General features: G+C 66.1%; 191 protein-coding genes, 3 tRNA genes, 4 pseudogenes and 1 riboswitch (2 of these 199 only partly in view). Of the genes and pseudogenes, 73 read left to right on the forward strand and 125 right to left on the reverse strand.

Going from position 1 to position 230,686, the window contains the following annotated elements; translation table 11 throughout:
• The 3 genes from EWM63_RS03315 to EWM63_RS03325 all read right to left on the reverse strand — a co-directional run.
• On the reverse strand, positions 1–361 hold the 5' portion of the coding sequence (locus tag EWM63_RS03315) for a polysaccharide lyase family 8 super-sandwich domain-containing protein (protein ID WP_165390743.1). The gene continues 2,579 nt to the left of window position 1, outside the view; 361 of the gene's 2,940 nt are visible here — the first part of the coding sequence; its start codon is at positions 359–361; its stop codon lies beyond the left edge, outside the window.
• Positions 362–495: 134 nt separating this feature from the next.
• Positions 496–921 (reverse strand): hydroxyisourate hydrolase, encoded by a 426-nt coding sequence (gene uraH / locus EWM63_RS03320; protein ID WP_130185270.1) that lies wholly within the window; start codon positions 919–921, stop codon positions 496–498.
• Between the two features lie 34 nt (positions 922–955).
• Positions 956–1,459: a GlcG/HbpS family heme-binding protein gene (locus EWM63_RS03325; protein ID WP_130185271.1), complete on the reverse strand. Its 504-nt coding sequence runs from the start codon at positions 1,457–1,459 to the stop codon at positions 956–958.
• Positions 1,460–1,595: 136 nt separating this feature from the next.
• On the opposite strand from EWM63_RS03325, the gene EWM63_RS03330 reads away from it, so the two are divergent.
• From EWM63_RS03330 to EWM63_RS03340, 3 genes are all read left to right on the forward strand, one after another.
• Positions 1,596–2,303, forward strand: coding sequence for a heavy metal response regulator transcription factor (locus tag EWM63_RS03330; RefSeq protein WP_130185272.1), 708 nt, complete (start codon positions 1,596–1,598; stop codon positions 2,301–2,303).
• Positions 2,273–3,706, forward strand: a complete 1,434-nt coding sequence (locus EWM63_RS03335; RefSeq protein ID WP_229487705.1) for a heavy metal sensor histidine kinase — start codon at positions 2,273–2,275, stop codon at positions 3,704–3,706. The genes EWM63_RS03330 and EWM63_RS03335 overlap by 31 nt, the downstream gene beginning before the upstream one ends.
• A 133-nt stretch (positions 3,707–3,839) precedes the next feature.
• Positions 3,840–5,045, forward strand: a complete 1,206-nt coding sequence (locus tag EWM63_RS03340; protein ID WP_130185273.1) for a sensor histidine kinase — start codon at positions 3,840–3,842, stop codon at positions 5,043–5,045.
• Here the strand turns inward: EWM63_RS03340 and EWM63_RS03345 are convergent.
• Both EWM63_RS03345 and EWM63_RS03350 read right to left on the reverse strand, forming a co-directional pair.
• Positions 5,042–6,067, reverse strand: coding sequence for an extracellular catalytic domain type 1 short-chain-length polyhydroxyalkanoate depolymerase (locus EWM63_RS03345; protein ID WP_130185274.1), 1,026 nt, complete (start codon positions 6,065–6,067; stop codon positions 5,042–5,044). The two genes, EWM63_RS03340 and EWM63_RS03345, sit on opposite strands and share 4 nt — an antisense overlap.
• Before the next feature lie 135 nt (positions 6,068–6,202).
• The gene (locus EWM63_RS03350) at positions 6,203–8,911 is read right to left on the reverse strand and encodes a TonB-dependent receptor (RefSeq protein WP_130185275.1); all 2,709 of its coding nucleotides are present in this window, start codon (positions 8,909–8,911) and stop codon (positions 6,203–6,205) included.
• 509 nt (positions 8,912–9,420) lie between these two features.
• On the opposite strand from EWM63_RS03350, the gene EWM63_RS03355 reads away from it, so the two are divergent.
• Positions 9,421–10,422, forward strand: a complete 1,002-nt coding sequence (locus EWM63_RS03355; protein ID WP_165390744.1) for an EthD domain-containing protein — start codon at positions 9,421–9,423, stop codon at positions 10,420–10,422.
• A gap of 307 nt (positions 10,423–10,729) precedes the next feature.
• Here the strand turns inward: EWM63_RS03355 and mnhG are convergent, their stop codons facing one another.
• Genes mnhG through EWM63_RS03390 form a run of 7 tightly spaced genes read right to left on the reverse strand, consistent with a single transcriptional unit; the run spans position 10,730 to position 17,719 of the window.
• Positions 10,730–11,128, reverse strand: a complete 399-nt coding sequence (gene mnhG / locus EWM63_RS03360) for a monovalent cation/H(+) antiporter subunit G (RefSeq protein WP_130185277.1) — start codon at positions 11,126–11,128, stop codon at positions 10,730–10,732.
• Complete coding sequence (locus tag EWM63_RS03365; protein WP_130185278.1) at positions 11,125–11,403, reverse strand: K+/H+ antiporter subunit F; 279 nt, start codon at positions 11,401–11,403, stop codon at positions 11,125–11,127. The genes mnhG and EWM63_RS03365 overlap by 4 nt, the downstream gene beginning before the upstream one ends.
• Positions 11,387–11,905 carry a Na+/H+ antiporter subunit E gene (locus tag EWM63_RS03370; RefSeq protein WP_130185279.1) on the reverse strand — a complete coding sequence of 173 codons (519 nt, stop codon included), beginning with the start codon at positions 11,903–11,905 and terminating at the stop codon, positions 11,387–11,389. Before EWM63_RS03370 ends, EWM63_RS03365 begins: the two co-directional genes overlap by 17 nt.
• Positions 11,902–13,521 carry a monovalent cation/H+ antiporter subunit D gene (locus tag EWM63_RS03375; protein WP_130185280.1) on the reverse strand — a complete coding sequence of 540 codons (1,620 nt, stop codon included), beginning with the start codon at positions 13,519–13,521 and terminating at the stop codon, positions 11,902–11,904. The genes EWM63_RS03370 and EWM63_RS03375 overlap by 4 nt, the downstream gene beginning before the upstream one ends.
• Entirely contained in the window at positions 13,518–13,862 is a 345-nt protein-coding gene (locus EWM63_RS03380) for a Na+/H+ antiporter subunit C (RefSeq protein WP_130185281.1), read from the reverse strand. Before EWM63_RS03380 ends, EWM63_RS03375 begins: the two co-directional genes overlap by 4 nt.
• Positions 13,862–16,786, reverse strand: a complete 2,925-nt coding sequence (locus tag EWM63_RS03385; RefSeq protein WP_130185282.1) for a monovalent cation/H+ antiporter subunit A — start codon at positions 16,784–16,786, stop codon at positions 13,862–13,864. Before EWM63_RS03385 ends, EWM63_RS03380 begins: the two co-directional genes overlap by 1 nt.
• A 45-nt stretch (positions 16,787–16,831) precedes the next feature.
• Positions 16,832–17,719, reverse strand: a complete 888-nt coding sequence (locus EWM63_RS03390) for a universal stress protein (protein WP_130185283.1) — start codon at positions 17,717–17,719, stop codon at positions 16,832–16,834.
• Positions 17,720–18,018: 299 nt separating this feature from the next.
• Between EWM63_RS03390 and EWM63_RS03395 the strand changes: the two genes are divergently transcribed.
• The 5 genes from EWM63_RS03395 to EWM63_RS03415 all read left to right on the forward strand — a co-directional run bounded on the left by EWM63_RS03395 (position 18,019) and on the right by EWM63_RS03415 (position 20,486).
• Positions 18,019–18,411 carry a hypothetical protein gene (locus EWM63_RS03395; protein ID WP_130185284.1) on the forward strand — a complete coding sequence of 131 codons (393 nt, stop codon included), beginning with the start codon at positions 18,019–18,021 and terminating at the stop codon, positions 18,409–18,411.
• A 129-nt stretch (positions 18,412–18,540) separates the two neighbouring features.
• Positions 18,541–19,017 carry a YfbM family protein gene (locus tag EWM63_RS03400; protein WP_130185285.1) on the forward strand — a complete coding sequence of 159 codons (477 nt, stop codon included), beginning with the start codon at positions 18,541–18,543 and terminating at the stop codon, positions 19,015–19,017.
• 117 nt (positions 19,018–19,134) lie between these two features.
• Positions 19,135–19,533 (forward strand): GFA family protein, encoded by a 399-nt coding sequence (locus EWM63_RS03405; RefSeq protein WP_229487706.1) that lies wholly within the window; start codon positions 19,135–19,137, stop codon positions 19,531–19,533.
• 16 nt (positions 19,534–19,549) lie between these two features.
• A complete protein-coding gene (locus EWM63_RS03410; protein ID WP_207221235.1) occupies positions 19,550–19,945 on the forward strand; it encodes a hypothetical protein in 396 nt (131 codons plus the stop codon).
• A 61-nt stretch (positions 19,946–20,006) separates the two neighbouring features.
• Positions 20,007–20,486: a VOC family protein gene (locus tag EWM63_RS03415; RefSeq protein WP_130185287.1), complete on the forward strand. Its 480-nt coding sequence runs from the start codon at positions 20,007–20,009 to the stop codon at positions 20,484–20,486.
• Between the two features lie 22 nt (positions 20,487–20,508).
• Here EWM63_RS03415 and EWM63_RS03420 read toward each other — a convergent pair whose 3' ends face one another.
• Positions 20,509–20,922 carry a hypothetical protein gene (locus EWM63_RS03420; RefSeq protein ID WP_130185288.1) on the reverse strand — a complete coding sequence of 138 codons (414 nt, stop codon included), beginning with the start codon at positions 20,920–20,922 and terminating at the stop codon, positions 20,509–20,511.
• 195 nt (positions 20,923–21,117) lie between these two features.
• Positions 21,118–22,197 carry a PKD domain-containing protein gene (locus EWM63_RS03425; protein ID WP_130185289.1) on the reverse strand — a complete coding sequence of 360 codons (1,080 nt, stop codon included), beginning with the start codon at positions 22,195–22,197 and terminating at the stop codon, positions 21,118–21,120.
• Between the two features lie 156 nt (positions 22,198–22,353).
• On the opposite strand from EWM63_RS03425, the gene fos reads away from it, so the two are divergent.
• Both fos and EWM63_RS03435 read left to right on the forward strand, forming a co-directional pair.
• Positions 22,354–22,764, forward strand: coding sequence for a fosfomycin resistance glutathione transferase (gene fos, locus EWM63_RS03430; RefSeq protein ID WP_130185290.1), 411 nt, complete (start codon positions 22,354–22,356; stop codon positions 22,762–22,764).
• A gap of 262 nt (positions 22,765–23,026) precedes the next feature.
• Positions 23,027–23,269 (forward strand): hypothetical protein, encoded by a 243-nt coding sequence (locus tag EWM63_RS03435; protein ID WP_130185291.1) that lies wholly within the window; start codon positions 23,027–23,029, stop codon positions 23,267–23,269.
• 68 nt (positions 23,270–23,337) lie between these two features.
• On the opposite strand, the gene EWM63_RS03440 is transcribed toward EWM63_RS03435, so the two are convergent.
• Both EWM63_RS03440 and EWM63_RS03445 read right to left on the reverse strand, forming a co-directional pair.
• Positions 23,338–25,560: an alpha-galactosidase gene (locus tag EWM63_RS03440; protein ID WP_130185292.1), complete on the reverse strand. Its 2,223-nt coding sequence runs from the start codon at positions 25,558–25,560 to the stop codon at positions 23,338–23,340.
• A gap of 294 nt (positions 25,561–25,854) precedes the next feature.
• The gene (locus EWM63_RS03445; RefSeq protein ID WP_130185293.1) at positions 25,855–26,784 is read right to left on the reverse strand and encodes a GntR family transcriptional regulator; all 930 of its coding nucleotides are present in this window, start codon (positions 26,782–26,784) and stop codon (positions 25,855–25,857) included.
• 300 nt (positions 26,785–27,084) lie between these two features.
• Between EWM63_RS03445 and EWM63_RS03450 the strand changes: the two genes are divergently transcribed.
• The 4 genes from EWM63_RS03450 to EWM63_RS03465 are packed head-to-tail and all read left to right on the forward strand — an operon-like array spanning position 27,085 to position 33,211.
• Positions 27,085–28,485, forward strand: a complete 1,401-nt coding sequence (locus EWM63_RS03450) for a glycoside hydrolase family 28 protein (protein ID WP_130185294.1) — start codon at positions 27,085–27,087, stop codon at positions 28,483–28,485.
• On the forward strand, positions 28,482–30,602 hold the full coding sequence (locus EWM63_RS03455; RefSeq protein ID WP_130185295.1) for a glycoside hydrolase family 65 protein: 2,121 nt from the start codon (positions 28,482–28,484) through the stop codon (positions 30,600–30,602). The genes EWM63_RS03450 and EWM63_RS03455 overlap by 4 nt, the downstream gene beginning before the upstream one ends.
• Positions 30,603–30,620: 18 nt before the next feature.
• On the forward strand, positions 30,621–32,465 hold the full coding sequence (locus tag EWM63_RS03460; protein WP_130185296.1) for a glycoside hydrolase family 28 protein: 1,845 nt from the start codon (positions 30,621–30,623) through the stop codon (positions 32,463–32,465).
• On the forward strand, positions 32,462–33,211 hold the full coding sequence (locus EWM63_RS03465) for a rhamnogalacturonan acetylesterase (protein WP_207221236.1): 750 nt from the start codon (positions 32,462–32,464) through the stop codon (positions 33,209–33,211). Before EWM63_RS03460 ends, EWM63_RS03465 begins: the two co-directional genes overlap by 4 nt.
• A gap of 57 nt (positions 33,212–33,268) precedes the next feature.
• On the opposite strand, the gene dctA is transcribed toward EWM63_RS03465, so the two are convergent.
• Complete coding sequence (dctA, locus tag EWM63_RS03470; RefSeq protein WP_130185297.1) at positions 33,269–34,606, reverse strand: C4-dicarboxylate transporter DctA; 1,338 nt, start codon at positions 34,604–34,606, stop codon at positions 33,269–33,271.
• A gap of 181 nt (positions 34,607–34,787) precedes the next feature.
• Positions 34,788–35,954, reverse strand: coding sequence for a mandelate racemase/muconate lactonizing enzyme family protein (locus EWM63_RS03475; RefSeq protein ID WP_130185298.1), 1,167 nt, complete (start codon positions 35,952–35,954; stop codon positions 34,788–34,790).
• A gap of 135 nt (positions 35,955–36,089) precedes the next feature.
• On the opposite strand from EWM63_RS03475, the gene EWM63_RS03480 reads away from it, so the two are divergent.
• Positions 36,090–37,028 carry a LysR family transcriptional regulator gene (locus EWM63_RS03480; RefSeq protein ID WP_371861233.1) on the forward strand — a complete coding sequence of 313 codons (939 nt, stop codon included), beginning with the start codon at positions 36,090–36,092 and terminating at the stop codon, positions 37,026–37,028.
• Positions 37,029–37,070: 42 nt separating this feature from the next.
• On the opposite strand, the gene EWM63_RS03485 is transcribed toward EWM63_RS03480, so the two are convergent.
• A complete protein-coding gene (locus tag EWM63_RS03485; RefSeq protein WP_229487707.1) occupies positions 37,071–39,536 on the reverse strand; it encodes a hybrid sensor histidine kinase/response regulator in 2,466 nt (821 codons plus the stop codon).
• Positions 39,537–39,791: 255 nt separating this feature from the next.
• Here EWM63_RS03485 and EWM63_RS03490 point away from each other — a divergent pair, with 255 nt between their 5' ends.
• A complete protein-coding gene (locus EWM63_RS03490; protein WP_130185300.1) occupies positions 39,792–41,900 on the forward strand; it encodes a putative bifunctional diguanylate cyclase/phosphodiesterase in 2,109 nt (702 codons plus the stop codon).
• 513 nt (positions 41,901–42,413) lie between these two features.
• On the opposite strand, the gene EWM63_RS03495 is transcribed toward EWM63_RS03490, so the two are convergent.
• The 5 genes from EWM63_RS03495 to EWM63_RS03520 form a co-directional block, all read right to left on the reverse strand.
• A complete protein-coding gene (locus EWM63_RS03495; protein WP_130185301.1) occupies positions 42,414–43,484 on the reverse strand; it encodes a zinc-binding metallopeptidase family protein in 1,071 nt (356 codons plus the stop codon).
• A 134-nt stretch (positions 43,485–43,618) separates the two neighbouring features.
• The gene (locus EWM63_RS03500; RefSeq protein ID WP_130185302.1) at positions 43,619–44,242 is read right to left on the reverse strand and encodes a hypothetical protein; all 624 of its coding nucleotides are present in this window, start codon (positions 44,240–44,242) and stop codon (positions 43,619–43,621) included.
• A gap of 655 nt (positions 44,243–44,897) precedes the next feature.
• Positions 44,898–44,972 (reverse strand) — tRNA-Val (locus EWM63_RS03510).
• A gap of 38 nt (positions 44,973–45,010) precedes the next feature.
• Positions 45,011–46,828, reverse strand: a complete 1,818-nt coding sequence (locus EWM63_RS03515; RefSeq protein WP_130185304.1) for a response regulator — start codon at positions 46,826–46,828, stop codon at positions 45,011–45,013.
• Positions 46,716–48,155, reverse strand: a complete 1,440-nt coding sequence (locus tag EWM63_RS03520) for an ATPase domain-containing protein (RefSeq protein ID WP_130185305.1) — start codon at positions 48,153–48,155, stop codon at positions 46,716–46,718. Before EWM63_RS03520 ends, EWM63_RS03515 begins: the two co-directional genes overlap by 113 nt.
• A 221-nt stretch (positions 48,156–48,376) precedes the next feature.
• Between EWM63_RS03520 and EWM63_RS03525 the strand changes: the two genes are divergently transcribed.
• The 3 genes from EWM63_RS03525 (at position 48,377) to EWM63_RS03535 (ending at position 50,615) form a co-directional block, all read left to right on the forward strand.
• On the forward strand, positions 48,377–49,285 hold the full coding sequence (locus EWM63_RS03525; protein WP_130185306.1) for a helix-turn-helix transcriptional regulator: 909 nt from the start codon (positions 48,377–48,379) through the stop codon (positions 49,283–49,285).
• A gap of 122 nt (positions 49,286–49,407) precedes the next feature.
• Positions 49,408–50,145 (forward strand): SDR family oxidoreductase, encoded by a 738-nt coding sequence (locus EWM63_RS03530; RefSeq protein ID WP_130190163.1) that lies wholly within the window; start codon positions 49,408–49,410, stop codon positions 50,143–50,145.
• Positions 50,146–50,171: 26 nt separating this feature from the next.
• Positions 50,172–50,615, forward strand: a complete 444-nt coding sequence (locus EWM63_RS03535; RefSeq protein ID WP_130185307.1) for a cupin domain-containing protein — start codon at positions 50,172–50,174, stop codon at positions 50,613–50,615.
• 17 nt (positions 50,616–50,632) lie between these two features.
• On the opposite strand, the gene EWM63_RS03540 is transcribed toward EWM63_RS03535, so the two are convergent.
• The 7 genes from EWM63_RS03540 to EWM63_RS03570 form a co-directional block, all read right to left on the reverse strand.
• Positions 50,633–51,472 carry an alpha/beta hydrolase gene (locus tag EWM63_RS03540; RefSeq protein WP_130185308.1) on the reverse strand — a complete coding sequence of 280 codons (840 nt, stop codon included), beginning with the start codon at positions 51,470–51,472 and terminating at the stop codon, positions 50,633–50,635.
• A gap of 216 nt (positions 51,473–51,688) precedes the next feature.
• Positions 51,689–53,098: an efflux transporter outer membrane subunit gene (locus EWM63_RS03545; protein ID WP_130185309.1), complete on the reverse strand. Its 1,410-nt coding sequence runs from the start codon at positions 53,096–53,098 to the stop codon at positions 51,689–51,691.
• A 1-nt stretch (position 53,099) separates the two neighbouring features.
• Positions 53,100–56,240, reverse strand: a complete 3,141-nt coding sequence (locus EWM63_RS03550) for an efflux RND transporter permease subunit (protein ID WP_130185310.1) — start codon at positions 56,238–56,240, stop codon at positions 53,100–53,102.
• Between the two features lie 19 nt (positions 56,241–56,259).
• Positions 56,260–57,459, reverse strand: coding sequence for an efflux RND transporter periplasmic adaptor subunit (locus EWM63_RS03555; RefSeq protein WP_130185311.1), 1,200 nt, complete (start codon positions 57,457–57,459; stop codon positions 56,260–56,262).
• Between the two features lie 80 nt (positions 57,460–57,539).
• Positions 57,540–58,115, reverse strand: a complete 576-nt coding sequence (locus tag EWM63_RS03560) for a TetR/AcrR family transcriptional regulator (RefSeq protein WP_130185312.1) — start codon at positions 58,113–58,115, stop codon at positions 57,540–57,542.
• 85 nt (positions 58,116–58,200) lie between these two features.
• Positions 58,201–58,662 (reverse strand): MerR family transcriptional regulator, encoded by a 462-nt coding sequence (locus EWM63_RS03565; RefSeq protein WP_130185313.1) that lies wholly within the window; start codon positions 58,660–58,662, stop codon positions 58,201–58,203.
• A gap of 70 nt (positions 58,663–58,732) precedes the next feature.
• On the reverse strand, positions 58,733–59,233 hold the full coding sequence (locus tag EWM63_RS03570) for a carboxymuconolactone decarboxylase family protein (protein WP_130185314.1): 501 nt from the start codon (positions 59,231–59,233) through the stop codon (positions 58,733–58,735).
• Positions 59,234–59,683: 450 nt separating this feature from the next.
• On the opposite strand from EWM63_RS03570, the pseudogene EWM63_RS03575 reads away from it, so the two are divergent.
• A pseudogene (locus tag EWM63_RS03575) lies at positions 59,684–59,976 on the forward strand (aldehyde dehydrogenase family protein); the annotation flags it as partial.
• 577 nt (positions 59,977–60,553) lie between these two features.
• On the opposite strand, the gene EWM63_RS03580 reads toward EWM63_RS03575, so the two are convergent.
• The 4 genes from EWM63_RS03580 to EWM63_RS03595 all read right to left on the reverse strand — a co-directional run bounded on the left by EWM63_RS03580 (position 60,554) and on the right by EWM63_RS03595 (position 67,811).
• Entirely contained in the window at positions 60,554–61,687 is a 1,134-nt protein-coding gene (locus tag EWM63_RS03580) for a sensor histidine kinase (protein ID WP_207221237.1), read from the reverse strand.
• Positions 61,688–62,059: 372 nt separating this feature from the next.
• Positions 62,060–62,461: a VOC family protein gene (locus EWM63_RS03585; protein WP_130185315.1), complete on the reverse strand. Its 402-nt coding sequence runs from the start codon at positions 62,459–62,461 to the stop codon at positions 62,060–62,062.
• Between the two features lie 196 nt (positions 62,462–62,657).
• Complete coding sequence (locus EWM63_RS03590; protein WP_130185316.1) at positions 62,658–63,107, reverse strand: hypothetical protein; 450 nt, start codon at positions 63,105–63,107, stop codon at positions 62,658–62,660.
• A gap of 432 nt (positions 63,108–63,539) precedes the next feature.
• Positions 63,540–67,811: a beta strand repeat-containing protein gene (locus EWM63_RS03595; protein WP_130185317.1), complete on the reverse strand. Its 4,272-nt coding sequence runs from the start codon at positions 67,809–67,811 to the stop codon at positions 63,540–63,542.
• 818 nt (positions 67,812–68,629) lie between these two features.
• Between EWM63_RS03595 and EWM63_RS03600 the strand changes: the two genes are divergently transcribed.
• Positions 68,630–69,382: a carbonic anhydrase gene (locus EWM63_RS03600; RefSeq protein WP_130185318.1), complete on the forward strand. Its 753-nt coding sequence runs from the start codon at positions 68,630–68,632 to the stop codon at positions 69,380–69,382.
• Between the two features lie 101 nt (positions 69,383–69,483).
• Here the strand turns inward: EWM63_RS03600 and EWM63_RS03605 are convergent, their stop codons facing one another.
• Complete coding sequence (locus EWM63_RS03605) at positions 69,484–69,924, reverse strand: hypothetical protein (protein ID WP_130185319.1); 441 nt, start codon at positions 69,922–69,924, stop codon at positions 69,484–69,486.
• Between the two features lie 199 nt (positions 69,925–70,123).
• On the opposite strand from EWM63_RS03605, the gene EWM63_RS03610 reads away from it, so the two are divergent.
• Together EWM63_RS03610 and EWM63_RS03615 are read left to right on the forward strand one after the other, a co-directional pair.
• Positions 70,124–70,897 (forward strand): nuclear transport factor 2 family protein, encoded by a 774-nt coding sequence (locus EWM63_RS03610; protein WP_130185320.1) that lies wholly within the window; start codon positions 70,124–70,126, stop codon positions 70,895–70,897.
• A 339-nt stretch (positions 70,898–71,236) separates the two neighbouring features.
• Entirely contained in the window at positions 71,237–74,011 is a 2,775-nt protein-coding gene (locus EWM63_RS03615) for a sensor domain-containing protein (RefSeq protein WP_165390745.1), read from the forward strand.
• A 45-nt stretch (positions 74,012–74,056) separates the two neighbouring features.
• On the opposite strand, the gene EWM63_RS03620 is transcribed toward EWM63_RS03615, so the two are convergent.
• Positions 74,057–76,768 carry a bifunctional diguanylate cyclase/phosphodiesterase gene (locus EWM63_RS03620; RefSeq protein ID WP_130185322.1) on the reverse strand — a complete coding sequence of 904 codons (2,712 nt, stop codon included), beginning with the start codon at positions 76,766–76,768 and terminating at the stop codon, positions 74,057–74,059.
• Positions 76,769–77,206: 438 nt separating this feature from the next.
• On the opposite strand from EWM63_RS03620, the gene EWM63_RS03625 reads away from it, so the two are divergent.
• A complete protein-coding gene (locus EWM63_RS03625; protein WP_130185323.1) occupies positions 77,207–77,809 on the forward strand; it encodes a phasin family protein in 603 nt (200 codons plus the stop codon).
• A gap of 199 nt (positions 77,810–78,008) precedes the next feature.
• Entirely contained in the window at positions 78,009–81,368 is a 3,360-nt protein-coding gene (locus tag EWM63_RS03630; protein ID WP_130185324.1) for a glycosyl hydrolase, read from the forward strand.
• 79 nt (positions 81,369–81,447) lie between these two features.
• Here EWM63_RS03630 and EWM63_RS03635 read toward each other — a convergent pair whose 3' ends face one another.
• Together EWM63_RS03635 and EWM63_RS03640 are read right to left on the reverse strand one after the other, a co-directional pair.
• Positions 81,448–82,251: a TlpA disulfide reductase family protein gene (locus tag EWM63_RS03635; RefSeq protein WP_130185325.1), complete on the reverse strand. Its 804-nt coding sequence runs from the start codon at positions 82,249–82,251 to the stop codon at positions 81,448–81,450.
• Positions 82,251–82,865 carry a CGNR zinc finger domain-containing protein gene (locus tag EWM63_RS03640; protein WP_130185326.1) on the reverse strand — a complete coding sequence of 205 codons (615 nt, stop codon included), beginning with the start codon at positions 82,863–82,865 and terminating at the stop codon, positions 82,251–82,253. The genes EWM63_RS03635 and EWM63_RS03640 overlap by 1 nt, the downstream gene beginning before the upstream one ends.
• Before the next feature lie 127 nt (positions 82,866–82,992).
• On the opposite strand from EWM63_RS03640, the gene EWM63_RS03645 reads away from it, so the two are divergent.
• A complete protein-coding gene (locus tag EWM63_RS03645; RefSeq protein ID WP_130185327.1) occupies positions 82,993–83,898 on the forward strand; it encodes an alpha/beta fold hydrolase in 906 nt (301 codons plus the stop codon).
• A gap of 56 nt (positions 83,899–83,954) precedes the next feature.
• Positions 83,955–84,341, forward strand: a complete 387-nt coding sequence (locus EWM63_RS03650; RefSeq protein WP_130185328.1) for a cupin domain-containing protein — start codon at positions 83,955–83,957, stop codon at positions 84,339–84,341.
• 100 nt (positions 84,342–84,441) lie between these two features.
• Here EWM63_RS03650 and EWM63_RS32905 read toward each other — a convergent pair whose 3' ends face one another.
• Entirely contained in the window at positions 84,442–86,160 is a 1,719-nt protein-coding gene (locus EWM63_RS32905) for a methyl-accepting chemotaxis protein (protein WP_130185329.1), read from the reverse strand.
• 333 nt (positions 86,161–86,493) lie between these two features.
• Here EWM63_RS32905 and EWM63_RS03660 point away from each other — a divergent pair, with 333 nt between their 5' ends.
• Together EWM63_RS03660 and bluB are read left to right on the forward strand one after the other, a co-directional pair.
• Positions 86,494–88,458: an AsmA family protein gene (locus EWM63_RS03660; RefSeq protein WP_229487708.1), complete on the forward strand. Its 1,965-nt coding sequence runs from the start codon at positions 86,494–86,496 to the stop codon at positions 88,456–88,458.
• 98 nt (positions 88,459–88,556) lie between these two features.
• Positions 88,557–89,222 carry a 5,6-dimethylbenzimidazole synthase gene (bluB, locus tag EWM63_RS03665; RefSeq protein WP_130185331.1) on the forward strand — a complete coding sequence of 222 codons (666 nt, stop codon included), beginning with the start codon at positions 88,557–88,559 and terminating at the stop codon, positions 89,220–89,222.
• 670 nt (positions 89,223–89,892) lie between these two features.
• On the opposite strand, the gene EWM63_RS03670 is transcribed toward bluB, so the two are convergent.
• From EWM63_RS03670 to EWM63_RS03755, 18 genes are all read right to left on the reverse strand, one after another.
• Positions 89,893–94,170 (reverse strand): P-loop NTPase fold protein, encoded by a 4,278-nt coding sequence (locus EWM63_RS03670; protein ID WP_130185332.1) that lies wholly within the window; start codon positions 94,168–94,170, stop codon positions 89,893–89,895.
• Positions 94,171–94,402: 232 nt separating this feature from the next.
• Positions 94,403–94,759, reverse strand: a complete 357-nt coding sequence (locus EWM63_RS03675) for a (2Fe-2S) ferredoxin domain-containing protein (protein ID WP_130185333.1) — start codon at positions 94,757–94,759, stop codon at positions 94,403–94,405.
• Positions 94,756–95,766 (reverse strand): precorrin-3B C(17)-methyltransferase, encoded by a 1,011-nt coding sequence (gene cobJ, locus EWM63_RS03680; protein ID WP_229487709.1) that lies wholly within the window; start codon positions 95,764–95,766, stop codon positions 94,756–94,758. Before cobJ ends, EWM63_RS03675 begins: the two co-directional genes overlap by 4 nt.
• Positions 95,741–96,190, reverse strand: coding sequence for a cobalamin biosynthesis protein (locus tag EWM63_RS03685; RefSeq protein ID WP_229487710.1), 450 nt, complete (start codon positions 96,188–96,190; stop codon positions 95,741–95,743). The genes cobJ and EWM63_RS03685 overlap by 26 nt, the downstream gene beginning before the upstream one ends.
• A complete protein-coding gene (locus EWM63_RS03690; protein ID WP_207221238.1) occupies positions 96,187–96,972 on the reverse strand; it encodes a cobalamin biosynthesis central domain-containing protein in 786 nt (261 codons plus the stop codon). Before EWM63_RS03690 ends, EWM63_RS03685 begins: the two co-directional genes overlap by 4 nt.
• On the reverse strand, positions 96,969–97,760 hold the full coding sequence (cobI, locus tag EWM63_RS03695; protein ID WP_130185334.1) for a precorrin-2 C(20)-methyltransferase: 792 nt from the start codon (positions 97,758–97,760) through the stop codon (positions 96,969–96,971). The genes EWM63_RS03690 and cobI overlap by 4 nt, the downstream gene beginning before the upstream one ends.
• Positions 97,757–99,085 (reverse strand): precorrin-6y C5,15-methyltransferase (decarboxylating) subunit CbiE, encoded by a 1,329-nt coding sequence (cbiE, locus tag EWM63_RS03700; RefSeq protein WP_207221239.1) that lies wholly within the window; start codon positions 99,083–99,085, stop codon positions 97,757–97,759. The genes cobI and cbiE overlap by 4 nt, the downstream gene beginning before the upstream one ends.
• A gap of 16 nt (positions 99,086–99,101) precedes the next feature.
• On the reverse strand, positions 99,102–100,298 hold the full coding sequence (locus EWM63_RS03705; RefSeq protein ID WP_130185335.1) for a cobalt-precorrin-5B (C(1))-methyltransferase: 1,197 nt from the start codon (positions 100,296–100,298) through the stop codon (positions 99,102–99,104).
• The gene (locus EWM63_RS03710) at positions 100,295–100,993 is read right to left on the reverse strand and encodes a precorrin-8X methylmutase (RefSeq protein ID WP_130185336.1); all 699 of its coding nucleotides are present in this window, start codon (positions 100,991–100,993) and stop codon (positions 100,295–100,297) included. Before EWM63_RS03710 ends, EWM63_RS03705 begins: the two co-directional genes overlap by 4 nt.
• Positions 100,990–102,039 carry a sirohydrochlorin chelatase gene (locus tag EWM63_RS03715; RefSeq protein ID WP_229487711.1) on the reverse strand — a complete coding sequence of 350 codons (1,050 nt, stop codon included), beginning with the start codon at positions 102,037–102,039 and terminating at the stop codon, positions 100,990–100,992. The genes EWM63_RS03710 and EWM63_RS03715 overlap by 4 nt, the downstream gene beginning before the upstream one ends.
• Positions 102,036–102,827 (reverse strand): precorrin-4 C(11)-methyltransferase, encoded by a 792-nt coding sequence (cobM, locus tag EWM63_RS03720; protein WP_130185337.1) that lies wholly within the window; start codon positions 102,825–102,827, stop codon positions 102,036–102,038. The genes EWM63_RS03715 and cobM overlap by 4 nt, the downstream gene beginning before the upstream one ends.
• Complete coding sequence (locus EWM63_RS03725) at positions 102,824–103,702, reverse strand: energy-coupling factor ABC transporter ATP-binding protein (RefSeq protein ID WP_130190170.1); 879 nt, start codon at positions 103,700–103,702, stop codon at positions 102,824–102,826. The genes cobM and EWM63_RS03725 overlap by 4 nt, the downstream gene beginning before the upstream one ends.
• Entirely contained in the window at positions 103,702–104,436 is a 735-nt protein-coding gene (locus EWM63_RS03730) for a CbiQ family ECF transporter T component (RefSeq protein ID WP_130185338.1), read from the reverse strand. The genes EWM63_RS03725 and EWM63_RS03730 overlap by 1 nt, the downstream gene beginning before the upstream one ends.
• A complete protein-coding gene (locus EWM63_RS03735; protein ID WP_229487712.1) occupies positions 104,430–104,753 on the reverse strand; it encodes an energy-coupling factor ABC transporter substrate-binding protein in 324 nt (107 codons plus the stop codon). Before EWM63_RS03735 ends, EWM63_RS03730 begins: the two co-directional genes overlap by 7 nt.
• The gene (locus tag EWM63_RS03740) at positions 104,750–105,430 is read right to left on the reverse strand and encodes an energy-coupling factor ABC transporter permease (protein WP_130185339.1); all 681 of its coding nucleotides are present in this window, start codon (positions 105,428–105,430) and stop codon (positions 104,750–104,752) included. Before EWM63_RS03740 ends, EWM63_RS03735 begins: the two co-directional genes overlap by 4 nt.
• A gap of 113 nt (positions 105,431–105,543) precedes the next feature.
• Positions 105,544–105,753, reverse strand: a riboswitch (cobalamin riboswitch).
• Positions 105,754–105,837: 84 nt separating this feature from the next.
• Positions 105,838–107,151, reverse strand: a complete 1,314-nt coding sequence (locus EWM63_RS03745; protein WP_130185340.1) for a VWA domain-containing protein — start codon at positions 107,149–107,151, stop codon at positions 105,838–105,840.
• Positions 107,151–107,768 carry a TadE/TadG family type IV pilus assembly protein gene (locus EWM63_RS03750; RefSeq protein ID WP_130185341.1) on the reverse strand — a complete coding sequence of 206 codons (618 nt, stop codon included), beginning with the start codon at positions 107,766–107,768 and terminating at the stop codon, positions 107,151–107,153. The genes EWM63_RS03745 and EWM63_RS03750 overlap by 1 nt, the downstream gene beginning before the upstream one ends.
• Entirely contained in the window at positions 107,765–108,229 is a 465-nt protein-coding gene (locus tag EWM63_RS03755) for a TadE/TadG family type IV pilus assembly protein (RefSeq protein ID WP_130185342.1), read from the reverse strand. Before EWM63_RS03755 ends, EWM63_RS03750 begins: the two co-directional genes overlap by 4 nt.
• Before the next feature lie 137 nt (positions 108,230–108,366).
• Here EWM63_RS03755 and EWM63_RS03760 point away from each other — a divergent pair, with 137 nt between their 5' ends.
• The 13 genes from EWM63_RS03760 to EWM63_RS03820 all read left to right on the forward strand — a co-directional run bounded on the left by EWM63_RS03760 (position 108,367) and on the right by EWM63_RS03820 (position 120,343).
• The gene (locus tag EWM63_RS03760) at positions 108,367–110,025 is read left to right on the forward strand and encodes a sensor histidine kinase (protein WP_130185343.1); all 1,659 of its coding nucleotides are present in this window, start codon (positions 108,367–108,369) and stop codon (positions 110,023–110,025) included.
• 31 nt (positions 110,026–110,056) lie between these two features.
• Complete coding sequence (locus EWM63_RS03765; protein WP_130185344.1) at positions 110,057–110,722, forward strand: response regulator; 666 nt, start codon at positions 110,057–110,059, stop codon at positions 110,720–110,722.
• 73 nt (positions 110,723–110,795) lie between these two features.
• Complete coding sequence (locus EWM63_RS03770) at positions 110,796–111,002, forward strand: hypothetical protein (RefSeq protein ID WP_130185345.1); 207 nt, start codon at positions 110,796–110,798, stop codon at positions 111,000–111,002.
• Positions 111,003–111,034: 32 nt separating this feature from the next.
• Positions 111,035–111,202: a Flp family type IVb pilin gene (locus EWM63_RS03775; RefSeq protein ID WP_130185346.1), complete on the forward strand. Its 168-nt coding sequence runs from the start codon at positions 111,035–111,037 to the stop codon at positions 111,200–111,202.
• A 102-nt stretch (positions 111,203–111,304) separates the two neighbouring features.
• Positions 111,305–111,871: an A24 family peptidase gene (locus tag EWM63_RS03780; protein ID WP_130185347.1), complete on the forward strand. Its 567-nt coding sequence runs from the start codon at positions 111,305–111,307 to the stop codon at positions 111,869–111,871.
• Entirely contained in the window at positions 111,868–113,268 is a 1,401-nt protein-coding gene (locus EWM63_RS03785) for a DUF8689 domain-containing protein (protein ID WP_229487714.1), read from the forward strand. The genes EWM63_RS03780 and EWM63_RS03785 overlap by 4 nt, the downstream gene beginning before the upstream one ends.
• Positions 113,258–114,109 carry a Flp pilus assembly protein CpaB gene (cpaB, locus tag EWM63_RS03790; protein ID WP_130185349.1) on the forward strand — a complete coding sequence of 284 codons (852 nt, stop codon included), beginning with the start codon at positions 113,258–113,260 and terminating at the stop codon, positions 114,107–114,109. Before EWM63_RS03785 ends, cpaB begins: the two co-directional genes overlap by 11 nt.
• A gap of 9 nt (positions 114,110–114,118) precedes the next feature.
• The gene (locus EWM63_RS03795; protein WP_130185350.1) at positions 114,119–115,579 is read left to right on the forward strand and encodes a type II and III secretion system protein family protein; all 1,461 of its coding nucleotides are present in this window, start codon (positions 114,119–114,121) and stop codon (positions 115,577–115,579) included.
• Positions 115,576–115,848, forward strand: coding sequence for a hypothetical protein (locus tag EWM63_RS03800; protein WP_130185351.1), 273 nt, complete (start codon positions 115,576–115,578; stop codon positions 115,846–115,848). Before EWM63_RS03795 ends, EWM63_RS03800 begins: the two co-directional genes overlap by 4 nt.
• Positions 115,849–115,857: 9 nt before the next feature.
• Positions 115,858–117,030: a CpaE/TadZ family protein gene (locus EWM63_RS03805; RefSeq protein WP_130185352.1), complete on the forward strand. Its 1,173-nt coding sequence runs from the start codon at positions 115,858–115,860 to the stop codon at positions 117,028–117,030.
• Between the two features lie 23 nt (positions 117,031–117,053).
• Entirely contained in the window at positions 117,054–118,412 is a 1,359-nt protein-coding gene (locus EWM63_RS03810; RefSeq protein ID WP_130185353.1) for a TadA family conjugal transfer-associated ATPase, read from the forward strand.
• Positions 118,409–119,383, forward strand: coding sequence for a type II secretion system F family protein (locus EWM63_RS03815; protein WP_130185354.1), 975 nt, complete (start codon positions 118,409–118,411; stop codon positions 119,381–119,383). Before EWM63_RS03810 ends, EWM63_RS03815 begins: the two co-directional genes overlap by 4 nt.
• Before the next feature lie 9 nt (positions 119,384–119,392).
• Positions 119,393–120,343 (forward strand): type II secretion system F family protein, encoded by a 951-nt coding sequence (locus EWM63_RS03820; RefSeq protein WP_130185355.1) that lies wholly within the window; start codon positions 119,393–119,395, stop codon positions 120,341–120,343.
• Positions 120,344–120,526: 183 nt separating this feature from the next.
• On the opposite strand, the gene EWM63_RS03825 is transcribed toward EWM63_RS03820, so the two are convergent.
• The 10 genes from EWM63_RS03825 to EWM63_RS03870 all read right to left on the reverse strand — a co-directional run bounded on the left by EWM63_RS03825 (position 120,527) and on the right by EWM63_RS03870 (position 136,564).
• On the reverse strand, positions 120,527–121,237 hold the full coding sequence (locus tag EWM63_RS03825) for a hypothetical protein (protein WP_130185356.1): 711 nt from the start codon (positions 121,235–121,237) through the stop codon (positions 120,527–120,529).
• Between the two features lie 103 nt (positions 121,238–121,340).
• The gene (locus tag EWM63_RS03830; protein WP_130185357.1) at positions 121,341–124,247 is read right to left on the reverse strand and encodes an insulinase family protein; all 2,907 of its coding nucleotides are present in this window, start codon (positions 124,245–124,247) and stop codon (positions 121,341–121,343) included.
• Positions 124,248–124,366: 119 nt separating this feature from the next.
• A complete protein-coding gene (locus EWM63_RS03835) occupies positions 124,367–127,300 on the reverse strand; it encodes a sensor histidine kinase (RefSeq protein ID WP_130185358.1) in 2,934 nt (977 codons plus the stop codon).
• 74 nt (positions 127,301–127,374) lie between these two features.
• Entirely contained in the window at positions 127,375–128,127 is a 753-nt protein-coding gene (locus EWM63_RS03840; protein ID WP_130185359.1) for an ABC transporter ATP-binding protein, read from the reverse strand.
• Entirely contained in the window at positions 128,124–128,978 is an 855-nt protein-coding gene (locus tag EWM63_RS03845; protein ID WP_130185360.1) for an ABC transporter ATP-binding protein, read from the reverse strand. Before EWM63_RS03845 ends, EWM63_RS03840 begins: the two co-directional genes overlap by 4 nt.
• A gap of 12 nt (positions 128,979–128,990) precedes the next feature.
• Positions 128,991–129,902, reverse strand: coding sequence for an ABC transporter permease (locus EWM63_RS03850; protein WP_130185361.1), 912 nt, complete (start codon positions 129,900–129,902; stop codon positions 128,991–128,993).
• Positions 129,902–130,936 carry an ABC transporter permease gene (locus EWM63_RS03855; RefSeq protein WP_130185362.1) on the reverse strand — a complete coding sequence of 345 codons (1,035 nt, stop codon included), beginning with the start codon at positions 130,934–130,936 and terminating at the stop codon, positions 129,902–129,904. Before EWM63_RS03855 ends, EWM63_RS03850 begins: the two co-directional genes overlap by 1 nt.
• Positions 130,937–131,042: 106 nt before the next feature.
• Entirely contained in the window at positions 131,043–132,668 is a 1,626-nt protein-coding gene (locus EWM63_RS03860; RefSeq protein WP_130185363.1) for an ABC transporter substrate-binding protein, read from the reverse strand.
• 9 nt (positions 132,669–132,677) lie between these two features.
• Positions 132,678–133,832 (reverse strand): mandelate racemase family protein, encoded by a 1,155-nt coding sequence (locus tag EWM63_RS03865; protein ID WP_130185364.1) that lies wholly within the window; start codon positions 133,830–133,832, stop codon positions 132,678–132,680.
• A 20-nt stretch (positions 133,833–133,852) separates the two neighbouring features.
• On the reverse strand, positions 133,853–136,564 hold the full coding sequence (locus tag EWM63_RS03870; protein WP_130185365.1) for a TonB-dependent receptor plug domain-containing protein: 2,712 nt from the start codon (positions 136,562–136,564) through the stop codon (positions 133,853–133,855).
• Positions 136,565–136,737: 173 nt separating this feature from the next.
• Here EWM63_RS03870 and EWM63_RS03875 point away from each other — a divergent pair, with 173 nt between their 5' ends.
• Complete coding sequence (locus tag EWM63_RS03875; RefSeq protein ID WP_130185366.1) at positions 136,738–137,475, forward strand: FadR/GntR family transcriptional regulator; 738 nt, start codon at positions 136,738–136,740, stop codon at positions 137,473–137,475.
• Between the two features lie 445 nt (positions 137,476–137,920).
• Here EWM63_RS03875 and EWM63_RS03880 read toward each other — a convergent pair.
• The 5 genes from EWM63_RS03880 to EWM63_RS03900 form a co-directional block, all read right to left on the reverse strand.
• Positions 137,921–138,010 (reverse strand) — tRNA-Ser (locus tag EWM63_RS03880).
• Positions 138,011–138,120: 110 nt separating this feature from the next.
• Positions 138,121–139,365, reverse strand: coding sequence for a glycoside hydrolase family 53 protein (locus EWM63_RS03885; RefSeq protein WP_130185367.1), 1,245 nt, complete (start codon positions 139,363–139,365; stop codon positions 138,121–138,123).
• Between the two features lie 375 nt (positions 139,366–139,740).
• Positions 139,741–139,830: transfer RNA gene (locus tag EWM63_RS03890), tRNA-Ser, on the reverse strand.
• Positions 139,831–139,914: 84 nt separating this feature from the next.
• The gene (gene serS, locus EWM63_RS03895; RefSeq protein WP_130185368.1) at positions 139,915–141,210 is read right to left on the reverse strand and encodes a serine--tRNA ligase; all 1,296 of its coding nucleotides are present in this window, start codon (positions 141,208–141,210) and stop codon (positions 139,915–139,917) included.
• A 103-nt stretch (positions 141,211–141,313) separates the two neighbouring features.
• Complete coding sequence (locus tag EWM63_RS03900; RefSeq protein ID WP_130185369.1) at positions 141,314–141,514, reverse strand: hypothetical protein; 201 nt, start codon at positions 141,512–141,514, stop codon at positions 141,314–141,316.
• Between the two features lie 361 nt (positions 141,515–141,875).
• Between EWM63_RS03900 and EWM63_RS03905 the strand changes: the two genes are divergently transcribed.
• Positions 141,876–145,541 (forward strand): ATP-binding protein, encoded by a 3,666-nt coding sequence (locus EWM63_RS03905; RefSeq protein WP_130185370.1) that lies wholly within the window; start codon positions 141,876–141,878, stop codon positions 145,539–145,541.
• Entirely contained in the window at positions 145,484–145,705 is a 222-nt protein-coding gene (locus EWM63_RS03910; RefSeq protein WP_130185371.1) for a response regulator, read from the forward strand. The genes EWM63_RS03905 and EWM63_RS03910 overlap by 58 nt, the downstream gene beginning before the upstream one ends.
• Before the next feature lie 30 nt (positions 145,706–145,735).
• On the opposite strand, the gene EWM63_RS03915 is transcribed toward EWM63_RS03910, so the two are convergent.
• Together EWM63_RS03915 and EWM63_RS03920 are read right to left on the reverse strand one after the other, a co-directional pair.
• A complete protein-coding gene (locus EWM63_RS03915) occupies positions 145,736–146,032 on the reverse strand; it encodes a YciI-like protein (RefSeq protein ID WP_130185372.1) in 297 nt (98 codons plus the stop codon).
• Positions 146,010–146,831 (reverse strand): alpha/beta fold hydrolase, encoded by an 822-nt coding sequence (locus EWM63_RS03920; RefSeq protein WP_229487715.1) that lies wholly within the window; start codon positions 146,829–146,831, stop codon positions 146,010–146,012. Before EWM63_RS03920 ends, EWM63_RS03915 begins: the two co-directional genes overlap by 23 nt.
• A gap of 120 nt (positions 146,832–146,951) precedes the next feature.
• Between EWM63_RS03920 and EWM63_RS03925 the strand changes: the two genes are divergently transcribed.
• Entirely contained in the window at positions 146,952–147,815 is an 864-nt protein-coding gene (locus tag EWM63_RS03925; RefSeq protein ID WP_130185373.1) for a DUF6216 family protein, read from the forward strand.
• A gap of 7 nt (positions 147,816–147,822) precedes the next feature.
• Here EWM63_RS03925 and EWM63_RS03930 read toward each other — a convergent pair whose 3' ends face one another.
• From EWM63_RS03930 to EWM63_RS03940, 3 genes are read right to left on the reverse strand one after another with little or no spacing between them, the layout of a single operon-like run.
• Entirely contained in the window at positions 147,823–149,130 is a 1,308-nt protein-coding gene (locus EWM63_RS03930; protein ID WP_130185374.1) for a replication-associated recombination protein A, read from the reverse strand.
• Positions 149,131–149,161: 31 nt separating this feature from the next.
• Entirely contained in the window at positions 149,162–149,797 is a 636-nt protein-coding gene (lolA, locus tag EWM63_RS03935) for an outer membrane lipoprotein chaperone LolA (protein ID WP_130185375.1), read from the reverse strand.
• A gap of 29 nt (positions 149,798–149,826) precedes the next feature.
• On the reverse strand, positions 149,827–152,244 hold the full coding sequence (locus EWM63_RS03940; RefSeq protein ID WP_130185376.1) for a DNA translocase FtsK: 2,418 nt from the start codon (positions 152,242–152,244) through the stop codon (positions 149,827–149,829).
• Positions 152,245–152,495: 251 nt separating this feature from the next.
• On the opposite strand from EWM63_RS03940, the gene trxB reads away from it, so the two are divergent.
• The 3 genes from trxB (at position 152,496) to EWM63_RS03955 (ending at position 154,970) form a co-directional block, all read left to right on the forward strand.
• Positions 152,496–153,446: a thioredoxin-disulfide reductase gene (gene trxB / locus EWM63_RS03945; RefSeq protein ID WP_130185377.1), complete on the forward strand. Its 951-nt coding sequence runs from the start codon at positions 152,496–152,498 to the stop codon at positions 153,444–153,446.
• A gap of 22 nt (positions 153,447–153,468) precedes the next feature.
• The gene (locus tag EWM63_RS03950; protein WP_130185378.1) at positions 153,469–154,164 is read left to right on the forward strand and encodes a Smr/MutS family protein; all 696 of its coding nucleotides are present in this window, start codon (positions 153,469–153,471) and stop codon (positions 154,162–154,164) included.
• A gap of 179 nt (positions 154,165–154,343) precedes the next feature.
• Positions 154,344–154,970 carry a trimeric intracellular cation channel family protein gene (locus tag EWM63_RS03955; RefSeq protein WP_130185379.1) on the forward strand — a complete coding sequence of 209 codons (627 nt, stop codon included), beginning with the start codon at positions 154,344–154,346 and terminating at the stop codon, positions 154,968–154,970.
• Positions 154,971–155,048: 78 nt separating this feature from the next.
• Here the strand turns inward: EWM63_RS03955 and EWM63_RS03960 are convergent, their stop codons facing one another.
• The 3 genes from EWM63_RS03960 to EWM63_RS03970 form a co-directional block, all read right to left on the reverse strand.
• Positions 155,049–155,387, reverse strand: coding sequence for a P-II family nitrogen regulator (locus tag EWM63_RS03960; protein WP_107141586.1), 339 nt, complete (start codon positions 155,385–155,387; stop codon positions 155,049–155,051).
• A gap of 48 nt (positions 155,388–155,435) precedes the next feature.
• Entirely contained in the window at positions 155,436–157,487 is a 2,052-nt protein-coding gene (locus EWM63_RS03965; protein WP_130185380.1) for an NAD(+) synthase, read from the reverse strand.
• Between the two features lie 98 nt (positions 157,488–157,585).
• The gene (locus tag EWM63_RS03970) at positions 157,586–159,631 is read right to left on the reverse strand and encodes a TonB-dependent receptor plug domain-containing protein (protein ID WP_165390746.1); all 2,046 of its coding nucleotides are present in this window, start codon (positions 159,629–159,631) and stop codon (positions 157,586–157,588) included.
• Positions 159,632–159,966: 335 nt separating this feature from the next.
• Here EWM63_RS03970 and EWM63_RS03975 point away from each other — a divergent pair, with 335 nt between their 5' ends.
• Positions 159,967–161,109, forward strand: coding sequence for a GNAT family N-acetyltransferase (locus EWM63_RS03975; protein ID WP_130185382.1), 1,143 nt, complete (start codon positions 159,967–159,969; stop codon positions 161,107–161,109).
• Positions 161,110–161,213: 104 nt separating this feature from the next.
• On the opposite strand, the gene EWM63_RS03980 is transcribed toward EWM63_RS03975, so the two are convergent.
• From EWM63_RS03980 to EWM63_RS03990, 3 genes are all read right to left on the reverse strand, one after another.
• Positions 161,214–161,519, reverse strand: a complete 306-nt coding sequence (locus EWM63_RS03980) for a hypothetical protein (protein ID WP_130185383.1) — start codon at positions 161,517–161,519, stop codon at positions 161,214–161,216.
• A gap of 117 nt (positions 161,520–161,636) precedes the next feature.
• Entirely contained in the window at positions 161,637–164,768 is a 3,132-nt protein-coding gene (locus EWM63_RS03985; RefSeq protein WP_130185384.1) for a TonB-dependent receptor, read from the reverse strand.
• Positions 164,769–164,980: 212 nt separating this feature from the next.
• Positions 164,981–166,141: a serine hydrolase domain-containing protein gene (locus EWM63_RS03990; RefSeq protein ID WP_130185385.1), complete on the reverse strand. Its 1,161-nt coding sequence runs from the start codon at positions 166,139–166,141 to the stop codon at positions 164,981–164,983.
• Positions 166,142–166,322: 181 nt separating this feature from the next.
• On the opposite strand from EWM63_RS03990, the gene EWM63_RS03995 reads away from it, so the two are divergent.
• Positions 166,323–166,964 carry a transposase gene (locus tag EWM63_RS03995; protein ID WP_165390747.1) on the forward strand — a complete coding sequence of 214 codons (642 nt, stop codon included), beginning with the start codon at positions 166,323–166,325 and terminating at the stop codon, positions 166,962–166,964.
• 192 nt (positions 166,965–167,156) lie between these two features.
• Here EWM63_RS03995 and EWM63_RS04000 read toward each other — a convergent pair whose 3' ends face one another.
• From EWM63_RS04000 to EWM63_RS04015, 4 genes are all read right to left on the reverse strand, one after another.
• Entirely contained in the window at positions 167,157–168,584 is a 1,428-nt protein-coding gene (locus EWM63_RS04000; RefSeq protein ID WP_130185387.1) for a sulfatase family protein, read from the reverse strand.
• A 12-nt stretch (positions 168,585–168,596) separates the two neighbouring features.
• A complete protein-coding gene (locus EWM63_RS04005) occupies positions 168,597–170,996 on the reverse strand; it encodes a TonB-dependent receptor (protein WP_229487717.1) in 2,400 nt (799 codons plus the stop codon).
• Between the two features lie 90 nt (positions 170,997–171,086).
• Entirely contained in the window at positions 171,087–172,502 is a 1,416-nt protein-coding gene (locus tag EWM63_RS04010) for an aryl-sulfate sulfotransferase (protein ID WP_130185388.1), read from the reverse strand.
• A gap of 118 nt (positions 172,503–172,620) precedes the next feature.
• Positions 172,621–173,856: an NADH:flavin oxidoreductase/NADH oxidase family protein gene (locus EWM63_RS04015; RefSeq protein WP_207221240.1), complete on the reverse strand. Its 1,236-nt coding sequence runs from the start codon at positions 173,854–173,856 to the stop codon at positions 172,621–172,623.
• Between the two features lie 69 nt (positions 173,857–173,925).
• On the opposite strand from EWM63_RS04015, the gene EWM63_RS04020 reads away from it, so the two are divergent.
• Positions 173,926–174,402 carry a MerR family transcriptional regulator gene (locus tag EWM63_RS04020; RefSeq protein WP_229487718.1) on the forward strand — a complete coding sequence of 159 codons (477 nt, stop codon included), beginning with the start codon at positions 173,926–173,928 and terminating at the stop codon, positions 174,400–174,402.
• Positions 174,403–174,462: 60 nt separating this feature from the next.
• On the opposite strand, the gene ppa is transcribed toward EWM63_RS04020, so the two are convergent.
• The 5 genes from ppa to hemC all read right to left on the reverse strand — a co-directional run bounded on the left by ppa (position 174,463) and on the right by hemC (position 179,275).
• Positions 174,463–175,002: an inorganic diphosphatase gene (gene ppa / locus EWM63_RS04025; protein ID WP_130185389.1), complete on the reverse strand. Its 540-nt coding sequence runs from the start codon at positions 175,000–175,002 to the stop codon at positions 174,463–174,465.
• 154 nt (positions 175,003–175,156) lie between these two features.
• Positions 175,157–176,353, reverse strand: a complete 1,197-nt coding sequence (locus EWM63_RS04030) for a heme biosynthesis protein HemY (protein WP_130185390.1) — start codon at positions 176,351–176,353, stop codon at positions 175,157–175,159.
• Position 176,354: 1 nt separating this feature from the next.
• Positions 176,355–177,521: a uroporphyrinogen-III C-methyltransferase gene (locus EWM63_RS04035; protein WP_130185391.1), complete on the reverse strand. Its 1,167-nt coding sequence runs from the start codon at positions 177,519–177,521 to the stop codon at positions 176,355–176,357.
• The gene (locus EWM63_RS04040; RefSeq protein WP_130185392.1) at positions 177,518–178,312 is read right to left on the reverse strand and encodes a uroporphyrinogen-III synthase; all 795 of its coding nucleotides are present in this window, start codon (positions 178,310–178,312) and stop codon (positions 177,518–177,520) included. Before EWM63_RS04040 ends, EWM63_RS04035 begins: the two co-directional genes overlap by 4 nt.
• Positions 178,313–178,315: 3 nt before the next feature.
• Positions 178,316–179,275, reverse strand: coding sequence for a hydroxymethylbilane synthase (gene hemC / locus EWM63_RS04045; protein WP_130185393.1), 960 nt, complete (start codon positions 179,273–179,275; stop codon positions 178,316–178,318).
• Between the two features lie 244 nt (positions 179,276–179,519).
• On the opposite strand from hemC, the gene ppc reads away from it, so the two are divergent.
• Positions 179,520–182,378 carry a phosphoenolpyruvate carboxylase gene (ppc, locus tag EWM63_RS04050; protein WP_130185394.1) on the forward strand — a complete coding sequence of 953 codons (2,859 nt, stop codon included), beginning with the start codon at positions 179,520–179,522 and terminating at the stop codon, positions 182,376–182,378.
• Positions 182,379–182,467: 89 nt separating this feature from the next.
• Here the strand turns inward: ppc and EWM63_RS04055 are convergent, their stop codons facing one another.
• The gene (locus EWM63_RS04055) at positions 182,468–182,932 is read right to left on the reverse strand and encodes a hypothetical protein (RefSeq protein ID WP_130185395.1); all 465 of its coding nucleotides are present in this window, start codon (positions 182,930–182,932) and stop codon (positions 182,468–182,470) included.
• A gap of 254 nt (positions 182,933–183,186) precedes the next feature.
• Here EWM63_RS04055 and EWM63_RS04060 point away from each other — a divergent pair, with 254 nt between their 5' ends.
• Positions 183,187–183,903 (forward strand): hypothetical protein, encoded by a 717-nt coding sequence (locus EWM63_RS04060; RefSeq protein WP_130185396.1) that lies wholly within the window; start codon positions 183,187–183,189, stop codon positions 183,901–183,903.
• Between the two features lie 20 nt (positions 183,904–183,923).
• On the opposite strand, the gene fabF is transcribed toward EWM63_RS04060, so the two are convergent.
• A complete protein-coding gene (fabF, locus tag EWM63_RS04065) occupies positions 183,924–185,192 on the reverse strand; it encodes a beta-ketoacyl-ACP synthase II (protein ID WP_130185397.1) in 1,269 nt (422 codons plus the stop codon).
• 177 nt (positions 185,193–185,369) lie between these two features.
• Between fabF and EWM63_RS04070 the strand changes: the two genes are divergently transcribed.
• Positions 185,370–186,401 carry an AraC family transcriptional regulator gene (locus EWM63_RS04070; protein ID WP_229487719.1) on the forward strand — a complete coding sequence of 344 codons (1,032 nt, stop codon included), beginning with the start codon at positions 185,370–185,372 and terminating at the stop codon, positions 186,399–186,401.
• A gap of 11 nt (positions 186,402–186,412) precedes the next feature.
• On the opposite strand, the gene EWM63_RS04075 is transcribed toward EWM63_RS04070, so the two are convergent.
• The 3 genes from EWM63_RS04075 to EWM63_RS04085 all read right to left on the reverse strand — a co-directional run bounded on the left by EWM63_RS04075 (position 186,413) and on the right by EWM63_RS04085 (position 188,319).
• Positions 186,413–187,435, reverse strand: coding sequence for an alpha/beta hydrolase (locus EWM63_RS04075; RefSeq protein WP_130185398.1), 1,023 nt, complete (start codon positions 187,433–187,435; stop codon positions 186,413–186,415).
• 167 nt (positions 187,436–187,602) lie between these two features.
• Positions 187,603–187,908, reverse strand: coding sequence for a hypothetical protein (locus EWM63_RS04080; protein ID WP_130185399.1), 306 nt, complete (start codon positions 187,906–187,908; stop codon positions 187,603–187,605).
• A gap of 54 nt (positions 187,909–187,962) precedes the next feature.
• Entirely contained in the window at positions 187,963–188,319 is a 357-nt protein-coding gene (locus tag EWM63_RS04085) for a translation initiation factor Sui1 (protein ID WP_130185400.1), read from the reverse strand.
• 209 nt (positions 188,320–188,528) lie between these two features.
• Here EWM63_RS04085 and EWM63_RS04090 point away from each other — a divergent pair, with 209 nt between their 5' ends.
• On the forward strand, positions 188,529–189,164 hold the full coding sequence (locus EWM63_RS04090; RefSeq protein WP_130185401.1) for a GIN domain-containing protein: 636 nt from the start codon (positions 188,529–188,531) through the stop codon (positions 189,162–189,164).
• On the opposite strand, the gene EWM63_RS04095 is transcribed toward EWM63_RS04090, so the two are convergent.
• On the reverse strand, positions 189,148–189,834 hold the full coding sequence (locus tag EWM63_RS04095; RefSeq protein ID WP_130185402.1) for a GNAT family N-acetyltransferase: 687 nt from the start codon (positions 189,832–189,834) through the stop codon (positions 189,148–189,150). The genes EWM63_RS04090 and EWM63_RS04095 overlap by 17 nt on opposite strands.
• Before the next feature lie 56 nt (positions 189,835–189,890).
• On the opposite strand from EWM63_RS04095, the gene EWM63_RS04100 reads away from it, so the two are divergent.
• The 3 genes from EWM63_RS04100 to EWM63_RS04110 all read left to right on the forward strand — a co-directional run bounded on the left by EWM63_RS04100 (position 189,891) and on the right by EWM63_RS04110 (position 192,425).
• Positions 189,891–190,238 (forward strand): zinc ribbon domain-containing protein YjdM, encoded by a 348-nt coding sequence (locus EWM63_RS04100; protein ID WP_130185403.1) that lies wholly within the window; start codon positions 189,891–189,893, stop codon positions 190,236–190,238.
• 81 nt (positions 190,239–190,319) lie between these two features.
• Positions 190,320–191,267, forward strand: coding sequence for an SMP-30/gluconolactonase/LRE family protein (locus EWM63_RS04105; protein WP_130185404.1), 948 nt, complete (start codon positions 190,320–190,322; stop codon positions 191,265–191,267).
• Between the two features lie 63 nt (positions 191,268–191,330).
• Positions 191,331–192,425, forward strand: coding sequence for an HAF repeat-containing protein (locus tag EWM63_RS04110; RefSeq protein ID WP_130185405.1), 1,095 nt, complete (start codon positions 191,331–191,333; stop codon positions 192,423–192,425).
• Here the strand turns inward: EWM63_RS04110 and ybiA are convergent.
• A complete protein-coding gene (ybiA, locus tag EWM63_RS04115) occupies positions 192,419–193,021 on the reverse strand; it encodes a riboflavin biosynthesis intermediates N-glycosidase (RefSeq protein WP_130185406.1) in 603 nt (200 codons plus the stop codon). The genes EWM63_RS04110 and ybiA overlap by 7 nt on opposite strands.
• A gap of 26 nt (positions 193,022–193,047) precedes the next feature.
• The gene (locus EWM63_RS04120) at positions 193,048–193,749 is read right to left on the reverse strand and encodes a YjjG family noncanonical pyrimidine nucleotidase (protein ID WP_130185407.1); all 702 of its coding nucleotides are present in this window, start codon (positions 193,747–193,749) and stop codon (positions 193,048–193,050) included.
• Positions 193,750–194,003: 254 nt separating this feature from the next.
• Here EWM63_RS04120 and EWM63_RS04125 point away from each other — a divergent pair, with 254 nt between their 5' ends.
• Entirely contained in the window at positions 194,004–195,191 is a 1,188-nt protein-coding gene (locus EWM63_RS04125; RefSeq protein WP_165390748.1) for a phospholipase effector Tle1 domain-containing protein, read from the forward strand.
• A 121-nt stretch (positions 195,192–195,312) separates the two neighbouring features.
• Here the strand turns inward: EWM63_RS04125 and EWM63_RS04130 are convergent, their stop codons facing one another.
• Complete coding sequence (locus EWM63_RS04130) at positions 195,313–195,627, reverse strand: hypothetical protein (protein WP_130185409.1); 315 nt, start codon at positions 195,625–195,627, stop codon at positions 195,313–195,315.
• A 262-nt stretch (positions 195,628–195,889) separates the two neighbouring features.
• Positions 195,890–198,358 carry an RNA polymerase sigma factor RpoD gene (rpoD, locus tag EWM63_RS04135; RefSeq protein WP_130185410.1) on the reverse strand — a complete coding sequence of 823 codons (2,469 nt, stop codon included), beginning with the start codon at positions 198,356–198,358 and terminating at the stop codon, positions 195,890–195,892.
• Between the two features lie 505 nt (positions 198,359–198,863).
• On the opposite strand from rpoD, the gene EWM63_RS04140 reads away from it, so the two are divergent.
• Together EWM63_RS04140 and EWM63_RS04145 are read left to right on the forward strand one after the other, a co-directional pair.
• The gene (locus EWM63_RS04140) at positions 198,864–199,454 is read left to right on the forward strand and encodes a ProQ/FINO family protein (protein WP_371861189.1); all 591 of its coding nucleotides are present in this window, start codon (positions 198,864–198,866) and stop codon (positions 199,452–199,454) included.
• Complete coding sequence (locus EWM63_RS04145) at positions 199,454–200,113, forward strand: 3'-5' exonuclease (protein WP_130185411.1); 660 nt, start codon at positions 199,454–199,456, stop codon at positions 200,111–200,113. The genes EWM63_RS04140 and EWM63_RS04145 overlap by 1 nt, the downstream gene beginning before the upstream one ends.
• Positions 200,114–200,132: 19 nt before the next feature.
• On the opposite strand, the gene EWM63_RS04150 is transcribed toward EWM63_RS04145, so the two are convergent.
• Positions 200,133–201,473 (reverse strand): DUF4214 domain-containing protein, encoded by a 1,341-nt coding sequence (locus EWM63_RS04150; RefSeq protein WP_130185412.1) that lies wholly within the window; start codon positions 201,471–201,473, stop codon positions 200,133–200,135.
• A gap of 170 nt (positions 201,474–201,643) precedes the next feature.
• Between EWM63_RS04150 and EWM63_RS04155 the strand changes: the two genes are divergently transcribed.
• From EWM63_RS04155 to EWM63_RS04165, 3 genes are all read left to right on the forward strand, one after another.
• Positions 201,644–202,351: a c-type cytochrome gene (locus EWM63_RS04155; RefSeq protein ID WP_130185413.1), complete on the forward strand. Its 708-nt coding sequence runs from the start codon at positions 201,644–201,646 to the stop codon at positions 202,349–202,351.
• The gene (locus EWM63_RS04160; RefSeq protein ID WP_130185414.1) at positions 202,348–203,631 is read left to right on the forward strand and encodes a cytochrome c; all 1,284 of its coding nucleotides are present in this window, start codon (positions 202,348–202,350) and stop codon (positions 203,629–203,631) included. Before EWM63_RS04155 ends, EWM63_RS04160 begins: the two co-directional genes overlap by 4 nt.
• Positions 203,632–203,815: 184 nt before the next feature.
• On the forward strand, positions 203,816–204,601 hold the full coding sequence (locus EWM63_RS04165; RefSeq protein WP_130185415.1) for a head GIN domain-containing protein: 786 nt from the start codon (positions 203,816–203,818) through the stop codon (positions 204,599–204,601).
• 133 nt (positions 204,602–204,734) lie between these two features.
• On the opposite strand, the gene EWM63_RS04170 is transcribed toward EWM63_RS04165, so the two are convergent.
• Positions 204,735–205,175, reverse strand: a complete 441-nt coding sequence (locus EWM63_RS04170) for a copper chaperone PCu(A)C (RefSeq protein ID WP_130185416.1) — start codon at positions 205,173–205,175, stop codon at positions 204,735–204,737.
• A 130-nt stretch (positions 205,176–205,305) separates the two neighbouring features.
• On the opposite strand from EWM63_RS04170, the gene EWM63_RS04175 reads away from it, so the two are divergent.
• Positions 205,306–206,424, forward strand: a complete 1,119-nt coding sequence (locus EWM63_RS04175; RefSeq protein WP_229487720.1) for a serine hydrolase domain-containing protein — start codon at positions 205,306–205,308, stop codon at positions 206,422–206,424.
• Positions 206,425–206,454: 30 nt separating this feature from the next.
• Here EWM63_RS04175 and EWM63_RS04180 read toward each other — a convergent pair whose 3' ends face one another.
• Both EWM63_RS04180 and purU read right to left on the reverse strand, forming a co-directional pair.
• Positions 206,455–206,997, reverse strand: a complete 543-nt coding sequence (locus tag EWM63_RS04180) for a YaeQ family protein (RefSeq protein ID WP_130185418.1) — start codon at positions 206,995–206,997, stop codon at positions 206,455–206,457.
• Between the two features lie 10 nt (positions 206,998–207,007).
• On the reverse strand, positions 207,008–207,877 hold the full coding sequence (gene purU / locus EWM63_RS04185) for a formyltetrahydrofolate deformylase (RefSeq protein WP_130185419.1): 870 nt from the start codon (positions 207,875–207,877) through the stop codon (positions 207,008–207,010).
• A gap of 236 nt (positions 207,878–208,113) precedes the next feature.
• Between purU and EWM63_RS04190 the strand changes: the two genes are divergently transcribed.
• The 3 genes and pseudogenes from EWM63_RS04190 to EWM63_RS04200 all read left to right on the forward strand — a co-directional run bounded on the left by EWM63_RS04190 (position 208,114) and on the right by EWM63_RS04200 (position 210,175).
• Complete coding sequence (locus EWM63_RS04190) at positions 208,114–208,749, forward strand: hemerythrin domain-containing protein (protein WP_229487721.1); 636 nt, start codon at positions 208,114–208,116, stop codon at positions 208,747–208,749.
• Positions 208,750–209,026: 277 nt separating this feature from the next.
• Positions 209,027–209,322: pseudogene (locus EWM63_RS04195) on the forward strand (KGG domain-containing protein); the annotation flags it as partial.
• 349 nt (positions 209,323–209,671) lie between these two features.
• Entirely contained in the window at positions 209,672–210,175 is a 504-nt protein-coding gene (locus tag EWM63_RS04200; RefSeq protein ID WP_130185420.1) for a Dps family protein, read from the forward strand.
• Between the two features lie 7 nt (positions 210,176–210,182).
• Here the strand turns inward: EWM63_RS04200 and EWM63_RS04205 are convergent, their stop codons facing one another.
• From EWM63_RS04205 to EWM63_RS04230, 6 genes and pseudogenes are all read right to left on the reverse strand, one after another.
• Positions 210,183–211,037: a TOBE domain-containing protein gene (locus EWM63_RS04205; protein ID WP_130185421.1), complete on the reverse strand. Its 855-nt coding sequence runs from the start codon at positions 211,035–211,037 to the stop codon at positions 210,183–210,185.
• Between the two features lie 10 nt (positions 211,038–211,047).
• Positions 211,048–211,718 (reverse strand): annotated as a pseudogene (locus tag EWM63_RS04210) (ATP-binding cassette domain-containing protein).
• The gene (gene modB, locus EWM63_RS04215) at positions 211,715–212,386 is read right to left on the reverse strand and encodes a molybdate ABC transporter permease subunit (protein ID WP_130185422.1); all 672 of its coding nucleotides are present in this window, start codon (positions 212,384–212,386) and stop codon (positions 211,715–211,717) included. Before modB ends, EWM63_RS04210 begins: the two are co-directional and overlap by 4 nt.
• A complete protein-coding gene (gene modA, locus EWM63_RS04220) occupies positions 212,386–213,117 on the reverse strand; it encodes a molybdate ABC transporter substrate-binding protein (protein WP_130185423.1) in 732 nt (243 codons plus the stop codon). Before modA ends, modB begins: the two co-directional genes overlap by 1 nt.
• Positions 213,118–213,221: 104 nt before the next feature.
• Positions 213,222–214,073 (reverse strand): endonuclease, encoded by an 852-nt coding sequence (locus tag EWM63_RS04225; protein WP_130185424.1) that lies wholly within the window; start codon positions 214,071–214,073, stop codon positions 213,222–213,224.
• 81 nt (positions 214,074–214,154) lie between these two features.
• Positions 214,155–215,342 carry an acyltransferase family protein gene (locus EWM63_RS04230; protein ID WP_130185425.1) on the reverse strand — a complete coding sequence of 396 codons (1,188 nt, stop codon included), beginning with the start codon at positions 215,340–215,342 and terminating at the stop codon, positions 214,155–214,157.
• A 157-nt stretch (positions 215,343–215,499) separates the two neighbouring features.
• Between EWM63_RS04230 and EWM63_RS04235 the strand changes: the two genes are divergently transcribed.
• Positions 215,500–216,009 carry a YgjP-like metallopeptidase domain-containing protein gene (locus tag EWM63_RS04235; RefSeq protein WP_130185426.1) on the forward strand — a complete coding sequence of 170 codons (510 nt, stop codon included), beginning with the start codon at positions 215,500–215,502 and terminating at the stop codon, positions 216,007–216,009.
• Between the two features lie 52 nt (positions 216,010–216,061).
• Here the strand turns inward: EWM63_RS04235 and EWM63_RS04240 are convergent, their stop codons facing one another.
• The 6 genes and pseudogenes from EWM63_RS04240 to EWM63_RS04265 all read right to left on the reverse strand — a co-directional run bounded on the left by EWM63_RS04240 (position 216,062) and on the right by EWM63_RS04265 (position 224,507).
• Positions 216,062–218,515: a glycoside hydrolase family 95 protein gene (locus tag EWM63_RS04240; protein ID WP_130185427.1), complete on the reverse strand. Its 2,454-nt coding sequence runs from the start codon at positions 218,513–218,515 to the stop codon at positions 216,062–216,064.
• Between the two features lie 94 nt (positions 218,516–218,609).
• A complete protein-coding gene (locus EWM63_RS04245; protein ID WP_130185428.1) occupies positions 218,610–219,524 on the reverse strand; it encodes a GntR family transcriptional regulator in 915 nt (304 codons plus the stop codon).
• A gap of 75 nt (positions 219,525–219,599) precedes the next feature.
• Positions 219,600–220,610 carry a zinc-binding alcohol dehydrogenase family protein gene (locus tag EWM63_RS04250; RefSeq protein WP_130185429.1) on the reverse strand — a complete coding sequence of 337 codons (1,011 nt, stop codon included), beginning with the start codon at positions 220,608–220,610 and terminating at the stop codon, positions 219,600–219,602.
• A gap of 93 nt (positions 220,611–220,703) precedes the next feature.
• Positions 220,704–222,157 (reverse strand): annotated as a pseudogene (locus EWM63_RS04255) (CitMHS family transporter).
• Positions 222,158–222,316: 159 nt separating this feature from the next.
• A complete protein-coding gene (locus EWM63_RS04260; protein ID WP_130185430.1) occupies positions 222,317–223,804 on the reverse strand; it encodes a sensor histidine kinase in 1,488 nt (495 codons plus the stop codon).
• Between the two features lie 13 nt (positions 223,805–223,817).
• On the reverse strand, positions 223,818–224,507 hold the full coding sequence (locus tag EWM63_RS04265) for a response regulator (protein ID WP_130185431.1): 690 nt from the start codon (positions 224,505–224,507) through the stop codon (positions 223,818–223,820).
• Positions 224,508–224,654: 147 nt separating this feature from the next.
• Between EWM63_RS04265 and EWM63_RS04270 the strand changes: the two genes are divergently transcribed.
• Positions 224,655–225,746 (forward strand): porin, encoded by a 1,092-nt coding sequence (locus EWM63_RS04270; RefSeq protein WP_130185432.1) that lies wholly within the window; start codon positions 224,655–224,657, stop codon positions 225,744–225,746.
• Positions 225,747–225,779: 33 nt separating this feature from the next.
• Positions 225,780–226,754, forward strand: coding sequence for a tripartite tricarboxylate transporter substrate binding protein (locus EWM63_RS04275; protein WP_130185433.1), 975 nt, complete (start codon positions 225,780–225,782; stop codon positions 226,752–226,754).
• A gap of 16 nt (positions 226,755–226,770) precedes the next feature.
• Here the strand turns inward: EWM63_RS04275 and EWM63_RS04280 are convergent, their stop codons facing one another.
• The 6 genes from EWM63_RS04280 to EWM63_RS04305 all read right to left on the reverse strand — a co-directional run.
• Positions 226,771–228,144, reverse strand: coding sequence for a glycoside hydrolase family 27 protein (locus tag EWM63_RS04280; protein ID WP_130185434.1), 1,374 nt, complete (start codon positions 228,142–228,144; stop codon positions 226,771–226,773).
• Positions 228,145–228,334: 190 nt separating this feature from the next.
• A complete protein-coding gene (locus tag EWM63_RS04285) occupies positions 228,335–228,901 on the reverse strand; it encodes a hypothetical protein (RefSeq protein ID WP_130185435.1) in 567 nt (188 codons plus the stop codon).
• 111 nt (positions 228,902–229,012) lie between these two features.
• A complete protein-coding gene (locus tag EWM63_RS04290; protein WP_130185436.1) occupies positions 229,013–229,198 on the reverse strand; it encodes a hypothetical protein in 186 nt (61 codons plus the stop codon).
• Positions 229,199–229,219: 21 nt separating this feature from the next.
• On the reverse strand, positions 229,220–229,990 hold the full coding sequence (locus EWM63_RS04295) for a hypothetical protein (protein ID WP_130185437.1): 771 nt from the start codon (positions 229,988–229,990) through the stop codon (positions 229,220–229,222).
• A 13-nt stretch (positions 229,991–230,003) separates the two neighbouring features.
• A complete protein-coding gene (locus tag EWM63_RS04300) occupies positions 230,004–230,552 on the reverse strand; it encodes an LOG family protein (protein WP_130185438.1) in 549 nt (182 codons plus the stop codon).
• Positions 230,549–230,686: the 3' end of a TetR/AcrR family transcriptional regulator gene (locus tag EWM63_RS04305; protein ID WP_130185439.1), read on the reverse strand. Its footprint extends 531 nt past the window's final position; 138 of the gene's 669 nt are visible here — the last part of the coding sequence; its start codon lies beyond the right edge, outside the window; its stop codon occupies positions 230,549–230,551. Before EWM63_RS04305 ends, EWM63_RS04300 begins: the two co-directional genes overlap by 4 nt.

Here is a 230,686-nt window from a genome sequence, read left to right on the forward strand (position 1 = left end):
CGAGGACGGCTGGATCGCCCTGCAGCGGCGAACCGGTGGTGCCGTACGCCGCCGCCAGCGCATTGAGGCGCGTGAAACTGGCGGTGACGTTCGCCGACACCGTGCCCAGCGGCAGGTCGGGCCACAGCGCCGTGCGCCCCGTCCCCCGGTCCATCGCCGACCAGTACTGCTGCGCGGCGGCGTTGCCCGCACTGCCCTGCGCCAGCAGGTCGGGATCGTTGGCCGGCAGCGCCGGGGCGCTGGCCGCGCGATTCCGCCACTTCAGCCGCAAATCGTCGAATTCGTCGGCCCGCGCGTGCGGGGCCAGCAGGACTGCGGCCAGCAGCAACGCCGCCCGCAAGGCATGGTGTGCCTCGTTCATTGACATTCTCCCGGTGGTGTAACGTGATCGGATCGGATGCCGGCATCGGTGCCGGCCAACCCCGATGTGAGATAACGTTATCACCTGCAATGACGGCTCGATAGGCCAGCATTGCAACAACCGGGCCGCGCCTTTCAGTTGCCTCGGTAGGTCGAATAACCGAAAGGACTGAGCAGCAGCGGCACGTGGTAGTGCTGGGCGCTGCCGCCGACCTTGAATTCCACCGGAATGCGCGGGAAGAACGTGTCCTGCTTCAGCCGGGCGTAATGTTCGCCCGTCTCGAACACGATGCGGTAGTCGCCGGCGGCCATCGCCTTGTCTTCCGGGTACAGCGCGGCGATGCGGCCCTGTGCATTGGTGACGCCGGCAGCGAGCGCGCGCCACCCTTCCCCGGCGCGCTGCTCCAGCGTCACGCGCACGCCGGCCGTGGGCTGGCCGCTCTGCAGGTCGAGCACGTGGACGCTGAGCGGGTTCGGCGCGGCCGCGGCAAACGTCGTGGCGCCGGCCAGAGCGCAGGCAAGAAGGATCTGTTTAAGCTGGTGGATTCTGGTTTGAGACATGGATGTTCTCCGTGAAGTGGAAGGTGATGGATGGTCAGGGTGCCGCGGGCCGATCGAGGCCATCGACGGCGCGGATGGCGGCGAGCGCGCAGGCATGGTCATTGGTGGCACCGCCCCCGCCGGCGACGCCGATCGCCCCCACGACCTGCCCCGCGGCCATTACCGGGACGCCGCCGCCGAGCAGCAGCAGTTCGGGCAGCGTGGCGAGGTTGCGCGCATCGGGGTTGGCCGCGGCGGCGCGGGCGAGGTCCAGCGTGGCGGTGCGCGTCGACAGGGCCGTGTAGGCCTTGCGCCGGCTCGCTTCGGTATTGTGCGGGCCGACCGTTTCGGCGCGCTGCAGCGCCAGCAGGTTGCCGCCGCGATCGAGCACCGTGGCGACGATCGCCCGGTCCTGGCGCCGGCAGGCATCGAGGGCGCCGGCCACCAGGCGGTTGGCGCTTTCCAGCGTGAGGTCGCCTTGCTGGCGCACCTGGGCGCCGGCTGGCAGCGCTGCCAGCATGGCAAGCAGCGCAAGGAGATGAGCGGTTGGTTTCGGCATCGGGTTTCGCGGTTGGTGATTCGAGACCGCCATTGTGGCGGGCGCGCCACCACGCCAGCATGATCGCCGGATGACAATCCTGTCATGTTCGCGCACCGCCAACCGGCATAGAATGGGTGCTTTGGGCGCCACAGCCATGACCATCCTCGTGATCGAAGACGAGCCGAAGACCGGCGACTACCTGCAGCGCGGCCTGGCCGAATCGGGCTTTGCCGTGCGCCTCGCGCGCAACGGGCGCGACGGGCTGGCCATCGCGCGCGAAGGGGACATCGAACTGGTGGTACTCGACGTGATGCTGCCGCGCATGGATGGCTGGCAGGTGCTCGAAGCGCTGCGCGCCGATCCGGAAACCGAGCACGTGCCCGTGTTGTTCCTGACGGCGCGCGACGAGGTGCACGACCGCGTGCGCGGCCTGGAACTGGGGGCCGACGATTACCTCGTCAAGCCCTTCGCGTTCGTGGAGCTGGTGGCGCGCATCCGCACGCTGCTGCGGCGCGGCCCGGTGCGCGAGGAAGAACTGATCCGCATCGCCGACCTGGAGATCGACGTGATCCGGCGCCGCGTGCGCCGCGCCGGCACGGCGATCGTGCTGACGGCCCAGGAATTTGCCCTGCTGCACCTGCTGGCGCGACGCCAGGGCCAGGTGCTGTCGCGCGCCCTGATCGCCTCGCAGGTGTGGGACATGAACTTCGACAGCGATACCAACGTGATCGACGCGGCCGTGCGCCGGCTGCGCCGCAAGATCGACGATCCGTTCCCGAACAAGCTGATCCACACGCGGCGCGGCATGGGGTATGTCTGTGAGACCGACCCATGCGAACCCGAACCGGCGCCCGGCCCATGATGGCGGGACTGCGCCATTCGCTGGCGGCGCGCGTCACCGCGCTGTTCATGCTGATCGTCGCGCTGGCCGCGGCGGGGCTCGGCACTTACCTGTACGTGTCCTTCGTGGCCGAGATCGAACGGCGCGACGATGTCGCGCTGCTGGGCAAGCTGCGGCAGATCCAGCTGCTGCTCGGCCGCCCCGGCGCGGCCGGCCTGCTGGACACGCAGCCCGGCCTGTTCCGCGACACGATGAGCGGTCAGGAAAATTCGCTGGTGCGCTTCCTCGCGCCCGATGGCACCGTGCTGGCCGACATCAACGCCGGCAGTGAGCGCTATCCGGTGCCGGCCGCCGCCGGCACGTCTCCGGATCGCGCGGCGATCGCCGACTGGACCGGCAGCCGCGGCGATCCCGGCCGGGTCGTGGCCGGCACCGCCCGCGTGGGCGACCGCACCGTGACGGTCGTCGTCGCCCGCCTGTATGCGGAACGCAGCGCCATGTTCGCGCGATACCGTGGCCGGATCGCCGGCGCGGCCGCCCTGAGCGCCCTCGCCGTTGCGCTGTGCGCCGCGCTGATCCTGCGGCGCGGGCTGCGGCCGTTGCGGGTCGTGGCCGCGCATGCGGCGCTGGTGCGGCCCGGCACGCTGGCGCGGCGGCTCGACGCGGCAGGCGCGCCCTCCGAACTGCTGCCGCTCGTCGATGCGCTGAACGCCATGCTGGCGCGGCTGCAGGAAGGGTATGCGCGCCTTTCCGGCTTTTCGACCGACCTGGCGCACGAATTCCGCACTCCCATCGCCAACCTGCTCGGGCAAAGCCAGGTGATGCTGGCGCAGCCTCGCACCGTCGCCGAATACGAAAACCTCGTCGCATCGAATATCGAAGAGCTGGAACGGCTGGCGCGGATGATCGAGAGCATGCTGTTCCTGGCCCGTGCGCAGCAGGACGAAGTGCTGCCGGAACGCCGGCCGCTGCAGGCGGCCGATGAACTGGCGAAAGTGGCCGGCTTCTTCGAAGGCATGGCCGAGGAGCGCGGGCTGCGCCTGGCCTGCACCGGCGCGGGCGTGGTGCACGCCGATCCGGCCCTGCTGCGGCGCGCGCTGGCCAACCTCGTCTCGAACGCGGTGCGCCATGCCGACGAAGGCTCCACCATCGTGCTGAGCGCGCACGCCGCCGATGATGCCGTGGAGCTGGGCGTCGAAAACACCGGGGCACCGATCGCACCCGAATACCTGCCGCACCTGTTCGAGCGCTTCTACCGGGCCGACTCGGCACGCGGCGATGCCGGCGGATCGGCGGGGCTCGGCCTGTCGATCACCGGCGCCATCATGGCGCTGCACGGCGGGTCGGCCGGCGTCGTGGCGGAGGGCACGAAGGTACGTTTTACGCTGTCCTTCCCGGCCGCCAGCCATCCTGCTCATCCGTAGTATCCCGGCAGCCGTTCCGTACACTTCCGCGCTGCGGGTGATTTCAGGTTAATATCCAACAATAACCTGCCGGCAGGGCACGCCGGTTCTCACGCCTGACCCGGCGCGCTGCCGGGCCGCTTATGGATGTGCGATGACGCTGGCTACCGATCACGATTTCGACGGCGATGGGCTGTCGGGCGAAGCAAGGGAACTCCTGTCGATACGGGAAGCCGTTCTCGACCACTGGGAAAGCCTGGTCCGGGCGCAGATCAAGGGCGCCGCCGAGCTGCTCGGCCCGGCACTGACCGATAATCTTCCCAATCTCTACGACAACCTGGCCGAAGCCATCAGCCCCGGCCGGTCACGGGAAACGGCGACCCAGAACACCACGGCAGCGATGTCCCATGGCAGCGAGCGCGCACGGCTGACGTGCTTTGGCCCCGACGAAGTCCTGCGCGAGTACCAGTTGTTCCGCGACGCCATCCGCGACGTGGCCCAGGTGCGCGGCATGACCTGGTCGCCCGATGTATGGGCCACGATCGCGCGCTCCATCGAGATCGCGGCCTGCGAGTCGCTGCGCGAATTCGCCGCCACGCACGAGGCGCTGCGCCGGCGCGTGGCCGCCGCGCTGTCGCACGATATGCGGGCCCCGCTGGCGGTCATCGCCACCGGCGCCCAGCTCGTTGCCCTGACCAGCGACATCGAACTGGCGCGGCGCTCCGCCGACAAGATCCGACGCCACGCCATGCGCCTCGAATCGATGATGGGCGAACTGCTCGATGCGCTGACCGTGCAGCGCGCGCAACTGCCGCCGCTGGCCCTGTCGTCGTTCGACATGCATGAACTGGCCAGCGAGGTTGCCCGCCAGTTCGGCGAACAGGGTGGCGGTCCCTTCACCATTGCCGGCGAAAGCGTGACGGGCCACTGGTGCGCACCGGCCATGCGTCGCGCGCTGGAAAACCTGCTCACGAACGCCGTGAAATATGGTACCGGCGGCGAGGTGCGGATCACGGTGGCCACGGAGCGGGGCCGGCTGTCGCTGGCGGTCCACAACATGGGGCCGGCGATTCCGGAGGAGCGGCGCGAGCGGATTTTCGGCTACCTGTTCCGCTATGGAGGGCCAAGCACCGTGGGCTGGGGCATCGGCCTGCCGTTCGTGCGCGACGTGGCCGAAGGCCATGGCGGCAGCGTATCGGTCGACAGTTCGGAAGAAGCCGGCACCACCTTCACGATCGACGTGCCCGTCGATTGCCGGCCATTCCTGCGGCATGCCGTCAATTGCGCCGCTCCCGCGCGGGAAACGCAGGAGCCGGCGGCGATCAGCCCTGTGAGCGCAGGCGGCCAGGTGACCCGCTAAGCCGCGGCGGCATAGCCGACCTGGCTCACTTCCCGGAAGAAGCGCAGCATTTCCGCGCTGGCCGACGGGCCCTTTTCATCGGTATAGCTGCCCCGCGCGCTGCCGCCGGACCAGGTGTGGCCGGCGCCATGGATCACCCATTGCTCGGCGAGTGCCCGGCCGTCGACGCTGCGATGGACCACGCGGGTAAAATCGCGCCCGCGCGTGGTGCCCGATTCCTTCAGCACCGTGATGCCCCGGGCGCCGTTCGGCCTCGTGGCCGGGCACAGTGCGCCCAGCGAATGTTCGATGACCGTGTGCCCATTGGCGACGTGCACGGTCTGGTCGTCATCGCCATGGAAGACGATGACCGGCACGGCGCCCTGCATGGGCGAGGCGGCCCGGTTGAAGATGCCATCGCGCATCGCCTGCAGCGCCGTCGAGGTATCGTCCGCACAGCCATGCGGCAGCCCGGAATGGCAGCCCACGGCGGAAAACACGTCCGGATAGGCGCAGCCCAGCACCACGGCCATTGCGCCACCCGCCGACATACCTGCAACGAAGACCTTGTTCGCCGGCACGCCATATTCGCCGGCGGCCTGACGCGCCGCCTCCGCGATCAGTGCCGCCTCGCCCTGGCCGCGCTGCCGGTGCGCCGCATCGAACCAGTTCCAGCAACCGCCGGGCATGCCGAAGTGGGTCTGCTCCGGATACATGACCAGGCAGCCCGCCTCCTCGGCATGCGCGTTCATGTCGGTCCCGGTGGCGAAATCGTCCGCGCTCTGGCTGTAGCCGTGCAGCATGACCACCAGTGCCGATTCCTTTTCGTTGAAGGATGCCGGAATGAAGAGCTTGTAGCCCAGCGAACCATGCGGCGTATCGAACGTGCGGTTGATGAACCGGGATACCGTGGCGTTGCGCCGGGATGCGGCATCGTCGCCGCCGTCACCGGCCGGGTTGGCGGCCTCGTAAAGACCGTTCAGGGGAAGGAATGCCGGCATGAAGGCCAGCCGAGTCCATTGCTCGCAGAAAGTTTGTATCATTGAAGACTCCGTTCATTGGTAGGGTCTCCTGCATGTTTTTTGGCTACTCTACCGCTTGCGAGGGGGCGCGGGATGGAAAATTGCCCGCAACCGCGTAGGACATTCACCCGTGCCCCCCTTCCCCGGAGGCCCGGATTACATGCGCCACCTCAGCGACAGGCCCACGACCCGGTCGTATCGCCGCACGTCGCGCGGGTTGCTCGCGATGCCGTGGTAGTCGTTGTACGTGCGGTCGGTGATGTTTTCCACGTCCAGCGTGATGCCCATGTTCTCGTTGAAGCGATAGGACAGCGAGGCATCGGCCGTCTTGATCGGCTCGACCACGAGGTTGAAGCCCAGCCCGCGGTAGTTGTAGGCATCGACGAACTGGCTGCGGTAGTTGTAGGCCAGGCGCGCCGACCACGGGCCGCGCTCGTACAGGCCGACGATGTTGTAGGCGTTCTTGGACATGCCCACGAACGGATTGCGCTTGCCGTCTTCGAGCAGGTAGCCTTCCATGTACGTGTAGTTGGCCTCCAGGCCGAAGCCGCCCAGCCAGCCCGGCAGGAAATCGTAGAACTGCCGGTAGCCGATCTCGACACCCTTCAGCTGGCCTTCGTTCACGTTGCGCGGGCGGTCCATGCGGTATTCACGGCCACCGATGGTTTCCATGCCGAGGCGGCGCACGATGTAGTTCTCGAAGTCGTGCCTGAATACCGTGGTGGTCAGGCTGCCCGTCGGCGCGAAGTACCACTCCAGCGCGAGGTCGTAGTTTTTGCCGATCACCGGCTTCAGGTCCGGGTTGCCGCCGTTGCCCTCGTAGATGCCCTGGCTGTTCGGCGCCGTGCCCAGCGATTCGCCGGGATTGAAGTCGCCGAAGTTGGGGCGCTGGATCGCCTTGCCGGCGTTGAAGCGGCCGATCAGGTCTTTCGTCAGCAGCGCCTTCATCGTCAGGTTCGGCAGGATGTCGTTATCGGACGTGTTGCGGTGCGCCGGCACCGGGTTGTTCTGCACGTTGGAGAAACCGTTCACGTCCAGCTCCGTCTTCACGTAGCGCACGCCCGCCGTGCCTTCCACCGGGATGCCGCCGACCGCGAAGCCGAACTTGGTCTTGGCATAGAACGCCGTGGTGTCTTCGGTGTTGCGGTACAGCGAATAGGGCCACGGTTCCGTCCTGCCGTCGCGCAGGTACATCTTGCGGATCTGGTCGATGTTCGCATGCATGTAGTCGTCGCACACGGTCAGCCACTGGTTCATGCCGTAGTTCTCCGACAGCGGCATCGACGGGCAGATCGCCCCGCCGGGCAGCGCGGCGACGGCCGGGAGGTTTGCATGCGCGCCCACGAAGTTGGCGCTCTCGTGCTGGTACGACGCCTTGCGCGATGCGACGCGCACGCCGCTGGAAAACTCGCGGAAGAAGCTGTCCTCGCCGTTGTCATACGTGGCATCGGCACGCCAGTCGGTGGACTGGCCGCGCGAGCCGGACCAGTTGTCGGTGAAGGCGCCGAGGCGGTAGCTGTCCGGGCTCATCATGTCGGTGCCCGGGTAGTCGAACCACGCGCCGCCGTTCACGTAGGTGCGCGCCGTGATGGTCTGCGGGTCCGCCAGCAGTTCCATGATCGGCATTTCCTGCTTCCAGCGGCTGATGGTGCGCGCCAGTTCGCCCGTCAGGCGCAGCTTCGGCGTGATGTCCCAGCGGGCGCCGATCGCGCCCTGGTGACCTTCCGAATCGTCGCGCGGCGCCTGGCTGCCGCTTGCGGCGAAGAAGTGGTAATTGCCATCGGGCTTCGTGGCCGTCACGCTGTCGATCTGGTTCGTCCCCGGGAACAGCGTGTAGGTGGGATTGGTGTACCGCCCCTGGCCCCACTCGACGTCGCCGCTGGGCGTCCACGGCTGGGCGTTCCAGCCCACGTGGCCCGTGAAGAACTGGCGCTGCGCATCGTGGTCGATGCGCGTCGACCAGCCTTCGGCGAACAGTTCCACCTCGCGCACCGGGCGCCATTGCACGGCCCAGTTGGCGGCATAGCGCATGCGCTCGCCCTGGTAGTTCACGTGGCCCAGGTCGAACGGGCCGGTCACGGTGCGGTTGCCGGCCACCGGGTGTTCGGGTGGCGAGTTCCACGTCACCTCGTCGTGGTAATTGCCCTTCTGGTACGACAGGCCGGCCAGCACGCCCACTTCGCCGAAGGCGCCCTTCCAGCGGTTCGACAGCATGCCGGAGACTTGTGGATCGTTGGTGTTGGACTTGTCGCGGTGCTCGATGCGGCCATTCAGATTGGCCGTGAAACCCTTGAAGTCGAACGGGCGCGACGTGCGCACGTCGATCACGCCGGCCGTGCCGCCTTCCACCATCTCGGCGCCCTGGGTCTTGTAGACGTCGATCCGCTGCAGCATCGTGGTGGGGATGTCGGCCAGGTACAGGTTGCGGCCGCTGGAGGTGAACACTTCGCGGCCATTGAGCAGCGTGGCCAGGCCCGGCAGGCCGCGCACGATCACGGAATTGGCTTCGCCGAACTCGCGGCGGATCTGCACGCCCGTCACGCGGCCGAGGATCTCGGCCACGTTCTTGTCGGGGAACTTGCCCGCCTCTTCCGCCACGATGGAATCGACCACTTCATCGGAATTACGCTTGATGGTTTGCGCACTCTGCGCCGCGCGGCGCACGCCGGTGACGATGACGGCGTTGACGGGCTGCGCTTTCAGCCCCTCCTCCTGCTCCTTTTCCGCGGCCACCTGCGCATCCTGCGCGCGTGCCACCGGCGCACCGGCCAGCAGCCCCGCACCGGCCAGCGCCGCCACGACGATCTTCAAGGCAAAGGGATTCCTGCGGACGTCGCTCGCGCGGCCCGGATACGGGTGGTTCATGGTGTCGTCTCCTGACGGTTTTATTTATCGTTATCGCCACGGCTGCGCGCGGCCTGCAAGGATGTTAGAACGTCACGACGATGCAAATCCAATCGCTTCTAATTGCAGAGCGATATCGGTATCGATATCTCATCATTGCTAGCAGGCGTTGTTTTACAACCAGCTCAACAACAGCGTGAATGATCCAAGCCGTTGATTTTGAAGATGTTGCCAAAATTCGGGGACAGGAAGGAGTGGTGGCCTGCAGGCCACCACCGCTACGCCGGCAAGGAGCGGTGCTCCTTGAAGCTGCGGCCCTGCATGGCCGCATCGTTCCGCAGGCCTGGAGCAGGCTCCAGGAAACCCCTGCGTCACCCCCGGCTACGCCCCCGGTTTTAGGAAACATATTGGTGGCGATGTTTTATGCATCGAGCGTGAGCAGGCGCACTTTTCGGCGCCGTGCGCGAATCGTGCGGCCGAGGCGACGGAGGACAATCCGCGGGTCACCGTATCCACCGAGGAGAATCCAGATGAGCACCGAGTTCGATCGCGCCGACAACCTCCACCGCCCGCCGCTGGGCGCGGCCGTCACGTCGACCACCAGGCCACTGATCGTGACGCCGACCTTCGTCAGCCGCGTCGACGACACGCCGCGCGGCGAGCGGCCGCAGGATCCGGGCGCGTCGAAGAGCCGGCATGGCCATGAGGTCCACTTCCCGAACTGGCGGCCGCACGCGCTGGCGCTGGAGTCCGATCCGAACCTGGCGTTCGAGCATTGGGACGAGTACTGGCGCAAGGTGCACGGTCCGAAGTTCGCCTGGGACGAGCCGGGCAGCTCGTCGGCGCGGGTGTTGCGCTACGACCAGGTGCACCGCATCGCATCCGGGCCTTCGTCGGCATTCCCGCCACCCTATCGCGCAATGGTCGACGACAACGGCCGGCTGCCAACGGACCCCGAGCGCCGCGTTCCGCCACTGCGCCGGCCACGGTGGGACGGCTTTGCGTACATTGCGTATGCCGACGAAGCCGATATCGAGAACACGCTGAAACAGGAAAAGTTCGCCGAGCGCGTCGTCGCCGACGAACAGGTGGCGTTTCGCATGGTCACCCGCGAGATCACGCGCGAATACATCCTGATCGCCAGCGCGCGGCACCGCGATCCGGTCAGCCTGGTCAAGATCCACATGCGTGCGCCCGGCCTGTCGCGGGAGGAATTCCAGCGGCGCATGCTGGACGAACACGCACCGCTCGTAATGGCGCAACCGGCAACGCGCGAATTCGTGCGCCGCTACGCGCAGCTCCACAATATCGGCTCGACCCAGGCAGATCCTGAAGGCAGCAGGATCGACGCGGTGTCCGTACTGTCGTTCGCCTCGCTCAACGACGTGGAGGATTACCTCGTCAGCGCGGACCACGCGGCGATCGAGGCATCCGAAAGCCCGTTGCTGGGCGAAGGGTCCGAATGGTGGACCGGCATCAATTACAGCGTGATCAACCGCCTGGTGCCGGAACTCGCGACCGCGTGGCGATAGTGATCAGCGAAGCTATCTCGACCATACAATAACCGTTGTTTTACAACCAGCTCAACAATAGCGCGAGTCACGCAAGCCGTTGATTTTGCAGGTGTTGCCAAAATTCGGGGGCGGAGTCGGGGTGACGCAGGGGTTTCCTGGAGCCTGCTCCAGGCCTGCGGAACGATGCGGCCATGCAGGGCCGCAGCTTCAAGGAGCACCGCTCCTTGCCGACGTAGCGGTGGTGGCCTGCAAGCCACCACTCCTTCCAGTCCCCAATTTTTAGAAAACAGTTTGCCGGTTGGCATGTGTAGCGACGCCGGCAACGCTAATGCGGCTCGCTGCGGCCCTCGTCCGGGCCCTCGGTGAGGGTGTAGACCTCGCCCGCCGTCACGCCCGACTCGCCCCGGCGGGCCCGCAGGTCGCGGTAGACGGCGGCGCGCATGATCGTCATCGCCACCACGGGTGCCGTCAGCAGGATGAACACCGTGATGATGATCTCGTGGATCACGAGCCGCGATTGCGCCACCGTGAAGTACAGCATCGACGCGAGCAGCAGGCAGCCGGCGCCCAGCGTGACGGTGATGGCGGGGCCGTGGATGCGCTGGTAGAACGTGCGCAGGCGCAGCAGGCCGAGCGAACCGATGAGGATGATGGTGGCGCCCAGCACCAGCAGCAGCGCCACCGGCAGCGCGGCCCAGCCGGGCAGGTGTTCGATGCCGCTCATTCGATGATCTCCCCGCGCATCAGGAACTTCGCCATCGCCACCGTCGACACGAAGCCCACCAGCGCGACGAGGATCGCCACCTCGAAATACACCTGGGTGCCGAAGCGGATGCCCAGCACGATCGCCAGCAGCATGCCGCACATCCACAGCGTGTCGAGCGCCAGCACACGGTCGTGCGCCGTGGGGCCGATCAGCAGGCGGGCGGCGCACAGGGCCATCGCCACCAGCACGCAGATGAGCGCATAGGCGATCGCCAGTTCAAGCAGGGTTTCCATCGTTGGGCTCCGTTTCAAAGATGTCCATCAGCGGCTGCTCGTAGCGGGTCTTGATCGTTTTCACCCACCACGCCTCGTCGTTCAGGTCGAACACGTGCAGCGCCAGTTCGTGCCGCGCCGGCAGGAGTTCCACCCACACGGTACCCGGCGTCATGTTGATCAGGCAGGACAGCATCGCCAGCCCGTAGGGGTCGCGCATCGTCAGCGGCACGCGGATGAACCGCGAATTCACGCTGGCGTAATCCTTGAACAGGATGACGCGGCACACGCCGAAGCACGAGCGGACGATCTCCACCGCCGCCATGCCCATCAGCCGCGCGAACACCAGCGGCTTCCTCAACCGCGGGTAGCCCAGCGGCTGCAGCCGGCGCGTCAGCAGCGGCACGGCGATGCCGAGGGCCGCACCGAACAGCACGTTGGCCGGGTCGATGGCCTGGTTGAGCAGCAGCCACAGGGCGCACAGCGCCAGCGACACGACCGGGAACGGCAGCCAGCGCGTCATGGCGCCTCCGCGGCCGGGCCGGCGACGGGCGGGGTGCCGCGCACATGTTCGATGTACAGCGCCGGCCGGTGGATGTCTGCGCTGGCGCGCGCCAGGTAGTCGAACACGGGCTGCGCCTGCACCGTCAGCAACACCGACGCCAGCAGCAGCGCCGCCACCGGCACCACTTCGGCCGCGTGCAGCGTCGGCGGCCCCACCGTTTCCGTGGCCCAGAACGTGCGCACGCCGAAGCGCAGCAGCGAAATGATCGCGGCCAGGCCGGAAAGGAAGATCAGCGCCATCAGCACCCAGCCGGTGACGCCGATCCCCGCCGCGCCGGGCCCCGGGTTGACCAGCGCATGGAACATGCCGAACTTGGCGACGAAGCCGGACAGCGGCGGCAGCCCGGCGATCGTCAGCGCGCAGGCCGCGAACGCCAGCGACAGGAAGGCCATCGCCGCGGGCACGCCCCTGCCCTTCGGTTCGGCCGGCGTGTCCTCGACCGCGAAGGCCTCGGCCGTCAGCGCCAGCATCGCCGCGCCCGGCGTGCGGATGCGGTCGACCAGCTCGATCAGCAGCACGAATGCCGCGATGGCGAGAGTGGAGGCGATGAAGTAATACAGCGCGGCGGTCACGAGCGATGGCTGGCCATAGCCGACCACGGCCAGCAGCGTGCCGGACGATACGATCGCCCCGTATCCCGCCAGGCGCCCTGCCGTGTCGGTGGCCAGCATGCCGGCCGCGCCGTACACGATCGTCGCCATGCCGCCCCACAGCAGCGCGTCGTAGCCGTAGTACGACGCCGCGCCGGCGCCGGCGCCGAACACGAGGAGCCACAGGCGCAGGATCACGTAGGCGCCCACCTTCGTCATCAGCACCAGCATCACGGCCACCGGCGGCGATGCCGCCGCATAGGTGGTCGGCAGCCAGAAGCCCAGCGGCCACATGGCCGCCTTGACGAGGAAGGCCAGCGCCAGCACCGCCACGCCGGCCTGCAGCAGGCCAATGTCTTCCGGGGCCAGCGCGGCCACGCGCCCGGCCATGTCGGCCATGTTCAGCGTGCCGGTCGTGGCGTACAGCAGCGCCGTGCCGACCAGGAAGAACAGCGCCGCGACCAGGTTGACGGCGATGTATTGCAGGCTGGCGCGCAGCCGTTCCACGTTATACCCGTGCAGCACGAGCCCGTACGAGGCGGCCAGCATCACTTCGAAGAACACGAACAGGTTGAACAGGTCGTGCGTGAGGAAGGCGCCGTTGACGCCCATCAGCAGGAACTGGAACAGCGAGTGATAGTGCACGCCGATACGGCTCCAGCGCGGCTGCGCGTAATGCAGCGCGGCCAGCGCCAGCACGGCCGTCAGCACGAGCATGCAGGCGGACAGCCGGTCCGCCACGAGGGCGATGCCGAACGGCGCCGCCCAGTTGGCGGCCAGGTAGACGCCGATGCCGGCGGGCCAGCTGCCATCGGCCAGGACCGCCAGCGCCAGCGCATTGGCCAGCAGCGCCAGCGCCGAGCCATAGGCCACGGCGAACTTCAGCCGGTGCCAGCCCTGCGTGAGCGGCGCCAATGCTGCGCCGCACAGCAGCGGCAGCACGATCGGCACCACCACGAGGTGCTGGGTCCACGCAAGACTCATTCGCCGGGCTCCTCGCCGTCCACGTGGTCGGTGCCGGCCAGGCCGCGCGCGCCGATCATCACCACCAGGTACAGCGCCGTGGTGGCGAAGCCGATCACGATCGCCGTCAGCACGAGCGCCTGCGGCACGGGATCGGCCAGCGCCGCGGGATCCGGCACCGTGCCCGCCGGCGTGAGCGGCGGCCGGTCCACGGCCAGGCGCCCCATCGCGAAGATGAACAGGTTGACGGCATACGACATCAGCATCAGCCCGATCAGCACCTGGAAGGTACGCGGCCGCAGCACGAGCCAGATGCCCGCGCCGAAGACGATGCCGATCCCGAGGGCGAGTACGGTTTCCATTACTGGATCTCCTTGGGTGGTGGGATGGCGGCGGGCGCGGCGGCAAGATCGGCATTGCGCACCGCGCCTGGCTGCGGGCGGCGGCTGCGCAGCGACTGGTGGGCCAGCGCCACGAGGATCAGCATCGTCGTGCCCACCACCACGAGGAACACGCCCAGGTCGAACACGAAGGCCGACGGCACGTGCAGCTCACCCAGCAGGGGCAGCGTGACGTGCGCCGTGTGGCTGGTGAGGAACGGATAGCCGAACAGCCATGCGCCGATGCCGGTGCCGCAGGCGCACACGAGGCCCCAGCCGATCCAGCGGTGCGGCCGCAGGCGCAGGCGCGTTTCCACCCAGTCGGCGCCGGCCACCATGTATTGCACGATCAGCGTGGTGGCGAAGATCAGGCCGGCCACGAAACCGCCGCCCGGCAGGTTATGGCCGCGCATGAAGAAGTACACGGCGATCACGCCCATCACGGGCAGCAGGAAGCGCAGGTACACGGCCTGGATCATCAGATAGCCGTCGCGTGCCTGCTGTCCGGGCTTCTGGGCGATGGCCGGGTCCACGTCGCTGGCCTGCTGCATGGGGATGGCGATGCTTTCCGGCGCGGGGCGGAAGCGGCGCAGCAGCGCGTAGACCGTGAGGGCCACCGCCGACAGCACGGTGATCTCGCCCATCGTGTCGAAGCCGCGGAAGTCGACCAGCAGCACGTTGACGACGTTGGCGCCGCCACCTTCGGTCAGCGCGCGCTGCACGAAGAAATCGCGGATACCGGGCACGCCGGGCCGCGTGAGCACCGCATAGCTGGCCGCCGCCAGCGCCAGGCCGCCGGCGACTGCAATGGCCGCGTCGCGCGCGCGACGCAATTGCGTCCTTGCAGGCGCCGGCCCCGCGAGGTGCGGCGGCTGGCGGCGCGGCGGCAGCCAGCGCAGGCCGAGCAGGATCAGCACCGTCGTCACGGTTTCCACCATCAGCTGCGTCAGCGCCAGGTCGGGCGCCGACAGCCACAGGAAGGTCACGCATGTCACCAGCCCGGTGCCGCCGACCAGTGCCAGCGCCGCCAGCCGGTGGTATTTGGCCTGCCATGCCGCGGCCAGCGCGCAGCCGGCGCCGATCAGCCAGAGCACCGCCAGCAGCGGGTCGGCGCCGCGCGGGGCCGGCAACGGCAACGCGCCCATCGGCCAGACCAGCAGCAGAGGCACGGCTACGAAGGCCGCCATCAATATCCGCAGCTGGGGCTGCAGGCGCCGCGTGCCGGCCAGTTGCACCAGCCGCGCGGCGCCCTGCGAGAGCCCGAACATCACGTTCTCGTACAGCTGCGCGCCCTTGACGTGGTGCAGCACGGGCACGCGCCCCCGCTCGGCCAGGCGGAAGCGCTTGCGCAGCAGCAGGTAGACGGCCACGCCGCCGCCCAGCGCCACAAAGCTCATCAGCAGCGGCAGGTTCACGCCATGCCAGATGGCGAGATCGTACTCGGGCACCGTGGGCCCCAGCACCGACCGCGCCGCCACCGCGAGAATGTCGCCCACCACCCGTTCCGGCATCACGCCCACGGCAATACACAGCAGCACGAGCAGTTCGATCGGCGCGCGCATCCACCGCGCCGGCTCGTGCGGCTCGGACGGCAGCCCGGGCGACGGCGGCCCGGAGAATACGCTGATGAAGCGCAGCGAGTACACCACGCTGAACAGGCCCATCATGACGGCGGCCACCGACATCCACCAGTTGTCGCTGCCGCCCACGATCATCGTCTCGGCAAAGAACATCTCCTTGGACAGGAAGCCGTTCATCAGCGGCACCCCGGCCATGGCGGCGCTGGCCACGACCGCCAGCGCCGCGGTATGCGGCATGGCTTGCCGCAGGCCACGCAGCTCCCGCATGTCGCGCGTGCCCGTTTCATGGTCGACGATGCCCACGGCCATGAACAGCGATGCCTTGAACACGGCATGGTTCATCGTGTGGAAGATGGCGGCGACCACCGACAGCGGCGTGCCGATGCTGAGCAGCACCGTGATCAGGCCGAGATGGCTGATCGTCGAATAGGCCAGCAAGCCCTTCATGTCCCACTGGAAGATGGCGAACCAGGAACCCAGCAGCAGCGTGCAGACGCCCGCGGTGCCGAGAATCCACGTCCATTCCGCCGTGCCCGCCAGCGCGGGCCACAGCCGGATCAGCAGGAAGATGCCGGCCTTGACCATCGTGGCCGAGTGCAGGTAGCTCGACACCGGCGTGGGCGCGGCCATCGCGTGCGGCAGCCAGAAGTGGAAGGGAAATTGCGCGCTTTTCGTCAGGGCGCCCAGCGCCACGAGCACGAGGGCCGGCACATACCAGCCGTGCGCGCGGATCGTGTTGCCTGCGGCAAGCACCTTCTCGAGCTCGTAGCTGCCGGCGATATGGCCGAGCAGCAGCACGCCGGCCAGCAGGCACAGGCCGCCGATGGTGGTGACCGTGAACGCCATGCGCGCGCCGCGCCGCGCATCGTTGCGCTCCTGCCAGTAGCCGATCAGCAGGAACGAGGTAAAGCTCGTCAGCTCCCAGAACACCACGAGCTGGATCAGGTTGCCGGACAGGACCACGCCCAGCATCGCGCCCATGAACGCCATCACGCACGCATAGAAGCGGTGGGCCGGGTCGCGCCGCGACAGGTAGTAGCGCGCATACAGCAGCACCAGCATGCCGATGCCCAGCACCAGCACCGTAAACACCCACGCCAGGCCGTCCATGCGCAGGATGATCTCGAGCCCGAACGCGGGCAGCCACGAAAACCGCATCGTCGGCACCGCGCCGTCGGCAATGGCGCCGAACTGGCTGGCGGCCAGCACCAGTCCTATGAGGCTGGCGATGCCCGCCACGGCGGCGGGCCGGTCGCGCGAGCCGCCGGGCATGCACGCGGTCATGAGTGCCGCGGCAAACGGCAGCAGGAGCAGCAACAGGAGCATCGTCAGCTTCCCGCAGGACGACGCGCGCCCCGTCGCGCCAGCGCATCAGCCATCGTCACCGCCCTCGGGCGCGCGCACCAGCAGCGTATCGCACGGCAGTTGCTGCATCAGGTCTTCGCTCTTGCTGCCCATGAACACGCGGGCCACGGCGGACTGGCGGTACACGGCCAGCACGACGAGCCCGATCGCTTCCTCCACGACATGGCGCGTGATGGCTTCGGTGACGAGGCCATGGCCCGCCACGGCGCGGATGCGCTGGCGCTCGCCCGCCGCCAGCTTGCAGCTTTCCAGGAAATGTTCGCTTTTCTCCTGCACACCCGGCAGGCTGGCGACGGTGGCGTCGACGGGCCCGCCCGCGCCCTCTTCCACCACGTGGAACAGCGTCACCGCCCGATCGGGGAACAAGCGCAGGGCCGTGGCGAGCGCGCGGCGCGACGCATCGGAAAAATCGTTCGCCACGAGGATGCGCGCATAGCTGCCGCGGGTGCGCTGCCTCACCACGAGCAGCGGATGCGCCAGTTCCTGCGCCAGCCGCGCGGCGGTGGACCCCAGGATCAGTTGCTGGACGGGCGCGTGCGTGGACGCGCCGATGACGACGAGTGCATCGGTGAACGTGGCGGCGGCATCGAGGATGCCGTCCGTGACGTCGCCTTCCAGCACCTGCAGGGCCGGCGTGACGTCCGTGCCGGCGAATTCCTCCGCCAGTTCGGCGCGCGCGGCCGGCGCGAACGCATGGCCGGTGCTGCCGCCATCGAGCCAGGCCGAGACTTCTTCCGGCGTGCTGGGGCCCTGCTGGACCACGAGCACGGTGAGTTCGGCCCGCCATTCGATGGCCAGCTGCTTGGCGCGATCCAGCGGGCGGTCGCAACGCGCGGTCAGGTCCGTGGCGAGCAGCAGGCGCTGCGGCTGTGGGTTGTCAGTCAGGTCGTTCACGTCGGTCCCCGTCGCTCAACAGGTGGCAAGTGCCGATACTGTAACGGTTCCCGCTGATTGATGACCACGCGTTAGGCGGCGCTGCGGCATGCCCGCGCGTCCGCATGCGGACATCCACCGTCCAGTTCCGGCCAACTTGCCCCGTGCGACAAGCACTTTCCCCCTGCAAACACGCTGGCACGTGCCTTGCTGAGTATCAGCCGACCCGCCGGAACATGAACCGCCCGGCGGTCAGCGAAGCCCCGGCCCGCGCCGGTACCGGCGCGGGCGGACAACCTCCAGCCATGACAGGACCCACCATGTACAAACTATTCAGCGCACTGTTCCTCACCCTCGCCAGTGCCGCCTTCCTCGCCCCCGCCACTGCGGCCGACCAATGCCGGGTAGCCGGCGCGCCCTATGCCGGCGTCTACCGCCTCGCCGATGGCGGCGATCTGCATCTCCACCAGTGGCGGGACCGTTATTACGCCAGCTTCGGCCACGGCAAGCCGGTCGCGGTGGACGAAGTGACGCGCGGTCACTTCACGTCGCGCCGAGGCGAAGTGGTCGTGGATTTCTGCGCGGCCGGTCAACGCCCCGGCGACGACGTGCTGGTCACCCGGCACGCCGGGACGTCCATGCCGCACGTGGTCCAACAGGGTGGACGGGCTGCGGGTCGCCAGCCGTCGCCAGCGATCGCTGACGTCCGCTGACGGTCGCCGGGGCGGCAACGGCACCTCCATGGCCGGTGCCGTGACAATCCACGCATTTTCCTGGTTTGCATTTTGCTATGCTCTGTAGCCAGACCGGGGCGCGCCGCCCCCAACCACCAAGGAACCGTTATGTCGATGATTGGTCATTTTCTCGCCGTGCCCCAGGTCGAACTCGATGCGCTGCGCGCCGATCCGGAGCAGGTGCAGGAGGCGCTGTTCACCACGCATGAAGACGATGACGTGAACGTTGAAAAGGCCTGGCACGGCATCCACTTCCTGCTGACCGGCAAAGTGGTGCCCGGCGACGGACCGCTGGACCACGTGGTGTTCGGCCTCGCGCCCCTCGGCGAGGAAGACCTCGGCTATGGCCCGGCGATGGCCAGCGACGCGGCCGACGTGACCGACATCGCCGCTGCGCTGGAAGCCGTGACGGACGACGAACTGCGCGCCCGCTTCGATCCCGACGCGATGGACGAGATCTATCCGAACATCTGGGACGAAGGCGACGGAGCGCTCGATTACCTGATGGAGCACCTGCAGGAAGTGCGGGCGTTCTACCGCAATGCCGCCGCGCAGGGGCACGCCGTGATCACCTGGCTGGGCTAGGATGCGCATGAACACAATGCATCAGCCGCAGGCCGACCGCGGCCTCTGTGGGCAGCAGGCGGTACCGCCTTTGGCGCATTGGTACACCTGGCGATGCATTTTGGCCGGAGCACGGCAGTGAAGACCTACCACGGCAGCTGCCATTGCACGGCGGTGCGCTTCGAAGCGGACATCGACCTGGGCCAGGGCACGCTGCGCTGCAACTGCTCGATCTGCACGAAAGTGCGGTTCTGGCCGGCCATCGTGCAACCGGCGGCCTTCAGGCTGCTCGCGGGTGACGATGCGCTCACGACCTACCGGTTCAACACGAAGCGGGACCGGCACCTGTTCTGCCGGCACTGCGGCGTGCGCCCGTTCGTCATCGGCCGCTCGCCGCGCTGGGGCGACTTCTACGCCGTCAACGTGACGTGCCTGGACGACGCTACACCGGAAGAGCTGGCCAGTGCCCCGATCACGTACCTCGACGGCAGGAACGACAACTGGGAAACGCCGCCGCTGGACATCCACCATCTGTAAGGTCCATATCGGCAGCATGAAGAATCCCTCGCTCGTCATCCGGCTGGTGTACGCGGTATGCCTCGCGGGCGCGGCATGGAATCACGCCCGCATCCTGTTCGATCATGGTCTCTGGTGGAACTATGGTGGTGTCCACCCGTTCTACGCCACGTTCTGGACGTCGCTGACATTCTTCGATTCGCTGGCGGTGCTCCTGCTGCTGGCACGGCCACGGGCAGGCCTCGTGTTGACGGTACTGATCATCGTCACCGACGTGCTGGTCAATGCCACCGCCGGGCTGGCCTACCGCTTCGACATGCCGTCGTTCGCCGCGCAAGCCGGCTTCATGGTCTTCGTTCTGGCAACGGTGCGGCGCGCATGGAACACCTGCGAGCCGGCAGCGCATCGGGCACCTGGACAGCCGCGTTTTTAAGGTGGACCACCCGGCCTGCGTGGTCTAAGCTGTCCGCTCACCATCCCAACGGAGGAACACCATGGTTGCAAAGAACACCATCTGTCTCTGGTTCAACGGTACGGCGCTGGACGCCGCGCAGTTTTACGCGGCCACCTTCCCGGACAGCGCCGTGGGCGCCATCCACCGGGCACCGGCCGACTACCCCGCGGGCAAGGAAGGCGACGTGCTGACCGTCGAATTCACCGTGGCCGGCATCCCCTGCCTGGGCCTGAACGGCGGCCCGGGCATCACGCACAGCATCGCGTTTTCGTTCCAGATCGCGACCGACGACCAGGAAGAAACCGACCGCCTGTGGAATGCCGTCGTCGGCAACGGTGGCCAGGAAAGCGAGTGCGGCTGGTGCCAGGACAAATGGGGCCTGTCGTGGCAGATCACGCCACGCGCGCTGACCGCGGCTTTCACGGATCCTGACCGGGCAGCGGCGCAGCGCGCCTTCCAGGCGATGATGGGGATGAAGAAGATCGACATCGCCACGATCGAGGCGGCGCGGCGCGGCTGACGCCCGCCGGCCCGGCAGCGCGTCACACGCTCCTTGCCGATTTCTTCAGCCATGCAAACGCCGCATCGATCAGCGCCAGCTGCCTGTCCGCCGCCTGGATCGCTTCGGGGCTGGCGTGCCGGCGGATGTAGCTGGCCAGGCCCTGCGCCACCGCGTCGGCCTGCAGCTTGAGGATATCGGCATCGACGACCGTCTTCACGAATTCGAAGCAGCATGGTCCATCCATGAACTCGGCATCGTCGAAGTGGCATTGATGGGCCGCCTCGATCAGCAGCTGGTCCATGTTCTCGGGGCCGAGGCCCATGCCGACGTCTACCCCGGCCAGCACGCCAAGCGCCGCGATCGCCCTGCACATCTGGTGCTCCGCTTCGCCCGCGTCGCGCAGTTTGCGCTTGAAGTTCAAGCGGGTCTTGGGAATGCGCTTCAACCTGAACATCGGCTTGGGCCTGATCCTGAATCCGTGCACGGATCCGGGCCTGGCCTTGCGTGGGGTGGCAGGAAAGTCCTTGGTTGGCAGGTCGTTGATGCTGTCCACGGTTCATCCTTTCATGGTAATTTCAAAGATGCATGACTTCCTTTGAGCAGCTCTGCCGTGAAAAGTTCCGTGCTGCACAGCCGGGCCTGGCCGGCCTCACTCCACCGCCACATCCCACAGCTTCGCCAGTCGCGACGACCCCTGCGGCCCGTCGACCGTCAGCACGACCAGGTACTTGCCGGCCTCCTTGTAGCGGTGCACCGGATGCTGTTCGCCCGACGTGGCGCCGTCGCCGAAATCCCAGCGCCACCGGGTGACTGGCCCCACGCTCTCGTCCCGGAAGGTGACGCTGCGGCGCGCCATGTCCGTGACCATGAACGACCAGCGCGCCTCGAACGGTTTACGGTGTTTCGCGTCGAGCGGCATCAGCGTGAACACCGTACCCAGGCTCGAGTTGCCATACATCTTGCGATGCGCCGACAGGTTCCAGAACGCCTTCTGCCTGCTCTCATCGGCGCCGTCATAGTCGATCACGGCCCAGGTCAGCCCGATCCGCTTACCTTCGGTTAGTTGCGTTTCCACGGCGCGCGCCTGTTCGGCGCCCGCGTAATCGAACGGCGTGATCCAGAATTCGGCCGTCAGCCTGCCCGGCTGGCCCGGCTTGAAGTCGTACGCATACGCGATGTTCGAATACGGCAGCTTCTTCAGCCAGGCCTGCGGCCCCCACAGCAGCGCCCAGTCCTTGCCGTCCGCCGGGGTGAAGATGTGGTAGTTCTGCGCATGCACGCCGTGATAGGCGAAATAGCGCTGCGCCCACGGCAGCGCCGGGTTCGGGTGCAGCGTGTCCACCAGCGGCCCGCCGGACAGATCGCCATCGACCACGATCTCGAACGTGTCGTTGTGCAGGCCGGGATCGGCGAAATCCCAGTGGTCGTCCCACGCCTCGTACAGGAAATACAGCCGGTTCAGGCCCGCCACCCAGGCCACGCGCACCTTGACGTCGAGGCTTTTCGGATCGACCTTGCGGCCCTTGCCGGAATCGTCGCGCAACTGGTCGGTGCCGACGACGTAGGCGTCCGGAAAATCGCGCCAGTCGTCGGCCTTGCCATCGATGACGGGGATCCTGTTGGAGGGGAACTGGTGGACCTTGTAGCCGCGGTCGTCCTGGGCGAAGGCGGCGGCGCAGGCCATGGCGGCAAGCACGCCGAGGGCGGTTTTCGTGGTAGGCAGCGTCATCGTGTGGTGGGAAAAGGGTTCGGCGAGGCTGCTGGCACTGTACCAGTTCGCCGAGGGAGAAATGCGTAACGGCCGATCAAACATTTGAGAATCGTCCGGATCACAGGATGCCCCCGCATCATTACAATGGTCTTCCCATTCCTGCTTCCACCGTCAATGATCACTTCGCTCAATCACATCACGCTGGCCGTCGCCGATCTCGACACGTCGTTTGCGTTCTATGTGGAGACGCTGGGCTTCCGGCCTCGCGCGAAATGGGCCCGGGGCGCCTATCTCTCCGTCGAGGGCCTGTGGTTGTGCCTCACGCTCGACCGGCACTGCCGCCAGGGGCCGCTGCCCGAATACACGCACATCGCCTTCACCGTCGAAGCCGCGCAGTTCGCCGCCCATGCCGCCGCACTGGCGGCGCGCGGCGTCACGCCATGGCAGCGCAACAGCAGCGAGGGCGATTCGCTGTATTTCCTCGACCCGGACGGGCACAAGCTGGAAATCCACGTCGGCAGCCTGGAATCGCGGCTGGCGTCGCTGCGGCGCGAGCCTTATGAGGGGTTGACGCTGTTCGAATGATGATGCCGGCGACTCATCGGCAACGGTTTTCGTACGCGACGTGCCCTCTCCACTGCCGGGCCACGCGCGGTCGATTCCTGTTCCGGTAGCCCTGCGGGCCACAAGCCTTCCGGATAGCCCGTTCGCTGGTTCCCGCACGCCATGTCATATGCCTGTCATGTGCGCGGTCTACGCTCGATCATGCCTTGCGGCGTGACGCGTTCCTGGCGCGCCAGCGAACCGCATTCGCGCTGGGGCATGTCGCTCCAGGAAGGGGACGATCATGGGATGGTATCTGGTGATGCTGGCGGTCCTGCTGGTGGGCGGGGTCCTGATGGTGCGCGATGGCCTTTACCTGATGCGCCAGCTGACGCTGGCGGATGAACTGGTCCACCTGGGGATGCAAGCGGAAGACGCATGTCGCCTGGCAGGCTGCAGCTTCTGGGACCAGCCGTGGTACCGGCGCATGGCAGGTTCCTACCCATCGGATCGATTGCCCGACGAATTCCGCATCTTGCGGCGGTAGCGGTCGCGAACCACGACCATCCGCCATCCCCCCAAAAAAGGCCAGCCGCGCTGACGCTCCGCCTCACGTCACCGCGCCTCCAGCGCGAACGCCGCCGCCTGGAAATCCCCCTCCATCGCCACGCTCAGCCCATGGCCCATCCAGTAGGCGCCGCTGGCCCGTTCCGGCGTCCGCGGCGCGGCCTTGCCGGCGATCGCCCGCAGCGCATACACCTTCTTCGCATCGAGCCCGCGCAGCTGGATGCGCGGCTGGCGCTCGCGCAGGCCGCTCGAATGCAGGAAGGCGAAGAGCACCGCCTGGCTGCCATCCTGCGCCACCGACAGCGTGGCCGAGCGGCGCGAGCCGCCCTGCGGCGACACGAGGCGGTACAGGTTCCCGTTCAAGACCGTCGCCCGGATGGTTTTATAGTCCGCAACGAGCCGCTTCGCCGTGGCGAAATCGTCGTCCTTCCAGTGATTCAGGTTGGCGCCGATGCCCAGCCCGCCCTGCATGGCGGACAGGAAGCGGTATTCCAGCGACGTGACGCGCTTGTTGACGAAGTTCGGCGCATCGGTCACCCAGGCCATCATGATCGCCGGCGTGTAGGCGCGCGTGAAGCCGTCCTGGATCAGCAGGCGGTCGAACGGGTCGGTGTTATCGGACGTCCACACCTGCTCGGTCAGCGCCATGATGCCGAGATCGACGCGGCCGCCGCCGCTGGCGCACGATTCGATTTCCACCTTCGGATGGCGCCGGCGCAGTTCGGCCAGCAGCTTGTAGAGATTGTTCACGTAGGCCACGTACAGGCGCTGCTGCCCGGGCGCCGCCACGTCCGGCCAGCCCGGTTCCGACCAGGCGCGATTGTGGTCCCACTTGAGGAAGCCGATCCTGTGGTCGGTGAGCAGTCGGTCGAGCATCTTCAGCAGGTAGTCGTAGACATCCTTGCGCGCCAGGTTCAGCACCAGCTGGGTGCGCGCTTCCGAGCGCGGCCTGCCCGGGAAGTGGATCACCCAGTCCGGGTGGGCGCGATAAAGGTCGCTGTCCGGGTTGACCATTTCCGGTTCCACCCATAGCCCGAACTCCATACCCAGGTCGTTGACGCGCCTGATGAGCGGGGCCAGGCCGTTCGGGAACTTCTTGCGGTTGACGACCCAGTCGCCCAGGCCGGCCTTGTCGCTGCTGCGCGCGCCGAACCAGCCATCGTCCATCACGAAGCGCTCGACACCGATGCTGGCGGCCTTTTCCGCCAGCGCGATCTGGCCCGGCTCGTCGACGGCGAACAGCGTGGCTTCCCACGAGTTGTAGAGCACGGGCCGCACGCGCGGTGCCGGCGCGCCGGGCAGGATCTTTTCGCGCTGGTAGCGGTGGAACAGGCGCGAGGCGCCACCGAAGCCCTCCTCCGAATAGCCGGCATGGAACACTGGCGACGCCAGGCTTTCGCCCGCATTCAGGCGGTAGGCGAAATCAAAGGGGTTGTAGCCCGCCGTGGTGCGCAGGCCGCCCAGCGAATCCATGTCGACGTGGATGCGCCACGAGCCGCTCCAGCCCAGCGCGCCGAACCACACGGGGCCGGCCTCCTCTTCCGTCGCGCCGCGGCTGATCGCCAGCCACGGGTTGGCCTGGTGCGACGTCACGCCCTTGCGGCTTTCGATCACGATGGAGCCCGGCACGATGGGGCGCGTCTGCAGCGCGAACTCGCCCGCCCAGCGCCCGGTGAGATAGGACATGCGGTAATCGTCGCTGTATGGCAGGGTGAGGCTCGCGGCGGCCAGCTGGTCCACCTGGAGCCAGCTGGCGGTGCGGTTTTCCACGACCGCCGAGCGGGCCAGGATGCCGGTCGCCGCGTCCATCGCATAAGTCAGCGTGACGTGCACCGCGCGGCTCACGTCCTTCAGGCGGATGACGATCTTTTCGTCGTCGGCCTGGTGGCTGACGTGGCGCAGCACGAGATCGCGCACGCCGTCGGGGAACGTCACCTTCAGCGCGGGCTCCACAGTCAGCCCGCCGCCAAAGCCGGGAAATTCGAACGGCGTGAGGTTGACCGGCATCTCGTTCGACGAATTTTCAGGCACCTGCACCGGGGCCGGCAACCTGTCGCCAGGCGCCAGCGCGCTGCCCCAGTACAGCGACTGCAACTGCCCTTCCCCATTGACACCGAACGCATACGTGACGCCACCGCCATCGAGCCGGAAGACTTTATTGGCGTCATCCACCACCGGCCTCGCCCTGGCGGCGCCACCGAGGGCGATACCGGCGAGGCCGCCGAGAAGTTGCATGCAAAGGGTGCGGCGGCGCTGGTCGAAGTCGGTCATCGGTGATTTGCCTCGTTATCGTTGAGAGAACTGTTGTAAATACCTTGGGGACTGTCCCTAATGCCGTTCAGTTATGCGCCGTGAACTTTTGAGTTAGCGTTTGGGTGCTTGGTGTCGGACATTTTTCCGGGCGTCTCATCCGGAAAAGTGTCGGACACCGGTTTTTTGCTCAGGAAATCGGCGACATCATGCGAAAACCGGTGTCAGACACCGATACGCTGGCGCCGCGGGCTTCATCGAGTTACCTTCGCTGAACGGCATTAGGAACTTCCCCGGTGTTGTTTTGATACCAGCTCAGCCTCTGGAGCGTGCCATTGGCCGGGCCTTCTGCTCCCGCGCGCGGATGCCCTGCAGCAGCGTGCTGCGCGAGGAATTCAGGTGGATGCGCATGGCTTCGCGGGCGCCGGAAAAGTCGCGTCGGGCCAGCGCCGTCATCACGTCCAGGTGTTCGTGCACCGCGTACTGGTTGCGGGTCTGTTCCTCGTCCTTGTCCCACTGGTAGTGGTAATGGAACACCAGCGACACCACGTCATACAGGCTTTTCGCGAAGCGGTTGTGCAGCAGCCCGATGAGGAAGGTGTGGAAGTCGCGGTCGAGGGCGGGGAAATCCTTGTGCCGGGCCGGCATCACGGAACCCAGCTGCTCGTGGCGCGCGATCAGCTCGTTCAGTTGCGCGAAGGCCGGGTCGTCCGGCGGCAGCTGGGCGAACTGGTCGAGCGCGGCGAATTCGAACATCTGCCGCACGTCGGCCAGCTCCATCGCGAACGAGCGGTCAAATGCGCACAGCCGCCAGCCGCCGCGCGGCTTCTTTTCGATGAGGCCGGAACGGGAAAACTCGATAAGGAACTCACGCACGCTGATCGTGCCCGTGCCCGAGGCACGCGCCAGTTCCGCTTCCGAGAATTCCGCGCCGGGCGGCATGTCGCGCTGGTAGATGCGCTCCATCAGCACCTCACGGATGCGGTCCGACCCCGGTTGCAGTTCCGCGATATCGAAGTAATCGTTGCGCCGCGGCTTGCGCAGCAGGCGGCGCTCCTTCATGTCCCCGATCAGGCCCTGCGCATGCAGGTGCGCGAGCACGCTGCGCACCGCGGTGCGGCTGCCCTCGACCAGTTCGGCCATGTGCTGCTCGGTCGGCAGCGGTTCGCCGACCGCCACATGGTGGTCAAGGTGGTCCAGCAGCAGGTTCGTGCTGCGCTTGAAGACGAGGGGTGGTCGGGCCATGGCGTCTCTTATATGGTATTGAATAAATTATATCCCGGCTTTATTGCAGCGACAGCAAAACCGGGGACGGACCCCTGTTTAGCGGAAAGTTTTCCGTTCACGCGGAGCTGCGACAAGACACTTCTCCGGATTTCCTTGAAACAGGGGTACGTCCCCAGTTTTTCCTAGAAACAGGGGTACGTCCCCAGTTTTGCGGTGATGAAATGGTCACGTTATTGAGCAAGTGAACCAGCGGCGCGCAGACGAATAAAAGATCGCTACACTGAAGTCCGTTATTTATTTAGAACCAGGACGACCACGATGCGACTTTCCATCCTTGCCACCTCCCTGCTGTTCGCCGCGCACGCCGGCGCGGCCGACTTCAACGTGCGCGACTACGGCGGCAAGGGCGATGGCGTGACGATGAACACGGCCGCCATCCAGAAGACCATCGACGCGGCGGCGAAGGATGCCGGCACCGTGGTCTTCCCGGCCGGGACGTATCTCACGGGCTCGATCTTCGTGAAGACCGGCGTCACGCTCAAGATCGACAAGGGCGTGACCCTGCTCGGCTCGCGCAACATCGACGACTACCCGATGATGCCCACCCGGATCGCCGGCATCGAAATGACGTGGCCGGCGGCCCTCGTCAACGTCTACCAGCAGAAGAAAGCGGCCATCACCGGCGAAGGCACGATCGATGGCGACGGCAAGCCGTTCTGGGATTACTACTGGGCGCTGCGCAAGGACTACCAGCCGCGCGGCCTGCGCTGGGCATCCGACTACGATGCGAAGCGCCCGCGCCTCGTGCAGGTGTTCGATTCGTCCGATGTGAAGGTGGGTGGCGGCCTGCTGATGCGCCGCGCCGGCTTCTGGACGGTGCACGTGTGCTATTCGTCCGACATCACGGTGGATGGCGTCACGATCCGCAACAACGAGGATGGCAAGGGACCGTCGACGGACGGCATCGACATCGACTCGTCGCGCAAGGTGCTGGTGGCCAACGCCGACATTTCCGTCAACGACGACGCGGTGGTGCTGAAGGCCGGCCGCGATGCGGATGGCCTGCGCGTGAACCGCCCGACCGAGGACGTGGTGATCCGCGACGTGATCGTGCGCGCCTCAAAGGGCGGCATCACGTTCGGCAGCGAAACGTCGGGCGGTTTCCGCAACATCGAGGCCTACAACATGACGTTCGACGAGAACACGCCCGTCGGCATCCTGTTCAAGTCGGCCCACACGCGCGGCGGCTTCGGCGAGAACCTGCGCCTGCACGACATCACGATGAAGGGCACGCCCATCGTCCTGCGCATCAACATGAACTGGAATCCGAACTACAGCTACGCCGCCATCCCGCCCGGCGAGAAGAACGTGCCGCCGCACTGGAAGGTGATGGCCACGCCGGTGCCGAAGGACAAGGGCCTTGCCCGCTTCAGCGACGTGAAGATCTGGAACATCAAGGCGACCGGCGCGAAGAGCGCGTTCGAAGTGGCCGGCATCGCCGAGGCGCCGCTGCAACGCTTCACGTTCGACGGCATCGACATCGAGGCGAAGAGCGGCGGCTATCTCCGCGAGGCGCGGGACTGGCGCTTCACCAACACGAAGCTGGCCATCCCGGCCGAAGCGCCCGTGGAAGTGGGCACGGCCAGCAAGGTGGACGGCCTGCCAACCGGCACATTCGTCATCCGCGATGCTCCCCCACCGGTGAAGAAGGAAGGATGATGAAGCGACATTGCCTCCCCTGCCTGGCCCTGCTGGCCGCCGTCGCGGGCGCCCACGCGGCACCGATCGACCGCCAGGCCGTCGTCAAGCGCCACAACCCGCACATGACCGGCATCGACCCCATGTCGCCGCTCAGCGTGGGCAACGGGCGCTTCGCCTTCACGGCCGACGTGACCGGCCTGCAGACGCTGCCCGACCATTACCACGAAAAAGGCACGCCGACCGAAACGGGCGCACGCTGGTCGTGGCACGAGCACGCGAACCCGAACGGCTACAAGCTGTCGGACGTGAACCGCGAGTACACGGCCTGGGGCCGCACCGTGGGCTATCCGATGAACACGAAGATCCCCGCCGGCCAGTGGCTGCGCGAGAATCCGCACATCCACCCGCTGCCGCAGATCGGTTTCGTCATGACGGGTACCGATGCGCGGGCCATCACCCCGGCCGACGTCGCGAACGTCGACCAGCGGCTCGACATGTGGAAGGGCCAGCTGGACAGCCGCGTGCGATTGCTGGGGCAAGCGGTCAGCGTCACCAGCGCAGTCAGCCCGGACAGCGACACCCTGGCATTGCGCATCCGCTCGCCGCTGTTGGCAAACAAGCGCGTGGCCGTGCGCATCGCCCTGCCCTACGGCTACCGGCCCGGTGCCCACCACAATCCCCCGCTCGACTGGTCGCACCCGGAAGGCCACCAGTCGACAGTGCTCGAGAAGACAAGCCGCAAGCTCGTGGTGGAGCACAGGCGCGATACCGCCCGCTATGCGATGACGGTCGCCAGCGCCGCACCGTTGACGATCAGCCAGCCGGGCCCGCACGTGTTCGAGATCACCCCGCGATCCGGCGAAACGCTGGAACTGACAGTGTCGTTCGCGAAAGACGGCACCGCGCCGTCGCCCGATGCCGCCACCGTGTTCGCCACCAGCAGCGCGCACTGGGACCGCTTCTGGCGCAGCGGCGCCGCCATCGACCTGGCAGGCAGCACCGATCCGCGCGCGGCCGAACTGGAACGCCGCGTGGTGCTGTCGCAATACCTGACTGCCATCCAGCTGGGCGACGAGATGCCGGCCTCTGAGAGCGGGCTGACGACATCGACCTGGTACGGCAAGCACCACACGGAAATGGTGTGGTGGCACACGGCCCACTTCGCGCTGTGGGGCCGCCCCGACTTCACGGCGCGCACGCTCACGTGGTTCCAGCGCACGTTGCCGGTGGCCCGCAACGTGGCCGCCGAACGCGGCCTGAAAGGCGCGCGTTGGATGAAGATGACGGGCCCCGGCGGCCGCGAAAGCCCGGGCGGCAACCCGCTGATCATCTGGAACCAGCCGCACCCGATCCACCTGGCCGAACTGCTGTACCGCGCCAATCCCACGAAGGAAACGCTGGAACGCTACCGCGAGCTGGTGTTCGACACGGCGGACTGCATGGCCTCGATGCTGAACTGGGATGAGAAGAACAAACGCTACGTGCTCGGCCCACCGCTGTGGATTGCCCAGGAAATCTACGACCAGGCCACCAGCATGAACCCGACCTATGAGCTGAGCTACTGGGCGCGCGGGCTGGAGATCGCCCAGCAGTGGCGCGAACGGCTCGGCATGCCGCGCGATGCCGGCTGGGAGCAGCGGCGCACGAACCTGTCGAAGCTGCCGCAAAAGGATGGCAAGTACGTGGCGATTGAATCGAACCCGGACACCTGGGACAACGTGGACAGCCGCCACGACCACCCGTCGTTCCTGATGGCGCTGGGCCAGTTGCCGGGCGATGGCGTGGACCGCCAGGTCATGCGCAACACGCTCGACGCCGTGCTGGCGACATGGGACTGGCAAACCAAGATCTGGGGCTGGGATTACCCGATGATTGCCATGACGGCCGCCCGGCTGGACGCGCCCGAGCTGGCCGTCGGCGTGCTGCTGAAATCGGATGGCCCGAACAACGGTTATACAAAGGCCGGCCACAACCCGAACAAACGGCTGCCCGTCTACCTGCCCGGCAATGGCTCGCTGCTGGCCGCCGTGGCGCTGATGGCGGGCGGCTGGGATGGCAACACGCGGGCCACGCCGGGATTCCCCACGGATGGCACCTGGGTCGTGCGCGCCGAGGGTTTTGCAAGACTGCCTTGAAATGACGAGCAACGACAGATGACCAATCCAGACAACATCCAGCAATACAGCCCGCAACATAGCCTGCAACACAGCCCGCAGCGCCGCCGCCTGCTGCGCGCCACGTCCGCGCTGCTGGCCACGGGCGCCCTCCCGCTGGCGGCGGCGATTCCCGTCAAGCCCCAGTTCTCGGCGGACCCATGGCAACGCGCGCAGCAGATTGCCGACCGCTGCTCGCGCCCCCTGGCGTTCCGCACCGAAGACTTTTTGATCACCGCGTTCGGCGCGGCAAGCTGCGCGCTGGTGCCGGCGAAACTCGTGTGGCGCACCGAAATCACGGACGTCAAGACGCCCGCCCCGGGCTCCCCCGACTGCTATCCCGCCATCGCCGCCGCCATTGCCGCGGCCAGCCGCGCGGGCGGTGGCCGCGTGCTGATCCCGGCCGGCAGCTGGTATTGCAAGGGCCCGATCGTGCTGCGCTCGAATGTCCACGTGCACCTGGCGGCCAACGCTCAGATCTACTTCAGCGCTGACCCGGCCGACTACGCGAAATACGGCGACATCGACTGCGGCAAGGCGGGCAAGCTGGTGCGGTCGCGCTGGCAGGGCAATGACCTGCTGAACTACTGCCCGCTGGTCTACGCGTACAGGCAGACGAACATCGCGCTGACCGGCGAGGATGGCACCAGCGTGCTCAATGGCCAGGCCGGCGTGCACGTCGACGCGGGCGACGGCCCGTGGTGGGACTGGATCGACCGCAAGGAAGGCAAGGTCAATGCCGGCAGCGTCAATCCGCTGAACCTGCCGCTGGAGACCGTGGCGCCGGGCCTGACGGCCGGACAGCGTGCGCTGATCCAGGGCACGCACCCGCGCTGGAATGGCGATACCCGCTACCTGCCGGCCCTGTCCGAAGCGGCCGTGCCAGTGCCGCAACGCGTGTTCGGCATCGGCCATTACCTGCGCCCCTGCATGATCGAGCTGATCGGCTGCAGCGACGTGCTGCTGGAGGGTTACCACGTGGTGGCCTCGCCCTTCTGGCTGCACCATCCCGTGGACTGCCGCAACGTGCGCTTCGCCAGGGTCAACATGGAAAGCACGGGGCCGAACAACGACGGCTTCGATCCGGAATCCTGCGATACCGTACTGGTCGAACACTGCACGTTCAACACGGGCGACGACTGCATCGCGATCAAGTCGGGCAAGAACCTCGACACGCACCTCGGGCCCACGCGCAACGTGGTGATCCAGGATTGCGTGATGAACAGCGGCCATGGCGGCGTGACCCTGGGCAGCGAGATGGCGGCCGGCATCGAGCACGTGTACGCCCAGCGCATCGAGTTCCGCAACGCCTACTGGGCCACCGACCCGCTGCGCAGCGCCATCCGCCTGAAGACGAACATGAACCGCGGCGGCTTCCTGCGCCACCTGTACGTGCGCGACGTAACCGTGCCGAACGGCGTGGATGCCCGCGCCCGCAAGGCCGCCCCGCCCGATGCGACCAACGCCTTCAAGGGGCTGGCGACCGGCAGCGGCGCCATCGTGACGATCGACTGCAACTACGCGGCCGGCGACGACGGCGTGCGCACCCGGCCGCCGCAGGTGTCGGACATCCACATCTCGAGGCTGCGCGCTGGGAACGCGAAGATGGCGGACGGCGCGTTCTCGTGCTGGCAGGCCGTGCTGATCCTCGGCCCAGTGGCGTCGAGCTTCAATGGGCCGGCCGGCACGGCCATCGTGCCGGTCACGAACGTGACGATCACCGATTGCGATTTCGGCACGCCGCGCAACGGCAAGGAGCCCGTCTACCTGCACAATGCGCAAAACGTGGCGCTCACGAACGTAACGATCGGCGGGCAAGTCGTCAACCGGAAGCTGTCGGGATGAGAGTGCGACAGGCATGGATGCTGGCGGCGCTGATGCTGTCGGCCAGCGCCGCCGCGGTGGGCACGACTGCGCCCCTGCCGCCGATCCGCGTGATCCTCGTGGGCGATTCCACCGTTGCCCCCGGCAATGGCTACGGCGACGGGTTGTGCGCCCACTTCCGGCCCGAAGTCACGTGCGTGAACCTTGGCGCGAACGGGCGCAGCTCGAAGAGCTTCCGCGCGGAAGGCCGCTGGAACAAGGTGCTGGACCTCTTGCAGGATGGTGGACATTTCGGCGCGCAGTATGTGCTGGTGCAGTTCGGCCACAACGACCAGCCGGGCAAGCGGCATGCGACGGATCTCGTCACCGAGTTCCCGGCCAATATGGCGCGCTATGCCGCCGACGTGCGTGCGCTGGGCGGCGTGCCGGTACTCGTCACGCCGCTCACGCGGCGCACGTTCAAGGGCGCCTGGCTGCGCGACACGCTGGCGCCCTGGGGTGCCGCGACGAAGCGGGCTGCCGCCCGCGAGAACGTTGCCGTGCTGGACCTGAATACGGCAAGCGCCGCGGCCGTGCAGGCCATGGGCCCGGCCGAGGCGGACACGCTGGCGGAAGCGCCGCCACCGCCGCCCTCCCCCGATGGCGCGAAGGTGAAGAGCAAGTTCGACTGGACGCACCTGGGGCCGAAGGGCGCGGCGCTGTTCGGCGCCATGGTGGGCAGGCAGCTGGCGCGGGAGGTGCCGGCGATCGCTCCCTACCTGAAGTAAAAAACCTCACGCTCGGGCGGCAATCCATCGCTGCGCCCCCCGGTGAGGCAGCGCCAATCACTGTCCCATGCGCGCGACCGGCACCACCGGTTCCAGTACCGTCGCGGGCGCGTCCTCGCCGAACGCCTTGCCGCGATCGAGGACGGCCCTGGCCTGGTCCATGTCGATGGCTTTTTCCCAGCGCGCCACCACGACCGTGGCCACGCCGTTGCCGACCAGGTTCGTGACCGCGCGGGCCTCGTTCAGGAACCGGTCCACGCCCAGCAGCAGCACGAGCCCTTCGACGGGAATCTTGTGCATCGACGCCAGCGTGGCGGCCAGTGCCACGAAGCCGGCACCGGCGACGCCCGCGGAGCCCTTCGAGGTGAACAGCAGCACGCCCAGCAGCACCAGCTGGTCCCACAAGGTCAGGTCGATGTTCATGGCCTGGGCGATGAAGATCGAGGCCATCGTCAGGTAGATCGCCGTGCCGTCGGCATTGAACGCATAGCCGGTGGGCAGCACCAGGCCGACGACCGGCTTGGGAATGCCCAGCTTTTCCAGCTTGACGAGCATTTGCGGCAGCACCGCTTCCGTCGACGCCGTGCCGAGCGTGACCAGCATCTCGTCGCGGATATAGCGCATGAACTTGAACAGCGACAGGCCGCATGCGCGCATGACGAGGCCCAGTACCAGCACGATGAACACGGCCGAGGTCAGGTACAGGCAGAGGATCAGCTGGCCGAACGAGGCCAGCGTGCCAATGCCGTATTTCCCGACGGTGAAGGCCATGCCGCCGAAGGCCCCCAGCGGCGCCACGTACATGGCGATGCGCACGACGCCGAACATCCCTTGCAGGAACTGGTCGAGCATGTCGACGAACGGTTCGACCGCCTTGCCGGCGCGGGCCAGCGCGATGGCGAACAGCAGCGAGAAGAAGATGATCGGCAGCATTTCACCGGCGGCGAAGGCGCCCACGACGCTGTGCGGCACCATGTTCAGGATGAAGTCGAATGCGCCGCCCTGCTGTTCCGCCCTCTTCGCATACGTCTCGACCGATGAACCGTCGATGTGCGCGGGGTCGATGTTCATTCCGGCGCCGGGCTGGAAGACGTTGACGACGACGAGCCCGATCACGAGGGCGAACGTGGAAGCGATCTCGAAGTACAGCACGGCCTTGAGCCCGACGCGCCCCGCCTCGTGGACATTGTTCATGCGCGCGATGCCGACCACGATGGAGGCGAAGATGATCGGCGCCAGCAGCATCTTGATCAGCTTGATGAAGAGGTCGCCGAGGGGTTTGAGCTGGCTGCCCAGGTCCGGCATGAAATGGCCGAGGGCGATGCCGACGACGATGGCGACCAGGACCTGGACATAGAGTTTGGAAAGGGATTTGACGAAGAAGGTGGATCGCATGGCTGTCTCCTGTTGCGATTTTTTCGTACGGCGTTCCGGACTGCGGATGGGCAGGCGCGGCCGTGGCAACGCCGCCTGCGGCGGCTGCCATGGTGGCTGCCCTGTCGACTGGATTGCTTGCGCGGCACGCCTCTTCTATGGAGACGTTGCCGGCATGGCCGGGCGCGGAGCCCGGGTCGGGCTAGGCCGACAGCTTCTGCATTTCGGCGTAGAGGTCCGCCTTGCCTTCGAAGCCGATGCCCGGCAGGTCGGGCATCGTGATGTAGCCATTGTCGACGGCCACGCCGTCGGGGAAGCCGCCGAACGGCTGGAACAGGTCGGGGTAGGATTCGTTACCGCCCAGGCCCAGGCCCGCCGCGATATTGAGCGACATCTGGTGGCCGCCATGCGGGATGCAGCGGCTCGGCGACCAGCCGTGCTCGCGCAGCATGTCCAGCGTGCGCAGGTATTCGACCAGGCCGTAAGACAGGGCGCAGTCGAACTGCAGCCAGTCGCGGTCGGCGCGCATGCCGCCATAGCGGATCAGGTTGCGCGCATCCTGCATGGAGAACAGGTCTTCGCCGGTGGCCATCGGGTTCTTGTAGTAATTGCGCAGCGTGGCCTGCAGCTCGAAGTCCAGCGGGTCGCCCGGCTCTTCGTACCAGAACAGGTCGTACTGCGACAGCGCCTTCGCATAGGTGATGGCGGTATCGAGGTCGAAGCGGCCGTTGGCATCGACCGCCAGCTTTTGGCCATCGCCCAGCACGGAAAGGATCGAATCGATGCGGCGCAGGTCTTCGTCCAGCGAGGCGCCGCCGATCTTTTTCTTGACCACCGTGTAGCCGCGGTCGATGTAGCTGCGCATCTCGTCCTTCAGCTTCTGGTGATCCTGGCCCGGATAGTAGTAGCCGCCGGCGGCGTACACGAAGATCTTGCGATCCGGCTTGCCGTTGCCGTAGCGGTCCGCCAGCAGCTGGAACAGCGGCTTGCCTTCGATCTTGGCCACCGCATCCCACACCGCCATGTCGATCGTGCCGATCGCCACGGAGCGCTCGCCGTGGCCACCCGGCTTCTCGTTGGTGAACATGCAGTTCCAGATCTTGTGCGGATCGAGGTTGGTGCCGGCATCGTCGACCAGCGAGGCGGGATCGGCTTCCATGATGCGCGGGATGAAGCGCTCGCGCATCAGCTTGCCCTGGCCATAGCGGCCATTCGAATTGAAGCCGTAGCCGATGACCGGCTTGCCGTCGCGGATCACGTCGGTGATCACGGCGACGAGGCTCAGCGTCATCTTGCTGAAGTCGATGTAGGCATTGCGGATCGGCGAGCTGATCGGCAGGGTTTGTTCACGGATTTCTACGATTCTCATGCGGGTCTCCTGGAAGCGTGTTGTGTGTTGCGACAGGTATCGGGAACTCACAGGTTAATCGTGAAAAGGCGGTCTATAATTTCCAGGAATTGACTTCAAAAGTGAAAACAAGTGAAGAATGACGCCACATCGGACATGCAGCTGTTCGTGCTGATCGCCCGGCTGGGCAGCCTTGCGGCGGCGGCCCGGGCCGTGGACCTGACGCCGCCGGCCGCGACCAAGCGGCTGGCGACCCTGGAATCGCGCCTCGGCGTGCGTCTGCTGAACCGCACGACCCGGAGCCTCAGCCTGACGAGCGAGGGCGAGACTTACCTTCAACACGCCACGCGGATCCTGGCCGACGTGCGGGAGATGGAAGATGCCGTCTCGCAGGGGCGCGCGGTGCCGCGCGGCCTGCTGCGCGTGAATGCCACGCTGAACTTCGGCCGCACGTCGATCGCACCGCTGGTGTCCGCGTTCGCGAAACGCTATCCGGAAGTCGAGGTGCTCGTCGAGGTGACCGACCGGCCCGTCGACCTGGTGGACACCGGGTTCGATCTCGCCGTGCGCTTCGGCGAATTGCCCGACAAGCGCCTCAACGCCCGCCGCATCATGTCGAACCGGCGCTTCCTGTGCGCATCGCCGGCCTACCTGGAAAGCCACGGCACGCCGCGCACGCTGGCGGACCTGGCGGGCCACCGCTGCATCATTCACCGCCAGAACGACGACGCCTACGGAATCTGGCGCTTCCTGCACCATGAACACAGCGAAGTGGTGAAGGTACACGGCATGTTGTCGAGCAATGACGGCGACATCGTGCTGGGCTGGGCGCTGGACGGGCACGGCATCCTGATCCGCTCGGAATGGGACCTGGCGAAGTATCTCGACAGCGGCCGGCTGCGCATCGTGCTGCCGGACTTCGAGCTGCCGTCGGCGGACCTGTATGTGTACTATCCCGAACGCCGCAACCTGCCGGTGCGCGCGCGGGCGTTCATCGACTTCCTCGCGGACCATTTCAAGGCGGCGGTCGACGGTCGGGGCAGCGTGCGGGAGCACATCCCGTCGAAAGTCCGTTCCCGCAAGGCACGACCGTGAAGCCGCGCCGCCATGTATTGCGGCCGGGCCATCGGCGGTCCGTCAGCCCCGCTCGCCGATCCGCGCCAGGATCGCAAACAGGTCGTCGATATCGACCGGCTTGACGAGGTGGTGGTCGAAGCCCGCGGCCTTCGTCTGCGCGCGGTCGCTTTCCTGGCCGTAGCCCGTGACGGCAATGAGGGTCGCGCCGGCCGTTGCGGGCTGGGCGCGCAGGCGCTGGGCGAGCTCGTTGCCGTCCATGCCCGGCAGGCCGATATCGAGCACGAACACGTCCCAGTGGCCGATGCCGCTCAGCGCCAGCGCCTCGCGGGCGTCGTATTCCACGATGACGTCGTGCCCGGCCGTTTCCAGCAGCATGGCCAGGATCGATGCGGCATCCACGTTGTCGTCCACCACCATCATGCGCAGGGCGCCGCCGCCGCTGGGGGGCGCCGGTTCTTCCACGGGCGCTTTCGCGCCGCCCCCCTCTTCGGCGGCCAGGCGCGGCAGGCTCACGGTGAACGTGCTGCCCTGCCCCAGGCCGGGGCTGGCGCATGTGACGGTGCCGCCGTGCAGGTGCACGAGGCTTTTCACGAGCGCCAGGCCGAGACCGAGACCGCCCAGCGAGCGGTCGGACGAACGCTCGGCCTGCGTGAACAGGTCGAAGGCGCGGGCCGCCAGCTCGGGCGCCATGCCGATGCCCGTGTCGGTCACGTGGAACACCACGCCGCCCGGCCGCACCTCCGTGCGCAGGCCGATGTGACCGCCTTCGGGGGTGTACTTGGCCGCGTTGTTGAGCAGGTTGGCGAACACCTGCACGAGCCGGTTGCGGTCGCCCATCACCAGCGGCGCATCCGGCGGCAGTTCCAGCGCCAGGTGATGGCGGCGGTTGCGGATTAGCGGCGTGACCTGCTCGACCGCGTCGGTCACGATGCGGTGCATGTCCAGCGGCTGCATGTCCAGCTCGGCCAGGCCGCGCGTGACCCGCGACACGTCGAGCAGGTCGTCGACCAGGCTCGTCATGTGGCGCACCTGGCGGCCGATGATCTGGCTGGTCTGCCGCACGCGCGCCTCGTCGACCTTGCCCAGCTGCAGCAGCTCCGCCGCCGCGCTGATGGGCGCCAGGGGATTGCGCAGTTCGTGCGCGAGCATGGCGAGGAACTCGTCCTTGCGGCGGTCCGCTTCCCGGAGTTTTTCGTCGGCCACCTTGCGCGCGGTAACGTCGCGGAAGAACAGCGCGAGGCCGCTTTCCAGGGCCGGATAGGCGCGTACCTCCATCCAGATGTCGCCGCACGGCAGCGTGTAGGGAATGTCGATCATGCCGGACTGCCGCTCGTCCCGCACCTGCCGGTACAGCTTCTCGACCGGCGTGCCGACAAGGTCGGGCCACAGGTCCCAATGGCTGCGGCCGATCACGCCGGCCAGCGTCTGGTGCGTGAGGCGCAGGCCTTCGGCATTCATGCGCAGGATGCGCCACTCGCTGTCGAGCAGGGCGAAGCCTTCGGCCATGTTGTCGAAGAGGTATTCGCTCTGGTCGCGTTCGCGGCGCAATTCCGCCTGGGCCCGCACACTCTCCACCGCCGCCCACGTGCGTTCCAGCATGTCCTCGACCATGCCCAACTGGGCATTCGTCCACCGATGGACGCGCGAATCGTGGGCGTTGAGCAGCACATGCAGGCGCCCGTTCTTCATCAGCGGCACGGCCAGCACGGCGCGCACGCCGATGGCTTCATAGGCGCCGGCATGCGGCGCGCAGCGCGGGTCGGCGGCGACATCGCTGACGACCAGGGGCCTGCCGGCATGCGCGCCTTCGACGGCGAAGGCGCCGAAATCGTCCAGGTCCACCGCAGCCCCGGCCATCGACGGCAGCCGGCCGCTGGTCCAGTCCCGCTCGATGCTGCCGGCCCTGCCCTCGTCATCGACCGTGAGGTACACGACCCGGTCCACGTCGAGGAATTCGCCGAGCAGCGCGCTGGCGCCGGCAATGACGTCGCCAGGGTCGGTCAGCGAACGGATGAGGTCACCCAGGCGCAGCTGGAACTCGCGGCGGCGGTTCGACACCACGGCCGCCGTGCTGTCGGTGGCGGGATTGAGGATGCCCACCACTTCGCCGTCCGCGCCGAAAACCGGGTACAGCGCATAGCTGAAGTAGGTTGTTTCCGGCACGCCGTTGCGCACGACCGTGAAACGCAGGTCGGTCAGCGTGCATGCCCGGCCGGCCTGCGCCTCGGCCAGGATCGGCGTGAACCCTTCGCGCAGGTGCTCCCAGCTTTCCCAGAACGGCCGCGCCAGGGCCGCCGGGTGGTGGTCGCCGAGGATGCGGGCGTAGGTGTCGTTGTAGAAGTAAAGGTAGTCCGGGCCCCAGAAAAAGCTCATCGGGGCGGACGAGCCGAGCACCATGTCGATCACGGCGCGGATCGCCGGCGGCCAGCGATCCGGCGGGCCGAACGGGAATGCGGACCAGTCGCGGTCGCGCAACAGGGCGCGCACCGTGCCGTCGCCGGCGAGCAGGGTCTGCGGGGCCTGCAAGTCAGCCAGACCGTCGGGTTGACGAAGGGGCCGCGGCCGCTATGAGCGGGGCGTGCATGAGTGGGTCTTGCATGAGCGATTCTTTCAGGGTCGGCACCATCATGAAACTTCCCCGCCAATTATCACACAAGGGCACCGGGCACCGCGGACAGATCGCGTGTCCCGGCAGGGACGATTGCCGGACAGTGTTGCCGCGCTGCTGGGCCGTGTATGGTACTGTCATGAAAGGTGCTCCGCGCCGCGGAAAGGAAGTCGATGGACATGCAGATTCTCGTCGTCTCTTCCGATCCGCGCGACCGGGAGCTGCTCGCGCCAGTCGGGCGCGCGCACCGCGGTCCGCCCGGCAGCCTGGCCTTCCTCCACGCCGCCAGCCTTGCCGAGGCCCTGCGCGTCGTGCCCCGGCCCGTTCCCGACCTGATCCTCCTGAACGCGAGCGGCCAGCGCAGCCGGGGCGGCACGCTGCCCGCGGCGCTGGCGCTGCACTACGGGGCCACTCCCGTCATCATGCTGTGCGCCACAAGTGCCGCCGCCGACCGGTACCACGGCCCGGACAAGTCCATCGCCGATCCCGTGGTTGCCCACATCGCGCTGGAATTCGCACCGCACCGCCTGCTCTGGGAGATGTTCCAATGCATCGTCACTGCGGCGCGCCGCATGCAGCGCGCCACGGAAGGCGGCGGCCAACGCGGCGCGGTGCTCGACGCCATCACGGATGCCGTCATCAGCACGGATAGCGCCGGCAATGTGCGCTACCTGAACGCGGCCGCCCTGCGCCTTGTCGCGCTCACGCCGCGAGAGGCGCTCGGCATGCCGATCACCGAGGTGATGCGATTGCAGGATGGCGCCACGCTTGCATGGATATCCCACCCGCTGCTGGAAACCCTGCGCACCGGTGAAGTCAGGCGCCTGCCCAGGGGATCCATCCTGCTGCGCAACGACGGCACCCAGATCGTCATCGACGATTCCACGTCGCCCATCATCGACGACGCCGGCGCGGTCATAGGCGGGGTCATGGTCTTCCACGACATCACGGATGCTCACCGTTTGCAGGAACAGGTCGACTACCTGGCATGGCACGATTTCCTCACCGCCCTGCCGAACCGGTTCGCGGCGCAGCGCCACCTGGAGCGCACCCTGCTCGAGGCGCAGGACAAGACCTTGGCGCTGGCAGTGATGTTCCTCGACCTGGACCGGTTCAAGTCGGTCAACGACACGCTGGGCCACGCCGCCGGCGACGCGTTGCTGGTGGCCGTGGCGGCCCGGCTGCGTGGTTGCTTCCGCGCGGTCGACCAGGTCAGCCGCCAGGGCGGCGACGAATTCGTGGTGCTGATGGCGCCCGGAACGAGCCGCGCGGATGCCACGCGCGCCGCCGACAGGATCCTGGCCGCCATCGCCCTGCCCTACGAGCTCCCGGAGGCGGAGGCGCATATCGGCTGCAGCATCGGCATCGCGATGTATCCCGAACACGGCACCACGAGCAGGTCCCTGCTGCACCATGCCGACACGGCCCTGCACGCCGCGAAGGCGGCCGGGCGCGACGCCTACCGGTTCTTCGTGCCGGACATGCTGGCCAGCGCCATGCAGCGCAAGCAGCTGGAAGACGGCGTGCGCTCCGGCCTCGCGGCGGCCGACTTCGAACTGTTTTACCAGCCGAAGATCCGGCTGGCCGATGGCAGCCTGTGCGGCTGCGAAGCCTTGCTGCGCTGGCGGCATGCGCAATGGGGCTGGGTGAGCCCGGTGGAATTCATCCGCAGCGCCGAGGAATCGGGGCAGATCGTGGCATTGGGCAGGTGGGTGCTGGCCGAAGCAGTCCGGCAAGCCGGCGCCTGGCTGGCCAGCGGGCTCGATCCGGGCACGATCGCCATCAACGTTTCCGCGATCGAACTGCGGCACCCCGCGTTTGCCGATCATATCGAACGGCACATCGCCGACGCGCGCCTGGATCCGGCCACCCTGCAGCTCGAGCTGACGGAATCGGCGGTGATGGAGGACATGGACAAGTCGGCCGGCATCCTGAACCGCCTGAAAGGCCTTGGCCTGTCGCTGGCCATCGATGATTTCGGCACAGGCTACTCGAGCCTTTCCTACCTGGCCGACCTGCCGATCGACGTGCTGAAGATCGACCGCAGCTTCGTGCATGGCATCGATCATGCGCAGCCGCGCAGGCAGGCCTTGCTGCACGCCGTGATCGCGCTGGCCGGCAGCCTGCGCCTGCCCACCGTGGCGGAAGGCGTCGAAACGGGGCTGGAAGCGGGTTTCCTGTCGCTGGCGGGCTGCGCGCAGGGACAGGGGTTCTACTATGGCCACGCCTTGTCGGCCGACGCCTTCGAACGAACGTTCCTGTCGCAGCCGGCGCAAGCGTGACGCCACGCCCGCCGCCTTTGCAGCGTTGCCCTCGTCAGGCCGGCGTGGCCGCCACCGTGACGACGGGCGCCGCGGGACGGGCTGGTTCGGATAGGCGTTGCGCGGCCACAGGAACCACGCCACCGCGGCGGCAAGCACGAACAGTGCTCCCATGGTCTTGTTCATCGGATGCTCATCGCGGCACCGGCCGCGGGAGACGTTGCGAGGAAGCTCCCGGCGCCCGACAAGGCGACGACCAGACGAGTGGGACACATGTTGCACTCCAAAGGAAGAATGGCCGCCGGGCCGGATGACGCGGCGGAGAGGCTTGCCCGCACATGGCGGGCGGCTTCGCGATCGCGCGCCGCCGGGCAGCGCGCGGATCACTGGCCCGGAGGCATTCGCGAGCCTGTGTGCCCGTTCTGTTGGCCGGAGCAAGCCAGCCCAGTGTACGCGCAATTGCGGGCACGGAAGATTTTATTTGCAAGCCACGAACCTGCCGTGGCCGTGCGGCGCATGCTCCCCCGTGGTGCGTCAGCGCGCCTGTTTCATTTGCGCACGCACGACCTTGTGCACGAACGCCAGCTTGGCCAGCACGGGGGTACTGAGCTTGAACGGATAGGAATCGGGCATGCCCATGCTGCGGTTCAGGCTGTTGAGCACATAGGTGAGGGCAAACCACTCGTCCAGCGTTTCCTGGAAGGTGTCGTTCCTGATCGGCGGGGCCGGGATCTCCAGCGACGGCTCGTCCGGCCGGGTGGGATGCAGCGACATGCCGCACGCATGGGCCGTTTCCAGCGCATCCATCATGTGCAGGTAGTGGGCCCACGTTTCGGCCCAGTCTTCCCACGAATGGGAACTGGCATAGGTGCTCACGAAGCGCGACTCCCAGTCCTCAGGCGGGCCTTCGTTGTAGTGGCGCTTGAGGGCATCGGCATAGCTCTCGCGTTCGTCGCCGAACAGCTCGCGGTATTCGTCGATCCAGGCGCTGCCGGCCACCAGCCGGTCGAAGTAGTAATGCCCGCTCTCGTGGCGGAAGTGGCCCAGCAGCGTGCGGTAGCGCTCGTGCATCTGCTCGCGCGTGCGTTCGCGTTCGGCGGGGTCGGCTTCGGCGATGTTCAGCGTGATCAGGCCGTTCGCATGGCCGGTCATCACGGTCTGGTCGCTCACGCCATCCTCGAGGAACTGGAACGCCAGGCCCGTCTCCGGCTCCACCGCCTTCGGCACGGGCGTCAGGTGCAATGTCGCCAGCGAGAACAGCAGCCGGCGCTTGGCTGCTTCCAGCCGGCACCAGAGGATGTGGTTCTTTTCGGTGGACAACGCCGGAATGACGACGGTCAGCTGGCACGACTCGCACAGCTCGTGCGGGTCGTCCGCCGGCAGCATCCAGTTGCACACGTTGTGCGCCACGTAGTTGCCGCATTGCTTGTACAGCTTGCCCTTGTCCTTGCGGTTCAGGCTGCGCCACTGGGTGTCGTCGACCTGCTCGAAGCTGCTGATACTGCGGCGCGCGGGCTGGTAGCCGAGCATGCTGTCGCAGTTGAGGCAGACGGTGTTTTCAAAGAAGACCTGGTGGGAGCATTTGTCGCAGTGGAAGGTTTTCATGGGCCGGGTTGACGAAGAGGTTGGTGTTTGCAATTACCAAAAATATAACTGCAAATTCGTCACTCGTCGGTTCGTGTCGGACAATGCCTCGCAATCGTGCGCGGGGCATGTTCCGGATTGATGCCGCCGTACTGTCAAGGCTTGGCGCCATCGGTCGCCTTGCCATCGGCATCGCTGGCCGGGTCCTCTTCCGCGGGCTGCGCCGCAGCAGGCTGCGCAGCCTCGGCCTGCACTTCCTCGCGCAGCAGGGTAAGGGTATAGACCTTGTCGATGTAGGTATTGAAGAACCAGATCGACGCGCCGAAGATGAACAGCCCGACGATGGGAGAGCGCAGCCGCACGCCGTCCCGCCCGAGTTCGAACGCGTTGTCCAGGCTGGCGCCATCCTGCAGGCCCCTGACCATCTGCTGCCAGCTCATCACGATGCCGACGCCGACGATGACGATGCCGATCAGCAGCAGGATCCAGCCCTGGAAGAATTGCCCCCACAACGTATAGGCGCGGTGCTTCCTGGCCTGCTCGTAATCCTCGAATTCCGCCCGCTCGACGGCGACGAACAAACGCTCGCGTTCGCTCGCGAGCTGTTCCCGCCGTATTTCCGCGACATCCTGGTAACACGCCACCGGTTTTGCGCGGCATTGCTCGAAACTTGCGAGCTCGAGCTCGGCAGCGCCAGCCGGCAAGGGCTGCCATAGCAGGCAACCGAACAACACCGGCAGCAGAAGGCGTTGCAGCCATAACCTGAAGGGTGCCTTCATCGGAAAACCAGGCAGGAGCGATGCATCAGCCGCCGCTTCGCAGACACTTCCGGTTCGCCGTGTCCCACACGCGCCCCTTGGCGCGGCAAGCCGCCGCGCCCGTCGTTTTCGGTTCCAGTCCGATTTTCGGCCGCGATGGATCCCGGACAGCGGCACAGGTGGGGCAGCCTTCCTTTAAATTCAAATGCCGTGGTAGCACCCGGACTGGCTTTTCGGACGGTGCCGGCGCAGGAACAGGCGCTGCGGCGTCGGGGGCTGGAGGAAGCGGAGCCGGGGCGACCGGGCCAGGGGCGGCATCCTGCGCCAGGGCGCCAGGGGCTCCGAGGCATAGTGCCATTGCGAGCGCGATCGATATGCGGATTGCCATCTGTAACTCCAATCACAGAAGAGGCCTTGCAGTGACGTGGTGCAGCAAGAACGCGCGACGGGAAGACCCTGGCGTGCGGGGTACGGCGCGCTCCTGCTGCTTGCAGTATGCAGCCGCTCCGGCGAAAACGACTCCGGCGGAAAACTTATTCGTCCGATTGGGTAAAAATTACAACACGCGTGGCCGCCCGTCGCCTCGACAGTGAAGCAGTCCGGTTTGCAGATCAACCCCGGTCCGGACAAAACAAAAAGGCCCGCAACTCACGTTGCGGGCCTTTTCGACGAATCCTGGTGGGAAGTGCAAGTTTCGAACTTGCGACCCCTGCAGTGTGAATGCAGTGCTCTACCCCTGAGCTAACCTCCCTGAAAGAGGCATGATTATAGTGAGCGCCTTGCGCACCGTCAACCCTCTTTGCGCTGCGCCGATCGGATATCCGCGGTCGAACCCATAGCGGGCAGCGACATCGCCGCCCCGCCCCGCACCCGGGCTAGTGCCGCCGAGGCGGCGGTAACCACCATCTCCGTCGTATACGGCTTGCGGACGAACTCGGAAGCCAACCCGGCCAGCCGGTCCGGCTCCCCGATGAAGCCACTGGCCAGCACGACCGGCAAGCGCGGATGGCTGCGGGCGAGGCGGTGCGCCATTTCGATGCCGTCGAAGGCGCCCGGCATGCGTACGTCCGAGAACACGAGGTCGATCACGTCGAGGTTGCTTTGCAGCGCCTCTTCCGCGTTGCCCGCGCAGCACACGGTGCAGCCGAGCGCGGAAAACAGCGCCACCGCCACTTCGGCCACCAGCGCATCGTCTTCCACGCACAGCACGCGCAGGCCGGCGAAGAGATCGTTCTCCTGCTCGTCCGTTGCCGGCGCGGCCTGCGCCAGCCGGGATTCGCCGCGGTGCGGCAGCACGATGGCGACGAGGGTGCCGGCGGGTGAACTACGCAGGTAGGCGGTGCCGCCGCTCTGCTGCGCGTAGCCATACACCTGCGACAGGCCCAGGCCGGTGCCCTTGCCGAGCGGCTTCGTGGTGAAGAACGGTTCGAAGGCCTGCCGCGCCACGGCTTCCGGCATGCCGGTGCCTTCGTCGCGCAGCGCCACTTCCACGAATTGCCCGCGCAAGGCGGAAAGCTCGGGCAGGTCGGCCGCGGGCAGGTCGATGTTGCGCACCGAAAGGACCACGTTGCCGCCGTGGGGCATCGCATCGCGGGCGTTGATCGCCAGGTTCAGCAGCGCCATTTCCAGCAGCGCCAGGTCCGTCTCCACCGGCCATGGGGTGGCGGGAATATCGATCGACAGCGTGATGCGCTTGCCCAGCGAATGGCGCAGCAGCTGGGCGACGGCATGCACGTGCTCGTCCAGCTGTACGGCGGTCACCTGCATGGGCTGGCGGCGGGCAAAGGTCAGCAGTTGCTGGGTCAGGCGCGCTCCCTGGTCGGTCACGCGGGCGATGCTGTCGAGGGGCTTCTGCAACTGCGGCTGGTCGCGGCCGAGCATCCGGATGACCTGCGTGGCGCCGGAGATCACCTGCAGCAGGTTGTTGAAATCGTGCGCCACACCGCCCGTCAGGCGGCCCAGCGATTCGAGGCGGCGTGCCTCGGTCAGCGTGGCTTCCACCTGCCGGCGTTCGCGCACTTCGTGGGCCAGCGCGGCCGTGCGTTCGTCCACGCGCCGTTCCAGTTCCGCCGCGTGCTGGCTCAGCTGGACGAGCTGGTCGCGCACCTGGAATTGCAGCAGCCGGGTACGGTGCGCGGACATGAGGGCCAGCAGCAGGCCGTCGCGCCGCAACGGGCGCGCGATCAGGGTCACGTTGCCGAGCTTTTCCAGCACGCCGGCAGCCCCGCCTACCAGCACCGCGTCCGCATTGGCCAGTGCGATGATGGGGATGTTGGACCACAGCGGCTGGCTGCGCAGCTGCGCGGCCAGCTGGTCCGCCGGGCAGCGCATCAAGCCCTCCTCCGTCACGATCGCCAGCAGGGCATTGTCGTCGAGCGCGGCGCTGAACTGGGCGGCGCTGGTGCAGACCACCGCCTCGAGGTGTACTGCGGCCAGCATGGTGCCGAGCACGTCGGCATCCCGGCCCACCGGCGCGTACACGACGACATGCATGTCAGTGAGCGAGCCGCGTTGCATTGTCCGGCCCGGCATCGTCGACGCGATTGCCCACCTCGATGCCGTCTTCGACCAGCCGGAACTCGCGCACTTCATGGCTATGGCGGCCATGGCGCTTCTTCATCACGCTGATGGCCTTGTCCATGATGCCGTGCGCTTCGTGGAAGCGCAGCGCGATCACGTTGTCGGTGATGATCGACAGCGCATCCGGCTCGCGTGTCGTGTCCAGCGCGGCGGAATGGGCGCCCACGATCACGGCGATGACGCCCATGTTCGCCAGGTAGGAAAACAGTTCATTCATCTGCAGCAGCAGCGTGCTTTCCTCGCGCACCAGGTCCAGATAGGAGTTGATGCTGTCGATGACCACGATGCGCACGCCGTCGTCTTCCACGCTGCGCCGCACGCGCCAGATGAAGGCGCCCGCGGAAATGCGCGACGGGTTGATGCGCGTGATCAGCAGCCCGCGCGGTTCGCCTGTTTCATCGTGGATGCCGAAGCGGGCGATCATGCGCGAGCGCAGCGTCATCTCCGCTTCGTCGAGCACGAAGTAGGCGGCCTTGTCGCCGACGCGCACCGCCGCCAGCGCATATTGCAGCGCCAGTGTCGTCTTGCCCACGCCGGCCGGGCCGACGATCATCGTCGACGTGCCATCGATGATGCCACCACCCACGATGTCGTCCAGCCCGGCCACGCCGCTGAGGAGTTCCCCGGGCTGGTAGTCGCGCCGGTGCTCTTCGGCGATCAGGCTGGGGAAGATCAGCACCTCGTCGCGCTCTATCGCGAAATCGTGCCAGCCGCTCTGGTAGTCGGCCCCGCGCAGTTTCACGATCTTCAGCGTACGGTAACCGGCGCCATACGGGCGGTCGCGCTGCTCCAGCGTGATCGCACCGTGCACGGCGCTCTGCAGTTCGAATGCATGGTTCATGGCCGTGAGGTCGTCGAGCAGGATCACGGTGGCGTTGGCCCGCGCCAGGCGGTTGCGCAGCGTGATGATCTGGCGCCGGTAGTGGGCGCTGTCGTGCGCCAGCAGCCGGATCTCGGCCATCGAGTCGATCACCACGCGGGTCGCGCCGCTTCGCTCGACCTCGCCGGCGATCGCATCGACGAGTTGCGACAACTCGGCATCGCTCGGCAGCATGATCGTCTGTTCATGGAATTCCTGCGCTTCGAGCAGGTCGGGCGCGAACAGGCGGATGCCGTCCAGCGACCAGCCATGGCTGGCCGCCGTGGCGTGCAGCTCCTCCTCGGTTTCGGACAACGTGACATACAGGCTGCCCTGCCCTTCCGCCGCGGCGGCGATCAGGAACCGCATGCCGATCGTCGTCTTGCCGGTGCCGGGGCGGCCCTCGATCAGGTGGATGCGGCCATCCAGCAGGCCGCCGCGCAATACGGCGTCAAGTTCGGGGATACCGGTGGGAATGCGTTTCGTTACCGTCATGGTCGTTGGCCTGAATAAATTGTGCCGGGCTGTCGACCGGAAATTGTGGCGCACTCTGTGCAAGTTTTCGACCGATTTTAGCTGAACCGATATTTTCTAACGCACAATTGAATATTGGTTACTTCATGGATGAATGGCGACCCTGTCCATTGGCAAAGATGTCACAAGCTTCTACACTCCCTCGGGACGGACCAGCCAGCAGGACCAATGACAGGGGCTCGATGAACGACAGACCACAGTCCGGCGCCAGCGCGCGGACGCACGATGCGGCGGACGCCATCGGCGGCATCCTCGATGCGCCGCCCCGGTTCGGCGCCGAGGTGCTCCGCGGCGGCACGCGCCTCACGCAGCGCTGGAGCCACGGCGAATTCCACGCGGCGCTGCCGGCCATGGAAACCCATGTAGTCATGACGTATTACGGCGCGGCCCAGGATGCCGGCTGGCGCCAGGAGGGCCGTCACCTGCGCGCCCGCACCCGCCCGGGCACCGTAACGATCATTCCCGAAGGGCAGGATGGCCAGTGGGACGTGGAAGGTCCCATCGAGGTGTCGCACGTGTACCTGACGAACGAGCGCCTGCAGGCGGCCGCCGACACGTTCGCGAAGGGCCGGCCCGTGGAACTGGTGGGCCGGATCTGCGCGGACGATGCCGTCGCCGCGCGCATCCTCGAAGTGCTCGGCCATGAAGCGGCCAGCGGCGATGCGTCGTCCTCGCTGTTCGCCGAGCAGGCGCTCGACCTGCTATGCGCCCAGCTCATCCGCGCTCATTCGGCCGGCGCGGCGGCCCCCTCCCCGCAAGCCCGCAAGGGCCTCGCGGACTGGCAGGTGAAACGGGTCACGAATTACATGCGCGATTTCCTCGACCAGGAAATCCGGCTCGACGACCTGGCCGCACTGGTCGACCTGAGCCGCTTCCACTTCGTCACGGCATTTCGCCAGGCCACGGGGCAGACGCCCCACGAATGGCTGACGGCCCTGCGCATCGCCCAATCCAAGCGCCTGCTTGCCGACCGCAGCACGCCCATCACCACCATCGCCCTGGCCGTGGGATACCAGACGCCGTCGTCGTTCGCTTCCAGTTTCCGCAAGGTAACGGGCTCCACGCCGTCCGCCTTCCGCGCCGCCGCCTGACGGCCGCCGCAAGAATGGAACAGCCGCCGCAATTTCCGGAAAGCCGGCTGCCGGCCCGAAGCCTAAGATGGCTTCAACCCTGCACACCGCGGGAACCTTCCAGGAGATCAAAAATGAACGCACTGAACATCGCAGTCATCGGCGGCACCGGCTTGATCGGTTCGAAAACGGTTGCTTTGCTGAAAGCAGCCGGCCATGCCGTGCGCGCCGCGGGTCCCAGCACGGGCGTGAACACCGTCACGGGCGAAGGGCTGGACGATGCGCTGGCCGGCGCGCACGTGGTCATCGACGTATCGAACGCCCCCACGTTCGATCCGGCCGAGGTACGCGCCTTCTTCGAAACGTCGGGCCGCAACCTGCTGGCCGCGGAACGGCGGGCCGGCGTGCGCCACCACGTGGTGCTGTCCATCGTGGGCGCGGACCGCATGCCGGGCAATGGCTACTTCGCGGCCAAGGTCGTGCAGGAAGGGCTCGTTGCAGGCTCGGGCGTCCCGTACACCATCGTCCGTTCGACCCAGTTCCTCGAATTCGTGAAAGGCATCGCCGACGGCAGCACGGCCGGCGGCACGGTAAGAGTAGCAGGCGGCCAGTTCCAGCCGATCGCAGCGGACGACGTGGCCGAACTCCTTGCCGGCTTCGCGGTGCAGGCGCCGCGCAACGGCGTCGTGGAAATCGCCGGCCCGGAACGCGCCCCGTTCGACGATATCGTGCGCCGCCACCTGCGGGTGGTGGGCGACCCGCGCACGGTGGAACGGGACGATACGGCGCTGTACTTCGGCGGCAAGGTCGAGGAACTGTCGCTCGTGCCGCTGGCCACGCCGCACCTGGGCCGCATCACGATCGATACCTGGAACCGCTGATCCGTTGCCATCGAAAGGAGAACACCATGAAACATCCCGTTGCCGCACTGCTGTTCGCCGCCCTGCCCTTTCACGCCAGCCTGGCCCAGGAGCACGGTGTCCACGCAACCCCTGCCGCCACTGGCGGCGTGAAGGTCACGCAGGTGTACGACCACAAGATTCCCGGCATGCCGAACAAGAGCCTGAAAGGTGTGCTGGTGGAATACGCGCCGGGCGCCGCCAATCCCGCCCACACGCATGCGAAGTCGGCGCTGATCTATGCCACCGTGCTGGAAGGCGCCGTGCTGAACCAGCTGAACGGCGGGCCGGTGCGCACTTTCACGAAAGGCCAGAACTTCACGGAGCAGCCTGGTGATCGCCACGACGTGAGCGCCAATGCCAGCAAGACGGAACCGGCGAAGCTGCTGGCGGTGTTCGTGGTGGATTCGGACGACAAGGCACTGACGACGCCGATCGCCGCCGGCAGGTAGGCCGGGCCGGCGCCAGGTCAGCCGATGCCATGGATGAACGCGGCAATCTCGGCCAGCGCGAACGTGCACACGCAATCGCTGCGCCCGCCCGGCTCCTCGAGCGGCGCGGGCGGCAGGCGCTTGACGGCCGTGGGAATGCCGGCGGCGATCAGCCGGGCGCCGTATTGTTCCGCTTCGTCGCGCAGCGGGTCGTCGTCGGCCGACAGGATCAGTGCCGGCGGCAGGTTCTTCAGCCGCGACGATTGCAGCGGCGACGCATACGGGTGCGTGCGGTCGGCCGCGTTGGGCAGGTAGGCGCGGTAGCCTTCCGCGCAGGTGCGCGCCACTTCGTCCACGACCGTGGCCTTGTCCACGCACGACGGCATGGTGCGCATCGAGCACGTGGTGAGGCCCGGGTCGAGCATCGGCATGATCAGCACCTGGCCGGCCAGCGCGGGGCCGCCACGGTCGCGCGCCACGAGCGAGGCCACGGCGGCCAGGTTGGCGCCCGCCTCGATGCCCGCCACGATCAGCCGCTTGCCGCTCCACGCCAGCTTCGCCTTGTGCTTCTTCGACCACAGCAGCACGGCGTGGGCATCCTCGACCGCGGCGGGGAACGGCTTTTCGCATGCCAGCGTGTAGCCCGCGGCCAGCGCGACCTGGCTCGGGTCGGCGGCCACGAGCTGGCGCAGGAACTCGTCGGCCTCGCTGATCGAACCGCCCATGAAGCCGCCGCCGTGGAAGAACACGACCAGTGTGTCGCGCTTGCCCGTGGTGGGACCGGCCAGGTGCAGGCGGGCCGGTAATGGGCCGGTGGCGCCGGATACCTCCACGTCGCGGGAGACGACAGTTGTTTCGCTTGCTGATCCATCATTCATCTCGATGTTTCCTTCGTATGCATGCGTATCGATCGCTTGAACCGGTAGCTGTTGGCAACCAGACACCGGTGTCCGGCACCTTTTTCTACCCCGGTTTTTTGCTTGCGCCGCCGGTCTGCTTGCCAAAAACCGGGGTCAGTCCCCTGGATCACGGCCGGTAACCCAGATAGCGTCAACGACTGGCGGGGACAGACCCCAGCTGCTCAGCCGCAAACCTTATTGCCAGCCGCCGCCAAGAACCTTGTACAACGTCACCTGATTGCTCGCCTTCGCCAGCCGCGCGCTGATGTAGGTCTGCTGCGCGGCATACAAGTTCCGCTGCGACACGAGCGCGTTCAGGTAAGACTCGGCGCCCTTGCGGTACCGCTGCTCGTGGATCCGGTAGCTCTTGCCGGAAGCTTCCACGAGCGCGGCCTGCGAGGCCACGCGTTCATCGAGCGTGCCGCGCTGGGCCAGCGCGTCCGATACTTCGCGGAACGCCGACTGGATCGCCTTTTCATACTGCGCCACGGCGATGTCGCGGTTCGTTGTCGCCAGGTCCAGGTTGGCCTGGTTGCGGCCGCCCGAGAAGATCGGCAGCGCCAGTTGCGGGATGAACGACCATGTGCCGGCGCCCGCCTTGAAGAGGTTCGACAGGTCGCCGCTGGCGGCGCCGGCCGATGCAGTCAGCGAGATGCTCGGGAAGAACGCGGCCCGGGCCACGCCGATGTTGGCGTTCTGCGCCTGCAGCGTGCGCTCGGCGTTCATCACGTCCGGCCGACGCGCGAGCACTTCGGATGGCACGCCTTCCGGCAAGTCGGCCAGTTGCGTGACCGGTTGCAGCGTATCCCGCGGCAGCAGTTCGGCCGGCACCGGAGCACCGGCCAGCAGCGCCAGCGCGTTGCGGTCCGCCGCCACTTGGGCGGTGTAGACCGCCACGTCGCTGCGGGCCGTTTCGACGCTGGTCTGCGCTTCGTACATGTCCAGGCCCGACGTGGCACCCGCCTCGAAGCGGCGTTGCGACAGTTCGAGCGTGGTCTGCTGGCTCTTCAGCGTGTCCTGCGCCAGACGCAGGCGTTCCTGGTCCGCCGCCAGGGTGAGCCAGGCATTGGCCACTTCGGCCACCAGGCTGATCTGCTGCGAGCGGCGCGCCTCCTCGGTGCCCAGGTATTGCTGCAGGGCCGCTTCGGACAGGTTTTTTACGCGCCCGAAGAAATCCAGCTCGAAGGCCGGAATGCCCAGGCCCGCCGAGTACTGGCGCGTGATATAGCCATCGCCGGTGGCGGACTGGTTGTCCGCCACGCGCTGCGCCGTCTGGCCCACGCTGGCGTTCAGGCCCGGCACGCGGTCGGCGCGCCGGATACCATACTGGGCGCGAGCGGCCTCGATGTTCAGGATCGACACGCGCAGGTCGCGGTTGTTCGCCAGCGCCAGTTCGACGAGCTTTTCCAGCTGTTCGTCGGCGATGAAGTCGCGCCACGCGATGTCGTGCGCGGCATTCGCCTCGCCGGGGCGTTTCGCGGGCTGGTAGGCATCGCCTTTCGGCCATGCCTGCGCCACGGGCGCCGCGGGGCGCTCATACACGGGGGCCAGGCTGCAGCCGGACAGCACCGCCACCGCGGCCAGGGTCAATAAGGTCTTGTTCATGTCAATTCACTTCTTTCACGATCGTACCGGTGGCGGGCTGTTCTTTCGAAGAGAACATGCTGCGCACCAGCACGAAGAACACAGGCACGAAGAAAATGCCGAGGAACGTGGCGGTCAGCATGCCGCCCAGCACGCCGATACCGATGGCGTTCTGGCTGCCGGAGCCGGCGCCGCTGGAAATCGCCAGCGGCAGCACGCCCAGGCCAAAGGCGATCGACGTCATCAGGATCGGCCGCAAGCGCATCTTGACGGCTTCCAGCGTTGCCTCGCGCAGGTCGCGGCCCGATTCCTGCAGTTCCTTCGCGAATTCCACGATCAGGATCGCGTTCTTCGCCGCCAGGCCGACAACCGTCAGCAGGCCGACCTGGAAGTACACGTCGTTCGCCAGGCCGAAGCCCCACGTGGCGATCACGGTGCCGATGATGCCCAGCGGGATCACCAGCAGCACGGAGAACGGCACCGACCAGCTTTCATACAGCGCGGCCAGGCACAGGAACACGATCAGGATCGAGATCGTGTACAGCATCGGCGTCTGCGCGCCGGAGTCGCGTTCCTCGATCGACAGGCCGGTCCACTCGTAGCCCACGCCCGGCGGCAGCTGGGCGATCATCTTTTCCATCTCGGCCATCGCCACGCCCGAACTCACGCCCGGCGCGGGGCTACCCTGGATGTTCATCGACGACACGCCGTTGTAGCGTTCCAGGCGCGGCGACGCGTAGATCCACTCCCCGCTGGCGAACGCGGTGAACGGCACCATCTCGCCGGCGTTGTTGCGCACGAACCACTTGTCCAGGTCTTCCGGCAGCATGCGCGATTCGGCCGTGCCCTGGATATACACCTTCTTCACGCGGCCGCGGTCGACGAAGTCGTTCACGTACGACGAGCCCCAGCCCACGGACAGCACGCGGTTCACGTCCGCCACCGTCAGGCCCAGCGCGCTGGCCTTCTGGTGGTCGATGGTGATCTTGTACTGCGGCGTATCTTCCTGTCCGTTCGGCCGCACACCCACCACGTTCGGATTTTGCGCGGCCATGCCGAGCAGCTGGTCGCGGGCATTCATCAGGGCCTTGTGGCCGATGCCGCCGGTATCGGTCAGGTGCAGGTCGAAGCCGCCGGCATTGCCCAGTTCCATCACGGCCGGCGGTGCGAACGTAAACACCATCGCATCGCGCAGTTGCAGCAGCGCGCCCATCGCGCGGCCGGCCACGGCCGCACCGGTGTTCTCGTCGCCCGGGCGCTCGGCCCAGTCCTTCAGCTTCACGAACGCCATGCCGTTGTTCTGGCCATTGCCGCCGAACGAGAAACCCGCCACGGAAAACACGGAGTCCACGTTGTTCTTTTCGTTGACGAGAAAGTGCTTTTCCACTTCCTGGATCGTTTTCAGCGTGCGCTCCTGCGTGGCGCCGGACGGCAGCTGCACCTGCGTGAACAGCACGCCCTGGTCTTCTTCCGGCAGGAACGACGTGGGCAGGCGCATGAACACCACCGCCAGCACGGCCAGCAGCACCGCATACAGCAGCATCGACGGCGCGCGGCGGCGGATCATCGTGGCCACCACGCCCTGGTATTTGTTCGTGCTCTTTTCGAACGTGCGGTTGAACCAGCCGAAGAAGCCGCGGTTGGTCAGATGGTGGCCCTTCTCCACCGGCTTCAGGAACGTGGCGCACAGCGCCGGCGTGAAGATCATCGCCACCAGCACCGACAGCACCATCGACGACACGATCGTGATCGAGAACTGGCGGTAGATCACGCCCGTGGAACCGCCGAAGAACGCCATCGGCACGAACACGGCGGACAGCACCAGCGCGATGCCGACCAGTGCGCCGGTGATCTGGCCCATCGATTTCTTCGTTGCCTCCTTCGGCGACAGGCCCTCCTCCGTCATCACGCGCTCGACGTTTTCCACGACCACGATCGCATCGTCGACCAGCAGGCCGATGGCGAGGACCATGGCGAACATCGTCAGCGTGTTGATGGAATAACCCAGCGCCGACAGCACGGCGAAGGTACCCAGCAGCACGACGGGCACGGCCATCGTCGGGATCAGCGTGGCGCGGAAATTCTGCAGGAACAGGTACATGACGAGGAACACCAGCACCACGGCTTCCACCAGCGTCTTGACCACTTCCTCGATCGACAGCTTGACGAACGGCGTGGTGTCGAACGCCACCACGGCCTTCATCCCCTGCGGGAACAGCTTGCCCATTTCCTCGACCCTGGCCTTGACTGCCTCGGCGGTATCGAGCGCGTTCGCGCCGGTGGCCAGCTTGATCGCCAGGCCGGCGGCCGGCTTGCCGTTAAAGCGCACCACGCTGTTGTAGTTCTCGCTGCCCAGTTCCATCTTCGCCACGTCGCGCAGGTGCACGGTGGCGCCGCTGGCCTGCGTCTTCAACAGGATCGCGCCGAACTGTTCGGCCGTCTGCAGGCGGCTTTGCGCCGTGATGGTGGCGTTCAGCTGCTGGCCCCGCACGGAAGGCGCGCCGCCCAGCTCACCGGCCGACACTTCGGCGTTCTGCGCCTGCACGGCCGCGATCACGTCGCTCGGGGTCAGCTGGTAGCTGGTCAGCCTTGCCGGATCGAGCCAGATGCGCATCGCATACTGCGAGCCGAAGTGCGTGATCTCGCCCACGCCCTGCACCCGCGACAGCGGTTCGAGCACGCTCGAGGCCACGTAGTCGTCGATGTCGGCATTGTTCATGCTGCCGTTCTCGGACACGAAGCCCAGCACCAGCAGGAAGTTTACGGTGGCCTTCGAGACGACGAGGCCCTGCTGCGTGACTTCCGCCGGCAGCAGCGGCGTGGCCAGCTGCAGCTTGTTCTGCACCTGCACCTGGGCGATGTCGGGATCGGTACCGTTCGTGAACGTCAGCGTGATGCTGACGGCGCCCGTGGTATCGGAATTCGACGACATGTAGCGCAGGCCGTCGATCCCCTTCATCTTCTGTTCGATGACCTGGGTGACGGCGTCTTCGACGGTTTTCGCGGACGCGCCCGGATAGGCACCGGAAATCTGGATCGTCGGCGGTGCGATGCTGGGATACTGCGCGATCGGCAACCCGCGGATCGCGAGCACGCCGCCCAGCATGATGACGATGGCGATCACCCATGCGAAGATGGGGCGATCGATGAAAAATCTTGCCATTGAATGGACTCCTGCTTGCTTAGTGGGCCGCGGCGGCCGGCTTGGCGGCGGCGGTGCTGGCCGCGGCCGGGGTGGCTGCCGCCACGACAGCGGGTGCGCCCGGCTTCACCTTCTGGATGCCTTCGACGATCACGCGGTCGCCGGCGGCCAGGCCCGATTTCACGAGCCACTTGTCGCCGCTGGTGCCGGTGGTGGCGATCACGCGCTGCTCGACGATGCCCTGCCGGTTCAGCACCAGCGCCGTGGCTTCGCCCTTCTGGTTACGGGTCACGCCCTGCTGCGGCACGGCGATCGCCTGCTCGTTCACGCCGTTTTCAACGATGGCGCGCAGGAACATGCCCGGCAGCAGGTCATGCTTCGGGTTCGGGAACAGCGCGCGCAACGTGACGTTGCCGGTGCCCGGGTCCACGGCCACGTCGGCGAATTGCAGCTTGCCTTCCTGCGCGTAGGTGGAACCGTCGGCCAGCTTCAGCGTGACCTTGCCGGCGGATTTCGTCACGCCGCCGCTGTCCAGCGATTTCTTCAGGCGCAGCAGTTCTTCGCTGGATTGCGTGACGTCGACATAGATCGGGTCGAGCTGCTGCACCGTGGTCATGGCGGTTTCCTGGCTGGCCGTCACCAGCGCGCCCGCAGTCACGTTCGAGCGGCCGATGCGGCCCGAGATCGGCGCTTCCACCGTCGTATAGCCGACGTTGATCCGTGCGCTCTGCAACTGCGCCTTCGCGGATTCCACGTCGGCACGGGCCTGCGCCTCGGCGGCCACCGCGTCATCGTAATCCTGGCGGCTCACGCCTTCGATCTCCACCAGCTCCTTGTAGCGCTTCACTTTCGGGCCGGCCGTCAGCAGGTTCGCCTCGGCACGGGTCAGCGCCGCCTTGGCCGCGCTGAACGTGGCCTGGTAGGTGGCTGCGTCGATCTGGTACAGCGGCGTGCCGGCCTTGACGTCGGCGCCTTCCGTAAACAGGCGCTTCTTGACGATACCCGCCACCTGCGGGCGCACTTCGGCAATCTGGAAGGCGGACGTGCGGCCCGGCAGTTCGGTCACCACGGCCAGCGCCTGCGGCTGCACCGTGTACACAGCCACCTGCGGCGGCGGCATCTTGCCGCCCGGCGCGCCGGCCTGCTGCTTGTCGGAGTCGCACCCGGCGGTCAGTGCCGCCGCGCCTGCGAGGAAAAGGATGCCGGCAATGGCGGGCCGGCGATGCGAAGTTGGGTTCATGGTTGGACTCGTTCTGGACAGTATTGGGTGGAATTATTAGCGACTACTCACTCATTTATTCGGTAAATTTTTTTGGGACTTCAATCTTGGTTCGGAAGGAAGATGCGCGCATGAGCCTTGAAACCGCTCAGCTTGTACTCGGCCGCGCGCTCGGGCTCGCTCGCTGCGAAACGGAGCGTGGCATCGGCGATGGCGATGAACATGGCGTCGCCAAAGGCGGGATTCAGGTGTTCGAACAGTTCGCTCTTCATGCTGGCTTCGACCAGGCCGACGTCCGGAAACAGTGACATTTCCGTTTCCCGCGTTTCCGCGGTGAGGATATCGGTCACCGTCAGCTGGTTGATGGCCTTGATCCACGTGGGATGCGCGAGGCCCCAGTCGATGTAGGCATTCCACTGCCCTTCCGCGCGCTGCATCAGCGGCTGGTCGAGAGCGAGCGCTTCGCCAAGTGCTTCGCACATGTGCCGGAACAGGTACAGGTACAGCTCGTTGAACAGCGCTTCCTTGTTCGGGAAATACCGGAACAGCGTGCCTTCGGCCACGCCGGCCATCGTCGAGATCATGGCCGTGGGCGCACCGACGCCGCGCTGGGCAACGGCTTCGGCGGCGGCGTGCAGCAGGTGGAGGCGTTTTTCTTCGCTCTTGGGGCGGGCCATGATCGGATGGGTGGGGGAAATTAATGAGTGAGCACTCATTATAGTTAAATCTGTGCCGCATTGCAACCACGATCCTGCCGGACGACTATTGCCTTGCGGGCAATGCCTCGATTTCGGCCGGGGCCGCCGGGTCCAACGCCATGGGACGAGGCGCCTCCATGCAGGACAAGGCAAGCGCCGCCTCCCCTTCCGCCGCCGCGTAATATCCGATCTTTTGCTGCAGGATGCCGGCAGCGTTGCGCATGGCATCGATCTCCGCGAGAACCTCCGCAAGGTGCGCTTCGAGCATGCCGCGGCGCTCCGCCATGGTGGCATCGCCGGCCGCCCGCAACCTGGCGAACTTCTGCATCTTGCTGATCGGCATGCGCGTGGTGCGCAGGCGCAGCAGGAATTCGATCCAGGCCAGGTCGGCCGCCGCGTAGCGCCGCTGGCCGCCGCCGGCGCGGCCGACCGGCGCGATCAGGCCGATGCGCTCGTAGTAGCGCAGCGTATGCGCCGTGAGGCCCGTGCGCCGGGCGACTTCGTCGATGCTCAGGTGTGGTTCCATGTGCGCTCGCTGAAAGGGATGAAGGCTGCCACCCCGCTACTGTAGGGGCAGCGAAGCCGCGGCACAAGCGTCAGCGGGCGGGCGCCACCGGCTGCGCCGCCTCCATGGCCGTCGTGCGCACGCCCTTTTTCTCGAACACTTCCCTGGCCGCGGCAATGCCGTTCAGCGCGCTGGGAAAGCCGGCATAAACCGCCATCTGCATGATGATTTCCACGATTTCATCGGGCTTGCACCCCACGTTCAGCGCACCTTCGACATGCACCTTCAACTGCGGTTGGGCATTGCCGAGGGCGGTCAAGGCCGCCACGGTGGCAAGTTCGCGCGTGCACAGCGCCACGCCGGGGCGCGAGAACACATCGCCATAGGCGAAGTCCACGATCCAGTCCCCCAGTTCCGGCGACGTGCGCCGGATCGATTCCACGACCGTGCGGCCCTCCGCGCCGGTAATCCTCGCCAGCGCCGCTTCGCCACGCGCCCGCCTCCCATCGTTGTCCGCTGGCGAGGCCGATGGCGCGGCCAGTGCGCCTGCCACGAGTAAGCTTGCCGAAATCGCCGATGTCTTGCTTGCCATTGCCATTCCCCTTGAGTGCCGTGATTAACCGCGCCGCCGGGCGCGGGTGCATGGGTTCATGCATGGGCACAGGCTAGAGCTTCGAGTGCGCTCGAAGTCAAGGGGTATTCATCACGCGCATGGCAGGCCCGCCAGGCCTTGGCGCTTACATCACCGCATCCCCCACATCGAGCCCCACGGTCCTGGTGAGCTTGATCGCGACGCCGCGGCGCTTTCCGCGTTGGTGCTCCCGTAGAGGATAACAGCGAGCCGCCGCAGCGGTTGACGGTGCGAGATGGCAACCGCCTGGTGCCGATGGATCCGGACGGGGTTTGTCTATCCGCGCTGAAAGGCGTGGCTGGCAGTGCCGTGAATTGCGGAGTGACGCCTGCCACGGGAAACCGATCGGCACAGTGGCACACGCCAGCGTGGCAGACCTGGACCGCGCACTTGCTGCTGCCGAGCAGGGCTTCGAGGCTGTACAAGGCGCCCGAAGAAACCCCGGCATCGCCCGCGGCACTGCTGCAGTACTTCGTGGATGCTGGTCTGCCGCCCGGCGTGGTCGGCCTGGTGTTCGGCAACCCGCCTGAAATTTCGGCTATCGGATTCCGCATCCGGTGATCCCAAAGGTAACGTCCACCGGTTCCACCCCGGCCGGCAAGCAACTGGCCGCCCTCGCGGGTGCGTACACGAAGCGCGCCATGATGGAGCTGGGCGGCCATGCGCCGGTCATCATTGCCGAGGATGCGGAGGTGGAACTCGCATAACTCGTCTCGATTACAAGGGCATGCCATGGCCGACGGCGAAGCGCGAGATGGGTATCCACGAATCGGCTTGTTGTCTAATGCTGCATGGTGAAGAACCGGATGCCTGCCTGCGAGCCGTGTATCTGACCATGAAGGAAGCAGCGAAGCGACAGCTTTCGGGCGGGCGGCCGCCCTGCCCTGTATCGACTTGCCGGAAGTGTTGGTTGACTAGAGCGATTGAAGTTGGTCGGGAAGGAAAGCTGGAAGTCGTTGTTTCAAAGGGACCTCACGACGCTCCGAAAGTTGATCGGACCGTATCCGATCAGGACGAGCCCTCGTAGTGTTACCGATAAAGTTGGTCGGAGCAACGGCCGATTACGCCCCAAAACGGACCTAGAAACATTCGAGCGACACCGCCGAGTCTCGTTGGCCCTGACGAAGGGAGTGCTAATCTTCGGCCGTCCCTGCCTGGGCGCTGACAGGCCACATGTGCGCATGAGTTCCTGACTGTCGGCCGGCGTTCCGTTACAGGCAGAAGAACGCTGCTCCCATGATGTTGGCAGCTTGGCATTGACGCCCCGTTCTAGTCCGCCCGTCAAGGAGCCGGATGGCGCGGGAGATTCATAGTGAAGGCACAGCCAGTGCGAGGGAAGTTCTCGACAGTGAGCAAGCCGCCATCTTGAGTAATACTCTGGCGGGCAATTGACAGCCCCAGGCCAAGCCCGGAGCGATCGTCTCCGCTCTGACAAAACGGCGAGAATATTTTTTCGGCATCGCCGGCTGGCAAGCCACCGCAGTGATCCCGCACTACTATCAGGATCCGGTCGCCGGCCTCTTTCGCCGTTAACGTCACCGTTGTGCCTGCTTGCGTGAATTTGAGCGCGTTGTGCAGCAGGTTGGCCAGCGCAGCAAGCAGCAATTCGCGATTCCCTTGCACTCCCAGCGTTTCATCGACCGGCGGCACGAGAAGAGGACAACCGCGTGCATTGGCGTCAAGCTGCGCCGATTCGCGTGCATCATGGATGAATACGGCGAGCGAAAAGATATCCTTCTGCCCCCCCACCACGCCGTTGGCACGTACGTCATCGAGCGACAGCGTAATCAGGCGCGCCATGGCCGTATGGCTCCGCTTGAGCACAGCGCCAGTGGCGCCCGTAACGGATAGCTGCCCGCTTTCCATTGCTGCGACGGCCATGGTTGCGACGCTGAGCGAATTGCGCAGCTCGTGCATCAGAAACCCGAGACGCTGGTTCGTATCGACCAACTGACGTTCGGCCAAGGACACATCACGCTGCAAGTTAAACTCAGTTACCGCACTGGCGATTGCATTGTCAAGGCACCGGTTGAGCGTGCGGAATTCGTTGACGGAAAACGGCGCATCGCGTTCGACCGCCATGTCCGTGATGGCCTGACAGAGATCACCGTAGTCATGTACGACTTGATCGACGCTGTAGCCCAATGCCAGCAGAGCCGAACCATGGGCGGCAGCGCTTACGCCCATTTCGGATACATCCTTGTCTTCGCCGCCGGATGCCCCCGAAATGACCATCCCGGCGGCCGAGCCACTTTGCTCTTCAGCTTTAAGAGTTCTGACCAACTGGCTTAGAAACATCGGAATGCCATTGCGTAGCTGTAGTTCGGAAGCGTGTCGATTTGGACGCTTAGCGACCTTGTCTACACAGCGCTTAACGAGGTCGTCCGCGTTATTGGAGAGAAAATCGTACAGCATGGTGGGCCCCTTGTACGAGATGCGAACAGCCATTGTCCGCATGGATGGCGGCTTGTCAGAGCCTAAGCCAACCCATTGTAGTCCAGACAAGCTTCTAGATCGTCGCATCTCGGAAATAAGCCCGAGGATGTGCATGCATCCTTACGGACCCGGCCCCTCCCTATGGGAGCAGTATCTTATGGCTCATCCTTCCTGCCTCTAGCCCAAGGGGTTGTCAGATATGCAAGCACAACTAGCGATCCGCTCGCGGCTGATCGTCTTTCCTTTTGCCATTGGCTCTATTGGACGTCCGAGCCTGAGGCGCTAAAGATCCGTGACGAGCGCTCCAATCGGTTTCGCTAGCTGACCGGTTCCGCCCCATAGCAGACCTTGTCACGTTCCGCGATTGATCTTCCAAGGTACGCCGAACCTATCGATCACAATGGCATAGCGGGAAGACCAGAAAGTCTGCTGCGGCGCCAGGATCACCTGCCCACTGGTCTGTAGCGCACTGAAATAAGAATCGACCTTTTCTTCCGAATCGACACCGAGCAAAATATAGAAGCCCATTGGTCTTTTGTAATTATGTGTTTCAACATCGGCACCGGCCAGCTCAACCCCATCGATACAGATATTTGCATGAACAATGTGACGTCCCGGACGCGTCGTCGATGCTGGGATCGGTGAATCTGAGATCTTGAGCAGCGTACCAATCCTCCCTCCGAGGCACTCTGCATAGAAGTTGAATGCCTCTTCGCAGTCGCCGTTGTAGTCAATGTGAAATGACAAGCTCATCGTCTATTGCGCTTTCGTTGTGGTCCTGCTGTGATTGGGAAATTCGTCAGCGGAGGTCCGCTGAACTCGGCCGTTCGCTGCAGCAGGGAAGTCCGTCCAACCGGAAAAGTCACAGACTGTCACGACCGGCAGATCCCGACCCAAAGCGGACGCTGCCGATCATGGCGTTCACAAGAAAAACGGTCTCGGTGACGTGTTATCCGTCGACCGTAACATAGGACGGCTCACCATTTTCTACGCAGCATGTGAACTGATGCCCTGCACTATCCGTCAAGCAATCGAAAGACAAGTCCCAAACGTTTCGGGGATTCCCGGCAAGGGGAATCGACAGACCTACGAATGCAAAAGCAGTCTTCCAATGAGAAGGGAACGATTCCCCTGTCCATTTTTCATATTCTTTGATGAGTAGTTTGCTGGCGAATGCAAAGGCAGCATCAGGATCATCGGTAAAGCGTCGGTAAAAGTCAATTTGATCGAGCGTCGGCTCCTCATCGCCCTGTGTATCAATGATTACGGTGAACGGCCTGTCCCAAACGACAGTTTCGATTTCCCAATACGGTCCTGACTTCGTCTCCATGAGCAATGCCGTGCCGAACAATGGATGCTCAATGCGTTTTGGGTGAGCGCCGAAGGAAAATCGTTTCAAAAAGTTTAGGTTTATATTTCCTCGCGAGGAATGACCGCTGGTGGCCGAAAGCGCCCTGTCACATCGCTAAAGTGTACTTGGTTGTTGCCTCCAGGACAAGCTAGTGGTCTTGTCAGGCGCTCCAAGTGATTACAATAGTCCGTACGATTTGCCGGAGCAGGCGAGTTTGTAGAGAGCCTTAGACGCATGGCGGTCGAGTCGTGCCCTGTTATTGGAAACGGGTGCGCCAGCAGAGGGCGCGCCTTTGCGAGCCAGCGGACTGCTTTCAGCTCGTTGCGGTGCACTATTTCGCTTGAAGGATTCACAGCTGTTCAACTCTGTCGGTGCTGCATTGCAATGCACGTGCCGGAAATTGACTGTCTCGTTTGATGGATATCGATACCTGGCGAGCCATCGTCAGAAGGCCCGCCATCGCTGGACGCAGGGTCCCGGTTACATTACCACATCCCCCACATTGAGCTCCACGATCCCGGTCAGCTTGATCGCGAACTCCGCCGCGCTGTCCGCGTTGGTGTTCCCGTACAGGACACCACTGGTAAAACGCAGCTGTCCCGCCGCGGTGAAGGCGGCGGCGCTGGCGATGAAGCCGGTGAACGTGTCGTTGACTGACGTGGCCGTGTTGGCGTCCAGCGTGGCGAGGTCGATCTTGTCGGTCCCGCGCACGAAGTCGGCGATCACGTCCCACGTGCCGGCCGTGGTGCCCGAATCGGCCAGGGCGTTGATGTCGAAGACGTCCATACCCGCCCCGCCGGTCAGCAGGTCGGCGCCGCCGGCGCCGGCGATGACGTTGCCGGCGCCATTGCCTGTGATCGTGTTGGCCTGGGTGTTGCCGGTGCCGTTGATCGCGGCGTTGCCGAGCAGCGTGAGAGTTTCCACGTTCGCTTCGAGCACGAAGCTGGCGGTGCTGTACACCGTGTCGTTGCCGCCACCGGTGAACTCGATCGCCCTGTCGGCACTGCTCTCGACGAGGTAGAGATCATTGCCCGCGCCGCCGGCCAGGTAGTCGGTGTGGGCGCCGCCGTCGAGGGTATCGTCGCCGTCATCGCCGTACAGCATGTCGTTGTCCGCGCCGCCTTCGAGCTTGTCGTTGCCGGCGGCGCCGTACAGCGTGTCCTCGCCACCCTGGCCAGACAGCACGTCGGCCGTTGCGTAACCATGGCGCACGTCGTTTTCCGCCGTCGCGGCCATGACCTTCGTCTTCACGTCCGCCACGCTCCACAGGGTGTTGTCGGCGAACCTGATGAACTCGACCTGGTAGCCGCCCGCGCCGTCACCGCTGAAGTAGCTGGCAACGCGCAGTTCGTCGGCGGTGCCGTTGATCTTCACCACGAGGGCCGTGCCATCGCGCAGAAGGGTCACGTTCGTCGCCACGATACCAGCGCCGAGCTGGATCACATCGACCTTGCCCGCCGTGGCGTCGTAGGCGCTGATCGTGTCCTTGCCCGCACCCAGGCCGAACAGATAGGTATCGTTGCCCGTGCCGCCGTCCAGGGCGTCGTCGCCCGTGCCGCCATCGAGGACATCGTTGCCGGCGTAGCCGTACAGCGAGTCCCGGTCCGCGCCGCCATTGAGGTTGTCGGTGCCGATACCGCCGTCGAGCCGGTCGTCGTGGGCGCCGCCCGACAGGGTATCGTCGCCGTCTTCGCCGTACAGGTAGTCGGCGTCCGTGCCGCCATCGAGCCTGTCGTTGCCGGCGGCGCCGTACAGCGTGTCGGCGCCACCCAGGCCGGACAGCACGTCGGCCGCCGCATAGCCGTGGCGCACGTCGTTCTCCGCGGTGGCGGCCTGCACTTTCGTTTTCACCGTGCCCACGTCCCAGATGGTGCCGTCGGCGAACTTCACCTGCTCGACCTGGTAGCCGCCCGCGCCGTCGCCATTGAAGTAGCTTGCAATGCGCAGCTCGTCGCCGGTGCCGACGATCTTCAGCACGAGGGTCGAACCATCGCGCGTGGCCGTCACGTTGGCCGCCGTGATGCCGGCGCCCAGCACGATCGCATCCACCTTGCCCGCGGTCCCGTCATACGCGCTGATCGTATCCTTGCCCGATCCCACGCCGAACAGGTACGTGTCGTTGCCCGCGCCGCCGTCCAGGTAATCGTCGCTGGCGCCGCCGTCGAGCTGGTCGTTGCCCGCATGGCCATACAGCGTATCGCGGTCGGCCCCGCCCTGCAGCGTGTCGTTGCCGTTGCCGCCATCGAGCCGGTCGTCGTGGGCGCCGCCCGCCAGGCTGTCGTCGCCATCCTCGCCATACAGGGTGTCGCCATCCGTGCCGCCATCGAGCCTGTCGTTGCCGGCGGCGCCGTACAGCGTGTCCGCGCCACCCAGGCCGGACAGCACGTCGGCCGTCGCATAGCCGTAGCGCACGTCGCTCTCGGCCGTGGCGGCGATGACCTTCGTCTTCACCGTGGCCACGTCCCAGCTGGTGCCGTCGGCAAACCTGATCTGTTCGACCTGGTAGCCGCCCGCGGCGTCGCCCGTGAAATAGTTGGTGACGCGCAGCTCGTCGGCGGTGCCGTGGATCTTCAGCACGAGGGTCCAGCCATCGCGCGTGGCCGTCACGTTGGCGGCCGTGATGCCGGCGCCCAGCACGATCGCATCGACCTTGCCCGCCGTGGTGTCGTAGGCGCTGATCGTATCGCGGCCCGAGCCGATGCCGAACAGGTAGGTGTCGCTGCCCGCGCCGCCATCCATGTGGTCGTTGCCCCCGCCGCCATCGAGGCGGTCGCCGCCCGCGTAGCCATACAGCGAGTCGTTGCCGGCGCCGCCCGCGAGGGTATCGGCCAGCGCCGTGCCCGTGAGCGTTTTCGGCGGCACGACGGCCGGGGTGGTGAGCTTGGTCTTGACCGTGGCCACGTTCCACACGGTGCCGTCGGCAAACTGGATCGTTTCGACGGCCGACGCCGTGGTGGCTTCGCTGGTGAAGTAGCCCTGGATGGTCAGCTGGTCGTCCGTGCCGTTGATCTTGAGGACCAGGTCGCTGGACGAGCGCAGCAGCGTGACCCCGGCCGGAGTGACGCCGGTGCCGAGCAGTACCTTGTCGGCATCGGTGCCCAGCGCATCGCTGTCGTAGTTATAGACGGTATCCTGGCCGCTGCCCTTGCCGAACGTGTAGACGTCGGCGCCGGTGCCGCCAGCCAGGTAATCCTTTCCCGCGCCGCCGTCGAACAGGTCCGCGCCCGCGTCGCCATGCAGGTCGTCGTCGCCGCTGCCGCCCGCCAGCGCATCGTTGCCGGCGCCGCCCCAGGCGCGGTCGTTCCCCGCGTCGCCCGCCAGGCTGTCGTTGCCTTCGTCGCCATACAGCGTGTCGGCGCCCGTGCCCCCCGCGACCGTGTCGTTGCCGCCGGAACCCTGCACGGTATCGTTGCCGTCCTGGCCGGACAGGCTGTCCGCGCTGCCATAGCCGACGATCGCGTCATGGCCCGCTGTGCCCGCCGCGACCTTGCTCTTGACGGTTGCCACGTTCCATATGGTGCCGTCGGCGAACTGGATCGTTTCCAGCGCGGAGGCGGTGGTGCCGTCCGTGGTGAAGTAACCCTGGATCGTCAGCTGATCGCCCGTGCCGTCGATCTTCAGGACCAGGTCGCTGGACGAACGCAGCACCGTCACGCCGGCCGCGGTGATGCCCGCGGCCAGCAGCACCTTGTCGGCATTCGTGCCCAGGGCATCGCTGTCGTAGTTGTAGATGGTGTCGTGGCCGCTGCCCTTGCCGAACTGGTATACGTCGGCTCCGGCACCGCCGGTGAGGTAATCCTTGGCCGCGCCGCCGTCGAGCCAGTCCGCGCCGGCGTCGCCGTACAGTTCGTCGTCGCCTGCGCCGCCGGACACGGCATCGTTGCCGGCGCCACCATGGGCGCGATCGTTGCCCGCCTCGCCGGCCACCGTGTCGTTGCCGTCGTCGCCATACAGCACATCGGCCCCCGTGCCGCCCAGCACGGTGTCATTGCCGCCCTGGCCCTGCACGGTGTCGTTGCCGTCCAGGCCCGCGAGGCTGTCGGCGGCGGCATAACCGGTGATGGCGTCATAGCCGGCCGAGCCGGCCAGTACCCTGGCCTTCACCGCCGCCACGTCCCACGTGGTGCCGTCAGCGAACTCGAGCGTTTCGACCGCCGACGCGGTGGTGCCGTCGCCCGTGAAATAGCCCTGGATCGTCAGCTGGTCGCCCGTGCCGTTGAGCTTGAGTACCAGGTCATTGTAGGAGCGCACCAGTGTGACGCCGGCAGGGGCGATGCCGGCGGCCAGCAGCACCTTGTCGGCATTCGCCCCCACTGCATCGCTGTCGTAGTTGTAGACGGTATCCTGGCCGCCGCCCTTGCCGAACAGGTAGACGTCCGCCCCTGCCGCGCCCGCCAGGTAATCCTTGCCGGCGCCGCCATCGAGCCGGTCGGCACCAGCTTCACCGTACAGTTCGTCGTCGCCCGTGCCGCCGGCCAGTGCGTCGTCACCCGTGCCGCCGTAGACGCGGTCGTTGCCCGCATCGCCGCCGACGCTGTCGTTGTCGTTGTCGCCGTACACGATGTCGGCGCCCGTGCCGCCCAGGACCGTATCGTTGCCGCCCTGGCCCCGGATGGTGTCATTGCCGTCCAGGCCGGACAGGCTGTCGGCGGTGGCGTAGCCGCCGATCGAGTCGTGGCCGGCCGTGCCGGCCACGGTCATTGCCGCGTTCAATGTGGCGCTGGAATTGGCGGACGTACTATTTGAGGCCATTGCTGCATCTCCTGAATGATGTGGTGTCGGATAAGGCCGGGGTTATTGCCGATACGGGTAATAAACCTGGCCGGTTTGCGGCTGATAACCTCGAATGAAACCAGCGCCCCGATTCATGCGCGCGCACCGCACGGCAACCACATTGCATTTCGTCGCCGCATCACGTATCCGGATCACGTCATCGAATTACATTACCGGATACGTCATTCGTTATCAGCGTGGTCGCCCTCGCCAGCCTCTGGCAGAGTGCGCATACCGTCGAGAACCGGATTTAATCCGATACAGTCCAGACCGTCAACGAAGGATGCCGTATTAATAATATTTCAATACAAATTGAAAGAGTTGGCGACAAATTGAGACATTTGACGGGAATAACCTGACAAATAGGATTTATTCAATTGGCGGTCATTGAAAAGGTGGCCAGAGTAATGGTCGGCGCGTTGCAGAATGCAGATCGTCAAGCCGTGCAATGCCGATGCGGTGAAGACAACCGCATCACGCCTGTCGCATTCCTGTCCGAGCTACGCTCCAGGGTCTTGCCGATCTCGCAAAATTGTATACAATCCTTGTATGCGATCTGTTCGCACGACCGCGTGGACCGGCTGGCGCCTGCTTGCCCGTACCACGCCATCGGCCCGCGGCCCGGCCTCCCACACGGGGCAAGGCGATGCGGCGCGATGATGGGTGGCCATCGCCACTTTCCCGGCTCGCTCCTCCTCTGTTCGAAGCATCCCTGGCGACCTGTGCGCGCCAAGGGCCGCTGTCGCGCCCGGGCGGGCGAACGTCAAGCAGGCATCAACTCATTGAACAGGGTGTCCATGGAATCGAAAGTCAAGTTGGTGGTAGCGGCATTGGCGGCATTGACCGTCACGACAAGCGCGGGGGCGGCCGACAAGGGCGCTCACTGGGAATACGAGGGCAAGGCGGGCGCCGCGCACTGGGGCGAACTGGCCCCCGATTTTGCCGCCTGCCGGCAAGGCAAGGCGCAATCGCCGATCGATATCCGTGCTTCCAAGGCGGGCACGGTGGCGCCGATCAGTTTCGACTACCGCGCGAGCAGCGCCGATATCGTCAATAACGGCCACACGGTGCAGATCGACCTGGCCGATGGCGGCGCGATCGACGTCGGCGGCACGTCCTACCGGCTGGTGCAGTTCCACTTCCACACGCCGAGCGAGGAAGCGTTCAACGGCCGGCGTTATCCCCTGGTAGCCCACCTGGTCCACAAGAGCGACGCGGGCGAGCTGGCCGTGGTGGCCGTGCTGTTCAAGAAGGGCCGGGAGAATGCCGCGCTGGCCCCCGTGTTCGCCGGCCTGCCGGCGACGGCGGGCGAAAAACATACGACCGACGACGACTTCGATCCCGCCTCCCTGCTGCCCGAGCAGCGCAGCTACTACGGCTACACCGGTTCGTTGACGACGCCGCCGTGCAGCGAAGGCGTGCGCTGGCATATCCTGAAGCAGCCGGTGGAAGTCTCGCCCGCGCAGCTCGCGGCGTTTCGCAAGCTGTACCGCATGAATGCGCGGCCCGTGCAGCCGCTGAACGGGCGCGTGGTGGGCGTCGCTCCCTGAGTAAATGCCTGCCCGGCGCCATGCCGGGCAGGCTGCTGGCGACGGCATAGTGGCGCCGGCACAGCCACCTGCATTTCATACGCTGTTGCTCCGCGGTGCCGTCATTGACCGACAGGCCAGACAAACGTGCCTTGCCCCGCGCGTTTCAGGCAATCAAATCCTTCCAATAGTCGTGACAACGCGTTCTCGTCACCGGCTTCGAAGCTTATCCCTTCGCTGGCTGCTCCACGCCACGACGGTTCGAATGCTTTACATGCCAGCAGAATCGATTCCCCCGGGCCCGCGCTGAACGCGAAAGCGACGTGGCGCGCATCGTTTTCCGAAAACCCGAAACGAATAGTCCGAGGCAAGGTGATGGACCGGGCGAGCATGTTCGCCAGCGTGTGGGCTTTCACTTCAAAGATGTCGTTCTCCACGCAAATCCCGTCGACCAGATAGGCCTTTTCATTCATTGAAATGAATGAAAACCCGATGTCGATCGTGTACGCGTCACGTTCAGTGCATGTAATTTCCATGCGATGGATATCGTCGGACCTGGACATGGATGCGTCTCCGGTTACCTTCCCGATGATGGCACGTTTCACATTACCACGGGTTTCCTTATCGGCTCGCATGCATGCATACCGCTACTGTTTTGCAAGCCGGTCACCTGTCCCGGCCCTCCCCTGAAATAACGGAAAATTGCCAAAAAAATCACACGCACAGGTATGATAAAAGACCAATAACGATGGAGACAAACCGATGACCTACCGCATTTCATTGTTTTCCCTGCTGGCCGCGGCACCGCTGCTTGCCGCCGCCCAGTCCACGCCCCAATCGCAGGTCGAAACCGCCGAAGCGGGTTTCTGGCAGGCATATAACGCCTGCGATCATGCGGCAATCGGGAGCCGGCTGGCGAACGACGTGGAGTTCTACCACGACATGGGCGGCAGCCTGAAAGGCAAGGATGCCCTGGCCGGCGCCGTGCGCAACAATATCTGCGGCAACCCACAGCAGAAGACGCGCCGCCAGGCGGAGAAATCCCAGGTCTTCCTGCTCAAGCAGGGAGAAAAGGTGTACGGCGCCCTGGTCACCGGTGAGCACATCTTCCATGTGAAGCGCGGCACTGCTGCGGAAGTGACGGAAGGCCGCGCGCGTTATTCGCACGTGTGGCTGCAGAAGAGCCCCGGCGCGTGGGAACTGTCGCGCGCGGTCAGCTACGACCACCAGCCGTTCGGCGCGCCGCCGGCCACCGCGGCCGCCAGCTCGGCGCTGACGGCGGCGCAGATCGACCGCTATGTCGGCGAGTTCACTGGCAAGGGCATGCCGCCCCTGGCATTCGCGCGCACGGGGAACGAGCTGACCGTGGCTTATGAAGGCAAGAACCTCGTGCTGCATCCGCTGGACAAGCCGCATACCTTCGTCGTCAAGGAAAATAATGCCGAGGTCGAGTTCCGCGCGGGCGCCGCGGGCCCTGCCACGGCGCTCGTGGTACGCATGAACGGCAACGAGATCGGCGAAGCGCAACGCAAATAGGCAAGGCCTGCCGGCCGGCACCGCCCCGCGGCACGGCCAGCGCCGGCTGGCAAAAAAACATGCCGGACATGCCCTTGGTCCCGATCCCGGTCCGCCCGCGGCACTCGTTGCCGCGAAGCCACAACCTGCGGCAACCTGGTGTATATGTTGCCCGTAAGCATTAATCATGGTAACGTCACGATCCTGCTCCCACCGCGGCCCCACCCCTGCCCCGCCCGTCACCAAGGTACGTGAGCTACCGGCCCCCATCGTTTCACCGGCCTGGCCATTCTTCCGATGATCAACCAGCATTGAGCAAGGCGCCTTCGCGTCCGGCTCATGACACAAGGCAGCCCTACCATGATTCGCGAACGCAGCTCGACCCGGGAACCGCTTCTTCACCTGGCATGGTCCACCGATGCCGAAGGCGTCTGCGCGGCCCCGCTGGAATGGTGCCCCGGACTGCTGCCGGCGATGGCCGGCATACCGCTGGCGGACTGGATGGCCACGGTGGCCGTGAACGATGGCGCTGCCGTGGCGGCGGAACTCGGTGACGTGATGGCGCGGCGCCAGGCCTTCGACTGCGAGCTGGAAATCGCCTGCGGCGACGGCCGGCACCGGCACGTGCTGGTCACCGGCCTGCCCCGGCAACAGGGGGATGGCTATACGGGCGCACTGGTGGACGTGACGGAACGGCAGGATGCGCTGGACAACGCCACGCGCGCGGCGGCAACGCTGCGGCTCATGGTCGACAACGCAACCGACCTGGTTGCCTTCTGCGGCCTCGATGGGCGCTACATCGACATTTCGTCGTCCTTCACGCGCAGCCTCGGGTGGACCAGGGAACAGCTGGTCGGGCAGCCCGCGATCGACTTCGTGCACCCGGACGACCACGCCCATGCCAACGACGACATGGGCCGCATCCTGGCCGGCGAATCGCGGCCTGATGCGATCGAACTTCGCAAGCGCGACACGAACGGCCGCTATCTCACGCTGGCATCGAAGACGCGCATGGTGATCGAACCGGCGACGGGCGAATGCCTGGGCGCCGTGTTCGTGTCGCGCGACATCGAACGGGAAAAGGAAATGCTGGGGCGCCTGGAACGCATGGCCGAGCAGAACCTCACCCTGATCGAGAGCATCAACGACGGCTTCTTCTCGGTCAATACGGATTGGGAAATCGTCTACGCGAACAACCGGGCGGCCGACTTCGTGGGTGTCGACCGCGACGCGGCGATCGGCAAGGTGGTGTGGGACCTGGCCAAGGGACTTGCGGGATCGGTGGCCGGCGAGCATCTGCGCACGGCCATGGCGCGCCGCGAGAGCATCAGCTTCGAAGCGTTCTATGAACCCGTGGGCGCCTGGATCAGCGAGCGGATCTATGCGCACGAGGACGGCCTGTCGGTGTTCTTCCACGATATTTCCGAGCGCGTGGCGCGCGAACAGCAGATCCGCGACAGTGAACGGCGCTTCCGCGAAACGATCCGCATCACGCCGGCCGGCTACGTGCTGGTCAACGGCGAGGGCATCGTCGAGGACATCAATCCCGCCCTGTGCCAGCTGTCCGGCTATTCCCGCGAAGAGCTGGTCGGCAAGCCGGTGGCGGCGATCCTCGCCGATGGCGGCGCCGGCGCGGCGCTGAACATCGGCCACACCGGCCACCATGACCATGCGCTCGAAACGGTGCTGCTGCATCGCCAGGGCCATCGCATGGTGGCCCTCGTGAACCAGACCGTCGAACGCGATGCGCAGGGCAGCCCCCTGTCGCTGACGGCATTCATCACCGATATCACGGAGCGCAAGCGTGCCGAGGCGCGGCTGGAAGAACTGGCCACGCGCGATACGCTGACGGGCTTGCCGAACCGGGCCTGGATCAACCGGCGCGTGTCGGACATGCTGGGCCAGGGCCACGGCGAGACGACGGTGTTCTTCATCGATTTGAACCGGTTCAAGGAGGTCAACGATTCGCTGGGCCATGCCACCGGCGACCGCCTGCTCCAGCTGGTGGGCAAGCGCCTGCAATCGTGCATGCGGCCGGGCGACGTGGTGGCCCGGCTGGGCGGCGATGAATTCGTGGTCGCCGCCAGCTGCGCGGGCCGCGAGGCGGCGACGGCCATCGCCCGGCGCCTGCTCGCCACGATGAAGCTGTCATTCTTCATCGACGGCATGGAGATGCGCGTGGGTGCGTCGATCGGCATCAGCCTCGCCGGGATGGACGTCACGTCGACCGAAGCCCTGTTCCAGAAGGCCGATACGGCGATGTACAAGGCCAAGGCGCTGGGCGATGGTTCGTTCCAGTTCTTCGAGCCGGCAATGTGGCTGGAAGCGAAGCGCCGCCTGCACATCGAGGCGGCACTGCACCGCGCGCTGGAATACGGGCAGTTCGCGGTGCACTACCAGCCGCGCGTCGACTTGCGCTCGCTGCGCACGCTCGGCGTGGAAGCGTTGCTGCGCTGGGAGCACCCCGAGTTCGGCCGCGTACCGCCGCTGGAGTTCATTCCGCTGGCCGAGGAACGGGGCCAGATCGGCACCATCGGCCGCTGGGTGCTGGGCGAGGCATGCCGCGAGGTCAAGCACATCAATGAACGGTTCGGCCTGGCCCTGCACGTGTCGGTCAATGTCTCGGCGCGCCAGTTGCGCTCGCCCGACCTGATCGGCCAGGTGCGCAGCGTGCTGGCCGAGTCGGGCCTGCCGGCGGCGGCACTGGAACTGGAACTGACGGAAAGCGCCCTGATCGAGGATCTCGACCAGTCCGTGCTGGTACTGCAAGGCCTCAAGGCGCTGGGCGTGCGGCTGTCGATCGACGATTTCGGCACCGGCTATTCGAGCCTCTCCTACCTGAAGCGCCTGCCGATCGACGTGCTGAAGCTGGACCGCTCGTTCGTGGCCGAGAACCCGGCCGGCGACGGCTTCGTGCGGGCGCTGATCGACATGGCGCACGTGCTCAATCTCTCCGTGGTGGCCGAAGGCATCGAGACCGGTGTGGCGATGGAAGCCCTGCGCGACGCCGCATGCGACGAAGGCCAGGGCTACCTGTTCGCGCGGCCGATGCCGCTGGCCGAGCTGGAAGCATTCCTGGTGCGCGAAGGCGAAGGCCATGCCGGCGACACGCAGTCCGGGGCATTGCCCGCATGACCGGCCACGCCGGATAAAGCTTTCGACTGCCAGGCACGTTCGCCGTCAATGCGCGGCGGACAAGCTGTCCAGATGCAGGCTCCCGGGCAACTCCTCCGCCGGCACGGGCCGGAACAGGTAGAACCCCTGCAGCTCATCGCATTGCAGCGCTTCGAGAATGCGCGCCTGCTCCGCGGTTTCGACGCCCTCGGCCACCACGCGCATGCCCAGCGAATGGGCCATCGTGATGATGGCCCGGAAGAAGACTTCGCCGCTCTCGTCGATGCCGAGCCGGCTCGTGAACGACTTGTCGACCTTCAGCACGTCGAACGCCATGTTGTGCAGCATGGAGAGCGACGAGTAGCCGGTGCCGAAGTCATCCACCAGCAGCTTCACGCCGAGCGCGTGGATGGCCCGCAGGTTGTCGGCCGTGCGGCGCGGGTCGACGACCATCGACGATTCCGTCAGCTCGATTTCCACGCACGAGCCGTCGATGCCGTGGCGGGCCAGCGCGCTGGCGATGCTTTCGCGGATGTCGCGCTCGTTGAACTGCCGGCTCGACACGTTGATCGACACCGGCACGCAGGCATACACGCCATGCGCCCACTGGGCGATCTGCGTGCAGACCAGGTCGATCACCAGTTCGCCGAGGTTCAGGATCAGCCCCGTTTCCTCGGCCAGGCCGATGAATTCGTCAGGCCCCAGCATGCCCTCGGTCGGATGGTTCCACCGCACCAGCGCTTCCAGGCTCGTCACCTTGCTGGTCTTGCAGTCGACACGTGACTGGTAATGCATGACGAACTGGTTTTCCGCGATCGCCGCGCGCAGTTCTTTTTCGCGTTTCGTGCGCTGGCGCATCGCATCGTAGAACGCCGAGTTGAACAGGTGGTAGCGGTTCTTGCCCGACGTTTTCGCTTCATACATGGCGATGTCGGCATGCTGGTACAGCGTGTCCATGTCCTTTGCATCGACCGGATACAGGCTGATGCCGATCGACGTGCCGACGGAAGCGGTGCCGGCCGACGTGGAAAACGGCGCGTGGAATGCGTGCAGGATGCGTTCGGCCACATGCTCCGCCTCCGACTGGTTGCCGACCAGCTCGAGCACGACGACGAACTCGTCGCCCCCCAGGCGCACCACGTGATCGTTCGGCCGCACGGCCACCTTCAGCCGCTTGCCCACATGCTGCAACACTTCGTCGCCGGCGCCGTGGCCGAAGGTGTCGTTGACCAGCTTGAAGCCGTCCAGGTCCACGAACAGCACGGCCACCTTGGCATTGGCCTTGTCCGCGCGTTCGAGCATGGTGGGCAGGTTGCGGCGGATCCAGGCGCGGTTCGGCAGGCCGGTCAGCATGTCTTCGTTGCTGCGCCGTTCCAGGTCGGCGACGTGCGATTTTTCCAGCGTGATGTCGCGCACGGTGATGGCAAGCACGTCGTCGGACTTGACGACGCCAACCCGCAGGTGCTGTTCCTGCCTGCTGCCCCCTTCGAGCTGGAAGTCGTCTTCGGCCGATCCCTGCCGGAACGCCTTGTCGAGCAAGGCCTTGATCGACGATGCCCCGGCGAGGCCGCCGCGCATGCCGGACAGGTGCGCGCCGATGACCGCCTGCCGCGCCGTTCCCAGGAAACCGGCGCCGCGGTCGTTGCAATCGACGACCCGGTAATCGGCGATTGCCTTCGCATCGCCGCGCACGGGCTTGCAGATGAAGAAGCCTTCCGTGCCGCCTTCGGTGGCCTTGCGATAGGCGGCCTGCGACAGCGCCAGCTGCCGCCGCTCGCGGTGGAAGCGGATCGACATCGTGGTGGCGATCACCACGAACACGGCCAGCACGAAGTTCGCCCCGGCGGCCACGCGGATCGAGCCGATGCGCCGCTCGTTCAGGGCCACCTGCGCCTCCGTCTGGTCGGCGGCGGCCACCACCACGATGGGAAAACCATCCACGCGACGCCAGGAGATGAAGCGGCTGACGGTGTCGCCGAAATCGCCGCCGGCCACGTAGATGTTGCCGGCCGAACTATCGAGCGCAAAGCGCAGCGATGACGGAATGGCCGGCGGCTGCCGCCCTCCCCCGTTGATGCGGAACGCTTTCGTGCTGCCGTCGAGCCCGACCGAGGTAACGAAGCCTTGCGTGCCGAGCACGCCACTGTCATAGGGTGCGATGAGGGCCTCGCTGTCGAGCGCGACGACGACGACGCCGGCCAGGCTGCCCGCGGCATCGAGGATCTTGCGCGAAAACCGGATGAAATACTGGTCCTGCCCCGCCATCTTCCTGGGCATGCCGATGAACATCGTGTCCGTGGTGCTGCGCTTCTGTTCGGCGAAGAACGGCAGGCCCGTCACGCTGTCCAGCTCGTCGCGCGGCCAGGCTTCCGGGCTGTTCGTGAACAGCATGTCGCCTTCCGCGCCGAACACCGAAATGTTGAGGATGGCCTTGTCCGGACCCACCACTTCATCGAGCGCCTTCTGCTCCGGCTTGCCGCCGACGGCCTGCCAGTGAGAGCCGGCCAGCACGAGGATCTGGTCGATCATCGTGAGGTCGCGCGAGAGCTGGGCGGCCTGGCTTTCCGCAACGCGGCTCGACGCTTCGTAGGTGCGGCGTTCGAACTGCACGCGCTCGGCATCGAGCACCTGGATGAGGTAGACCCAGCAGGTACAGGCAACGATCAGGCCGAAAAAAGGCCAAGCGAAAATTGGCAGCGCGGCCGCCCGCGTCGTGCGCAGGGCACGAGATGCGAGCGCCATGCTCTTCGGCCCGTCCATCGTTTCTCCCAACGCCATCCCTGCTTCTTCATGCGATGTGTGCCGCCGAGCGAAAATCTCGACGGTGCTGCCTAGCCAGCATACGCGAGGGCCTAGCACGCCGCAAGCGAATCGCCAGCGGGGCCGGGGTTCGGCTTGACGGATGCGCGACAGCGGGGTACGGGTTCGGCATTGTCGATGCGTTCAAGCACGATCCAGGGCATCGCAAGAAAGTTTTCTTTGTTGCTTACTCCTCTTAAAAGCTTTCATCGTGCAATTAAAAATAATAAATTTACTTTAATTTATCGTCATCATGTCAAACGCCTGTCACATAGCGGGCCTACCTTAACGAACGCGCCCCCTGTGATGGGGGGCCGGACTAGCGCAGCAGTTATGGTTGCGCGCTTCGTGGCCCGTTGGATGCGGTCGTGATCCGATGTGCTCGCCCTGTGATCTTTCACTTTTACGAGGTATGCCATGTTCCCGTTTTCCCATTCCGTGACGCCTGCCGTTCGCTCCCACCTGAATGCCCAGGCAGCTTTCCTGAACGATATGTCGAAATCGCTGTCGCGCTCCTTCCAGAACCTGTGCCAGCTGAACATCCAGCTGGGCCAGACGCTGATCGAGGAAAGCACCATTGCCGGTCACCAGCTGCTGACCACCGATCGTCCAAACGACGTGATCCAGGTGGCCGCTTCGCGCGCCCAGCCTGCTTCGGAAAAACTGCGCGCCTACCAGCAGCACGTCTCGCGCGTCGCCGCAGATGCCCAGGTTGAACTGGCTCGCGTGGCCGAGCAGCACGTGCAGGAAACCTCGCGCACCGCCCGCGCCCTGGCCGACCAGGTCGCCCGTACGGCTGCCGAGGAAACCGACCGCAATGTGCGCCACCAGGAAGAAGCGCTGAAGAACTTCCGCGACCCGTTTGAAATCCCGGGCGCACAGCGTGGCAATGGCGCCAGCTATCAAGGCAATGTGCAGTCCGCCGGCGACCGCGACCACGACAGCGCTTCGTCGAAAGGCAATGTGCAAGGTGAAACGGTTGCCGCTACCCAGGCAACCGGCGGCAAGTCGCGCCAGTAAGGTAATGGGGGTGGTGGCGGCGGGCGCCGCTGTTGCCACCCCGTAGCAGTGCTGTGCGCAAGCCGATCGTGGCTTGCGCACCGTTGGGCTTCCCCGTTTTGTTTGCCGTTCCGCTCAAGTCCGTGAGAATCTCCGCTGCCGGCCATGGCCGATTGGCCCTTGCTATATTCTGGGCACTGGTCAACCAACGGTGCTCGGCATGGACGAACGAACAGGCTGGACCCGCCGCGCCTTCCTGGCGACGGCCGGCGCATCGCTTGCCTTTACGCTCATCCCCCAAGCTGCCCATGCTGCCCGGCATGGCGATCCCTACCCCGGCTTTGCCGATCCGCCCATGCCCGCGCGACCACGCATCTGGTGGTTCTGGGGCGAGTCCGTGACGACCGATGAAGGCATCACCCGCGATTTGCAAGCCTATCGCCAGGCCGGCTTCGGCGGCGTGGTGCTGTACGAGCAGGTGTTCAAGGCCGCGCCGGATTCACTCGCCAGCCTGTCGCCCGAATGGCTCGCGCGCGTGCGCTTCGCCGCCGCGGAATGCGCACGCCTCGGGCTCGCACTCGAAGTCAATGCCAGCAATGGCTACGTGGCCGGCGGGCCGTGGATCACGCCGGCACTGGGCATGCAGCGTCTCGTGGCCAGCGAGACGCACGTAACGGGCGATGCGCGCCGCGTGCTGAAACTGCGGCAGCCGGAAACCAACCTCGATTACTACCGCGACGTGGCCTGCCTCGCCTACCGCACCGTCGACGGCGGCGCGCCGCTGCCGCTGCCCACGATCACCAGCAACGCCACGGACATCGACTTCGATGCAATGATGGCACGCCCCCCTGTCGCCGGGGAGGCGGATGCCGGCCGCCGCAAGGCGCGCATCCGGCCGCGCGCCGATGGCCAGCCAGTGCTGGTCGCTTTCGATTACGGCCACGCCGTCACGGTGCGCAGCCTGACGTTCACCCAACGCAAGAATTCCAAGGCCCCCGTCATCGCCACGCAGGTGCCCGGCCGCTGGGGCCCGGATGCGCTCGGCCAGGGCATGCGGCGCAACCCGCCGCTCGGCATGCTGGAAGCCAGTACCGACGGCCAGCGCTGGGCGGCGGTCGCCGAGCTGCCGGCGATGGGTTACCAGCATGGATGGTGGGACCGGCTTACCGTGTCGTTCGCGGCGGTCACGGCGCGCCATTTCCGGCTGAACCTGCACGGCTGGGGGCGCAATGTTCCGGCAGGTGACGACGACCTGCTGCTCGGCGGCCTGACGCTGCGAGGCTCCGCCCGCGTGGACCGGTGGGAAAGCAAGGCCGGCAACCTGGCCGATTTCGCCGACCCGGACCGCACGCCGCGCTACAGCCATGGCGAAGTGGTCGATCCCACCACCGTGGTCGACGTGACAGCGCACCTGGCGCCGGATGGCTCGCTCGACTGGACACCGCCGCCGGGCGACTGGACGATCCTGCGGCTAGGCCACACGCCCACCGGCGCGCGCACGAAACACGGCTATCCCGGCGCGCTGGGACTCGAATGCGACAAGCTGAGCGCGCACGCCACCGGCGTGCAGTTCGAACACTACATCGGCCCGATCCTGGCAGCGGTGCGCACGGTGCCAGGCGGGCGCATCGAAGGCATCGGCATCGACAGCGCCGAACACGGGTCGCAGAACTGGACGACGGATTTCCCGGCCCAGTTCCGCAAGCGGCGCGGCTACGACCTGCTGCCATGGCTGCCCGCGATGATGGGCATTCCGGTCGCCAGCGCCGAAGCAACGGACCGCGTGCTGTTCGATGTGCGCCGCACGATCGCCGACCTGATGAGCGACGAATACTTCGGCACCTTCACGCGCCTCGCCAATGCGGCCGGCATGACGGTCACCGCCCAGGCGCCCGGCATCGCCACCTGCCTGCCGGGCGACAACATCGGTGCCAAGGGCCGGGTCGATATCCCGATGGGTGAATTCTGGGTCAACCAGTTCGGCGGCGAGGGCCAGCCCGAAGGCACGATGGATTGCCGCGAGGCCGCCAGTGCCGCGCACCTCTACGGCAAGCCGATCGTGGCCGCCGAAGCATTCACGGGCAGCCCGGCGCACATCCATCCCGCCATGCTCAAACCCTTCGCCGATGCCGCTTTCGCGAATGGCATCAACCGCATGGTGGTCCTGGCCGGCAACCACCAGCCGTATGGGGACCGGCGCAAACCCGGCGTCACGGAGGATAAATTCTTCCTGCCCTACCAGCGCAACAACACGTGGTGGAAGCAAAGCACGCCGTTCTGGCACACGCTGGGCCGCGCGTCGTACCTGCTGGGCCTGGGCCGGCCGGTGGTGGACCTGCTGTACCACCTGGGCAGCGACACGCCGCTGAAGATCGCCACCGCGCGCATGCGGCCCGCACCGCCGGCCGGCCACGACTGGGACGTGTGCGGCGACGAGGAACTGCTGCGCGCCACCATCGACGACGGCTGCCTGGTCATGCCCGGCGGGATGCGCTACCCGGTGCTCGTGCTGGCCGGGGGCGAAGCCATGACGCTGGCGGCCGCGCGCCACGTGCTCCACCTCGTGCGGCACGGCGCACGCGTGATCGGCCCCGTGCGGGCACGCCGCACGCCCGGCTTCGCCGATGCCGCCGGCCAGCCCGAACTGCTGCGCATCGCGGATGAACTATGGGGTGTGGCACCGCAGCCAGCACGGGGCGAACGCCGCGTGGGTGCCGGCGTCGTGATGTGGGGCGAGGAACCGGCGGTGCACCTGGCGCGGCTCGGCATCGGCACGGATTTCCATGCCGCGGGGCTGGACCCGCTCGATATCCTGTTCGTGCACCGTAAGGTGGACGGCATGGACCTGTATTTTGTCGCCAACCATCGGCCGGGGCCCCTTGCCGTCGACGCGCTGTTCCGCGATGGCGCCGGCGCGCCGCAGGCGTGGGACCCGGGCACCGGCCAGCGTTGCACCTTGCCCGGTGCGCGCGCCACGCCGCGCGGCACGACGGTACCGCTGCGGCTGGAGCAGCATGCGTCATTGTTCGTGGTATTCGGCGCGCCCGCAGCGCCAGCAGCAGCAGCCGGGCCGCTGTCGCTGATCGGCGAGCTGCCCGTGCGGCACACGCTGCGCGGGCCGTGGCGGGTCGCTTTCGATCCGGCCTGGGGCGGCCCCGCATCGCTCGTGCTGCCGGAACTCGCCTGCTGGACGGCGCATGCACTGGAAAGCGTGCGCCATTACTCGGGCACGGCGATCTATCGCACGCAGTTCGACCTGCCACGCCTGCCGCGGGACGCCGTGTGGCTCGACCTCGGGCAAGTGGAAGTGGTGGCGACCGTTTCCGTCAACGGCACGGAAGTGACCACCCTATGGAAAGCGCCCTACGCGGCCGATATCGGCCGCCACCTGCGCAAGGGCCGGAACCGGCTGGAAGTCCGGGTCGCGAACCTGTGGGCGAACCGGCTGATCGCCGACGCGGGTTTGCCTCCCGAACAACGCATCGCCTGGGCCACGTTCAATCCTTACCAGCCGGGCGACGTGCTGTTTCCATCGGGCCTGCTGGGGCCCGTGACGCTGCGGTACGACGGCGCAGGGTGAATGCGCCCCGTCGCGGGAACGTCGGCATCGGCTTGCGCGGCGACGACGGCCCCGCAACGTTCCGGTGTCGACATCGGCCTCAGCGGATCTTTTCCAGCTTGTCGCGCAGCGTCGCCTGCGACAGCTCGCCCACGTGGCGCAGTACCAGCCGCCCGGCGCCATCGTAGAACAGCGTGGTGGGATAGGCCACGGAGCCGGTACTGGCCGCCAGCCGGCCGGCAGGGTCGGTCACCACGTTCTGCAGATGCAGGCCCTGGCCTGCGAGGTAGCGCCGCACGGTGTCGGCCGATTCGCGCTGGTTGACGAACACGAAGCCGATCTCCGGATTGGCCGCCTGCGCGGCATGCAGCACCGGCATTTCGCGCCGGCAGGGCGGGCACCACGTGGCCCACAGGTTGACCACCAGCGGCTTGCCGGCAAAGCGCGCCAGCGCGATCTCGGTGCCGTCGAGCTGGCGCACCGTCACATCCGGCATCGGCGCACGCGCCGGCGTCATCCACTGCACGGCCAGCGTGCCACCACCCCACAGCGCCAGCCCGGCCAGCGCGGACACCAGCAGCGGGCGGCGCAGCGCATCGCTGCGCCGCACCAGCTCGATACCGACCACGCAGGCTGCGAGCAGGCCGATCGCCGGCTCGAAACCGCCATCGCGGATATCGAACGCGGTCCATGGCGCGCCTGCATAGATATCGCGGTGCTTGAACACGAACATGAGGCGTGCGGCGAGGAAGCCGACGACGATCATCTTCCACAACAGCGGGCCGGCATCCACGCCGCGCCGGCGGTGGAACCAGTCCGCGATGCCGGTGGCAAGCAGGATCGCCAGCAGGGACAGCACGGCACTCGTCGGCAGCACGACGGGGCCCAGCGTGATCGAGTCCATTATTCCCCCACCGAGCGTTGGCGGAACCGGGCCGCCTTGTGGCGGTTGCCGCACAGGGCCATGCTGCACCAGCGGCGTTTGTGCGCCTTCGTGCGGTCGTAGAACCATAGCACGCAGTCGGGGTGCTCGCACTGCCTGACGAGCGTGAAATCGCCGTCGGCCAGCAATTGCGCCACCGCTTCCGCGACGGGCCCCAGCATCGCCGCGATCGCGTCGCCACGCGGCTCGCGCTTCACCACCAGCTTGCCATGGCCGTCGTGGACCAGTTGCGGCGCACTGACATGAGTGGCGAGGATGGCATTCAACGGGCGGGGATCAGCCGTCTTGCCGGCCTTGCGGCGCGTGACCAGCCCGCGGGCCAGCGTGCGCAGCGCCGTGGCCTGCGCCAGCAACGCGGCACCATCGGCCGCCTTCGCGCCTGCCGGCGCAACGATACCCTGCCGCTCGAGCCAGCGCCGCACATCGTCGCCACTGCGCCAGAAATCGACGGCCGCGCCATCGTCGCGCGCCTCGGTGTTCAGCAGGTCCAACGCCAGGTGATCGGCCAGCACCGGGGCCTCGTCCGGCGCATGTTTCGCAGTTGCCGCGGTTGTCGCAGTTGTCGCAGTTGCCATCAAATAACCCCTGAAAAATACGTTGACAGGTTACGGAAGGCGGCGCACACTCCGGTTCAAGTAACCCAATAAATTTGATTATACAGGTTATCAAGCCATCCCACCGACCCGCCTACCAGGAGCCACCATGACCGCACCCACCGCAAGCGCAACCGCCCATGCCGAAACAGCCCATGCCGGGCAGGTCCATTACCGCACGATGGACATCAACGGTGTCGATCTCTTCTATCGTGAAGCCGGCGCACCGGCGGCGCCGGCCATCCTGCTGCTGCACGGCTTCGGCGCTTCATCCCACATGTTCCGCGAGCTGATCCCGCGACTGGCCGGGCGCTACCGAGTGATCGCGCCCGACCTGCCGGGCTTCGGCCAGACCACCGCCCCGGCGGGTTTCGACTGGACGTTCGACAGCCTCGCATCGGTGATCGACGCCTTTACCCGCGCGAAGGAACTGGATCGCTATGCGCTCTATGTGTTCGACTACGGCGCCCCGGTGGGCTGGCGCCTGGCGGTGGACAATCCGGAAAGGATTACCGCGATCGTGACCCAGAACGGCAATGGCTACGAGGAAGGCCTGAGCACGGGCTGGGCGGAAATGCGCAAGGCGTGGGCCGAGCCGACCGCCGCCAACCGCGAAGCGCTGCGCAAGTTCAATACGCTGGAGATGCTGCGCTGGCAGTACACGGAGGGCGTCAGCGATACCTCGCTGCTGGCACCGGAGAGCTGGCAGCTGGCTCACGCGTCGATCGAGCGGATCGGCGTCGACGTGCAGATGGACCTGCTGGTCGACTATGGCAGCAATGTCGCCCACTACGCGCGGCTGCATGAATTCTTCCGCAGCCACCAGCCGCCCACCTTGGCGATCTGGGGCTGGAACGATCCGTTCTTCCTGCCCGCCGGCGCCGAAGCCTTCCAGCGCGACAACGGCAACGCGGAAGTGCGCTTTTTGGACACGGGCCACTTCGCCATCGAAACGCATGGCCGGGAGATCGCGGCGGCCATGCTGGATTTCCTGGGCCGCAGCCTGCCGGCATGATGGGAAGAGTGAAGCGGTGATAGCATCGGGCTTTCATCGACACCGACGGAGTTGCAATGATCTTCGATCCCCGCGACACGTATCTCCACCTTGCTGAAGACGGCACCGCGCGACAATTGGCCGGCGACGCCTTCTGGCAGATGCCCGAATCCGAGGCCGGCCGCTATGACCGGGGCTGGCTGGTCACTGCGTTCGATTTCGATGACGACTGGCCGAACTGGGAGATGCATCCGCACGGCGACGAATTCGTATACCTGCTGTCGGGCGATGTCGAGCTGCATCTCGACCGGGAGGAAGGACTCGTCACCGTTGCGCTGTCGGGCAGTTGTGCAGTCGTGGTGCCGCGCGGCGTGTGGCATACCGCTACGGTACGTTCACCGAGCCGGATGATGTTCGTCACCCGGGGCGCCGGCACGCAAAGCCGGCCTGTATCGGCTCGGTAATTGCCTGCGCCAGGCTGCCCCCGCAGGCTGCAATTATCGGTGAAGGCGTGCGGGGAAGGTGTCGCGATATGCAGCATCTCGCCGCCGGTAACGCCGCCGGTCAGTGTGACAACTGCGGGCGACGTTGCGCGGCGATTGCGTGACGCGCCACGGGAACCTCGCGCAGGCGGAACGTGCCGACGGCCTGTGACAGGCTGGCAGCCTGGTCGCGCAGGCTTTCGGCCGCCGCCGCGGCCTGCTCGACGAGCGCCGCATTTTGCTGGGTGATGTCGTCCATCATCGTGACGGCCTGGTTGATTTCCTGCAGGCCCGTGCTCTGCTCGGCGCTGGCGCTGGTGATGCCGGCCATGATGGTTTCCAGCTTGCGCACGGCGTCGACCACCTGGCCCATCGTCTGGCCGGCCTGGTCGGCCATGCGGGCGCCCTCTTCCACCGTGCCCGCCGAGTCGCCGATCAGTTCCTTGATTTCACGGGCCGCCGCCGCGCTGCGCTGCGCCAGGTTGCGCACCTCGGATGCCACCACGGCAAAGCCGCGGCCCTGTTCGCCGGCGCGGGCCGCTTCCACCGCGGCATTGAGCGCCAGGATATTGGTCTGGAACGCGATGCCGTCGATCACGCTGGTGATGTTGCCGATGCGGGTCGAGCTTTCGCGGATCGCGCCCATCGTGCCGACCACCTTCGACACCACTTCGCCACCCCGCGCGGCGATCGACGAGGCATCGGCCGCCAGCCGGTTCGCTTCGCTGGCGTCGCTGGCGTTGCGCTGCACCGTATGGGTCAGCGTTTCCATCGACGATGCGGTTTCCTGCAGCGAACTGGCCTGCGATTCCGTGCGTGCCGACAGGTCGGCGTTGCCGCGCGCGATCTCGCCGGTGGCCACGGCCATTTCGTCGGTACTCGCGTGGATCTTGCCGATCATGCCGGCAAGGTTGGCGTTGATGGTGGCGATGGCGCGCATCAGGATGCCCACTTCATCGTCGTGCGTCACGCGGATATCCTCGGTAAGGTCGCCTTGCGCGATCCGCGCGGCGGTGGCCGTGGCGTTGGCCAGGTTGCGCGCGATGTAGCGGTACACGAGCAGCAGGCACAGCACGGTGCCGCCCACGGACAGGGCCAGCAATACGACCGCCATGGCGAACGCCGTGCGCGTTTCGCCTTCCGCCTTCTCCACCGCCGCGGCCGTGCGGCCATCGAGCATGGCCAGGAATTCGTTCAGCGGCTGCATGATGCGCGCCTTGTTCTGGTGATACGTGGTGTCGTGCATGATGCGGCGCGCCAACTCCAGGTCCGGCTCGCCCTTGCGCGTAAAGCCGCCCTTGCCGTCGTCGAACAGGCCCTTCACGGCATTCATCGCGATCACCTCGGTTTTCACGAGGCCGTCGGAATTGGCCTGGGCTTCCTTCAGCTTGCCGAATTCCTGCTCCGTGAAGCCGGCCTCCTGCATCAGCTGCTGCAGCGAGACGCTCTTGCCGGACGACGGCGGCACGGGCAGGCCGCCCGCCACGAAGTCCCAGTAGATCCGCCCGTAGTTTTCCGGGCGTGGCTTGCTGCCGTTGCGAATGTCGAGGATGTCCATGTACTGCCGCTCGTACGACGCATCGCCGGACACGACATAAGTACGCGCCAACCGGGTCAGGTCGTCCGAGCTTTGCCGCAGTTCATCGGCCAGCAGGTAGGACTGGTAGCGCGACTGACTGGCCGCCGTGGCGGAGGCCTGCTTCTCGGAGACGCGCAGCATCGCCCACAGCGTGGCGGCCGCGAGCAGCACGGTCAGTAAGAAGGTGGCGATGAATGCTTGCTTGATGGACAAATGGCGCATGGCTGGCTCGCTGAAAGGAAAGATATTTAATACCTAGTGGCAACAGTAGCTTTACTCGCGGAAGCATGTCCAGCAAATGGTGAGAATTCGCGTATATTGCCGCGACTTTGTCGGTCGAGGCGCACACAGTTGGCAGGTCGTCATGGCCGATGTGCATGCAAGGTTGTGTGTCTAACAAACAGCAGGCGCCATCGAAGGTAGGCTTGTGTTTTCTGGCGTACAAAGCGGGGTCTGGTATTCGTCCGCAAGCGCCTTCAACCAGGTGGCGAGGCTATGAAAAAAAATTCCAAGGCTCTCAAGATAAGCGGAGCCATACTCGCGGCAATCGTCGGATTGCTGATCCTCTTTGCGCTGTTCGACTGGAACATGCTGCGCCCTTACATCAACCGCAAGGTTTCCGAGACCACGGGGCGCGAATTTGCCATCCAGGGCAACCTGGACGTGAAGTTCCACCGCGGCCTCGACAGCGAAACGGGCTGGCGGCGCTACGTGCCGCGGCCCTATGTCAGCGTCGAGGACATCCGCATGAGCAACCCGGCATGGAGCACCGTCGGCAATCAGATGGCCACGGCGAAGCGCGTTGATGTGGGCTTCCGCATCCTGCCCTTGCTGGGCAAGGAATTCGTCATCACCGACCTGCGGCTGGCCGAGCCCAACGTGGCACTGCAGCGCCGCAAGGATGGCAGCAATTCGTGGACGCTGAAGGACAATGGCCCTTCCGAATGGGAAGTCGATATCCAGCGCCTGGCCTTCTCGACCGGCAGGCTGCGCTACCTCGACGAAGCGATCGACCTCGACCTGCGGGCGGACGCGAAATCGATCAACGGCAACACCACCCCGGCCGCGCCGGGCGCGCAGCCCTACGGCCTGGCCTTCACGCTGAGCGGCAAATACAACAAGGCGCCCGTGACGGGCGGCGGCAAGGCCGGCGCGGTGCTGACGCTGACGGGTTCGGACATCAAGTTCCCAGTCGAGGCCAATGCGGACATCGGCGGCAACAAGATTTCCGTGAAGGGCACGCTGGACGATCCGAAAACACTGTCCGGCATGGACCTGCAACTGAAGCTGGCCGGTCCCAGCATGGCCGACCTGTATCCGCTGACCGGCGTGCTGCTGCCGGAAACGCCGCCCTATTCCACGCATGGCCGGCTGCTCGGCGAGAAGAACGATGCCGACGCGTGGACGTTCACGTACCAGAAATTCTCAGGCAAGGTCGGCGCCAGCGATATCGCCGGCACGCTGTCGTATTCGCAGCGCAAGCCGCGGGCGCTGCTGCGCGGCGAGCTCACATCGCAGCAACTGCGCCTCGCGGACCTGGGCCCTTCCGTGGGCGCCGACACGGGCGCCGGCACGAAGCAGGCCGGCAAGGTGAAGGCGCCGCCCGCCGGCAAGGCATTGCCGGTGGACGAATTCGATACGTCGAAATGGGGCGCGCTCGATGCGGACGTGAAGTTCACCGGCAAGCGCATCGTGCGCACCAACGACATTCCCTTGCAGGACATCGTGGCCGACCTCCACATGAAGGACAAGGTACTGCGGCTCACGCCGCTGCAATTCGGCATGGCGGGTGGCCAGGTGATTTCCAATATCTCGCTGGACGGCCGCCAGAAAGCCATCGATGCGCAGGCCCGCGTGGCGGCGCGGCACCTGAAGATCAACCGGCTGTTCCCGAAACTGGAATCGATGCGCGGCAGCTTCGGCGAAATCAACGGCGACGCGGCGCTGGCCGGCAAGGGGAACACGGTGGCTTCGATGCTGGCGTCGTCGAACGGCGAAATGAATGCCGTGGTGACCGAGGGCTCCGTGAGCAAGTTCGTGCTGGAGCTGGCGGGCCTGAACGTGGCCAACGCGGTGTTCGTGAAGGTATTCGGCGACAAGCAGATCAACATGAACTGCCTGGCCGCCGAGGCGGCCGTGCGCAATGGCCGGGCGAACGTGCAGCGCTTCGTGCTGGATACGGATGAAGCGGTGGTCGACGTTTCCGGCTACGTGGACCTGGCCCAGGAACAGCTGAACCTGGACGTGCGCCCGAAAACCAAGGGCACCCGCATCTTCTCGCTGCGCACGCCGCTGTATGCGAAAGGCACGTTCGCCGATCCCGACGTGGGGCCGTACAAGGGTCCGCTGGCACTGAAGGCCGGCGCCGCCGTGGCCCTGGCCGCCGTGTCGCCGCTGGCCGCCGTGCTGCCGCTGGTGAACGTGTCGAAGGTGCCGGACACAAACTGCAAGGCCGCGATCGCCGAAGCCGAGAAGAAGCCGCAGGTGCGCGAGCTGCCGAAGTCCGTCGGCAAGAAATAAAGTCGATCCAGCGCGCGCGGTCTGCGACCCGCGCGCTGCCTTTTCCGAAGCGCCGGGCCCATGGTAGAGTCGCCCTTTCCGCCAGCGCCGATGCGTTCATGACCAATCCCCACCAGCACAATCCGCACTCGTACGACAGCGATGCGATCGACGCCGTCTACCGCGCCATCCGCGAGCGCCGCGACATGCGTCACTTCCGTCCCGATCCGATCGACCCGGTGCAGCTGGCGCGCTTCATCGAAGCCGCGCACAGTGCGCCCAGCGTGGGCTACATGCAACCGTGGCGCTTCCTGCGCATCACCGACGCGGCGCTGCGGCGCGAGCTGCATGCCCACGTCGACGCCGAGCGCGCCCTTACCGCCGAAGCCATGGGCGAACGGGCCGACGAATTCATGCGCCTGAAGGTGGAAGGCATCCTCGCGTGCGGCGAGCTGCTCGTCGTGGGGCTTGTCGAGGGCCGCGAGCGCTACGTGTTCGGCCGCCGCACCATGCCGGACATGGACCTGGCATCGGCTTCCTGCGCGATCCAGAACTTCTGGCTTGCTGCGCGGGCCGAGGGCTTGGGCGTTGGGTGGGTGTCGCTGTTTGATCCGGAGCACGTGCGTGTTCTGTGTGGAATGCCTGAAGGCAGCCGTCCTATTGCGCTGCTGTGCGTTGGCCACGTGGACGCGTTTTATCCGGAGCCGATGCTGCAGACCGAGCGGTGGGACAGCCGGCGCGAGTTGGGCGGGATCGTTTATGAGAATACGTGGGGGACGCCATGAGTTCAAAAAGCATCGATCACGTAATGTGTTTTGACTTCGGACTTTCGCTCTCCTGAATGCATGGCCCCCTTTACTATCCCGAACTGCAATTACGGCGGCTTAGAATATTTAACAAAACCGGCTGATTAACCTGAGCGCAACAATATTGTACGCTCCAGGCAATAGATTTTTCACCCTGACGCACCTCATCCAAGTGATTGCCGAAAAGCGCACTCGTCACCATGCGCCCGATGTATTCCTTGGATAGTGTATTCATCTTCATGATGTGGCTTAGCGCGATGTCGGCTGACAGTCCGTCGTAGTGCCAAGCCAGCCACAAAGGATCGATGGCAAACTTAGAGCTGCTAATACAACTGGACGGGCGGTCATGGTCTGCGTTCTGTAGCGGGCACGGCAAGAAGAAAAGTTAGCAATGATTCGTGGGCGGTGCTGGAGCCGTTGATACCGAAATTTGTCCCGTCGCTAAAAAGAGGCCGTCGGCGTTCGGTCGATGACCAGGCCAATGTGGCCGCACCGAGGCGCTACGAAACGGGTCCAAACCCGACAGATCGTGGAAAACCAAACCCCAAACGGCATATCGTCGTCGACGCGAGTCATCCATAAAGCGCTGCTCTCACCGGCTGCTGCAATCATAACTTCTCGCCTCGTAGACGACTTGTGTAAGCGGCTCTTAGTCCGCGAGCACTAGGCGCTCGATCAAACGCCCCGTGGCGACTGACGGAAGCCAGTTACTCGCACCATCGCCGGCCGCTTGCTCGCCATTGTGTTGAGCGAGCGTGACTACCAGTTCGCCATACACCTCATCGAACGTCTTGGTCTCAGGAGTGAACGACTTTTGCAGTCTTGCACGAAGCTCTGGTTCATCGACAAGTATGCCTTGGCCGGCAAAACATTCCCGGCGCCAGCCTGGCTGCCGCGACAGGATTGCCGCATAGGCAACGATGGCAGGACTGGCGATATCATGCGATTCGTTTTGCGCCGCCGCACGCCGACGGCGGTCTTTTCTGGTGCGCTTGCGTGCCTCGGCAACCTGGGGAGCCGCGCGTTCCAGCATCGCCAGGAACCGCACCTTGTTCACGAAGCGCTTGAAACTTCGGGGCGTCGTATAGGTTTCGCTGAGCCATTCGCTCCACGTTTCGAGGGCGCGGAGAAAATCAACCGAATCCCGATGGACGAACCGTGGAAGCCGGACCGCCGCGCCAAATGCAGCGGCGATCAGAAGGGCGAGCGGAACCACCACGTACCATATCGGGAACGGCGAGTCGTCGGCTAGCGCCGGGCGGTGCAGTTCTCTCAAGGGGGCGTTATCCTGTTCCTCGGCTTTTGCCCTCTCCTTGTCGCTTTCGCGACACTTTTCCGGATCTCCCTCACAGCGCTGCCGCTTCGTTCCGGACACGTCCTTCACGGCTTCGATGACCGGCAGAGGCTGGAATGACGCCTTTTCACGTGCATTTTCGGAGTTGCTGCCAACATGAAAGCCCAGCCATGCCAAGAGGATGATCACTCCAATAGACAGTACAGCAGGTGCCAGCCGCCTGCCCAAGGTCACCAGCGTTCCGGCAATGTTTGGCTTGCTTTCTTCCGTTGGCCGGTCATTTGCCAACATGGCCTTGATGACATTGTCTCCGCTTGCAGTCACTGGAACTTCCAGGTTGAAGAGCTTTTCCAGATAACGTTCGGCGAATTCTCCCTGGGCATCGGCAGTGTGCTGGCCATTCCCTTTTGCTACCTGCTCCGCCAGATCCTTGTAAGCGTTGGCGACCGCACCACATACCCATGATTTCTCGGCACCCATCACGACGAAGCAGCGCCCGGAACTCATCAGGAAATTGATTAACTCTAGGACCTCCGGTACGACAGCGGGATCGCATCGGTCGATATCGTCGACGAACACGACCAGCCTGCGAATGCCATAGGCATTGCATACTTCCCCGAAGTCTTTTGCAAACTGGTAACGTGCCGCCGCGGCGGATGCCAGGCTGCCCGGCCTTAAGGCTGCCGTGGCGGAAAGCAGCATCTTCGGGGTTACACCGAATGCCGTGACGATGCCCATGAAATTCTTGGCGATCAAGACGAGGCCGAGTGTCCCGCCCGCAGCGATTGCGGCCTTCCACGAGGTCGCGCTGAGTAATCCTTCCTGCTTGTTGCCGCCCTCGTTATCGACCGCTTTCTCTTTCAGTGTTTCGGCAAGCGCAGCAAGGCTGGCCTGATCGGTGAAATACCACGCGCCAAAAAACACAAGCAAGCCAGCCAATGCGAGCAGTGGCAAGCCATCCCGCCAACGATCGGCAATCAGCCGCATGCGAAAACCCAGGCCCTGTTTGGTGTACCAGGGCAGCAGTGCCTGTTCGCGGATATGTGCGAACAGCGATGCAAGGATCTGCTCGCTTTTCTGGTGATGCCAGGCGTTGAACCATACGATCGGAAAATGCCATTCATCGAGGCGACGCCGCAGCAGCGACATGATCGAACTCTTGCCCTTTCCCCAAGGCCCCGTAATTGCGATGGAAAATGGTGGTGCCGTGGCCGGATTTGATATGAATGCGGCCAGGCCATCCGCAATGCGGCTGTATCCGAGCTGATCTTCCTGCGGTGATGTAATGGGAACATCGGGCGAGAGCCTGTCCTCGATCGAGGCGGGGCGCGGCAATTGGCCTGGATCGATGGTGACCGCCAGGCCTGACATGGCAAGTGCGAGCGCCGCGGTCAGCCACCACCACGGCGCAAAATATTTTCGATACTCACCGCTCGGTGACCAATGCTGCCCGTAATCGCTGGTTTCATAGCGTTGATCATTGGTGCCTATCCAAAAACCGGCTCCGGAAAGCGGCGGGTGCCATGCGGCCATGGTACCGGTGACTCCGGTGGCGAACGAGACAGGAGACCAGGTCGTTCCACTATCCTCGGTCCGATATAGCGTTCCGGCAGCATCTACCCATCCATTTTTAGCGTCGGTAAACTGCATAACGCCGATTGGGCCATTGCTCTGGGGGACGATTTTCAGTGGCGCCCATTTATCGCCGCCATCTGACGTACGTAATGCACGGCCTGTCCTGTCAGAAACCCATGCATGGTCAGGATCCGGCGCCGAGAGGCGAAGCAACAGATTCGCGCTGGTGAGACGGGAATCTTTGACCGGACTCACGACCATCGAAAAAGCATCGATTTTGGTCCACGCGCGTCCACCATTGACGGTTTTGTATAGCTGACCAATGTCCCCATTCATCGCCAACAGCCACCCGTTGGCGACATCGGAAAAACTGCATGTTGCAACGTCCAAATCCATCACATCCGGCGCCAGGTGCCAGTTCGTTCCACCATCCCATGTCATGTAAAAATTCGACCCACGATTTCTTTCACTGCCAACGCGGACCCATCCGGTCGTCTCAGTCATGAAATGCATATCGTGTACATGGGAGAATGGAATTCGAGGAGGCTTGGAAGAATAACTCCATGACTCGCCTCCATCCATAGTGTGGGCGAGCGCGAGTTTCCGGGTGCTGTCGTTCGTCACGAAGGCCCACCCTCTGTCAGGCGTCATGAAAAAAATCCTGCGAATACGACCATTTGGAAGATCCAGGCCTTTCCAGCTGGCGCCCCCGTTATCTGTTCGATAGAACTCGTTTGCCAAGAAGGAATATACCCATCCGCGCCTGTCATCCGTAAAAAGAGTTCTTAATCGGAACGCAATCTCGGGTAACGAAGAGAACTGCCAGTTGCGCCCCCCATCCTTGGTTGATGCAAGGATGTGCTGCCCGTTTTGCGCCAGGATAAACCTGCCCGTGCCAAGCGGTCTCAAATGCAAGGCTTGCAGCCGAGGTCGCTCCAGTGATAATGTTGCGGGCTGCCACCCCTTGCGAATATCGGTGGTGAGCCAAATCGAACCGTCGCGCGATTTGCTCCATCCTCTACCGTCTTCCGATATCTGTAGGTCTTCCGTCAGTGCAGGTACTTTATGACGGGTCCAACTGCCTCCATCGACATTTCCAGTGAATAGCTGGCCACTGTCATTGAATACCCAAATTCGATCTTTCTGAAGAGAACCAGCTTTGATTTCACCTTGAAAGTTTTCTGGCAATGTTACCGCCTGCCACTTTCCCTGATTTTTCTTGACATACAGTGCAGGCTGTGGATTATCTAAGGTAATGGAATCGGCTCGGATTGTTATCAATAAACTTGTTGAGTTATTCTCGATTACAAATTTTTTTTGAGTAACAGGCAATGCGTTTGGTACTATTTCCGTGTTCCAGGTTTTCCCACCATCGGAAGAAAATTGAACAATTCCTCCGTCGTTTTCCGTGCTCATCCATCCAGTTCTTGAATCGGAAAATTCAAGTGCGGTTATTCTAGGCGAATCAGGTCTTCCGAAGACTAATTTCCAAGTCTGCCCGCCATCCATTGTCTCGAATAATTGGCCCTTCATGCTTGCCCAACCATGCTTCGGATCGATAAAGTCGATAATGGGTTTCTCGTCGTCGAGTTCGACCGGCGGGAGTGCAAGTTGTGTCCAGTTACGCCCTGCATCATTGGTCGAGAATAAGTTTGGCTCGCTACCGTAGGATATGTCGTGGATCCAGCCATGCACTGGATCTACGAACTGCATTTGCCATTCGGCAGTCGAAAGAGGAAGTCGGGCCTTTTCCCATGTGCTGGCACGATCCTTGGTCCACGCGATGGAATTTCCTTCCACGATCCACATGTGGGTACCTTCGCGCAGCGCGAAAATATCTCCCGGAGCGGTCAGCGCAAAGCGCTGCAAAGGCGAACTTTCTACAGGCGAGATCCACCATTGGCGAGACCATCGCTCGGCACGCTCAAGAGGATTTGCAAGAGGTTGCTGCAGCCAGGCAGCAATGGTCGAGAGAATCAAGATTGCAAAGCTGGATACGATCAGAAACGATCGAAGTCCGCTGAATGCCATGGCTGGCCGGGAGCGTGCCTTTATCATCCTGCCCTCTTGTCATCAGGTACGCGCCTGTCAATGCAGTGCAGGCATTGGTATAGGCTTCAACTTATACGTTTTTGCCTGTCGTTCCGGGTGCCCATGACCTACGTTAATTCCATATTACGCGGCAATGCGATGACAAGATATCGACGATCATGATGCACGTTGTAAAACGACAAATCCCACTCTGCCTGCAGGCAGTGCAAGCGATCAGGCCATAGCAACGCATGGGGGATCACTCCTCGCCAGCCTGGTGGAACACCAGTTCCTCCACACGCCGCCCATTGCACAGGTGCTCGCCGATGATGCGGTCCATGTTTTCCGGCGTGACGTTGTAGTACCACGTGCCGTCCGGCTGCACGCACACGATCGGACCGCCCTTGCAGGCGGCGAAGCAGCCGACCCGGCTGCGCTTGACGCGCAGGTCGCCCGTCGTCAGGCCAGCCGCTTTCAGCTTGTCGCCCAGGCTGTCGAACAGTGCCTGCGATGCGTCGTCCGCGCTGCAGCGCGGGCCCGTGCACACCAGCAGGTGGCGGCGGTAGCTGCCGATCTTTGGTTTCACCACTTCGGCGGTTTTGCTGACTTCGCTCATGCTTCCCCCTCCCCTGCCGGCACGGCTTCGTCGGCCCACGGCTCGGCCAGCGTGGCGGCGATGTAGTCGGCCGGCAGGCGGTGGCGGGCCGCCAGCGCCGCGATGCTGGCACCGGCCGCATGCTCCGCCTGCAGCGTATCGAGCCAGCCCAGCAGGCCCGTCGACAGCGAGCGGCCGGCCTTTTCGCCGGCGCGCGTGGTGCCGCCTTCTTCCATGTCGTATTTGTTGGCGTAGCCGCGTGGCGTGACCATCAGGCCATTGCGCACGAACGTGTTGCTGTTGCCGATCAGGACGGTGCTGAGCATGCCGATGTCCGCGTCGGCCATCCGGTCGAGCGTGGTGAACACGATGTTCTCGCGGCGCCGGTAGGCGCTCTTGACGATCGCCACCGGCGTGTCGGCCCGGCGGTGGCGCAGGAACAGGCGCTGCGCCTCGACGATCTGGCGCGTGCGCCGGCCGCTCTTCGGGTTGTACAGCGCGACCACGAAGTCGGCCATCGCCACCGCGTCGAGGCGGCGCGCGATCGTGGGCCATGGCGTGAGCAGGTCCGACAGCGAGATCGCGCAGAAGTCGTGCGTCAGCGGCGCGCCCACCAGCGCGGCGCAGCTGTTCAATGCCGACGCGCCTGGCACGATCTCCACCTGCACGGGATCGTCGGGTGTCCAGCCGGACTGGAACAGCACCTCGTAGGTGGGCCCGGCCATGCCGTACACGCCGGCGTCGCCCGACGAGATCAGCGCCACCTTCTTGCCGGCGCGCGCGGCTTCGAGCGCGCTCACGGCGCGGTCGAGCTCCTCGGTCATCGACTTGCGGATGATCTCCTTGCCCTCGAGGAGATCCGCCACAAGCTTGATGTAGGTGACGTAGCCGATCACCACGTCGGCTTCGGCGATGGCCGCGCGGGCCCTGGCGGTCATGTGCTCCACGCTGCCGGGGCCGATCCCCACCAGCATGATCTTGCCGGCGGTGGCCGGCGGCATTTCAGGTAATGCGGACAAATCGTTCATGGTTCTTCCTGGCGATCGAGACGGTGGCATGACGGCCATCGGCGCCCCGGTGTTTGTGTTTTTCGACGATGAGGGCCGTCATCGGCGTGCCCGCCCCGGCGGCCAGCAGCGCGGCCGCTTCACTGACGGACGGCGTGCCCGTGTAGCGCAGCACCGTGGCCGACGGGTGCGGCACCGGCACGGCGGCCAGCGCCGCGGCTTCATAGAAACGCAGAGGCCAGCCGTATTCGCTGGCGATGGCCAGCAGCGCCGCTTCATCCTGCTTGAGCGTGATCGACGCCGCCGCCGTCACCTGCGAGGGCATCGCGCCAGCCTCGCGCAGCGCGGCCTGCACGGCTTCGCGCACCGTCTGCAAGGCCACGCCGCGGTCGCAACCGAGGCCCACGGTGTAGGTGTCCACGGCGGGGTCCACCGCGGTGCTCACGGCGCGGCGTCCACCGGCGGGCGGTACACGACGAGGCGCTCGTGCAGCGCATCCCACCGTTCGGCCGGCACCTGCTCATGCGTGACCCACAGCAGCGCCGCATAGCGGTCCAGCGGCACGTCGGCGAAACGCGCGAAGCGGTGGATGTTGTCCGGCAGCGGCGTGGGCCGGGTCCACCAGTGCGGGCTGCCCGCTTCCTGCACGAAGGCGATCGGCTCGCCGTTGACGACGTGCGCGGAGACACGCGTGATGTTGATCTTCGGCGCTTCCACGCGCCAGCCCAGGTGGCGGCCCAGGATGTCGACGGGGATCGTGCGGCCCACGTCGGAAGCCGTGGTCAGCACCGGGGCTGCGCCGAGCAGCGTGGCGAGGCGCTCGCTCCATTCGTTGGCGCCGCCCACGTGCCCGGACAGCACGGGAATCACGTACTGGCCCGCGTCGTCGACGACGATCACGCCCGGATCTTCATCCTTGCTGCGCAGGTGCGGCGCGATCAGGCGTACAACGGCGCCCAGCGAAACAAAGAACACGAGCTGGTCGTAGCCGGCGAACAGCGGGGCCATCTCGTCGCGCAGCGCGCCGCCATACGGGTGGAGGCGGTTCGGCAGCCCGGCGAAGGTGGCGGCGAATTTCGCGGCCGTGCAGATGTCGGCTTCCGGCAGGTCGGCGGCCAGGCGCGCGGCCTGCGCGGCGCCATGCTTCGTGATCGCCACGAGGCACAGGCGCGGGGTGGCGTCCGCCTTGATGTCGACGCCGGCATTGGCATTGGGTGAATCGGTCATGCGGTCTCCGTATAAGGGGTAAGGGGGCCGCTCTTGCGCAGGCAGCCCTTGATGCGTTCGCCGCGGATGCGGTGCCCGTGCTTCACGATCAGCAGCGACAGATAGCTGACCTTCGTGCCGCGCAGCGCCAGGATGGCGTCGCCGCTGAAGCGCCGCTCGTCCGGTGCGCCCACCCGTTCGATGAAATGGGCGCCGGCCAGCAGCTCGCGCCGCGCCAGCCAGTCGATCAGCTCATCGAGGATCGGTTTCACCTTCATCAGCACCAGCGTGTCGAAGTCGGGCAGCAGCCGGTCGACCGCACTTACGCCATATGCGGCCGGCACAATGGCCACCGTGTCGTCCTGCTCCGCGAACGGCACGTCGGCCAGCGCGCAGGCGGCCGTGAACGCGTTCACGCCGGCGATGATCTCGACCGGCACGCGTTCGTCCAGCGCGCGCACGGTGCGCGCCAGGTGGCCGAACGTGGCGTACGTGCTGGCGTCGCCTTCGACGAGGAACAGCACGTCGCGCCCCGCCCGCAGCCAGGGCAGCACTGCCTCGGCGGCGCGCAGCCACGCGCGCGCCAGCTTCTCGCCATCGTGCGTCATCGGGAACAGCAGCAGCGCGTGCTCGGGCGGCGGCACCAGGCCGGCGCGGTGCGCGATGTCGAGCGCATAGCTGGGCGTCTTGCCGCTGCGCGCCGGATACACCCACACCGCGTCGCGCCGCTCCAGTGCCGCCCACGCGGCGCGCGTGATCAGGCCCGGGTCGCCGGGGCCCAGCGAGATGCCGAACAGCGTGCCGCTCATGCCGCGCTCCCGGCCCGCTGTGCGCACACGATCCACACGGGGTTCTCGGCCGCCATGCGGTGCATGTGCAGGATCGGTTTGCTGCGCGCGGCCTGCAGCTGCAGCACATCCCATGCAAAGTGCCCCCCTCCGCCCTCCTCTTCAAGTGCTGCCAGCGTGGCGGTCGCCGTGGCCAGGTTTTCCAGCGTGACGAAGTTCATCACCAGCGTGCCGCCGGGGCGCAGCCTGCCCATCACGCCTGCGATCAGGCCGGCCAGCTCGCCGCCCGAGCCGCCGATGAAGACGGCATCCGGGTCCGGCCAGGCATCCAGGCCGTCCGGCGCCTTGCCGAGGTGCAGGCTGTAGTTGGCGACACCGAAGGCGGCGTGGTTTTGCATGGCGATCGCGTGATCCGCCTCGTTCTTCTCGATGGCGTACACGTGGCCGCGCGGGCACAGGCGCGCCGCTTCCAGGCCCACCGAACCGGAACCGGCGCCGATGTCCCACACCACGCTGCCTGCCCGCAGTTGCAGCCGCGCCAGGCTCACGGCCCGCACTTCCTGCTTGGTGATCAGGCCCTTGTCGGGCTGGCGCTGCACGAACGCGGTGTCCGGCAAACCGAAGCGCACCGGTTGCGGTGCCGGCGCGACGCGCCAGAGCAGCACCACGTTCAACGCGGCGAAGCACGTGCCGGCTGCATCGGCCATCGACAGTTCGGCCAGCACGCGCTCTTCCGGTTGCAGCAGGTTTTCCGCCACCGCCATGAGGAAATCGTCGCCCAGGCCTTCTGCCAGCAGCAGCCGGGCAATGCGATCCGGGCTGTTGTCGGGGCTCGTCAGCACCAGCAGCCGCGCATGGGTGCGCAAGGCCTGCGCCAGTGCGTACAGGCCGTGTTCCGGCGTGGCGCCACGCCGCCATTCGCCGGCGTCCTTCGCATGCACGGAAACGATGGCGGCATCGTGCCATGCCAGCCCGATGCGCGCGCAGGCCAGCTGCAAGGTCGACAGATTGGGCAGGAGTTCGAGCGCCTGCACGCACAGGTGCTGCGCCAGGTATGGGGCGATGCCATGGCACAGCGGATCGCCGGTGGCCAGGACCACGCAGTTCAGGTGGTCGGCGCGCGCGGCGCGCACCCACGCCGGCACGTCCTTCAGGCGGCCGGTCAGGTCGTGCTGCACGGCGCCCGCTTTCAGCTCGCGCGCCAGCAGCGCCAGCGTGCGCGTGCCGCCGATCACCACGTCGGCGCCGCGCAGGTGCGCCAGCGCCGTGGCGTTCAGGCTGGCGACGCCGTCGTCGAGGACGCCGATCACGCGGCAGGGGTTGGGGTCTTTCAGATGAGTGTCCATGAGTGTTCGTCCAGAGTCAGGATTCGGCATCGGCAATGTGGGCGATGCCAGTGCGGCCGGCACTGGCCGGGCGCGCACGCGGCAGCGCCGGGGCCGACCACACGTCGGCCACCCGTTCGCCCGTGAAGTCGCACACCAGCACGCGCAGCTGGAAGGTGCGGCCATACCGGTCCGGCGCAGTCAGCGTGTCGATCGCGGCCTGCGCCAGCGCGCGGTGGAATGCCTCGCCCAGGCCCCGCTCGACCATCAGCTCGGCGCCGAAGCGGGCCGTCTCGGCGGCGGCCATGGCGGCGCAATCCTCGGCGCTGGCGCCGATGCGCCGCCCGATCTCCGCCACCAGGTCGGTATCGACTTCGCTGCGGTTGGCGTGGGTGATGGTTTCGCCCTGGGCGATCTTGGTCAGCTTGCCCACCATGACGGCCAGCACCACGAGGCCGATGCCCTGCGCCACAGCTTCATCGAGCGCATAGCGGAGGAAGTCGCCCATCTGCACGAAGCAGGCGGCCGGCAGGTCCGGCCGTTCACCGCGGAGGGTGGCCATCGCGAACGTTTCGGTGCGCCCGCCCGTCGTCAGCGCCACCATGCCGTGACCGGCCGTGGACGCCACCTGCACGCCCTGCACCACGCTGGCACGCCAGGCGGCCGTGGAGTACGGCTTGACGATGCCCGTGGTGCCCAGGATGCTGATGCCGCCCAGGATGCCCAGGCGCGCATTCGTGGTCTTCTTCGCCATGACCTGCCCATCGGGCACGCTGATCGTCACTTCCACGCCATGGTCGGCCATCAGGTCCGGTGCCGCTTCGCGCAGGTTGTCGGCGATATTCTTGCGCGGCACGGGATTGATCGCCGGCCCGCCTACTTCCAGGCCCAGGCCCTTCATCGTGACCGTGCCGACACCGTCGCCGGCCACCCAGGCCACCGTGCCGCCCTGGCCCGGCAGCAGGCGCAGGTCGACCGTCATGTGTGCGCCATCGGTGCAATCCGGGTCGTCGCCGGCGAATTTCACCACCATCGCATGGGCGCGGCCTTCGCCGCAGCGGCCGTCATGCACGGCGAAGGTCACCCGGCTGCCGTTGGGCAGCAGCGCCTCGACCTGCTCCGGCACGCTGCCGGTGGCCAGGCCCAGCATCGCCGCGCGCGCGGCCGCGGCGGAGCAGGCGCCGGTGGTGAAGCCGGTGCGCGTGCCGCGTTCGGTCGCCGACTTTTCCTTCATGCGCGCGCCGCCTCCAGGTGGTTCCCGAGCTTCTGGCGTTCCTCGGCCAGCGCCAGCAGCGCATGCAGCGCCGCCACCACGAGCGTGGAGCCGCCCTTGCGGCCACGGATCACGATCCACGGCACGTCGCCCTGCTCCGCCATCAGGTCCTTTGATTCGGCGGCCGACACGAAGCCGACCGGCATGCCCACCACCAGGGCCGGACGGACGCCTTCCTCGCGAATGAGCCGCACCAGTTCGATCAATGCCGTGGGCGCGTTGCCGATGCCGACGATGGCGCCGTCGAGCAAGCCCAGGCGATGGGCCTTGCGCATGGCCTGCACGGCGCGCGTGGTGTCTTCGGCCCTGGCCAGTTCGATCACGTCGGCATCGCTGATGAACTGGTGCGTGGCCATGCCGAAGTGCGCCAGACGCGGCCGCGACAGGCCCGAGCAGACCATTTCCACGTCGGCCACCACCGGCGTGGCGCCGGCCAGCATGGCGCAAATGCCCGCCTCCACGGCTTCAGGATGAAATTCCGTGAGACCGTTGAAATCGAAGTCGGCGTTTGCATGGATCATGCGGCGCACGATCGGCCACTGCGCGGCCGTGTAGGCGTGCGGGCCTGTCTCGGCATCGATGATGGCGAAGCTGTCATGCTCGATCGCCTGGCCGGCGCGGGTGAGCTGCTCGGTGACCGTGTTCACGCTGCTCATGCGGGCACCCCGGTCGTGCCATGGTCGTGGCGATGTTCATGGTCGTGGTGATGGTCATGACCATGCTCGTGCGAATGGCCATGCTCGTGGGTATGTCCGTGGCCGTGGTCATGCCCATGGGCGTGCGGATCGGCAGCCGCGGGAGCGTGCGCATGCGTATGCGCATGCGAATGGCCGTGTCCCAGCTCATGGGCGATTTCGCGGTAGCTGCAGCCGTCGCACGGGAGGCGGCTGTCCGGCACGCCCGCGCGCAGGTTTTCCACACGCTCGTCCATCAGCCCGAAAATTTCCGCCTCGAAGCCGAAGTGTTCGGTGCACGCGAAGCGCACCTGCGGGTACTGCGCCCGCAGATGCTCGACCTGCCTGTGGATGCGCTGGATCAGCGTGCCTGTGTACAGGTAATACGGCAGCACGACGACCTGGCGCATGCCCAGCAGCACCTGGCGCTGCACCACCTTTTCCAGCCGGGGCCACGTGATGCCGGTGAATGCCAGGTCGACCAGCTCATGGTCGCCCTCCTCCAGCAGCCAGCGCGCCATCTTCGCCATGTCGCCGTTGGCGCCGCGGTCCGAAGAGCCTCGACCCAGCAGCACCACGCCGGTCGTGGTGGGGTCGGGCATGTCGAGCGTGGCCATCGCGCCGCGCAGGCGGCGGCGCAACACCGCCAGCACCGGATCGCTGGCGCCCAGGTGCGGCGCGAGCAGAATGTCGACCTGGTGGCCGGCGGCCGGCGGGCAGGCGGCCCGCGCGGCTTCGATCGCCTCGGGAATTTCCATTTTCACGTGGCCGGCGGCGTTCAGGATCAGCGGCACCACCAGCACACGGCTGGCGGCGCGGGCCGCGGCCAGCAGCGCGGCGTTCAGTTCCGGCGGCGCGAACTCGATGAAACACAGTTCGATGCGCCAGCCAGGGCGGCGTGCGCGCCACTGTTCCGTGAATTCGCGGATCTCGCGGTTGCCCGAATCCTCGCGCGAACCGTGGCCGACGATGAGAATGATGTCAGTCGCCGGCGCTGGCGCCGGCCGCATCATGACTGGTCCGTTCATGCGCTTGCCTTTCTATAACGATGGGTAAAAGTGGGGTCGTAAAGTTTCGAGCGGGCCAGCGTTTCCCAGTGCAGCGCCCCGAGCGTGGGGCTGGCCACGATCATCGCCTGGCTGGCTACGCCCGCTTCGCGGCAGCGTGCCTTGATGTCGGCCAGCGTGCCGCGCAGGATCTTTTCCTCGCCCGGCCAGCTGGCCTTGTGCACCACCAGCATCGGCGCATCTTCCGGCCAGCCGGCTGCGCGCAGCGCTGCTTCCACCTTGTGCAGCAGCGTGATCGACAGGAAGATGCACAGCGTGGTGCGGTGCGCGGCCAGGCTGGCCAGGTCTTCGCCTTCCGGCATCGGCGTGCGCCCTTCCACGCGCGTGAGGATCACGGTCTGCGTAACCTCGGGCAAGGTCAGCGATTCGCCGGCCGCCGCCATCGACGCCATCGCCGACGACACGCCCGGCACCACGGCCCATTCGATGCCCGCCGCGCCCAGCGGGCGGGCCAGCTCAATCAGCGCGCCGTACAGGCCCGGGTCGCCCGTCTGCAGGCGCACCACTGTGCGGTGCCGGGCCGCCTGTTCAATGAGCCAGGCGGTCATTTCTTCCAGTGTCATGTCCTTCGAATCGCGGATCGTGCAGCCAGGCGGTGCGTACAGCGTGACGGCGCGGTCGACCAGCGAACCGGCAAACAGCACGGCGCCCGCCTCGCCCAGAAGCCGGCGGCCCTTGACGGTGACGAGTTCCGGGTCGCCGGGACCGGCGCCGACGAACCATACCTTGCCGGGGTTTTCAACAGTCATTCGGTGCTCTCCAGGATGTTCGATATGGCGGAAGATGTGGCCAGATCCGCCTGCAGCGCCTCCAGCAAGGCCGGCACGCTGCGTGGCGCCGGGATGGCTGGCAACACGCCGCGCGCGGCCAGTTGCGCATGCAAGGCGATGGCCAGCGGCACGCGGTGACCGGCGGTATGCAGCAGGTCCGCGCGCGCCGCCAGCCGCTCGGCCGGCGCGGAGGCGATGCAGCGGCCGGCGGCCAGCAGGTGGATGTCGTCGGCCCACCCGAAAGCAAAGTCGACGTCGTGGGTCGTGAGCAGCACCGTCACGCCGCGCGCGGCGAGGCGGTCCAGCAGCGCCGCCAGGTCGACCTGCATCGGCGCATCGAGCCCGGCCATCGGCTCGTCGAGCAGCAGCACTTCCGGTTCCATCGCCAGCACGCCGGCGATGCACACGCGCTTTTTCTGGCCAAAGCTCAGGTGGTGCACGGCGCGGCCCGCATAGCCGTGCAGGCCCACGGCATCGAGCGCGGCATCGACGCGGGCCGCCACCGTGGCGGCATCGAGGCCCAGGTTCAGCGGGCCGAACGACACGTCCTCGCCCACGTGCGCGGCGAACAGCTGGCGTTCCGGGTCCTGGAAGACGAGGCCCACGCGGCGCCGCAAGGCTGCCAGCGCGGCGCGGCTGCCATCGACGGGCTGGCCGTCGCTGCGCAACTGCCCGGCGCCCGGCCGCAGCAAGCCGTTCAGGTGGCGCAGCACGGTGGATTTGCCGGCGCCGTTCGCACCCAGCAGCGCATGGCGCCGGCCGCGGCCGAGCGCCAGCGTGCAGCCGCGCAGGCCGGTGCCGCCATCGGGGTAGACGTGATCGACGTCGACCAGTTCAAGCACGGGATGCGCCATCACCAGCGGTCTCCCAGCGCCAGCGCGACGAGCAGCGCACCGGCCAGCAGGGCGAGCGTATTCTGGCGCCGCGCCCGTGGAAACGCGGCCGGTAGGAAGCGCAGCGTGCCGGCATACGAGCGCGCGTCCGCGGCCGTCTGCAACGCCGCCGCGCGCAGCCATACCTGCTGGGCGACGTGGCCGGCCAGCAGCCCGGATGATCGAAAGCCATGGCGCCAGCCGCGATAGCCCAGGCGCGCGCGCTGCGCATCGACCCCGTCGTCCCAGGCGCGGCGCAGCACGAACAGCATGCGGTAGCACAGCGCCATCAGGTCGAGCAGCGTTTCCGGCGTGCGCAGGCGGCGCAGCAGCGACAGCAGGTCGGGCAGCGGCGTGGTCAACGTAAAACCCAGCAGCGCGGCCAGCACGGCCAGCGCGCGACACCCCGCCTGCGCCGCCACCGGCACCATCGCGGCATGCCAGTGCCAGTCGCCATGCGCGTCGGGTCCGATCGGCATGGTGGCGCACGCCAGCAACAGGAAACCGAGGGGCGCCAGCGCCGCCGCCAGCCATGCGCGCAGCGGCACGCGCGCGCCAACCAGCGCGGCAAGGGCCAGCAGCAGCGCCAGCAATGCCAGCGTGCCGGGCCGCTGCGCGATCCATGCGGCGGCGATGCCGGCCAGCGCGAACAGCGCCTTGGCCGACGGCGCCACGCCGCGCCAGCGGTTCGCATAGGCGGTCGTTTCGATCAGCATCGGCGATCACCATCGGATTCACCGCCGGCGGCGCGGGCACGCTCGCGTCCTACCGACAGGCCGAGCCAGTAGCCGATCACGCCCGCGCCCAGCGCCGCCTGCAAGGCGAACAGCAGCGAGGCGATCTCGCCGCTGGCCGGCTCGAACACGGGCGCGAACCACGGTTGATATCCTGGCGCGATCGTGCCGATGGCCTGGCGCGCCAGCTCGTCCGCCCCGCCGAACGCCGCCTCGCCGGCAAGCCACAAAGGCAGTACCGACAGCAGCACGATCGCCGTCCATGCCAGCCACGTGCGCGGCCTCATTTGCCATCTCATGTGCGCTCCCTGGCACAGTGCGCGAACACGGGGGCATTGCGCTGCTCAGGGCCATGGAAGCGGGCGATGGCATTCACCACCAGCACCGTCAACAGTCCTTCGCTGATGGCGATGGGTACCTGGGTCAATGCAAAGATGCCGGCGAACCTGGCCAGCGAAGCGGCCATGCCGCCCACCGGGTCGGGAAACGCCCAGGCCAGCTGCAGCGATGTGGTGCCATACGTGGCCAGGTCGCCGAGACAGGCGGCGGCGAACACGGCAACGGAACGCGACATGCCCAGCGCGGCGGCGGCGCGGAACACGCCGTACGCAATGAAGGGGCCGACCACGGCCATCGAGAATACGTTGGCGCCCAGCGTCGTCACGCCGCCATGGGCGAGCAGCAGCGCCTGGAACAGCAGCACCACGAAGCCGACGGGCACCATCGCGGCGGGGCCGAACAGCAGTGCGCCGAGCCCCACGCCGGTGGGATGCGAACAGCTGCCCGTGACCGACGGCAGCTTCAGCGCGGAGAGCAGGAACGCGAATGCGGCGGCGACGCCGAACAGCATGCGCCGTTCCGGGTGCAGGCGCAGGTCGCGCGCCATCGCGCGCAGGCCCACGGCCAGGAAACAGGCGGAGACGGCCGACCAGCCCAGCGCATGCGCAGGCGGCAGGAACCCTTCCATGATATGCATTCGAAACCTCCCGTCGAATGGTCCATAAGAGCACCAGCGGGAGATGAAAAGACGGTCGAGACGGGGCCAGGCACGGCGCCGCTTCGACAGCGGCTTCCCGTCACCCCGGGGAATGGTGCTGACTTGCTTGGGCCGGTATTCTGGCTCGCCGTCATCCTTCATCCGCGCCTTCCCGCGATTAATCGCAGTGGCTAATAGGCGGAATCCGTCAGGCTTACAGCAGCGGGGGCTGCACCGGAATGGCCGCGCGTGGCGGCTTCACCGGTTTCCCGTTTAACGCCCTCCCCGAACGGGAAGAGCGCACCCAAGCGCGCATAGTAACCGAAATGCATTGCGATGGCATAGCATTTTGGTACCGCCGCTCGCGTGGTGCGAAGGCGGCGGGCACGGGGGGCGGTCGCCGCGCGTTATTTGGAAATGCGCAGGATGGCCGACGCCAGCTTGGAGAAGCATGGTGTCAGGTCGGCCTCCGTGGCCGCGTAGCAGTACATGCCGACGTTCTTGTTGGCGTTGTAGCAGCGCGATGGGCCATCGGCCACGTTGGCCATGCATTTCAGCACGGCTTCGCCCGTTTCGCCATCGGCGTTCTTGTCCTTCAGTCCTTCGCCCATGCCCAGTGTGAACACGAAGATGTTGTCATCCCGTGCCTTGGCCGCGACAGCTTCGGCCAGGTTGCGCGCGGCGTTGCCGACGTTCTGCTTGAACTTCGTTGCATCGCCGATATCCTCCACTACCGGGCGCGGCGACAGGGTCTGGACTTTCCACTCCGTGGAAGCCGTATCGACGGCGTTGTAGTACTTCGGCAGCTTCTTGAGCGTGTTCCATGCCTGGCTGCTCAGCGTGCAGGCATTGCTGACATATTCGTACTGGGCGTCCAGCCGCAAGAGCCCCACCCCGACCGAGTCGACGACACCCGGCCTGTTGCAGGTGCCGAAAGGCAGGTTGACGCCGAACGACGTGGGTGCGCCGTCCGAGAAGAACACGATCACGCGCAGGCTGGATCGGTTAAGGGGCGGGATCGCGTTCAGGTCATCGCGCGCGCGTCGCATCCCTTCGAACGACGAAGTGCCGCCGTCGAAAACAAAGCCCGAAATGGTCGACAGCATCGCGTCGCGCTGGAAGCCACGGGCCGACTTGAAGATCGGATAATCCATCACGGCACCGGAAGAAAAATGCACCAGCCCGACCCGGTCCTGCGTGACATTGAACTTGTTCAGGAAGCTCTTGGCCGATGTCCTGACCGTTGGACCTACATCGATCAGTGATCTGGACGTATCGATCACGAACGCCATGTCCAGGTCCCGGCGCACGGTCTGCGCAGAGGCGACGGGTGTCAACGATTTGAAACCCATCAGCTGCATGATCGACACGGGCATCGGCGCATCGGCCTTCACGTCGATCGTCACCTCGCCCGCGTTGAACACGACCGAGGTGCTCAGCAGCTTCGGCCTGGACATCAGATATGACGCGGGAATGTTCGCTTCAAAGAACTGCTTCGCCGCCGCCTGCGCGCTGGCCGTCTGTTCCGACTGCGTGTTCCCGGCCGTGACGGCGCGCGCCCCGGCCAGCGCGGCCGAGTCGACGGCCGCGTTCAGGCGTGCCTTGACCAGGTAGGCCAGGCCCGTGTCGATGGCGAGACCGGCCACGGCCAGCAGCACCATCATGCCCAGCGCGACCATGATGGCAACGGCGCCGCGCTGCCGTTTCAGGAGTGGAGTCATCAGAATATCGTCATCGAATACAGGTCAGGCCCGAAGGTGGGCACGTTGAACTGGCCAGTCAGCAGCATGTCGAAGTTGTAGAAGGTTTCAACCACGTACACCACCTCGCCGTCGTCCAGCTGGCCGTTCATGATGGTGGTGCCCGGCCGCGACGTGCTGCTGATGCCGGTGCACGCCGCCGTGCTCCAGGCGTTGCACGTGTACACCTTGCTGGCCGGGGCATACTGGCTGAAGTTGTAACCGAGCCCGCGTGCCTTGTCGTCCCAGCGGTACTGGTCCAGCACCACGCTGGACGCCACGCCGCTCTTGACCACGCCCATCACGCGGGTGATGTAGACCATGCCCCGCTTGTTCACGTCCAGCGGCGGCGCGCTCGCCATCAGTGCGTAGATGATGTCCTGGCTGTCCGTTTCCAACGGCATGTTGCCGCGCGCCACCAGGTTGGCCCCTTCGCGGCCGATGTTGACCATGATGATCTTGGCCTGCAGTGCGCGGGCGGCGTCGATCATGCAGAACAACAGCATCAGCAGCATCGGCAGGATCAATGCGAATTCGACGGCGGCGACGCCACGCTGGCGCGCGCGCAACGTGGCTGGGAGGTGCGGGCAAGGGATCACTCGAAGACCTCGTTGCGCATCGTTGCCGCCACGGCGAACCTGTATTTGCCGTCTGTGAATACCCGTGAGATCAGCGGTGTCGTCACCGTCCACGTGCAGTCGAGCTTGAGCACGATGATGCTGCCGGCGCCACCGAACATGGCATTGCTGTAACTTTCAGATTTGTACGATGTGCCGTTGACGGAAATGACCGGGCCCACTTTCTCGTACATGCCGAACGAGCTGTCGCGGATTTTCTGGATGACGGCCGCGTAGCGCTGCTGGCTGGCAGCGTTCGGGTCCAGGTTCTTTTGCCCGGTGATCGCATAGCGTGCGCCTTCGCGCACGGCGTACTGCATGGTCAGGGTGACGAAGAACATGAAGCCGAACTCGACCAATGCCAGCAAGACAAGAAGGAATACCGGCATCACGAACGCCATTTCGACGAGTGTGGCGCCAGATTGACGGCGTTTCGTAAACATTTGGAAAGTTTGGCCGATGGAGTCGGTTGTATGCGGTAAGCTTGAGATTCTACAATGCAACTTTCCTTCTGGTAGAGCGAGATCGCCGGAGAAATGCGCCGCTGTCGGGCCAGAACAACGAAGAATGATTTAAAGGCATGCACGAAGAGACATTGCAGCAAGCAGCGACAATCCCGTCTTTCCGGCGCCCCGCCGCGCCCGACGCAGAGGCATGGATGGTGTTCGGCATGCGGATGCTGCTGGCCGTTTCCGCCCTGCTCACGCTGTATATCGGGCCGGCCGACCTCATCGCCACGGGAGTCTGGACGTGGCTGTTCTTCCATGCCTATGTGCTGCACAGCCTGGTCCTTCTGTGCGTGGCCAGGGTGCGGGCGGGCTTCTGGCATGGCCCCGTCATCTACTGGGTCGACATTGGCTGGTATGGCCTGATGATCTACGCCACGGGCGGTGCCCCGAGCCCGTTCTTTTCGTTCTTCTTCTTTGCGATACTGGCGGCATCGTTCCAGCGCGGGTTCGACGATGGCGCCCGGCTGACGCTGGGATCGGCTGCCATGGTGACGATCGCCGTGCTGGCGGCGCAGGGCCTGTCGTCCATCCAGCTGCTGCTGCTGCGCGCCACGTTCGTGCTCGCGCTGGGCTACATGATTGCCTACTGGGCCGGCCTGGCCATCGACCAGCGGCGCCGGCTGTCGCTGCTGCGCGATGTGAGCCGGCTGTCCAATCCCCGCTTCGGCGTGCAGCACACGCTCGACTCGCTGATGGAAAAGATCCTGCGTTTCTATGGCGGCACCACGTGCGTGCTGCTGATGCAGGATGCCGCCGGCCGCTGGACGCTCAATACCGTGCACCACCCCGCGGCCGGGCGCCCGGTAAACCGCAGCAGCATGCGCGAAGACGCAGTACAGCCCCTGCTGGCACTGGGCGAACACGCCACGGTGCTGTATCGCGGCACGCCGGCCCGTGCCGAGCAGCTGCTTGCCGGCGAGCGCTGGGGCGATGTCGACCCGGGCGCCTGCGCCGGCGTCGCCGACCTGCTCGACACGGACTTCTTCATCAGCGCCGCACTGCCATTGCGCAAGGGCGCCGGCCGCATCTTCGTCACTGCGCCGCACCGCCTGCGCCGCGCCGATGCCACGTTCCTGAACCATATCGTGCAGCAGGCGTTCCCGGTGATCGAAACCATCGACCTGCTGGACCGGCTGGCATCGGAAGCGGCCTTTCGCGAGCGCCAAACCATCGCGCGCGACTTGCACGACAGCACAATCCAGCCCTATATCGGCTTGCGCAACGCGGTATCGGCTATCCGCAACGGCGCAGGCGACGGCAATCCCGTGACGCCCGAACTCGACCACCTCGTGGCGATGTGCACGGAAGTGATCGGCGACATGCGCCAGTTCGCGCACCGTTTCCGCAATGGCCGGCAGGAGGAACCGGAGCTGCAGATCGCGCTGAAGCGCCACTTGGCCAAGGTGCGCTCGTTCTTCGACGTGGACGTGACGCTGGATGCGCAGCACGCGCCGCTGATCAGCGACCGCATGGCCGCCGAGGTGTTCCAGGTTGTCAGCGAAGGCATCAGCAATATCTGCAAGCACACCCACGCGCGCACCGCGCACGTGCAAATGAGCGAAGAGGCGGGTCACCTGGCGATCGACATCGTCAATCCGGCCGATGGCGGCACGCCCTGCGCGCCATTCCTGCCTGTGTCGCTGGCCGAGCGCGTGTTCTCGCTGGGCGGGCAGCTGGCGGTGGAACCGTCCCCGGGCGAAACCGTGATCCGCGTGCGCATGCCGCTTTGACATTTATACCGACAAGAGAACTGGAACACACATGACCATCCGCATCATGCTGGTCGACGACCACAAGACCATGCTGTGGGGCCTGGAACGCCTGATCCAGGCCGAGGCCCCCGCGTTCGCGCTGGTGGCTTCCGCCAGCGACGCGCAGGAAGCCACGGCGCTGTGCGCCCGGCACACGCCCGACATGGTGCTGCTCGACCTGGACCTGAAGGGCAGCAGTTCGCTCGACATCCTGCCCGCCCTGGTGGCCAACGGCGTGACGAAAGTGGTGATCCTGTCCGCCAACCGCGATCACGCCACGCTGGCCGGTGCCGTCAAGCTGGGCGCGCGGGGCGTGGTCAGCAAGGAGTCGCCCACGGAGGACGTGCTGGCGGCCGTGCGCAAGGTGCATGGCGGCGAACTGTGGCTGGATCAGCCACTGATGCAGGCGCTGCTCGGGCAGCTCGTGGCGCCTGCACCGGCCGCCGCGAACCCGGAAGCGCAGCGCATCGCCTCGCTGACATCACGCGAGCGCGAGGTGATCGGCATGATCGTGCAGGGCAACGGCGCGCTGAACAAGGAGCTGGCCGAGCGCGCGTTCATTTCCGAGCGCACGCTGCGCAACCACCTGACGGCCATCTACGCCAAGCTGGATGTGGCCAACCGCCTCGAGCTATATATGTACGCGACCCGGCACGGCCTGGGGCTGGAGGCATAGGACATATGTCCCATGCCGGCATGCCGCAACCTCCTACGCAAAAGGGGAGCTTTGACGGATGTGCGGGAAAGGGGTGACCGGTACGATGCTGTTCATGCGCTGCGCCACATTCAAGCGGCGCGACGGCAACCGAACTGGAGCGAACGTGCACGACAAGGAAGACTTCCCGGAACAGCAGTACGAACGTACGGCGAATCCGACCATGCCCTGCGTGGTGCTGTCGGTTCTCGTTGCGGTCGTCGGCCTCATCGCGGTCATGGCCGCCTGGGCTGGCGCATAAGCACCCACCAACATCATCGTCAAGGATACATCATGCAATTCATCAAGAACTTCATCAAGGAAGAAGACGGCGTCACGGCAATCGAGTACGCACTGATCGCCGCAGTCATCGCCGGCGTCGTCATCGTCGCGTTCAACACGCTGGGCGGCAAGATCTCGAGCCTGTTCGGCCGCATCGGCGCAACGGTCGACAAGGGCTGATTCCCGGCTGGCCCGCCACGGCGCCACCCCAGGTCCGGAACGGGTTCGCCCGTTCCGGATTTTTATTTGCAGCCCGCATTTTCCAAACCATCAAACTTGACGATGCTTCCATCCCAGCTTCCGCTTCTCCTGCTGCTCGCCCTGCTCGCCCTCGCCGTGTGGCATGACGTGCGCGCGCGCCGCATCCCGAACGCCATCGTGTTCCCGGGTGCGCTGCTGGGGCTGGCGCTGCATGCGCTGCTGCCGGCCGGCGCGGGCCTGTTCGGCACGCCGATGGGCGGCCTGGGCATCGCCTCCGCGCTGGGCGGCCTGGGCATCGGCCTGGCCATCCTGTTGCCAATGTATGCGTTCGGCCTGATGGGCGCGGGCGATGCAAAGATGCTGGCGATGGTCGGTGCCTTCATGGGCGCCGGCGATATCGCCGCGGTGGGCATTGCCTCGCTGCTGGCCGGTGGCGTACTGGCACTGGCCGTGGCGGCCCGCCAGGGCATCCTGCGTCGCATCCTGAACAGTACGTACCAGACCGTGCTGCACGCCGGCCTGTCGCAAATGCAGGGTGGCCTCGCCCTGCCCACGCCGAGCGGGCGGCTGCCGTATGCCGTGGCGATCGCCGCCGGCACGGTGGCCTGCCTGGCATGGCTGCGCGCATTCGGGGAGCTGCCGCTGTGAGCGCACTGCCGCCCGCACCGGCCGAGGCGCGCGCGCCCCGCACGGTGGAAGAGACCGGCCTTCCCTTCCTGTTCCTTGCCGAACTGGTGGCGAAGGTGCTGCACCAGCGCGGCCAGATGCGCCTGCCGGAACTGGCATCGCACCTGAAGCTGGGCGTGGGCGTCATCGATCCCCTGATCCATTTCCTGCGCGCCGAAAAGCTGTGCGAAGTGGCCCGCACGGGCAACAGCGGCACCGATGCCGACATTTCCTACCTGCTGACGGAAGGCGGCCGCCAGCGCGCCGCCGCAGCGCTGGGCCGCAATGCCTACGCCGGCCCGGCGCCGGTGACGCTGGCCGCCTACACGGCGCAGGTGCAGGCGCAAAGCGTGGCCGGCGTGCACGTCACGCGTGCGCACATGGCCGCCGCGTTCGACGGCATCGTGGCCAATCCGCGCGTGCTGGCGCAACTGGGTTCGGCGATGAATTCCGGCCGCGCGCTGTTCCTGCACGGCCAGGCCGGCAGCGGCAAGACCTACCTGGCCGAGCGGCTGCGCGACCTGCTGACCGGCACGATCGCCGTGCCTTACGCCTTGATGGTGGACGGCGAAGTGATCCCGTTCTTCGACAGCGTCCAGCACACGCATTGTGCCGATGCCACGGCCAGCGACGCCGTGGCCGCGAGCACGGGCATCGACCGCGGCACGGCACCCGACATGCGCTGGGTGCGCGGCGTGCGCCGCCCCGCGGCGCTGGCCGGCGGCGAACTGACGCTGGACATACTCGATCTGCGCTTCGACCCGCACACCCGCCTGTACCAGGCGCCACCGCACCTGAAATCGAATAACGGCATCTTCATCATCGACGACCTGGGGCGCCAGCGCTGCTCGCCCGAGGCGCTGATGAACCGCTGGATCGTACCGATGGACCGCAACGTCGATTACCTCACGCTGCACACCGGCCACACCTTCCAGGTGCCGTTCGACGTGATCGTGGTGTTCTCGTCGAACTTCGTGCCGCACCGGCTCAGCGATGGCGCGTTCCTGCGCCGGCTGGGCTACAAGATCGAAGTGCCGCCAGCGTCGAACGACGAATACGCGCAGCTGTTCCGCCAGGCCTGCGCACAGGCCGGTATCGGCGCCGACGGCCAGGTATTCGCCGACGCATTCGCCTACCTGCTGGACTGCCACCGTGAACACGGCGTGCCCCTGCTGGCCTGCTACCCGCGCGACCTGGTGCGGCAGTTGCGCGACCTGGCCCGCTACGAGGACCGGGTACCGGAACTGAGCCGCCGCACGCTGGACTGGGCCTGGGACAACTACTTTGCCGCGGGCAGCCAGCATGGCTGCCCGCTCGAACTCGAACGCCGCGACCGCGGCACGCATGAAACCCGACTGGAGAATCTCGATGCGAAATAGCCGATCGCTGCTGATCGTTGGCGTGGCGCTGTTCCTGGCGCTGGCCGCCGTGCTGGTGGCCGCCAAGTGGATGAATGAACAGAGTACGGTGGGCACGCGCGTGGCCGTGGCCGCCGCCGATGTCGGCCAGGGCAGCCGCCTGGAAGCCGCCAGCGTGCAGATGGTGGACTGGCCGCCCGGCTCCGTGCCGGCCGGCGCGGTCACCGACCCGAAGCTGCTGGCCGGCCGCGTCACCCGTGCCGACATCGCCAAGGGTGAACCCGTGCTCGAATCGAAGCTGGCGCCGCCGGGCACCACCGGCGGCCTGTCCGCCGTGGTCGCAGAGGGCAAGCGCGCCATGACGGTGCGCGTGAACGACGTGGTGGGCGTGGCAGGCTTCGCGCTGCCGGGCAACTACGTCGATATCCTCGTCAACCTGCAAACCGCGGCCAGCGATGCGGGCGCCCGCGAGCAGTCGATCTCGAAGATCGTGCTGGAACGCATCCTCGTGCTGGCCGTGGCGCAGGAATCGAACCGCGACGACACCAAGCCCCGCGTGGTCAACGCCGTGACGCTGGAACTGGCGCCGGACCAGGTGGAAAAGCTCGACCTGGCACGCAGCATCGGTTCGCTGTCGCTGGTGCTGCGCAACCAGGTCGACCCGCAGCCGGCCAACACGGCCGGCGCCACGCGCGAATCCGTGCTGGGCCTGCCGCCGCTGAAACCGGCGGCTCCGGCCCCTGCCCCCGTGCGTGCCGAGGCGCCACCGCGCACGGCCGCCCCCGCTCCCACTCCCGTACGCCGGACCGAAGGTGTACTCGTGATCCGCGGCCTCGACGCCGCGCCGCAAGCCATTCATTAAGAGCCTGTCATGAAACATCTTCCCCAAGTACGCAACAAGGCCCTGCTGGCCGGCGCCCTCGCGCTGGTCGCGGGCACCAGCCTGGCCGCGCAGGACTGCATCGACCTGCGCGGTGGCAGCGACGCGCAGACGCTGCAGCTGGTGCGCGGCAAGTCCACGCTCAAGCGCTTCTGCACGCCGGCGGCCCAGGTGACCGTGGGCGCCCCCGAGATCGCCAACGTGGTCGTGCCCAATGCCAGCGAAGTGGTGATCGTGGCGCGCAGCGTGGGCACGACGAACCTGATCGTGTCGGGTCGCGACGGCCGCTCCACCGTGTTCGACATCGCCGTGGCGATCGACACGGCGCCGCTGCGCACCCAGTTCGCCGCGCTGTTCCCGGCGGAGAAGGACGTGCGCATCGACAGCACCGGCAATGCGCTGGTGTTGTCCGGCATGGTGAGCGACTCCGCCGTGGCCAGCCAGCTCGTGGCGCTGGCCAGCGCGTTCCAGGAAAGCGCGCAGGCCTCGGCCGCCGGCGCGGGCAGCCCGCCCGCCAGCGGCGTGGGCGCGGCATCGGCGCCCGGTGCCGGCGCGGCGGCCGCATCGTCGTCGAACGCGTCGAAAGTGCTGAACATGCTGGCCGTGGCGGCACCGCAGCAGGTGCTGCTGGAAGTGAAGATCGCCGAAGTGTCGAAATCGCTGGTCGACCAACTGGGCGCCAACCTGGGCTTCACCAAGACCAACGGCAGCTGGACCTACGGCATCGCCTCCAGCCTGCTGGCGGACACGGGCAACGTGCTGGGCGCCATGAAGAACGCGACCACGCAGCTGGTGATCGACGGACAGAAACGCGATGGCCTCGTGAAGATCCTGGCCGAACCCACCGTGATGGCGATCAGCGGCCAGGAAGCCAGTTTCCTGGCGGGCGGCAAGATCTTCATTCCGGTGGCGCAGAGTTCGGCCACCGGCGGCAACACCATCACGCTGGAAGAAAAGGAATACGGCGTGGCCGTGAAGTTCATGCCGACCGTGCTGGCCGGCGGCCGTATCAACCTGCGCGTGGCGCCGGAAGTGTCGGAACTGAACCGCGAAGGCATCGGCATCAGCAGCAGCACGACGGGGGCCACGGCGATCCTGCCCGCGTTCACCACGCGCCGCGCCAGCACCACGGTGCAGCTGCAGGATGGCCAGAGCTTCGCCATCGGTGGCCTGATCCGCAACAACGTGACGAGCAACATCAAGCGCTTCCCGTTCCTGGGCGACGTTCCCGTGCTGGGCACGCTGTTCCGCAGCAGCGATTTCCAGAACGACCGCACCGAGCTGGTCTTCATCGTGACGCCGCACCTGGCCAAGCCTCTGCCGGCCGCACCGCGCCTGCCGACGGACGACTACGTGCAGCCGAGCCGCGCCCAGTTCCTCATCGGCGGCCAGCACGAAGGCAGCGCCCGTCCGGCGCCTGCCGCCACTCCCGCTTCGAAGGAGCAACCATGAAGACCTTCCTTAATTTTTTCCGTACTGCCGCCGTGACCGTGGCATGCCTCGCGGCCATGAGCGGCTGCGCGACGCGGCACCCGGCCGGCACCGGCGCCACCGTGCGCGCCATCATGGCCAGCCAGGTGGTTCCGGCCCAGCCCCGGCCAGAGCGGGGAACGGATGCAGCGGCCGCGATGGCGGGCTATGCCAATTACCAGCGATCGTACGTGACGCCGACGCCGCAAGGCGACAGCGCAATGATCGGTTCGGGCCTCGGCGGAAAGTAAGGAAACAACATGAAAATCGCAGTCCTGTCGCGTGACGACCGCCACCTGATCGAGGTGGCGCGCCAGTTGCGCAACCGCCCCGGCACCGACGAGGTAGACATGATCGCCGGCACGCCGGCACGCCTGACCACGCTGGCCGACGATGCCGTGCCCGACGTGCTCGTGGTGGACCAGCCGCGCGCCGACGAAGGGGAGCTGGACCAGCTCGAGCGCCTCGGCCACCTGTTCCCGCGAATGGCGTTCATCGTGCTGACGGGCGACCTGTCGCAGGAATTCCTGCTGCGCGCCATGCGCGCCGGCGTGCGCGAAGTGCTGCCGGCGAATCCGGCCGCCGCCGCGCTGGAACAGGCGCTCGACCGCGTGGCCGAGAAGCTGGGCACGCAGGGCGGCACGAACGGCAAGGTGCTGGCCTTCATTTCCTGCAAGGGCGGCAGCGGTTCCACCTTCCTGGCCACGAACCTGGCCTACGCACTCTCCGCCGGCGGCACCAAGCGCGTGGCGCTGATCGACATGAACCTGCAGTTCGGCGATGCGTCGCTGTTCGTTTCCGACATCAAGCCGCTGGCGACCCTGTCGGACGTGGCCACGCAGATCCACCGTCTCGATCCGTCGTTCCTCGCCTCGAGTATGGTCAGCGTGACGCCGAACTACAGCGTGCTGGCGGCGCCTTCGGACCCCGCCCACGCGAGCGACGTGAAGCCCGAGCACATCGACGCCATCGTCAAGCTGGCACGCCGCCAGTACGACTTCATCGTGCTGGACGTGGGCCGCAGCCTGGACCCGGTGAGCATCCGCGCGCTCGACCATGCCGACACGATCTACCCGGTGCTGCAGATGACGCTGCCGTACATCCGCGACGGCAAGCGCCTGCTGACCGTGTTCCGCAACCTGGACTACGGCAAGGACAAGATCGAACTGATCGTCAACCGGCACGACAAGAACAGCGATATCCGCCTGAAGGATCTCGAGGATGCGTTCGAGACGAACGTGCTGCGCACGATGCCGAACCATTACGACGCGGCCGCGAAGTCCGTCAACCAGGGCGTGCCGGTGACGCGCCTGGTGCCCGACAGCCCCCTGTCGGCGGCGCTCGAAGACATGGCCCGCGGCCTCACCGGGGAAGCCACACCGCAGCAGGCCGGCAGCCTGATCTCGCGCCTGTTCGGGCGCCGCGCCGCCTGAGCGGCACTTAGGAAAAGCACACGATGAACATGCCCTCCTCTTCCCTGCGCGAACGCCTCGGCAATGGCGCGCCGCGCCCCACCGCGCAGCGCGGCGCGATCGACAACCGCGCCTATCACCAGCTCAAGAGCCGCATCCATGAAGCCCTGCTCGACCGGATCGACCTGGAAAGCATGCAGCGCCTGTCGCAGGACCAGATCCGCCAGGAGCTGCGCATCCTCGTCGAGCGCCTGCTCGAGGAAGAGATGGTGGTCATCAACGATGCCGAGCGCAAGACCCTCACGCGCGACATCCAGAACGAGATGCTCGGCTTCGGCCCGCTGGAGCCGCTGCTGGAAGACCCCACCGTGTCCGACATCCTCGTCAACACGCACAAGCAGGTGTACGTGGAACGGCGCGGCCGCCTGGAGCTGACCGACGTGACGTTTACCGACGATGCGCACCTGATGAAGATCATCGACAAGATCGTGTCGCGCGTGGGCCGCCGTATCGACGAATCGAGCCCGATGGTCGATGCGCGCCTGCCGGACGGCTCGCGCGTCAACGCCATCATCCCGCCGCTGGCGATCGACGGCCCGGTGATGTCGATCCGGCGCTTCTCGGCCGACCCGCTGCGCCTGGCCGACCTGGTCTCCTACGGCAGCATGACGGCCGACATGGCCGAGGTGCTGCAGGGCCTGGGCAAGGCCAAGGTGAACATCCTGATCTCGGGCGGCACGGGCAGCGGCAAGACCACGATGCTGAACGTGATCTCCGGCTTCATCAGCCAGAACGAGCGCATCGTCACGGTGGAAGACGCCGCCGAACTGCAGCTGCAGCAGCCGCACGTGGTGCGCCTCGAAACGCGCCCCGCCAATATCGAGGGCAAGGGCGAAGTCACGCAGCGCGCGCTGGTGCGCAATGCGCTGCGAATGCGCCCGGACCGCATCATCCTGGGCGAGGTGCGCGGCGCCGAGGCGCTGGACATGCTGGGCGCGATGAACACGGGCCACGAAGGCTCGATGGCGACGATCCACGCGAATACCCCGCGCGATGCGCTGACGCGCCTGGAAAACATGGTGAGCATGGCGGCCGCCACGCTGCCGGCGAAGGCGATGCGCCAGCAGATCAGTTCCGCTGTCGGCGTCGTGGTGCAGGTATCGCGCCTGACCGACGGCAAGCGCAAGGTGCTGTCGATCTCCGAGGTGACGGGCATGGAAGGCGATGTCATCACGATGCAGGAGATCTTCTCGTTCAAGCAGACCGGGGTGACCGACGACGGCGCCGTGCAGGGCCACTTCACGGCCAGCGGCGTGCGGCCACGGTTCTCCGAGCGGCTGCGCACGTTCGGCGTGACGCTGTCGCCGGCCGTGTTCGAACCGCGCATGGAAATCGCGCGATGAACACCACGTTCGCGCTGTTCGTGGTGCTGCTGTTCGCCGCCGTGGCGCTGCTGGTCTGGGGTGTCTACACGGGCTGGATGGCGCACCGCGACCCGGAGGCAGAGCGCGTGGCGCGCCGCCTGCGCGGCATCATCGGCGGCGAAATACGGGAATCCGACGTCACCATCGTCAAGGAGCGCCGGCTCAGCGAGAGCGCCGAGGTGGATGCGCTGCTGCGCCGGCTGCCCGGCATCCGCCTGCTGGACCGCATGCTGATGCAGGCCGGGGCGCGCTACCTGGCGGCGCGCCTGGTGGCTTACTGTACCGTGGGCTTCCTGGCCGGCGCGCTGCTTGCGGCCTGGCTGGCCTTGCCGCTCTACGCCCTGCCACTGGCCGGCGCGGCGGGCGCCAGCCTGCCGTTGCTGCACCTGGGGCGCGCACGCGAGCGGCGCCTTGCCCGTTTCGAGCGCCAGCTGCCCGAAGCGCTGGACATGATGAGCCGCGCCATGCGTGCCGGCCACGCGTTCCCCACCGCCGTGAAGCTGGTCGGCGACGAGATCGCCGCGCCGCTCGGCGAGGAATTCAAGGCGGCGTTCGACGAAGTGAACTTCGGCATCGGCATGGGCGACGCCCTGAACAACCTGGCCCAGCGCGTGCCCAGCATGGACCTGCAGTATTTCGTCGTGGCCGTGCTGATCCAGCGCGAGACGGGCGGCAACCTGACGGAACTGCTGTCCTCCATCAGCGCCATCATCCGCGACCGCCACCGCCTGCTGGGGCAGGTGCAGGTGCTGTCGGCCGAAGGCCGCATGTCGGCCTGGATCCTGTGCCTGCTGCCGTTCGGCGCGGGCGCCATGATGTATGCGGCCAATCCGGAATCGATGTCCGTGCTGGCCACCGACCCTGGCGGCCGCAAGCTGGTCGGCATTGCCGCGCTGATGATGGTCATCGGCGTGCTGGCGATCCGCAAGATCATCCGCATCCGCGTGTGAGGCCTCGGCATGACTAACGTACAGATCCTGATCCTGGCAGCCGTGTTCGTGCTGATCTTCGGCGCCGCCGTGCTGGCGATGCTCGTGCTGACGCGCGACCCCGTGAAGCACCGGCTCTCCGCGCTGGACGAGCGCGACAGTTCGGCTGCTTCATCAACCGGCTCGCCCGCCCGTGACTGGCTGCAACGCCTGTCGCAACTGGCCGAACCGCTGGCGAAGCTGTCCGTGCCGGCCGAAGGCTGGGAAAACTCGCCCGTGCGGCTGCGTTTCATCAACGCGGGCTGGCGCGGGCCGTCCACGCCGGGCCTGTTCCACGCCGGGAAGACGGCGCTGGCCATCGGCCTGCCACTGGCGACATGGCTGCTGCTGGGCAGCGATCCGCAACACGACGGCAGCATGACTTTCCTGGGCGTGGCCCTGGCCGCCGCCTGCGGCTACTACGCGCCCGACCTCGTGCTGCGGCGCCGCATCGCCAACCGCCAGCGCGAGATCTTCGAGTCGTTTCCCGATGCGCTGGACCTGATGACCGTGTGCGTGGAAGCGGGCCTGGCGATGGATGCCGCGCTGGCCCGTGTAGGCGCGGAAATCGGCTTGAAGAGCGCTGTGCTGGCCGAAGAGCTGCAACTGGTGACGCTGGAACTGCGCGCTGGCAGCAGCAAGGACAAGGCGCTGCGCAACCTGGCCCTGCGCACCGGCGTGGAAGACGTTGACGCGCTGGCGAAGATGCTGATCCAGGCGGACCGCTTCGGCACGAGCATCGGCGTGGCACTGCGCATCCAGTCGGAGCAGCTGCGCACGCGGCGGCGCCAGCTGGTGGAGGAACGAGCCGCGAAGATCGCCACGAAACTGCTGTTCCCGCTGATCTTCTTCATTTTCCCGGCCCTGCTGGTGGTGCTGCTGGGACCGTCCCTCATCCAGATCACGAAGGCGATCACGCCGGTGACCGGCCTGACGGGGTAATGTCAGGTAGGCCAAACCCAGAGGCGGATTCCGGGGGCAGGGAGGAGCGCTGGCCTGCAGGCCAGCACCGCTTTGCCGGCAAGGAGCGGTGCTCCTTGAAATCCCGGCAAAGCCCCGCCGGGTCTGACCCCAGCCCTTTGCTTTTGTGGTGAATGCCTGCATTTCGAACTGCCGGAGTGGGCGTCAGATCGACGTCGGCAACTTCGCGACCTCGCGTTCGGCCGTCACGGTGAAATCGTCCAGCGAGACGGTTGCCTGCCTCAGGGCGGTGCCCCGCAGGAACAGCACGTTGATGTGCCGCCCGGCTTCTGCCTTGTGGGACAGCACCCGCGTCACGTCGCGCAACACGGGTTTCATGCCGGTGCCATCGGGCTTCGCCAGCGCGACCGTGACGGCGTTGCCCGCCTTGCCCGCGTCGTCGCCAGCCCGGCGCTCCGTGAATTCCAGATAGAGCGCCGCGGTGCGTCCGTCGCGCCGCCCCTCTTCTCCCTCGCGCAACTGCTCCAGCACGTGCACCTCGTTCCGGTGGGCCTTGAACAGCCAGCGGGCCGGCTGGCCCGCACCGCCGATGAACAGCACGTTCCTCGCTTCGCCGCTCCGCCCGGCAGAATAAGCACGCTCCCGGTTCGTGACGACCAGCCGCACCATGTCGGTATCGGCACCGTGGACCTGTTCGGCGTCCGCGAAGCCGAGGATGACGGCGTTGCTGCTCTCCACCGTCTTTTCCTCCACCTTGGCCATGCCCGGTTCCTTGACCGGTCCCCCGTCCAGCGACAGCAAACCCAGCACGGCCGCGCCGGCAAACATGCCCAGCAGGGCAAGCAGCAGGAGCAGGCTGACAAGGCGGTTGATGACGATGAAATAGCGGTCGGTGCGGGAGATGTGGGCAGTCATGTTCGCGGCAGAAGTTATGGATTTGTCACTACTGCCGCAGTGTATCAGCCTGGCGCCGCACGCCACGGCCCCCCCGTGGGCCGTGGCGTGCGCCTTACCAGTGTCAGCGCCTGGTTTCCGCCAGCAGGTCCACCACCGCCAGGCCGGCCAGATCCTGCTCCGTGTTGCCGGCAAACGCGGCGCGGCTGGCGGGGGTGCCCTGCAGCCAGGCGCGCACGACCCGCTTGACGTCATCCTGCGTGCAGCCCAGCACCCCGCGCCGGAACTGCTGGCGGATCTCCGGGGTGACGCCGCGGCGCCCCATCTGCCACGCGGCCCGCACGCCGTCCCACGGCGCATCGGGCTTGTCGAGGCCCTGGATGACGCTGATGATGGCTTCCTCCACCTGCTCGTCCGTGTAGTCGGTGGCCAGCACCCGGTCCAGCGCGGCCTGGAAATCGGCGTAGGTGCCTGCCAGGCGCGGATCGCGGTACGACGACATCGAGAACACGCCCGTGTCGCCGGCATAGCTGGCGCTGCCGCCATACGCGCCGCCCTCTTCGCGCAGCAGCGTGTGCAGCGCCTGGTGCGTCAGCAGCTCGGCCGCCACGGCCAGCACGCCGGCATCCTCGTGGCCGACGGCCGGGGTTGCCCAGGCGATGACGCAATGGTTGACCTGGCTGGCCGCGTGCAGCGCGGCATTGGCCAGCGGCCGCGTTTCCTTCGCCGTGGTACTCAATGCGCCGGTGACGGACGGTGCGGCGGCAAACCCGGTGGTCGCCGGCACGGAAGTGGCTACCTGCTCCGCCACCAGGCCCGCGAGCACCTGCCCGTCGTCGCCGCTGCCGCCCGCCAGGATGGTGGACGGGCTGGCCACCACCGCGGCATGCACGCGGGCCAGTTCGGCGGCAATGGTGGCCAGGCCTTCGGCCGTCGCCGCCAGTTGCTCGATGCGGCCGATGAAGGGCAATGAACCGGCGCCACGGGTGGCGTCCAGGAACTGCCGTGCCGGCGCGAAGGGCGCGCCGGCGGCCAGCGCCGCATAGCCGTTGCCCGCCTGGGCCAATCCGTTCAGCGTATTCTCGACCTTGCTTTCGATGAGGAAGGCCAGCCGATCGTGCTCGTCGAAGCGCGGCTGCCCGATATAGGTCGCCAGCACGGTGGCGATGTTCGCATGTTCCTCGCGCAGGCCGCTGGCCGCGAAGGCCAGGTCGAGCAGCAGCGCGCCCGTGACGGACTGCGTGGCCCGCAACTCGAGGCTGAACGACGGCACCATGCGCTGGCGCCAGGCGCCCGCGTCGGCGTAGGTGGACCCGACGATGCCCAGGTCGTCCCGCAGTTCCGCGTACAGCGACAGCCACGGCCAGTCCGCGGCGGGGAATGCCGACACGTCGAACGTGACGTTCGCATAGGAGATGCCGTTCGACGCGATGCTGCCGGCGAAGGCGCGTTCACCTGCCGGCACCAGCGCCTGCAGCGTGCGGGGCGCGGGGCTGACGTCGGACGGCCGGATGCGTGGCAGCAGGTGCGTTTCCACCGGTTGCTGCTGGCGCGCCTGCAGGGCTGCCGACTCGGCCTGGATGCGCGCGCGGTCCGCGTCGCCCAGCGCCGCTTCCGCTTCGGCCAGGCGCGCACGCTCGGCCTCGTCGCGCGCGGTGAAGTACGCGGCATCCGGCACGACGGTCGTCGTCAGGCGGGCGGACGACGCGAGCAGTCCACGCACGAGGTTCTTGAAATAGTCGGGATCGGCGATGTCGCGCTCCAGCCCCGCCACCACGGCTTCATTGTCGAAGGCGCCGACGACGTCGCCTTCGCGCATCGCCACGGGCAGCGCCGCCAGCAGGCGTTCCAGCACGTTCGGCACATAGCCGCCGCGCGTATCGCGCTGCTGGTATTTCAGGTCCCGGAGGGCCGCCTGCAGCGTGGCGGGCGGCACGCCGGTTTCGGCCACCCGCTCCAGCGCCGACCACATATGCGCCTGGGCCAGCGGCACTTCGTCCACCGTCAGGCCTTCCATGCCGAGGTGGAACAGCATCTGGCGGGCATTGTCTTCATGGCCGTTGAGCTGCGCCGGCCGGCCATAGCCGGCCGTTTCCATCGCCAGCGTCAGCGGCGCGGCGGCATCGCCGAGCAGGCCGGCCGTGAGCAGGCCGGCGTCGAGCGCCACGCGCGGGTCGGCCGATTCGCCCAGCAGCCAGGCCAGCTGGATGCCATATTCGTTGTCGCGCGCCTCCTGCGACGGGATGCGCACCGTGTTGCTGCGCGGAGCCGCAGGGATCTCCGCCAGTTGCGGCACCCGGCGCGGGAAAGCGCCCGGCAGCTGCGCCAGCACGCGCTCGGCGATCTGGCGCTGGATGGCCTCGGCGGAGATCGGGCCGGCCGTCATGAAGATGGCCTGCGACGGGTGATAGTGGCTGGCGTGGAACTCCTTGAGCATCGCGTGGGTGAGTTCCGGGATCACGAGCGGGTCGCCGCCGGAGTCGAACGCATACGTGGTATCGGGCAGCAGGGTACCGGCGATGCCCTGGTACAGCGCGTGCATCGGATCGGTGAACGCGCCTTTCATTTCATTGAAGACCACGCCTTGGTAGGCGAGCTTGCCGTCTTCCAGCCCGTGGCGCCAGCCTTCCTGCAGGAAGTCCAGGTAGTCGAGTTTCGGGAAGAACGCGGCGTCCAGGTACACGTCGAGCAGATTGAAGAAATCGGGCTCGCTCGTGCTGGCGAACGGGTAGACGGTACGGTCGGCATACGTGAACGCATTCATGAACGTGGCCGTGGAGCGCCGCATCATCGCGAAGAACGGGTCGCGCACCGGGTAGCGTTGCGAGCCGCACAGCGCCAGGTGTTCCAGGATGTGCGCGCGGCCATCGCTGGCGTCCGGCACGGTGGGAAAGGCCACCAGGAAGGCCATCTCCGCACCGGCGTTGGCCAGGTGGATATGGCGCGCGCCGCTGGCAGGGTCCAGGTATTCCTCTACCGAAGCCTGCAGGGAGGGGATCGCATGCTCGCGGATTTTCTTGAAATGGGTCATGAAAGTGCTTTTCCAATGTCGTGTAACAGTGCAGACGTTCTGCGGCCGGAACCGGACCATGCCAGTTCCGGTTTCATTTTACAAGGCCCGGGTGCCGGCACGTGCCCAACCGTGCGGGCTCAGGCGGCGCAACGCGCCGGCACGCTGAACGACACCGTGCAGCCCTGCCCCGGCCCGCCATCGATGCGCAGCGTGCCGCCCAGCCGGGCGATCCGCTCGCGCATACCGACCAGCCCCCAGTGCCCCGCCCTGCCGGCCTGCGCCAGATCGGGGGCCATGCCACAGCCATCGTCGGTCACCGAGCCTTCGACACCGCTGGCCGAGGCATGCAGCGAGACGACGATGCGCGCGGCGCCGGAATGCCGGGCGCTGTTGACGATGGCTTCCTGGATCACGTAGAAAAGCTCGTCGGCGACGTCGGCACCGAGCAGCTCCACGCAGCCGGTGAACGCCAGCTCCACCCGCCCGCGCACCGCCGCTTCCAGCCCTTCGATGGCATGGTCCAGGCGCGCGACCAGCGCGGGCTTGATGGCCTCGCGCCGCAGGTTCATGACTTCGTCACGGGTTTCCTCGATCACGGCATCGGCCCGCGCCAGCGCGTTGCCCAGTGATTTTTCCTCGGGCGTGCCCTTCGGCATGCGCATCAGCACGGCATGGCAATTGAGGACCAGCGCGTGCACGCCCTGCAGCAGGTTGTCGTGCAGGTTGCGGGCAATGCGTTCGCGCTCCTCGATGCGGGCCGCCGTTTTCTCGGCGGCGCGGCGTGCCACCGCGGCGATGCGCCACCGATACAGCGCGAACAGCAGCGATGCGACGGCGATGGCGGCCAGGCCGCGGAACCACGTGGTTTGCCACACGGTGGGGGCAATATGGAAATCGAGGGTCGCACCCGCCTCGTTCCACACGCCATCCTCGTTGGCCGCCGCGACCTGGAAGCGGTAATCGCCCGGCCCCAGGTTCGTGTAGCGCGCCGCGCGCTCGGACTGCGGCTCCTGCCATTCCTGGTCGACACCGGAGAGGCGGTAGCGGAACCGCACCCGTTCCGGGATCGACAGCGCGGTGGCGGCGAAGCGGATCTCGACGCCTGTGGTGCCGGCCGCCAGCGTCATGCCCGGCGTGGCTATCGTGTCGCCATCGCGCGTGCGCAGCGACCGCACCAGCACCGTCGGCGCCCGGGTATTGCGCCGGATCGCGGCCGGATCGATCCAGCCCACCTGCGACCCGGTTGCATAATAGACCTTGCCGTCCGCCGCCACGGCGAGCGAAGGCAGCGGGCGGATCTGCGCCACCTGGCCGCGCAGGCCGTCCTCGTGGTTGAACACTTCCCAGGGAAGGCGGTGCGCCGGGTCGGCCCAGAAACCCGCCAGCGCCGTGGCCGCCACGCGGAACAAGCCATCCGGCCCGTGCAGCCACAGGTCGCCGCGCCGGTCCAGGCCCATGCCCGAGATGCCGAGGAATGCGGGCATGTGCGCCGGCACCATCGGCTGCGCCTTTTCGCCGCGCAGCCACACGATGCCTCGGTCGCCGCCCACAAGCAGCCTGCCATCGATCTCGAGCAGGCTGAGGATGTTGCCGACGGACCCGGCAAGACCGGTGGCGACGAGGCGCACGCCCGTGGCCGTGAGCTCGCCAAGCCGGCCATTCGTGAAGCCGAGCCACGTGCGCCCGGAGGCACCAGTGAGCATGCGGACCGGCGTGGCGTCGCCGCCCGGGAGATCACCGGGCAGCTTCGTCCACGTGCCGTTCGAGAACTGGAACAGGCCATGGCGCACGATGGCCACCCACAGTTTCCCGGTCTTGTCCGTCGTGATGCCCTGCACTTCGAAATCCTTGCCGATACGGGCAGGCAGCGGCCAGGCCGCCATGCCCGCCGGCGTCATGTGAAACAGGCCGGAAGGGCCGCCGAGCCATACGCTGCCGGCACTTTCGCGGTGCATGGCCGTGATGCCCGTCAGGCCGGGCAATCGCTTCCTGCCGGCCGCATGGATCTGCCAGACGCTGCCTTTGGCGCCGGTGGCCACGAGCATGCCGGTACCGAGGCCCTGCCCGGGCAGGAAGCCCAGCTCGGTGCCGGGGAACGGCACTTCGTGCAGGCGGCGCACGCGATAGCGCTCGACGCCGTCGAGGGTGGTGACCCACAGGTTGTTCTCCCGGTCGACCAGCATGCGGTTGGCCATCCTCCCCGGCAGCCCTCCGCCTTCGAAGGTCTGGCCGGCATGCAGAACGCCATCGGCCCCATTGCGCAGCACCGTGGTGCCATGGTTGAGCCAGGCCCAGACGGTGGCATCCGGCCCCTCGAACAGCGTATTCTCGCGGTTGTAGCCGACGGTATTGCGTATCGTCTCGGGCACGCCGCTGGACGAGAACCGCGTGAGCTGGCCATTGGCGGTATATACGGATGCCTGGCCGCGGACGATCGCCGGCCAGGAATTCTGCGGCAGTGCCGCTACATGGTGGAACCGGCCCGCTCCTTTCGGCATCGCATACAGGTTCGCATTCGCCACCGTCCACAGCGTGCCCCCGGCATCGAACTGCGTCCACATGATGAAGCTTGGCGAAGCCCCCAGCCCCGCCATCGCCGTCCACTTGCCGTGCCCGGCATCGAGTCGCGCCATGCCCGTGCTCGAACCCATGTACAGCGTGCCTGCGCCATCGACGGCCAGCGCGCCGACGGAACCGGCAGGCACGCCGTCGGCCGTGGTGTAGTGCCGGGCGCCGCTGCGCGTGAATGTGGAAACGCCGCCGAACTGGTAGCCCACGGCGATGCCGCCGCGGATGGCCACCACGTTGACGAGGTTATTCGATGGCAGGCGGTGGCCGTACACCGCCTCCTCGCGCGTGAAATGCGCACCGTCAAAACTGTAGAGGCCCGTCACGGTGGCGAACCACAGCACGCCGTCGGCGTCCTGCGCGATACCGTAGGCCGATTGGGGCGCGCCCTCGGCGCGCGTCCAGATGCGGCGCTCGAACGATGGCGCCGCCATGGCGAAACTTATTGTCGCCAGCTCCCACAACAACACCAGCCCGAGCAGGATGAAACGACGACCCGACATGCTTTCCCTCCCAAATGCAGGGGCGAAGTGTAACCGCTGGGAGGTTTTAGCGTGAAATGGGTGGTCATCCGGCGCTAGGCCGCGCGGGAATAGCTGCGGGTGGCGTCGACCAGCGTGCGGGTGTAGGGATTCGTTACGCCGCCGTTGCCGAGCGCGCTGCTGGCCAGCGTATCCACGATGCGGCCCTGCTGCATCACGGCCAGGCGATCGCACAGGTGCACCACCACGCCCAGGTCGTGGGTGACGAGGATGTAGGTCAACCCGTCGCGCGCCCGCAGCTCGGCCAGCAGGTTGAGGATCTCGGCCTGCACCGACACATCCAGCGCGGATGTCGGCTCGTCCAGCAGCAGGATGCGCGGCTCGAGGATCAGGGCGCGCGCGATGGCCACGCGCTGCCGCTGGCCGCCCGACAGCTGGTGCGGGTAGCGGTGGCGGAACGATTCGTTCAGGCCCACCTTCACCAGCATCTGCGAGACGCGCTCGTGCTGCCGGTCCATCCGGTGGATGACCAGGGGCTCCATCAGCGCCGCGTCGACGGTATGGCGCGGATGCAGCGAACCATAGGGGTCCTGGAACACCATCTGCATCAGGCGGCAGCGCTCGCGCGTGAGCTTGTGCCCCAGGGCCCGGCCTCCGATTGTCATTTCGCCATGCCAGTGGCTGTACAGGCCGGCCAGGCAACGCAGCACCGTGCTCTTGCCGGAGCCGGATTCGCCGACCAGCCCGAACGCCTCGCCCTCGCCCACCGAGAAGCCCACGTCATGCAGCACCTGCTGGTACTGGCTGCCTTCGCCGAACCCCAGTTGCAAGGCTTTTACGGTGATCATGCGTTGATTTCCTGTTGAGTGAGCCAGCTGGGGTCACGCTGCAGCACCGGCAGCACGGCGCGCCGATGGTCGATGTCCGGCAAGGCCGCCAGCAGGCTGCGTGTGTAGGGGTGCTGCGCGCGGTCCAGGTCCGCCGCCGCGATGGATTCGACCACGCGCCCCGCATACATCACGAGCACGCGGTCGCAGAAACTGCGCACCAGGTTCAGGTCGTGGCTGATGAAGACCAGCCCCAGGCCCCGTTCATCGACGAGATCGTCCAGCACGGACAGCACCTGCGAGCGCACCGACACGTCCAGCGCGGACGTCGGCTCGTCCGCGATCACCACCTGCGGGTTCGGGATCAGCATCATGGCGATCATGATGCGCTGCCCCATGCCGCCCGAGATCTCGTGCGGATAGCGGTCGTAGACGCGCTGCGGCTCGCGGATGCGCACCTTCTCCAGCATCGCGATCACCATGTCGCGCACCTGCGCGCGCGGCAGTTTGTGGTGGACGAGTACCGCTTCGGCGATCTGGTCGCCCACGCGCATCACGGGATTGAGCGAATACTTCGGATCCTGCATGATCATCGACATGCGCTGCCCGCGGATGGCGCGCATCGCCTTCTCGTCGGCGCGCAGCAGGTCGGTGTCGCCGAAGCGCAGCACGCGGGCATCGATGCGGGCGCTGGCCGGATGCAGCTTGAGCAGCGCGCGGCCCACGGTCGACTTGCCCGATCCGGATTCGCCCACGATGGCCAGCTTTTCCCGGCCCAGCCTGAACGACACGCCGCGCACGGCATCCACCAGGCCATCGCGCGTGGCGAAGCGCACGCTCAGGTCTTCCACTTCGAGTTTGACGTCGGTCATTGGCGTTTCCTTTCAGCTCCGGGGATCGAACATGTCGCGCAGGCCATCGCCCAGCAGGTTGAAGGCGAGGCTGACCAGCATGACCGCCGCACCGGGCATGGCCACCAGCCACCAGCACTCCATCATGTAGCGGCGCCCGGCCGAGATCATGGCGCCCCACTCCGGCGATGGCGGTTGCGCCCCCAGCCCCAGGAAGCCGAGGCCGGCGGCGGTCAGGATGATGCTGGCCATGTTCATGGTCAGCCGCACCAGCACCGACGACAGGCACAGCGGCGCGATATGGCGCAGCAGGATGCGCAGCGACGAGGCGCCCTGCAGCTGCACGGCCGCCACGAAGTCTGCCTTGCGCAGCGAGCGTGTCTCCGCCCGCGCGAGGCGCGCGATCGGCGGCCACGCGGTAAGGGCGATGGCGATCACGGCATGCTCCAGGCCCGGCCCGAGCGCGGCCACGAAGGCCAGGGCCAGCACCAGGCTGGGGAAGGAAATGAAGATGTCCGTCACGCGCATGAACAATGTATCGACCCAGCCGCCGAAATAGCCGGAGATGGTGCCGATGGCCAGCCCGATCGGGCCGACCACCAGCGTGACGAGGCCCACGATGTACAGCGTGGTGCGGGCGCCGTACACGAGGCGGCTGAAGCTGTCGCGCCCGTACTCGTCGGTGCCGAACCAGTGTGCAGCGCTCGGCGGTTGCAGCGCTTGCGACAGGTCCTGCAATAGCGGGTTGTGGGTGGCGACCCACGGCGCGGCGCAGGCCACGGCCAGCAGTAGCAGGATCACCACGACCCCGGCCAGGGTCATGGGATTGTGCAGCAGGTGGCCCATGGCGCGGCGCAGGGCCTGGCGGCGGGCGGGCGTGGGGGCAGCCGACGGTGCGGAAGGCGGCATCGGGGCGGAAGATGGCATCAGGGCGGAAGTGGTCATCAGTGCATCCGTGGGTCGAAGACCTGGTACAGCAGGTCGGAAAGGAGATTGAGGCCGACGAAGATGATGCCGACCACCAGCACGCAGCCCATCACCGCGCTCATGTCGCCCAGCAGCATGCTGTTGGTCAGGTACTGGCCGAAGCCGGGCCAAGCGAACACGGTTTCGATGAGCACCGCGCCTTCGAGCAGCCCGCCATACGCGAGCGCGACGATGGTCAGCAATTGCACCCGGATATTGCGGAAGGCGTGGCCCCAGATGACGCGGGACTCGGGCAGGCCCTTGACGCGCGCCGTGAGGATATATTCCTGCGACAGCTGCGCCAGCATGAAGCTGCGCGTCATGCGGCTGATGTAGGCCATCGAATGCAGGCCCAGGATCCCCGCCGGCAGCATGAGATGGCGCACGCTGTTGCCGAATGCGGGCCAGTTGCCCGCCAGCGAGCTGTCCACCAGCATCAGGCCGGTAACCGGCGGCAGCAAGCCATCGAACGCGAGATCGATGCGCCCGGAACCGCCGGCCCAGCCCAGCCAGGCGTAGAAGACCAGCAGCCCCATCATGCCGAACCAGAACACGGGCGTGGAATAGCCGGTCAGGCTCAGCAGGCGCACCGCATTGTCCTGCCAGTGGCCGCGGTGGCTGGCCGCCAGCACCCCCAGCGGCACGCCGGCCAGCGTGCCGATCAGGATGGCGAAGGTGGCCAGTTCCAGCGTGGCCGGGAACACGCGGGCGATATCGGCGCCGACGGGGTTCCCGGTCAGCAGCGAGACGCCCAGGTTACCGTGCGCCAGTTCGTTCAGGTAGCGGCCGAACTGCACCCATAGCGGCTGGTCGAGGCCCAGTTGCACCGCCACCTGCTGGTAGGTCGAGGCATCGGCATCCGGACCCACGATCGACAGCACCGGGTCGATCGGCATCACGCGGCCGATGAAGAAGGTCAGCGCCAGCAGGCCGAACAGCGTGACCAGGGTGCTCAGCAGGCGTGCGCGCAGTGCGCCCGCGCGTGCCCATGCGTTTGCCAATGAGGTTGTCATGAAGTGAGCCGATAAGTGAGCCAATGAGTGAGCCAATGCGTGAGCCAAAGAGTGGGCCAAAGGGTGGGCCAATGAGCTGGACATGGTGTCGCCTCCCGCGCCGCGCTCAGTCCTTGTGGACATCGCGCAGGTGGGTGGTGGCGGATGGATGGCCGACATAACCGTGCACGCGCCTGCTCAACACGACCGTTTCCTGCATCTGCGCGATGGGCTGGATGGCGCCCACTTCGCTGTCGTACAGGCGCTGCACCTCGCGGTACATGGCGTTCTGCCGCGCTTCGTCGGGTTCGCGCACGGCCTCTTCGATGAGCCGGTTGATGGCCGGGCTGTGGAACCCGGTGCGCCAGCCCTGGAAATTGGTGAGCCTGGCGGCGTCGCTGTTGTCCGGGTTGTAGACGAGGGCCCGCAGGTTGGCATGCGGATGCGGCTCCACGCCGCCGCCGCCGCGGCCGACCACGATATCGAATTTGCGATCGCGCATGGCGCCATAGACCTGGTTGCCGGTGCCGGACAGGATCTCCGCGTCGATACCGGCCAGGGCCAGCGTGGCCTGCAGCGAGGTGGCGATATTGATCAGCGGCGGATCGGACAACACCCGGATCGTGGTGCGGAAGCCTTGCGGGTAACCCGCTTCGGCCAGCAGCTTGCGCGCACGCGGCACATCGAGCCGGTAGCCAGGATCGGGCAATGCCGCCGCCAGCCCGATCATCACCGGCCGCTGGTGGGCCACGCCGTAGTTCGGCATGATGGCCTTGTTGATGCCGTCGTAGTCGATCAGGCTGCGCAGTGCCAGGCGCACGCGGCGGTCCGCGAAGCGCGGGTTCTTCATGCTGAGCGCCACGTAGTACGAGGTACCGCGCAGCACCGGCTGCACGACCACGCTGGCATCGTGCTTGAGCGCCTCGATATCCGGGCCGGCCATGCCGGCCGCCAGGTCGACATCGCCGCGCGTGATCATGAAGCGCAGCGACAGCGATTCCGGGATGTGGCGCATCACCACCCGACGCAGTTTCGCCGGCCCGCGCCAGTAGCCATTGAAGCGATCCATCAGCATGGCATCCTTGGCGCGCCATTCGGTCAGCGCGAACGGGCCGGAGCCTGCCGCGTGGGTCAGCAGCCAGGCGGCACCGAGGTCGCCATTGCGCTCGTGCGCGAGTACCGCCTGGCGGTCCAGGATGGCCGCGCTGACCGACGTGGCCAGCGTGTACAGCACCATTTTCGGATCGGTCGGTTCGGGAAAGTCGATGCGCAGCGTGCGGGCGTCGAGCGCCCGGATCAGGCGCGGCGCGTTGGCGGCGCTGAAGCCGTAGCTCTTCCATGGCGAAGCCATGGCGAGATTGAGCTTGAGCACCCGCTGCAGCGACCACGCCGCATCGTCCGCGGTGAGAAGGCGCCCGGACTGGAAGCGCACGCCCTCGCGCAGGGTCAGGGTCAGGCTGCGGCGATCGTCGGCGAACACCCAGTGCCCGGCCAGTGCCGGCCGCACGCGGGCCAGGTCGTGCGGATCGAGTTCGACCAGGTAGTCGTACAGGTTGGCCACCACGCCCAGCACGTCGTTGCCGGTGGCGCCGGCCGGATCGAGCGAGAGCAGGTTGTTCATGTTCATGCCGATCACCAGCTGGTCGCGCGGGGTGGCGGCCTGCGCCGGCGCCGCCAGCACCAGCGCGGCCAGGCAAGCCAGCGCGGCGAGCAGCCCGTTGCCGCGCGTGAGTAAGGTTCGTGCAAGGCTCATGCGCGCATCCTAGTAGGATTTCACGGTATTGGCGGCAATGTACTCGAAGTCGATGTCTTCGCCCAGGCCCGGCGCCTGCGACAGGTGCACGAAGCCGTCGGCATCCATCGGGTCCGGCAGGCACCGCAGGTAGGCCGGCGGCACATCATAGTCGAGGAAGGGATGCAGCAGGCCGCGCTCGTACCAGCGGCAGTTCTTGATCGCCGCCACCACCGTAAGATTCGCCGCGCCGTTGCCGTGCACTTCGCAGTCCATGCCGAAGGCGTCGGCCAGCGCGGCCACCTTCATGGTGGGCGTGATGCCCCCCACGCCGGGCACGCCGGCGCGCAGGATGTCGCATGCCCCAGCCTGCACCCAGTCGGCGCGGCTGTGATGCTTGCCCGAGATCGTTTCCGGGCCGACGATCGGGATGTCGAGCTGGTTCGCGAGCCAGGCGTAGGATGCGATGCTTTGCTCGTTCATCATCTCCTCGAACCACGCGTAGTCGAGCTTCTCGAGGGCGCGGCCGATGGCGAGCGCCTCGCTGCGGCTATACCAGTGATAGCCGTCCAGCATCAGCGCGATATCCGGGCCGACCGCCTCCCTCACCGCGGCGCACGCCTTGATATCCATGGCCGGACTGGGCGCGAACGATACCGGCGGCATCCACGTGTGCACCTTGATGGCCTTGTAGCCGCGCGCGACCAGTTTTTCGGCAAAGGCGGCATATTCGTCGGGCGTGGACAGGCCGCCCTGCAGTTCGTCGCCGCACATCGTGCTGCCATATGCCGGCACCTTGTCGCGGAAGCCGCCGAGCAGCTTGTAGACCGGCACGCCCAGCGCGCGGCCTGCCAGGTCCCACAGCGCCTGTTCGACCACGGCCAGCGCGCGGTCGGTCAGCTGCCCCGCGCTGCCGCGCTGCCAGTGCACCAGGTCCTGCCACAGGCGTTCGCGATCGAACGGGTCCTGCCCGACCAGCACCTTGCGCACGAAGGCTTCCAGCACATGGGGCCGCGCGACTTCGACCGGACCGAATGCATGACCGCTGACGCCATTGTCGGCGGTGATCGTCAGCATGGCCATGGGGACGTTCTTTTCGGGGCCGGGATGCGAGTGGCCGGCGGCGTCGACACTGCGCTTGCTCGGATAGTGGAAAACGGTGCCTTGTACACGTTCGATTTTCATGGACTGCCTTTCTTGAACTTTTAGAACTCGTAAGTCAGGCGCGCGTTGTAGGCACGGCCGATCGGGCTGGCGATATTGTTGGCGTAGGCGGTGGAATTCGAATTGGTGACAGGGGGATTCTCGTCGAACAGGTTGCTGATGCCCAGCGATACCCTGACATGCTTGATCCCCTTGTAGTTCACGGTCATGTTCCATACCGAATATGGTTCGATATCGCGGTGGAATTCCGGCGCCACGTTGTTCAGGTCGTGGTAGCCGGTGTTGTAGAACTGGGTCAGCTGGCTGAACCAGTCGCCGCGCTCCCAGGACAGGCGCAGCGTGTGCTTCCAGCGGAAGGTGTAGGTGGGACTGGCGCTGACATTGCCCGAGTTGACGGAGCCGAAGCGGCCCAGGTTGGAGATCCACGGGCCGTCCTTCTCCGTCTGGTTTTCGAACTTGGTGACGTAGGTGCCGTCCAGTGCGGCCTTGAACTGGCCGTATGAAGCCTTCGGCAACGCATACGACAGGCCCACGTCGATGCCGGTGGTGCGCAGGTCGCCCAGGTTGTCGACCGTGTTGCGCACGTAGGCGAGCGAGCCGTCCGGATTGCGCACGAAGAGGTCGGCATACTTCTCCGTATTGGTGAAGATGGAGTTCTGCGCCAGCTGGCCGATGCTGTCCTTCACGTGGATGTTGTAGTAGTCGAGCATCACCATCAGGTTGCGCACCGGCTCGATCACCACGCCCAGCGTGAGGTTGCGCGAGGTTTCAGGCTGCACGTCCGGATTGCTGCCCTGCTGTATCGGCAAGGCCGTGTTGCAGACCAGCAGCGGGTTGGCGCCCGGGACCGCCGTGCCGGTGCCGGCCATGCCCGTGGTGCCCGGGCAAAGCAGCGGATCGTCCCACTTGCTGGTGGACAGCGACGTGGCGCCTGGCAGGCGGTAGCCATACCGGTCGAACAGCGTGGGTGCGCGGAAGCCGGTGCTGGCCGAGCCGCGGAACATCACCTGCTTCGTGGGCTGCCAGCGAAAGCTGGCCTTGGGGTTGCTGGTGCCGCCGAAGTCGGAATAGTCGTCGTGCCGCGCCGCCACGTTGAAGCTCAGGTCCGCCGTCACCGGCAGATCGAGTTCGGTGGACACCGCGGCGATGTTGCGCCTGCCCTCGGCATAGCTGGGCAGGCGGTTCTGGTACGGCACGTCGATCACGCCGTCGAGCGCGCGGTCGTCGTTCGCGTCGCGGTGGTATTCGGCGCCGAGCGCCAGCGTCATGGCCCCGCCACCCAGTTGCATCAGTTCGCGCGTCAGCGTGAGGTCCGCGCCATAGTAGCGGTTCGTGGTGTGGCGGATCTGGCCACCGTCGGCGGAAATGCTCTTCAGGTATTCCATGCCCGCCGCGCTTTGTGCGCCGAAGGGATTCAGGATGCCGTTGGCCACGCCGGCCTGCAGCCCGGCGCCATTCAGGTAGCCGCGCACGAAGTACGAATCGCGCTTGCCTCGGCCGTAGATGCCGCCCAGCCGGTAATCCCACTGGCCGATGGTGCCTTCGCCGGTCACCACCACGCGCGTGGCCTGCTGCTTGTCCTTCGCGATGGCGGGGCCCAGTTCAGCGACGCTCCACGACACGTTCAGCGGTGAGCCGTTGATGCCGGCCATCGCCGGCACGCCGGCGCTGCCGCCCGGGTAATACGGGCTGGCCGGCGTGATCCGCGCCACAGCGCCATTGAAACCGACCGTGGTGGTGGGCGGCTTCTGGGTCTCGATATGCTCTTTCGCGTACAGGACTTCAGCGGTGACGAGGTGGTCGCCAGGGAGCTTGATGCTGCCCTTGGTGAAGAAATGGGCCTGGGCATTGGCCGGCAGGGCCAGCACGTAATTGGCATCCTGGACGCAGGTGTTGCGGGTGGCCGGCACCGAATACGGTGGCAGGCACCCGCTCGCATGATAGGGATTGCCCGTGATGCCGGTACTGGGCGAGAAGACGTTGGCCGGCCACGCATAGGTTCCGCTGGCGGCCTTCGGCGCGATGCCGAGACTGGCCAGCAGGGCCGGGTTGGTCAGCTCCGGACGGTCGGCCGATTCGAGCTTGTTGCGCTTGTGCACGTCGACCGTGGCATACACGTTCCAGCCGTCCGCCGCCAGGTCGCCGATGCCCCCGAGGATGCTTGCGCGGTGTTCGCGGCCGCCGCCCGACGCTTCGGGCCGGACCACCTGCCCGGTCAGCTCCAGGCCTTTATAGCTGCGCCGCGTCAGGAAGTTGACCACGCCGCCCATGGCGTCCGTGCCGTAGGTGGACGACGCGCCATCGCGCAGTACCTCGACCCGGTTCAGGGCACTGATGGGAATCAGGTCGACGTTGACGAAGCCGTTGCTGAGCGGCTCGTTGACCATGCGCCGGCCATTGAGCAGGACCAGCGTGCGGTTGATGCCGATGCCGCGCATGTTCATGTTGGTGCCGGCGCCCGCCGACGAGGGTGCATTGGTGGCGCTCGACGGCAGCGACGTGGCCAGGTCGGCCACCGTGGTCAGTGCGGCATTCGCGATGTCGTCCGACTTCACGGTCGAGACCGGCAACGCCATCTCGCCGGCGACGCGCTTGATCGTGGAACCAGTGACTTCCACCCTGGCCATCGGGGGCGCGGCCTCCGGTGCGGTGGTCGCTTCCTGTGCCGCAGCCTGTCCGGCAAGAACCGAGACTGCCAGCGCGATCGCGCTCAAGGCAAGCCGATGGGGAACGGGGTGATGACTGTGATGCATGCTGTCTCCTCCAAAGTTACACAATGGGTTGGGTCATGCGGCAGGCGTTGCCTGCGGGCGCTTTGCGCCTTGTATTTTTCGCCTATCGGTTGTCGGTCATCTGACAACTTACGTCCAAGTATAATTACGACATTCAAAAAACGCAATCAATGTTCGAGACCCCGATACGATCCATGGATAACCACCTGCCGCCCCGCCACGCCAAACCCCGCAACCTGGCCCACGCCGTGATCAGCTATGTATCGGACCTGATCCGCGACGGCCGGATCGCTCCCGGCGAGAAGGTGCCGTCGGAGGCGGAGATCATCCAGGCGCTGGGCGTGAGCCGCTCCGTGGTACGGGAAGCCATGTCGCAACTGCAGGCAACGGGCGTGGTGGAAACGCGGCAGGGAAAAGGCACCTTCGTGCTCGACCGGAGTGCGCAGCCGATGGGACTGCAGGTGCCGCCGGAGATGCGCCAGCACGACGTGCTGGCCATCCTGGAACTGCGCCTCAGCCTGGAGACCGAATCGGCCGGCCTGGCGGCGCGGCGCCGCAGCAAGCTGCAACTGGCGCGCATCCGCGCTGCGCTGGACACCTTCCTGGCGCAATGCGATGCGGGGAAGAACGATGCCGCCAACGACACCGAATTCCACCTCGCCATCGCCCAGGCCTCCGGCAACACGTATCTGTACGATGTGCTGAGCCACCTGAGCAAGGAGCTGCTGCCGCGTGCGCGCGCACTGCTCGGCGACCTGCCGCGCGATACGCCGGATGTGTTCATCGAACGCGTGCGGCGCGAACACGAGGACATCTATGGCGCGATCGCACGGCAGGATGCGGAATCGGCGCGTGCCGCCATGCATACCCACCTGAATAACAGCCGCGAGCGCCTGCGGCGCGCGCTGGAGTCGCAGGGGGCGAAGGGATAAACATCGCCCGTTCGCAGCTTCCGGGCAGACCGGAGGCGTTTAGCAATCAACTTGTCAGACGTCTGATTAATTTATGAGGTGGCGGTTCCGGTGGATACGGTGGGATGGATCGCGGGAAATGGCCACGCAGGGTGGACGTCTATTTGTTTTTGCCGGAGAACGGCAGCACAGCGGAGAACAGCAGAAGTGAGGGACGAGCGCCAGCGCGAAGCGCTGGCGAAGCCGCGCGCGGAGCGCGCGACAAAGTGGCGTCCTCATGCCGACCTCAGCGAAAGATGAGGCAGGCGCCGCGCGCCCACGGCGCGCGAAGCCGCTGCGGAGCAGCGGCAGATGGGCGATTCGGAGAGCCCGGGCCTGGCAGGGCCCGGTCTTCGAATCCCACCCTCTCCAGTCCAGACAAACGAAAAAAAGGCCTCCCGCAGGGGAGGCCTTTTTTTGTTTGTTCTGGCGGAGAGGGTGGGATTCGAACCCACGGATGGGTTGCCCCATCGCTTGATTTCGAGTCAAGTACATTCGACCACTCTGCCACCTCTCCAGGTGGTACCTGCAGTACGCTGACTCGGCGCCCTGCACTCTTGAACCGCACAAAATGTTTGTTGCAACTCAAGAGGCACGATTCTATAGCAACGTTTCCTGTGCGTCAAATCATCGCGTTGGCTGATGGACTTTTGGCGTCGTGTATTTCTTCCAGATATCGAGCACAGGCAGCGCCCTGCCCTCGAAATCGAACAGCGTGGTGTTCGACACCACGTTCGCACCCGCAACGCCGTTCTCCCAGACCGCCCAGCCGACACCCGGCGTGGCGATCATGACCGGATCCCAGTACAGCACGCCGATCACATGCGGCGTGGCCTTCATCGTGGCGAGAAGCTCTTCGACGAATGCCTTCTGCCCTTCGGGTGAACTCATCGATTCCGGGTAGGGGCCGTTGTGCGTCAGCTGGCCGGGCCAGCCGTCCGGGCGCAGCGGGGCCCAGTTGAAGCCGGCCTCCATCACAAGCAGCTCCTTCTTGTACCGCGCCGTGACCAACCGCGCGAAGGTGGCCATTTGCGCCACGGTCTTGCCGGTCCAGAATGGATAGTAGGAAGCGCCGATCACGTCCCACTGCACGCCATGCGCCTTCAGCTGGTCGAAGAACCAGTTGTACTTGCCGACGTTGCCGCCGTCATCCAGGTGGATGACGACCCGCGATGTGGGCGAGACCGACTTGACGGCGTCATGACCCGCCTGCAGCAGCGCGGCAAGGCGAGTCCAGCCGGTGGGGCTCGGCTGTCCGTTCGGGAACAGCTCGCCGTAGGGGTACAGGATGCCGCCGGCGATCTCGTTGCCCAGCGAGACGAACTGCGGCGTCGTACCCTGCTCCTTCATCGCCATCATGACCTCGCGGGTGCGCTCGTACACCAGTTCCCGCACGCGCTCAAAGCGCTGCGCATCGTCGGCGATGGCGGCGAGTTCCTCGCGCCACGCGAACGGCACGTTCTGCTGGCCGCCGTTGGTCCAGAAGTCGCTGTAGTGCAGCGTGAGCTGGATCTGCATGCCGAGGTCGGCGCTGCGCTTCGCCAGCGCCAGCAGGTCCGGCAGGTCCTGCGAGCCCGCCGGCCAGTGCCATCCGTCGCTGCCATGGCCAGGGCCGGGCTGGTCGTAGAGCCGCAGGCGGGCGATATTGTGGCCGGCCGCCGCGAGGATCGACAAGGCATCGCCTTCACGGCCTTCGCGGTCGCTGTACCGGGCGCCGTGGGTTTCCATCAGGGGCAGAACGGACACGTCGCCGCCCGCCAGGAACGAGCCTCCCTTCTGCACTTCCGGCGCGGCCTGGGCGTGCATCGTGACAGCGCAAAGCAGCGCCGCAAGTACGCCCGCGGCGATACGGCCAAGTATCCTGTCGATCATATGTCTCCTCCGAAGATTAAAAGCTTGTTGTAGGTCCGCGGCGGTTGCCACGGCCGATGCAGTCTACCGGGGGACGATTCGCGGAACTTATGGCTTTTTTGCGGAATGACATGCTTTTTTGATATGTCGGCAGCGCAGGGGGCGGGGGCGAAGCGGAGGCGAAGCGGAGGCGAAGGCGAAGCGGCGGAGCGAAGGCGAAGCAAAATCAGAGGGAACGAGCGCCAGCGCGAAGCGCTGGCGAAGCCGCTGCGAAGCAGCGGCAGATGGGCGATTCGGAGAGCCCGGGCCTGGCAGGGCCCGGTCTTCGAATCCCACCCTCTCCGTCCGAATAAATAAAAAAGGCCACCCGCAGGGGTGGCCTTTTTTATTTATTCATGGCGGAGAGGGTGGGATTCGAACCCACGGATGGGTTGCCCCATCGCTTGATTTCGAGTCAAGTACATTCGACCACTCTGCCACCTCTCCTTTCTCGCATCGCTGCGAGAGGCAAGATTATAGCAGCCCGAAAATAAAATGGAAGGGCTATTTTCATAAGCCCGACTCAAGCTTTCAGTGCGCGGCTTTCAGGTGCGTCAGGCCACCCATGTAACCGCGCAGCACTTCCGGGATCTCCACGCTGCCATCTGCCTGCTGGTAGTTTTCCAGCACGGCCACCAGCGTGCGGCCCACGGCCAGGCCGGAGCCGTTCAGCGTGTGCACCAGCTCCGGCTTGCCCGCCGCGTTGCGGAAGCGGGCCTGCATGCGGCGGGCCTGGAAGGCTTCGCAGTTCGACAGCGACGAAATCTCGCGGTAGGTGTTCTGCGCGGGCAGCCAAACTTCCAGGTCGAACGTCTTGGCGGCGGCAAAGCCCATGTCGCCCGTGCACAGCGACAGCACGCGGTACGGCAGGCCGAGTGCCTGAAGGATCGCTTCGGCGTGACCCACCATTTCATCAAGCGCTTCGTACGACTTTTCCGGATGGACGATCTGCACCATCTCGACCTTGTCGAACTGGTGCTGGCGGATCATGCCGCGCGTGTCGCGGCCGTAGCTGCCGGCTTCCGAGCGGAAGCATGGGGTGTGCGCCGTCATTTTCAGCGGCAGCGCGTCGGCGGCCAGGATCTCGTCGCGCACGGTGTTCGTCAGCGTCACTTCGGACGTGGGGATCAGGTAGAACGTCTCGCCCTCGCCTTCCACGCCGCCCTTCTTCACCGAGAACAGGTCGGCTTCGAATTTCGGCAACTGGCCCGTGCCGTACAGCGAATCGGCGTTGACCATGTACGGCGTGTAGCACTCGGTGTAGCCATGCTTGTCGGTATGCGTGTCCAGCATGAACTGGGCAAGCGCGCGGTGCAGGCGGGCGATGCCGCCCTTCATGACGGAGAAGCGCGAGCCGGTCAGCTTGGTCGCCGTGTCGAAGTCCAGGCCCAGCGCGGCACCAACGTCCACGTGATCCTTCACTTCGAAGTCGAAGGTGCGCGGGGTGCCGACCTTGCGCACTTCCACGTTACCCGATTCGTCGGTACCGACGGCCACCGATTCATGCGGCAGGTTCGGAACCGCTTGCAGGAAGGCCTGGAGGTTTTGCTGCAATGCCGCCAGCGCGACTTCATTGTTCTTCAGCTCTTCGGCGATGCCGGCCACTTCCGCCATAACCGCGGAAGTGTCTTCCCCTTTGCCCTTCAACATGCCGATCTGCTTGGACAGCGAATTGCGCTTGCCCTGCAGCTCCTCGGTACGCGTCTGGATCGCCTTGCGCTCGGATTCCAGGGCGGTGAATCCGGCGACGTCCAGCTGGAACTTGCGGGTCGCCAGGCGGGCGGCCACGGTGTCGATGTCTTTACGGAGAAGTTGGATGTCAATCATGGGGCAATCGCGGCAAATGTCGAAACCGCAATTGTACCAAGACGATGCCGCTTCCCTGGAGTTTTACGCCCTCGCGGCGTGTGGCCCTGCCAGGCCGGCCGTGTTACATCAATTCGGCTTTTTCGGCAGGCGACAGGCGCTTGGCCGCGATCGTCACGACCGGCATTTGCACATCGGGGTGGATGAACAGCGGGCGGTCCGCCGACACGATCAGGGGCTGTGTTTCGCTGGTGGCGATAGCGGCGGTGACGCCGATGGCGGCGATACTGAAGAAGATGGCTTCCATGTGTTTCAGTGCGTTCATGATGGGCTCCGATGGTGGATTGGTTTCTGGCTGGTGCCGGGGCGTTCTATAAGACGTCCCGGGATGTTTGCACTGTACCTAAAGGCGCTTTGCGGCTCCATCGATCTGCGACGAAGTGCAGGAAACGCGGAATGGAATGCGTGAAAGCTGGCGGGAACCCCGCATGACGAGGATAGGTGCCGGCCACGCCAGCTCATTGACGCGCCTCAAGGGGATCGGCCGGCCGGCACCAGGCAAGACGCACGGAGCCGACATTGCGCGATGCCGCCCGCACCGGCTGCGTGGCCCGGCAATCGTGCGGGCAGGCAATTGACTTGCTATTACACTCGGGAATGAACCTCCTCTGACAAGCAACACAGTGATGACGCCCGATACCGCCCTCCCCCTCATTCCCGATCGCAGCCCGCACGGCCGGGACGCCAGCTTCCTCGACGGTGGCAGCGACATGGCCATGCTCATCCGTTCGCTGGACTGGTCGCGCTCGCCGCTGGGGCCGATCGAAGGCTGGCCGCAAAGCCTGCGCACGACGGTCAGCCTGTGCCTGGCGTCGAACTTCCCCATCAACATCATCTGGGGACCGGACAATGTACAGATCTATAACGATGGCTATCGCATCGTATGCGGCGAAAAACACCCGGCATCGCTGGGCATGGACTACAAGGAATGCTGGGCATCGGCCTGGCCCGCCATCGGCGAGCCGTTCGAGCAGGCGCGCAAGGGCGAAACGTCGTTCCTGGAAAACGTGCGCATGTTCCTGTTCCGGAACGGCTACCTGGAAGAGACATTCTTCACCTTTTCGCTGAGTCCGATCCGCGACGAGACCGGCGGTATCGGCGGGCTGTTCCACCCGGTGACGGAAACCACCGCCACCATGGTGAGCGAGCGCCGTACCCGCGCCGTCCGCGACCTGACCGCGCGCCTCACGCAGGCGATCACCACCGATGAGGTGTTCCAGCTGACCATCGACACGCTCGCCGGTTTTGAGTTCGACCTCCCATTTGTGCTGCTCTACGAGCCCGATCCGGCGTCGACAGGCAAGCCGGAGCCCTCGTACCGCCTGCACGGCCACCACGGCATCGATGCCGGTGCGTCCCTCGCACCGCAGGTGCTGTCGCTTGCACAACCGGGCGGCTGGCCGGTAGCGGAACTGATGCACGGCATGACCGCGATCCAGGTGCCGCAACTGCGCAGCCGGATCGGCACGCAACGCTGCGGGCCATACGACGAGCCGCCCGACGTGGCGTTCGCCATCCCGATCCGCCGCCATGGCGCGGATGCGCCGGTGGCACTGTTGATGGCGGGGGCCAGCAGCCGCCTGCCGCTGGACGACGTTTACCGCGGCTTCTTCGACCTGCTGGGCGCCGCGTTCGCCGCCGCGTTGACGCGCGTCACGGCCTATGAGGAAGAACGCAAGCGCGCCGAGCTGCTGGCGGCGATCGACCGCGCCAAGACGGTATTCTTCTCGAACGTGAGCCATGAATTCCGCACGCCGCTGACGCTGATGCTGGGGCCCCTGGAAGATGCTCTGGCCGGCGCGGACGGCAGCGACGAACTGCGTGAACGCCTGGTGCTGGCACACCGTAACGCGCTGCGCCTGCTCAAGCTCGTCAATTCGCTGCTCGACTTTTCGCGCACCGAGGCGGGCCGCGCCGCTGCCCGCTTCGTTCCCACCGACGCCGCGGCACTGACGGCGGAGCTGGCGTCCAACTTCCGCTCCGCCTGCATGCAGGCGGGCCTATCGCTCGACGTGGATTGCCCGCCACAGCGGGAGTCGGCCTGGATCGACCGCGACATGTGGGAAAAGATCGTGCTGAACCTGCTGTCGAACGCGTTCAAGTTCACGCTGCAGGGCGGCATCCGGGTCACGCTGCGTTCCGGGGACAAGGGCCTCGAACTGACAGTGGCCGATACGGGCGTGGGCATCCCCGCCGACGACGTGCCGCGCATCTTCGAACGCTTCCACCGAGTCGAAGGCCAGCATGGCCGCTCGGCGGAAGGCACCGGCATCGGCCTGGCGCTGGCGCGCGAACTGGTACTGCTGCACGGCGGCACCATCAACGTGGACAGCCAGCAAGGCCGCGGCACCACGTTCACGGTGCGCATCCCGTTCGGCCGCGCGCACTTGCCACCCGACCAGGTAGGCAGCGAGGCCAGGGAGTCCGACATGCCCGCGCTGGCCAACACCTATGTCGAGGAAGCGCTGCGCTGGCTGCCCGAGCGTGCCGGAACGGGCGATGCCGGCAGTGCGGACGCGGTGCCCGACAGGCCCCGCGTCGTGCTGGCGGACGATAACGCCGATATGCGCGAATACGTCACGCGCGTGCTGCGGGAAGGCGGCTACCAGGTGCACGCCGTGGGCAACGGCGCCGCCGCGCTGGCTGCGATCCGTGGCGGGCCACTGCCCGAGCTGGTGCTGAGCGACGTGATGATGCCGGACATGGATGGCTTCGCGCTGCTCGCCGCCTTGCGCGCCGACCCTGCCACGGCTGGCGTGGTGATGGTCCTGCTGTCGGCGCGTGCCGGTACCGAAGCGCGCGCGGAGGGCCTGGCCGCGGGCGCGGATGACTACATGGTCAAGCCATTCAGCGCGCGCGAGCTGCGCGCCCGCGTGGATGGCGCCGTGGCGCTGGGCCGGCAGCGCCGCGAAGCCGCACGGCGCGAACAGGCACTGCATGTGCAGATGGAAGCGGAACGTGGCCGCATGGCGCTGCGCGACAGCGAAGCGCACCTCACGTCGCTGTACGAACAGACAGCGGCCGGCGTGGCCGAAGCGAATGCCAACGGGGTACTGGTGCGCGTCAACGACCGCTATTGCGAGATCGTCGGCCGGCCGCGCGAGGAACTGCTGGGCAAGCATTTCAACCGGCTCGTCGATCCCGAGGACCGGGCCGAGAATGAACGGCGGATGATGGCCGGTTCGCCATTCGAACTGGAAAACCGCTACCTGCGCCCCGATGGCAGCACCATCTGGGTCACGAAGGCCGTGACGCCGATCCGCGACGAGACGGGCGCGGTCGCCAGCGTGCTGGCGGTGGTGCTCGATGTCACGCCGCGCAAGGCTGCGGAGGCGGAACTGCGTGCCGAGAGCCGGCGCAAGGACGAGTTCCTGGCCATGCTGGCCCACGAGTTGCGCAATCCGCTGGCACCGATCAGCGCAGCGGCCGCGCTGATCGGCCAGGCCTACCTGGACGAGGCCAGGCTGAAGCAGACGAGCCATGTGATATCGCGGCAGGTGCGGCACATGACGGGGCTGATCGACGACCTGCTGGACGTGTCGCGCGTCACGCGCGGCCTCGTCACGCTGGAAACCAGCTTGCAGGACGTGAAGACCGTGGTGGCGAACGCCGTGGAGCAGGTGCGCCCGCTGATCGAATCGCACCGGCACCATCTCACCATCGACCTCGACCCCTCGCCGGCCTGCGTGATGGGCGATGCGAAACGCTTGGTGCAGATCCTGACCAACCTGCTGAACAATGCCGCCAAGTACACGCCGGCTGGCGGGCGCATCGCATTGCGCACCCGCGTCGACGACGGGCACGTGCTGGTGGAGGTGGAAGACAACGGCATCGGCATCGCGCCCGAACTGCTGCCCCGCGTGTTCGAGCTGTTCGCCCAGGCCGAACGCACGCCCGATCGTGCCCAGGGCGGGCTGGGCCTGGGCCTCGCGCTGGTGCGGAGCCTCGCGGAACTGCATGGCGGCTCCGTGCATGGTGCCAGCAGCGGCGCTGGCCAGGGCAGCACGTTCACGGTGTGCCTGCCGCGCGCCGCCGAACGCCGGGACCAGGAGGAGCGCGAGCAGATCCAGGCCATGCCGGCGGCGCGCAGCGGCCTGTCCGTGATGGTGGTCGACGACAACGTGGATGCGGCGGAAATGCTGGCGCTGCTGCTCGAGGCGTCGGGCTATCGCGTCGCTGCCGTGCATGACCCGCTGGTGGCGCTGGAACGCAGCCGCACACTGCGCCCCGACGTGTGCCTGCTCGATATCGGCCTGCCGGGCATGGATGGCAACGAGCTGCTTGCCGGCTGAGGAAACAGCCGGAAACCACGCACACGACGCTGATCGCGATTACGGGCTATGGCAAGGAGCAGGACCGTCGCGCGGCCTTCGATGCGGGCTTCGACCACCACCTGGTCAAGCCGGTGGACTTCAAGGAGCTGGCGGCCGTGCTGGAGACGATCCGCAGCGCCTGAGTCTACCGCGCCGCGTTCGGTGTCCCCTGCTCAGCGCACCGGCATGCTGGCCAGTTCGCCAACGACGGTGTGCCATTTGCGCACCGTCCAGCGCTTGACGAGACCGTGCTTTACGTACGGATCCGTCGCAGCAAACTGTTCCGCGAGGGTCGGTGTGTCGATCGTAAACACCAGCTGGGCGACGTCGATCGGCTCGCCGGCGGCACCGGCCAGCAGCAGTTCGCCGCGCTCGACGGCATCCCACGCCAGCTTCAGGTGTTCGTCGCGGAATTCGCCGCGGCGCTGCAGGTAATCGTCGGCGAGCTCATAGGTTAGCAGGTAGTGCATTGGGGCTTTCCGTGGAAGTGGACGCGCCGAGCCAGTCGAGCACGATCCGGTTGAAGGCGTCGGGCTGGCGCAGCATCGGCCAGTGGTCGGTGTCCATCGCCACCACCTTGCTGCCGGGCTTGCCCTGCAGCTCGGCTGTCCAGGCCGACGAATGAAACATGAATGGTTTGCGCGTGCCATAGATGAACAGCACCGGGCACGTCGGGCGGAACGGCTTTGCGCCCTTGTACTTGCCGGTCCAGGTCGAGTAATACGGATAGTTCTTTTCCGGCGTGAGCGCCTCGGGTGCGACGGGAACGCGAGCCTTCTTCGCGAACGAGCGCGTCATCGATTCGCCAATGCCACCGCCGATCTTCCAGGCCGCCGCCAGCCACAATTGATACGCGACGATGCCGAGCTTGCCCTTCAGGCCGATTTCGTCCAGGTGCGCTTTCGAGCCGCCATCGCCGATGTCCACGCCGATGATACGGGCGACCAGTTCCGGATGGCGCTGCGCGAACTGGTAGCCGAACAGGCAGCCCCAGTCGTGCACGAGCAGCGTGACGGGCCTGTCGGGGCTCGTTTCGCGGACGACCTGCTCGCACAGGGCGATCAGCTCATCGAGCGAGTGTTCCTTGCGGGGTGCGCCGGTTTCAAAGCCGGGCCAGGTGAAGCGCACGCAGCGGAAGTACGGGCTCAGCGCCGCGACTTGGGGTTCCCACATGGCGGCCGTGTCGGGCCAGCCGTGGAGCATGAGGATGGTGTCGGGGCCGGAGCCGTCACGGTAAACGTCGACACCAGCAATCACTGTTTTTTTCACCTATCAGCCTCTTCGTTGAGCGATATCAAAACCTTCATACCATGTGTTTGTTGGTGATTTTTTGGGGCGCTGATGTGGCATATATTACCGCTTGCGATAGCTCAACTGAAGGAGGAAGCCTTGGAAAATACGGCCGTCAGCAATCTTGGCAATATCGGGCTCATCTTTGCGTCCGCCGCTGCACCCCTCACGCTCGTCACACTGGCACTTTTCATCCGGTGGAGAACGGGATCCTTTCTAACTGTCTTTTCCAGAATGTGGACGTTTTTCCACGGCAAAGGGACAGCATCTGTTCCTTTCATCAAGAACCATCTCGATTCGCTCACGGCGGTCATGCAGTTAAATTTCTCCATTGGCACCAGGATACGCACCGAACAACATGCAAAGCGTGTGATCCAGTGGTGCGAACGACACGATGAGAGCTTGCTCGACGCAGCACGCTGTGGCAGACAATTTGACTGGGAGCTGCCGGGCTTGAAGGAGCCTTTTGCGACAAGCGGCGCCCAGCGTAATGGCGCAAGCTTCGCAACATTCATCGCACTGATAGTTCTTGCGGCCGCGTTTTTGTCAATTGCGCTGTACGACAGAGCACTGCTGCAATTGAAGGCCAGCGGCACCATCTTCAGTCTGTCCGCCGACTCTGCACAACCGCTATGGTCCGATAATAGACTCATATTTGCACAGTGCGGGACTGTGGCAAACCCATCGACCTCAGGTTTTTCTCCCAGTGATGCAAAGATAATCTGTGACGCTTTTGGGAAGAAGGAAGAAGAAAGCGATCGTGCAAAGTATGTCAGCAAGACGCTGGCTGAGCAGCGCAGTGCGTCCTTGATTCTATGCCTGATGTCCTTCGCTCTGACCTACCTGCCATTCAAGATCATGTCGGATAACCAGAGGGCAAAAGAAATGCGCGATCGTTTGCGATCCAGGAGTCGCAGCCGCACCGAGAATGAGCCGCCTGATGAAGATGCGAACGCTGCCTGAGACGTTGCTACTCCTCGCCCGCCTGCCGGTCCAGCTCCCGCAGCCATGTGAGCTTCTCGGCGATCTTGCTCTCCACCCCGCGCGGCACCGGATTGTACCAGCGCGGCTCGGGCATGCCATCCGGCAGGTACGTTTCGCCAGCGGCATAGGCATTCGGCTCATCGTGGGCATAGCGGTACTCGTGGCCGTAGCCCAGCTCCTTCATCAGCTTCGTCGGCGCGTTGCGCAGGTGGACGGGCACCTCGCGCGACTTGTCCTTCTTCACGAACGCCATGGCGGCGTTGAAGGCGTTGTAGCCGGCATTGCTCTTGGCGGCGATGGCCAGGTAGACGACGGCCTGGCCGAGCGCGAGTTCGCCCTCGGGTGAGCCCAGCCGTTCATAGGTTTCGGCGGCATCGTTCACGATCGTCAGCGCGCGCGGGTCGGCCAGGCCGATGTCTTCCCATGCCATGCGGACGATGCGGCGGGCCAGGTAGCGCGGGTCGGCGCCGCCGTCGATCATGCGGCAGAACCAGTACAGCGCCGCGTCGGGATGCGAGCCGCGCACGGACTTGTGCAGCGCCGAGATCTGGTCGTAAAAATTGTCGCCGCCCTTGTCGAAGCGGCGCGCGTTCAGGGTCATCGCGTTTTCGACGAACTTCGCGTCGATGTGCGTGATGCGCGCCGAGCGGGCCGCCGTGTCGGCCTGTTCGAGCAGATTCAGGAAGCGGCGCGCATCGCCGTCGGCAAAGCCGACCAGCGTGTCGATGGCCACGTCGTCGAACGTAAGGCCCGGCAGCGCGGACGAACGCGCCTTTTCCAGCAACTCCCGCATCTCGGCATCGGTCAGCGATTTCAGCACGTACACCTGGGCGCGCGACAGCAATGCCGAATTCACTTCGAAGCTGGGGTTTTCCGTCGTGGCACCGATGAACGTGACGAGGCCCGATTCGACGAACGGCAGCAGCGCATCCTGCTGCGCCTTGTTGAAGCGGTGGATCTCGTCGACGAACAGGATCGTGTTGCGGCCGAACTGGTCGAGGTTCTGCTGCGCCTGTTCCATCGCGGCGCGGATGTCCTTCACGCCGGCGAACACCGCGGAGAGCGCGATGAAGGCCGAATCGAATGCGTTCGCGGTCAGGCGCGCCAGCGTGGTCTTGCCCACACCGGGCGGGCCCCACAGGATCATCGAATGGGGCTTGCCGGCCTGGAAGGCCAGGCGCAGCGGCTTGCCCTCGCCGAGCAGGTGCTGCTGGCCGATCACTTCGTCCAGCGTTTTCGGCCGCAGCGCCTCGGCAAGCGGTTGCCGGGGCTCGGCGGAAAAGAGGTCGGCCATGGGTGCGCGTTATTGATTGACTATTGCTTGACTATTGCTTGACGACGTCGGCGCCCTTTGGCACGTCGAACCGGAACGCGGTGGCGGCCAGCGCAGGGTTCTTCTCGAACTTGCGGAACGCCAGCACGGACACCTGGCCGAAGTTATCCTTCAGCTCCATCGCTTCCGGCTGGCCGTTCTTCAGGCCGATCGAGATCAGCTCGAAGCTCGTGTCCTTTGCCTTCGGCACGGCCTTCAGCCATTCCAGGCCATCGCGGGTGCCCGCTTCGGACAGCGTGAAATTCTTTTCCAGGTCATTGGAGCCGAACAGGATCGCGGCCGGCGAGGAACCCAGCGCATCGCCCAGTTTCTTCACGGTGACCTGGTTCAGGTCCTTGTCGTAGATGTACAGCTGATCGCCATCGGCCTGCAGCACCTGTTCATAGGGTTTCTGGTAAGTCCAGATGAACTTGCCGGGGCGGGCAAAGACAAAGGTGCCGGTCGATGGCGCCGACGTTTTTTTCGCCCCATCGACGTTCTTCGTCATCGTCTGCGTGAATTCGCCCTTGGCCGACTTGGTCGAGCCCACGAACGACTTGAACTGGTCCAGCGCGGCGGCATGCGCGGCGCCGGCGAACGACACCGCCAGCGCGGCGGCAACCATGAAACGACTCATATGCTGATTCATTTGCTGATTCATTTGCTTGAATACCATTGTTATCCTTGTTCTGCGGAAGCGGCCGGCACGAGGATATCCCGGTTGCCGTTCGATTGCATGGCCGAGACCACGCCGCTGTTTTCCATTTGCTCCAGCAGGCGCGCCGCGCGGTTGTAGCCGATGCGCAGGTGGCGCTGCACCAGCGAGATCGATGCGCGGCGGTTCTTCAGGACCACCTGCACGGCCTGGTCGTACATCGGATCGGCTTCGCCACCGCCTTCGCCGGCCGCCGCGCCATCCGCGCCGCCGCCCTCGCCTTCCAGCGTGCCGCCTTCGAGGATGCCTTCCACGTAGTTCGGTTCCCCTTGTTCCTTCAGGTGGGCCACCACGCGGTGCACTTCATCGTCGGACACGAACGCGCCGTGCACGCGGATCGGCAGGCCGGTACCGGGCGGCATGTACAGCATGTCGCCCATGCCCAGCAGCGCTTCCGCGCCCATCTGGTCGAGAATGGTGCGCGAGTCGATCTTCGACGACACCTGGAACGCGATACGCGTCGGGATGTTCGCCTTGATCAGGCCCGTGATCACGTCCACAGATGGGCGCTGGGTCGCGAGAATCAAGTGCAGGCCGGCCGCGCGCGCCTTTTGCGCGATACGGGCGATCAGCTCTTCCACCTTTTTGCCGACCACCATCATCAGGTCGGCCAGCTCGTCGATGATGATGACGATCGTGGGCAGTTTTTCCAGCGGCTCCGGCGCATCCGGCGTCAGCGAGAACGGGTTCGGGATGTGCTGTTCCTTCTTTGCCGCGTCCGCGATCTTGGCGTTGTAGCCCGCCAGGTTACGCACGCCCAGCTTCGACATCAGCTTGTAGCGCCGCTCCATCTCGTTCACGGCCCAGTTCAGCGCGTGGCCGGCCTGGCGCATGTCGGTGACCACCGGCGCCAGCAGGTGCGGAATGCCTTCGTAGACGGACATTTCCAGCATCTTCGGGTCGATCAGGATCATGCGCACGTCGTGCGGATCGGCCTTGTACAGCAGCGACAGGATCGTGGCGTTGATGCCCACCGATTTACCCGAGCCGGTGGTGCCGGCCACCAGCAGGTGCGGCATCTTCGCCAGGTCGGCCACCACCGGCTTGCCGGCGATGTCCTTGCCCAGCGCGACGGTCAGCGCCGAGGCGCTTTCGTTGTAGACCTTGGAGCCGAGGATCTCGGTCAGGCGCACGATCTGGCGCTTCATGTTGGGCAGTTCCAGCGCCATGTAGTTCTTGCCGGGGATCGTCTCGACCACGCGGATCGACGTGAGCGACAGCGAACGCGCCAGGTCGCGCGCCAGGTTGACGATCTGGCTGCCCTTCACGCCGGTGGCGGGCTCGATCTCGTAACGCGTGACGACGGGGCCCGGATAGGCGGCGACGACCTTGGCTTCCACGCCGAAGTCCGACAGCTTCTTCTCGATCAGGCGGCTGGTGAATTCCAGCGTTTCGATGGACACCGTTTCCTGCGCCGGCGGCGGCTCGTCGAGCAACGCCAGCGGCGGCAGGTCGGTATTGTCGATGTTCTGGAACAGTACCGGCTTTTCGCGCGGCAATTCCGCTTCCGTGAACAGCGACGGCTGCTTTTCCTTCGACGGCCGTTCGGGCTTTTCCACCGGCTCGGCGCGCGGCACGACCACCATCTGCGGCTCGACCTTCAGCGGCAGGATCTCCGGGTGCTTTTCCTCGTGCTTGACTCTTTCCTTGACGACGACTTCCTCGCGCTTCACGGTGGCCGCGGCGCCCTGGCGGCGGTCCTGCCGGTCTTCGTAGCGCAGCACGACCCATTCGATCGCCGTCTCGATGCCCGCGCCGATGCGCTCGGCCACCGTCAGCCACGATACGTGGAAGAACAGCGAAATGCCCATGCCCAGCAACAGCAGCAGGATCAGCGTGGCGCCCGTGAAGCCCAGCCCCACGTGCGCGGCGTGGCCGACCAGCTGGCCCAGCACGCCGCCCGGCGCGCGCGGCAGGTCGACCGGCAGCGAGTACATGCGCAGGTATTCCAGGCCCATGCTGCCCGTCAGCAGCAGCACGAAGCCGATCAGGCGGATGATGCCCTCGTGGCTGTGCTCTTCGTCTTCTTCCTTCTCCAGCACGAACTTGTTCGTCAGCCGTCGGTAGCCGCGCCACGTGAAGCGCACCAGGTAGACGCAGAACCACCAGGCCGAGAAGCCGAAGATGTACAGCATCAGGTCGGACAGCCAGGCGCCGCCCCGGCCGCCCAGGTTTTTCACGTCCGGCACGAGGCTGGCGTGCGACCAGCCCGGGTCGCCTTCGTGGTAGCTGGCCAGGATCAGCACGAAATACAGGCAAGCGAAGGCGAGCGCCAGCCAGCGCGCTTCGGACAGCAGGCGCACGAGCCGGTTCGGCAACGGTTGTCGTTCGGTTGCCGTGCGCCGGTAGGAATTGCTCGTCTGTTGCGTGGTTTTGCTCATTGCTGCTTAGTGAATACGGTGCGGTGGGTGGGCGCAGGACGGTTGAACCAGCAGTTGCGCCAAAGGAATTGTTTCTATTGCGCTTATTTTAAGGCATCCCGGCGTCTTCCGGCCTCCCGATTCAAGAAAGCAGGGGTTCGCATATAATCCTGTTTTGCTTGACCGAACCACTTGTGCGTTTCGGCAAGGCCTCCATATTCGGTTTGTCCCCTTATCCAGGGCTAATACCCATATTTCGCAGAGAAGCTCCCATGACCATTACCAAACACGCCCGCGTACTCATCCTTGGCTCCGGTCCAGCCGGCTACAGCGCGGCGGTGTATGCCGCGCGCGCCAACCTGAAGCCGATGCTGATCACCGGCGTCGAACAGGGCGGCCAACTGATGACGACGACGGACGTGGAAAACTGGCCGGGCGATCCGCTGGGCGTGCAGGGACCGGAACTGATGCAGCGCCTGCTGCAGCACGCGGAGCGTTTCAATACCGACATCGTGTTCGACCATATCCATACGACCAAGCTGGATGAAAAACCGTTCCGCCTGATCGGCGATGCGGGCGAATACACGTGCGATGCGCTGATCATCGCCACCGGCGCCTCCGCCCAGTACCTGGGCCTGCCGTCGGAGGAAGCGTTCATGGGCCGCGGCGTGTCCGCCTGCGCCACGTGCGACGGCTTCTTCTACCGCGGCCAGGAAGTGGCCGTGATCGGCGGCGGCAATACCGCCGTGGAGGAAGCGCTGTACCTGTCCAATATCGCCACGAAGGTCACGCTGATCCACCGCCGCGACAAGTTCCGCGCCGAGCCGATCCTGGTCGACCGCCTGATGGCCAAGGTTGCCGAAGGCAAGATCGAACTGAAGCTGAACAACAACCTCGACGAAGTGACGGGCGACGACAGCGGCGTGACGGGCCTGACGCTGAAATCGAACGATGGCGAGCTGTCGAAGATCACCGTGCACGGCCTGTTCGTGGCGATCGGCCACAAGCCGAACACCGGTATCTTCGAAGGCCAGCTGGACATGCACAACGGCTACCTGAAGACGCGCGCCGGCACCGAAGGCATGGCCACGGCCACGTCGATCCCGGGCGTGTTCGCCGCCGGCGACGTGCAGGATCACGTCTACCGCCAGGCGATCACCAGCGCCGGTACCGGTTGCATGGCCGCGCTGGATGCGCAACGCTACCTGGAAGCACAGGAGTAATTTCAATATGGCAGGTGGCAGCATGAAGGATTTCGCGGCCCTGAAGGCCCTCGGCCAGCAGTTGAAGGGCAAGGGCGAGGAGCGCGAACGGGAAGCGGCCGAACGCGCGAAGGCCGAGGCCGAGCGCATCGAGCGCGAGAAGCAGCGCGTGGCCGAGGCGAGCATCTTCCGCACCACGATGAAGGGCGTGAACAAGCTGCCCGAATCGAACCGGTACGTGCCGCAGATGCCGAAGCCCGTCATCACCCCGCCGGCCCCGCCGAAGCGCAAGCTGACGGCCACCGAACAGAAGGACGACGACGCGGCGGTGCTGCGCGAATCGCTGTCCGACCTGTTCGGGGTCGAGCACTACATGGAAGAAGAGCCGTCGCTGAACTACCTCGCCCCTGGCGTGGGCAACGACGTGATGAAGCGCCTGCGCAAGAACTACTGGCCGGTGCAGGATGAACTCGACCTGCATGGCCTGCGCCGCGACGACGCCCGCGAAACCCTCGCCGCCTTCCTGCACAAGGCGGTGCAGCGCAACCAGCGCTGCGTGTGCGTGATCCACGGCCGCGGCTTCGGCTCGCGCGGCGGCGAACCCGTGCTGAAATCGATGGTGCACAGCTGGCTCGTGCAGACCGACGGCGTGATCGCCTTCTGCCAGGCCCATGCCGCCGAGGGGGGCGAAGGCGCCCTCATCGTGCTGCTGCGCGCCGCCCTGCGCCCCGAACGGTAAAAAATTTACGTGGCTGTTGGCAGCCGAACACCGGTGTCTGACACCTTTTCTGGGTGATTCATCCAGAAAAGGTGTCAGACACCGGTTTTTTTACGCCGCAGGCCACCGCTGGCGCCGCATTCCCCATGCAAAATCAGGTTTTCTGTTAACCTGTGGGCACCATTACTTCCCTTGCCCGCATGAAAATCGTCCCGCACGTTTCCCTTGTCACCGTCATCGAAGTGATCGCGATCCTGGTCGGGGCGTTTTCGGGGTTTGTCGAGGCGCGGCGCAAGCGGATGGATATCGTGGGGGTCATCATCGTGGCCTTCATCGCCGCGTTCGGCGGCGGCACGCTGCGCGACATCCTGCTCGACAAGCGCCCGCTGTTCTGGGTGGAGCACCAGGAGTACACGATCCTGCTGTTCGTGCTGGCGCTGGCCGTGGCGCCGTTCATGAAGCACCTGCGCCACATCGTTTCGGAGCGCCTGATCGTGGTGGCCGATGCGATGGGCCTGGGGCTGTTCGCGGTGGCCGGCGTGTCGCAGGCGCTGGCGGCGCAGATGCCGGTCTTCATCGCGGCGATGATGGGCGTGATCACGGGGATCTTCGGCGGCGTGCTGCGCGACATCGTCTGCAACGAGGTGCCGATGGTGTTCAGGGATGGCAAGCCCTACGCGATCTGCGCGTTCTTCGGCTGCTGGCTGTACATCCTGCTGCGGCAGGTGGATGCCGGAGAAGACATCGCGCTGTGGACATCCGCGGCCACGATCACCGTGCTGCGGCTGGTGACGTGGAAGTTCGATTTGCGGGTGGGCCGGCCGTAAATTTGCGGGTGGGCAGGCCTTGGCGGATGCTTCTACCGGGAACCGGTGTCAGACACCAGATGCATCACGCGGCGGTTTTTAAACCGCGTCCGGGCCCGTCTCGCCGGTACGGATCCGCACCACCTGCTCCACGTTCTGCACGAAGATCTTGCCGTCGCCGATCTTGCCGGTGCGGGCGGCCTTGATGATGGCGTCCACCACCTGCTCGGCGACGCCGTCGTCGACCACCACTTCCACCTTCACCTTCGGCAGGAAGTCGACCACGTATTCGGCGCCCCGATACAGTTCGGTGTGACCCTTCTGGCGGCCAAAGCCCTTCACTTCGGTGACGGTCAGGCCGGTCACGTTGACTTCGGCCAGCGCCTCGCGCACTTCGTCCAGCTTGAAGGGCTTGATAACGGCGGTAATCTGTTTCATGGCATTCTCCTTATAGAAATTGTTGGTTCAGGTCTCGAGCACAGAGCTTCAGGCATCGGGCACGGTCTTCAGGTTCTCCTGCCATACCACCGATTCGGCATCGCTCGGTGCGCGCCAGTCGCCCCGCGGCGACAGCGAGCCGCCGGAGCCCACCTTCGGCGCGTTCGGCACGCAGGTGCGCTTGAACTGGCTCTGGAAGAAGCGGCGCACGAAGATGCCGAGGTTGTGCTTGATGTCCTTCAGCGTGTACTGGTTGCGCACCACGTGCGCATCCTCGGGCCATGCGCCGATCGACCGGTCTTTCCACGCGTGCAGGGCCAGGAATGCCACCTTGGCCGGCGTGAAGCCGAAGCGCAGCGTGTAGTACAGCGTGAAGTCCTGCAGTTCATACGGGCCGATCACGCTTTGCGTGCTCTGCGCTGGGGCGGAGTCATTGGCCTTGCCCGGCACCAGTTCGGGGCTGATCTCGGTATTGACGACATCGAGCAGCACCTGCGAGTCGGTCTCGCCGAACTGGCGGCTTTCGGCCACCCAGCGCACGAGGTGCGAGATCAGCGTCTTCGGCACGCTGGCGTTCACGTTGTAGTGCGACATATGGTCGCCCACGCCATACGTGCACCAGCCCAGCGCCAGCTCCGACAGGTCGCCGGTGCCCACCACGATGCCGTTGTGGTGGTTCGCAAGCCGGAACAGGTGGCTGGTGCGTTCGCCCGCCTGCACGTTCTCGAACGTGACGTCGTAGTCCTCTTTGCCTTCCGAGTACGGGTGGCCGATATCCTGCAGCATCTGGATGCAGCTGGGGCGGATGTCGATTTCATGCGCGGTGCAGCCGACGAATTCCATCAGCTTCCTCGCCTGGTCCAGCGTGCGCCTGCTGGTGGCGAAGCCCGGCATCGTGTAGCCGAGGATATTCGTGCGCGGCAGGTTCAGGCGGTCCATCGCCTTCGCACACACGAGCAGCGCGTGCGTGGAGTCCAGGCCGCCGGAAATGCCGATGACGACCTTCTTCATGCCGCTGGCGGCCAGCCGCTGCACCAGCGCCATCACCTGGATGTTGTAGACCTCCATGCAGCGCTTGTCGCGCACGGCCGGGTTTGCGGGCACGTACGGGTAGCGCGCCACGGTGCGCTGTAGCGGCAGCACGTCCTGCACCGGCAGCTCGAGCGCGAACTTCACCACGCGGAAGGCTTCCACCTGCTGCGCATGGCGGCGCACGGAATCGCCCCAGGTATTGGTGCGCATGCGATCGCGCGACAGCCGTTCCAGGTCGATGTCGGCAAAGATCACGTGCGACTCATCCTCGAAGCGGTCGGACTCGGCCAGCATCTCGCCGTTCTCGTAGATCAGCGCCTGGCCGTCCCAGGACAGGTCGGTGGTCGACTCGCCGCGGCCGGCCGACGAATACAGGTAGGCGGCCATGCACCGGCCGGATTGCTGCCCCACCAGCTGGTGGCGGTAATCGGACTTGCCGACGACGATGTTCGAGGCCGACAGGTTCACCAGCACGGTGGCCCCGGCCAGCGCCGCATACGACGACGGTGGAATCGGCACCCACACGTCCTCGCAGATCTCGGCGTGGAAGCGCAGCAGCGGCACGTTGGCGGCCTGGAACAGCAGGTCGGCGCCGAACGGCACGCGCTGGCCCAGCAGTTCGATCTCGGTCGACACCGCATCGTCGGCGGAGCTGAACTGGCGCACTTCGTAGAACTCGTTATAGTTGGGCAGGTAGATCTTCGGCACCACGCCGAGGATGCGCCCGCCCTGCACCACCACCGCGCAGTTGAACAGCCGGTGGTCGACGCGCAACGGCATGCCGACGATCATCGCCACCGGGATGCGGATCGATGCTTCGACGATCTTGCCCAGCGCAACCTGCACGGCGTCGAGCAATGCGCGCTGGTGGAACAGGTCGTCGCAGGTATAGGCGGACAGGCCCAGCTCGGGGAATGCCGCCAGCACCGCGCCTTTCGCGCTCACCTGCTCGGCCAGCGCAATGGTCTGCTGTGCATTGAAAAGCGGGTCGGCCACGCGGCAGCGCGGAACGCCGACTGCGACCCGGACGAAATCATGGGTGTACAGATTGTGGAAGGATTGCGGCATGGGGCTCGTTCTTCACGTGAATGTCGAAGATTTTAACATTGAGCCCCTTGCAATGCCGCTGCGATGCCGCCGTAGCGACGTGCAATCTCCTTGCCCTGTCAGAACTTCAGTTCCAGGTTTGCCGAAATGCGCGCCGATTCGGGCCTGCGGCCCACGTTTTCCTCCGCGCCGGCGGCCGTCACGTAACGCTGGTATTCATGGCTGTCCTCGCCGAGGATATTGCTGGCCGTCACCCGCAACTGGTATTGCGGCGTGAACTTCCAGAGCCAGTAGGCCTCCAGGTCGCGGCGCAGGAACTGCCGCCGGTACTGTTCCGCCGAGACCCGCAGCGGGCCGCCGCCGCGGTACGCGAGACTGGCACCGCCACTGTGCGCACCACCCTTGTAGTCGATGCCCAGCGTCGCCGTCAGCGGGATCTGCTCGTCAAGCCGGTTGTCCGGCCCCGGCACGCCGTCGACCTTCGACCAGTTGCGGTTCAAGCCGGCGCGCAGGTCGATGCCGGGCGCCTCCTTCATCACGGCCTTCAGCGGGAACTTCAGCTCCACGTCCAGCGTGCGCACGGTGGCGTTGCCGCTGTTGACCGGCCGCCAGATCCACCGGCCATCGGCTTCCTGGCGCAGCAGCGTGCGGATGTAGTCGCGGATGCGGCGCTGCGAGGTGCCGACCGAGAACACGGCGCCCGGCGCCCAGAAATGCTCATACGTGAGATCGATGCCGTTCGCCAGCTCGGGTTGCAGATCCGGGTTGCCGCCACCGTCCGGCGTGAACAGCGAATTCTCCTCCGCATAGAAACGGCGGCCCGTGAGTTGCTGCAGGTTCGGTGCCTTGTAGGTGCGCGTGAGCGCGGCGCGCAGTTGCCGGCCGCTCTTGTCCGGGAACTTGAACAGCGTTTGCGCGACGGGGCTCAGCACGTGGCTCTTCGAGCGCGTCGACGGCAGGCCGGTGCCCACGCTGTCGGTTCGGATGGCTTCCCAGCGCGCGCCGAAATACATCGACCAGTCCTTCGTCACGTTCCATTCGTCCTGGGCGTAGGCCGCATAGCGCGCAACCACCGGTTCGAACCGCTCGCGTACGGGCGCCGGCTCGCTGCCCAGCCGGCCCTGGATGCGCAGCACGTCATCGTCGTTGCGCTGCCGGTTGTATTCCCAGCCCGTGGCCAGCGCGTGGCCTTCGAACAGCGTGCGCGTGTATTTTCCGGTCGTGCTCCAGGTGGTGCTGTCCTCTTCCGTATCGCTGTCGTTCCGGTAGCGGATCGCCCGGTCGGCCGTGACGGACCGCGAGCGCATCGTCTGCGTGCTGGAGCGGCTCGAAGCAGACAGCTTTGCATCGAGCTTGCCGCCCGCGAGCTTCGTTACCCAGTTCAGTTCCCCCTGCGCGTTGCGCGAGCGGCCGGCGTTCTGCGTGGTCACGTCGGCGTAGTCGATGCGGTTGAAGCTGCCGGTGCGGTAGACATAGGCCGATGCATTGTTGAATTCGTTCCGGTTGCCGCTGATGAAGGCGCTGGCGTTGAGTTGCCCGTCGTCCGGCAGTTTCCAGTTCAGCCGCGGCGAGAAGCCGACGAACGTGTTGTCGCCCGTCGAAGCGCGTGTGTAGTCGCGCAGCTTGGTGACCTGCCCGGCCGGATCGATGAACCGGTCCAGGCCCTCCCCGGCCGAATCCATCAGGAAGCGGCCCATCACGGGATTGGCGAACCACGACAGGTTGCCGGCGCGGTCGGCCAGCGTGCCGGCCACGAACAGGTTGCGCTGCTGGTCCGAATAGCTGGTGTTGATGCGCACGTCGCGCTGTGCCTTCGCGACCACCTTCTTCAGCACGATATTGATCGTGCCGGCGATCGCCTGCATCGAATGTTCGGCCGTGCCCGCGCGGATCACCTCGATTCTCTCGATCTGTTCCGGCGGCAGGTTATCGAGCGAGAATCCTGGCGGCGGCCGCTCGCCATTCACGAGGATCTGCGTGTAATTGCCGCCCAGGCCGCGCATGCGGATGCTGTTGCCGATCACCGTCACGCCGGGCGCGCGTTTCAATATGTCGAATATATTGGTATCGCCATATTTCATGATCTCCGCATTGCCGATGACGGTCTTGCTGGCGGTATCGTCGCGCCGCGGGTCGTAGTCCTCGGCCGAGCCCCTGATCTCCACTTTTGCGACCGGCTGCTGTTCCGATGGCGACGGCGCTGGCGGTGCGGCTGGCTTGTTTTCCTGCGCGAATGCCGAAGCACTGATCGCGCATATTAAAATGGAAGTCGGACGGAATAACATTTTTAAACAGGAAAAATTAACCCGGCGATTATGCCGGGCCGCCGAACCAATAACCGCTGCATTAAAAATAATCAAAATCCTGATCGCACGCTTTTTAAACCGGACAATATCGATCGAGACCGATGGCGGAAATACGGCACCAATGCCGCGCATTGCATCCCGATGGCGCCGGCAAGCGGCCGGCAATGCCCGCCGAACTCCCGTACAATGCCCCGATGAGCTTTCGAACCGCCGTTCTTACTTCGCTGTCGCAGGCAGGCGAAGCCGCCTGGAATGCACTGCTGGCGCAACAGGATCCCGGCCGCGCGCCGAATCCTTTTCTGTCCTACGCCTTCCTGCACGCGCTGCATGAATCGGGCAGCGCCAGCGAAAAAACCGGCTGGCAGCCGCAATACCTGGCGCTGTGGGAGGGCGACGAACTGGCCGCGGCGATGCCGCTGTACGTGAAATCCCATTCGTATGGCGAATACGTGTTCGACTGGGCGTGGGCCGACGCCTACCACCGCAACGGCGTGGAGTATTACCCGAAGCTGCTGTCGGCGATTCCGTTCACGCCGGTGACCGGCGGCCGGCTGCTGGCACGCGACGACGCGGCCCGCGCCGCCCTCGTCGCGCTGCTGTGCGAGCAGCAGGAGGCCTCGGGTGTGTCGTCGACCCACGTGCTGTACCCGCCGCAGGCGCAGGCCGATGCATTGCACGACGCCGGCTTCCTGCTGCGCAGCGGCGTGCAGTTCCACTGGCTCAATGCGAACTATCCGGACTTCGAGGCCTTCCTCGCCTCGCTGGAACACAAGAAACGCAAGAACATCCGCGCGGAACGGCGCAAGGTCCGCGAAGCCGGCGTGACGATGCGCCGCGTGCGCGGGATCGATGCCACGGATGCCGACTGGCGCTTCTTCCACCGCTGCTACCGCAACACGTATGCCGAGCACCACTCGTCACCGTACCTGAACCTCGACTTCTTCCAGCGCATCGGCGCCACGATGCCGCACAATATCCTGCTGGTGATCGCCGAGCGGGATGGCAAGCCGATCGCCTCGTCGCTGCTGGTCCACACGGAAGACACGCTGTATGGCCGCTACTGGGGCGCGCTGGAGCACGTGCCCTGCCTGCACTTCGAGACCGCGTATTACCAGCCGCTGGAGTTCTGCATCGAACAGGGCATCGCCACGTTCGAGGGCGGCGCCCAGGGCGAGCACAAGATGGCGCGCGGCTTCCTGCCCACGCGCACCTGGTCGGCGCACTGGCTGGCGCATCCGGCGTTCGCCGATGCCGTGGAGCGGTTCCTGGAGCGGGAAAGCGGCGGGATCGACGCTTACATGGATGAGCTGAACGAGCGCAATCCGTTCAGACCCTGATTCCTGCATGCCTGGTTTGTCCGGGCATGTGACGACGCCCGCGAACGGGCGGCACTCCCCATTGCGAGGCCCGCCTGCACCGTCGCGGTGCCGCCGGCAAATACTCAGCGCAGCGTGAGCTTGCGGTCGTCCGGGTTGGCGGGCTCGCTTGCGCGCTCGCTGGCGGGCCGTCGCGGCGCGGGTTCGGCGGCTTGCCGGGGGCGTTCCGCGGGTTCCGCCCGCGGCTCGGGTTCCTCGGTGGCGGCCCTGGCGTTCCTGTCGTCGGCCCGGGCCTGTGCCACGGCGAGCACGAACATCGACGGGGCGCCGGCGACCGCCATGCCCAGCGGATTGGCGGCCGTGGCGGTCGAAGCAAGGCACAGCAGTGCCACGCCGATCGCCAAAGGTGTTCCGGTTGGTCGAGCCATCATGCCCTCCTGTGCTGTGCGCGTGAGCCAATAGCGTTGCAAGAATGGTGCCAATGAGGTGCCAACGAAAAACGCCAAGCTCCCGCAGGAGCCTGGCGCCAGGCACGGTGGTCCGAAAAATCAGAACTTGTAGGTCGCCCCCACGAAGTAGCGCCTTCCCGACCAGGCCAGCTCATTGCGCCGCGACGTGGACCCCGCGTTCAGGAACTGCCCCTCGTCCGTCAGGTTCTTGCCTTCGACCGACAGCGTCAGGTTCTCGGTGGCGCGGAACTGCAGCTTGGCGTCCAGGAAGCCGGCTTTTTCGCCGTAGACCGGCAACTGCGCGTTGGCATCGACCGTGCCGGTGTAGTAGCCATCGCGGTAGTTGTAGGCCAGGCGCGCATTCCACTTGCCCAGGTCGTACCACACGCCCACGTTATAGCTGTTGCGCGACAGGCCCGGGTAAGGCAGCACCGAATTGTCCAGCGGGTTCAGCAGCTCATTGCCCGGCGCATACTTGAAGCTCATGCGGGTGTAGTTGGCATCGAGCCCCAGGCCGCTGAACAGGCCCGGCAGCATTGTCAGCGCCGTGCGGCCCGCCAGTTCCCAGCCCTTCGTCGTCGTGCCGCGGCTGTTGATCGACGTCTTCACATCCCACAGCTGGCCGTCGCCGAACAGGTTCCGGTTCAGAAGCGTCACGTCGTTCTGGATGTAGGTATTGATATCCTTGCGGAAGAACGCCAGCGACAGCTGGCTGTCCACCGATGGATACCACTCCACGCTGGCATCCTTGTTGGTGGCGCGGAACGGTTCCAGGTTCACGTTGCCGGCCGTGCAGTCGTCGGTGCCGCCGTCGCCGCCGAATTGCGACTGGCCGCTGCCGGCGATGCAGCTGTAGTTCGGCGTCAGCTTGTCGATCGGCGGGCGCGACATCACCTTGCCCCAGCCGATGCGGGCCACCAGCTTGTCCGGCACGAGCCAGCCGGCCAGGTTGAAGCTCGGCAGCACGTCGCTGTACTTGTTTTCCACCGTGATGATCTGGTTCGACCGGATGTCCTCGACGCGCACGCCGTTCGCATCGAGCCGGTAGGCGCGCGAGGATTGCAGGCCCTTGGCGCGGGTGCGCGTGCCGGTATAGCGCACGCCCACGTTGCCGTCCCACTCGATGCCGAACAGTTCCTGCGAGAAGTCGGCCCGCACGTAGAACGCGCGGATGCGTTCCTCGACGGCGAACTGGGGCGGCATCGGGTAGCTCTTGCCATCGCTGCCGATCGAATTGCGCAGCAGGTCGTGGTTGTAGCGCGACAGGTCGAAGTACTGGGTCGACTGGGCGAAGCTCGGCGCCATCCAGCCGTTCGGGTAGCCCGACAGGCCGCTGTAGCCGTTCAGGAAGCTGCCCGGTGTGCCGGTGCGGATCGCATCGACGAGCGATGCCATCTCGGCGGGGGACACGTAGCGCGTGGTGTTGTTGGCGGTGAGGTTGGTGCCGGGGATGATGGCGCCATTGTTGCGCAGCACGCCGCTCGTGTTGTTCGGGTCGCGAATGATCTCGTGCAGCACTTCCGGGCTGCGCACGTAGACGTCGTCCGAGGTGCTGTTCGGATCGTTGGGCACCAGGTAGCCCGTCCAGCGATACTGCTCGGCCGTGGCGCGGCGGCCCTGGCCACCGAACCAGATCGACTTCAGGAACGGCAGGTCGGGCCGCCATTTCAAATCGAGCTTGACCTGGTCTTCCGTGTTTTCCGTAAACGACGGCTGGTATTGCGAGCGGATGCGCGTATAGGTGCTGCTGTCGTTCGGGTCGTAGCCGGCCGGGAAGGTGAACTTCGGCAGGCCCTGATCGTCCAGCTTGACCTTCAGGCCCGGGACATTGCCCGCCATCGAGATCAGGTTCGTGTGCAGCTCGTAGAACGACTTGGACTTGGCCACCAGGCCATCGGCCGACCATTGGCTGTTCTTCCAGTTGAAGCCAGCCGACTTGTAGTCCGAATTGATGTTCAACGCAAAGTCGCGCGCCGCCGTGTCGAAGTTGTACGACGCGCCCTGCCCCGGCACGTTCTGGCACGTCCCGGCCGTGAACTCGGTCATGACGTGGTTCACGAACGTCATGCCGGGTGGCGTGACGCCCGCGGCCGGGTTGGCGCAGGTGGCCGTCGGAGAGCCCGCCAGGATGTTGCCGTTGGCGCCATACGTGGGCGCCACGCCGCCCGTGGAGAAGCGGTTCAGCGAGCCGAAGTCCGTCGTGTAGTTACGGTCGTTCAGCATCTGCTTCTGGTCGTTCTTGTTGTAGCGCGCCCAGACGTCGAAGCCGTTGTTGATCCGGTATTGCGCGGTCAGCTCGGCGCTGGAGCGTTTGTGGTCGCGTGTCCAGATGCCGTAGCGCGGCACGCCCGGCGAATAGTCGTTCCACTGGCTTTCGCAGGCGCTCTTGTTCGCGCCGGAGAGCGCCGCGCAGCCGGCCTTGTCGGCCACGGCCGCCGCCGCCGGGTTCAGGCTCGTATTGGTCTTCTCGGGCGAGAAATCCCAGTCGCGAAGGTAGCGCCAGTTACTGTTGCGAACGTAATCGTTCTGCGTCATGACCTTGTCGTACACCACGTTGGCCATCACGCCCAGGCGGCCATTCAGGAACTTGTCGGCAAACAGGATGCTGCCGCGCGGGTCGACCCCGCCGCGGTTCGTGCTGTGCTCCGCTTCCAGCTTGGTGACCAGCGTGCGCGTCTTGAAGTCCAGCGGCATGTTTGTCTTGATGCTGACGGTGCCGCCGATGCCGCCTTCGGTCTGGTCGGCCGTCACGCCCTTGGCCACGTCGATCGACTTGATCAGCTCCGCCGGCAGTTCGCGCAGCTCGGCGCCGCGGCCTGCGGTGCCATTGGTGGACAGCACGGACAGGCCATTGATCTCCACGCGATTCAGGTTGGCTTCCACGCCGCGGATGTTCACCTGCGAGCCTTCGCCGAAATCGCGCGACAGCTGCACGCCGGTCACGCGCGACAGGGCTTCGCCGACGTTCTTGTCGGGGAATTCGCCGATGTCTTCGGCCACGATCGAATCGACGATCGTGGAAGCGTTTTTCTTGCGGTCGATCGCCGACGCCACCGATGCCCGGGTGCCGGAAACAACGACGACGCTCGACGGTTGCGCGGCGGCTGCCTGCTGGGCGCTGGCCGTATCGACCGCCAGCAGGGAGATGGCGGTGGCGACGGCGGCGGCGCAAACGGTGGGATGGATGTGGTAACGCGTGGAGCGGCCGAATGGGGCGTGATTCGATGGCATCTTCTGGTCTCCGAGAATCTTATTATCGATATGAAAGGTGGTTACCTTTCGGACCGATTCTAGAAGATGAGAACCATCGTTTGAGCAGGCCGGCGGCAAACGGTCAGCGGGTTGACTGTTCCCCGGCGAACAGTGTTGATCGAGCAACAAGCTGAAATATCAGCTTGCGGACAGCATTGACTTGCGGTATATGGTCACGTTACCAGTCATCGTCACGGCACGCTTGTTTTCGCCGGTCCGTATTCCCATTGCCATGGCATGCCGGTCTCGCCCAGCGCGGCCTGCACGATGCCGGCGAAGGCCGGCTCGGCACGCACGTCATTCGACAGGATCACCACGCAGCGCCGTTGCACGCGCAGGCACACCAGCATGTTGCCGGTGGAGTCGTTATGGCCGCCCTTGAAGTAGCCGGGGTCTTGGGGGCCGGTGAACGTGACGACGCCCAGGCCCGCCGACAGCCCGGCGACGCGTTCGGCCGGCGCGGCGTTGGCCTGCAACGTCGGGAACTGGCTGCGCGTGGTGATTGGCAATTGCGGGCGCAGCATGCCGTCGTGCGCCGCCTCGCGCAATCCCTCCCCGTTCACCAGCGCGGTGGCGAAACGCGCCATGTCGGTGATCGTCGTATCCATCGAGCCGGCCGCGCGCACGCGGCTGCGTTCATCGTGCGGTTCGGGCTTGCCGTCGGCCTTCCAGCCATCGGCCAGGTTGCGCGCGAAGCCGGGGCGCCATGTCAGGCTCGTATCGCGCATGCCGAAGCGGTCGAAGACGCGGCGCTGCAGTTCTTTTCCCACGTCCAGCTGCAGCCCTTTTTCGAGGACGAACTGCAGCAGCATGATGCCTTCGCCGGAATACGCATAACGGCTGCCCGGTTCAAAGTGGATGCGCAACTTGCCGTCCGGTTCCACGAAGGCGAAGTTGGCGAAGCCGGTGGCGTGGTTGAGCACCATGCGCGCCGTGATGCGGCGCCAGCGATCGTCGCCGCGCAGGTCGCCCCAGTTGCCGTAGGCCGGCAGGTTGCCGTAGTCGGGTAGCGGCCTATTGAGGTAATCCGCGAGCGGCCGGTCGAGGTCGAGCTTTTTTTCGTCGGCCAGTTGCGCCGCAAGGTAGGCAAACACGGTTTTCGTCAGCGAGGCGCCGTACATGATCGTATCCGGCTCGAGCTTCGCGCCGGCTGCGTTGCGTTCGCCCCAGGTGCGGATGAAGGCGGGCTTGCCGGGCTCGATGACGGCGAGTGCGAGGCCGCGGGCGCCGGTGGCGCGCAGGCCTGCCTGGACAGCTTGTTCAATGATTTCCTGCGGAGATGCGCTGCCGGCATGGGCAGGGCCGGCCGCGCTGGAAAGCGCAAGCAGCAGGCAGCAAAGGCGTTTGTTCATGGGTGGCACTCCGGATGCGGGCGTCCAGAAAGTCTGGCATGAATGACCTTGCGGCAGAAGTTCCGCCACGAAGATTGACCACGCCAAATCGCTGCCTGATGCGTGGATGCTACTTTTTCTTCCCCTGACAGCAAAACTGGGGACGTACCCCTGTTTCCAGGAAATTTCCAGGAGGCCAGCCATGCCACGCCGAGCACGCATTCAATCGCCGGGTATTCCGCTTCACTTGATCCAGCGAGGACACTACAGGCAGCAATGCTTCTACACCAATGGCGACTACCTGTACTTTCTCGGCTTGCTGCGCAAATTCGGCGAGTTGATGGAGGTAGCCGTCCACGCCTACGTACTGATGACCAACCATCTGCACATACTCGCTTCGTTCTCGCCCGCCGCCTTGCCGGGCGAGTACATGAAGGCGGTCCTGCAGGCGTATACGCAATATCTCAACCGGCGGCTTGGGAGGAGCGGCACCTTATGGGAAGGCAGATACCGCTCCTGCCCGGTGCCGGTGGAGCGATACCTGATGACGTGCCACCACTACATCGAACTCAACCCGGTGCGTGCCGGCATGGTCGAAACCGTCGCAGAGTATCCCTGGTCCAGCTATCGGGCGAATGCGGGGCTGGCGGAAGATTCTGCGATCAGCCCGCACTGTCTCTACACTGCGCTCGGGGCCACGGCTATTGCGCGTGGCGAAGCCTACCAGGCCAGGTTTGCGCCGCCATCCGATGTCGACCTTGCCGAGCTTCGCCGTGCTACCCGAAGCAATACACTGCCGGGTAGTCCCATTGTGAAGTGTGGCAGACCGGCCAAGGGGCGGTAGACAGGCAGGATGCGGTGGACCTCAGTAGGCGTTGCCCCGTTTGTTGCCTGGAAACAGGGGTACGTCCCCAGTTTTACGGTTGCGACATGCGGCATGCCGGTCAGGGGACAGGAAGCACCCACTGGCCGGCAGTTGCCCCGCCTTGAACATTTCCTGGAAACAGGGGTACGTCCCCAGTTTTTCGGGAAGGAATCAGTCGGTGCCCTCCGGCGCGTACTTGTCGGCCTGCACCTTGCCATTCACGCCGTGCGTGCGCACCTCGGGTGTGATCGGCAGCATCTCGGCATTCCACTGCTCCCACTGCGCCTTCAGGTCGGCCAGCTTGTCCGGGTGCTTGCGGGCCAGGTTGGCACGTTCGCGGTGGTCTTTCGACAGGTCGAACAGGAACTCGTTGCCGTTCAGTTTCAGGTACTTCCAGTCGCCGGCGCGCACGGCGCGCTGCGCGTTGGCTTTATAGCGCCAGAACAGCGTGCGCTCGGCAGGCTTCTCGTCGCCCAGCAGCACCGGCAGCAGGTTGCGGCCATCGGGCGGGTGCGAGGCGGCCGGTTCGGTGCCGGCGGCGGCCAGCAAGGTGGGCAGCCAGTCCATGCTGATCGCCACCTGGTCGCTCACCTGCCCCGCCTTGATCTTCGCGGGCCAGCGCACGATGCCGGGCACGCGGATGCCGCCTTCCAGCAGTTCCGTTTTCTGGCCGGCGAACGGCCACGTTTTCGAGAAACGCTCGCCGCCGTTGTCGCTGGTGAAGATGACGATCGTGTTGTCGGCCAAGCCCTTCTGCTCCAGCGTCTTGAGCACGCGGCCGATCGATGCGTCGAGCGCCACCACCATCTTCGCGTAGGTGGCCAGGTCGCCACCGTCGTAGTGGAAGATGTTCGAGATCTGCTTCGACACTTCCTCATCCTTCGGGCCTTCCCACGGCCAGTGCGGCGCGGTGTAATGCAGCGACAGGAAGAACGGTTTATCCGGATTGTGCTTCTTGATGTAGCCGGAGGCGCGGTCGCCCAGCATGTCCGTGTAGTAGCCCACTTCGGACACCGGGGTCTCGCCTTCGTACAGGTCCTCCTTCACGTTCGGGCCCACGCCCGGCTTGTGCGTGAAGTAGTCGATCGCGCCGCCGTAGTTGCCGAAGAAGGTTTCGTAGCCGCTTTTCAAAGGGCCGAAGTTCGGCAGCGAACCCAGGTGCCACTTGCCGAACAGCGCGGTGCGGTAGCCGGCGGCCTTGAGCAGTGACGGCAAGGTGGGGTGGTCCGGTGGCAAGCCGATCGTGTCCGAGGCGCCGGCGATCGGTTCTTCCAGGCCGCCGCGCAGCCGGTACTGGTAGCGGCCCGTGATCAGGCCGAAGCGCGTGGCCGAGCAGACCGCGGAATTCGAGTAATGCTGCGTCAGGCGCAGGCCCTGCGCGGCCAGTCTGTCGAGGACCGGCGTCTTGAACTCGGTATTGCCATACACGGACAGGTCGCCCCACCCCAGGTCGTCCGCCAGGATGAAGATGATGTTCGGCTTGCCGTTCGAGCCACCGCGTGCGGCCTTGCCGAGGGCGATGGCCGGCAAGGCGGCCAAGGCGGACAGCCCGCCGACGACGGCGCGGCGCTTCGGGTTGAAACTGCGATCGATAGTCATGGTAATCTCCTCTTAGAATTCGTAGCGGCCGGTGATGCCGGCGGTGCGCGGGGTGCCGATGACGGCGTTGTAGGAACCGAAGCCGCTGTTCCACAGGCTCGTGTAGTAATGCTTGTCGAAGGCGTTCTTGACCCACAGCGAAACGTCCCACGCCGCGCCGCGCGTGCTGCGCAGGCCGACCGACAGGTTGCTCACGCTGTATGACGGGATCGTCGCGTACTCGGAAGCATCCAGCGTGCCGTACGTGGCGCCGCGGTAGGCGTAGTTCGCGTTGACGTAGCCCTGCAGGCCTTCGGCCACGGCGCGCGAGTATTGTGCGCCCAGGTTGCCGATCCAGCGCGGCGCGTTCACCAGCGCGTTACGGCCCGACAGGTCGCAGAACGCGCCCGCCCGCTCCGGTGCGCACGGCGCGTTCGTGTAGCGCAGGTAGCTGGCGTCGTTGAACGAGCCGTTGGCGCGCAGGGTCAGGCCACGGAACGGCGTGGCGATGGCTTCGACCTCGATGCCGCGGGTGCGCACGTCGCCCGCGTTGGTCAGATACTGCGTGCGGCTCACGTGGTCGTAGGCATTGCTCTGGTAACCGTGGACAATCGTCGCAAAGACGTTGCCGTTCAGTTGCAGGCGGTTGTCGAGCAGGGAGCTCTTGAATCCCAGTTCCAGCGCGTTGGCCCGTTCGGCGCCCACGAGCATCGAGGCGACGCCGCCGGCACCCGGCACGGCCAGGTTGATGCCGCCGGACTTTTCGCCGTGCGACAGGCTGCCGTACAGCAGCACGTCCGGTTGCAGCTTGTAGCCGGCAGACAGCAGCGCGGTGGGGCTCGACTGCGTTAGCGACAGGTCGCCCGAATCAAAGGCGCCATAGCGGCCGTTGCGGGCGCCCAGCGCAGCGCCGGTGACGGCGGCGCCACCGGTCGGCGCGTTGCGGATCACGCGTGCCCACTTGTCCTCGTAGCTCGCGCGCACGCCGGCCGTCAGATCCAGCTTGTCGGTCGCATGCCATGTCGACTGGCCGAACAGCGCGTAGCTGTTCACGCGCAGCTCGCCGGGTGCCGTGCTGCTGACGTTGGCCCACGCGCCGGCCGGATTGCCGTTGTAGATGTCGGCCAGCGGGCCGTTCACTGTGAATGAATTGTTCGACAGCTCCTGGTAGTAGTAATAGCCGCCGAACACGGATTCCACCGCGCGGCCTGATGGCGTGGACCAGCGCAGCTCCTGCGTGAACTGCCTGTGGTTCGCGGACGCGCCCACGTTCAGCGTGACCGGGACCGGCAGGCCGTCGTCGTTCTGCGGCACGAAGTTCCAGCGGCGCCAGGCGGTGATCGACGTCAGCTTTGCATCGTCGCCGAACGTCCAATTGGCTTCGGCGGACACGCCGCCCTGGTGCACCGTCACGCTCGATCCGCTGTCGAGATCGACGGCGCGAGCCGCCGGATCGAGCACCGGCGTGGCGCCCACCAGCGCGGCCTGCGCGATGGCGCGGCCGCTCGGGCCCGCGTTGAAGAACACCAGCGTGCCGTTATTTGAATTCTCTTCGTTGTAGTCGGCGATCACGCGCAGGCTGAACGCGCTGCCCGGTTCGTACAGCAGCTGGCCGCGCACGCCCTGGCGGTCGCCGCCCTGCACCTTCCTGCCGTTGTAGCGGTTCGTGATATAGCCGTCGTCATGCGTCTTGTAGGCGGAGAAGCGCGCCGCCACCTGGTCCGTGACGGGCCCGGACAGCGACACCTTGCCCTGCACGTAGCCGAACTGGCCGCCGGACAGTTCCACGCTCCGCTCGGGGCCGAACGTGGGCTTCTTCGTCGAGATGTTCAGCACGCCGGCCGTGGTGTTCTTGCCGAACAGCGTGCCCTGTGGGCCGCGCAGCAGTTCCAGCTGCTGCACGTCCAGCGCGTCGAACGCAGCCATGCCGGGGCGGGCCAGGTACACGTTGTCGAGATAGATGCCGACGCTACCTTCCAGGCCGTCGCTGGCCGGATTGTTGCCCAGGCCGCGCACGGCAAAGCTCAGCTGACGCGCATGCACATAGTTGATCGTGGTGCTGGGCAGCAGTTGCTGCAGGTCCTGCACGCGGTAGATGCGGCTGCCTTCGAGGACGTCGCCGCCCAGCACCGTCATCGGCGTGGGCACGCTTTGCGAGCTTTCCACGCGGCGGCGCGTGGTCACGAGCACGGTCTGCACGGCGCCGACGAACGATTCGGCGGAAGCGCCGGCCGTTGCGGCTTGTGGTTCCAGTGCGGCTGCCGCAGTGGCTGCCGTTGCGGCGGCATCGCCGGCCGCGGTTTCCGCAAAGGCCAGTGCGACGCCGGACGGCGCGCCGGCCACGGCGGCCACCACCGGGCTGGCATTGGCGGTGCCGGCGAATGCGCCCAGCAATGCCAGGGCGATGGCGGTACGATTGAATGGCTTGGTCAAGGTATTCCCCTATTTTTATGATTTTCCGGGCGTGGCGGCGCCCTGCCCCGTTGGCGGGCGCGCCGGTGCATGCGGAACTGCGATGGTGATTTACTGTTTGGCGACGGCGGGTACGTTCACCGGCTGTTCGGAGTGCGGCGTGCCCTCGGGCACCCAGTCATACGGCACCGGCTGCGCGCGGTACACCCAGTTGGTGTCGACCTGCTTGCCATTGCCGCCCACCGCGGACCTGCCGTAGTACGGGCTCACGTACTCCCACACGATGTCGCCCTGCGGCGTGACCTGGAAGAAGCGGCCATTCATGCCTTCGTCGATCAGCGTATTCCCGTTCGGCAGGCGGCGTGCGCTGCTGATGAACGCACTGTAGAAGCTCCAGGCCGGCAGGCCCGAATCGACTGCCGTGTACTGCCACACGATCTCCTTTTTCACCGGATCGATTTCCAGCACGCGCGAGTGCGGGAAGATGCCGGGGCTGACCTTTGGATAGCCGGCTTCGCCCTGGTTGTCGAACACGAGCAGGTTGCCGGCGCCCGGCAAGCCTTCGGGAATGATGTGGGCGTCGTGCGGGCCGATGATCTGGTCCACGGGGCGCGGCACCTTCGTGCCGGCGATGGCCGGGTAATCCGGGCCCAGCGTCCACACCACCTTGCCGGTCTTGCGGTCGATGATCGCGATGAAGTTCGCTTCGCGCGAATCGACGACGATGTTGTCCGGGTTGAAGCGTTCGTCGCCGGATTTGCCGTCGACGCCCTTGTGCCACTTGTTCGGGCCGACGACGGCCATGTCGTTGATGTGCAGCCAGTCCACCGCCTGCGCGCCGTATTTCGGCTGTGCGGCTTTCACCAGCTTCAACGCCGCCGGCGAGAAGCCGAATTCGTCCAGGTGTTCGGAGGCGGTCCACTGCCAGGCGATCTTGCCATCGGGCGTGACCTCGTAGATCACATCGTCCAGCAGCGCCTTCGCCGCAAAGCCGGGCACCGCGTGCACCTTGTTGGCCAGCACCAGCGTATTGCCATTGGCGAGCCGGCGCCAGTCATGGTGCTGCTTGGCGGCGCCACCCGGCGCGCCACCGCTGTCGACCGAGGCGGAGGCATAGGCATCCTGCGCGCCGGTGCCCCACTGCCACAGCACGTTGCCGTTCCAGTCCACTTCGCCGATCGCCTTGTTGCCCAGACCATTGCCGGCCTGGTGCACGCCGGGCAGCTGGGCCAGTTGCAGCAGCACGTTGCCTCTCTTGCCCTTGGTGAGCGCAGGATCGATCAGCACGGGCGGGAAGCCTTCGTACGGCCACTGCTTCACTTCGTTGCCGTTCATGTCGATCAGGTGGGTTTTCTTGTCCTGCCCCGTGAACAGCACGTAGCCGTTCCATGCGCGATCCGGCTCGTAGCGCGTGACGCCGGTCGGGTACACGCTGGGGGCCGCGGCCGCCGACATTGCCAGCATCATGCCTGCCACAGCGACGGTGTGGATGGGCAGGGAAACGAAGCGGCGGGGTGCAGCGGTCATGAAAACCTCCTTTAGATGAGATGACTACAGATGAGTGTCATCATCATAACGAGGGGTTATGAGACCGGCCACGAATACATTTGCATAATGTTATGTGGCGGCACCGCATATCGTTATGTCAATTGGCTGGGTTGACCGATAGGCGCCAGGCGCGGTAGCGCTTCGCCATCCATGCCGAGCGCAACTGGTCCACGACCAGCGTCCACAAGGGCTGGTAACGGAGGCCGCCATCGCGGCCGGCGCCGAGGTTGCGGATGCGGCGGCGCACGAGCGCCAGGCGCGCCAGGCCGGCAAGGGTCTTGTCCCGCCACCGCACGGCGGGCATGCGCGCCTCGACATCATGGCCCGCCTGCCATTGCCGTGGCAGGTCCGGCCTGGCGGCCAGCGCCGTGGCGAGGCCGGCCATGGCGACGCCGCTGGCCAGCACCTGTTCCGCGACGGCGCGGCGGGCAATGCCGCCCGTCGTCATGACCGGCATGCGTGCCACGGCGGCGAGTTCCCGGGCGAAATCAAGGAAGTAGGCTTCGCGCGCCAGCGTGCGGCCGTCGGCGGTCTCGCCCTGCATGGCCGGGCTTTCGTAGCTGCCGCCGGACAGCTCCACCAGGTCCACCGCCAGTTCGTTCAGCATGAGCACCACTTCCCTGGCGTCCGCCTCGGAAAAGCCACCGCGCTGGAAGTCGGCGGAATTGAGCTTGACCGCCACGCAGAAGCCTGGCGACACGCTGGCGCGCACGGCGCGCACCACGTCCAGCAGCAGCCTTGCGCGCCGGGCAAGACTGCCGCCCCATTCGTCGGTGCGCTGGTTGGCCAGCGGCGACAGGAACTGTGAAATCAGGTACCCATGGGCTGCATGGATCTGCACGCCCGTAAAGCCCGCCTTTTCGGCCGCCTGCGCCGTCGCCGCGAAGCGCGCGACCACCTCGCCGATATCGGCGGCCGTCATGGCCACCGGCTGGGCGAACAGCTTGCTGTGCTTGCCCATGTCGAGCGCGATGGCCGATGGCGCCATGGCGGCACCGCCCATGTTCGCCATCACCTGGCGTCCCGGATGGTTGATCTGCATCCACGCCTGGGCACCGTGGCGCCGTGCCGCTCGTGCCCAGAGCCGGAAGGATTCGAGCGGCGTATGCGCTTCCAGCACGAGCGTGGCGGGACCGGTCAGGGCGCGGCCGTCGACCATCACGTTGCCGGTAATGATCAGGCCTGCGCCACCGTCCGCCCAGCGTTCGTAGAGGTGGTGGATCGCGGCGCCCGGCAATTGCCCTGGCCCGGCCATGTTTTCTTCGATGGCGGCCTTGGCAAGGCGATTGGGCACAGTGGCGCCGTTTGGCAACACGAGCGGGGTGAACAGCATGGAAACCTCGGAATGGATGGAAAGATGGGGTATCCTAAGCTTCAAGTCAACTTGAAGGTCAAGCGAAGAATGAGCACGGGGATTGGGTTGGGCATCGGCCCGCACATGAGGATCGGTGAACTGGCCACCCGCAGCGGCATGGCGGCGTCGACGATCCGCTATTACGAACAGGAGGGACTGCTGCCCCGGGCCAGCCGCAACGCGAACGGCTATCGCGTCTACCAGGAATCGGCGCTCGAGCAACTGAACCTGATCGATGTGGGGCAGAAGCTGGGCTTTTCGCTCGATGCAATCCGTACCGTGCTCGGATTGCAGGGCGCGGCGTTGCAGGATGGCCTGCTGCAGGGCCTCGACACCCGTCTCGGCGAGATCGATGGCCTGATGGCTACGCTGGCCACCCAGCGCCAGGCGCTGCTGGATGCCCGGGAACGGCTGCAGCAGGCATGGGCGCAAGGGGAATGCCTGAACCAGGCGGCACTCGCCAAAGGGGGGCCCGCCTGCGATACGGAGCTTGCGCCGCTGACCGGTTCCCGGGCGTCGAAGTAAGCGACGGCCCATAAAGAAAGGCAGCCGAAGCTGCCTTTCCATTGGCGGTGCGTAAAGCGATTACTTCGATTCGCCGTTCTTGTACGCGGCCACGCCCGACAGGATTTCTTCCTTGGCTTCTTCCGGACCGGCCCAGCCGTCGACCTTGACCCACTTGCCCGGCTCCAGGTCCTTGTAGTGCTCGAAGAAGTGCTGGATCTGCTGCAGGCGCAGGTCTTGCAGGTCTTCCGGCTTTTGCCAGTGCTTGTAGATCGGCAGCACCTTGTCGACCGGCACGGCCAGCACTTTCGCATCCTGGCCGGCTTCGTCCGTCATCTTCAGCACGCCGATCGCGCGGCAGCGCACCACCACGCCCGGGATCAGCGGGAACGGGGTGATGACCAGCACGTCGACCGGGTCGCCGTCGGCGGACAGCGTGTTCGGCACGTAGCCGTAGTTGCACGGGTAGTGCATCGCGGTGCCCATGAAGCGGTCGACGAAGATCGCGCCCGATTCCTTGTCCACTTCGTACTTGATCGGATCGGCGTTCATCGGGATCTCGATGATCACGTTGAAGTCGTTCGGCACGTCGCGGCCGGCGGATACTTTATTCAGACTCATGTTTTTCCTCGGTAATACAGCTTTGTCAATTGGCTAAACCGCGCAATTATAGCCAAATGCAAGCTGGTGCGGCGCAGCAAGTGAGACGGGTGTCAGACACCTTTTCGGGGCGAATCATCCCGAAAAGGTGTCTGACACCGGTTTTCGCGGCACTCTACAGGATGGTGGCGAGTGCGCACTGCCGGTAATGGCTGGCGGCTTCCTCGGGTTGCTGCAGCGCTTCGTGCAGCTGGGCGAGTTTCAGGTGGGCGTCGCGCACCATGGCGGGGTCGGCGGCGTCGGACAGGGCCTGTTCCAGGTAGCGCTGGGCCTTGCCCCACAATTTCTGCTTCAGGCACAGCGAGCCCAGCGTGAGTGCCAGCTCGGCATCGGTCGGGCGTTCCAGCAGCCAGGCTTCGCAGTGCTCGATCTGCGCCAGCAGCGCGGCCGAGCCGGCCGGGGCGGCCGCTTCGCGGTAGGCGCGCACCACGCGCTCGTCCCAGTTCGCCTTCAGCGCTTCCTCGGCCACATTGCGCGCCTCGTCGTGCAGTCCGCGCGAATTCAGGGCGGTGGCGGCGCGGCACGCCACATAAGGCTTCACGCGGTCGGACGTCGGGATCGTCGACCAGACACGCAGGATCGATTCGGCATCGTGCGCCCGGTTCGACAGCAGGTGTTCATAGGCCAGTTCGCGCAGCCGCGCCGACAGTGCCGGATGCAGGGCGCGGTGCTTGTCCAGCGAGCGCACGAGGCGCAGCACTTCGGGCCAGTTCTTGGCCTGCTGCTCGGCCTTCAGCGACCATTGCAGCGCGTGGATGTGGCGCGTGCCGCTGGCGTTCAGCTCGCGCACGGCGGCCAGTGCCGCTTCGGGCTGGTGGTCGTCGACGAGCAGCTCGGTCATCGTCATCAGGCGTGCCGTCTTCATCGTGGCATCGTCGGCGATGCGGGCCAGCCACTGGTCGCGGCGGGCATTCTGGCGCATGCGATGCGCGGCGCGCGCGCCGATCAGCGCGGCCACGCCGGCGTTTTCCGGCAGCTCGGCGGCGCGCAGCGCGGCCTTCTCGGCATGGCCGAAGCGGCCTTCGAACAGGGCCTTCAACGCATCGCGCAAGCCCTTGTTGCCATCGCGTTCACGCTTGCGCTGGCGGTATTCGGCCACGCGCGCCGGCATGTTCGCCGTGGCGCGCACGGCGCGCACCACCGCGTACAGCAGCGCGAACAGCAGGACCTGCAGCACCACGAAGAAATTGAGCGACAGGTCGATCCGGTAGGGATCGTAGAACAGCACCACGTTGCCCGGGTTGTAGCGGGCTGTCACGGCGATGCCGATGGCGGCCGCCATCAGGGCTAGTAACCAGAGGAAAACGCGCATGTCAGGGCTTCGCCTTGTAGTTGCGCACGGCGTTCAGGCTATCCGAAAGCGTGGGCATCTCGATCGACAGGTTGCTCCCTTGCAGCTGGCGCAGCAGCGTCTGCACGGTGCGCGTGGCGCCCGCCCGCGTGTCGAAGTGCCGGGCCAGCATTTCCTGCGCGGCCAGCAGGTCGGCGCGGAAGGCGGCCTCGTTGCGCGACAGCAGAGCCATGCGCGCATTCAGCAGCCGCAGCTTGAGGTTCTCGCGCAGGAAGTAAGCATGCTCGGGGGCGAGCAGCATCGACTCCGGGTTTTCCACGGTGCGCACGCGGATCAGCTGGCGCACGTCGGTCCACATTTCGCTGCTCCAGCCGTTCCAGGCCGCCTGCAGGCGCGTGACCCAGGTATCCTGCGGCACCACCGGTTCCATTTGGGGCGCCTTGCTGGCCCCTGTGGCCCGGTCCTTGCCCAGCCGCTGCGACTCCGACGCCGTAGTGGCGTCGGCCAGCATCGGCAGCGCGTCGACGAGGGCGATCATATTGTCGAGCCGCACCGCCAGACCCACCGAATCCACGCTCGGCAGCGCCTTCAGTTTTTCGGTATCGCGCGCGATGGCGCGGCGGATCGTGATGAATTGCGGCGTGTCCGAACGCGACAGGTTGCGGTCGGCGTTCTGCAGCGCGATCAGTGCGCCCGGCACGTTTCCGGCCAGTTGCAGCTGCTGGCTTGCCGTCGACAGCACCTGCTCGATCTCGGCCAGCGCCCACTCGTCGCGGTTGCGCGACATGTCGTTGTAGAGCTGCTCCAGCGCCAGCTGCTGGGCCTGCGCTTCCTGCTGGCGGTTTTCCAGCACGCCCACCTTCACCTGCAGCTCGCGCGTGGCTTCCTGCACGGTCTTCACGAGCTGGTTCGATTCCGCGTTGACCGCATCACCTTTCTGCAGCCGCAGCGCCGTTTCCGCGCGCACCTTGCGCAACTGCGTGTGCGTGTTCACCGCCTGCGCGGCCAGCAGCACGGCCAGTATGGCAACGGCGATCGTGAGGTTGCGGTTCGTGAGGCCGCTGGCGGGGGCGGACGGCGGCGGGCCGGCGGGGGCCGGAGGAACGGCCGCGCCGGCCTGGAGGCCAGCTTGTGAAGCGGCCGCGCCTTGCGGTGCGGCCGGGTCGGGTAAGGTAGGCAATTCGTTCATGGCCGTGATTGTAACGCGGCGAGCAGGCGATCGTCGCCGGATCCTGTGAGGGTTACCTGGGAGATGCCGAGCAAGTGCGCCGTTTCGGCAATCCGGGTATGCGGGACAATGAAGTGCTGCTGTTGCATCTTTGCCACAACATTCTCGCCGCTGGCCGCGCAGCCCAGTTCTTCCAGCAGCACGAACAGGCCGCGCAGCGCTTCCGAGCTGGTGACGATCCAGTCGTTCGGTTCGTCCAGCAGCGCGCGCAGGCGCGCCGCGAATGCCGGCGTCAGCGCCGGCACGCTGCGGCGATAGGCAGGCATCGCCGTCACACGGGCACCGGCGGCCCGGAAGCCGTCGCCCATCAGTTCACGGCCCGCCTCGCCGCGCACGATCAGCACTTCCCTGCCGTCCAGCGCGGCCAGGTCGAGCGCCTGCAGCAGGTGTTCGGAATCGCTGTGGACGGGGTCCAGCGGGCTGACGATGGTGACCGTGGCCGGCGTGACGCCATGGGCCGCCAGCGCGGCCCGGCTGCCCTCGCCAACGACGGCCACGGTGACGCCGGCCGGCCAAGTGGCATGGAAGTCGGGGATGTGGGCAAACGCCGCGTCGATCGCATTCGGCGACACGAACGCCACGAGTGCGAAGTCGTGCAGGCGCGCCAGCACGGCGCGCAGCGCGCCGGTGTCCGGCAGCGGCGCGATCTCGAGCAGCGGCAGCACTTCGGCACGCCGGCCCAGCGCCGCCACGCGCTCGGCCAGCGGCAGCGCCTGCGCGCGCGGACGGGTGATGACGACGGCGCCCGGCATCCGTCAGGCCCCGCCGTCCGCCTCCGCCAGGCAGGACGCGAGGATCGCCACCGCATCCTGTTCGCGCAGCTTTTCCGCGACCTGGTCGCCCAGCTGCGACGCATCGGTGGCGGGGCCGTGCACTTCCGCGCTGGCGATGCGCTTGCCGTCCGGGGTGGCAACCATGGCGCGCAGGTGCATCCCGTCGCCATCGATCGTCGCATGGGCGGCCAGCGGCACCTGGCAGCTGCCGCCGAACACCTTCGATACGCGGCGCTCGGCCGTCACGGCCTGCGCGGTGGGCACGTGGTTCAGCGGCGCCAGCAGCGCCACCAGGTCGACGCCATCGGTGCGGTCGGCGATCTCGATCGCCATGGCGCCCTGGCCGGCGGCCGGCAGGCTGTCGGCCGGGTCCAGCACGGCACGGATGCGTTGCGGCAGGCCCAGGCGTTTCAGGCCGGCGGCGGCGAGGATGATGGCCGCGTAGTCGCCGCGGTCGAGCTTGCCCAGGCGCGTATCGAGGTTGCCCCGCAACGGCTTGATCACGAGGTGCGGATGGCGCGCCGCGATCAGCGCCTGGCGGCGCAGGCTGCTGGTGCCGACGATGGCGCCGGCCGGCAATTCGTCCAGCGAGGCGTAATCGTTCGACACGAAGGCATCGCGCGGGTCTTCGCGCTCGAGCACGGCGGCCAGCGCGAAGCCTTCCGGCAGCTCCATCGGCACGTCCTTCAGCGAATGCACGGCGAGGTCGGCCCGGCCCTCGGCCATGGCCACTTCGAGTTCCTTCACGAACAGCCCCTTGCCGCCCACCTTCGACAGCGTGCGGTCCAGGATCTGGTCGCCGCGGGTCGTCATGCCGAGGATCTCGACGGAACACTGGGGATATAATAAAGACAAGCGTGCGCGTACGTGCTCGGCCTGCCACATGGCGAGGCGGCTTTCGCGCGAAGCGATCACCAGCCTGGATGGAACCTGCAAACGCACTTCAGTCCCGAGCACTTCAGTCCCGACAATTTCAGAGGTATTCAAAGCCGCTTCTTTCCTGTACTTTTCGCTATATTTTCAATAATTATTCGCTGCTGCCCGCGCCGACCGGCGTGCCCAGCAAGCTGCGCGTGAGAATGGGCCACACAATGGATCACAAATTCTAGCACGCGCCTTCCCTGCAGCCGTGGCCACGAGCCCAATGCACCGAACCACAACTTTGCCACTTCGTAGCGATCATTCCATGGTTAATCAAGCAAGTGCTAGTCAAGTGGCTGAGCCACACAATGAACAAGGGACCGTCGACAAGGACGCGCCGCTGAAAGAAGACATCCGCCTGCTCGGCCGCCTGCTCGGCGACGTGCTGCGCGAACAGGAAGGCGAGGAAGTCTTCGCCGTGGTGGAGACGATCCGCCAGACGGCGGTGCGCTTCCGCCGCGAGGCCGACGCCGGCGCCGCCAAGGAACTGGACGGCATGCTGAAGATCCTGACGAAGGAGCAGACCATCTCGGTGGTGCGCGCCTTCTCCTACTTCTCGCACCTGGCCAATATCGCGGAAGACCAGCACCACATCCGCCGCCGCCGCGCCCACCTGCTGGCCGCCTCGGCGCCGAGGCGCGGCAGTATCCGCTTTGCGCTCGCCAAGCTGAAGGAAGCCGGCGTCGACCAGGAAAGCGTGCAGGACTTCTTCCAGGAAGCGCTGATCGCGCCCGTGCTGACCGCCCACCCGACCGAGGTGCAGCGCAAGTCGATCCTGGACGCCGAGCACGACATCGCCCGCCTGCTGGCCGAACGCGACCTGCCGCTCACGCCGCGCGAACGCGCCGCCAACCTGCACATGCTGCGCGTGCGCATCGCCACGCTGTGGCAGACCCGCATGCTGCGCTACACGAAACTGACGGTGGCCGACGAGATCGAGAATGCGCTGTCGTACTACCGCATCACCTTCCTGACCGAAGTGCCGGGCCTGTACGACGACATCGAGTGCGATATCGCCGAGCAGTATGGCGCCGGCGATGTGCCGGCCGAAGTGCCCCGCATCGAAGCGCCCTATCTGCAGATGGGCAGCTGGATCGGCGGCGACCGCGACGGCAATCCGAACGTGAACGCCGGCACGATGCAGCATGCGCTGGCCCGCCAGGCCACGACCATCCTCGATTTCTATCTCGATGAGGCGCACGCGCTGGGCGCCGACCTGTCGATCTCCACGCTGATGATCGGGTGCAGCCCGGCACTGCAGGCGCTGGCCGATGCGTCGCCGGACCAGTCCGACCACCGCGCCGACGAGCCCTATCGCCGTGCGCTGATCGGCATCTACGCGCGCCTGGCCAGCACGGCCCGCGCGCTGGGCGCCACCAATATCCTGCGCAAGGAAGTGGGCCACGCCGAACCCTATGCGGGGGCGACGGCATTCTCGGCCGACCTGCAGGTGCTGATCGATTCGCTCGAAGCCAACCATGGCGGCATGCTGGCGCGCCCGCGCCTGACCACGCTGAAACGCGCGGCCGACATCTTCGGCTTCCACCTGGCATCGCTGGACATGCGCCAGAGTTCGGACGTGCACGAGCGCGTGCTGACCGAGCTGCTCGCCCGCGCCGGCGCGCTGCCGAACTACGCGGAGCTCGACGAGGAAGCCAAGGTCAAGCTGCTGCTGGAAGAGCTGGACCAGCCACGCCTGCTGTATTCGCCCTACCTCGACTACACGGAAGAAACGCAGACCGAGCTGTCGATCTTCCGCGCCGCCCGCGAAATCCGCCGCCGCTATGGCGAACGGGCGATCAGTAACTACATCATCTCGCACACGGAAACCGTGTCCGACCTGCTGGAAGTGCTGGTGCTGCAACAGGAAACGGGATTGCTGCGGGGCCAGCTGCGCGAAGACGGCACCGTTGACACGACGGCCGACCTGATGGTCATACCGCTGTTTGAAACGATTCCCGACCTGCAGCGCGCCGCCGGCATCATGGATGCCGTGATGGCCCTGCCGCTGGTGAAGAAACTGATCGAACAGCGTGGCCGCATCCAGGAAGTGATGCTGGGTTACTCCGATTCGAACAAGGATGGCGGTTTCCTCACGTCGAACTGGGAGCTGTACAAGGCCGAGATCGCGCTGATCGAGGTGTTCGGCAAGGCCGGCGTGAAGCTGCGCCTGTTCCATGGCCGCGGCGGCACCGTGGGCCGCGGCGGCGGCCCTAGCTACGAAGCGATCCTGGCGCAGCCGAAGGGTACTGTCAACGGCCAGATCCGCCTGACGGAACAGGGCGAGATCATCTCGTCGAAATTCTCGAATGCGGAGATCGGCCGCCGCAACCTGGAGCGGCTCGTGGCCGCCACGCTGGAGGCCAGCCTGATGCCGGCGGCGCACCCCGAACACGGCGAACGGCTGGCCGGTTTCGAGGCCGTGATGTCCGACCTTTCCGACCGCGCCTACAAGGCCTACCGCAACCTCGTGTATGAAACGCCGGGCTTCACCGACTACTTCTTCGCCGCCACGCCGATCGCCGAGATCGCGGAGCTGAACATCGGTTCGCGCCCCGCCTCGCGCAAGTCGACCAAGCGCATCGAAGACCTGCGCGCGATTCCGTGGGGCTTCTCGTGGGGCCAGTGCCGCCTGCTGCTGCCGGGCTGGTACGGCTTCGGCAGCGCCGTCGCCGGCTGGCTGGCCGACGGCAACCGCGACGAGCGCATGGCCCAGCTGCGCGACATGGCCGAGCACTGGCCGTTCTTCGCCACGCTGCTGTCCAATATGGACATGGTCTTCGCCAAGACCGACCTGGCGATCGCGTCGCGCTATGCGGAACTGGTGGCGGACAAGGAGCTGCGCGAGCGGATCTTCAAGCGCATTGGGGACGAGTACCGGCAGACGCTGGAAGTGCTGGAAACCATCACGGGCGTGACCGAACGGCTGGCCGGCAACCCGCTGCTGGCGCGCTCGATCCAGAACCGCTTCCCCTACCTCGATCCGCTGAACCACCTGCAGGTGGAGCTGATCAAGCGGCGCCGCGCGCTGGCCGTCGATACGGACAAGGCCGATCCCCGCGTGCACCGGGGGATCCACCTGTCGATCAACGGCGTGGCCGCGGGGTTGCGCAACACGGGCTGAGTGGTTTCAACCACGATGCCGGCACTCGTGCCGGCAACAAGCAAGCGGGCCTGCGGGCCCGCTTTTTCATGAGCGGTGCTTTTGCCTGCCTACTGCTTCGATGACAGGGCCACGATCGCGGCGCCAGCGGCAAGGATCAGCGCATCCTCGATCAGGCCGCTGCGGGTCTGGCCGATGCGCTCCATTGCCTGTTTGCGGGCCGCAAGCGTCAGGTAGGCCAGCGGCACGGCGGTTGCCACCGCGACCGCCGCGCCCGCCCCTTCGCGGCCTTCCGGTGCCAGCGCGGCGCCAGCGATCCCGGCGCTCATCACGCGTGCCAGCAACCCCAAGGCAACGGTGCGGTCCGGCGCGGACTTCATCTTGTCCCCGGCCAGTTCCCCCGCCCCCATCGCCAGCGCGCCATACTTGAACAGCGGATGGTCCAGCAGCACCAGCCGCCCCGGTGTGTGGCGGCCGGCGAGGCGCGCCGTTGCGATGGTGGCCATGGGCGTCATCGACCGCGCGCTGGCGACGGCGCCGATCAGGATGGAGGGAAGCAGGCTGCGAACATTCATCTTACAAAACTCCTGTACGGGTGGACGTTTCCCATGCGACGTGAAATGACTTTCCGGCACACGGACTGGCAACGACCGCTGTCGTGCGGCCGCCACTCGACTGTAAACGTCCCTGCGAAGCCGTGTCGCCAGCCACGGCCGGACCGGCGCGCGATGCAAGGTCCGTCGTCTCCGCCAGCAGTGCCGATCCAGGTATGGCGTGCTAACCTTGGCGTTCGATATGCCAGCCTCCTCCCGAAACAAGGTCCGATCCAATGGCGACGTTGCGTTTGCATTTGCTTTGCCTGCTTTTCGCCGCGAGTGGTGTCGCCAGCAACGTCACCGCCGCGGACAAGGCACTCACCATCGGCGGGCGGACCCTGTCATTGGCGGTGCAGGGCGACTGCAGCCAGGCGCATCGCCCTGGTCGCGAGCTGGCGCGGTACCTGGCCCAGTACGATCCTTCCGGGGAGCCGAAAGCCGATCCAATGGACGAAACGCCGCTGACACAGGAAGAAATACGGATCGCCAGGCAAGCGCTCGTCGAGAGTGGCTTTCACTATCCGGACGGCCAGGAGAGCGTGCTGACGTGGATGGATTTCAACGGTGACGGCGTGTGCGATTTCACCGCCTCGGCGGGCATCGGCGGCATGCGCCCGATCGACAGGATGTTCCTGTTCCAGGGCGTGCACGGAGGCGGGTTCCGGCTGGCCGAGGCGCACCTGCACTACATGGACGGCGCCATCGTGCCGGTGCCCTATATCGCGCTCACCGTGGCGGGTGAACGACTGCCCTTGCTGGCCAGGCGCTATTCGCTGATGCAATGGCAGGGCAAGCGCAAGGCGTTGGCGGCTTGCGAAAACATCGAACGCGGCGCTGCAATCAACGGGGCCGGCGCTTCGCCGGTACTCGTGGCGCTCTGCCCCCATGCACGCGAGATCTACGAGTGGGCCGCCCGCCAATTACCGCATCAAAACGAGATTTCGTATTAGGGAAACGCATTCGGCGCGGATCAGGGCCGGCCGAACACCAGGCTGGCATTGACGCCGCCGAAGCCGAAGCCATTGGAGATGGCGTATTGCGTCGACAGCGCGCGGGCCGTGCCGCCGACGATGTCGAGGCCCTGCGCCGCCGGGTCGGGGCGCGCGAGGTTCAGCGTGGGCGGCGCCAGCTGGTCGCGCAGGGCAAGCACCGTGAAGATGGCTTCCACGCCGCCCGCCGCCCCGAGCAGGTGCCCGGTCGCCGACTTGGTGGCCGAAATGGCGGGGCCGCGATCCGTGCCGAAGATCGCACGAATGGCGGCCAGCTCGCTGGCGTCGCCGACCGGCGTGGACGTCGCATGCGCATTCAGGTGGCCGATCTGTCCGGGTGCCACGTTGGCCTGGCGGATTGCCAGTTCCATCGCGCGCCGGCCGCCCGCGCCGTCCTCCGGCGGCGACGTCATGTGATACGCGTCGGCGCTCGTGCCGTACCCCAGCAGTTCCGCGATCGGCGTGGCGCCGCGGCGCAAGGCGTGATCCAGTTCCTCGATGACCAGCATGCCGGCGCCCTCCCCCATGACAAACCCGTCCCGATCGACATCGAACGGTCGCGATGCGCGGGCCGGATCGTCGTTGAAGCCGGTCGACATCGCCCTGGCGGCGGCGAACGCGCCGAGGCTGACGCGATCGATGCAGGCCTCGGCGCCGCCGCACACGGCGACATCGGCTTCGCCGGCACGGATCAGGCGCGCGGCGTCGCCAATGGCCTGGGCGCTGGCCGCGCAGGCCGTGACGGGCGCGCCGAGCGGGCCACGAAAACCGTGGCGGATCGAGATATGGCCGGCGGCCATATTGGCCAGGAAATTGGGGACGGTGAATGGCGAAAGCCGCCGTGGCCCGCGGCCATCGGTGGTTCTCACGGCCTCCACGATGGCGCCGAAGCCGCCCACGCCCGAGCCGACAATGGTCGCCGTCCTGTCGCGCGCCTCGTCGCTGCCGGGCTGCCAGCCGGCCTGGGCCAGGGCCTGCTGCGCCGCGGCCACGGCGAACAGGCTGAACCGGTCCATTTTCTTGTGGTCCTTCGGCTCCACGGCGAGGGCGGCATCGAAGCCCCAGGGGCGCTCGGGCGCCAGGCCCGGCACCACGCCCGCCACCCTGGCGGCAATGCCTTCCGTGACGTCATCGGGCAGCACGACCAGGCCCGAACTGCCTTCCAGCAGCCGGCGCCAGACGGCTTCCACGCCACAGCCCAGCGGCGACACGATCCCCATGCCGGTCACGACGATTCTTCTGGTACCCATTCACGCTCCTGTTCGACCAATCAAGAAATGCGGTCACTGATTGACAAAATACGCCACCCCACGGCGGCTTCAGCTATCCACGCCCATGAAGACAGGCTTCAGTATAGGAAGATGGCCAGCGAATGGTTGGCACATCGCGCCAACGAATATGCAAAATGCGCCATAATGGCCGGCACCATGAAACCATCCAGGCAAGGCGCGCTTACCCTTTCGGCCCACTTCCTGCACGGGATGCTGCAGCGCGTGCGTGCGGGGCACGGCGACGAAGCGGTGGCCCGGGTACTCGCAAGCGCCGCCATTCCGCAGTCCCTGCTCCACCAGCCCGACGCACGGCTGACACGCGAGCAATATGCCGCGCTGTACCGGGCGGTCGCGGCAACGCTCGACGATGAGATGCTGGGGCTGTGGTCGCGGCCGATCCGCACCGGCACGCTGAAATACCTGATGCTCAGCTTGCTGGATGCGCCGACGGTGCTGGTCGCACTGAATCGTTTTGTCCGCTTCTGGAACCTGCTGCTCGACGATTACCGGCTGCACCTCTCCACCCGGAACAGCGTGGTGCGGCTGGCCCTCGTGGAAAGGGTGCCCGGCACGCCGGTCGCGCCGCTCGGGCATGAGTTGATGATGAAACTTGCCCACGGCATCGTCTCGTGGCTGCTCGGCAGGGAAGCCAGCCTGCAGCGGGTCGACTTCAGCTTCGCCAGGCCGCGGCACGTGGACGATTATGCTTTCCTGTATCCCGGCGAAGTGTGCTTCGATGCGGGCACCACGAGCATCCATCTTGCTTACCAGGATTGCGCGGCGCCCTTCAAGCGCGAGAAGCACGAGCTGTGGGCATTCCTGAAGCGCGCGCCGGAAGACTGGACCTTCACCACGCTGCATCGCGGCTCCATCGCCGCCAGGACGCGCGAGCAGCTCGAGCAGAACCTCGCACAGCCGATGACGATACAGGCACTCGCCCAGGCATTGCATCTTTCCGTGCGCACCCTCAACCGCCGCCTGGCGGAAGAAGGAACGCATTTCCAGGCGGTGAAGGACGGGCTGCGGCGGGACATCGCCGTCCACCGGCTGGCCAGTTCGAACACGGGCGTGGCCGCGCTGGCGTTCGAACTGGGCTTTTCGGACGCCACCGGGTTTTGCCGCGCGTTCAGGCAGTGGACCGGCAGCAGCCCGTCCGACTACCGCAAGGGCACCCGCCAGGGTGAATGACGGCGAAGGCGCTACCTCGATGGTTCGGCCGCTGCCGCATGGCGCTCGATGAAGCCTGCCACCGCACTGCCCACGCCGGGAGCAAGCGGCAGGTCCGGATCGGCATAGGCGGCATGATTGGCACGCAGGTCTTCCGATGCCACACGCTTGAGGACATGGTTGACGTCGGGCAGCAGCACCAGTTCGGCGTGCGGGGACGCCTGCTTCAGCAGGCGCGCATCCGCTTCGCCGACCTGGATGTCCCGCGTGCCCTGGACGACAAGGACCGGCTGCCGGTAGCCCGCCAGCAGGCGGCGTGGATCGTACGAAAAGGCGCTGATCAGGAATCCCTGGATTTGCGGCCCGAACAGATTCAGCAGCGCTGGGTGCAGGGCGGCGGTTTCCACGTTTCTCCCCTGCTCCAGCGCGTCGATTGCCGGCATGGCCTGTGCAAGCAGCGGGGCGTTCGCCGGATTCGCCTTCAGCTGTTCGCGCAGCACTTCACCAAGGGGGCGCCCGGCGGCCGACACGAGGACGAGGCCGCAGACGCCGGCTTGGCTCTTCGCCGCCGCCATGGCGACCAGGCCCCCTTCACTGTGGCCGATGAGCCAGACGCAGGCGGCTCCCGTGCGCTGGCGCAGCGCCGCGATCCAGGCTCCCGTGTCGCTCGCGTAGTCGGCAATCGTCACCGCGTTGGCGTCCGGCGTTGCAGCGGCGCTCGCGAACATCCCGCGCTTGTCGATGCGCACGGTCGTTATGCCGCGCCCCGCCAGGTCCTGCGCAAGCAGCCGATAGGTCGATGCCCGGATGCCCAGCGGGTTGTTGCCATCGCGATCCGTCGGCCCGGAGCCGGGGATGATGAGCGCGACGGGACCGATGGGTGTACCAGCAGGTGGACCGACAGGTTGACCAATCAGCGGGCCTGGCGACAGCATCTCGCCTTTCAAGGGGCCGCCGGGGCCCGGTGCCTCGACAGGCGTCCGGATCGGCTGGGCGTGTGCCACGATTGCCGTCAGCAGCGGGGCAATCCATAACAGGCGGTCAAGTTTCCTCATCGTCGTCACGTGCCCTTCAGGTTTTCGCGCAATGAAAAGTGCGCGGCAGGGCCACGCTGTTTGCCGGCATGGCGGCAAACAGCGTGGCGTCTCCATGGTGACGAATTTCCCTGGTGACGAATATCGTCGTCATCGACTGTTTCCCGGCAGCGGCCTGGGAAAAAACCTCATCCGCCTGGCCAGATGGCGACCATGGCCGTGACAAATGCGCACACCAGCATGCCCGCCACCGCCCGGACGATCAGCCGCTCGCGGCGGGCGCAGCGTCCACATACCCGCCCCTGGACGCCGATCTCGCCACCACCAATCTTCACTTCCTCGACATGACGCCCGGTCAGCCCGGTGCCGCACAACGCACAGAGACTGTGGAAATTGCGGCGCTTGCGCCGCCGCGTCAACGCGGCGTCCATTGCCAGCACGGCAATCACCAGCACGGCGCCGAGTGCCAGGAACATGGTTTTATCGGTCAGCATGCCGGCGTTACGGATGCCAGGCCGATTCCCACGCTGGCTTTCATGCGCACGGGCCTAGCCACCAGCGCGTTTCGGGTCGTGGCCCTGGGCCCGCAGGAATTCCATGGCCCGCTCGCAGTGATCGCCCTGCACCTCGATCACGCCATCCTTCACGGTGCCGCCCGAACCGCAGGCCGTGCGCAATTGCTTCGCCAGCGACGCCAGCGCGATCGCATCGAGTGCCAGCCCTTTCACGAGCGTCACGGTTTTACCGCCCCGGCCTTTCGCCTGGCGCGACACGCGCACCACGCCATCGCCCAGGATCACGGCCTTGGCATTGCAGGCACATTCGGACTGGGGACGGCGACATTCAGGGCACACGCGCCCGCCATCGGTGGAATAGACAAGACCACCATTTGCACGACTTTTCATGTTTTAATAATAAGATTATTTCAGGGGTGACTGCAAGGATAAATCATTGTATGACGCCCCGCATGCAGTCCCGTATGCAGCTTGATCGCTGCAGCGCCGCCGGCTGCAGTCCAGCCCCGGATGCCGGCATTTCGTCGCAATTTCCTGGCAGCGCCAGCGCCGCGGTCCTAGAATCGCTTCACCATACAATCACGATAAAAGGTTCCGCCATGCGTTCTGTCCCGACCCTGCTCTGCACCCTGCTTTGCTCGGCCTTCGTTGCCGCCTCGGCCCATGGCGCCGAGGATGCGCGCCAGCTCGGCGCCTTCCGCGCGATCGCCATCCACGGCCCGATCAACATCGAGGTCCACGCCGGCAAGGCGCAGTCGGTGAAGGTGATCGGCCGGCCCGAATTCATCGGCAAGGTGGTGACCAGCGTGAAGTCCGACGAACTGCGGATCGACTACGCGGAAAAGAACAACGTGTCGCTCAAGGACGGCGACCGGATCGTGATCACCGTGCCCTCGCTGGTCAAGTGCGTCGTCGAGGGTGCCGGCCAGGTGGTCATCGACAACGTGAAGGAAGAGCGGCTCGACCTGCAGTTCGAGGGTGCCGGGCGGCTGGAAGCGAAAGGCAGCACGAAGTGGCTGCGGCTGAAGGCGCGCGGCGTGGGCGAGGTGGTCACGCAGCACCTGAAGACCGAGCGTGCCGACGTCAACTTCGAGGGCATCGGCGACGTGAAGGTGCACGCAAGCCAGACGCTGAACGCCGTCGTGCGCGGCATGGGCAGCCTGACCTACTTCGGCAAGCCGAAGTCGCTGAACAAGTCGGTGTCCGGCATCGGCAACGTCACGGCGGGCGACTGAGGGGCCGGACCACTGACAGGCTGGCGTGCCGCAGCACGCCATTGCCCTCGAAGCCGAGCGCCTCGTACAGGGCAATGGCCCGCGCATTCCGGGCGCCCACGTGCAGCATCGGTGTCACGCCCTGCGCCTGCATGCCATGCATGACGTGGCGCACCAGCAGCCGCGCATGGCCCTGCCCCGCATGGTCCGGGTGCGTGCAGACGGCGCTGACTTCGCGCAGCGTGCCGAAATCCATGCGCTCGCCGGCCAGCGCCACCAGCCGGCCATCGGCGTGGATGCCGGCATAACGGCCCATCGTTCCGGTGCGGGCGCGGAAGTAGCCGGGGAACGCCACGGCCGTCAGCGCCTGCATGGCCGGATCGAGCGCATCGAGCACGGTTATTTCGCCGCCCGGCGGCGGCGCCACCGGCCCGCCCCGGTACACCATCTGCAGGACCGCGGACAGCTCCGTCAGGTGCCAGCCTTCGGGCACCGCGGGTATCGCGCCGACGAAGTACATGTCGGCGGGCAGCCGCTCCAGGTCGGCCGCGGGCACCGGCATGCCCTCCTCCGGCACCGCGCAGAACGGCGCCACGTCGGCTTCGTAATGCAGCATGTCGCCCAGTTCGCGCGCCAGGTGGCGCTGGCCGCTCGTCAGCGCGGCCCAGACCGGGTTGGCCAGCCTTCCCATCGTCTTCCTCCTTGTCGAAGGGGGTATACTGCCCGCTTTTTCGCGAAGATTCCACGATGAGCGCCCTGCCAGCCTGCCCGCAATGCGGTTCCGAATTCACCTACCAGGACGGCGCCAACCTCGTCTGCCCCGAGTGCGCGCATGAATGGTCGCCCTCTGCCGCCGCGGCTGCCGCTACCGCCAATGCTGCGCGCGTCTACCGCGACGCGTCGGGCAACGTGCTGCAGGACGGCGATACGGTCACCGTTATCAAGGACCTGAAGCCGAAGGGCTCCGGTGGCGTGATCAAGCAGGGCACGAAGGTGAAGAACATCCGCCTGGTGGACAGCGATCACGACATCGACTGCAAGATCGACGGCTTCGGCGCGATGAGCCTGAAGTCGGAATTCGTGCGCAAGGTGTAAGCGGTCGCCGCAAACGATTTCAATTGCTTTAAAAATAATCCAATCCTACAATCGCCGGGGTTCATCCACTCAAGGCACTGTATGGCATTTACCGCATCGACCCCGTTCAAACCTTTCGCAACGCTGGCCGCCGTGCTGCTGGCATGGCATTGCGGCCCGGCCTTTGCCGCCGCCTGCGGCAAGGCGCCGGCCGGCGAACTGACCGCGCAGCGGGTCGCCGCCGCGGCGCCGACCCGCACGGGGCCGCAGCTGTACGAAGGCCCTGTGTGGATCAGGGATGCGCTGTACTTTTCCGATTTCGGCCACGCGGGCGGCTTCCCCTCCCGCATCCGCAAGCTGGCCGCCGACGGCACCGTCAGCACCTTCCTCGAAGATAGCGGCAGCAACGGGCTGGCGGTCGATGCGCAGGGCAACCTGGTCGCCGCCACGCACAAGTACAAGGCGCTGTCGCGCTACGCGATGCCGGGCAAGGCCCGCAGCGCCATCGCCGAAAGGTACGAGGGCAATGTGTTCAACTCCCCGAACGACATCGCCATCGCCGCCGACGGCACGCTCTACTTCACCGACCCGGATTACCAGAAGGCGGCGGCGCCCGGCGGCCAGGGCGTGACCGGCATCTACCGCGTGGGCGCCGACGGCAAGGTGACGCTGGTGGACGGCACGCGGCGCAACCCCAACGGCATCGCGCTGTCGCTCGCGGGCGACCTGCTGTACGTGAACGCCGGCGACGGCGAAGTGCGCGCTTATCCGATCGTCGACGGCGTGCCCGGCGCGGGCCGCGCGTTCATCAAGGGCATCGATGGCGGCGACGGCATGACGCTCGACTGCCATGGCAACCTGTACGTGACCGAGCATGGCGCGCGCCGCGTGCGCGTGTTCTCGCCGCAGGGCAAGGAACTGGCGACGATCCGCGTGGATGCCAACGTCACCAACGCAGCCTTCGGCGGCGCCGATGGCCGCACCCTCTTCATCACGGGCGACCGCGCGCTCTGGCGCATCGCGCTCGACGTCACCGGCCAGCCTTACTGAAGGCCCGCCGCGGCCGCGGCGGGCAGTTGTATGTAGTGAATCCAACCTTCCAAGGAGATCTGCATGCGTAAGACAAGCTTCCTGTTCGCACTGCTGGTAATGCACGGCGCCGCCATGGCCCAGGCGGGCTTTGGCGAAAGCCACGTCCAGCACAGCCTGGCCGCCGACATCAATTCCGCCGGCCTCGTGGCCGGCGAGATCCGCAACGAGAATGGCCAGCGCCGCGCCGTCGTGTACCGCGATGGCCGGGTCACCCATCTCGGCACGCTTGGCGGTACCGACAGCTATACGAGCGCCATCAATACTGCCGGCACGGTCACGGGCGGTGCGCTCGATGGCAGCAACCGCTGGCGCGCGTTCCGCTGGCAGGCCGGGGCAGGCATGCGGGACCTGGGCACGCTGGGCGGAGGCAGCAGCCTGGGGATCGCGATCAACCAGGCGGGTACGATCGCCGGCTACGCCGACGTCGAGGATGGCAACTTCCACGCGTTCGTGCACGACGGCGAGAAGATGACGGACCTCGGCACCCTCGGCGGCCGGAGCAGCTACGCAACGGGCATCAACAACCGCGGCATGGTGGTGGGCGCGGCGCAGCTGGAGAATGGCTACCGGCGCGCCTTCGTGTGGACCGCATCAAACGGCATGCGCGACCTCGGCACGCTGGGCGGCCGGGTGAGCGCCGCCACGGCGATCAATGACAGCGGCATGGTGGCGGGTGCCTCCGAAACGGCCGATCACAAGTGGCACGCGTTCCTGCATGACGGCACGAAGATGATCGACCTCGGCGCGATGATCGCCAAGGGCCAGAGCTATGCCACCGGCATCAACGCGGCCGGCGACGTGGTGGGCACGATCCGCTTCCGCGACAATGCGCCGCTGACCTTCGTGTACAAGGATGGCCGGATGCGCATCCACCCGAACCGCAACGCCCTGTACGAGACCGGCAAGATCACCGACGACGGCAAGGTGGTCGGCGCCCACTACACGGGCCACCGCTACCAGGCGTTGTCGGTGCCGTCGACGGTCGACCTCGCGTACAAGGCAAAACCGTCGGATTACATGCTCGTCACGCTGCTGGTACTGATGCTGGGCTGGTGCCTGCGCAAGGGTTACGTGCACTGGCGTCATGGCGTGCTGGGCAAACCGGCGATCTATTGAGGGAGCAGATGCGCGGATGTTTCCTCTGCGTCCCTGGGCGCCAGGCGGGAGCGCACTTCCATCAGCGCGAAGCCGAGCAGGTTCAAGCCGTTCCATGCGGCGGGTTGCCGCGCGCGGGCATCGTCGGCAGCCAGGCCGATACCCCAGATCCGGTCGACCGGGCTGGCTTCGACGAGGACCTGGTCCCCGGTCTGAACGAGAAATGCCTGCAAGGCCGGGTTCTGGGAGAACTTTGCCTGATTGGCCCGCACGACGATCTCCCACCGGTGGGAACGCCAGACTTCCTCGTTGAAATTGCCGATCTCGCGGCCCAGCGCCTTGACGGCATCCGGCGCCGATGCCTCGAGAATGCGGCCCAGAACGGCGTCATCGTTGAACAGCCGGGCCTTCTCGGCCATCATGTATTGTTCAGCCGAGGCGTAGCGGATGCCGTCGAGGGTGAACGCGGCCTCGAACCACTGGCTGAAACAACTCTTCGTCACCGACCCGTCCTTCGCCGCCCTGTGGCCCCAGAACAGGACCATGTCGACCGGCGCGCCGGACTGGACATGCTCGACGAGTTCCGCCACCGAACGGAGTTGTGCGACGCCTGCCATTGATTTCCCTTCCACGGTTGTTCGATTCATGCGCAGGCGCGTGCGGCCAGCGCCGGCACCACCTCGTGCAGGGTGGCCACCTCGAACGTGGGCACCGCCTGCGTAGCGTTGGCGAGCCGGTTCGGGTTGAACCAGCAGCTGTCGATGCCATAGCGGTTCGCGCCGAGGATGTCGGCGTCGAGCCGGTCGCCCACGATGATCGCCTCGTGCCGCGCAAAAGCCCGCGCCAGCTTGCCCGCATGTTCGAAAAAGCGCACGTCCGGCTTGGCGAAACCGCACGCTTCGGATGTGCAGACGAAGGAGATGTGGTGCGCCAGCCCGGAGCTGGCGATGCGCAGCTGCTGGATCTGTTCGGCGCCATTGGTGACGATACCCACCTCGCCCACGCCGGCCAGCGCTTCGCACAATTGCACGGCGCCGTCGACCAGCACCACGGTGTCGGCCAGCGATTCCACGAACAGGCGGCTGGCCGCCTCGGGATCGAGGTCCAGGCCACCGGCCCCGAACGTCTGGCGGAAACGTTCCACCTTGAGGAAATCCTTGGACACGGTACCGGCCTCGAACCGGCCCCACAGCGCCGTGTTGAACACCTGGTACTGCGCGAACAGCCCATCCAGCGGGCCGGTGAAACCGAGGGCACCGAGGGTGCGCGCGAAGGAGAGGTGTTCGGATGCCTTGAAGTCGAGCAGCGTATCGTCGAGGTCGAACAGGAACAGCGTGTGCTTCATGATCGTGCAAACAGTCAGGACAATCGGGCATCGTAGCACGGATGAGCTTTGGCAGACAGGTGACCGCCTGTTGCGCGCCAGCGTCGCTGTCGCCCGCCGGTCACTGAAACGGTTGCGAAAGCCTGGCATCGGACTATCTTGAACAGACGTCGTCAAACTTGTTCAAAGGAGCAGCCGCCATGGAAATCCTGGCTGGACGTGCATTGGGTAGCAAGCTGGGTACCAGCTTATGTACCAGCTTGGGTGCCAGATCAATGCTGCATGGTCTCCTGCTTGCCCTCCCGCTCCTGCTGTCGGGCTGCGCGTCGATGAATGGCGAGGATGCGCAGCCGCCAGCCGTGGAACAGCCGCTGGCTGGCGAACCGGGGCAGCCAAAACGCATCATGGTGTTCCTCGATGGCACGCGCAACGATGCCGGCTCCGGTACCAACGTGCGCAAGCTGTTCGACGCCGTCGTTGCCGCGAAGGATCCGCAGACCACCAGTCTCTACATCGAAGGCGTGGGCAGTGCGGAAACGCCGCTGCTGGGGTCGGGCCTGGGCTTCGGCATGGAACCCAGAATCCTGCGCGGCTATGATTTCATCGCCCAGGCCTACCGACCGGGCGACGAGGTGTTCCTCTTTGGCTTCAGCCGCGGCGCGCATTCGGCGCGCGCGCTGGCCGGGCTGCTTGCCTACGCCGGAGTGCCGCCCGCTGCCATGGACGATCGCGCCGCACGCCTGAAGCGGCACAACCGCATCATCGAAATCGTCAAGGGCAAGAACGACAGGGACTTCGAATCGGCATGGCGGGCCTGGCGGCCCGGCGCCGAACCCGTCGTGGCGAAGGAGGTCGGCACCCGCCTGGCGATCGTCACGATACCGGTCGAAATCGCATTCCTCGGGGTGTGGGATACGGTGCCCGGTTCCGCGTTCAAGACCTTTGGCAATTGCCGGGAACTGGCGGACCGTCGCGATGGCGACCGCTACAAGTCCGATTCCTATCCGCCGATCCGCCGCATCTTCCATGCCGTGTCGCTCGATGAAAAGCGCAGCAAGTTCCGCCCGCTGCTGCTGTGCCCTGCGCTCGCCCCTGCCCATACGGAGCTCGGTGAAGTCTGGTTTCCAGGCGCGCATGCCGACATCGGCGGCGGCTACGAGGATGCGCAAGGGTTGTCGAACATATCGCTGCAATGGATGGTGGCAAAGCTGGGCGCGCACTATGCGCCGCGGCTGACGACGCTGTCGGAACCCTCATTCGCCGCCGACCCGCTCGGCATCGCGCACTGGTCCATCGGCGACCGGCCCGCGAACCTGCTCAGCGATTGCGAGGACCGCCGCCCACCGCCCGGCGCGGTCAGCGATCCGGCCGTGGCGGCGCGCATCGCGGCCGGCACTGCGCGGGTGCGCATGCACGGCGTCATTGAATCGAAGCCTTATCCGTTGTCGTGTTCAGGCAAATGACCCGCCTGGGCCATCCCTGCATCCGGAATGAACAAAGCCTCCCGGGTCGACCCTGGGAGGCTTTGCTGGTTCGGCGGCATTGCAGGCTGTTCACGCAGCGTAGCCAGCACCTTCCGGGTCGTCAGTGAATGGGAAACGTCAGCTCGGTCGGCAATGGCTGCGCAGCAATCGAAACCTTGCTTTCCGGGTCGGTTTCAGCGATCCACTCGATCCAGCCGAGTACTTCGCGAATACTGGCCAGGCCGCTGTGGATGGCTGTCCTGGCGGTGCGCAGTTCGGCCTGTTCGCCGTCGCCATCGGTCGCTTCGGCCCGGATGTCGCCGGTGCCTTCACGAATACGGCTTTCCAGGTCGGCAAGGTCGGCGGTCATTTCTTCCTGCAAGGCCTGCAGGACGGTGACCACCATTTCGGTGTCGGACAAATCCGCTTCATTCATGGGTATTCTCCAGTCAATTGTTCGTTCAGAGGGAACCCAGGCGCACACGCAATCAAGCAACGGTGTAAGGCGGCGTTCGAACGGTCCACCGGAAGGCGAGACGGGAAAACAGGACCGGCGAAAACAACGGTCACTTGACATGGTGCGTGGGCAAAGCATACCGCGCCCGGCCCCGTTCACCTAATCATTTCCGCTTTGTATCGTGCTCGCAGAGCGAAAAAAAGGAAGCCGAAGCTTCCTTTTTCGTGGTCACCGGACCCGATCAGTTCTGCGTCAGGAAGGTCTTGAGCTTGTCCGACCGCGAAGGCTGGCGCAGCTTGCTCATCGCCTTGGCTTCGATCTGGCGGATACGCTCGCGGGTCACGTCGAACTGCTTGCCCACTTCTTCCAGCGTGTGGTCGTTCGACATCTCCACGCCGTAGCGCATGCGCAGCACCTTGGCTTCGCGCGGGGTCAGCGAATCGAGCACTTCCTTGATCACGTTGCGCATCGAGGCGTGCAGCGCGGCATCCAGCGGTGCCAGCGTGGTGTTGTCCTCGATGAAATCGCCCAGCTGCGAATCGCCGTCCTCGCCCATCGGCGTTTCCATCGAAATCGGCTCCTTGGCGATCTTCATGATCTCGCGCACCTTCGATTCCGGCATCTCCATCTTCGCGGCCAGCGTCGCCATGTCCGGCTCGTTGCCGGTTTCCTGCATGATCTGGCGGCTGATACGGTTCATCTTGTTGATCGTTTCGATCATGTGCACCGGCACGCGGATGGTGCGGGCCATGTCGGCGATCGAACGCGTGATCGCCTGGCGGATCCACCACGTGGCATACGTGGAGAACTTGTAGCCGCGGCGGTACTCGAACTTGTCGACTGCCTTCAGCAGGCCGATATTGCCCTCCTGGATCAGGTCGAGGAACTGCAGGCCGCGGTTGATGTATTTCTTAGCGATCGAGATCACCAGGCGCAGGTTGGCTACCGTCATTTCGCGCTTGGCGTGGCGGGCACGCTTTTCGCCGGCGGCCATCTGCTTGTTGATCTTGCGCAGGTCGGCCAGCGGCAGCGCCACGCGTTCCTGCAGGTCGATCATCTTGTTCTGCAGTTCCTTGATCGCCGGCACGTTACGGCCCAGCACCGCGCTGTACGGATGGCGCGCGTCCACTTCGCCATCGACCCAGTCCAGGTTCGTCTCGTTGCCCGGGAAGACCTTGATGAAGTGGGCGCGCGGCATGCCGCAGCGGTTCACGCACAGTTCCAGCACGGCGCGCTCGATGCTGCGCACCTGTTCCATCTGGCCGCGCAGCGTGTCGCACAGCTTTTCCACGACCTTCGCCGTGAAGCGGATGCCCAGCAGCTCGGCCGAAATGGTGGCCTGTGCTTTCTGGTAGACGGCCGAGCCGTACGTGGCCTTGCGCATCTTGTCGAACTGCGACGAGATGACGGCGAAGCGCTCCAGTGCGTCGACCCGCAGCTGCACCAGCTGCTCGGTGGAGAAGCCGGCCGCGCCGCCATTGGCGTCGCCGTCGCTCTCTTCTTCCAGTTCTTCTTCCTCTTCCTCGTCCTCGTCGCTGGACGCGGCAGGGGCCGGGGCACGCACCGGTGCCGGCGCCGAATTCTCGTCCGGATCGACGAAGCCGTCGACCACGTCATCGACCTTCAGCTCGTCGTTCTCGATCTTCGCGGCCAGTTCGACGATCTCGTTGATCGTCGTCGGGCAGGCGGAGATGGCCTGGATCATGTCGCGCAGGCCTTCCTCGATGCGCTTGGCGATCTCGATCTCGCCTTCGCGCGTCAGCAGCGCCACGGCGCCCATCTCGCGCATGTACATGCGCACCGGGTCGGTGGTGCGGCCGAAGTCGGAGTCCACCGTGGACAGCGCGGTCGCGGCGGCAGCTTCCACTTCATCGTCGGAGGTGGCGGACGGCACGTTATCGGACAGCAGCAGCGCCTCGGCATCCGGCGCGCGTTCGTACACGGCGATGCCCATGTCGTTGAACGTGGCGATGATGCCTTCGATCGCTTCCGGATCGACGATGTTTTCAGGCAGCTGGTCGTTGATCTCGGCATAAGTAAGGAAACCGCGGTCCTTGCCCATGTTGATCAGGTTCTTGAACTGCTGGCGGCGCTTTTCCAGGTCGTCGGTGGACATGCCGGCTTCGCCGCCGAACGGGTCCAGGCCCTTGGCCTTGCGCTCGCGCGCCTTCGACGCGGCCTTCAGCTCGGCGCGTTCGACGGCGTTCAGTGCCGCCACTTCATCGTTCTCGGGGGTGAACTCGCTCGGCTTGCGGCCGCGGCGGCCCGGCACTTTCACGGAAGGCAGCAGGTAGCCGGACGTGTCGATCGATGCCAGCGTGGCGGCATCGGTGACCTGGCTGACGGCAGCCGGGGCGGACGGCGACGGTGCCGGCGCTTCCAGCTTGGCCTTGCGCACGCGCACCACCGGCGCCTTCGGCGCTTCGTCGGCGCCCGGCACGGCCTTGCGCAGCGTTTTCTTCGGCTCGGCACCAGCCGGCTCGTCGGCAGCAACGGCCTCGACCACGGATGCTTCGGCCTGCACCGGTTCGTCCGCCGCCAGCGCCGCGAGGCGGGACGTCTTTTTCTTCACGACGGTCACTTTACCGGCGGCCTCTTGCGCATTGTCGATCACATAGGATAAGGTGGTCTTCGGCACCGTCAGCGGCGCAGCTTCGGCGCGCGGCTTCTTGGTGGACAGCGTTAGGGTCTTCGGCGTTTTCGTCGTCATCAAATATCTCTTCAGTGCCTGGCGGGGCACGACGCAGGTGGAAAATTGAACAATCCAGCCCGGCCTTCGCAAAGGCCGTGCCGGTACGTATATGGGGATCATCCGGAATGAAAAAAGCCCGCGCCACACGAACCTTTCGGGTTCGATTCGCGGACCCCAATCATGGCAATTCCGTGGATTACTCAGTGCAAAATCAGTGTCAAAGCTCAGTGCGAACAGAAGAGAGGGCTCGGCCTCCGCGCCGCTGCGGCAACTGCACCGCGGGCGCCGGCATGCGGAAAACCCTGTTCAGGGGACCGCGGACAACTCCTTACAGACTGAATCCGCACCGCGCTGCTTTTGGTGCGTCGGCCATTATACACGCTTTGACATCGCCTGGCACGCGATGGGCCACCGGAGGATCTTCGGCAGGCCCCGGATCGCCTGTGGTCGCCCCGGCATGATGAAGAAAAATGCAACGCGCGCGCGTGTCGCGCATGGTATGCTGGCGCCTCCTGATCAATCCATGAAGTCGATGAATACCAGCCTTACCCCCGAGACGTCCGCTGCCGAAACCGCCTCCGCCGATGTTGAGTCCACCAACGTTGAGTCCACCAATGTTGTCGACACCAATGCTGCCGCCGCCGAAACTGATCCCGCCGAAGGTGCTCGCGCCGATGCCGTTCCCGCGGGAGCCCCTGCGGCACCTGCCATCACGGCACCGAGCGCCCGTGCCCTGCTGAAGCAGCTGGGCCAGCAGTTCGCGCCATTCCGCGATTTCCTGCCGCTGGCAATCGGCATCGACAAGCAGATCCTCGCACAGTTGCCGGGCATCGACCGCAAGATGATGCGTGCCGCGCTGGGTATCCACACGGGTTCGCAGCGCTACCTGCGCGCAATGGAAAAAGCCACCGTCCGCTACAACCTCGATGGCTCGACCGGCGCCGAAGTCACGGACGTGCACCGCAAGCACGCGAAGGACACGCTGGCCGAACGCTTCCGCAAGGAAGCGGAGCGCAAGAAGGCCGAACGCGAAGCGCAGGCGGCCGACGAAGCGGCACGCCGCCGCCAGGAAAAGCTCGAACAGCTGAGCGCGAAGTTCTCCCGCAAGGGCTGATGGTCTTCCATACCGAAGCACTGCCGCGCGAACCCGAACTGCCGCCCTACCAGGGCATCGCGCTGGCCGACATCCGTCTCGTGCGCACCGCCGAGGAAGCGCAGGCCGCCCAGGCCGCGCTGCTGGCGCACGATGCGATCGGCTTCGACACCGAATCCAAACCCACCTTCGTCAAGGGCCAGAGCTCGGACGGACCGCACCTGGTGCAGTTCGCCGACGAACGCACGGCCTGGCTGTTCCCGATCGGCCCCGACGTGGCGCCCCTGCTGCCGGCGCTGAAGGCCATCCTCGAATCGACCCACACGCTGAAGGTGGGCTTTGGCCTGGCGGACGACGTGAAGCGCTTGCGTGCCAAGCTGGCGATCGAAGCGGCATCCGTGGCCGACCTGTCGAAGGCGCTGCGCGTGCCCGGCCAGAAGCACGACCTGGGCGCAAAGAGTGCAGTGGCCCAGTACTTCGGCCGCAAGCTGCAAAAATCGAAGAAGATCTCCACCACCAACTGGGCCGCGCCGCGGCTGACGGACAAGCAGTTGCTGTACGCGGCCGACGATGCGCAGGTAGCGCTGCGCCTCTACCGCCACTGGCTCGCGCTCGGCAACAGGCTGTCCGCGACCAAGGCACCGCGCCCGCGGCGGCCGGCGGCCACGCCGGAATCCTGAAGCGGGCGCCCCGCGCCTGTCACATCTCCGTCACCCAGGCCGTGTAGTCGAACCCATTGCCGATCAGCTTTGCTACCGCTTCGCGGTTTTCGCCGCTTTCCGAGAACGCTGCCAGTACTTCTGCGCGGTCCGCCCCCTGTGCCAGCACGCCCGTCCAGTAAGCATAGCCGCCCTGCTCCGGCGCACGATGGAGGATGTTTGCGTAAAGCCTGTCGACGAACACGGCGTTGTCCGGCCGCGCGCCGCCGTACAGCGATGCGAATTCTTCGCTCGCGATGAAGTGCGCCGCCACGTCCCGCAGGCCCAGCCCCTTGTCCATCGCGTCGATCCAGTAGCCGAGCCCGATCGTATCCGGCTTGCGGTCGAACGCGGCCTGGTACAGCCGGTAGGCCTGCCCGCCCGCGCCGTCGCTATCGAGCGCGACCATCGTGTCGGCGAAGTCGATGCGTTCGGCGTTCACCACCGTGTCCGTGCCGCCGGGGCCGGACACGGTGTAGCCTTGGGCCGTGCGCGTGATCGCGTGATCCGCACGCGCGCCCGCATACAGGACGATGTCGAAACCGGCGCCGCCATCGAGCTTGTCGTGGCCCGCTTCGCCCTCGAGCTTGTCATTGCCGTCTCCCCCTGCCAGCGTATCGTTTGCCGCCGTGCCGGCGACGTAGCGCCCCGGCGTGCCGAGGCCGAAGTTCCCGCCCAGTCCGTCGCCGCCGTACAGCCACTTCAGCGCCGCCAGGTCGTATTCGCTGAACACGCTGTAGGCACCGGCATGGGATGTGTAGGACATCAGTGTATGGTCGGTGGAATCCAGATGGTCCGGCAACAGGATGTCGCCGTCGAACGGGTGCTTCAGGCCCAGGATATGGCCCAGCTCGTGCAGTACCAGCTCATAGGCAAAGCCGCCCGGAAGCGGCACCGCGTTATATTCCTCATAACGCGCGTTATCCATGTAGACGACACCGTCGGCCATGTATCCCGTCAAGGTCTCGCCTTCATGCCGGTACCAGCTCTGCCACCAGGCATAGCCGGCGAAATCCTCGCCGATGTCGGCGTTCGCAAAATGGATATCGGCGACCGCGGCACTGCCCGTTTCCAGGAATTCGATCCCGGTGACCGAAGCTACGTACTCGACAGCGAGGCGGATACCGTCTTGCTGGATGTCCGATACTTCCGAAAGCTCTCCCGGCACGTACTCATTCTCGGACGGAGGCGTATACCCGGCAAGCGAGAACGAATAATAGATCGTGTTCGGGGGATTGACGGTCTGGTAATTCCACCGCACGGCATATGGCTCCAGCAGTGCATCGATGTGCGCCTGGCCGGAAAGAGTGGTGGGATTCGAAATGTCGCTGACGGTTGGCATTGATTGAAAATATTCTGCTGAAACGTTCGATTATTTTTTATAAATTATTTCCTGTCAATTATTATTAATAACTTGGAGAATGTATGTTGCAATGCCGACGAACGTGCTCCTCTGTTCTTCGGCAGTGCGCAAGGGTATGCTCGGGCCGTCGACATCCGTCCGGGACCGGTATGACCCTTTCGAGATTCCTGCTGCGCATCGCGCTGCTCGCGCCGTCCATCGCATTCTCCGCGCCGACGGCGGCACCTTCGGACACGCTGGCGCGGCGCCTGGCCCCGTGCCTGGCCTGCCACCAGCCGCAAGGCCGCAATGACGCGTTCTTTCCCCACATCGCCGGCAAGCCGGAAGACTACCTGTACAACCAGTTGCTGAACTTTCGCGACGGGCGGCGCCAGTTTCCCATGATGACGTACATGGTCGGCAACCTGCCCGAGCCCTACCTGCGCGAGATCGCGCAGTTCTTCGCCAGCCAGCATCCACCTCATGTGCCGGCGCCGGTGCCGGCAGCCACCGCGCAGGTGCTGGCGCGGGGCCGCATGCTCGTGCTGCAGGGTGACGCGGCGCGCAGGATCCCCGCCTGCGTGGCTTGCCACGGGCAGCGCCTGACCGGCGTTGCACCCGCGATTCCCGGCCTCGTCGGGCTGCCGCGCGACTACATCAACGCGCAGTTCGGGGCATGGAAGAACAGGGCACGGCGCGCCCAGGCGCCCGACTGCATGGCCGACGTGGCGGCCCGCCTGACCGAGGCGGACGTGGCGGCGGTGTCGACCTGGCTGGCGAGCCAGCCCGTGGACGATGCCGCAAGGCCGGCCACGGCGCCGGCAGCGCCATTGCCGATGCGTTGCGGCGGCGTGCCGGACCATGGAGGCGCGCCATGAGCCGCCGACTGCGCTGGATCGCGGGCGCGACAGCCATGGTGCTGGTGGTGGGCGTGGGCCTGCTGTGGCCGCGCCACGATGACGGCCCCCCGGCCAGCGCCGCCTTTGCCGCGCTGCCCATCGGCGAGAAGGTTGCGCGCGGCGCCTACCTGGCCCGCGCGGCCGACTGCATGGCCTGCCACACGGTGCGCGGCGGCGAGCAGTACGCGGGCGGGCGCGTGCTGCAAACGCCGTTCGGCGCGATTGTTTCGCCGAACATCACACAGGATGTGACCACCGGCATCGGCGGCTGGACGGCCGACGATTTCTGGAACGCGCTGCACAACGGCCGCGCGCGCGATGGCCGGCTGCTGTACCCGGCCTTCCCGTACACGAACTACACGGCGATCACGCGCGACGATGCCGATGCGCTGTACGCCTACTTCCGCACCATCCCCGCCGTGCGCCGCGCCAGCGCGCCGCACCAGCTGCGCTTCCCGTACGACACGCAGGTGGCGCTGGCGTTCTGGCGCGCCCTGTACTTCCGCCCCGCCGTCTTCCAGGAACGGCAGGATCGCCCGGCCGAATGGAACCGTGGCGCCTACCTGGTCGAAGGCCCTGGCCACTGCAGCGCATGCCACAGCGCGCGCAATGTGCTGGGCGGCAGCGGCGGCGAGCTGTCCGGCGGCCTCGTGCCGGTGCTGGGCTGGTATGCGCCATCGCTGACCGCCGATGCGGAAGCGGGCCTGGGTACCTGGCCCGTGCGGGAGATCGCGCAGCTGCTGCACACGGGCGTATCGCCGCGCGCCACCGTGTTCGGGCCGATGGCCGAGGTGGTGCGCGAGAGCCTGCAGCACCTGTCCGAGGCGGACGTGCACGCCATGGCCGTGTACCTGAAATCCCTGCCGGCATCGGGCAGTCGCGGCCAGCCCTACGAACGTTCGACGGCCCCGGAGGCGGCAGCGTCCCTGCGGGCTGGCGCGAAGCTGTACGACAAGCACTGCGCCGAATGCCATGGCGCCACCGGCGCCGGCGCGCCGCCGCACTATCCCCCGCTGGCGGGCAACCGCGCGCTGACGATGCCCGATGCCACGAACGCGATCCGCATCGTGCTCAATGGCGGCTTCCCGCCCGGCACGCGCGGCAATCCCCGGCCCTACGGCATGCCGCCGTTCGGCCACGTGCTGGACGATGCCGAAGTGGCGCAGGTAGTGTCGTACCTGCGCAGCGCCTGGGGCAACAACGCACCGCCGGTCTCCAGCGTGGACGTCAACGCCTACCGCGCCGTGCCACTGGATTGACCGCCAGAAAAACTGGGGACGTACCCCTGTTTAGAGGAAATTTCCTCTAAACAGGGGTACGTCCCCAGTTTTGCACTTCTGCATTCTGTTCCGCTGCTTGAGCAGTTCATCGCACAGCAGGAGACGGGCGCGCCGGGGTTGCGTAGGATCCAAGCCATCGACAAGGCATTCCCGGAGAACAATCATGAAAACCAAGAACATCGCCCTCACCGCCGGCGCCCTGCTGGCCACTGCCATGATTGCGGCGGCTGCTGCGAACTTCGCCGTGGCGGCGGATGCGCCGTTGCTGGCGCGGCTCGGCGTTGGGGAGCAGGTGCAGGGCAGTGGCAAGATCGTGTCGCAGGCGCGCCAGCCCGGCCCGTTCCACGGCGTGGAACTGGCGACGGGCGCGCATGTGGAGGTGGTGATCGGTGGCGACGATACGCTGACGATCGAAGGCGACGACAACATCGTGCCCCTGATCGAGACGGTGGTGCGCAATGGCGTGCTGACGATCCGGCCGGTGAAGAAGACCATGCAGATCGACGGCCGCCGCGTGCGCATCGTGGTGAACGCGCGCAACGTGGACAACCTGGGCGTGGCCGGTTCGGGCAGGCTCGAAGCGAAACGGGTGCGTGCCGACAAGCTGGCGATCGAAGTGGCCGGCTCCGGAGCGCTCGACATCGACGGCATCGAAGCGAAAACGGTCGACGTGTCCGTGGCCGGCAGCGGCAAGGTCGAAGTGGCCGGCCAGGCCACGCGGGCCGACATCTCGATCGCCGGTTCCGGCAAGGCCGATACCGCCCGCCTGAACGTGCAGCATGCGGCGGTCAGCGTCAGCGGTTCCGGCCAGTCGGTGCTGACGGCACGCGCCACCCTCACCGCCAACGTCACCGGTTCCGGCAGCGTGGGCTACTACGGCGATGCGCAACTCACGAAAGCGGTGGCCGGCTCCGGCTCCGTGCGGCGCCTGGGTACATCGGCACGCTGAGCACCGCCGCTCCCCCTTTGCCAGCCCCGGCAGGCTCAGCCCGCCGGGGCTGTCATCTATTGGCCAGGCATCGGCCAGGCATCGGCCGCGGATTGGCTGCAAAGCGGCCGGCAATCCGCGGCCCGGCGCAAACTCAGTGGCGCGGCGGCGCGTAAGTCAGTGGACGCACGGCCACCTGCACTTCCACGTTTTCCCGCTTGCCGCCCTTGTGCTCGACGACTAGCGTGACCGGCACGGTCTCGCCTTCCTTCAGCTGGCGCTTCAGCTGCATCAGCATCACGTGGTAGCCGCCGGGTGCCAGCTGCACCGCCTTCCCGGCCGGCAGGTCGATGGCGTCCACGTGGGCCATCGTCATGCGGTTGTCCTGCATCGACATCTGGTGAAGCTCGGCCATGCCCACGGGGCTGCTGACGCCGACCAGGCGGGCATCGGTCTTCGATGCGACCTGCATGAAGGCGCCGGAAGCCTTCGCGGCCGGCACGGTGGCGCGCGCCCACGCATCGGTGACGATCACCTGCGCGTGGACGGACATGGAGGCAACCGCGAGAATGGCGGCGCTGACGAGGTGTTTCATGGTGACCCCTGGTGATTGAACGAGGCTGCAACGAGGAGCAGGCGGGGAATTATAGCCCGCGCTGCCGGGTCGGCAAACGCCGGCGGGCATGTTCCCGCTATCATGGCGAACTGTTCAAAAAAGGCCCATCATGACCGGTTCGCATCTCGACAAGGTGATCGACAGCGCGATCGCGCGCCAGCGCATCGTCGGCACCGTGGTGCTTGTCGCGCGCGACGGCGAGATCGTCTACCGCCGCGCCGCCGGCAGCGCGGACCGCGAGCACGCCGTACCGATGCGCGACGACGCCATCTTCCGGCTTGCCTCCTTCACGAAACCGCTGGTCGCCACGGCCGCCCTCAAGCTGGCGGACGAGGAAACGATCGACCTGTGCGCGCCGGTCACGAAGTGGCTGCCGCATTTCCGCCCGCGCCTTGCCGACGGTTCCACGCCCGCGATCGCGCTGCACCACCTGCTGACGCACACGGCCGGCCTGTCCTACGGCTTCCTGGAAGCGGCCGACGGGCCTTATCGCCGCGCGCGCGTGTCCGACGGCCTCGACCAGCCCGGCCTGTCGCTGGAAGAGAACCTGGCCCGCATCGGCGCCGCCCCGCTGGCCTATGCGCCCGGCACCGGCTGGCGCTATTCGGTGGCCACGGACGTGCTCGGCGCCGTGCTCCAGGAAGCGACCGGCATGCCGCTGCCGGCGATCGTGCAGCGCGAGGTGACGGGACCATTGCGAATGCGCGAGACCGCGTTCGAGGTCGTCGATCCCGGCCGGCTGGCCGTACCCTACCGCGATGCGAAGCCCGCCCCGCCGGCGCGCATGGGCGACGAGGAAACGGTGCCGTTCATGGACGGCTTCGCGCACTTCGCGCCGGGGCGGATCTTCGATGCCGCATCGTATCCATCCGGCGGCTCGGGCATGGCCGGCACGGCGGACGATTTCATGCGTTTTCTGCTGAGCCTGAGGACGGCGAACCGCGCCATCCTGCGCGCGGCCGAAGTGGACCGCACCGGCACGGGCGCGATGACGCAGGGCCCCGGCTGGGGCTTCGGCTACCTGGGCGCGGTGCTGGGCCACCCGAAAGAAGCGCACTCGCCGCAATCGGCCGGCACGCTGCAGTGGGGCGGCGCCTACGGCCACTTGTGGTTCTTCGATCCGCTCGCCGATCTGGCCGTGGTGCAGTTGACCAACACCACGTTCGAAGGAATGGCGGGTGCCTTCCCGCGCGACGTGCGCAACGCCGCCTACAAGGACTTTACCTGACGTTCGGCTTTACTTGACGTTCGACCTTGCCTAGCGCTCGGCCTTCCAGACTTCGCGTTCGACCAGCACGGTCTCGGTGCCGTCGGTCAGCCAGATCTGGCCATCCTGGATCGTGCACTGCAGCTGCATGTTCCGCTGCGCCATCTTCTCCAGCGCCGCCGTGGTGTCGGAAGGCAGGTTGACGACGGAAACGTTTTTCGCGCGCTCGATCTTGTTGGCGATGTTCTTCCACCAGATCGGGCTGGCCGTGCTGTAGCTGTACACGATCACGTGTTCGGCACGGCCGGCGCCCTTCAGGATGCGGCGCTCTTCCGGCTGGCCCACCTCGATCCACAGTTCGATCGCATCGGTCAGATCCTTCTGCCACAGGTCCGGTTCCTCGACGTCGAACATGCCCTTCGTGAAGCTCAGCGCTTCGTTGGCGTGGATCGCGAACGCCAGCAGGCGCACCATCATCCGCTCGTCGGTTTCCGAGGGATGGCGCGCCAGTGTCAGCGCGTGGGTGCCGTAGTAATTGCGGTCCATGTCGGCGATCGACAGTTCCGCCTTGTAGATTGTTGCCTTGAGTGCCATTGGTACAGTCTTATTTGAAAATCACGGTGCGGTGTTCGTTCTGCAGCACGCGGTGCTCGACGAACCATTTGACGGCGCGCGCCAGGACCACGCATTCCACGTCGCGGCCGATCGCGGACAGCGTTTCCGCATCCATCGAATGGTCCACGCGCTCCACGTCCTGCTCGATGATCGGGCCTTCATCCAGGTCGCCCGTGACAAAGTGCGCCGTAGCGCCGATCAGTTTCACGCCGCGCTGGTGCGCCTGCGCATACGGCCGCGCGCCCTTGAAGCTGGGCAGGAAGGAATGGTGGATGTTGATCGCCCTGCCCTTCAGGTGCGTGCACAGCGATGGCGACAGGATCTGCATGTAGCGTGCCAGCACCACCAGGTCGATGTTGTGCGAATCCACCAGGTCGACGATGCGCGCTTCCTGCGCCAGCTTGGCGCTTTCCGGCGCGCCGGCGGCCAGCGGCAGGTGGTGGAACGGGATGTTGTAGCTGGCGGCCAGCTGGTAGAAATCCATGTGGTTCGACACGATCGCCGGGATCTCGACCGGCAGCAGCCCGCTCTTGTAGCGGAACAGCAGGTCGTTCAGGCAATGGCCGATCTTCGACACCATGAGCAGCACGCGCGGCTTGCGGTGCGCATCGTGGAGGTGCCATTCCAGCCGCAGCGTGTCCGCCAGTTCGGTGAAGTCGGCACGCAGCGCCGCATCGCCGACCGCCGCATCCTCGGCGGCGAAATGCACGCGCATGAAGAAGCGGCACGTTTCCTGGTCGCCGAACTGGGCGGAATCGATGATGTTGCAGCCGTGCTCGGCAAGGAAACCGGATACGCGGTGCACGATGCCGCGCTGGTCCGGGCAGGAAAGCGTGAGGATGTATTCGGGATGCATGATTGAAAGGTCGGGCTGAAAGATCGGGCTGAAAGGTCGGGCTTAAATCAGGCTGGAAGCAGGGCTGGATCGGGCAAACGCACCTGCCGAAGAGCGCTATTGTCGCACGAACGGCAGAGCATACCAATATGGCAAGAGCGCGCCTGCCTCGCGGCACCCGGCCTATACTCGGTTGCAGGTAACAGGCAGCCGCCGCGCGGCCCGGCGCGGCATCTCACAACACACCAGGAGAGCCACCCATGACCAACGATAACCGCAGTACCATGAACCCCTCGGCCAACGCCGGCGATGCCGTGCCGATGCCCAGCAGCAGCGACCACCCGGCCGCCAGCATGCCACGCACGCAGAACAACCGCTCGAAGGATGCCGTTGCCCTGCTGACCGCGGACCACGACAAGGTGAAGCAACTGTTCCGCGAGTATGAGCGGCTGCAGAACATCGGCGATATCAGCCTGAAGGCCGACCTCGCGCTGCAGATCTGCATGGAACTGGAAATCCACACGATGATCGAGGAAGAAATCTTCTACCCGGCGGTGCGCAGCGAAACCGGCGACGAAAAAATGGTGCAGGAAGCCATCCAGGAACATGCCGAGGCGAAGGAGCTGATCGCCCACATCCAGGGCATGAGCGGCGACGATCCGGATCTCGACAGCACCATGGCGATGCTGCGCAAGGCGATCGAGCACCACGTGACGGAAGAGGAACAGGAAATGTTCCCGCAAGCACGCCAGGGCGGCGCCGACTTGACGGCGCTGTGCGAACAGCTGGCCGACCGCAAGGAGCAGCTGGAACACGATATGGGGGCCCGGCCATTGCGCAGCGGCACCCGCGAAGCCGTCGGCGAACGCTCGGCCATCGGCAAAGCCGATTCCTGAACGATCGCCGGAACTTACGCGACGACCTCCTCCTCTAATCACACGAAGCGGCCGACCTTGCCGCTTCGTGGCCCGGGCCAGCGGCCCGGCTTCGATGCATTCGATCCATTCGATCCAAAGAGCGAGAAAGAGGTGAAACATGTCCACGAATCACGGCGACTCACGGAATAATGCAAACGGCGGCGCAAGCGGCGATCCAAACGGCAACGCACAGAGCGAAGCACGGAACGGCCTCGGAACCGAAGCAGCCTCCGGGCAGCGATCCGAAGCGAACAAGGGGAACAGCCAGCGGGCGGAATCACAAGGGAGTGGAAAAAGCACCAGCAAACGGGGGTTTGCCGCAATGGACGAGGCAACCCAGCGGATGATTGCCAGCAAAGGGGCCAGGCAGCCCACCAGAAAGGGACCGCGCACGAATTCGATTCCGAGGAAGCACGCCGCGCCGGCCAGAAAGGCGGCGAGGCTGTGAGCCGGGATCGCGAGCACATGGCGGAAATCGGCCGCAAGGGCGGTGAAAGCCGCCAGTCCGCGAGTCGGCTCGCACGCCAGGGCGCAAAGGAAGAAAAACGCTGACGCGTATCGCCGGTCGAGCTGCGCATTGCCGGCACATTCCTTCACATCACGGCGGGCCGGGGTGCGCCCGGCTCCGCCATATCGATTCAGCGTCGCGAGCCCGCAGCAAGCGCCCCGCGATTGTCCCGTCATTGCCCCGTAAATTTATCGGCACGATCATCCGCGCAGCCGGCCCGATCATGTCCGCGCCATCTTCCCAAGGTGTTCCGGATGCTGGCAAATCGTCTCTGTCAGGGGCGTAGCGCAAAGTTCCTCTCCCTTCCGGTAGTGATGGCACCCGCCCGCACGGTTCATCACGCGATTTCGTTGTCTGCGATACAATGAATTTCCAAATTAAGACGAGGCAGACATGAACGACCAAGCACAAGTGGAAGCACTCAAGACGCCGACCGACCTCGGCAATAAAGCCCGCAAGGAAGTGGCTGAAGGACTCAATGCGCTGCTGGCGGACACCTTTGCGCTGTATATCAAATGCAAGAATTTTCACTGGCACGTGAGCGGCCCGCACTTCCGCTCGTACCACCTGCTGCTCGACGAACAAGCCACGGCAATCTATGCGATGCTCGATCCGATTGCCGAGCGCGTGCGCAAGCTGGGCGGCACCACGATCCGCTCCATCAAGCACATTTCGGAACTGCAGCGCATCAAGGACAATGACGCGCCGTTCGTCGACGCGATCGCCATGCTCGACGAGCTGCGCGGCGACAACCAGTCGCTCGTGAAATCGATGCGCGAAGTGCACGACGTGTGCGACGAAGACCAGGATATTGCCACCGCCAGCCTGCTGGAAAACTGGATCGACGAAGCGGAACAGCGCATCTGGTTCCTGTTCGAATCCACCCGCACCGCCTGATCCACCCTCACGGCGCCACGCCGACGATCACGCTGGAAGCCTTGAACAGCGCGGTCGCCGGCATGCCGGCAACCAACTCCAGCCCTAGCGCGCTGTCTTGCGTTACCGTGGCCGCGATCGTGCCGCCACCGGGCAGCGCGATCGTCACCTCGGCATTCACCGCGCCGGGCACGACGCGCGCGATGGTGCCCGCGAGCTGGTTACGGGCCGACAGCTTCAGTCCTTCCGCCGCCACCGCAACGATCACCGACGACGCCTTCACGAGCGCGAACGCACGCGCGCCCGGCACCAGGCCGAGGCTTTGCGTGCTTTCATGCGTCACCACCGCCACGATGCGCTGCCCGCCAACGATGCGCAGCACGACCTCGTCATTGACGGCGCCGCGCGCCACGGTATCCACCGTGCCCAGGAACTGATTGCGCGCGCTGGTCTTCATGTGCAGGGCCTGCAGCAGATGGATGTCGAGCAGATCGTTGTTGGACGAATCCTTGCCGGATGAATCCACGCCGGTCTCCGTTTGCTTGCCCAACTGCTCGACGAAGCGGCGGTGCACTTCTTCCAGTCGCCGGAATTGCGCCACCAGTTGCGCACCGCGTTCGGTGAGCCGCGTGCCGCCGCCGCCCTTGCCGCCGGCCAGCCGCTCCACGAGCGGCGCGCCGGCCAGGTTGTTCATCGCCTCCACCGCATCCCACGCGCCCTTGTAGCTCATGCCTACGGCCTTGGCCGCCGCCGTGATCGAACCGCACTGGTCGATGGCCGCCAGCAGCGCGATGCGGTCCGCGCCGCCCAGTTGCCTGCCGCCCGCGGCCAGCCACAGGCTGCCGTGCAGCTCAAGAGGTGCCGGGTCCGCTGCTTCACTCATGGCTTCTCGCTCATGTCTTCTCCTCGACGATAACGCCATCGGCCATCGTCAGTACGTGCCCGCCGAAAGCCACGGCATCTTCCGGGTCGTGCGTGATCATCATCATCGGATATCGAGGCGGCGCTGCAGCGCGTCGAGCTCGGCACGCATGCGCACGCGCAGCGCGGGATCGAGCGCCGCGAACGGCTCGTCCAGCAGCAGCGCGGCCGGTTCGGCGATGAGCGCGCGCGCCAGCGCCACCCGCTGCCGCTGGCCGCCGGAGAGCTGGTCCGGCACCTGCAGGGCCACCGCTTCCAGCCCGAACGCGTCGAGCCAGTAGGCGATCCGCTCGCCATCGACCTTGCGCGGCGGGTTGAACAGGCCGCGCTGCAGGCCAAACGCGATGTTCTGGCGCACGTTCAGGTGCGGGAACAGCGCATAGTCCTGGAACAGGTAGCCCACGTTGCGCCGCTGCGGCGGCACGTCGATGCCGTTGGCGCTGTCGAACAGCACCCTGCCCGCCAGCTCGATGCGGCCGGCGTCCGGCCGGGCCAGCCCGGCCACCGCCTTCAGCATCTGGCTCTTGCCGGCGCCCGAGGCGCCATAGATGACGACGCGCTGGCTGGCGGACGTGAACTTTGCGCGCAGCCGGAATTCGCGCGCGGCGGAGCGCAGCGTGGTGTCGATGTCGAGCCGGATCATGGCATTGCCTTGCGTGGGGGCGCGAGCCGGCTGGCCACCACCAGCACGACCACGCACGTGACCGACGTGACGATCACCAGCAGGTTGGCGGTATCGTCCTGCCCCGCCTGCACGGCTTCGTAGACGGCGATCGACAGCGTCTGTGTCTTGCCGGGAATGCTGCCGGCCACCATCAGCGTGGCACCGAACTCGCCCATCGAGCGGGCAAACGCCAGCAGCGTGCCGGCCAGCACGCCGCGCCAGGCCAGCGGCAACGTCACGCGCAGGAACACGCCCATGCCGGAAACGCCGAGCACGCGCGCGGCCTGTTCCAGCTGCGGGTCGACCGTCTCGAACGCCGAGCGGGCACCTTTCACGACGAGGGGAAACGCCACCACGGCGGCCGCGATGACGGCGGCCTGCCAGGTGAAGATGAGGTTGATGCCGAACGCATCATGCAGCCAGCCGCCCAGCGGGCCGTTGCGGCCGATGACGACGAGCAGGTAGTAGCCGAGCACCGTGGGCGGCATGACCATCGGCAGCGTGAGCAGCGCGTCGAGCACTTCCCGGCCGACAAAGCGCTTGCGCGCCAGCACCCAGCCGATGGCCACGCCGAACACCAGGTCGAGGACCGTGGCCCACAGCGCCACCTTCAGCGACAGGGCGAGCGCGATCCAGGCCTCTCCCATCAGGGCTTGCCGAAGCCGTGCTTCGCCAGGATCGCCTGGCCCGCCGGCGAGACCGCGTAATCGGTAAACTGGCGCGCCAGTTGCGGCTGCGGTGCGTTGGCAATCACGGCGATCGGGTAGCGCACCGGCGTTTCCGTCGGCACGGCCAGCACCGCCTTCACCTTGTCCTTTTGCGCCAGCACGTCGGTGGCGTAGACGAAGCCGGCATCGGCTTCGCCGCGGGCCACGTAGTCCAGGCTCTGGCGCACCGACGTGCCGAACACGAACTTCGGCTGCAGCGCCTGCCACAGGCCCGCCTTCTCCAGCGCTGCCTGCGCATAGCGGCCGATCGGCACGCTGGCCGGGTTGCCGGTGGTGAGCCGCTGCGCCGGCTTGAGGTCGGCCAGCGAGGCGATCTTGCTGCCGTGCGGCACGACCAGGACCACGGTGTTGCTGGCGAAATCGCGCCGGGTACCGGCGGCGAGCAGCTGCAGCTTCTGTGCCTTGTCCATCGCTTCCTGGTCGGCCGACGCCAGCACGTCCACCGGCGCGCCCCTGGCGACCTGCTGCACCAGCGGATCGGATGCGGCAAAGTTCAGCAGTACCTTGTCGCCGGGATGCGCCGCTTCGAACGCCTGCGCCAGCGCCTTGAACGCATTGGTCAGGCTGGCAGCGGCGGAAACGGTGAGATCGGCCGCGCCGGCCAGCAGTGGCAGCGTGGCGGCGACAATGGCGAACAGTGACTTGCGCATGAAAATCCTCGTCGGATGGGTAGAGCGCAATATACACCACTATATAGCGCCTTTTATATTCCTGCGCGGATGATTTCATACGCGAAAATGGATATGACGGAACGCTACAGCAGCTCGATGGCCAGTCCGCCCGCCAGCAGCGGCCGCTGGAGAATGTGGTACACGGCCGGATCGAAGCGGGCCGCCGCGCGCTTCTTCTTCAGCTTCCCGGTGCCGAGGTAGCACCAGTTGTCGACCAGCTGCTTTTGCCGCAGGCCGTCGGATTCTTCGACGATGGCGATCGGCCCGTCGTACGGCCAGCGCCGCACCAGCATGTGGCCGAGTGCCGCGTGCAGTCGCGCGCCGTGGTCGGCCGCGCTTTCCTCGCCGATGCAGGCGCCCCGGCAGCGGGCGATCTGGCGCGCGAAGCACGGCCGGCCCGGGCTGCCCTTTTCCAGCCCCGTTGCCACGCTGCACAGATTGGCCGCCCCCACGAGGTTCTTCAAGGTCTCCTGCGCCGCCTTCTTCGTGCCGAACAGGCCGAACAGGCCATCGGTGCGGCCGAAGTCGACCTCCTTCGCGAACACGATCTCGGGCCGGTGTTCGCGCAGGGCGATCGAACACATCTCGCGCTGCTTGCGCAGCTTCACGTTGAAGACGGGCTGGTGCTCGCGGATCAGCATCGCCTCGCGCAGCAGCGCACCGAGCTCGCCGCCCGTGCGCTCGAAATCGATGTGGCGCGTGCGGGCCAGCATCTGCGCTTCCTCGGGCGTGCGCAGGTGCGACAGCACGCGCTGCCGGATATTGACGCTCTTGCCGATGTAGATGGGCGTGGCGGCTTCGTCACGGAAGATATAGATGCCCGGCTGCTGCGGCAGGACATCGATGCAGTCGCGGGGAATGTGGTCGGGATAGACGAACAGGAATGCGGGGTCGGCGCGGACCAGCAGTCCCACGGAATTGACATGGGTGCGCATGCCGCCATCATACAAGAGCGGCGCCCCGGTGTGTCGGTGAGGCAATAAACTCATGCTGAATAATCCCGGTACGGGAGCGGGTCACGGGGCGACCGGCGCCACCTTCGGCTGGCGCCGGATCGCCGCCACCAGCGCCGCGGTGCGGCCCATCATCGGCGCCTCGACATAACGGAATGTCAATGAACAGGCGATGACCAGCAGCGGCGCCAGCGCGGCCACCGCGCACCAGTAGGCCGCCGGCGACAACTGCGCCGCCTGCCCTGCCCCCGGCACGAGCGTGAAGGCGACGTAAAGCGCAATGCCGTGCAGCAGGTAGATGCTGTAGGCATATTCGCCGAAGACGCGCGCCGTCTTCGCGCGCAGCACGCCGAACAGGTCGCATCCCGCCGCCACCAGCGTGAACACGACACCCAGCAGCGCGAGACTCGCCGGCTGCCAGGCGGACGGGAAGCCGGCATACGCCCACGCGCCCGCCACCAGCAGCAGCACCGAGGCGGCCGGCCGGGCGGCAAAGGCACGCATGGCGGGCAGCGCGGCGACGTGCACCGCGACGATCCCGCCGGCAAAGGCGGCAATGTAGTGCGTGTGCGGCCAGCGCAACGCATCGGGGCCGATCGCCGCGGCAACGGCGGCGCTGCCGGCCAGCCAGGCCAGCGGCACGCGAACGCGCTGGACGAGCGCAAGAAGCGGCAGGCACAGGTAGAACGCCCATTCGTAGGGCAGCGACCACGTGACGCCAGCCGTGATGACATACGTGCGCGCCAGACCGTTCAGGTCGGGCGTGCCGAAGGCCGTGAAACCCAGCCACTGGCCGGCGCCCGCCAGCACCTCGGCCGGGGGCTGACGCCATGTCCAGCCGGTCTGCACGGCAACGATGACGAACATCAGCGCCATGGCGAAGAGGTAGAGCGGCGTCAGGCGCAGTATCCGGGAGCAGAACAGCCGCAGCCAGTCCAGCGAACCGCCACGGTGCCGGACCAGCGCGCCATAGAACAGGAAACCCGTGATCATGAAGAACAGCGCCACGCTGGCCTGGCCGAAATTGACGAACAGGTGTGACCGGGGCGCCGTCCACGTGCCGTGCGCCAGGAACCGCTCGGTGATGGCCGCGTGATGCAGGAACACCGCGAAGGCCAGGAATCCCCGCAAGCCGTCGATCGTTTCACAGCGGCCAGCCGCCGGCAACGGCGTCCAGCGCGCGGTAATGCGCACCGCGGCCAGTGCCGCCAGCAAGGCGGCCAGCGCGCCGGTCAGGGGAATGAAATCCATCGATGAGTGTGCAGAAGGAAACTAAATTCCTTGCAACACTATCACGGGGCAGCGCCGGCGTTAACAAAAAGTACATGCTCATCATGAACCGATGTGGTAGCCGATCCACAGCCTGCGCCCGGCCGCCGGTCGTGCCATGTGATACAGTCTCGCCGCCATGACCGCTCCATTGAAATACCTCGGCGCCTACTCCGACGACACGCGCCACCAGGTGCAAGCCCTGCTGAACCAGAACCGCCTCGGCGAAGTGCTGAAGAAGCGCTATCCGAAAGCCCACGACGTGCGCAACGACAGGGCGCTGTACGACTACGTGCAGGACTTGCGCGACGAATTCCTGCGCAATGCCGCCCCGATCGACAAGGTGCTCTTCGACAGCAAGATCCACGTGATCAACCACGCGCTCGGCCTGCACACGTCGATCTCGCGCATCCAGGGCGGCAAGCTCAAGGCCAAGCACGAGATCCGCGTGGCCACCATGTTCCGCGAATGCCCGATCGAATTCCTGCGCATGATCGCCGTGCACGAGCTGGCGCACGTGAAGGAAAAGCAGCATGACAAGGCGTTCTACAAACTGTGCACCTACATGGAACCGCACTATCACCAGTACGAGTTCGATGTGCGGCTGTACCTGACGGAGCTGGAGCACAGCGGACAGCGGCTGTGGTGACGCGCCATGCGGCGGCGCCGTTGCACCGGCAGTGCCGTACGTGCCACCGCGCTTACAGCGGCCGCACTGCGTAACGTCGCCCTTTCACCGCCTTGAACGCCAGCGTGAATCCAACGGCGCCGGGTCGGCTTTTCACGCCATCGACTTCCACCGGCACGGCGGTGCGCAGCACGCACTGCCCGTCCTGTCGCGCCTCGATGCGGGCCGCATGCAGCCGACCGGCCTTCCAGTCGATATCGACGACGTAATTGCCCCGCCCGACGATGCCCTTCACCGAACCGTCGCGCCACGCGCCCGGCAGCGCGGGCAGCAGGTGCAGTTCGCCGTTCTGGCTTTGCAGCAGCATCTCGATCACGCCGGCCGTGCCGGCGAAGTTGCCGTCGATCTGGAATGGCGGATGGGCGTCGAACAGGTTGGCGTAGGCACCGCCGTGTTTGTCGCCCGGTTTCGTCAGCCGCAGCAGGTTGCGGAACAGCTTGTGCGCGCGGTCGCCATCGAATAGCCGCGCCCAGAAGTTGACCTTCCACGCCAGTGCCCACCCGGTGCCGTCGTCGCCGCGCAGTTCCAGCGTGCGGCGCGCGGCGGCGGCCAGCGCCGGCGTCGCGAGCGGCGAAATGGTGCGTGCCGGGTGCAGCGCATACAGGTGCGACACGTGGCGATGGTGCGGGTCCACTTCCTCGAAATCCTTGTACCACTCCTGGAGCTGGCCCCGGGCGCCGATGCGCAGCGGCAGCAGCTTGCCGGTGGCGGACTTCAGCTCGTCGCGAAACGCACTGTCGATGCCCAGCACTGCCGCCGCTGCGCCCACGTTGTCGAACAGGTCGCGGGCGATCGCGATATCCATCGTCGCGCCCACGCTGACGGTGCCCGTCTTGCCGTCGCCATGGCGGAAATCGTTCTCGGGCGACGTCGATGGCGACGTGACGAGGTGACCTTCGGCATCCGGGTGCAGCCAGGCCAGCGTGAAGCGCACCGCTTCCTTCATCAGCGGATACACCTCGCGCAGGTAGGCCTTGTCGCCCGTGAACTGGTAGTGCTCCCACAGGTGGCGGCTCAGCCATGCGCTGCCCATCGACCAGTTGGCCCATTTTGGATCGCCCTTGCCGAAATCGCCGACCGGGTTGCTGGCCGCCCAGATGTCGGCATTGTGGTGCACGGCCCAGCCGGGCGCATGGTAGTACGACGTGGCCGTCCCGGTGCCGGTCACCGCGAGGTTGCGCACCAGGTCGTCCATCGGCGCGAACAGCTCGGACAGGTTCGCGCTTTCCACCGGCCAGTAGTTCATCTGCAGGTTGATGTTGGTGGTGTAGTTGCTGCTCCAGGGCGGCCGCATGGCATCGTTCCAGATGCCCTGCAGGTTGGCCGGCGCACCGGGCGTGCGTGACGACGAGATCAGCAGGTAACGCCCGAACTGGACGTACAGCGCTTCCAGCGCCGCGTCGGGCTGGCCGGCGGCGAAGTCGGCAAGGCGGCGGTCGGTGGGCAGTGCGCTGCGGTCCGGTTCATCGGGATTGAGCGTGAGCGCCACGCGGTCGAACAGTCGCCGGAATTCGGCCACGTGGGCCGCGCGCAGGGCCGCATGGTCGCGCTTCGCAGCCTTGTCGAGATGGGCCATCGCCAGTGCATGCTGGTCCCTGCCCGCGCTGTCGGGGCACTGGTCGAAGCCGGCGAAGCTGGTGGCGGCGGACAGCAGCAGCACCACTTCCGAGGCGCCGCGGATGGCGATGCGTTCGCCGCTCGTGTCCACCGTGCCATCTTTGGCGATGGGCTTGACGACCAGCGCGAAGCGCATGCCCCGGCATCTGGCGGGGTCAGTCCACACGACCGGCTCGGCGTTGTAGTTCACGTAGTTCGGGTCCACATGCGCCGGCGCCTTGCCGGCCATGACGAGCGACGTGCCGGCGGCGGTCGTGCGCGCGCGCAGCTGGCTGCTGGCCGCCACGTCCAGGTCCAGCCGGCCCGGCTGGTTCGACGTGAGCCGCACGACGATCACGCCATCCGGCGCGGAAGCAAACACTTCGCGCTCGTAACGCACGCCATCGACGGTGAACGACGTGGTGGCGATGCCGTCGCGGATGTCGAGGGCGCGCCGGTAGCCGGTAACCTCACCTTTCAGGTCCTGCCGGATCAGCAGGTCGCCCAGCGGCTGGTAGCTTTCCGAGTATGGCCCCTGCATCTTGCGAGCCCAGTCGCTGCCGGCAGCGTAATCGCCACCGGCCAGCGCGGCGCGCGCCTTGCCCAGCGCGGCGAAGGCGCCCGGGTTCAGGTTCTTGCCGACCGGCCCGCCGCTCCACAGCGTGGCTTCGTTCAGTTGCAGCCGTTCTTCCCCGGGGCGGCCGAACACCATGGCGCCAAGCCGGCCATTACCGATGGGGAGCGCCTCGGTCCAGGCCTCGGCGGGCCGGTCGTAATGCAAGGCCAGCGGGTTGCCGGGCTGGGCGCCGGCCGCTGCGCCTCCGGCCAGCAAGACGGCGAACAGGGGTACGGCGATGCGGAAAGCGGTCATTGGCGGTCCTGTCGGATCGGAACGGAAATATGAACAGCGCGACAGCCGGCCGCGCCGAAGCCACGAAAAGCGCGACAGCCGGCCGCGCCGGCAGTCAACCCGCGTGCTGCCGGATCTCCCGGAGGCGCAGCGCGTCGAGCATGGTGCTGCGCGACGACTGCAAGTGCGTGCGCATCGCCGCCAGCGCGGCCGGCACGTCGCGCGCCACGAGCGCGCGCAGGATCGCCACGTGTTCCTGCACCGCGTACTGGTTGCGGGGCAGTTCGTCGCGCTTGTCCCACTGGTAGTGGTAGTGGAAGACCAGCGATACCGCGTCGTTCAGGCTGTTCGCGAAGCGGTTGTCCAGCAGGCCGATGAGAAAGGTGTGGAATTCGCGGTCGAGGGGCGGAAAATCGGCATGGCTGGCCGCCGGCGCCGCGCCCAGCGCTTCGTGCCGTGCCAGCAGTTCGGCCAGGCGGTCGAAGGCCTCGTGGTCCGGCGGCAGCGCCGCTACCCGCTCGATCGCCTTCAGCTCGAACATTTCCCGCACCTCGCCCAGCTCCTGGGCGAACGAAGGATCGAATGCGCACAGGCGCCATCCGCCGCGCGGCTTTTTCTCGATCAGGCCATGGCGCGAGAAGCCGATCAGGAATTCGCGCACGGCGATCGTGCTGACGCCGGAGGCGCGCGACAATTCTGCTTCCGAGAACTCGGCGCCCGGCGGCAGGTCGCGCTGGTAGATGCGTTCCATCAGCACCTGCTGCAGCCGCTCGGTGCCGCTGTGCAGTTCCGAAACGTCGAACCAGTCGTCGTCGCGCGGCTTGCGCAGCAGTTGCCGCTCCTTCATGCCGGCGATCAGGCCGCGCTCGATGAAGTAGGCCAGCGTGCTGCGGATCGCCGTGCGGCTGCCCTGCCCCACTTCGGTCATCTTCACTTCGGTCGGCAGCGCTTCGCCGACCGCCACGTTGTCCGCGATGTACGCCAGCAGCAGGTTGGTACAACGGCGCGTGGTGGTGGGCAGCTTGGACATGGTGCGGGCGGCAGGATGAATAATGGCTCATTCTACCTGCCAGGCCATGCGGGACACGGTGCAGGACGCGGGCCGTCACACTTCGACGATGGCCTTGATGACGCCGGCGGCCGGGTCCATCCATCGGGGCAGCGCGTCGACGAAGCCGTCCAGCGTGACGCGGTGCGTGTTCATCAGCCCCGTGGGCACCTGCCCCGCCTTCATCGCCGCCAGCACCGTGCGGAAATCGTCGGCCGTGGCGTTGCGGCTGCCCAGCAGCGTCGTTTCGCGCTTGTGGAATTCCGGGTCGTCGAACGAGATACGGTCGCGCACGATCGACACCAGCACATAGGTGCCGCCATGGGCAACGAACTCCAGTCCCCGCTCCATGGCGCGCGCGTTGCCGGTGGCGTCGAACACGGCATCGTAGTACTCGCCGTTCGTCAGCGCGGCCAGTGCCGCACTGTCGCCATCGCCCACCGTGACCGTGCGGTCGATGCCCAGCGCCTGCCTGCAGAACGCCAGGCGGTCCTCGCGCGCATCGAGCACGGTCACCTTGCCGCCCTGCAGCCGGGCGAACAGGGCCACCGCGATGCCGATCGGGCCGGCGCCGGCCACGAGCACGTTCTGGCCGGTGCCCACGGCACCGCGCCGCACGGCATGCGCGCCGATGGCCAGGAATTCCAGCATCGCTGCATCGTCGAGTGAAATGCCGTCGGTCCTGAACACGAACCGGGCGGGCAATGCCAGGTATTCGGCCATGCCGCCGTCGCGGTGCACGCCCAGCACCTGGATACGCGTGCAGCAATTGGTCTTGCCCTGCCGGCAGGCCACGCAGCCGCCGCAAGACAGGTAAGGCATTACGTAGACCGGGTCGCCAGCGTGCAGGCCACTGTCTTCCGGTGCCGTGACGATTTCTCCTGACAGTTCATGCCCCATCACGCGCGGATAACTCAGGTACGGCTGGGTGCCGCGGAAGATGTGCATGTCCGTACCGCACAGGCCGATGCGGCGCACGCGCAGCAGCACTTCGCCCGGGCCGGCCTGCGGCACGGGCCGCTCGACGAGCCGCAGCTCGCCGGGGGATTCGCAAACGACAGCTTTCATGGTGCCCTTTCAGTTCGTCCGGAGGGCACCAGTGTACTTCATATATATCAAACAAATCTACCGCATCATCGCTCAACCGGCTGAGCAAGCGCGTCAGGCATTGCCCATCAGCGGGATCACGCCGAAGAGAATGCCGGCGACCAGCATCACCAGCGATGCCGTGATCGACCAGATCAGCGTGTAGCGCTGGTGATCGCCGAATTCTATCTTGGACATGCCGACCAGCAGGTACGTCGATGCCACCAGGGGGCTGAGCAGGTGGACCGGCTGGCCGATGATCGATGCGCGGCCGATCTCGGCGGCGGTGATGCCGTAGACTTCGGCCGCCTTGGCCAGCACCGGTACGATGCCGAAGTAGAACGCGTCGTTCGAGATGAAGAACGTGAACGGAATGCTGAGGATGCCGGTGACCACGGCCAGGTACGGGCCCATCCATTCAGGCACGCCGGCGATGACGCTGGCGGCGATGGCATCGACCATCTTCGTGCCTTGCAGGATGCCGACGAAGATGCCGGCCGCGAAGATCAGCGACACGACGGGCACCACGTTGGCGGCATGCTCGGCGATGCGCTCCTTCTGCTCCTGCATGCCGGGGTAGTTGATCATGATGGCGATCGCAAAGAAGATCATGAACAGTGCGGGCAGCGGCAGCGCGCCCATGATCAGCAGCGCCATCAGGGCCGCCGTCAGCGCGAAGTTCACCCAGATCAGCTTGGGGCGCGCATTGGGCGACACGGCGACGGCCATGTCCGGCGCGGACGAACCGGATGCGGCGCCGCCCGCGGCGGCATGGCGCGCCTCGTCGACGTTGTCCGAGTTGCCGCCATGGGCGACCCACTGGTCGGCGATCGCGTTCAGCTCGGCGGTCGCCGGCATGCCGGCCATGGCGGGCTGCACGAAGCCGGCCTGCGGCTTCTCGTTCGGCAGCGCGACGAAACCGAGGCGCTTGCGTTCCTTCATGCCGAGCATGTAGGCAACGAACACCACCCAGGCGGCCGTGACGACCATCGGCAGGATCATCGGCACGAAGATCTCGCTCACGTCCACGCCCAGCGCGCTGGCAGCCCGCGCCGTCGGACCGCCCCACGGCAGGATATTGAACACGCCGCCCGCCAGCATGATCACGCAGGCCAGCACCAGGCGGCTCATGCCGAGGCGCTGGTACAGCGGCAGCATGGCCGACACGGTGATCATGTACGTGGTGGCGCCGTCGCCGTCCAGCGAGATGAACATGGCCAGCACCGCGGTGCCGACGACGATCTTCATCGGATCGCCCTGCACCACCTTCAGGATGCGGCGCACGACGGGATCGAACAGGCCGGCATCGATCATGACGCCGAAGTACAGGATCGCGAACATCAGCATGACGCCGGTGGGCGCCAGTTTCTTGATGCCGTCGAGCATCATCGGCCCGAGCTCGGGCCGAAGCCGCCGATGATGCCGAAGGCGATCGGCACGATGATCAGCGCGACCAGCGCCGGCAGGCGCTTGGTCATGATCAGGAACATGAACACTACGACCATCGAATAGGCCAGGGTGGTCAACATCATCAGTCTCCTTGCAGGTGCTGTACCTGCTGATGGCGTGGGCTGGATTGCCCATCATTGTCTGTTTGGGAAGCGCGGGGGCGCGGCAGGCACGTCGCAGGTACTGGAAAAGTGCAGCGGTGTCTGCCTGTCTGCGCCGACTATAAGCCCGCCAGGCTTTCAACTGGCTTTCAGCGCGTCGCCAATCACGGGAAACAGGATTGCCACCTTCAGGCCGCGGCCTTCGATGCCCCGGTCCAGCGCCACGGCGGCGCCATGCTGGCTGGCGATCTCGCGCACGATGGTCAGCCCGAGGCCGGTGCCGCCGGGATTGGCTTCCAGCGTGGCCTGGGCGCGGTAGAACGGCGTCAGCACCTTGTCGATGTCCTCCGGGGCGATGCCGGGGCCGCTGTCGAGCACTTCCAGCAGCACGCCCGGCGGTGGCCGGCTCACCCGCACCAGCACGCTGCCGCCCGCCGGCGTGTAGCGGATCGCGTTGTCGACCAGGTTGGAGACCAGCTCATGCAGCAAGAGTTCCTGCCCCGCGACCGTGCTGTCGGCACCCTCCTCCGCTTCCAGCGCCAGGTCGATGCCTTTCTGCACGGCCGGCACGGCCAGCTCCAGCCCGACCTGCGCCGCCACGGCGGCCAGCGCGACCGGCGCGGCGTGGGCGCTGCCGCCGCCGTGCTCGATGCGCGCGAGGGTCAGCAGCCGGTTGGCCAGGTGGATGGCAGAATCGGTGGTGCCGGCGATCGAGCGCACGATGGCGCGCATCGCGGCCGGATCGTCTTCGCGCAAGGCGATCTCGGCCTGCGTCTTGAGCACCGCGAGCGGCGTGCGCAACTGGTGCGAAGCATCGGCGATGAAGCGGCGCTGGCTGGCGATCAGGTCCTGCATGCGCGCCATCGTGCCGTTCATCGCGCCCACCAGGGGCCGCACTTCCCGGTGCACCAGGGCTTCGTCGATATTGGACAGGTCGGACAGCGGGCGCGTCTCGACCTCATTCTTCAGCCGCATCAGCGGCCGCAGCACGAGGCGCACGGCGAACCACACCAGCGTGGCCACGGCCAGCACGAGCAGCGCCTGGCGCAGCAGGGTATTGAGCAGGATGCGGCGCGACAAGGCATGCCGCGCATCGAGCGTTTCGCCGACCTGGATCAGGGCGATGCCGCGCATCGAATCGTCATAGACGGGCTGCAGCAGTGCCGCGATGCGCACCGGCTCGCCGTTGTAGCTGGCGTGGTAGAAGCGCACCAGCGCCGGGTACAGGTCCGAACGCGGCACGCTGGCCGGCACGGGCGGCAGGTCGTCGTAGCCGGACACGGTTTCGCCACGCAGGCCCGTGACCTTGTAGTAGATGCGGCCCAGCGTGTCGGTCTCGAAACTGTCCAGCGCCACGTAGGGCACGTTGGCCACCACCTTGCCGCCCCGCACCGTCACCCGCTCCGCCAGCGCGCGCGTGGACGACAGCAGCGAGCGGTCGTAGGCGACATCGGCGGTCTCCAGCGCGTCGCGGTAGACCGAGATCGCGTTCAGCGCCACCAGCGCCACGAGCGGCAGGAGCAGCCAGCGCAGCAGCTGGTTGCGCAGGCTGCCCAGCGCCCTCGTCGCGCCGCTGCCCGGGCGACGAGTCAGGAAATCGATAACCAGGGAAACGACAGGCGGCATGACGGCGCCGGCTTCAGGCCGGGCGTTCCTGCATCAGGTAGCCGATCCCGCGCAGCGTGACGATCGAGGCGCCGCCATCCGGGCGCCGTTCGAGCTTCTTGCGGATGCGGTGGACATACAGCTCGATGGCGTCGAGGTTGACGTCGTCTTCCAGCGCGAACACTTCCTGGAACAGCTTTTCCTTCGACAGCGCGCGGCCCGGCCGGGCGATCAGGGCTTCCAGCACGGCGTGCTCGCGCGGCGTGAGCGCCAGCGGCTCGCCGCAGTAGGCAAACATGCGCGACACGGTATCGAAGCTGAGCTGGCCGCAGCGGTGCACCAGCGACTCGTTGCCGCTGCGCCGGCGCAGCAGCGCTTTCACGCGCGCCTCCAGCTCGGCCAGCTCGAACGGCTTGGCCAGGTAATCGTCGGCGCCTTCGTTCAGGCCTTGCACACGGTCTTCCAGGCCGCCGCGGGCCGTCAGGATCAGTACCGGCGTGCCGCCGCGCGTGCCGCCGCGGGCGCGCAGGCGCCGCAGCACCTCCATCCCGTCCATGCGGGGCAGTGTGAGGTCCAGGATGACGAGCGCGTAATCCTGGGTATGCAGCAGCGTGTCGGCATCCGCGCCCGTGGCCGCGCATTCGACGGTGAGGTTGGCGTCGCGCAGGGCTTTCGATACCCAGTGCGACAGCTCGACATGGTCTTCGACTAACAGGATTCTCATCGCGCCAGTGTAAGCGCAAATACCGCGCCGGGGAAAGGCTGGCGGGCCGCCCGGGTGATTTGCGGCGTACTGAAAGGGAATTGAAAGCTCGGCGCGCATATAGTCCGACCCAAACAAGCATCACATAACGACTTATCAGGAGACACCATGAAGCAATCTTCGCTCGCGCTCGCCGCCCTGGCAGCGCTTTCACTGAACCATTCCGCATTTGCCCAGAGCAGCGTGCAGCTCTACGGCCTGCTCGACGCCGGCGTCGAATACGTGAACCATGCCAGCGCCGATGGCGGCAACCTGGCGCGCGTGATCTCGGGCGGCAAGAACACTTCGCGCTGGGGCATCCGCGGCAGCGAAGACCTGGGTGGCGGCCTGAAGGCCGTCTACAACCTCGAAGGCGGCATCCTGATGGACACCGGCGGCGCCGACGGCGCGCTGTTCAAGCGCCAGGCCTACGTGGGCCTGGAAGGCGCCTACGGCCGCCTGGTAATCGGCCGCTCGTTCACCACCACCTATGAGCTGGTGATCAAGTTCGACCCGCTGGGCTTCGCGCCGAATTACTCGTGGGCCACCTCGGGCGGCGCCACCGGACCGTCGAAATACGGCATGACGACAGCATTCGACAACATGGTGAAATACACCGGCAAGACCGGCGGTTTCACCTATGGCGCCACGGTCGCCCTGGGCGAACGGGCCGGCAACTCGACCGATGGCCGCAAGATCTCGCTGGGCGGTTCGTGGTTCGGCGACGGCATCGGCCTGATGGCCACGTGCGAACAGATCAATGGGATAACGGCTGGCGGCAACACGACCGCCGGCATCACGGCCGCGCCGGCGACGGGGCGCGACAAGACCAACGCCTGCCACGCGGGGGCTGACTACAAAACGGGCGACTGGCGCTACACGGCCGGCATGCGCAACTACAAGCTGCGCTCCGGCAGCCCGGCGATCGCCGACCTGCGCGGCAACACGTACTGGGGCGGCATCACGCGCGTGATCGACGACGTGACGCTGACCGGCGCGGTCTACCACATCGACACGAAGAACCTGCCGGCCGGCCAGGATGCCGACCCCACGATGTTCGTGGCGCGCGCCATGCTGGCACTGTCGAAGCGGACCGATCTCTACCTGTCCGTGGCGCACGCAAAGGCCCACGACGGCCAGCTGGTGGGTCTGTCGCGCGACGATGCCGGCACCGGCACCACGCAGACGGGCGTCACCGCCGGCATCCAGCACCGCTTCTGACCCCGGCCCATGCCGGCGCGCTATCATGGGTGCATGAACCATCCACGTCGCCTCCTGCTGTCGTGCGCGGCCCTGCTCTGCCTGGGGTCCGCCGGCGCGCAACCGCCCGAAGCCGAATGCCTCATTCCGTCGAAACCGGGAGGCGCGATGGACCTGACCTGCAAGCTGGCCCAGAAAGCCTTGCAGACCGATCCCGCCGCGCCGCGGCTGAAGCTCAGCTATCTGCCCGGCGGCGTGGGCGCCGTGGCATGGCACACGCTCGTGTCGCAGCGCCGCGCGGAGCCCGATACCCTGGTCACGTTTTCCAGCGGCTCGGTCTTGAACCTGGCGCTGGGCAAGTTCGGCAAGGCCGACGTCGGCGACGTGCGCTGGGTTGCCGCGTTCGGTGCCGATTACGGCATGGTCGCCGTGCCGGCCGACTCGCCGTGGCGCACGCTGGGCGACCTGCTCGGCGCGCTGCGCCGCGATCCGCGCCGCGTGCTGATCGGCATGTCCGGCACGGTGGGCAGCCAGGACTGGATCAAGATGGCGCTGCTGGCGCGCATGGCCGGTGTCGATCCGCGCCAGATGCGCTTCGTGGCGCTCGAAGGCGGTGGCGAGCAGTTCGTGGCGATGCAGGCCAATCACGTGCAGGCGGTGTCGGGCGACACGTCCGAAGCGCTGCTGTATGCCGGACCCGGCAAGGTGCGGGTGCTGGCGGTGCTGGCCGAGCGCCGCCTGCCCGGGCTGCTGGCCGGCGTGCCGACCGCGCGCGAACAGGGGTATGACGTGGTGTGGCCCGTGATCCGCGGCGTGTGGATGGGGCCGGACGTGCCCGATGCCGACTACCGGCGCTGGGTGGCGGCCTTTGCCGGCATCGAATCGGCACCCGGTTTCGCGCAACTGCGCACGCAGGCGGGGTTGTATCCGTTTTCACTCACCGGCGATGCGCTGACCGCCTACATCAAGCGCACCGCCGATACCTACAGCCGGCAGGCCAGGCACTTCGGGCTCGTGCGCGAACGCTGACCACCGTGGATCGACCTCACGCGGTCAGTTGCAGCAATACCGAAGCGTGCGGCGCCAGCGCCTGGCGGATGCTGCCGGCAACCGGCGCCAGGTCGCGCCGCGCCCACAGGTCGCGGCACTTGACCTGACGCCCGCCCAGGTTCAGGCGCGACAGGTCGAACACCAGTTCCGTGGCCTGGTCGCCCGTGTTGAACAGCGCCAGGTAATACACATTGTCCTTGCCTGCAGGCTGTGCGCTCCAGATGCGGGTACCGGCATCGGCCCGGTGCGGCCGGTTGGCCGTGCTGCGCTGGTTCACGGCCAGCACTTCGGGGTTGGTCAGCAGCGCCAGCGTGCGTTCATCAAGGTGGCGCAGGTCGCCGCCCATGATCAGCGGCGAGCGGGCGATCGACCACAGCGTCATCAGCGTCTGCTGTTCATCCGGCGTGAACTTCGTATCGCGCTCGCCGAGCGCGAGTCGGCCCAGCGGCAGCATGTCCGCATCCGGCCACGCATTCGGCCCCATGACGGGATTCCAGTTTTCCAGCCGCGTGAACTGCTCGTGCAGCAGCTTCCACTCGTCCCAGAAGTCATCCGAGATGCGCCACATCTGCGCATGGTGCGGCACGTGCATTGCCCATTTCAGGTCGGTCTCGCCGGGCGACAGGCTGAGCGTGATCGGCCGGCCCGTCTTGCGGATCGCCTTCTGCGCCGCCTCGATCTCCGGCCAGTTCAATTCATACGGCCGCGACATGTCGTCCATCTTGACGAAGTCCACGCCCCACGACGCGTACAGCGCGAAGATCGAATCGTAGTAGGCCTGCGCACCGGGCTTGCTCATGTCGACGCCATACATGTCGGGGTTCCACGCGCAGATCGAGTTCGTGTTGGCGATATCCTTTGCGCGGTAGGTCGTGCCCAGCACCGGCGTGTTCGCGGCCACGGCCTGGCGCGGAATGCCGCGCATCACGTGGATGCCGAACTTCATGCCCAGCTTGTGCACCTGGTCGGCCAGCGCCTTGAAGCCGCCGCCCTTGGCCGCGCTCGGGAAGCGGTTCGGCGCCGGCAGCAGGCGGCCGTGTTCGTCCATCGTCAACTGCGCGTTCTTGCGGTATTCGTAGCTGTTGGCGTTCGGCTCATACCACTGGATGTCGACGGTGAACACGTCGTAACCGGACGGCAGCAGCTTGTCGGCCATGATGCGGGCATTTTCCAGCGCCTGCGCCTCGGTAATCGTGGTGGCAAACGAGTTCCAGCTGTTCCAGCCCATCGGCGGCGTCGGGGCCAGTTCGTTTATTTTGCGCGCCGGGCTTGCCGTGGTTGCGGTCGCCGCGCTGGTGACGGAAGGCGCCACGCTGGCCAGGCCGGAGAGGATGGAAGCGGTCAGGAGGTTTCTGCGGTGTGGATTCATTCTCGGGGCAATTGGATGATCGGAAGGCCGGGTCGAACCAACAGATGTTACCTCGACAATGCGCCGCCATGACGGCTTCTGCGATCACGATAAATGCGCGTCCGATATCGGAATTGACATGGATGAGAATGGATGCCTTGGGCTGCTCCGTCCACCGGCATGGCCTCGATCGCGTCAGGACACCAGACGCTTATTCCACGTCGTATGGACGTCCCGACTCTCGCGGTGCCGAGGTGCCTGACATCGACACGATCAGGAAACCGATCGGCGATACGATAATGCCGACGTCGAGCCGTTCCCCGGGTCGCATGGCACCCGGGGGATACAGCCCATCCAGGCAGGTCTTCTCGTCGGCCGACAGGATGCGCAGCGTCGCAGACTGATCGCAACCCTTGGCCTGGCCGTGGGCGCCGACGTCGATCGCGGTCGCACCCACATGCTGTACCGGGCCGCCGGACCACGCCATGACACCCACGTACCACCCGAGCGGTCCCGCGAAGAACAGGCCGACCGCCGCCAAGGCGCAAAGCGGTATCACGATCCCGTTCCTCAGCGAGGTCGTCGGAGTTTTTATTGCCAGTTGTTTTGTGAATGCCCGGCTGTCCGCCATCAGGAAAATCACGAGAGGCACAAGGACTGCCGACGACCACAGAGCCATTCTCATCCAGGGTCCGGCATGGTCGAAGACGAACCGCCCGCTGAAATGGCCCAGCAGGCCCGCTCCGACAATGTGGAGCAGGGCCAGGACGCTCAGCAAGTTGGCGCGCCGCCGTTGCGCGGGAGTGCGGTCAGCAGGCATGGGAAAGGGTCATCCCTGGCATGGTATGGATGTCGTCGGGCGACCATGGTACCCCACGCGGTGCCATGCTCACGTGTCATTCCCGATCGTGAAGCCCGTATCCGACTGCAAGCTGAACGGCTGCCAGCCACCCGGCGGATCCTGGTCGCCTTCGCCATCGATCCGGCCCATGCCTGCACGGTGCAGCACCACGCCATCGATACCGAGGTCCGACTGCTTCCAGGCCAGGCCGTCCACCCGGTCGAATGCGAGCACTTCGGACGCGGACGTGGCCGATCACTCGGTATAGCGCAGGAACAGCCATGCATGGCGCCCGGCGATTTCCCGCAGCTTCCCGATTGCCGCACCATCATCCTCGACGCTGTACAGGCGCGCCAACGCATGTGCCAACTGATCGGCATGCTCACTGTCCAGCGGTGCCTCGCGCCGGAAACCGAGCCATGACGCCCCGATACCGAACAGCCGGTAGCCGAACCGCCGATGCAACAGCGCGGCCAGCGCATGGTTTTCGAAAGGATTCAGGTCGCTGGTGAAATACCCATTCGGGAACGCGCACAACGCCAGCGATGGGTCGTCCACCGGCACTGCCCACATGACGGCGCGGTCATCGAGTATCAGGCCAGGCGTGGCATTGACACTCTCCAGTTCGGCCAGGTCCTCGTCGTTCATGCCAATGCCGCGGTCACAGGCATCGTCGAAGCGGACGGAGGCCGACTTCGCGATGAAGTTGTCGCGCCGGATGAAGAACTCCGATGGCGTCGACAGGAAGCCGGGATGCTCGCCGTCCTCGAACGCGGCCGGGTCCACCTGCGACAGGTCGTGGCCATCGGTGTCGTCCAGCCCATGCGCCATGATGGCGTGGGTGCAGGTGTACGAAGCCTGCGCGAAATCGTCGAGCGAGACAAGCACGGAACGGTCCGGGAACTTGCGCGAGTAGTACTCATGCACTGCCAGGAGCTGCTCGAAGGTCTCCAGGCCTGTCACGAGAAAAGCCTCGCAAAGGATCTCGTTGCGCGTATCGGCCTGCGTAAGGGTCGCGATTTCCATGCCGTGGACGCGGTCAGCCGCCGCGCTGCGCCTTCAGCAGCGCCACCAGTGCCGCCGGGGCTTCCTCGACGAGCATGCGCTCGGCATTGCGCGGATGAATGAAGCCTTCTTCGCGAGCGTGCGCGATGAAGTCGGTCAGCCGGTCGTAGAAGCCGTCCACGTTGTACAGCGCGATGGGCTTGTCGTGGATGCCCAGCTGCGACCAGGTCAGCATCTCGAACAGTTCCTCGAGCGTGCCGAGGCCGCCCGGCATGGCGATGAAACCGTCGGACAACTGGGCCATCATGGCCTTGCGTTCATGCATGTCCTTGACGATGAACTGGCGCGTGAGCCCCGTGTGGCCCACTTCGCGTTCGACCAGCGCGGTGGGGATCACGCCCGTCACCTCGCCGCCGAGGCGCAGCACTTCATCGGCGATCACGCCCATCAGCCCCACGTTGCCGCCGCCGTACACGAGCGACAGGTTGGCATCGACCAGCGCGGCCGCGAGGGCACGCGCGCGTTCCGCATACAGCGGCCTGGCGCCCGCATTGGCGCCACAGTACACACAGATGGATTTCACTTGTTCAGTTTCTTGAGATAGTCGTCGGACAGTTTCTGGAAGCGCGCCAGCGTTTCGCCGCGCAGGTAGGGCTCGACCTGGATCAGCACCTGGTAGCAGCCGCGCGCCAGCGCATCGGCCATCGACTGCTGCTC

This window comes from Pseudoduganella lutea (assembly GCF_004209755.1).
In the GTDB taxonomy this organism is placed as follows: domain Bacteria; phylum Pseudomonadota; class Gammaproteobacteria; order Burkholderiales; family Burkholderiaceae_D; genus Rugamonas; species Rugamonas lutea.

What these genes read in the sequence shown, in the direction of transcription:
- uraH (WP_130185270.1), bottom strand. Translation starts at nt 921, where the DNA reads ATGTCTCAAACCAGAATCCACCAGCTTAAACAGATCCTTCTTGCCTGC.
- EWM63_RS03325 (WP_130185271.1), bottom strand. Translation starts at nt 1,459, where the DNA reads ATGCCGAAACCAACCGCTCATCTCCTTGCGCTGCTTGCCATGCTGGCA.
- EWM63_RS03330 (WP_130185272.1), top strand. Translation starts at nt 1,596, where the DNA reads ATGACCATCCTCGTGATCGAAGACGAGCCGAAGACCGGCGACTACCTG.
- EWM63_RS03335 (WP_229487705.1), top strand. Translation starts at nt 2,273, where the DNA reads ATGCGAACCCGAACCGGCGCCCGGCCCATGATGGCGGGACTGCGCCAT.
- EWM63_RS03340 (WP_130185273.1), top strand. Translation starts at nt 3,840, where the DNA reads ATGACGCTGGCTACCGATCACGATTTCGACGGCGATGGGCTGTCGGGC.
- EWM63_RS03345 (WP_130185274.1), bottom strand. Translation starts at nt 6,067, where the DNA reads ATGATACAAACTTTCTGCGAGCAATGGACTCGGCTGGCCTTCATGCCG.
- EWM63_RS03350 (WP_130185275.1), bottom strand. Translation starts at nt 8,911, where the DNA reads ATGAACCACCCGTATCCGGGCCGCGCGAGCGACGTCCGCAGGAATCCC.
- EWM63_RS03355 (WP_165390744.1), top strand. Translation starts at nt 9,421, where the DNA reads ATGAGCACCGAGTTCGATCGCGCCGACAACCTCCACCGCCCGCCGCTG.
- mnhG (WP_130185277.1), bottom strand. Translation starts at nt 11,128, where the DNA reads ATGAGCGGCATCGAACACCTGCCCGGCTGGGCCGCGCTGCCGGTGGCG.
- EWM63_RS03365 (WP_130185278.1), bottom strand. Translation starts at nt 11,403, where the DNA reads ATGGAAACCCTGCTTGAACTGGCGATCGCCTATGCGCTCATCTGCGTG.
- EWM63_RS03370 (WP_130185279.1), bottom strand. Translation starts at nt 11,905, where the DNA reads ATGACGCGCTGGCTGCCGTTCCCGGTCGTGTCGCTGGCGCTGTGCGCC.
- EWM63_RS03375 (WP_130185280.1), bottom strand. Translation starts at nt 13,521, where the DNA reads ATGAGTCTTGCGTGGACCCAGCACCTCGTGGTGGTGCCGATCGTGCTG.
- EWM63_RS03380 (WP_130185281.1), bottom strand. Translation starts at nt 13,862, where the DNA reads ATGGAAACCGTACTCGCCCTCGGGATCGGCATCGTCTTCGGCGCGGGC.
- EWM63_RS03385 (WP_130185282.1), bottom strand. Translation starts at nt 16,786, where the DNA reads ATGCTCCTGTTGCTGCTCCTGCTGCCGTTTGCCGCGGCACTCATGACC.
- EWM63_RS03395 (WP_130185284.1), top strand. Translation starts at nt 18,019, where the DNA reads ATGTACAAACTATTCAGCGCACTGTTCCTCACCCTCGCCAGTGCCGCC.
- EWM63_RS03400 (WP_130185285.1), top strand. Translation starts at nt 18,541, where the DNA reads ATGTCGATGATTGGTCATTTTCTCGCCGTGCCCCAGGTCGAACTCGAT.
- EWM63_RS03410 (WP_207221235.1), top strand. Translation starts at nt 19,550, where the DNA reads ATGAAGAATCCCTCGCTCGTCATCCGGCTGGTGTACGCGGTATGCCTC.
- EWM63_RS03415 (WP_130185287.1), top strand. Translation starts at nt 20,007, where the DNA reads ATGGTTGCAAAGAACACCATCTGTCTCTGGTTCAACGGTACGGCGCTG.
- EWM63_RS03420 (WP_130185288.1), bottom strand. Translation starts at nt 20,922, where the DNA reads ATGTTCAGGTTGAAGCGCATTCCCAAGACCCGCTTGAACTTCAAGCGC.
- EWM63_RS03425 (WP_130185289.1), bottom strand. Translation starts at nt 22,197, where the DNA reads ATGACGCTGCCTACCACGAAAACCGCCCTCGGCGTGCTTGCCGCCATG.
- fos (WP_130185290.1), top strand. Translation starts at nt 22,354, where the DNA reads ATGATCACTTCGCTCAATCACATCACGCTGGCCGTCGCCGATCTCGAC.
- EWM63_RS03435 (WP_130185291.1), top strand. Translation starts at nt 23,027, where the DNA reads ATGGGATGGTATCTGGTGATGCTGGCGGTCCTGCTGGTGGGCGGGGTC.
- EWM63_RS03440 (WP_130185292.1), bottom strand. Translation starts at nt 25,560, where the DNA reads ATGACCGACTTCGACCAGCGCCGCCGCACCCTTTGCATGCAACTTCTC.
- EWM63_RS03445 (WP_130185293.1), bottom strand. Translation starts at nt 26,784, where the DNA reads ATGGCCCGACCACCCCTCGTCTTCAAGCGCAGCACGAACCTGCTGCTG.
- EWM63_RS03450 (WP_130185294.1), top strand. Translation starts at nt 27,085, where the DNA reads ATGCGACTTTCCATCCTTGCCACCTCCCTGCTGTTCGCCGCGCACGCC.
- EWM63_RS03455 (WP_130185295.1), top strand. Translation starts at nt 28,482, where the DNA reads ATGATGAAGCGACATTGCCTCCCCTGCCTGGCCCTGCTGGCCGCCGTC.
- EWM63_RS03460 (WP_130185296.1), top strand. Translation starts at nt 30,621, where the DNA reads ATGACCAATCCAGACAACATCCAGCAATACAGCCCGCAACATAGCCTG.
- EWM63_RS03465 (WP_207221236.1), top strand. Translation starts at nt 32,462, where the DNA reads ATGAGAGTGCGACAGGCATGGATGCTGGCGGCGCTGATGCTGTCGGCC.
- dctA (WP_130185297.1), bottom strand. Translation starts at nt 34,606, where the DNA reads ATGCGATCCACCTTCTTCGTCAAATCCCTTTCCAAACTCTATGTCCAG.
- EWM63_RS03475 (WP_130185298.1), bottom strand. Translation starts at nt 35,954, where the DNA reads ATGAGAATCGTAGAAATCCGTGAACAAACCCTGCCGATCAGCTCGCCG.
- EWM63_RS03480 (WP_371861233.1), top strand. Translation starts at nt 36,090, where the DNA reads ATGCAGCTGTTCGTGCTGATCGCCCGGCTGGGCAGCCTTGCGGCGGCG.
- EWM63_RS03490 (WP_130185300.1), top strand. Translation starts at nt 39,792, where the DNA reads ATGGACATGCAGATTCTCGTCGTCTCTTCCGATCCGCGCGACCGGGAG.
- EWM63_RS03495 (WP_130185301.1), bottom strand. Translation starts at nt 43,484, where the DNA reads ATGAAAACCTTCCACTGCGACAAATGCTCCCACCAGGTCTTCTTTGAA.
- EWM63_RS03500 (WP_130185302.1), bottom strand. Translation starts at nt 44,242, where the DNA reads ATGAAGGCACCCTTCAGGTTATGGCTGCAACGCCTTCTGCTGCCGGTG.
- EWM63_RS03515 (WP_130185304.1), bottom strand. Translation starts at nt 46,828, where the DNA reads ATGGCCGCCATAGCCATGAAGTGCGCGAGTTCCGGCTGGTCGAAGACG.
- EWM63_RS03520 (WP_130185305.1), bottom strand. Translation starts at nt 48,155, where the DNA reads ATGACGGTAACGAAACGCATTCCCACCGGTATCCCCGAACTTGACGCC.
- EWM63_RS03525 (WP_130185306.1), top strand. Translation starts at nt 48,377, where the DNA reads ATGAACGACAGACCACAGTCCGGCGCCAGCGCGCGGACGCACGATGCG.
- EWM63_RS03535 (WP_130185307.1), top strand. Translation starts at nt 50,172, where the DNA reads ATGAAACATCCCGTTGCCGCACTGCTGTTCGCCGCCCTGCCCTTTCAC.
- EWM63_RS03540 (WP_130185308.1), bottom strand. Translation starts at nt 51,472, where the DNA reads ATGAATGATGGATCAGCAAGCGAAACAACTGTCGTCTCCCGCGACGTG.
- EWM63_RS03545 (WP_130185309.1), bottom strand. Translation starts at nt 53,098, where the DNA reads ATGAACAAGACCTTATTGACCCTGGCCGCGGTGGCGGTGCTGTCCGGC.
- EWM63_RS03550 (WP_130185310.1), bottom strand. Translation starts at nt 56,240, where the DNA reads ATGGCAAGATTTTTCATCGATCGCCCCATCTTCGCATGGGTGATCGCC.
- EWM63_RS03555 (WP_130185311.1), bottom strand. Translation starts at nt 57,459, where the DNA reads ATGAACCCAACTTCGCATCGCCGGCCCGCCATTGCCGGCATCCTTTTC.
- EWM63_RS03560 (WP_130185312.1), bottom strand. Translation starts at nt 58,115, where the DNA reads ATGGCCCGCCCCAAGAGCGAAGAAAAACGCCTCCACCTGCTGCACGCC.
- EWM63_RS03565 (WP_130185313.1), bottom strand. Translation starts at nt 58,662, where the DNA reads ATGGAACCACACCTGAGCATCGACGAAGTCGCCCGGCGCACGGGCCTC.
- EWM63_RS03570 (WP_130185314.1), bottom strand. Translation starts at nt 59,233, where the DNA reads ATGGCAAGCAAGACATCGGCGATTTCGGCAAGCTTACTCGTGGCAGGC.
- EWM63_RS03580 (WP_207221237.1), bottom strand. Translation starts at nt 61,687, where the DNA reads ATGCTGTACGATTTTCTCTCCAATAACGCGGACGACCTCGTTAAGCGC.
- EWM63_RS03585 (WP_130185315.1), bottom strand. Translation starts at nt 62,461, where the DNA reads ATGAGCTTGTCATTTCACATTGACTACAACGGCGACTGCGAAGAGGCA.
- EWM63_RS03595 (WP_130185317.1), bottom strand. Translation starts at nt 67,811, where the DNA reads ATGGCCTCAAATAGTACGTCCGCCAATTCCAGCGCCACATTGAACGCG.
- EWM63_RS03600 (WP_130185318.1), top strand. Translation starts at nt 68,630, where the DNA reads ATGGAATCGAAAGTCAAGTTGGTGGTAGCGGCATTGGCGGCATTGACC.
- EWM63_RS03605 (WP_130185319.1), bottom strand. Translation starts at nt 69,924, where the DNA reads ATGTCCAGGTCCGACGATATCCATCGCATGGAAATTACATGCACTGAA.
- EWM63_RS03610 (WP_130185320.1), top strand. Translation starts at nt 70,124, where the DNA reads ATGACCTACCGCATTTCATTGTTTTCCCTGCTGGCCGCGGCACCGCTG.
- EWM63_RS03615 (WP_165390745.1), top strand. Translation starts at nt 71,237, where the DNA reads ATGATTCGCGAACGCAGCTCGACCCGGGAACCGCTTCTTCACCTGGCA.
- EWM63_RS03620 (WP_130185322.1), bottom strand. Translation starts at nt 76,768, where the DNA reads ATGGCGTTGGGAGAAACGATGGACGGGCCGAAGAGCATGGCGCTCGCA.
- EWM63_RS03625 (WP_130185323.1), top strand. Translation starts at nt 77,207, where the DNA reads ATGTTCCCGTTTTCCCATTCCGTGACGCCTGCCGTTCGCTCCCACCTG.
- EWM63_RS03630 (WP_130185324.1), top strand. Translation starts at nt 78,009, where the DNA reads ATGGACGAACGAACAGGCTGGACCCGCCGCGCCTTCCTGGCGACGGCC.
- EWM63_RS03635 (WP_130185325.1), bottom strand. Translation starts at nt 82,251, where the DNA reads ATGGACTCGATCACGCTGGGCCCCGTCGTGCTGCCGACGAGTGCCGTG.
- EWM63_RS03640 (WP_130185326.1), bottom strand. Translation starts at nt 82,865, where the DNA reads ATGGCAACTGCGACAACTGCGACAACCGCGGCAACTGCGAAACATGCG.
- EWM63_RS03645 (WP_130185327.1), top strand. Translation starts at nt 82,993, where the DNA reads ATGACCGCACCCACCGCAAGCGCAACCGCCCATGCCGAAACAGCCCAT.
- EWM63_RS03650 (WP_130185328.1), top strand. Translation starts at nt 83,955, where the DNA reads ATGATCTTCGATCCCCGCGACACGTATCTCCACCTTGCTGAAGACGGC.
- EWM63_RS32905 (WP_130185329.1), bottom strand. Translation starts at nt 86,160, where the DNA reads ATGCGCCATTTGTCCATCAAGCAAGCATTCATCGCCACCTTCTTACTG.
- bluB (WP_130185331.1), top strand. Translation starts at nt 88,557, where the DNA reads ATGACCAATCCCCACCAGCACAATCCGCACTCGTACGACAGCGATGCG.
- EWM63_RS03670 (WP_130185332.1), bottom strand. Translation starts at nt 94,170, where the DNA reads ATGATAAAGGCACGCTCCCGGCCAGCCATGGCATTCAGCGGACTTCGA.
- EWM63_RS03675 (WP_130185333.1), bottom strand. Translation starts at nt 94,759, where the DNA reads ATGAGCGAAGTCAGCAAAACCGCCGAAGTGGTGAAACCAAAGATCGGC.
- cobJ (WP_229487709.1), bottom strand. Translation starts at nt 95,766, where the DNA reads ATGAACGATTTGTCCGCATTACCTGAAATGCCGCCGGCCACCGCCGGC.
- EWM63_RS03690 (WP_207221238.1), bottom strand. Translation starts at nt 96,972, where the DNA reads ATGACCGATTCACCCAATGCCAATGCCGGCGTCGACATCAAGGCGGAC.
- cobI (WP_130185334.1), bottom strand. Translation starts at nt 97,760, where the DNA reads ATGAGCGGCACGCTGTTCGGCATCTCGCTGGGCCCCGGCGACCCGGGC.
- cbiE (WP_207221239.1), bottom strand. Translation starts at nt 99,085, where the DNA reads ATGGACACTCATCTGAAAGACCCCAACCCCTGCCGCGTGATCGGCGTC.
- EWM63_RS03705 (WP_130185335.1), bottom strand. Translation starts at nt 100,298, where the DNA reads ATGAAGGAAAAGTCGGCGACCGAACGCGGCACGCGCACCGGCTTCACC.
- EWM63_RS03710 (WP_130185336.1), bottom strand. Translation starts at nt 100,993, where the DNA reads ATGAGCAGCGTGAACACGGTCACCGAGCAGCTCACCCGCGCCGGCCAG.
- EWM63_RS03715 (WP_229487711.1), bottom strand. Translation starts at nt 102,039, where the DNA reads ATGAACGGACCAGTCATGATGCGGCCGGCGCCAGCGCCGGCGACTGAC.
- cobM (WP_130185337.1), bottom strand. Translation starts at nt 102,827, where the DNA reads ATGACTGTTGAAAACCCCGGCAAGGTATGGTTCGTCGGCGCCGGTCCC.
- EWM63_RS03725 (WP_130190170.1), bottom strand. Translation starts at nt 103,702, where the DNA reads ATGGCGCATCCCGTGCTTGAACTGGTCGACGTCGATCACGTCTACCCC.
- EWM63_RS03730 (WP_130185338.1), bottom strand. Translation starts at nt 104,436, where the DNA reads ATGCTGATCGAAACGACCGCCTATGCGAACCGCTGGCGCGGCGTGGCG.
- EWM63_RS03735 (WP_229487712.1), bottom strand. Translation starts at nt 104,753, where the DNA reads ATGAGATGGCAAATGAGGCCGCGCACGTGGCTGGCATGGACGGCGATC.
- EWM63_RS03740 (WP_130185339.1), bottom strand. Translation starts at nt 105,430, where the DNA reads ATGCATATCATGGAAGGGTTCCTGCCGCCTGCGCATGCGCTGGGCTGG.
- EWM63_RS03745 (WP_130185340.1), bottom strand. Translation starts at nt 107,151, where the DNA reads ATGACTCCACTCCTGAAACGGCAGCGCGGCGCCGTTGCCATCATGGTC.
- EWM63_RS03755 (WP_130185342.1), bottom strand. Translation starts at nt 108,229, where the DNA reads ATGTTTACGAAACGCCGTCAATCTGGCGCCACACTCGTCGAAATGGCG.
- EWM63_RS03760 (WP_130185343.1), top strand. Translation starts at nt 108,367, where the DNA reads ATGCACGAAGAGACATTGCAGCAAGCAGCGACAATCCCGTCTTTCCGG.
- EWM63_RS03765 (WP_130185344.1), top strand. Translation starts at nt 110,057, where the DNA reads ATGACCATCCGCATCATGCTGGTCGACGACCACAAGACCATGCTGTGG.
- EWM63_RS03775 (WP_130185346.1), top strand. Translation starts at nt 111,035, where the DNA reads ATGCAATTCATCAAGAACTTCATCAAGGAAGAAGACGGCGTCACGGCA.
- EWM63_RS03780 (WP_130185347.1), top strand. Translation starts at nt 111,305, where the DNA reads ATGCTTCCATCCCAGCTTCCGCTTCTCCTGCTGCTCGCCCTGCTCGCC.
- cpaB (WP_130185349.1), top strand. Translation starts at nt 113,258, where the DNA reads ATGCGAAATAGCCGATCGCTGCTGATCGTTGGCGTGGCGCTGTTCCTG.
- EWM63_RS03795 (WP_130185350.1), top strand. Translation starts at nt 114,119, where the DNA reads ATGAAACATCTTCCCCAAGTACGCAACAAGGCCCTGCTGGCCGGCGCC.
- EWM63_RS03800 (WP_130185351.1), top strand. Translation starts at nt 115,576, where the DNA reads ATGAAGACCTTCCTTAATTTTTTCCGTACTGCCGCCGTGACCGTGGCA.
- EWM63_RS03805 (WP_130185352.1), top strand. Translation starts at nt 115,858, where the DNA reads ATGAAAATCGCAGTCCTGTCGCGTGACGACCGCCACCTGATCGAGGTG.
- EWM63_RS03810 (WP_130185353.1), top strand. Translation starts at nt 117,054, where the DNA reads ATGAACATGCCCTCCTCTTCCCTGCGCGAACGCCTCGGCAATGGCGCG.
- EWM63_RS03815 (WP_130185354.1), top strand. Translation starts at nt 118,409, where the DNA reads ATGAACACCACGTTCGCGCTGTTCGTGGTGCTGCTGTTCGCCGCCGTG.
- EWM63_RS03820 (WP_130185355.1), top strand. Translation starts at nt 119,393, where the DNA reads ATGACTAACGTACAGATCCTGATCCTGGCAGCCGTGTTCGTGCTGATC.
- EWM63_RS03825 (WP_130185356.1), bottom strand. Translation starts at nt 121,237, where the DNA reads ATGACTGCCCACATCTCCCGCACCGACCGCTATTTCATCGTCATCAAC.
- EWM63_RS03830 (WP_130185357.1), bottom strand. Translation starts at nt 124,247, where the DNA reads ATGACCCATTTCAAGAAAATCCGCGAGCATGCGATCCCCTCCCTGCAG.
- EWM63_RS03835 (WP_130185358.1), bottom strand. Translation starts at nt 127,300, where the DNA reads ATGTCGGGTCGTCGTTTCATCCTGCTCGGGCTGGTGTTGTTGTGGGAG.
- EWM63_RS03840 (WP_130185359.1), bottom strand. Translation starts at nt 128,127, where the DNA reads ATGATCACCGTAAAAGCCTTGCAACTGGGGTTCGGCGAAGGCAGCCAG.
- EWM63_RS03845 (WP_130185360.1), bottom strand. Translation starts at nt 128,978, where the DNA reads ATGACCGACGTCAAACTCGAAGTGGAAGACCTGAGCGTGCGCTTCGCC.
- EWM63_RS03850 (WP_130185361.1), bottom strand. Translation starts at nt 129,902, where the DNA reads ATGACCACTTCCGCCCTGATGCCATCTTCCGCCCCGATGCCGCCTTCC.
- EWM63_RS03855 (WP_130185362.1), bottom strand. Translation starts at nt 130,936, where the DNA reads ATGACAACCTCATTGGCAAACGCATGGGCACGCGCGGGCGCACTGCGC.
- EWM63_RS03860 (WP_130185363.1), bottom strand. Translation starts at nt 132,668, where the DNA reads ATGAGCCTTGCACGAACCTTACTCACGCGCGGCAACGGGCTGCTCGCC.
- EWM63_RS03865 (WP_130185364.1), bottom strand. Translation starts at nt 133,832, where the DNA reads ATGAAAATCGAACGTGTACAAGGCACCGTTTTCCACTATCCGAGCAAG.
- EWM63_RS03870 (WP_130185365.1), bottom strand. Translation starts at nt 136,564, where the DNA reads ATGCATCACAGTCATCACCCCGTTCCCCATCGGCTTGCCTTGAGCGCG.
- EWM63_RS03875 (WP_130185366.1), top strand. Translation starts at nt 136,738, where the DNA reads ATGGATAACCACCTGCCGCCCCGCCACGCCAAACCCCGCAACCTGGCC.
- EWM63_RS03885 (WP_130185367.1), bottom strand. Translation starts at nt 139,365, where the DNA reads ATGATCGACAGGATACTTGGCCGTATCGCCGCGGGCGTACTTGCGGCG.
- serS (WP_130185368.1), bottom strand. Translation starts at nt 141,210, where the DNA reads ATGATTGACATCCAACTTCTCCGTAAAGACATCGACACCGTGGCCGCC.
- EWM63_RS03900 (WP_130185369.1), bottom strand. Translation starts at nt 141,514, where the DNA reads ATGAACGCACTGAAACACATGGAAGCCATCTTCTTCAGTATCGCCGCC.
- EWM63_RS03905 (WP_130185370.1), top strand. Translation starts at nt 141,876, where the DNA reads ATGACGCCCGATACCGCCCTCCCCCTCATTCCCGATCGCAGCCCGCAC.
- EWM63_RS03915 (WP_130185372.1), bottom strand. Translation starts at nt 146,032, where the DNA reads ATGCACTACCTGCTAACCTATGAGCTCGCCGACGATTACCTGCAGCGC.
- EWM63_RS03930 (WP_130185374.1), bottom strand. Translation starts at nt 149,130, where the DNA reads ATGGCCGACCTCTTTTCCGCCGAGCCCCGGCAACCGCTTGCCGAGGCG.
- lolA (WP_130185375.1), bottom strand. Translation starts at nt 149,797, where the DNA reads ATGAATCAGCATATGAGTCGTTTCATGGTTGCCGCCGCGCTGGCGGTG.
- EWM63_RS03940 (WP_130185376.1), bottom strand. Translation starts at nt 152,244, where the DNA reads ATGAGCAAAACCACGCAACAGACGAGCAATTCCTACCGGCGCACGGCA.
- trxB (WP_130185377.1), top strand. Translation starts at nt 152,496, where the DNA reads ATGACCATTACCAAACACGCCCGCGTACTCATCCTTGGCTCCGGTCCA.
- EWM63_RS03950 (WP_130185378.1), top strand. Translation starts at nt 153,469, where the DNA reads ATGAAGGATTTCGCGGCCCTGAAGGCCCTCGGCCAGCAGTTGAAGGGC.
- EWM63_RS03955 (WP_130185379.1), top strand. Translation starts at nt 154,344, where the DNA reads ATGAAAATCGTCCCGCACGTTTCCCTTGTCACCGTCATCGAAGTGATC.
- EWM63_RS03960 (WP_107141586.1), bottom strand. Translation starts at nt 155,387, where the DNA reads ATGAAACAGATTACCGCCGTTATCAAGCCCTTCAAGCTGGACGAAGTG.
- EWM63_RS03965 (WP_130185380.1), bottom strand. Translation starts at nt 157,487, where the DNA reads ATGCCGCAATCCTTCCACAATCTGTACACCCATGATTTCGTCCGGGTC.
- EWM63_RS03975 (WP_130185382.1), top strand. Translation starts at nt 159,967, where the DNA reads ATGAGCTTTCGAACCGCCGTTCTTACTTCGCTGTCGCAGGCAGGCGAA.
- EWM63_RS03980 (WP_130185383.1), bottom strand. Translation starts at nt 161,519, where the DNA reads ATGATGGCTCGACCAACCGGAACACCTTTGGCGATCGGCGTGGCACTG.
- EWM63_RS03985 (WP_130185384.1), bottom strand. Translation starts at nt 164,768, where the DNA reads ATGCCATCGAATCACGCCCCATTCGGCCGCTCCACGCGTTACCACATC.
- EWM63_RS03990 (WP_130185385.1), bottom strand. Translation starts at nt 166,141, where the DNA reads ATGAACAAACGCCTTTGCTGCCTGCTGCTTGCGCTTTCCAGCGCGGCC.
- EWM63_RS03995 (WP_165390747.1), top strand. Translation starts at nt 166,323, where the DNA reads ATGCCACGCCGAGCACGCATTCAATCGCCGGGTATTCCGCTTCACTTG.
- EWM63_RS04000 (WP_130185387.1), bottom strand. Translation starts at nt 168,584, where the DNA reads ATGACTATCGATCGCAGTTTCAACCCGAAGCGCCGCGCCGTCGTCGGC.
- EWM63_RS04010 (WP_130185388.1), bottom strand. Translation starts at nt 172,502, where the DNA reads ATGACCGCTGCACCCCGCCGCTTCGTTTCCCTGCCCATCCACACCGTC.
- EWM63_RS04015 (WP_207221240.1), bottom strand. Translation starts at nt 173,856, where the DNA reads ATGCTGTTCACCCCGCTCGTGTTGCCAAACGGCGCCACTGTGCCCAAT.
- EWM63_RS04020 (WP_229487718.1), top strand. Translation starts at nt 173,926, where the DNA reads ATGAGCACGGGGATTGGGTTGGGCATCGGCCCGCACATGAGGATCGGT.
- ppa (WP_130185389.1), bottom strand. Translation starts at nt 175,002, where the DNA reads ATGAGTCTGAATAAAGTATCCGCCGGCCGCGACGTGCCGAACGACTTC.
- EWM63_RS04030 (WP_130185390.1), bottom strand. Translation starts at nt 176,353, where the DNA reads ATGCGCGTTTTCCTCTGGTTACTAGCCCTGATGGCGGCCGCCATCGGC.
- EWM63_RS04035 (WP_130185391.1), bottom strand. Translation starts at nt 177,521, where the DNA reads ATGAACGAATTGCCTACCTTACCCGACCCGGCCGCACCGCAAGGCGCG.
- EWM63_RS04040 (WP_130185392.1), bottom strand. Translation starts at nt 178,312, where the DNA reads ATGCCGGGCGCCGTCGTCATCACCCGTCCGCGCGCGCAGGCGCTGCCG.
- ppc (WP_130185394.1), top strand. Translation starts at nt 179,520, where the DNA reads ATGGTTAATCAAGCAAGTGCTAGTCAAGTGGCTGAGCCACACAATGAA.
- EWM63_RS04055 (WP_130185395.1), bottom strand. Translation starts at nt 182,932, where the DNA reads ATGAATGTTCGCAGCCTGCTTCCCTCCATCCTGATCGGCGCCGTCGCC.
- EWM63_RS04060 (WP_130185396.1), top strand. Translation starts at nt 183,187, where the DNA reads ATGGCGACGTTGCGTTTGCATTTGCTTTGCCTGCTTTTCGCCGCGAGT.
- fabF (WP_130185397.1), bottom strand. Translation starts at nt 185,192, where the DNA reads ATGGGTACCAGAAGAATCGTCGTGACCGGCATGGGGATCGTGTCGCCG.
- EWM63_RS04070 (WP_229487719.1), top strand. Translation starts at nt 185,370, where the DNA reads ATGAAACCATCCAGGCAAGGCGCGCTTACCCTTTCGGCCCACTTCCTG.
- EWM63_RS04075 (WP_130185398.1), bottom strand. Translation starts at nt 187,435, where the DNA reads ATGAGGAAACTTGACCGCCTGTTATGGATTGCCCCGCTGCTGACGGCA.
- EWM63_RS04080 (WP_130185399.1), bottom strand. Translation starts at nt 187,908, where the DNA reads ATGCTGACCGATAAAACCATGTTCCTGGCACTCGGCGCCGTGCTGGTG.
- EWM63_RS04085 (WP_130185400.1), bottom strand. Translation starts at nt 188,319, where the DNA reads ATGAAAAGTCGTGCAAATGGTGGTCTTGTCTATTCCACCGATGGCGGG.
- EWM63_RS04090 (WP_130185401.1), top strand. Translation starts at nt 188,529, where the DNA reads ATGCGTTCTGTCCCGACCCTGCTCTGCACCCTGCTTTGCTCGGCCTTC.
- EWM63_RS04095 (WP_130185402.1), bottom strand. Translation starts at nt 189,834, where the DNA reads ATGGGAAGGCTGGCCAACCCGGTCTGGGCCGCGCTGACGAGCGGCCAG.
- EWM63_RS04100 (WP_130185403.1), top strand. Translation starts at nt 189,891, where the DNA reads ATGAGCGCCCTGCCAGCCTGCCCGCAATGCGGTTCCGAATTCACCTAC.
- EWM63_RS04105 (WP_130185404.1), top strand. Translation starts at nt 190,320, where the DNA reads ATGGCATTTACCGCATCGACCCCGTTCAAACCTTTCGCAACGCTGGCC.
- EWM63_RS04110 (WP_130185405.1), top strand. Translation starts at nt 191,331, where the DNA reads ATGCGTAAGACAAGCTTCCTGTTCGCACTGCTGGTAATGCACGGCGCC.
- ybiA (WP_130185406.1), bottom strand. Translation starts at nt 193,021, where the DNA reads ATGGCAGGCGTCGCACAACTCCGTTCGGTGGCGGAACTCGTCGAGCAT.
- EWM63_RS04120 (WP_130185407.1), bottom strand. Translation starts at nt 193,749, where the DNA reads ATGAAGCACACGCTGTTCCTGTTCGACCTCGACGATACGCTGCTCGAC.
- EWM63_RS04125 (WP_165390748.1), top strand. Translation starts at nt 194,004, where the DNA reads ATGCTGCATGGTCTCCTGCTTGCCCTCCCGCTCCTGCTGTCGGGCTGC.
- EWM63_RS04130 (WP_130185409.1), bottom strand. Translation starts at nt 195,627, where the DNA reads ATGAATGAAGCGGATTTGTCCGACACCGAAATGGTGGTCACCGTCCTG.
- rpoD (WP_130185410.1), bottom strand. Translation starts at nt 198,358, where the DNA reads ATGACGACGAAAACGCCGAAGACCCTAACGCTGTCCACCAAGAAGCCG.
- EWM63_RS04140 (WP_371861189.1), top strand. Translation starts at nt 198,864, where the DNA reads ATGAAGTCGATGAATACCAGCCTTACCCCCGAGACGTCCGCTGCCGAA.
- EWM63_RS04145 (WP_130185411.1), top strand. Translation starts at nt 199,454, where the DNA reads ATGGTCTTCCATACCGAAGCACTGCCGCGCGAACCCGAACTGCCGCCC.
- EWM63_RS04150 (WP_130185412.1), bottom strand. Translation starts at nt 201,473, where the DNA reads ATGCCAACCGTCAGCGACATTTCGAATCCCACCACTCTTTCCGGCCAG.
- EWM63_RS04155 (WP_130185413.1), top strand. Translation starts at nt 201,644, where the DNA reads ATGACCCTTTCGAGATTCCTGCTGCGCATCGCGCTGCTCGCGCCGTCC.
- EWM63_RS04160 (WP_130185414.1), top strand. Translation starts at nt 202,348, where the DNA reads ATGAGCCGCCGACTGCGCTGGATCGCGGGCGCGACAGCCATGGTGCTG.
- EWM63_RS04165 (WP_130185415.1), top strand. Translation starts at nt 203,816, where the DNA reads ATGAAAACCAAGAACATCGCCCTCACCGCCGGCGCCCTGCTGGCCACT.
- EWM63_RS04170 (WP_130185416.1), bottom strand. Translation starts at nt 205,175, where the DNA reads ATGAAACACCTCGTCAGCGCCGCCATTCTCGCGGTTGCCTCCATGTCC.
- EWM63_RS04175 (WP_229487720.1), top strand. Translation starts at nt 205,306, where the DNA reads ATGACCGGTTCGCATCTCGACAAGGTGATCGACAGCGCGATCGCGCGC.
- EWM63_RS04180 (WP_130185418.1), bottom strand. Translation starts at nt 206,997, where the DNA reads ATGGCACTCAAGGCAACAATCTACAAGGCGGAACTGTCGATCGCCGAC.
- EWM63_RS04190 (WP_229487721.1), top strand. Translation starts at nt 208,114, where the DNA reads ATGACCAACGATAACCGCAGTACCATGAACCCCTCGGCCAACGCCGGC.
- EWM63_RS04200 (WP_130185420.1), top strand. Translation starts at nt 209,672, where the DNA reads ATGAACGACCAAGCACAAGTGGAAGCACTCAAGACGCCGACCGACCTC.
- EWM63_RS04205 (WP_130185421.1), bottom strand. Translation starts at nt 211,037, where the DNA reads ATGAGTGAAGCAGCGGACCCGGCACCTCTTGAGCTGCACGGCAGCCTG.
- modB (WP_130185422.1), bottom strand. Translation starts at nt 212,386, where the DNA reads ATGGGAGAGGCCTGGATCGCGCTCGCCCTGTCGCTGAAGGTGGCGCTG.
- modA (WP_130185423.1), bottom strand. Translation starts at nt 213,117, where the DNA reads ATGCGCAAGTCACTGTTCGCCATTGTCGCCGCCACGCTGCCACTGCTG.
- EWM63_RS04225 (WP_130185424.1), bottom strand. Translation starts at nt 214,073, where the DNA reads ATGCGCACCCATGTCAATTCCGTGGGACTGCTGGTCCGCGCCGACCCC.
- EWM63_RS04230 (WP_130185425.1), bottom strand. Translation starts at nt 215,342, where the DNA reads ATGGATTTCATTCCCCTGACCGGCGCGCTGGCCGCCTTGCTGGCGGCA.
- EWM63_RS04235 (WP_130185426.1), top strand. Translation starts at nt 215,500, where the DNA reads ATGACCGCTCCATTGAAATACCTCGGCGCCTACTCCGACGACACGCGC.
- EWM63_RS04240 (WP_130185427.1), bottom strand. Translation starts at nt 218,515, where the DNA reads ATGACCGCTTTCCGCATCGCCGTACCCCTGTTCGCCGTCTTGCTGGCC.
- EWM63_RS04245 (WP_130185428.1), bottom strand. Translation starts at nt 219,524, where the DNA reads ATGTCCAAGCTGCCCACCACCACGCGCCGTTGTACCAACCTGCTGCTG.
- EWM63_RS04250 (WP_130185429.1), bottom strand. Translation starts at nt 220,610, where the DNA reads ATGAAAGCTGTCGTTTGCGAATCCCCCGGCGAGCTGCGGCTCGTCGAG.
- EWM63_RS04260 (WP_130185430.1), bottom strand. Translation starts at nt 223,804, where the DNA reads ATGCCGCCTGTCGTTTCCCTGGTTATCGATTTCCTGACTCGTCGCCCG.
- EWM63_RS04265 (WP_130185431.1), bottom strand. Translation starts at nt 224,507, where the DNA reads ATGAGAATCCTGTTAGTCGAAGACCATGTCGAGCTGTCGCACTGGGTA.
- EWM63_RS04270 (WP_130185432.1), top strand. Translation starts at nt 224,655, where the DNA reads ATGAAGCAATCTTCGCTCGCGCTCGCCGCCCTGGCAGCGCTTTCACTG.
- EWM63_RS04275 (WP_130185433.1), top strand. Translation starts at nt 225,780, where the DNA reads ATGAACCATCCACGTCGCCTCCTGCTGTCGTGCGCGGCCCTGCTCTGC.
- EWM63_RS04280 (WP_130185434.1), bottom strand. Translation starts at nt 228,144, where the DNA reads ATGAATCCACACCGCAGAAACCTCCTGACCGCTTCCATCCTCTCCGGC.
- EWM63_RS04295 (WP_130185437.1), bottom strand. Translation starts at nt 229,990, where the DNA reads ATGGAAATCGCGACCCTTACGCAGGCCGATACGCGCAACGAGATCCTT.